The following is a 223,591-nucleotide window of genomic DNA, read 5'->3' as shown; positions in this document are numbered from 1 at the left end:
GACGCTGGCCCCTGCCGCGTCTAACCCTCGCTCACCCGCATGTGGGCGGTTTCGAGAAGAGGCGCGCATGGAAACCCGGCCGGAACCCGAAGTCATCCTGGAGCGGAAGGGCGAGGCGGGCGTCATCACGCTCAACCGGCCGAAGGCGCTCAACGCGCTCAACCTGCCCATGGTGCGCGAGATCCTGCCGCGCCTGCGCGAATGGGCGAAGGACCCCGCAATCACCCGCGTCATCATCAAGGGCACGGGCGAGAAGGCGTTCTGCGCTGGCGGCGACGTGCGCACGCTCTACGATCTCGGCCGCGCTGGCCGCACCGCAGAGGCGCTCGACTTCTGGCGCGAGGAATATGTGCTGAACCATTATATTGGCACCTTTCCTAAGCCCTATGTCGCGCTGGTGGACGGCATCTGCATGGGCGGCGGCTTCGGCCTGTCAGCCCACGGCCCGCACCAGGTGGTGGGCGAGCGCTATCTCTTCGCCATGCCCGAGGTGAACATCGGCCTGTTCCCGGATGTGGGCGGCACCCATGTGCTGCCGCGCCTTCCCGGCGCATTCGGCGTGTTCCTGGCGCTGACGGGCACGCGCATCCGCGCGCCGGAGGCCGTCGCCTGTGGCCTTGCCACCGCATTCGTGCCTTCCGGCGCCTTCCGCGCGCTGGAGGAGGACCTGTGCGCTGGAGGGGATGTCGAGGCCACTATCGAGACCTACAAGGCCGAGCCGGCGCCGAGCGCCTTCGCCGACCGGGCGGAGATCATCGCCGACCTTTTCTCGCGCGGCAGCCTCGATGCAATTCTCTCCGCCCTGGAAGCAGCCGCGGCGGCCGGCGGGCCCTTCGCCGCATTCGCGGAGACTCTGGCGAAGGACCTGCGCACCAAGTCGCCCACCAGCCTCTCCATCGCCATGGAGCAGATGCGGCGCGGCCCTGCGCTCGACCTCGGCGAATGCCTGAAGGCGGAGTTCCGGGTGGTGACGCGCGTCGCCGCCGGGCACGACTTTTATGAAGGCGTGCGAGCCGTCCTGGTGGATCGCGACAACGCGCCCCGCTGGCAGCCAGCTTCCCTAGCGGAAGTCGACCCGCGCGCGATCGCGGCGCATTTCGATCCCATCCCCGACGAACTCCAGCTCCTGGCGCCCGGCGCATGAGCCACTACGACCCCATTGATGCTAGCGCCCGCGCCCATTGGGAGAGGCTCTCGCCCTGGCGGCGCCGGCTGTTCCTGTTCCTGCGCGGGGTCGCGGTCTTCCTGCTGATCGAGGGGGTCACGCACTGGGTGGTGATTCTTGGAATCGGGGAGGGCGTGCCCTCCTGGTTCGAGCAGTTGCCGGTGGCCGCTCAGGGGGCGGTGATCTGGGCCGCCATCATCGACCCCATCGCCGGGGTGGGGCTATGGCTGCGGGCCGGCTGGGCCATCGTGCTGTGGTTGATCGCGACCCTGACGCAGGCCGTGCTCGCCGCCTGGGCGCCCTCGGGCATGACGCCTCTGCTCCTGTTCACGCTGGTGGAGCTGGGGCTTGTCGTGGCCTATGCGGTGCTTTCAATCCGCGCCGCGCGGGAAAGTGACGAAACCTGACCGCAGAGCGGGAAAAAGGGGCTGCAACATGAGCGCGCAGGAACAGGCAGAGTGGACCGCTGTCGACGACTATCTCACGAGCCGCCTGCTGCCGCATGATCCGGTGCTGGCGGAAGCGCTGGAGACGAGCGCCGCCGCCGGCCTGCCGGCCATCGCTGTTTCGGCTGCCCAGGGCCAGATGCTTCATCTGTTCGCGCTCATGGTGGGCGCCCGCCGCATCCTGGAGATCGGCACGCTGGGGGGCTACAGCAGCCTCTTCCTGGCGCGCGCCCTGCCGGCGGACGGGCGGCTCGTGACCCTGGAGGCTGTGCCGCGCCACGCCGAGGTCGCGGCAGCGAATTTCGAGCGCGCCGGGCTCTCCCACCTCATCGACCTGCGCGTGGGCCCGGCGCTTGAGACGCTGCCGAAGCTCGAGGCTGAGGGGGCCGGGCCGTTCGATCTCGTCTTTATCGATGCCGACAAGCCGAGCAACACTGAATACCTGCGGTGGTCGCTGCGCCTCACGCGGCCGGGCAGCATCATCGTGTGCGATAATGTGGTGCGCAACGGCGCGGTGGTGGAGGCGAACAGCGCCGACGCCTCGGTCCAGGGCGTCCGCCGCTTCCTGGATGCGCTGGCCGGGGAACGGGGCCTGACGGCCACCGCCGTCCAGACGGTGGGCGCCAAGGGTTACGACGGATTCGCGCTGATCCGGGTGGGCGCCTGAAGGTTCAGGACCAGCTGCCGAGATAGGCCAGCACCGCCACGATGAGGATGATGGCGACCACGATGTAGTGGCGTGCCGCGATGTTGTGGAGAATCATGGGTCCGTCCGCTGTAATGGTCAGTCAGAAAAGCACAGGCGTGACCGAAGGGCACCCGGTTTCGGCACGCCGTCCCGGCTCGCGCGCGGTACCTGGCTCAATCGTCGTTGGAGGCGTTGAGCTCATCCGTGCGCAGGCCTTGCTCCAGCGGCACAAGCTGCACGCCGGGCGCGCCGCCGGTGGTGAAGACAATGCCTTCCTTCTCCAGGGCTTCGGCGAGCTGCGTGCGGGTGGGCGCGAGGACGGCAAGCTGGGCTTTGTCGGTTTCCACCACCTTCACCGTCGCCGCGGTCACGCCTGCTCGGCCGGCAAGATCCTTGCGGGCCCAGCCCAGGATGGCGCGCGCCGCCTTGATGTGTCGGCCGGAAAGCGTATCGTCCATGGGACGTCTCCTCATTCTTCCATTCTCCGCCGCATGATGGCGTCGGCCGGCGCGCCGCTGTCAACCATTGCGCGGAAAGGTAGCGCGCAAACGGCGATTGCCATCTTTATGCAATAGGCGCCGTCTAGTATTTTGCAGTGCAGTATTCTCCGGCAGCCCCGGCTGGAGAACGGCCGAACCGGAACACGCCGCCTTGCGGCGGGGAGGACCGCTTGAACGCTCAGCTCTCGCCCTCGAAGTTCACGAACCCGTTCTTCGCCAAAGTGACGGACGGCAACGCCTGGACCGCGCGCCAGCGCGCGCTGGCGCTCACGGCGCAGCTCTCGGAGCTGTCCACCATGAGCCAGCTCACCTCCAAGGCGGCGGGCCGCCACTTCATGAACATCTCCGCCACCCACGGCGAGCGCCTGCGGGAGACCTTCAACGAGCTGACGGCGCTGGTCGGCACCATCACCAACACCGAGCGTTCGCCCTCCGATCGCCTGAAGGACGCGCAGGCCTACTTCATCGACCGCGCCCAGCGCGCGGTGCTGACCTTCGACACCCTGCGCCAGCGCGGCGACAACTTCTTCGAGCATGAGGCCGCCGGCTGCCCGCCTGTGCTCATCTACGACTATGACGTCGCGATGGACGGGCGCTCCCTGCCGCGTCCGTGCAACTACGCGCTGCTGCGGATCAAGCCGCCGGCGGGCGTTGAAGTCTACCCGTGGAAGCGCCCCTACGTGATCATCGATCCGCGGGCGGGCCACGGCGCCGGCATCGGCGGCTTCAAGTCCGACAGCCAGGTGGGCGTGGCGCTGAAGGCCGGCCATCCCGTCTATTTCGTCAGCTTCAGCCGCAATCCCGAGCCGGGGCAGACCCTGGCGGACGTCTCGCGCGCCGAAGCCACCTTCGTGCGCTATGTGCAGGAGCAGCACCCCGAGGCGCCCAAGCCGGTGGTGATCGGCAATTGCCAGGGCGGCTGGGCGACCCTCATCCTGGGCGCGGCCAACCCGGACATCACCGGCCCGCTGGTGCTGAATGGCGCGCCGGTGGAAACCTGGTCGGGCGACGTGGGCCAGAACCCCATGCGCTACAACGCCGGCCTGCTCGGCGGCCAGATCAATCCCATGTTGTTCGCCGACTTTGGCGACGGCGTCTTCGACGGCGCCTGGCTGGTGTTGAACTTCGAGATGCTGAACCCGGGCCGCACTTGGTTCCGCAAGTATTACGACCTGTTCGAGAAGGTGGACACCGAGAGCGAGCGCTTCCTGGAGTTCGAGCGCTGGTGGAGCGGCTTCTTCCTGCTGAACGAGCCGGAGATCACCTGGATCGTGCGCGAGCTGTTCGTGGGCAACAAGCTTGCCCGCAACGAGGCGCGCCTGGAGCACGGTCGCGTGCTGGACGTGAAGCAGATCCGCTCGCCCATCATCGTTTTTGCCAGCCACGGCGACAACATCACGCCGGTGAAGCAGGCGATCAACTGGATCATCGACACTTACGCCGACGAGACCGAGATCCGCATCCGCGGTCAGCGCATCGTCTATATGGTGCATGACAAGGTGGGCCACCTCGGCATCTTCGTGTCGGCCTCCATCGCCAAGCGCGAGCACACTCAGGTGTCCTCGGTGCTGAAGACCATCGAGGCGCTGGCGCCCGGCCTCTACGAGATGACCATTGACGACATCCGTGGCGAGGGCCAGGACGCGCAGTTCACCGTCTCCTTCGCCGAGCGGAAGATGAGCGAGCTGCCCGGTTATGGCGACGGCCGCGAGGACGAGGTGCCCTTCGCCGCCGTGCAGCACATCTCCGAGCTGCAGGGCGAGCTCTACGACGTGTTCATGCGTCCGGCCGTCCAGGCCTCGGTGACGCGCGCCAGCGCCGAGGTCGGCCGCATGCTGCACCCGCTCCGCGTGCAGCGCGCCGCCCTTTCCTCGCGCAATCCCGCGGTGCTGCCCCTCGACGGCATGGCCAAGGTGGTGCGCGAAAGCCGCAAGCCCGTGGCGAAGGACAATCCCTTCGTGCTGGCCGAGAGGCTGATGGCCGACGCGTTCGAGCAGACGATCGACATCGTCCGCGATATCCGCGACGCCTGGTACGAAGTGACCTTCTACTCGATCTACACCACGCCCTTCATGCGGTGGTTCGGCCGGAACTATAATTTCGAGCGGACCCGCAAGACCAAGGAAGAGCTGGTGGGCCTGCCGGAGGTGCGCTCGGCGCTGCTGCACGTCAATTCGGGCGGTTTCGTCGAAGCGGTGATCCGCATGCTCATCCTGCTGGCGGAAGCGCGCGGCAACGTGCGGCGTGATCGCCTGGAGCGCTCGGCCAAGGTGCTCACGAAGGACGAGCCCTTCGTGTCGCTGCCGGTGGAGCGCAAGGCGGAGATCATTCACGAGCAGAGCCTGATCGTGGAGTATGCCCGCGACGCGGCCATCGAAGGCCTCGCCGAGATGCTGCGCACGCCGGAGGAGCGCCGCAAGGCGGCCGAGGTGGTGCAGTTCGTGCCCGGCCCGATCAACGAGATGGAGCCGCGCACTCTCGCCATGCTGCAGCGCATCCGGCAGGCGCTCGGCCTGGAACCCGCGACCACGGATGTGCTGCTCGATCCTCTGGAGATCACGGCCCAAGCCGCGCAGTGAGGTGGCCGGCGCGGCTTCGGCCGCGCCCCTCTCTTTGCCGGATCGGACGGCGTTCCGCTGAAATAAGAACGGCCCCGCGTGAGCGCGGGGCCGTTCTTATTTGGGGGTCTCACCACAGGTGGGACAGCGCCCCGTGTGGCCTCAGAACTTCTCGACCCAGGGGCGCAGATCCACCTCGAAGCTCCAGGCGGAACGGTGCTGGCGGTGGATGGCGAGATAGGTTTCGGCGATGGCCTCCGGCGCCAGCCATTTGTCGGTGGGGCCGGGCTCGCCCGGTGTCGCCCAGGAGGAGGAGATGCCGCCGTCGATGATGAAGTGCGCCACATGGATGTTGCGCGGGCCCAGCTCGCGGGCGAGGCTCTGCGCGAGACCACGCAGGGCGAATTTCTGCATGGCGAAGGGGATGGAATGGGGCATCCCCTTGATGCTCGCGGTCGCGCCGGTGAAAAAGATGGAGCCGGCGCCATGGGCCAGCATGCGCCGCGCGGCGGCCTGGGCGGTGAGAAAGCCGCCGAACGCGCCGACGGCATAGGCATCGAGCACCTCGCCGGGGTCCAGCTCCTCCACCGCGCCGCGATAGCGCGCGGCGGCGTTGAACACCACGAGGCCGGGCGTGCCGAGGCTGCGGTCCACGGCGGCGAACACGGCTTCGACATCCTGCGGGTTCTGCACGTCACCCGCCAGAGCGAGCGCACCGGTTTCGGCCGCGAGCGGCGCGAGCTTCTCCACATTGCGGGCGACAAGGGCGATGCGGAATCCCTCGTGCCGCAGGCGCCGGGCGAGCGCGGCGCTGAGGCCCTTGCCGGCCCCGACAATGACTGCGATGTCTTCGGTCACGGAGCTTCTCCCAAGCTGCGGGGGGCGCCTCAAGGGGCCGCGAACAGGGGCGAGACCCCTTCGGTGTCGATGTAGACGATGCCTTCCTCCACCTTCACGGGATACTCCGCAAGCGCGCTCTCCTGCGGCTCTACGGGGGCGCCGGAGGCAAGGTCCCAGGTCCAGTTGTGAACCGGGCAGGTGAGCACCCGGCCGTCGAAGGCCGCGTCGGAAAGCGGCATGTTGGTATGGGGGCAGACGCCCTGGAACGCCTTCAGCTCGCCATCGTCCGGCCAGGCGAGCACGATGAGCTGGCTGTCGGCGATGACGAGGCGCATGCCGCCCTCAGGCACGGTCTCAGCCTTGCAAACCCGTGTAAACATTTGAAAAATCTCACGTGAGGCTAAAATAGGCGTTCATATTGGCGCCGATTGCCGGCGCTGAAAAGCCCGCCGGTGCGGAAGGGCAGGCATGCGCGGCTGGCCAAGCGAGGCAAAATCTGTGACGCTTCCCCGCGGCGCAGCATTTTTCAAAAGCTTCCGCCAGCCCACCCCTTTCGGACATTTTATCCATGCCATTGCCGGAAAACAGCCGCATCAAGCCCTTCCTCATCCAGCGCAAGGACCAACTCACCAAGGCCAAGGCCCGCCGCTCGCTCGGCCAGATGCAGGGCAAGATCGGCGAAATGCCGCTCACCCTGGGGTTCCAGGGGGCGCTCACCGCGCGTTTCAAGGACGCTGGCGCGCCAGTGGTCATCGCTGAGCTGAAGGGCGGCTCGCCGTTCGAGCCCGAGCTGCGCCTCATGGTGCCCTACAAGGCGCTGGCCGAGGATTTCGAGGCGGTCGGCGCGGGCGCCCTTTCGGTCGCGGTGGAGCGCCAGTCGTTCCGGGGGTCGGCCTCCGACCTCGCGACGGTTCGTGGCGCCGTGGGCCTGCCTGTGATGGCGCAGGACATCATATTCGACGTCTACCAGATCCTCGAGGCGCGCCTTGCAGGAGCGGATGCCGTGGTGCTCTCCGCGGCCCTGCTCGGGGACAAACTCGCGGCATTCCGCGAGCGCGCGACAGCCATCGCGCTCGACGTGCTCGTGCAGGTCCACACGCGGGAGGAATTGGAGCTGGCCCTGGCGGCCGGCGCGGACTTCATCTGCGTTACCAGCCGCGACATTCACACCTTCGAGCTTGTGCCCGGCGCCTTCGAGGCGCTGCTGCCGCTGGTGCCTCCGCAGAAGGCGTTCGCGGTGGCGGAGGGGGGCCTTGCAAGCGCGGAGGAGCGCGCGCGCCTGGGCGCGCTCGGCGCAAAGGCCATGATCGTCGGCACCGCCCTGATGCGCGATGAGGACCCCGCCGGGGTGCTGGAGAAAATCCTGGGCGTCGAGGCTCCCCCGGCCTGAGCGAGGCGCGGGCGGCCGACCGTGTCTCGTGTCGGCGCCGCAGGCACGGCCATTGCTTGGGGATGGGCGGACTGCAGCGCGGAAGGAGACACGTCATGCCCTTGAAGGAAGAGGATATCCAGCCGGGCAAGTGCTACAAGACGAAGGGGGCGGAGAACTACAAGGTCATCTCCATCACGCGGGGGATTGTCACCTATCAGACATGGACCTCCCCCCTGCGCATCAACACCGGCATCAAGCCCTTCGCCGATGCCGTTTACAAGATCGTCCCCTGCCCGAATTCCTAAGCGTGGAGGAGGGTGATGAGCATGATCGCGGAGGGGCCCAAGATCGCCGCGCTGTCCTGTGGGAAGCCGGTGTACCTGGTCGTGCTGCTGCACGGGGAGGGGGACACGGGCGGCGTCATCCTGGACCATGCCCTCAATTGGGCGCCGGCCATGCCCAAGGCGGATTTTCTCGCCGCCGAGGCCCCTCTTCCAGGACCCGACGGTGAGGGACGGCAATGGTTCTCCGCCCCGGAGCCCCTCGCTTCGGAGGTGGGAGCCGCCCTGGATGCTTCCGCAACTGCGCTCAACAGCTTCCTCGATGCGGCGCTGGCAGCGCGCCGCCTGCCGGATTCCCATCTCGCCCTCGTGGGCTTTTCGCAGGGGGCGATGGTGGCGCTGTGCGCCGCGCTTCAACGGCCAAATCCTGTGGCCGCAGTGGCGTGCTTCGGTGGGGCGCTGCCCGCCGGTACCCCGGTGGAGGTGTCGGCGCGCCCCGAGGTTCTGATGATCCATGGCGAAGACGACCCCCTCGTTCCCTTTGCCGCCATGACCGCAACGAAGGAGCGCCTGAAGGCGGCGGGCGTGCCGGTGCGGAGCCTGCGCCGGCCCGGCCTCGGCCACGCCCTGGACGACGACGGCATCCTCGCTACGGGTGATTTCCTCGCGGCCAAGGTGCTCCACAAGCCCGCGCCAATGGAGGAGCACGACCATGACCACCACTGAGGGCGGGGAGACGCGCATGGCCACTCGGGTGCCGGAGGCGCTGCGGCGTTTCATATGGGACATCCAGTCCATGGTGGAACTGGCGGACGGACCACGCGAGATCCTCTTCATCGGGCGGGACCTGATGCGGCGTCTGGTGTCCGAGGAGGGCTGGCTGCCCGAGGCCTTCCGCACCGCCGGGGATGAGCCGCGCCTCTACGAGCTCTACCGGGACGGCATGGAGCGCTTCTGCATCGCAGCTTCGGTTTTCGGCCCGGGTCAGGAATGGCCGAGCTTCCGCGATGGCGTTTGGGAAATAAGTGGAGTGCTGGAGGGGGAGGTGCTGCGGCGCGAGCGGGCCGAGGGAGCCGCCCCGATCGAGCGCCGCTTATCCAGTGGGGCCGTGGAGACCGCACAGGGCACCGCCACCGTGAGCATGGCCAATGCCAGCCTGGAGGCAGGGGCCGTGGTCATCCACGTCCATGGCGGCGACATTGGGCGTATGACGCGCCAGCGGGTGGGGGCTGATGGGACCGCTCAGGACATGGTGAGCGGCTATGACAATCCGCCGGAAGCCCCCGCCTACGACATCCTCTCCATTCAGGCGGAGGTGGTTGACTGAGGGCGTTCGCTCCCGAGGAGGACGATGGCCCCTTTCCCCCGGTGGACGGTCGGGTGTCCGACATTCAACAGGATGTTTGGGCGTTTCCGGCTGGGCGGGGGAAGAGTCTTCCGGACCTTGGCAGGGGGAAGGGCGGACGGGCATGCGCCCATCCGCCGGAAAGGTCAGGCTTGAAAGCTTATTTCTTCACCTTGCGCAGCATCATCTCAATAGCTGTAACGGATTCCGAGACGTTGAGCCAGTTTTCCGCCTGCTCATCGTTCTTGAATTCGCGCCCGAGGTTGATAGGCTCGTCATGACCGTCCACATGGAGGAAGCAGGCCCACTTTCCGGTGGGAAGCTGATCCACCGTCACCTTGTAATCTGCCATAGTCAGATCCTTCGCCTTTGCTGTTCTACCCCGTGGGGGCGAACATCTGGTTTGGCGCCTCTCCGCGCGCGCGGCCCCGATGCAAATCGGTTGCCACATGCGGGGAGGTGGAAAGGGGAGATGGCAGGTTGGAGAGGGACTGTCGGCGCGCGCCACTTCGAAGGCTGCGCTGAGGCCCTATCGAGAAACGCGCGTGGTGGCTAAGGCAACACGCACAGGACAGGGCCGGTTGGGCAAACCCCATTTCACCGGTCGTCGCGGCGCACCGCTTGCGCGTCGCGCTGCAGCTTCAATGCAGGAGCCAAGCCATGCTCACGCCGCACAGTAGCGTCGTGATTGCGGCAGTGCGGATGACCTCCGCCGGTGATAAGGTAGACATGGTATTCTCACTGACGCTTAGGTTGCAATGTGCTTTAACCATAAGCCAGCAACGCGTCCACGCCTACTGTGTTCGGCAAGCGCGGACGATTTTCTGCAAATGGCAGGTACAATGCTGGGCGTTCTTCTCTTAACGCCGCTTTAAGGGCTGGTTTTATCCACTGGGCGGCACCTCAGGGCAGGGCGCGCTCCACCAGGCGCACCCAGAACGAAGACCCGAAGGCTATGGCTCCGTCAGCGAAGTCATAGGCGGGATGGTGCAGGCCTGCGGACGGCCCGTTGCCGAGGAACAGGTAGGCGCCGGGCTTCTGTTCCAGCATGAAGGCGAAGTCCTCCGCGGCCATCAGCGGCTCCGCGCCCGCGTTCACGGCATGATCGCCGCAGACCTCGCGGGCCACATCGGCGGCGAAGGCGACCTGAGCCGCGTGATTCTGGGTGACGGGATAGCCTTCGAGGAAGCGCACGCGGGCCTGCGCGCCGTAAGCGGAGGCCACGCCCTCGGCTATGGCGCGCACACGCGCCTTCACCTGAGCGCGCACATCGGGTGCGAGAGTGCGCGCCGTGCCGATGAGCCGCGCCAGGGGCGGCAGCACATTGTCCACCTCGCCCGCCTGGAACACGCTGATGGAAACCACGGCCGATTTCAACGGGTCCACGTTGCGCGCGGCCACTTGCTGCAGCGCCGTCACGACGGCGGCGCCGGTGAGCACCACGTCCACCCCCTCGTTGGGGCGGCCCGCATGGGCGCCGGAGCCGAGGATGTCGATCTCGATCCGGTCGGCCGAGGCCATGATGGGGCCCTCGCGCACTGCCATGCTGCCCACCGGCAGGCCCGGCAGGTTGTGAAGGCTGTAGACCTCGTCCACCGGAAAGCGGCGGAACAGCCCGTCGTCGATCATCGCCTTAGCCCCCGCACCGGCCTCTTCCGCCGGCTGGAAGATGAGCACCGCAGTGCCCGCGAAGGCCCGCGCCTCGGCGAGCTGGCGGGCCGCGCCAAGCAGCATGGCGGTGTGCCCGTCATGGCCGCAGGCATGCATGCGGCCGGGTGTGAGGGAGGCGTGCTCGGCTCCCGTCTCCTCCGTCACCGGCAAGGCGTCCATGTCGGCGCGCAGGCCGATCATCCGTCCGCCCTCGCCGCGGCCGCGGATGACGGCGACGACCCCGCTGCCGCCGATGCCCGTCACCACCTCGTCACAGCCGAACGCCCGCAGCTTCTCCGCCACGAAGCGGCTGGTCTGCGGCAGGTCGTATTCGAGCTCTGGATGGCTATGGAGATGCCGGCGCCATTGAACGATGTCTTCAACGCGCGCGGCGATGGAGTTGTTGAGCGGCATGCCGATCCCTGGCCGGAGGGGTTTGGCCGCCATGGTGCGCAAGCGCTTGGCTATGGTCAACGCCGGACACGATGTTCACAGGCCCGGCCTTGACCCTGACGCGCCGCCGGCCTAACCACTGCCAGGAGTGAGCCCGTAGCTCAGCCGGTAGAGCACGTGACTTTTAATCATGGGGTCTCGGGTTCGAATCCCGACGGGCTCACCATCCCCCTCGACAGTTTCTGGTCCGTTCGGCGGCGGTTTCACCGCCGCCGCGCTCCTTGCCGCTTTCGACATGGAGCGTTCGTTGTTTCAGGGCTGGGCGACCTTTATCCGAGACTCGCACCAAAGGCGTTCTTCAGCGCGTTCTGGCGCGACAAGACTTCATAAAGTGCCGTGCAGACCGTCCTGATGGAATCATCGTCGAGACTGAGGGTGTCACGCCAATCGTAGTGGTCGAGAAGCGTCAGGGCCGTCTTGAAGCATGCCTGCTGTGCGCGAATGAGCCCCAGCGTAGCCGCATTGCGCGGATCGGACGCAAAAACCGGAACAGCAAAATCCCCGATCAAGCGCATTTCCGCGACTTTGCCGTGATCGGTGTAGTTGCACATTTCGATGGTTGAGCAGTCCACCTCGGCAGCGCCCGGCGGAACGAGGCTATGAACCGTGCAGCTTCCCGATGACGAGGAGTTGAGCGCGCTGACGGCGATCGGCGCATGCTGGTGAATAAGGAAGACAGGCAGTTCCACCCCGCCCAGCTTCTGCGTGAGCTGAGCCCAGGAAGAGCCGGAACCGCAGAGATCTACGACGATAGCGTCCCCGTCGAGGAGTTGGCGTGCGTAGCTGAATTCGCCGCGAGAGGGCTGCGTTCTGGCGCTACGGCTGGTGTAGAAGCAGGTCGACGTGCGCTCAGCGCCTTTGCGTCGCGCCATCTCGTCGAACAGCAGGCGCCACATGTCGCAATCGGGGCTGGAGAACAGCACGGATCGCTTTCCGAGCTGGTCGCCGAGCCGCAGCAGCGACACGCTGGCGAGCAGCAATATGGGGAAATTCAAGCTTGCCTGCACGAGCTGGAGCTTGCGGGCCTGCTGATCCGGCGACCATGTCACCAGCCGGGTTTCACGGCACAGCTCTGCGAGCGACCGTAGGCCAAGGGATTTCAGCACGTCTTCGACAGTGCTCGGCTCGGCAAGGGTGGTGTGTCGGCTGCGAATGTGCAGGGAGGCCGGCACCGCAGCATTCGCATGCGCATCAGCCCCCAAATGCGTCTCGATCTCAAAGGTGCTTACCGCATGCCGCCAGATGTCGCCGGAGCTCTTCCCTGCGTTGGTCGCAACGAGACCGACCTTCTGGCATACGCCAGCCTTGTCGAGCAGCCGCTGGATAACCGGTGCGCTCAGATGGGTGTCGCAGATCAGGACGTCGCCATGCCGGACTTCCGCGAGATTTTCCGCGATTGGCAAGACCTGCTCAAGCTCGGTCTCGATTTCGATTGCCCTGATCTCCAGCGCGCGGGCGGCGTCGAGCTGGAGAGCCCGTGCGAGTTCATCGTAGATGATGGCGATGTCATAGGGGCTGCCGGCAACCGCGGCTTCTGCCTTCTTCCGGGCATCCGGGAAATCGGACATGCCGATGCGTCGCGCGACCAGCTCGAAAATCGCGGATGGCTCGATGCAGCGCCGCGCGATCAGCGTGTCGAAGAGGCCGAAAGTTCGCACGCGGGGCCGGCCCATCTCAAGGGCGGCGAGGGCTGCCGCGGGCATGCCATCTCCAGTCGGGGCTCCGATCCTAAAGGACGAAATATCAAGCTTGGCCGTGTTTGAGGGAGAAGCGGCCATGCTCTGTGCTCCTGTCGAGGCCGTCGCCCGGGGGGAGGAGGGGGGGACAGCGGGCTTGTCGCCTTTGGCAGGAGAAACGGCTGGCGCGCGTGTCCGGGCCGCCGCCGCCTCCTTGGCCCAATGTCGCTGCTCTCCGGGAATCGTGTTCGCCCCTTGGCCGCCAAGGCCGATAAGGCGAAGGATGTTCCGGCGGCGCGCCGGCGGCTGCGCCATGAGCCAGGCATGCATGGCCTCCTGGTCGGCAAAGGCGCGCGCCCCGGGCGGGGGAGTTTCTCCCAGCATTTCATATGTGGGAGCCCAAAGGCAGAGATAATCGACCGTCTGCTCGTTCATGCGCCCGCCGACCAGCCCGGAATTCTGCAGCACTTGATGGAAGACCTGGTCACCGGCGAGCGCGATTTCCCGTGGTTGCGTCGCGAAATGATGCAGCAGGTGGAATGAGCCGCGCAGGAAGAAAAAGCAGTTGGTGTCGATGTCGCGTTCGTCGCCGCGGATGGGCATGAGCGACCAGTCCGGCCGGCGATAGAAGCGCAGCCCGATGAGCCAGTCGCAATTGGGACCGATCTCCTGCGCCCGCGCAAGGCAAGCTTCCACGTGATGCGGCCGATACTGGTTGTCCGCATCAAGAAAGCAGAGCGCGTCCCAGTCTTCCGCCAGAGCAAGGAGGGCGCCGACCCCGCGGGGGGTATTTCCGTAGTCGCCGTGCGCCCGGTCCAGCTTGATGTGGCGCAGTCCGGTTTCGTCGATCCAATCCTGCGGGAATCCATCGGCCACCATCATGTGGCCGATGGTGGCAAGCCCTTTCGCCGCTGCGGTCTGCGCCGCGACAGAGGCCATGCAGGCCTCCAGCATGGCCCGGTCTTCCTTGTAATAGGCGCTGACGACCAGCACGCGCGGTATCTGCGGCCGGGCGGACGAGGGTTCCGCCATGCCTGGGGCGCGCGGGAAGGAAAAGCCGGTGAGGCGCGAGACGATGGTGCGCTCGCGATCGGTGAGAGTGTCTAGCCACCGGTCGACCTGCGAGGAATCCACGTTGGGCTTGGCGCCCTCCGGCGGCTTTTCACCAATGCCGCGGTAGATCGATTCCCACATGCATTGGTAGGCCACCGTCGGCTGTTGGATGACAGCCATCCTGAGCTTGGCCGCCTTCAGCGAGGCATAGAAGATCCGGTCTCCGATGGAAGCCATCGGGTGTGGCATGGAAGCGAAGCGGTGAAGCCAGGGAAAGGAGGAAGGCAGGAAGAAGAAACAGTTGGTGTCGACGTGGTGCTCGATGGGCTCGTCGGCCACCGGAAGCACGCTGCCGTCGGGCCGGCGCATGGTGCGCTGGGCGACCACATAGTCGACGCTGTCGCCGTACCTTGCCGCCAGTGCGAGACATGCCTCGATGTGGCCCGGCTCGAACCAATTGTCGGCGTCGCAATAGCAGATGCCGTCATAGTCCTCGACGATGCCAAGAAGCGTACCCACGCCGCGCGGGGTATTGCCATAGTCGGCATGGGCAAGATCCAGCCGGATGTGGCGTACCGCCTGGCCGTCGATCCAGTCCTGGGGAAAGCCGTCGGCGACCAGCATGTGATCGACAGCTGCGCCGGTGGCGGCCGCGGTCTGCTGGGCCACCGAGCGGATCGTCCGCTCGATGAGGGCCCGCTCCTCCTTGTAGTAGCTCGTCACCACAAGGACGCGCGGCTTCTTCCCCGTTTCGCTCACAGCGTGTTCTCCCAGACGAAATTTGGCGGTAGGCGAGACGCTCGGCCGGAGCGGTGCAAGGTGGCTTTGCCACCGGCAGTCCTACGCATCAAGGATGCGCGTGTGGAGCCACTGCAGGCCTGTCTGCGACAGTCCTCCGACATACGCGCCCCGGAGCACAAGCCGGGTGCGTCAGCACCGGTGGATGCGGCTTTGCCGCCGCCCGTAGAACTGCGCACACACGCAGAAACCGGCAGGCGCTTGCGCTCAGAACGCGCGCAAGAGGGCAATCCCATTCTCCAGGAGGTCGCGGGGCTCGTCCGCATCGGCCATCCGCCAGGCAAGATGATGCTTCGTGGTGGCAAGACCAAAGCAGACGTTGATTGCGCCAGGCTGACCAGCAGCCCCATCGGGATCGCGCCGCGCACATGCACGAACTCTCTGCGCCGGCACCGCTGGAGTTCCTCCTCCAGAGCGCCGGCGCAGAAAATCATGGCACAAGGGCACCTCGTCGCCATCCCGCGTTGCGGACCGCGCTATCGCTTCTCCACCACGCCCTAACGATACGGCCGTTGCGCGGTTGATGTTCCGCCTCTGGCCGCCCGGTGCCTTGCGGGATGCGGACTCTAGATCTCGATCTTCGCGAAATTCTCGAGCACCCGATCGATACGCTCGCGTGGCACCGTTTCACGCGCGGCACTTACCTGCGAAGCGCCCGCGAGCACACTGTGCAACCCAAAGAACCGGGCGTCGCCGAGGAGGTTTGCGTGCACGAATTTCACTCTGGTCCCCATGGCGCGGCAGGGCAACACGCAATGCAGGCGTGTCGTAACCACGAGGTCGGCGCTGCCGTAAAGCTCCAGCAACGCCTTGGCTAGGCCCAGACGTCGCCCGATATCGTCTCGATCCGCACCCTCGGGCAGGTCGTGACGCAGGCGGACGAAGTCCTTGATCTCCTCATCGGCAACTGCAACCGGAGGAATATAAGAACAGGTGTTTATATCTACCGCGAACCGCCCAGAGCTTTTCTTTTCGACCGGATCGAATCCGAGTGTCAGGCACCCGGTGAAATAGGCCGGCACCCCATGCTTCCGAAACATGTTCATGGTCGACTCGTCACGGCACCCTATAGGGCTATGACGAATAAAATATTCCTTATTTTGAATAATTAGGCGTTCATCTGCGCAATGAAAGCTAATGAATATGGGTATAATCGTTGGCGGCGGAGGAAATTTCGCGATATTATGCATAAACCAGCCGTTCATAATTACAAACAACGGCCCGCCATTATACTCGGACAACATTTCACGATTTATGCATTCAACTGTTTCAATGCCGCGCTTGCTCAGGAAGTGCATCGCGGCAAGCGTCTGAATGTCGTCACCAATATTTTCAGTGTTGGCCCAAATTACACCATAACGGCGCTCAACGTTGGACAGCTTTCGGTATACCGTTGTTTCATGTACACCGATAAAGGGAGAAAAATCCCTGTGGTATTTTTTTACAAAACCACTATCCCGATGATCGATCTCTACCGCCTCATAGTGATCGCGGAGGATTGTTTCCTCAAGGAAAAATTGCCCATTATAGATAACCAAAAGACCGCCCGGCTTGAGGCGCCTGTCTATGCTAAGAAGCGTTTTGTGGAAAGTCTCAAAATAATAAAGATCCTGCCGGTCAGGCCATCTGCACAGAACTGACATGCAAAAAATAAGATCGTAATCTGAATCCAGTTTTTCAGGATCGGAAAAATACTCTATATCTGGATCTGGATTGTTGCGTTGATTGCTATCTATAATTTCTCTGTCGATGTCAATTCCATGGATTGCGCTGTATGGAAAATATTTGTCGCGAAGCGTGCGCACCTCTTCACCAGTAGAGCAGCCGAAACTGAGAATCTTTGGCGAAGGCCCGAGCGCAGAAACCTCGCGAAATATTTCCGGCGTTCTATCGTATTTCGTCCAGTTGCTTTCCTGATTCTGTAGGTTCATCGATGCCGCCTGCGAGTTTATGAAATTTCAAAGATAGGTTCTGGCGAGGGTGTGCAGGATGCTGCCCTGCGGAAACTGGACATCATTTTTGTCGATGCCTGCCCGGCGCCACATCTCGTTGTAAAGGTGCAGGAATGCGGAACTTTCGGGGAGGCTCTCGCCCGGGCTCATCAGGGCCGAGGGGCAGTGCCACCAATCTATCGGATTGGCGAATTCCGGCGGCATGAGCTGAAATCCATGCTTTGGATATATGGAAACGATAGCGGTCAGCAGCGCCGGGCCGATTTCGGACCAGGTGACGTCGGATTTCGGGAACCGGTGCGTATAGGCGAGCGCGAGGTCGATCACGTTGCCAGCATGGGGCTGGGGGTTCGATAGCACGTTTCCATTGATACCCAGAGGCCCAGGCTGCCCTTGCTGCCCCTGCGTGCGCTCGGTCACCATGAAGGGTCCAGGCGGCACTGCGGAAGGCGGCCGCAGGGCGATCACGTCCGTGTCGGTGTACAGTCCACCGAAACGATTGAGGACGGCGTAGCGGAAATAATCGGAAAAGCCAGCATAGGAGCCGCGCGAATTCAGGAACACCCGCGATTCCGGAAGCACGTCGCGGGCATCACGAACGGCGACGCCAGTCGGGGCATTTTGCAATGCGCCGTAGGTCCAGATCGTCAGGTCCCAGCCCTGCGCGATGAACGAACGTGCGCACAAGATCTCCAGGCGCGACAAGTCACCATATGCCCAGAACATATGCGCCCTACGACTTTGCGTGGCTTCCGATAATGAGGTCATGAGGCTGGTTACTCCAGTCTAGAAATGCTTTTCCCTAACGCCACTCTTGCCCTGATCTCAGCGGCCGCCAGCCCGCTCTCCCGCGCTAGTCGATTGATACACCGATGGTATTTGACCACTTATCGAGGCTAGCGCCAGCGTGCGCAGGGGGCAAGAGGCGAACGCCTCCATCCCCAAATTACAATCATCGCGTGAAGCGCTTAATATGGGGCCCCGCCTCAGAAAGCCGGGCGCAAGACACCCAATGTGGTTGTATATTTGTCTTTTTCTGCAACTGTTATTAGATTTACCGAATTGTATAAATGTATATTATATCTCTTTTTCTGCAGAGGCGCCGCTATGAAGCGCGCGAATCTCTGGTTGCGACCTTGGTGGCGACGCCAGCTCATTCGAGGTGCATGCGTGGTTCGCGAGTGTTGCGAGGGCCTTTGTGAATGTCCAAGGTGACCATATGTATTCCGGTATACCGGGCCGGAGATTTTTTGCAGCAAACGTTGCTTCATCTCTTGCAGCAGACATATCGCGATATCCGCATCGAACTCGCGATCGAACCAACGGGCGGGGATGAGGCGCAAATATGCGAGCGATTTGCCGGCGATGGACGCGTTCACTACCGGGTCAATGACCGCGTCCTGGGGTGGGCTGAAAATATCGCGGCGATGCTGGGGCGGGTTTCAACCCCGTTCTTTCTCGTGCTGCCCCATGACGATTTCCTGCATCCCCGCTACGTGGAATGGTTGCTGCCAATTGTGGAGGCGGATCCGCGCGTGGTGACGGCCTTCGGGGATATCCAGTTCTTGAATGCCGGGCGGCCGCTCCGGCGCAGTCAAATTCTCCAGGAGGGGTCCGTCGCGGAGCGATTGGTTTCCTTTCTCGCAGCAGGAGGGGAGGCGCCGGCGTGGCGAGGGGTCACCCGCACCGAAGTTCTCGCCGCAGGGACTTTTCCCGTAGATGCATTCCAAGGGTTCCTGGTGGAGTGTGAGTGGGCGTTCCATCTGCTTACCCAGGGCGTCGCGCGTCGACTGCCGCAGACGCTATATTTCAAGCGCCTCCATGCGGATGGGCGGGTCACGGCCTCTGTCGCCCGAAACAGGGTGGACCTGTCGGTCCGGCGCGCGGGATTGGAGGACCACCGGCAGCGGCTGCGCCGTCGTGCTTCAGAGGCACTGCCTCTGTCACCGGAGCTGAAGCTCGTGGAGGCGGGCATTGATGCGCTCGCCGCGCTTCGCTTCCTGTCCGAGGACTTGGGGCCGGGGGATCACATCGAAGCGCAATTGTGCGGTGTTCTGGCAATCTGCGATGATCATCGGAAGGTCTCGGGCGCTAGCCGCATACGCGGCTTCGCACACGCAGTCTACGCTCACCTTTACGCCCGGAATCGGAAGGATCCGAGGGCGGCTCTGGCGGCGGCGGAGTGCGCCGTGGCGGCTGATCCCTGCAGTCCGCTGGCGCTTCATATATTGGCGCGGCAGCGTCTCGATGCCGGTGACGCCTTCGGGGCCCTGATGGCCAACGCCGCGCTCGGCGACATTGCACCCGGCTTCATGGGGAGTGACGCGCTCCAATCCGCAGCGGAGAGCGCATTTCAGCGAACATTGAGCGAGCCGGCGAAAGGAGTGCATCTGTGATTGCGATTATCGGGGCAGGTTTGCAGGGCGCGTGCCTGGCCCTGGAACTGGCGGCTCTGGGGCAGGCGGTCACGCTGATCGACGCCGCTCTCGAACCGATGAGCGAAGCCAGCCGATGGAACGAAGGCAAGCTGCACCTGGGTTTCGTGTATGCCAACGACCCCTCGCGGCGCAGCGCGGATGCCATGCTCCAAGCCTCTCTCGAATTCCTGCCCACTCTGGAACGCTTGCTGGGTCGAGACCTGTCGCATGTGGTGGCGCGCAATCGCTTCGTCTACGGCGTGCCGACGGATTCCCTGGTGACGGTGGCGCAGGTCGCCGCTCATTTCGAGGGCATTGCTCGGCGCCTTGCGGAGCATGGGGCGCGCTGGCCGCGGATATTCGGGGGATCTGCGTGGCTGCCTCCTGAGAGGGTGGCTGTCGACGGCATCTTTGACGGGGATCGCGTGGCGGCGGCATTCTCCACGCCTGAGATCGCAGTGGATACGCATGCTCTGGCCGATATGGTGGCGGCGCGGCTGCGCGAGGAGCCGCTGGTGCGGCTCGTGACGGGCGCGGAGGTCACGTCCGTGGCCCGGCAGGACGGCATGTTCCGCCTGGATTTCGCCGACGGAAGTTCCGAATCCGGGTTTCGGTCGGTCGTGAACGCGTCCTGGCGGTCGCTCATGCGGCTGGACGCCACTGTCGGCTGCCATGCCAGCCGCCCTTGGCTATATCGCTACAAGACAGCAATACATGTCCGCGGCTCCGCAGCGACCATCCCATCCTGCACATTCATCGTTGGGCCATATGGCGATATCGTCAATTTCGGCGATGGGCGATTCTACCTCTCCTGGTATCCGACCTGCCGCTTGGCCATGTCCGATCAAGCGGATCTGCCCCAAATGGCAGACTTGGATTCAGGGCGAGGGGCTGCGATAGCGACCGAGAGCTTGCAGGGGCTGGCAAAACTGATCCCAGGCGTCGCGAGCATCGCGCTCGATGAAGTGCCAAACGTGCATGGGGGCTGGATCTTCGCCTGGGGCGGCAGCGACATCACCGACCGTCGCAGCGAATTGCACCAGCGTCACGATGTCGGAGCGTTCGTCGACAGCGGCTACATCTCCGTCAACACAGGCAAATACTGTATGGCGCCCCTCAACGCTCTACGCCTGGCGCGGAGGATCAGGGTGTCTATCGGCGTTGGAAGGGGACCTCGGATCGGCGTCCAAGAAGGACCCCCCTTTGGCTTTTGATCGACGCTGCCGTTGTCGAACGGTACGGAGCCGTAGGCGGAGTGGCGTTCCACAACGGCCTTGGCGGGCTGAGGTCAGATCACGCAGCTCGGGATGAGGATGCACCTTGGCGTAGGCGATCGTGCGGTCGAGCAGCCAGGCGTTGAGTTCCTCATAGCTCTTCACCCGAAGCCGCGGGGTGAAGAAACGCTCGCGCGACCTGAGCTAACCTGGTTCTCGACCTGCCCCTTCTCCCAGCCCGACGCCGGCGTGCAGGCCACGGGATCAACGAGGTAATGTCCGCGCATCTGCAGGAAGCGTCGGTTATAGGCGCGCTCCTTGCCCCGGGGTCCCCGTCGTGCCAGCGCGATGGGGTTGGCCGACGAAGATCGTCTCCACCGCCGTCTTCATGTTGTCGTAGATACCGCGCGTGCAGGCGCCCTTGAAGAAGACGAACGCCCGGCCATGGGCGTCGAACACCATCTCCTGGCTCTCGCGGGGATAGGCCCGCACGAACATCATCCGGGAATGGCAGAGCCGAACGTGGGCAACCTTGACCGTCACTGTCGTCCCGTTGATCAGGACGATCTCGTGGCTCCAGTCGAACTGGTAGGCCTCGCCCGGATCGAAGCTCAGGGGTACGAAGGCCGCCGCTGATCGCGAGGCCTGGTCACATCGCCAGCCCTTGGCGTAGCGCCGCACGGCGTCATAGCCGCCCGCGTAGCCGAGGCCCCGCAACTCCTCGAAGATCCGGATCAGCGTCAGGCGCTCGCGAGCCTGACGGGTCTCGTTCCTCGACAGCATCCGATCAAGCTCGCCCTTCCAGGCGCCCAGCTTCGGCATCGGCTGCACCGAGCGCTCATACTCGAACACCGTCTCGTTCGAGCGCAGAACCTTGCGAACCACCTTCCGAGAGATCTTCAGCTCCCGGCAGATCGCTTTGATCGCCTTGCCCTGAACGAAATACGCGCGACGGATCTTCGCGATCATCTCCACTACAAGCATCCTAAACCTGGCCTCCGATCACATCGAAGGCACTGTGAACCCCTCCGTCAGAGGGGGCCCGTTTGGACGCCGATAACCCCTCAAACAGGGGCCTTATTCCACGCCGATTCACACCAGCCCGTCGCCACATCACCACCGCCGCCCCGTCACCAGGGCCGCCGTCGAAGCGGTTTCGAAGTGGCTGGGAGCGCGCGCTGGTGATGACGGGTACTCGCCCATATCTCCCGTCAAGATGACCGCCAGCGGCGCGCTATTGCGATTTCGTTTCGGCCGGAGATTCCCCGCGTGTCGGCGCCCCGATCGACAGAAACGCGGAACCGGTTCTGTAGCCCTGGTGATCGCCCCCGTGCGAGGGGCGTGTCGCCTCTCGCCGCCGCAGGCTGCTGGAAGCCCCTCGGGCGCCGTGCTTGCCCATCGTATCGAACCGGGTCGCGTTGGTCTCCCGGCCCTGCGGCGAGCGAAGGCCGCTCGCGGAAGAGAAGAACGTGTGCCGGCCTCACGCTGTTGGAGCAAGCGGCGTCTTCCAGATGTTCAGCACATTGGCGGTTGCCCGCAAAGCGCTTGGCGACTGCAAGCGCTTTGCGGTCGAATTATACGTCAAGTCATGAAGAGCGAATGGCCAGAATTCAGGAACGGCAAGCCGACCGGCCGCTTGCTGTCCGGTCAAGTGCCCGCGGAAATCGAAGAGATCGCTGGCATCATCGGCTTTGATCTCACGGCAAAGCTACTTCTGGAATTCGGCGGAAGCGCAATCTACGTCCCAAGGGACAGGCCACGCACCAATAGCGAGCTTGTCGAGCTTCTCGGGGTCGAGGCAGCCATTGAATTGGGGCGAGAAGTGGGTGGCTCCACTATCAAGCCACCGGTCGGAAACAAATTTATCGCCAGATACCTCCGTTCAAGGGGAATGAGCGCAAACAAAATTGCAAGAAAAATCAGAACATCAACCGTTACAGGCGAGATGTTGTTGAAGGAGGATCGCGGAACTCGATCTGCCGCGCGCGCGGATAGACTGGACAAAAGCGCGGACAGGCTGAAAGCATCGGCCAATCGCATGCGCAAGCGTGAACATCTCAGGTCGGCGATGGCTCAGGCCCCCAGAATCCCAGGGAAAACGCCGAAATGAGCCTTCCGATCCTTTCCGCCACCACGTGCCTTGCCCCGCGCTCGCGGGGCGACTTCCTCTCAGCCGAACGGGTGTGATAATGGGCGCTGAAGACACCGTCCTTCAGCCGGAGACGGGCCAGCCGGAGGCCCAGAACGCGTCTGCAAGCCGCTTTGCGGTGCGCATCATCAATGCCGGCACCTCGCTGAACAAGAACGTCTATCCCGACGCCGCGTTGCGTGCAGCGGTGCCGTTGTTCGACGGCGTGCGGGTGTTCGTGAAGTCCGATGCTGAGCACCTGAGCGGTGGCGGCAAGGACGTGCGCAACCTGATCGGCCGCATCGTCGAGCCGAAATACGCGCCGCCCGCTGCAGGACGGCCCGCCGGCATCAATGGCGTGATCGAGGTGATCGATCCCGCCGATCCTGTCGCGCGCGGCATGGCGGAAGCCGCCCGGCGCGGCATGAGCGACCTGTTCGGCTTATCCATCGATGCGGAGGCCGAGGGCCGGCGCCAGGGGCAGACCCGCGTCGTCACGCGTTTCATCAAGGTCAGGTCCGTCGATGTCATCGTCGATCCCGGAGCGGGTGGCGCGGTCATCGGCGTCACAGAAGCTTTTGGAGGTGTTTACATGTCCCATCTCTCCCCCCTTGCAGATCGGCCGCCGCATCGAACGGTGCCATCTGTCCAATGTTTCGAAAGATCGTCTCATCCGTGAACTGGAAGAGGCGGAGGAGGACAAGTCGGCCCGCATGCTCGACGCCTTCTTCGATCCCGAAGACGGCACGGTGCGCTCCATCCGGGAGTGCTACGTGACCATCATCGGTGACAAGGAGGTGACCGGGCGCCCGGCGCGTGCGAACCGGTTCACCGAAGCTCTGAACAGCACCGCTTTCCCCGAAGTGCTGGGCGACGCCATGCAGCGGCGCATGCTGGCGGACTACCGCAATCCGGGCATCTATGACGTGTGGCGCGACCTTGCCAACATCGTGCCGGTGGGGGACTTCCGCGAGCAGAACCGCGTGCGCTACGGCGGATATGGCGATCTGCCCATCGTGGCCGAAGCCGGCCCCTACGCACCGGTGGACAGCCCCACCGACGAAAAGGCCGCCTACAAGGTGGCGAAGCGCGGCGGCACCGAGACCGTGACGCTGGAAATGATCAAGAACGACGACGTGGGCGCCGTCACCCAGGTGCCCATCCGCATGTCCCGCGCCGCCAAGCGCACCTTGTCGAAGTTCGTGCTCGACTTCCTGCGCCTCAACACGGCGATTTATGACGGCAAGGCCCTGTTCCACACCGATCACGGCAACCTTGGCAGCGCGGCCCTCGCGGCGCCAGCGATCGCGGCGGCGCGCATCGCCATGAAGGCGCAGAAGGAGAAGGACAGCGCCGAGCCGCTGGGCATTCCCCCGCGCTTCCTTTGGGTTCCTGACGCTCTGGAACAGACGGCCTTCGACCTGTTCCGCCTTGGCACCAACAACGAGGCGAACTTCATCCAGTCGCTTCAGTGGCAGATTCGGCCGGTGTGGTACTGGGCCGACACAAATGATTGGTGCCTCCCCGCTGACAAAGGCGATATTCCGTCTGTGGAGATCGGTTTTCTCCACGGGAAGGAAGAGCCGGAAATCTTCATCCAAGACAACAAGAATGCCGGCTCGCTCTTCACCAATGACGTGATCACCTACAAGATTCGCCACATCTACGGCGGAACGGTCACGGATTTCCGGGACCTCTACAAAGCGGTGGTGGCATGATGGTCGCACCCGTCGATCCCGTGGCGGACAAGGCCGCCACCGTTGCCCGCACGCTCTTCGGCCTGCTGCTTGGCCTGGACCTGAAACAGGCGGAAGAGGCGGTGGAGGATGCGCGCAAGATCGCCTGGATTTGCCATTTCAGCGGCAATTCCTGGGAGACGCTCGAGGCCTGTTATGCGCGCTCCCCTCAGGCGTCCGCCGTGGCGACTGGCCTGATCGGGCACAGGCTACTGGATGCTGAAGCCATCCTTCAGGAACTGCGTTCGCGCTCTATGTGAGTGCCTACGGAGCGCTGCCGCACACGCGTTTCGGGGCGAAGATGCAAGCGGCACTCGCGGAAGAGGAACAGCCGGCAGGCGGACAGGCCCGGCATTGACGGTTTGCCCTGCGGCCGCACCAAGAGGGCCGGCGGCAGCGTCTGCGCCGCCGCGTTGAGCCCTGCGCGGGGCGGCTTGTGCAGAGCCGCCCCGCGTTCTGGTGGCACACAGCGCTATCTTGTCCCGATGTGCAAGAAGGAGGAGACGATGCAAGGGAAAAAGCCGAAAGCAGCGCCTGCGGCCAAACAGCGAAAGGGCGGGGTTGCAAAGACGCCGCCGGTCACCTCGGTGGAGGGACTGCCGGTGGTGACCATCCCGGCCGATCATTACGCCGAGCTGCTCGAATGCCAGCGCACATGCGCGGCGCTCGGGGCGCGCGCCGCGCGTTTCGCGGTCCGCTCGCGCTCGCCAATCGAGAATGATCCTGGGGTCGCCGCCTTTCTGCGTGAGCGATTCGGTAAGGCGTCCCTTGTCACAATTCTGGCGGAATGTTTGGGGCACTTCGGTGGGCGTCGGACGCCGTCGCGCGCGGCTGCGCATCGCTATTGGCAGCGCCTGCGGACCGCGCCGCCTGCAATCGAAGAGGATGCGGATGGCTAGTGATGAACATGCGCCGCCGTCCCCCGCCGGGGCCGGCAGAGCCATGATGACAATCCTGGCATCGGAATACGCCGATCTTCTGGCGCGTCGACCGCGGGAACAGGCGCGAACCAAAACGAATCCGGCGCGAACCTGGGACATCCCACCAAGCTCGCCCCTCGCGACGGACCCCGAAGTCATCGCCTTCTTCTCGGAACGAATCGGCACCGACGTGTTGGACCTGCTCAAGGCGTGCCGACACCGCTTCGGCGCCTCCCGCACGCCATCGCGCACGGCGGTCTACTACTTGTGGAAGCGCCTGCGGGGGCAGGACCGCCATCAAGCATCTTCCCCTGCGCGAGGGGCCAAGTAAAAGCCTATCCCGCGAGGATCGGTCTAATCCTGGATAAAACGACACGGAAAGCCAGGAAACGACAGAGAGAGATAACGTAACCAGCGCGCTCCAGCGGCAAGGCGCGATGGCGCTTTCAGCGCCAAAGCCTGAGGCGCCTCAGCGCACCTTGTAGGTCTTCACCGCCTCGTAGAGGGAGTGGCCGGCGCTCATGAAGGCGTGCATCTCGGCTTCGGTCCTGATGAGCGCGCGGGATTTTTCGGCCACGTCCAGCGCCACCTCCGGTGGCACCACGATGACCCCGTCACCGTCGCCGACGATGATGTCGCCGGGGCGGATGTAGACGCCCGCGCAATGCACCGGGCCGTTCTTCACGGTGGTGGCGAAGCGGTGCTGGCCGGCGCGCACGGCGCTGCCCTGCGCGAACACCGTCAGGCCGAAATCCTCCATTTCGTCGCGATCGCGGATGGCCCCGTCGGTGACGACGCCCACCGCGCCGGCGAGCCGCGCCCGGTGAGCCATGTTGCCGCCCCAGTTGGCATGGCTGGCGATGCCCTGGGTGGCGATGACGATCACCGTGCCTGGCGTTGACCCGTCGATCACCTCCTGGATGGCGAAGCCGTGGTCGGGCGCCATTTCCGCCTGTCCGGCGTTCGCGGCCAGCGGCGTGCGCCCGATGGTGCGGGCACGCCCGAGGATGCGCCGGCCCGCCAGAAGCCGCACCTTGGGGTCGAGGGCGGTGTCCTTCAGGCCGAGGCCGAGCATGGCGTCGGAAATGGTGGCGGCCTGGAAGCCGGCGAGGGCGGCGAGCAGCGGGTCGCCGAAATCGGCGAGCGGGGACAAGGACATGGAAACCTCTTTCCGGGGCGTGTCAGGCGAGGGTGCCGAGCTTGCCGGGGTTCATGATGCCGTTGGGATCGATGCTGGCCTTCAAGGTCCGCATCAGCTTCAAGGCGGGGCCGTGCTCGGCGCGCAGGAACCTGAGCTTGCCGAGGCCCACGCCGTGTTCTCCGCTGGCGGTGCCGCCGCTCGCGAGCGCCCGCTCCACCACGCCGGCGGCAAGGCGCTCGGCCTCGCGGATTTCCTCTTCCACGCCGGGCATCACGAGGTAGCTGACATGGAAATTGCCGTCGCCCACGTGGCCGTTGATCTTGGCCCGGAGGAAGGAGGCGTCGGCATCGGCGCGGGCGGCGAGGATGTTGTCGGCGAGGGCGGAGATAGGCACGCAGGCATCGGTGGCGAAGGTGGCGCTGCCGGGCCGCAGGGCGCGGGTGGCGGGGTTGGAATCGTGCCGCGCCTTCCACAGCCGCTCGCGCTCCTCCGGCCGGGTGGCCCATTGGAAGCCCTCGCCGCCGAAATCGCGCGCCAGCCCCTCGACGAGGCCCGCCTGCTCCGCGATGCCCGCCTCGGTGCCGTGGAACTCGATGAACAGGGTGGGCGCCACCTTGAGGCTGAGCTTGGAGTAATTGTTCGCGGCCTCGATGGCCACCTCGTCCAGGAACTCGATGCGCGCCACCGGCACCCCCGACTGCATGGTGGCGATGACCGCATCCACCGCGCCCTTCACGGTCGCGAAGGTGCACACCGCCGAGGAGATGGCCTGCGGGATGGGATGGAGGCGCACCGTCACCTCGGTGATGATGCCGAGGGTGCCTTCCGCCCCCACGAACATCTTGGTGAGGTCGTAGCCGGTGGAGGACTTGCGGGCGCGGCTGCCGGTGCGGATCACCTCGCCGTCGGGCAGCACCACCTCCAGCGCCAGCACGTTCTCGCGCATGGTGCCGTAGCGCACCGCGTTGGTGCCGGAAGCGCGGGTGGAGGCCATGCCGCCGATGGAGGCATCGGCGCCCGGGTCCACCGGGAAGCTGAGCCCGCTGTCCCTGAGGTAGGCGTTGAGCTGCTTGCGGGTCACGCCCGGCTGCACCACCGCGTCGAAATCCTCAGGATGCACGGCCAGCACCGTGTTCATGGCCGAGAGGTCGATGGAGACGCCGCCCTTCACGGCATGGGTCTGCCCCTCGATGGAGGTGCCGGTGCCGAACGGGATCACCGGCGTGCCGCGGGCATTGCACAGGGCCAGCGCCCGGCTGACCTCGGCGGTGGACTGGGCGAAGAACACCGCATCCGGCAGCATGGCCGGCAAATAGGAGAGATCGTCCCCGTGGAGCCGGCGGGCGGATTCGGACCGGGTGACCCGCGATCCGAACAGGGCCTCCAGCTCGCCGATGGTGGTGTCGATGGCGCGCGTCATGTCCGTCTGCCTGCCGCCCGGCTCAGAGCCGGAACGACAGCCCCTTCTTTTCCATGAGGGCGTTGAGGTTCAGCATCTCCCACGTGGTGTTGCCTTCCAGCAGCGCCGCGCGGAAGCGGATCTCCTTCTGCTCCCGCTCCGTGCAGGCACGGGCGGTTTCCACGATCAGCGCCTTGGGCACGATCACCACGCCGTCGTCGTCGCCGATGACGAGGTCTCCGGGCGAGACCAGCTCGCCGCCCACCACCACCGGCGTATTGATGGCGCCCAGCGTCTCCTTCACCGCGCCCTTGATGGAGATGGCGCGGGCGAACACGGGAAAGCCCATGGCCTCGATCTCCGCGGCATCGCGCACGCCGCCGTCCACCACCAGGCCGGCGAGGCCCCGGCCCTTGGCGCAGCTCGCCATCACGTCGCCGAACAGTCCCTGCTCGGTGAAGCCGGCGGCCGCGGCCACCAGCACGTCGCCGGGCTGCGCGAGCTTCAGCGCCGCATGCAGGGTCAGGTTGTCGCCCGGCGGGCAGGAGCAGGTGAAGGCGGTGCCCAGCACCTTCATGCCGGAGCGGATCGGCTTGATGGCGGAATCGAGCGCGCCCTTGCGGCCCATGGCCTCGTGCGCGGTGGCCGCGGTGACGCCGGTGTAGGCGGAAAGGATGTCGAAGGTCTCGGTGCTCATGGTGAAATCCTTAGCGAAGTGCTGTCAGCGGGTGACGTTGGCCACGCCCCATACGTAATTCTTGCGCGGGAATTCCTCCCAATACTGGCGCATGTCCTTGTGGGGGAAATCCTTGTAGGGCCGCCTGCGGAGCGCCTCGACATCGATATCCACCCCGAGCCCCGGCGCGGTGGGCAGGTCCACCCAGCCCGCGCTCATGGAAAGCCCCGGCGCGGCGATCTCGGCGCAGGCGTCCGAGAGGTTGATGAAGCACTCGGCGATGAGGAAGTTCGGGATCAGCGCCGAAAGGTGCACCGTGGCGGCGAGGCCGACGATGGGGCTGTTGTAGTTGTGCGGGCTGATGGCCACCGCATGCGGGTGGGCCATGGCGGCGATGTCGAGCATCTGCAGGATGCCGCCGACCGCGCACACATCCGGGTTCAGGATGTCGGCGGCGCGCTTCTCGAACACCTGGGCGAACTGCTCCTTGGTGTAGAGCGTCTCGCCCGTCACCACGGGGGTCGAGATGGCCCGGCGCACCTCGGCCACGAGATCGATGTTGTCGGAGAGGCAGGGCTCCTCGTAGCAGAAGATGTCGAATTCCTCGAGCCGGCGCGCCACCCGCGCGGCGTGGTGCGGCGCCACCCGGCGGTGGGCGTCGATGAGCAGGTCCACGTCCGGGCCGAGCGCCTCGCGCATGGCGCGCACGTTCTCGACCGCATAATCCTCCTCGGCGCGGCTGATGAAGGTCCGCCACGGGCCGGGAAAGGGGTCCCACTTCAGGGCGGTGAAGCCCATGGCCTTCACCTGCAGCGCCTTTTCCACCGTCTGCTCGATGTTGGTGACGCCGTACCACCAGCCGTTGGCATAGATGCGCACCTGCTCGCGGCAGGGCCCGCCGAGCAGGTTGTAGACCGGCTGGCCGGCCGCCTTGCCCACGAGGTCCCACAGGGCGATCTCGATGGCGCTCCAGGCGCACAGGAAGTCCACCGAGGTGCGGCGGATGGCGAAGTCGTCGAACATCACCTGCGCCATGTGGCGGATGGTGAAGGCGCTGCGGCCCACGAGGTAGGGGGCCATGGCCTCCACGTACTTCTGGACGATCTTCTCCTTCTTCACCCCCACATAGGCCTCGCCCCAGCCATGGAGGCCGGTGTCCGTCTCGATGCGCACGAACAGGAGGTTCTTGCCGCTGCCGGGGTGGAACAGGAAGGTTTCGATCCGTTCGATCTTCATGGCGCTCGTCTCGGGTGTTCTTCCGGCGCGCGTCGGGGGGCGCCGGGTGCGGAAGTCAGGGGATGAGCAGGGTCTGGCCGGTGGTGGCGCGGCCTTCGAGGGCGCGGTGGGCGTCCGCCGCATCCCTGAGGGCGAAGGTGCGGCCCACCTGGGCGCGCACGATGCCGGAGCGCACGGCCTGGAACAGACTGGCGGAGATCGCCTCCAGCCGGCCGCGATCCCTGAGGAACGGGAACAGGGACGGCCGCGAGAGCGTGATGCACTTCGGCGCCAGGGTCGCGATGTTCACCGGCGGCACGGGCCCGGAGGCGTTGCCGAAGCTCGCGATCGCGCCGAACGGCGCCACCGCCTCCAGGGAAGCGGCGAAGGTGGCGGCGCCCACCCCATCATAGACGCAGGCGCAGCCCCGCCCTTCGGTGATCTCGGCGACCCGCGCGGCGATGTCTTCCCGCGTCGTAACGACGACGTGCCGCGCGCCGGCCGCCGCGGCCTCCTCCGCCTTGGCGGCGGTGGAGACGGTGCCGATCACCGTGAGGCCGAGCGCGGCGCCCCACGCGCACAGGATCTGCCCCACGCCACCGGCGGCGGCATGCACCAGCACCGTGTCGCCAGCCGTGGGATGGGTCATGCGGTGCAGCAGCACCTCGGCCGTCATGCCCTTCAGCAGCAGCGCGGCGGCGGCCTCGTCGCTGATGTCGTCGGGCAGCTTCACCAGCAGGCCGGCATCGAGAACGCGCCGCTCCGCATAGGCGCCCGGCGCGGGCGAGACATAGGCGACACGGTCACCGGGCGCGAGGCCGCCGACGCCCGGGCCCACCGCCTCCACCACGCCGGCCGCCTCCATGCCGGGGGAAACCGGCAGCGCGCCGAGCGCGTAGAGGCCGGTGCGCACGTAGATGTCGATGAAATTGAGGCCGATGGCGCTGTGCCGCACCAGGGCCATGCCGGGGCCGGGCGGGGGCACCGCGACCTCGGCCCATTCCAGCACTTCCGGGCCGCCGGTGGCGCGGATCAGGATGGCGTTGCTCATGGTGTCTCCCCTGCCGCTCAGAAGTCCACCGCCACGCCCTTGGCGGCGAGGACGGCGCTGAGGTTGTTGAGTTCCCACGGCGTCTTGCCGCCCCTGAGCGCGGCGATGAGGGCCGCCTCCCTGGCGGCGCGGGCCTGGCAGGCCTCCAGCACCGCGGCGGCGCGCTCGGCCGCGACCACCACCACGCCGTCCGCGTCGCCGATCACGAGGTCGCCGGGCCGCACCTCCACCCCGCCGAGGGTCACCGGCGTGTTGATGGGGCCGAGCACCTCCTTCACGGTGCCCTTCATGCAGACGTTGCCCGCGAACACGGGCAGGCCCACCTCGATGATGGTGCTCCGGTCGCGCACGCCGCCGTCGGTGACGAGGCCGGCAAGGCCGCGCCCCCTGGCGCAGCTCGCCATCACATCCCCGAACATGCCCTGCTCGGTGGCGCCCTGGGCGTCGCAGACCAGCACGTCGCCGGGCTGCGCCATCTTCAGCGCGGCATGCAGCGTCAGGTTGTCGCCCGGCTCGCACACGCAGGTGAAGGCGGGGCCGGCGATCCGCATGTCATGGGACAGCGGCTTAATGTTCGACTGCAGCGCCCCGATGCGGCCCTGAGAATCGAACACCAGGGCCGAACCGAAGGCGAGCAGCCGGGCGGCGATATCCTTCAGGTCCTGGGCTGCGGGGGTGAGATGGGCTTGGGCCATGGGAGGCTCCTGTTGTCCTGGCGGTTATCTTGCCTGTTGTCTTGCCGGCGCGTTCAGGCGGCGCCAGTTGCGGACGCGGCGTGGGAAGGCGGCGCCAACGCGGCGTCGAGCGCATGGAGCGCATCCCCGAGCGTCGGCGGCTGGCGACCGCCGAGCGCGGTTGCCACGTCGGTCGCGGCGGTCTGCTCCATCACGGCGATGATGGCCTCGGTCATCAGCGGGGAAAGGCCGGCGGCGCGCGCCAGATCGCGCGACATGCGCACCTCGTCGGCCCGCCGCGCGGCGTGCACAACGTGGGATTTCAAGAGCATGGCGGCGGTGTCGCGGGCCGGGCGGGCGTCCAGGAAGGCGCAGAAGGTGTCGAGCACGGCATCGGTGACACCGGCCCGCTCGGCGACCAGCAGCGCCTCCACGTAGAGCGCCTCCAGCCCCTTGGCCAGGATGGAGCGCACCAGCTTGATGCCGGCCGCCGCGCCGATGCCGCCCGCCACCGGCGTGATGTCCATGCCCAGGGCGCCGAAGCGCATCCGGAACGCTTCCGCCCCGTCTCCAGACGCCAGGATCGGCACGCGATGGCCCGAGGTGGGCGCGGAGCCGATGATGGCGCCGTCCACGAACCGCGCGCCGCAAGCCTCGACGATGGCGGCGCTCTCGCGCTTCGCCTGCGGGGCGGCGGAGGAAAGGTCGACGTAGAGCGCGCCGGCGGCAAGATGGGGCGCCGCCATCCGCGCGGCGTCAACGCTTGCCGCCGGCTGCACCAGGGCGAGCACGTGGCATGCCCCCGCGAGGCCGGCCGGAGAGGCGAGCAGCCGCACGCCGGCGGCTGCGGCGCGCTCCTCCAGCAGCGGGCGGCGCGGACCGCCTTCGATCGCGACGTCGTAGGCGCTCATGCCGCCCACACCGGCGCCGCGCAGGCCGGAAGCGATATGCGAAGCCGCCTCGCCGAAGCCGACGAAGGCGAGGCCGAGGTCCGGGTTCTCGCCCGAGGAGGCCATCACCATTTCTCCGGGGCGATGATGGCCGCGCTGTCCTCCGCCGAGGCGCCGCTGGAGAGGGCTTTGATGAGCACGCTCTCGCGTTCCGCCACCTCCTCGGCGCGCTTCACCACCTCCTCCGCGAGGTCGAGGGGCACGACGATGATGCCGTCGCTGTCGCCCAGCACCAGGTCTCCGGGGCGCACCTGCACGCCGGCAATGTCCACGGTGCCGTTGAACTCGATCAGCTCCATGCGATGTTTGCCGGTGCGCGGGGTGGCGCCGCGCGCCCACACCGGCAGGCCCATGCGCCGCATGTTCTCGGTGTCGCGCACGCAGCCGTCCACCACCACGCCGGCGAAGCCGTGGCTGGCCACGGCGGTGGCCATGATGCCGCCGATGTTGGAGGCGCCGGGCACCGCGCTGCCGTCGATGACCATCACGTCGCCGGGCTGCGAGAGCGTGACCTCATCGAGGGCGCCGAGCTTGGGAGAGGTGCCGTTGGCCACGTTGTAGCCGGCATTGCGCCGGGCCGGTCCGTGCTTCACCGTCACCGCCGGTCCCACCATGCGCTGGCCGGGCGCGATGGGGGCGAGGAGCGTGGTCGGAATGGCCGTGTCCACGCCGTGCGCATCCAGGATATCGGCGATGGACGAGGTGAGATCCGGCAGCGCGCGATAGCGGGCGATAAGGCGCGCCTCCGGCCGCGGAAAGGCAACGGCGCGGATGCGCTCGGCCGGGATGAGGCCGAGCAGCCTGCCCTCATAGGCCTTGAGTTGCTCGCGGATGTCCGTGTCTTGGGTGCTCATTTTATTCTCGTCCGGTCGCCACCTGTCGTGAACGACTTTCATCGCGCGGCGAATTCTTTCGAAACGCGAGAAACATGAAAGGGAATTATTTTCGCGCAGCCCGATCGTCTTTCCGCATGCGCTACGTCCCGGGCGCACGGGGCGCGGTCATGGTCGTGGATAGGCGAAGCTGCAGTGCTCGCGCGCCAGATCGGCGATCTGGAGCGCGATGAAGTCCTCCCGGTAGACCGCCGCGTATTCCAGCGGGGGGATGACGAGATTGGTCTGCAGCACGGAGAGCGATCCCGCGCCGAAGCCATGGAAATAGTCCCGTGGCAGGAACGACACCCCGAGCCCCGCGCGGGCCAGCTCGGCCAGGGCGATCATGCTGGAGCAGGTGATCGTGTGCTTCGGGGAAAAGCCGCGCTCGTTCAGCGCCTTGGTGATGGTCTGGTGCAGCAGCGAGCCTTCCGCGAAGGTGAGCAGCGGCATGGCGGCGATGTCACCAGCCGTCAGCAGGCCGCGCCGGCCGGACGCCAGCTCGGGTGCGCACATCCAGGCCGATTCCAGGGCGCTGAGGCGCAGGCTGGGAAAGGCGGCCGCCTCCTCCACATGGACCGCCGGGCACAGGGCGAGGTCCAGCTTGTAGGCGCCGAGCTTCTTCAAGAGGTTCTGTGTGAGATCGACGCTGGTGGACAGCACGATGTCCGGATAGAGCGCCCGGATGGAGCGGATGAGCTGCGGCAGCCAGGTGAGCGCCACCATCTCGGTGACGCCGAGGCGGAAGTGGCCGGAATAGCTGGTGTCGATGCCCGCCTTCTGGAGAATGTTCTGCCGCAGGCGCAGCATGGCCGAGAAATCCCCCAGCAGCTCGCGGCCGCGCAGGGTGAGCTGGGTGCCGTTGCTGGCGCGGTCGAACAGGGGGATGCCGAGGCTTCCCTCCAGCTCCTGCACCCGCTTGGAGATGGTGGATTGGGTGGTGTTGAGCCGCTCGGCCGCCGCGTGAAAGCTGCCGAGCTTCTCCACCCAGTGCACCGCCTCGATCTGTTTGAGCGTGACCATGATGCGTTCCGCCGCCCCGCTCAGCCCTGCAGGCCCCAGCGCCGCACGGTGACGGCCTCCAGGGTGCGGAAGATGATGCCCTCCACCGCGAGGCCGATGAGGATGACCGTGAACAGGCCGGCGAAGACGTTTGCGGTCTCCAGCGCGTTGCGGTTCTGGAAGATGTACCAGCCCAGGCCCGCCGAATTGCCGGCGACGCCGAACACCAGCTCGGCCGCGATCAGGGTGCGCCAGGCGAACGCCCAGCCGATCTTCAGGCCGGACAGGATGGAGGGGAAGGCCGCCGGAATGAGGATGAAGGCCACGAAGCCGATGCGCCCCAGCTCGTAGTTGCGCCCCACCATGCGCTGGGTCTGGCTGACCGACTGGAAGCCCGTGAGGGTGTTGAGCGACACCGCCCACAGCACCGAGTGGACGATGACGAACACGAGGCTCTCGACCCCGAGCCCGAACCAGAGCAGCGCCAGCGGCAGGATGGCGATGGCCGGCAGCGGATTGAACATGGCGGTCATGGTGGCGAGCGCATCGGTGCCGAAGCGCGTGGTGATGGCGAAGGTGGTGAGCACCGCCGCCAGCACCACCGCGACGCCGTAGCCCAGCAGCAGCACCTTCATGGTGCCGGCCACCGCCAGCACCAGCTCGCCGGAGCGCACGCCCGTCCACCACGCCGCCAGGGTATCGGTGAAGGAGGGGAACATCAGCGGATTGGAGGCGTAGCGGGCGTAAGCCTCCCACGCGACCGCCAGCACCAGGAGCACCAGGGCGCGCCGCAGGGCGGTGGTGTCGGCAAGGCGCCGCCACAGGCCGATCCGGTGGGAAATGTCGCCGATCTCGCCCGCCGGGGCGAGCGGACGGGTGATGTCGGCGCGCTCGGGCAGCTCGAAGGCGTCGGAGGGGCCGGACAGGGCGCTCTCAGCCATGGGCGGTGTCCTTCGCCGTGTCCTGCGTGCCGAACAGCATGCTGTTGATCTTCCTAGTGAAAGCCACGAACTCGTCGCTGCCGGAATGGGCGTGGCCGAAGCGGGTGGCATCGAGCTCGGCGATGATCTGGCCGGGATGCGGGGTCATCACCACGATGCGGTTGGCGAGAACGATCGCCTCCTCGATGGAGTGGGTGACGAACACCAGCGAGAAGCGCACCTCCTGCCACAGGTCCAGCAGCTCCTGCTGCATGCGCCGGCGCGTGAGGGCGTCGAGGGCGGCGAAGGGCTCGTCCATCAGCAGCACCTTCGGCTCCATGGCGAGGGCGCGGGCGATGGCGACGCGCTGCTTCATGCCGCCGGAAAGCGTGTGGGGGAAAGCATCCGCGAACTTGCCGAGCCCGACCTTCTCGACCGCCTGCCGCGCGCGGTCGCGCCATTCGGCGCGCGGGAAGCGGCGGGTGGAGCGCATGGGGAAGACCACGTTCTCGAGCACCGTGTACCAAGGCAGGAGCTGGTCGAACTCCTGGAACACGAACATGCGGTCGGCACCCGGCCCCTTCACCCTGCGCCCGTTCAGCCGGATCTCGCCTTCCACCGGGTCGAGGAAGCCGCCGATGCTCTTCAGCAGCGTGGACTTGCCGCAGCCCGAGGGGCCGAGGAGCACGAAGCGGTCGTGCTCCAGCATGTCGAACGAGACCCGGTGGGTCGCGGTGACGATGCGCTCGCGCGTGGCGTATTGCAGCGTCACGCCATCCACCTCCAGCAGCAGCGGCTGCTGGGGCAGGGGGGTGGCGGTCGCCAGGGTGTGGGCCAGTGGCCGGGTCATGTTCATGGCGGGCGCGCTCGGTTGGGGCACGGCCGGCGTCAGCTACCGGCGCCGGTGTTGATGGGGGGGAAGAACACGTCCTGCCAGCGGGCCGGAGCCTGGGGCAGCTGGCCGAGGCTCACCATGAAATTGGCGGTCTCGATCACGCCGTTGGGCGTGAGGGCGTATTCATCCACGTTGTTGCGGATCACCTCGATCTTCTGCGCGTCGGTGAGGCTGGAGGGCTCGGCGGCGAAGTAGATGCGCGCGGTCTCCTCCGGATTGGCCGGAATGAAGCGGTTGCCTTCATCCAGGGCAGCGAGGAACGCCTTGATGGCCTTGGGATTGTCGCGCACGGTGGCGGCAAGGCCGGCCACCACGCCATTGCTCATGCCCGGCGGGTTGAACTCCTGCGAGGTGCCGATGACGTGCACATTGGGCGCGCGCGCCAGGATCTCCGCATAGGGCGAGGTCGCGAAATAGACCTGCACCGTATTGCCCGTGGTCAGCGCGGCGACGGCGTCGGGGTGCGGCAGGGACACGAGCTGGCGGTCGAAGCGCTTGGCTTCCCCCGGACCGAACAGCTTCGCCGCCGCGCGGCGCAGCACGAGGGCCTGCGAGGAATTGGGGCCGGGCACCGCGATCTTGTCCGTCGGGCGGATGTCCGACACCGAGCGGATCGCCGGATCATTGGCGAAGATGGTGTAGGTGCCCTTCCAGTAGCCGCTGATGCCGCCCATGTCGTAAGTGCCGCGGCTCTTATTGTAGCCGATCAGCAGCGGGAGCATGCCCAGGGCCGCGATGTGAATGGTGTTGCTCAGCAAGCCTTCGGTGAGGGCGGTGGGGCCGCTGAGCCGCTTCAGCTCGAAGCTCACGTCCGCGCCCTCGGCTTCCGCATGCTTCTTGAACAGGCCCCGGCTCTCCGCCACCAGGAACCCGAGGTAGGGCAGCCCGAACTGCACGCCCAGCACCAGGGTCTTCGCCTGGGCACGCGCCACGTGGGGCATGAAGGGCGTCGCCGCGGCGGCGGCGAGAAGGGCGAGGCCCCGGCGGCGGGTGATGAGCGTCATCTGGACTCTGTCCTCGGATCTGTCTTTCGCCGGAAGGCGATCAGCCCGCCGTGCCCACCCCGCATGAGCGCTTGGCTTCAACAGCAGCTGGCTTCATCGGGGATGCACGGACCAATTCACAAAATTCATCTAATCTATCGAATAACTTTTATAGTTTGTCCATCTGCTTTAAAAACAAAAATTTTACGTGATTTAGGGCGCGCTAAGTCCCCAGAAAGCGATGGAAGGCGCGCGGCGGCCGCCCGGCGGCCCCCGCGCATCCCGCCGAAGCGGCTATTCCTCGAAGGCGGGATCGACGGGTACCCGGTACCCGTTGACGAGGCGGTTGGTCTCATTCGCCATGCCCACCACCGCGACGAGCTCCGCGAACTGGGCGTCGCTCATGCCGGCCTTGGCGGCGGCGGCGCTGTGGCTGGCGATGCAGTAGCCGCAGCCGTTGGTGATGCTGACCGCGACGTAGATCAGCTCCTTCATCAGGGGTGTGAGGGCGCCGGGCGCCATCACCTGCTTCAGGCTCGCCCAGGTCCGCTCGAGGGTTGCCGGGTCGTTGGCCAGATACTTCCAGAAGTTGTTCACATCGCTCAGGTTCCGGGTCTTCATGATATCGTCGAAGACCGCCTTCACGGCATCCGGCGCATCGGAATAGGCGACCGGTTTCGGCTTCGCCATGGCCTCGTTTCTCCTTCCGCGTTCGGCAGTCCGGCGCCTTGGGCGATGGACTGCCCTCCACGGGTGGGATGGTGCCCGACACACGGGCCGCCGTCTCCCGCGGCGATCGCGGGGCACCCCGCGCAGCTCCAGCGAAATCTGCCACGGCGCACCGATCGAAAAGAGCGAATTAATTTTATCTATATCGATCGATAAATGGAATTTACGGGCGGTGCATGCCTGAGCCCCGGCCTGGCCGGTGGCGGCTAAGCAGCTGCCTCATCCGCCATTCTCCGGCTGGGGCGGGGCCGCCGCGCGCTGGTGGGCGGTGAATGGCGATGTCCAGCAATCGAAAATCTTCGCTTCCAATCGCGCCGCGGATTTCCGACGCTGGATCATCGTGCAGCAAATCGCTAAAAATAGTCATCATTCGGGGCGTCGATGTGCAGCGCCCCGCGGGGAAGCATCATGAACACGTTGCTGAATCGGCGCGGCGTCCTCAAGGCGGGGGCGGCGGCGCTGGGAGCCTTGTCCGCCCTGTCGCCCGCCCTCTCACGCCCGGCGCTGGCGGCCTCGCGCGAGTTCGTCATCGGCATTAATTACGGCCTGCCGTTCCTGCCGTTCATCGTCGCCGACAAGCTCGGCTATTTCGATGCCGCCGCGCGGGATGCCGGCCTTGCCGGCGCCACCTTCCAGCTCCGGCGCTTTTCGGTGGCCACCGCGCTCATCGACGCCATCCTCAGCCGCAACGTGCAACTCGGCACCCTCGGCAGCCAGGCGCTGCTGAACGCCTATGAGAAGACCAAGGGCGATTATCACCTGAAGGGGGTGTGCGCCTATTGGAAGGGACAGTTCCCCATCTTCTCCAACCAGCCCGAGGTAAAGAGCATCAGGGACATCCGCCCCACCGACAAGATCGCGGTGCAGGGCCCCAAGAGCGCGCAGGTGCTTTACCTGAAACGTGCGGCCGAGCACTATTTCGGCAAGGATCAGGTGAACCGCTTCGACAACCAGCTGGTGCTGCTGCCGCACTCCGAATCCGTGGTGGCGCTGACCAAGGCCAAGTCGATCCAGGCCTATGTGAGCATCTCCCCGTTTGCGGAAATCGTCTCGGCCGATCCGGGGGTGCACCAGATCGCCTCCTCGCGGGATTTCAGTAATCCCGACACCACCAACGCCTATCTCGGCGCCATCCAGTCGTTCGTGAACGACAATGCGGATATCCTGCCGGTGGTGATTGCCGCGCTGAACAGGGCCAATGCTTATATTCGCGAAAATCCAGACGAGGTGACCAACATCTATATAGAGGCCGAGCCGTCGTCCCTGCCCGTCGCGCAGATGCGGGAGGTGATCGCGCGTAATCGTGACGAATACTCCACCGTGCCCAATGGCCTCCAGGAGGCGGCGGACTTCCTGGTGCGCATGGGCGAGCTGAAGACGCCCATCAGCTCCTGGCGGGAGGTGTTCTTCCCGCCGGTCAGCGAGGGGCCCGGCAGCTGAGTCGCCCGCGCTCCGGCTCTCCGGGGAAAAGGGCCTGAACCGCCCGGCCTGAGCGCTGGCAGGCACCGCAGGCCATGCGGTGCCTACGAGCGCGCGCTTATGGGGAATGAGGCCGAGGTGGCCGCTTCACCAGGGCGGATTCCGTGCGTCCTGTCCCTCGATGGCGGCCGCCCACGAGGGGTGGGAGCCATGCGCCAGAGAGCGGCTTCCGGCAAAATTCCGCCATCGGCGGCTTAAAGCGATGGAAGGCGATAACGTCGCTGGCGCCTTCAGGCCGTCTCGTCGGACCAGCGCTGAGAGCGGAAGGCGCGGGCGATAGCGGCGGCGCGCGCGGTCATCAGGTCGTCGTCCGTGTCGAAGCCGGCCGGGTCGATATCCGCGCACGCCTCCAGCGCGCGGGCGAGCAGCCTCGCCTTGGGATATGTCGTCTCCGCCCGCCCGCCATGGCCGAAATAATCGCAGCGCGCGACCATCATCAGGCGCGTGAAGCGCTCGGGTTCGTCAAAGGCGTCGAGGCGCGCGAGCATGGCGGCGACAGGCCCCGCGCGCACCTCGGAAGTACGGTGCACCCGCTCGCATTCCCGCAACGCCAGCAAGGCGAAGTCGCGACAGGCGGGCGCAACGCCGAAGCGCGTGGCGATGGCGGCGATGCGCGGCGCGCCGCGCTCCATGTGGCGGTAATGGGCGGGCAGGTGCTCGCGCGGGGAATCGGCCTTGCCGACATTCATGGTGAGCAGCGCGAACCGCACGTCGACAGGCGCGTCCAGGGCGGCGGCCTCATCCAGGGAGCGCAGCAGCAGCTCGCCCAGGTCCACCTCGCCGGGTTCGTCCGAGATCTGCGGCACGCCGAACAGGTCGTGGACCTCCGGCAGCACGGCCTCAAGCACCCCACCCGCGCGCAGCGCCTTGAGCATGGCGGACGGACGGGGGCCCATGAGGCCGGCGGACAGCTCCCGCCAGATGTCGGTGGGCGAGATCCGGTCGAGCGCGCCGATCTCCATCTGCTCGAACATGGCGTCGAGGGTGTCGTCGTCCGCCTCCGCGCCCTCGGACAGCAGGGCGGCGAAGCGCAGGAGCCCGAGGCCGGGCTCAAGCTGCACCAGATCAGAGGGGAATGAGGGCGGGGCGCGATCCATTTCCCCAGTGGACCACCGTATGGCCGCGCCGCGCAAGATAAAGAGTGTCGCGTCTTCACCCGCACTTGCCGCGACCTTGCTGCATCGCACCCATGCGCGCTGCGGCGGCCTCAAGCCCACCGCCGCGCGCGAAATGCCGCCGTGACGCCTCTTGCCGCCCCGCCCGGCACCTGTGGCCGGAGCGCATCGGCTCCGGATTTTCCGCACCTCCGCCCGGCAGCCGTACACAATTTGTCCATAGAAGCGAGTGAGATTGCGTTATTGTCCCGCGGAACAATTCAGGAAGCCGGCATTGTGAGAGCTTTAGTGGCCATGTCTGCGTTTCTGGCGACCGGCGCGTTGGGCCTTGGCCTCGCGTGGAGCCAGATGGTGTCGTCCGCTCCGGTGGGGGATGTCGCTGCGGTGCCGGTCGTCTCCAGTGCCGCCCAGCCCGCCGTCGCGCCTTCGGCGCCGCCGGTGCGGCTCGCCCAGGCGGCGGCTCCAGCCTCGGCCGCGTCCGCGCAGGCTGCCGCCGCGCTGCTGGCGGCGCCCGTCGCCCCCGCCGCAGCGCCTGTCTCCCCTGCTGCGGTCGCACCCGGTCCCATGAGCACGCCGCTGAGCGCCGGCATGCAGGCGCCCACCGCCGCCCCGGCCGGCGGCCATCGCTTCCTGGCCTATACCTCGTGCGAGGTGGACGGGCCCTATATCGCCATCACCTTCGATGACGGCCCCAACCCGGAAACCACGCCCAAGCTGTTGAAGATCCTGGAAGCGCGCGGCGTCAAGGCCACTTTCTTCGTGGTCGGCACGCGCGCGACCGAGAATCCGGAGATGCTGCAGCGCATGGTCGCCGCCGGCCACGAGATCGGCAATCATTCGTGGAACCATCCGCAGCTGCCGAAGGTCAGCGTCGCGGAGGCGGACCGGCAGGTGGCGGATACGTCTGCGGCCATTCGCAAGGCCATCGGCAAGGACCCGATCTACCTGCGCCCCCCTTATGGCGCGATGACGCCGGCGCTGCGCAAGCATATCGAGGACACCTTCGGCCTCACCATGGTGTATTGGTCGGCCGATTCCCTCGACTGGAAGAACCGCGACGCGCAGGCCATCTACGACAAGGTGATGGCACAGACCCGGCCGGGTGGCATCATCCTGATGCATGACATCCACGCCACCACGGTCGCGGCGGTGCCGCGCGTGCTCGATGCGCTGCTGGCGAAGGGCTACAAGTTCGTGACGGTTTCCGAGCTGATCGCCATGAACAAGCCCGCGCCGCCGAAGCAGGTGGCCTCGCTCAACCCCGCGGCGCAGCCCCCACGCAAGAAGCCGAAGCCCCAGGCGGCCGCGAGCGCCAAACCGGCAGCGGCCTCGGGGCAGGCCATGGGGGCGTCCGGTGCGCCGCGTCCGGCTGCTCCCGTGAAGCGTCCGGCCCCGGTTTCCGCCTCGAACGGCAGCAGCTTGTTCTGATGCCAGGGCGAGCCGCATGGCTCGCCCTAGGGCTTTCGTGCGTGTGCGCTCGTGGTCGCCTGATTCCATAGCCCCAGCGTCGGCAGGCCGTGCGTGCCGGTTCCCTGCGGCAGATTTCCAACATCCGCTTGATCGTTCTCGGATGCGCGGCGCCGATGGTCAGGCGCGCGACCTGCTTGGCCAGGAGTTGCCATAACGCCTCGGTGCTCAGTCCCCTCCGTTCATGATGGGTTCCGGTGCGCATCTCTCATTTGGGGGATGCCGGCGGTGCCATAATGCGGCAAGGTGGCTGTGCCGGTCAGGCGTGGTGGACGTCGGCCGGGGGCGACGACGGCTACCGGGATGCACTGCGGGTCGGGCTTCCCCGGAGAAGCGCCCGCAGTGCATCGATTTTCTCCGGCGACGGGAAGGCCTCTCCCAAATCGCGTGCGGCGGGTGCTTGTCATCGCCGCGGGCTCGTGCTGAGCCTGACAGGCGCGAAAGGAAGCCAGCCATGCCCGATCACGATTTCAATGCACAGCGCCTTTGTGTGGAAGGCGATCTGCTCGAAGGTGAGGTCGTGGCCCTGCCGCCGGAGCAGGCTCATTATGTCGCCAACGTCATTCGTCTCGCGGTGGACGGGCAGCTTCTGCTGTTCAACGGGCGGGATGGGGAGTGGCGCGCGCGCCGCATTGCAGCCGGCAAGCGGGATGTGAAGTTCGAGGTGCTTGAGCGCATGCGGACGCAGCCGGCGGCGCTCACGGTGGAATATGCCTTCGCGCCCCTCAAGCACGCGCGGCTCGATTACATGGTGCAGAAGGCGGTGGAGATGGGGGCGGGCATCTTGAGCCCGGTCGTAACCCGCTACACCCAGGTTTCCCGCGTGAACCTGGAACGCATGGCCGCGAACGCCGTTGAAGCAGCGGAACAATGCGGGATCCTGACCCTGCCGCAGGTCAATCCGCCGCGCCCGCTGGTTGAGTGGGTGGCGCAGCTTCCGGCTGAGCGCGTGCTCGTCTTCTGCGACGAAGCCGCGGCGGAGAGCGATCCTGTCGCCGCGCTACGAGGCGCGCCGGCAGGGCCGGTCAGCGTGCTGGTTGGGCCGGAGGGCGGCTTCGCGCCAGAGGAGCGCGCGCTGCTGCTGCCGCGGGCGGTGACGCTTTCACTGGGGCCGCGCATTCTGCGGGCAGATACGGCTGCGGTTGCCGCGCTGGCCCTGGTGGAGGCCGCGCGTAGCGTTATGTAGTCCCCTTCGCGTGGCCCACAGAGAAGGAGAGATATTTAGAATTTGTTTTGTTTCATCTTTTTCGTGCGCTGCAAAATCAAGTCGAATCCTCGCTTCCTGAGGCTGTCATGTTGCATTGCACGCGACTTTCGTCCTCCCCATTGATGCAACCCTGGGAGCTATGCCCCATTTTTGTCGGATTTTGCGTCAGTCTTTCGGCGCTGTTGAGGCCTGCTGGGGCGAACAGGCAATCGTTTCATTATAATTTTTTGGAGGAGGCGATGTCGCAGCACTATCGATTCGGAATCGAGGAGGAGTTCTTCGTCGTCGACGCCGACACCAAGGCCGTGCAACGGCGGATGCCGCCAGGCTTCTACGAGGCCTTGAGGGAGGAACTCGGAACCTCGGTCACGGTGGAGCTGCTCCAGTCGCAGATCGAGATCGCCACCCAGCCCGCGACCACGGCGGGCGATGCGCACGAAGAGCTACGCCAGCTGCGCCAGACTGCCGGCGCCGTGGCCGCGCGCCATGGCCTGGGCTTCATCGCGGCGGGCACCCACCCCACCGCCACCTGGGACGGCGCCCGCGCCACACGTGTCGACCGCTACGACGGCCTCATGAACGATCTGAAGATGCTGGGCGAGCGCAACATGGTGTGCGGCCTGCACGTTCACGTGGAGCTGCCGGAACCGGACGACCGGGTGGATGTGATGCGGCGGCTCGTGCCCTATGTGCCGCACTTCATCGCGCTCGCCACGTCCTCGCCCTTCTGGGGCTCCAAGCAGACCGGCCTGATGGGCTATCGCCTCGCCGCCTATGACGAGCTGCCCCGGACCGGCCTGCCGGACATGTTCGAGAACAACGCCGCCTACGAGCGCTACGTGGATGCGCTGGTTTCCGCGCGGGCGATCGAGGATTCGAGCTATGTGTGGTGGGCCATCCGGCCCTCGCGCAAGCTGCCGACCCTGGAGCTGCGCGCGCCGGACAGCTGCACCCGCATCGAAGATTCGGTGGCCATCGCCGCGCTTTATCGCGCTCTGGCGCGGTTCCTCGTGCGCAACCCCCACCATAATCGCGACGTGGGCGCGGTGGACAGGGCCATCGCCGACGAGAACAAGTGGCGCGCCCAGCGCTATGGCGTCCACGGCTCGTTCGTGGACCTCGCCCAGCGGCGCGCGATCTCAGTGCGCGACGCCGTGGAGGGGCTCGTCAACCTGGTAGCCGAAGATGCGGAGGCGCTCGATTGCCTCGACGCGCTGATGCACGTGCGCACCATCGCGGAAGCGGGCACCAGCGCCGATGTGCAGATCGCCGTCTACCAGGAGGCCCAGCACCGCACCGGCAACCGCTCCGAGGCGCTCAAGGCCGTGAAGACCTGGCTCGCCGAGGCGACGCTGCAGTGAGCCCGGCCGGCGGAGGGCCGCTTGGCGCTCCGCCGGGTTCGCGCCTCAGGGCTGGAAGGGAACCACCGTCTGGCGTTGCTCGCCCAGCCCGGCCACCGAGAGGGTCACCACGTCGCCGGCCTTCAGGAAGCGCGGCGGCTTGTAGCCGAGGCCCACGCCAGGCGGGGTGCCGGTGGTGACGATATCACCGGGGTCGAGCACCATGAACCGGCTGAGATAGCTGAGCAGGAACGGCACCCGGAAGATCATGGTGCGGGTGGAGCCGTCCTGCATCCGCATGCCGTTCACCTCGAGTCGCATGGCGAGGTCGGAGGTGTCGCCCAGCTCGTCCGGCGTCACCAGCCAGGGGCCCACGGGGCCGAAGCTCTCGCAGCCCTTCCCCTTGGTCCACTGCCCGGCGCGCTCCATCTGGAAGCCGCGCTCGGAGACATCGTTGCAGATGCAATAGCCGGCGATGTGAGAAAGGGCGTCCTTCTCCTCCACATGGCGGGCGCGGGTGCCGATGACGAAGGCGAGCTCCACTTCCCAGTCGAGCTTGGTGGAATCCTTGGGGATGACGATGTCGTCGTTCGGCCCGCTGATGCAGTTCGGCGCCTTGTTGAACACTACGGGCTCGGCCGGAATGGGGTTTCCGGTCTCGGCTGCGTGGTCGGCGAAGTTGAGGCCGATGGCGATGAAGTTGCCCGGCTGCGGCACGCACGGGCCCAGGCGCGCGCCCTCGGGCGCGAGCGGCAGCACCTGGGGATCCAGCGCCGCGAGCCGCGCGAGGCCGGCGGGGGAGAGCGCCGCGCCCGAAAGCTCGGGGACATGGCCGGAAAGGTCGCGCACGCACCCCGCCGCATCGATGAGGCCGGGCTTCTCCGCGCCCTTCGCGCCGAAACGAACCAGTTTCATGCCATATGCTCCTTCGCCCCGCGCCACCGGCGGGAACTGCCGGGCCGGGCCCGGGCGCACGCTGGCGCGCGGCGGTGTCCCGGTCAATGCCGCGCGCGCCGACGTCAGGAGAATCGGAGCGTCCTGATCAGCGTCCGGCGCATGGCAATGCCATGGAGTTGGCACGTCGCCACGGTGGGCTGTGGTGCGGTCGGAAAGTTCGCGCCGGGCCCTGGAGTGCTCTCCATGGAGTGCCGGCGGCTATTTGCTTCATTCCGGCGGGTAGAAAGGGGCCATATTCAACCAAAGACTATTAGCCGCCTTTCTTGTCGTCCCCCAATACTGCCCGCCTTTCGAGCAGTGTCCGGTTTCGGGCATTCGCGCTTCCGTTTTTCGCGGTAGCGTCATAAAAGGGAATCACGACTCCGGGTAACTGCAAGCCGCATCCGCGCAAGGCCCGTGCTGCGGCTGCGGCGAGGCATCCTGGGATGCCCCGGAGGTGACTCTTGGGGGGTGGCCATGGTCGGGTTCCGAAGTGTGGAGGTCCTGGCGTGAGCGAGAGTCCGGATGCGCGACGCTATCGCGCCCTGTTTCTTTCCGACATTCACCTGGGCACCAAGGGTTGTCAGGCTGAACTGCTTCTCGACTTCCTGAAGTATCATGATGCCGAGGTGATCTATCTGGTCGGCGACATCGTCGACGGCTGGCGCCTGCGCTCCTCGTGGTATTGGCCGCAGAAGCACAACGACGTGGTGCAGAAGCTGCTGCGCAAGGGGCGCAAGGGCACCCGCATCGTCTACCTGCCGGGCAACCACGACGAATTCCTGCGTGACTATTACGGCAGCCATTTCGGCGGCATCGAGGTGATGGAGACGGCCATCCACGAGGCGGCGGACGGCAAGCGCTACCTCGTCATCCACGGCGACGTGTTCGACGTGGTGGTGCGCCATGCCAAGTGGCTCGCCTTCATGGGCGACTGGGCTTATTCCACCGCGCTGATGGCGAACACCTACGTGAACCGCGTGCGCCGCAGGCTCGGCCTCACCTACTGGTCGCTGAGCCAGTGGGCGAAGCTGAAGGTGAAGAACGCGGTGAACTACATCGGCAAGTTCGAGGAGGCGGTGGCCGACGAAGCCAAGCGCAACTCCGTCGACGGCGTCATCTGCGGGCATATCCATCACGCGGTCATTCACGATCAGTTCGGCGTGCGCTATGTGAATTGCGGCGACTGGGTGGAAAGCTGCACCGCCATCGCCGAGCACGACGACGGCCGCCTGGAGATCATCTGCTGGACACGCAACCTGAAAGCCGCGCCGGACAGCGAGTCGGATCTGGTGGAAGGACAGGCCCGGGCGGCCGCCTGATGCGCGTTCTCGTCGCCACGGACGCCTGGCATCCGCAGATCAACGGCGTGGTGCGCTCCCTGGAGTACACCGCGCGCGAGGCGGAGCATCTCGGGGCGGAGATCATGTTCCTGACCCCGCAGGAATTCCGCACCGTCCCCATGCCCACCTATAACGAAATCCGCCTTTCGCTGGCCACGCCGCGCATGATCATGCGCCGCATCGAGGCGATGCAGCCGGATTTCGTGCACATCGCCACCGAGGGGCCCATCGGCATCCTGGTGCGCCGCGCCTGCATCGCCTCGCGCCGCACCTTCACCACCTCCTACCACACCAAGTTTCCCGAATATCTCTCCGCCCGCGCCCCGGTGCCCGAGCGCTGGACCTATGCGTGGCTGCGCTCGTTCCACAATGCGGCGGGGGGCGTCATGGTCTCCACCGCGACCCTGGAGCGGGACCTTGCGGCGCGCGGCTTCAAGCGTCTCATGCGGTGGTCGCGCGGGGTGGATGCGGACCTGTTCCGCCCCCGCCCGGAGGCGACGCTGAACATTCCGCGCCCGGCCTTCCTGTTCGTGGGCCGCGTGGCGGTGGAGAAGAACATCGAGGCGTTCCTCGATCTCGACCTGCCCGGCTCCAAGGTGGTGGTGGGCAGCGGCCCGGCCCTGGAGAGCCTGAGGGCGCGCTACCCCGATGTGCATTTCCTGGGCCCGAAGGAGGGGGAGGATCTCGCACAGGTCTATGCCGCCTGCGACGTCTTCTGCTTCCCGAGCCGCACCGACACCTTCGGCATCGTGCTGCTGGAGGCGATGGCCAGCGGCCTGCCGGTGGCGGCCTATCCCGTCACCGGCCCGTTGGATGTGCTGGAGGGCGCCACCGAGCCGGTGGGCGTGCTGGACGAAGACCTGCGGACCGCCTGCCTGAAGGCGCTGGAGCTTTCCCCCGCCGCGGCACGCCGCTTCGGTGAGCGCTACACGTGGCGCGAGAGCGCGCGGCAATTCCTGGACAACGTGCTCATCGCCCACGACATCGGCCCCATCGCGCGGCGCTATCGCCTTCGGCTGCGGCGTCGGGTAGCTTCCGGGGCATGACTGCCCCTGTTCGCCTTCCCACCGCCGCCGATGTGGATGCCGCCGCCCTGCGCCTGAAGGGTGTGGCGGTGCGCACGCCGCTGGTGTTCTCGCCCGTGCTCAGTGATCGCGTGGGCGCCCGCGTGTTCCTGAAGCCGGAGACGCTCCAGCGCACCGGCTCCTTCAAGTTCCGCGGCGCCTACAATCGTATCGTGCAGATTCCGCCGGAGAAGCGCGGCGCCGGGGTGGTGGCCTGCTCCTCCGGCAATCACGCCCAGGGCGTGGCCGCTGCCGCGCGGCTGCCGGGCATGCCGGCTGTGATCGTGATGCCGCACGACGCTCCGGCTCTGAAGCGGGAGCGTACCCTTGCGCTCGGTGCGCAGGTGGTGGGCTATGACCGCGCCACTGAGGACCGCGACGCTATCGCCCGCGCCATCGCGGCCGAGCGCGGCGCCGTGATGGTGCCGCCCTATGACGATCCCGACGTGATCGCCGGCCAGGGCACGGTGGGCCTGGAGATCATGGAGGATCTTGAGGCCCAGGGGCTTTCGCCCGATCTGGTGGCGACCAACGCTTCCGGCGGCGGGCTCGTGGCGGGCATTTCCCTGGCGGTGAAGGCGCGCGCGCCGGGCGCCCGCGTCGTGGCCTGCGAGCCGAAGGGCTTCGAAGATCACGCCCGCTCGTTCCGCTCCGGGGTGCGGGAGCGCAATGCCGCGCCCACCGGCTCCTTCTGCGATGCTCTCTTGGCGCCGACGCCGGGCGAGATCACCTTCGCCATCACCCGCGATCTGGTGGGCGAGGCGGAGGCCGCCGACGACACGGAAGTGGCCCGCGCCGTGGCCTATGCCTTCACCGAGCTGAAGCTGGTGGTGGAGCCCGGCGGGGCAGTGGCCCTGGCCGCACTGCTGGAAGGCCGCCTGAAGGCTGCCGGAACGGTGGTGATCGTGCTTTCCGGCGGCAATGTGGACGCCGAAACCTTCACCCGCTGTCTTCACACCTGAGTTTTTGCGGGCGCGGTCCTGCCGGGGAATGCCGGTGGATTGTCAGCTTGAACCGCGAGTCCATGGGCGCGCTTGCGCCGTGTCTGGCTGAAATCCACCCGGCGCCGGTCAAGAAGCAGGACCATCGACGCTATATGACAATGCCATGATGTAGCGCTGCCGCAGGCTGAAACGAGACGCTCCGATTCCATGTCTTCCGCCTCGCCTCCGCCGGATGCCGGCTCCGCCCCCGAGACGGGAGAGGGTGCGCCCCCCCGCGCGCGTGCCGGCCTGAAGGTGGCGCTGGCCGCGGCCTTCGCCACCTTCTACCTGCCGCTGGGCATCCAGATGCCCTACCTGCCCCTGTGGCTGCAGCACCGGGGGCTCGATCCGCAGGAGATCGGCATCGCCATCGCCGTGCCGCTGGTGACACGTCTGTTCGCTACCCCGGTGTTGGGCATCGTTTCCGACAAGATGGGCCGCCCGCGGGCGACGCTCACGGTGCTCGCCGCCATGAGCGTGCTCACCACGGGTCTGCTGGCGCTCAGCGTCGATCCATTCGTGATCTTCGTGGTGCTGGGAGTGATCGCCCTGAGCTGGAATCCCAGCTTCGCGCTGCTCGATTCCTACGCCTCGCGCCAGGCGCGGGCGGGGCGGGCAGACTATGGGCGCGCCCGCCAATGGGGCTCGGGCGCCTTCCTGGTGGCCAATGTGGCGGGCGGCTTCCTCATCACCCTCACGGGCGCGGGCTCGGTGGTGCTGTGGATGGTGCTCGGCCATCTCTCCTATCTCGCCGCCTCCTTCCTGCTGCCGGAGCTGCCCGCTCCGCCGCACCCGGCGCCGCGGGAGGAGGGGCGCGGGCGGGTGCCGGTGGCGCTTGCGCTCGGCGTGGTCGCGGTGGCGCTGGTGCAGGCGAGCCACGCGCTGCTCTATGCCTTCGCCTCGGTGCATTGGCGGGAGGAAGGCTGGTCGCTGACGGTGATCGGCCTGCTGTGGGCGGCGGGCGTGGCGGCGGAGATCGTGTTGTTCCGCTTCGGCACGCGGCTCATGGTCCGGTTCGGCCCCCGCCGGCTCATCGCGCTCGGGGGTCTTGCCGCCGTGGTGCGGTTCGGGGCCATGGCGTTCGATCCGCCGCTAGGGCTGGTGTTCGCGCTGCAGCTGCTGCATGGCTTCACCTTCGGCGCCACTTATCTTGGCATGGTGGAGATGGTGTCACGCGGGGTCAGCGCCCATCGTTCCGGCGCGGGCCAGTCGCTTGCGGCGTGGACGGTGAACATCTTCATGTCGGCGGCCACCGTGGCTTCCGGCCCGCTATGGGTGGCCATGGGTGCCAAGGCGTTCGTGGTCTCGGCGGTGCTGGGCGCGGTGGGCGCGGTGGTGGCGCTGGGGACGCGGTGGTCTCAGCCCCACAGCTCGGGCAGCGGCGGATAGACGGTCGCATCCTCGTAGACGAGGCCGGGCGCGCGGTCGCGGGCGAGCAGCAGCGGCCCGTCGAGGTCCACCACGCGGGCGCGCTGGGCCACCAGCAGGGCCGGCGCCATGGCCAACGAACTCGCCAGCATGCAGCCCACCATCAGCTCGAAGCCCAGGCGCTCGGCTTCCTCGGCCATGGCGAGGGCTTCTGTGAGGCCGCCGGTCTTGTCGAGCTTGATGTTCACGGCATCATAGCGCCCACGCAGCGCGGCGAGCCCGGCGCGGGCATGCACGCTCTCGTCGGCGCAGATGGGAACCGGATGGGGGAACTGCGCGAGGGCGCCGTCGGCGGCGGCGGGCAGGGGCTGTTCCACCAGCTCCACGCCAACGGCGGCGCAGGCGGCGAGGAGGCCGGGCAGAGCTCCTTCTTCCCAACCCTCGTTGGCGTCCACGATAAGCCGTGCGCCGGGTGCAGCCGCCCGCACGGCTGCGAGCCGCTCGGGATCGCCGGGGGCACCCAGTTTCAGCTTCAGCAGGGGGCGGCCTGCGCGCGCGGCGGCCTGCGCCATGGCATCCGGGCTGTCGAGGCTCAGCGTGAAGGCCGTTTCCAGCGGCCGCAGCGGCGGCAGGCCGGCGGCGATGGCGGCCCGAATGCCGCTCCGCTTCGCCTCCAGGTCCCAGAAGGCGCAATCGAGCGCGTTGCGCGCCGCGCCGGCGGGCAGGCGTGCCTGCAGGCGCGCGCGGTCGAGCCCTGCGGCGATCTCGGGAGCGAGGGCGGAGATGGTGGCGGCCACATCCTCGACTGTCTCTCCATATCGCGCGTAGGGCACGCACTCGCCGCGGCCGGCGACGCCACGGTCTTCTATGCGCGCCACCACCACCACGGCTTCGGTCTTCGAACCGCGGGCGATGGTGAAGGTCCCGTTGATGGGAAAGCGCTCGACGGTTACGGAAAGGGCGGGCATGGCGTACCGGACATCCTCGAGGTGTGCCTCAAATGCCGATGTCGGCGAAAATCGGCGGGGTGGCCGCGCGAGGAGGCACCAGCCTGCGGGCGCGATGTGGTAAGCAAGACCCGTTGTGGCGGCGCGACCAGGGAATCGTAAGCCGATTCGGCTCGCCCGTGGCCATGGCCGTTGCGGACGGTCGAACGCAGATTGTCAGGTTCGCGCTAGGGAATGGGCCCACGGTGGCCACATTCCGCGGGCGGCTGTAAAGACAACCGGGTCCTGGAGAGGTCGCGTTGCCCCACACCTCGTTGATTTCCGTGCATACCCAGGATGACCGCCTGACCGTGGCGGGCCGGGGTGCCTGGACATCCGAGCATGCCGACGAGCTGGAGCATGCGGTCGGCGAAGCGGTCTCCACATACCCCTCCCCCAAGGGCGTCGACTTCGATCTCGCGGGCGTGGAGCGCATGGATACCTTCGGCGCGCTGCTGTTCGAGCGGTTGCGCCGGGCCTGGGACGAGAAGGGCATCGCCACGTCCATCCAGGGCCTCGCCCCGCGGTACAAGATCCTGCTGGAGGAGATGGCCCGCGCGGGACGCGATCCGCGCCCGGCCGCCCGCCGGCAGGAGGCCATCGTGGAGCGGTTCGGCCACGAGGTGGTGAACACCGGCGCCGACGCCATGGCGCTGCTCAATTTCATCGGCGCCACCATCGCGGCCATGATGCGGGTGGTGATGCGGCCGCGCACCTTCCGCTTCACCGCCATGGTGAACCAGCTCGACCGGGTCGGCTTCCGGGCGGTGCCCATCATCATCCTCATCACCTTCCTCATCGGCTGCATCCTGGCCCAGCAGGGCATCTTCAATTTCCGAAGGTTCGGGGCCGAGATCTACGTGGTGGACATGGTGGGCGTGCTCGTGCTGCGCGAGCTGGGCGTGCTCATCGTCGCCATCATGATTGCCGGCCGCTCGGGCAGCGCCTACACGGCCGAGCTCGGCTCCATGCGCATGCGCGAGGAGATCGACGCGCTGCGCGTCATGGGCTTCGATCCCATCGAGGTGCTGGTGGTGCCGCGCATCATGGCGCTCGTCATCGCGCTGCCGCTGCTCACCTTCATCGGGTCCATGGCGGCCATCTTCGGGGCGGGGCTCGTCTCCTGGGGTTATGGCGGCATCACGCCCGAGATCTTCATGCAGCGCCTGAAGAGCGCCATCGACATGGACCAGTTCAACGTGGGCATGATCAAGGCGCCCTTCATGGCGGCCACCATCGGCATCGTGGCGTGCCTGGAGGGCATGCGGGTGGGTGGCAGCGCGGAGTCCCTGGGTGCGCACACCACCGCCTCGGTGGTGAAGGCCATCTTCCTGGTGATCGTGATGGACGGCGTGTTCGCCATGTTCTTCGCGTCCATCAACATGTGAGGCAGGGATGGACGCGCGCACCACCCCCGCCGGAGCCGCCGCTGCCAACGGCAAGGAAGCCATCATCAAGGTCCAGGACATCGTCGTGGGCTTCGGTGACCGGATCATCCTCAATCACCTCGATCTCGACGTGTACCGGGGCGAGATCCTCGGCTTCGTGGGCACATCCGGCGGCGGAAAGTCGGTGCTTACCCGCACGATCCTGGGGCTCGTGCCCAAGCGCTCGGGCACGGTCGAGGTGTTCGGCGAGAATCTCGACGATCTGAACGAGAGCCAGCGCTCGGCGGTGGAGCGGCGCTGGGGTGTGCTGTTCCAGCAGGGCGCGCTCTTCTCCTCGCTCACGGTGAAGCAGAACATCCAGTTCCCGCTCCGGGAGAACCTGAAGCTCTCCCAGCGGCTGATGGACGATATCGCGTTCGCCAAGATCGAGATGGTGGGCCTGAAGCCGGATGTGGCGGAAAAGCTGCCGTCCGAGCTTTCCGGCGGCATGATCAAGCGCGCGGCGCTCGCCCGCTCCCTGGCGCTCGACCCGGAAATCCTCTTCCTGGACGAGCCCACCTCGGGCCTTGACCCCATCGGCGCGGGTGATTTCGACGAGCTCATCCGCACATTGCAGCAGACTTTGGGCCTTACCGTTTTCATGGTAACCCACGATCTGGATAGCCTGCACACGGTTTGCGATCGCATCGCGGCCCTGGCAGAGGGGAAAGTGATCGCGCAAGGCACAATCGAGACCATGATGCAGGCGACGCATCCGTGGCTGCGCGCCTATTTCCACGGCGCGCGCGCGCGTGCCGTGCAGCAGGGGCGCGGCTAGGGCAACCGAGAGCAAGGCATGGAAACACGGGCCAATTACACCATCATCGGAGCCTTCACGCTCGCCGTCATCGTGGCGGCGTTCGGCTTCGTGTACTGGTTCGCCGGGCCGGAGGATTCCAGTGGCCGCAAGCTCTACGAGATCGTCTTCGACGGCTCCGTCGCGGGCCTGCGACAGGGCAATTCGGTGCTGTTCAACGGCATCCCCGTGGGCCAGGTGCAGAGCCTCAATCTCGTGCCCAATGAGCCGGGACAGGTGCTGGTGCGCGTGAGCATCGACAAGTCCGTGCCCATTCTCGCCGATGCGCGCGCGGGGCTCGAATCCCAGGGCATCACCGGCATCGTCGCCGTGGGCATCCGCGGCGGCAAGCCGGACGCCGGGCCGCTTCCGATGGGGCCGCACGGCATTCCGCGCATTCCCTCCGATGGCGGCTCCGGCATGTCGGGCCTCATCAGCTCCGCCCAGGGCGTCGCGCGCAAGATCGATCTGGTGCTCCAGGCCATCAACCCGGATGAGATCGCATCCATCATCAAGAACGTGGATCAGTTCTCGAAGGCGGTGGCGGACCGCTCCAATGATGTCGCGACGCTGATCGAGCAGTCCAAGTCGCTGGTGACGCAGCTCAACGATGTCGCCGGAAGGGTGGACACCGTGGTGGTGAACCTGAAGGCGGCGACCGAGGACAAGAACGGGCTTCTGGCCCAGGCCACGGACGCCGCCACCTCCGTGCGGCAGCTCGCCGAGAATCTCGACCAGCGCACGGCGGTGCTCACCAACGAGATCAGCCGCTTCACCGGCCCCGGCCTGCGCCAGTACGAGGCGCTGGCGGTGGACGGGCGGCGCACTCTCGGCGAGATCGAGCGCGTGCTGCGCAGCATCGAGCGCAATCCGCAGCAATTCATTATGGGCGGCGGTACCTCCGTGCCCACCTACAGGCGATGAGCAGCAGCATGATCGACGCGCGGGGGAACCGTTTCGATGTCCTGGGCGGCCTCAAGGCTGGCGGGGCCTGGGGCGTCCGCGCTGCGGTTCTCGGCCTCGGCCTGCTGCTGGCGGCCTGCGGCTCCACGCCGACGCCCACTTATAATCTCTCGGCGCCGCAAGGCTTCACCGCCGGTGGGCGCGGCGAAGGGCAGCTCGTGGTGGCGACGCCCTATGCACTCGCTGCCCTCAACACCGACAAGATCTTCGTGGAGCCGGCGCCCGGCCAGATCGCCTACCTGGGCGACGCCCAGTGGGGCGACAGCCTGCCCTCGCTGTTGCAGGCGCGGATCATCCAGGCATTCGAGAACGGCAGCAGGCTCAAGCGCGTCGCCCGGCCCGGCGAGGGGGTCGTGGCCGAATACCAGCTCGTCACGGACATTCGCGTGTTCGGCCTGCGCATCACGCCCGAAGGCCCGGTGGCGGTGGTGGAGCTTTCAGCGAAGCTGATCGGCAACCAGAGCGGGCGCATCCTCGCAGCCCAGGTGTTCAAGGCCCATGTGCCCGCAGCGAGCAGCTCGGGGGCGGAGGCGACGGCGGCCCTCGACAAGGCCTCGGATCAGGTTCTCGTGGCCATGGTCCGCTGGGCGGCGGCCAAGTTCTGAGCCCCCCGGCCGGCCCGACCTCTCAGGGCCTTCTGGGCATTCGGGATGAAAAGGGCGGGCAGGCCCACGCGCGTGGACTTCGTGTCGCGTGGACTTGGTGCCGCAAGGCGCGGTGCGCGATCTGCCCGGTTCCAGAAACTGCGCGAGAAAGGGCCCGACCGTTCTCAGGACCACGCGGGCTGGGACTATCACGCTTCGGGGCGGGCCTCGCGCTGCGGGCCGCCGGTGCCCGAACCAGCGATCTCGTCGGCGCAGGCCATGAAGGCGGCAAGGGCATTGTGCGGGTGTGGGGGCCGGGCCCCGCCGCCGGTGCTCATGCCATTGGCGCTTTCACAAAAAAAGGCACAGCCTGCCCCGCTCCCCTCAAAGCGGAGCCGGGCAGGCTGTGCCCACATGCCGTGCGCGCGTGTCCCCGGGCCCGTGAGGCGCGCTCGCGGGCCCGGGGCGTCAGGACTCAGATGCCGACCTTGTTGAGCTCGCCATAGACCTCGTCGGCCCAGGTGCGCAGGTCCATCAGGCCCGCATAGGCCGACCAGATCTCGATGCCGAACTTCTCGGCAAGCTCGTTCTCGGTCGCCGCGAGGGCTTCTTCCACCGGGGTGTAGGTGCGCTCCAGGTGGGGCCACAGCTCGGAGGTGCAGCGCGGCAGGTTGATGAAGTGCAGGTTGCGCCCGGACCCCACCTTCTCGATGCGCTCGAAGCCCTGGGTGTCGAAGGTGCCGCCCACGGCGTTGCGCACCACGATGATGCTGGAGACCGGCAGCGCCCCGCCCACCACCACGTCCTCGATGAGGGTGGCGACATTCTCGATGGAGTGGCTCTCCGGCTTGGTGATGACCAAAAGGTCGATCTCCGGCGAATTGCGCTGCTGCATGATATGCGCGACGCGCCGGTGGTGCGCCCACTGCACGAGCTGGGGCACCACGTTGGCGCCGAGGTCCAGCACCGCGCCGCCGGTCAGCAGCAGACCGCCGAAACGATCCCAGTAGCGCAGGGGGGCGTTGGCGTCGTTCTCGGTCTTGGAGGAGGCGAGCTGCGACCCGATGCCCAGCTCCAGCACCTTGGTGGGGAAGAACTTTCCGATCTTGGAATGGCCAGTCCCGTCGGTGAAGTCGGCCGCGACGAGCTTATAGGACAGCTCGCGCTTCCTGAGGGCGGAGAACACCATCTGGGCAAGGGTCGTCTTGCCTTGGCCGCCGGCATAAGCGGCGCAGATATAGGTCTTCATGCGTGGGAGGCTCCCTGACTGGGCCGGAGACGGCATGCTGGCGGCAGACTGCCGGAAGATTTTACCGAAGTTCCCTTACACTTTGAAGTCGATGCTCCCGGCACGGTGTGCCGGGAGCTGTGGGCCGCTTCAGTCGAGGCGGCCGGCCACATGGGCGAGCAGGGTGTAGACCTTGCCCGAGTCCGATGTGAGGTAGGTGCGAGCGAGCACATCGCCGCGCTCGCCGGCGCTGGCCTGCTCCAGCAGGCGGTCGAAATCGCCGATGTAGCGCTTCACCTCCTCCTGGAAGCCGGGCTCCTCCTGGTAGCGCCGACGGATCGCCTCGAAGGCCTGGAGGCCGTGGAGGGTATAGATGCGCCGGGTGAAGGCGCCGCGCTGGCCGTTCAGGCGGCGGTCCCAGCACTCGGCGGCCGCAGCGGCATCGATGATGCGGCCGATGTCGGTGGTCAGCGCCTCGATGGTGTCGGGTGCCGGCCGCGGAGTGGGCCGGGCGGCCGGGCGGCGCGGGGGCACAAGGCTCTCGGGGCGGCGGCGGGGCGCGGCTTCCGGACGGGCCTCCTCAGGCCGGGCGTCCTCCTGCCGTGCTTCTGCCTGGTGCAGGTCACCGGCCGCCACCGCGAGCAGCTCGCTCAGCAGCTCCTCATGGTCGGTGAGGGGCGCCGTGAGCTCCGCTGGGGCATGGGTTTCGGCAGCGGGCTGGTGCTCGACGAGGGCGGCGGGCGCCGGAGCCGGTTCCGCCGGCAGGGGCGCGGCCTCCGCCTCGGCGCGCCGGGGCAGGGTGGGAATGCGGCGGGTCACCATCGGACGCTCAGCCGGCTCGGCCTGGACGGGGAGCACATGCTCCACCTCGCGCGCCACCGAGGCGCGGGCGAGATCCTGCACTGAGGTCCGGGCACCGGCCTCCACCACATCGAAGGCGTGGCCCTGGCGGGCGACGATCTCGTTCAGCTCGGCAAGCGCCTTGATCTGCTCGGCCACGGCGCGGCGCATGGTGGCGGCGCTGGCCTCGGTCTCGGCGGGCAGCTCCAGGATGCCGCGCTTCATCTCGGCGCGGGCGAGCTCGATGGCCTGCTGCACCTCCTCCGTCGTGCGCTTCAGCTCCCGCGCGGCGGCCGTGAACTGGGCGCCGGTGTCGCCGAACATGCGCTGCACGTCCTGCAGCGCGGCCTCATAGGTCTGCTTCAGGGCGGCGGCCATGCGCGTGCGCTCGGTGTCGGCGGCCTCGCGCATGAGGTCGAGCTGGCCTTCCATGGCCTTGGTGGAGCCGGATGCGGCCTCGGACACCACGCCGGCGATCTCGCGGGCGCGGTCCTGGGCGGCCTTGAAAGCATCCTCCAGCATGGCATGGAAGTGCTGCATGCGGCCGTCCATGTCGGTGACGCGGGCGGTCATGGCGCCGCCGAGCTCCTCCAGGGCGGCGCGGCGGGCGTTGAGGGTGGCCTCGACGCGCTCCTGGGTGGTGCCGAGAGCCTGGGAGGCCTCGCCCAGGGCGCGGCCCTGCTGCTCCAGGCGCTCGGTGAGGGTGTTGATCTCCGAGAGCGTGGTACCGGACAGGCCCTTGAGGGCGGTGATCTGGGTGTCGAAGCGCTGGGCGGTGGCGTCGGCCGTGCGGCCGATGTTCTCCACCGTGGAGCCGAAGTCCTCCACCTGGCGGGCGAAGGTGCCGGAGAAGTCGCCGAGGTTGCTCACGGCGCCGGACATGGCGTTCTGGAAGGTGGAGTTGGCCTCGCCCAGGCGCTCGATGATGGCCTGCACATCGCCCTTGAGGGCGGTATTGGTGGCGGTGATCTCCGACACGGCGCGCTGGCTGGTGCGCTCCAGGGCCACCAGGAAGGCGCCGTTCTTGTCGTCGATGAGGTGGGCGATCTCGTTCAGCCGGGTGCCGAGCGCGTCCGCCACCTTCTCGGCGTGGCCGGTGAGGGCCTGGCCGACATTGAGCGACAGGTCGGTGAGCGAGCGTTCCACCTCGGCCGCATTGCTCTTCAGCGTGCCGGAAACGCTCTCCACGCGGCTCGCGAGGGTGTCGGCGATGGCGCCGCCGCGGGCCTCCAGCTCGTTGGCGACGCCGTCCAGGCGGCCGAGCACCAGCTCCTCGATGCGGTGGACGCGGCCGTCCAGCAGGCTGGCGATCTCCTGGGCTCGGCCGCCGAGGGCGCGGTGCACCACCTCGGCGCGCTCCATGAGCGCCTCGCCCAGGGCCTTGTTGCGGCTGGCGAAGAAGCCGTCCAGCGTCTCCACCGACTTGTCGAGGGCGGCGGTGGCGCTGGTGGTGCCGTCCGCGAGCGTGCGGGCGAGGTTGACGGTGCGGCTCGCCAGGGTCTCGGTGAGGCTCTGGGCGCGCTGGTCCAGGGTCTGCTCGATGCGGGCGATGCGCTGGTCGAGGGCGCCGGCCACGTTGGAGGTGGTGGAGGCGAGGCGCTCGTCGAGATTGTCCACGGCGAGCCGCAGGTTCTCGTTCACCTCGTTCACGCGCAGGTTGATCTGGTCGATCAGCTCGGGCGCCTGCACCTTCACGGTATTGTCGAAGGCGCGCACGCCGTCGTTCACCGCCCGGGCAAAGGCCGTGCCGTCGTGGTGCAGGCGGTCCGCCAGCGCCGCGCCCTGCACGGAGAAGGCCTCGTCGATGGCCTTGAGGTGGGTGCCGAGCATCTCCTTGATGGCGTCGCCCTTGGTGCCGATGCCGGCCACCAGGGTCTCGGCGGTCTCGCGGAAGGCGTCGGTGGCCTTGCTGCCGCGGGCGCCGATGGCCTTGGTGAGCTGGTTGCCCACCGCGGACAGGCGATCGGTGACATCGGCGCTGGTCGCGGTGAGGGCGGCGGCGATCTCGTCGCCCCTGTCGGCCAGGCCCGCGCCGATCTGGGCCGCCGAGCGGTCCAGGGTCGCGGCGACGCGGTCACCCGCCTCGGCGAGGCGCTGGGGCAGGCTTTCTCCGCGCACGGCGATGGCGTCGACGATGCGCTGGCTGGTGCCCTCGATGCGTGCGGCGATGTCGCCGCCGCGGGTGGCGATGGTCTCGTTGATGACCTCGCCGGTGCGCTCCAGCTGCAGCACCAGCGCGGTGCCGCGGCTGTCGAAGTCGGAGACGGCGGCCTCGGCGGTGGCGCGGAAGAGGTCTCCGGCCATGCCGACGCGCTCGGCCAGCTCGTCGGCGCGGCCCACGATGGCACCGGTCAGGGTGTCGCCGCTCTTCTCGAGCTGTGCCACCAGCGCGGCGCCGCGGTCGTCGAAGTGGGCCACGGCGGCTTCGGTGGCGGCGCGGAAGGCGTCGCTCGCCGAGCCCACCCGCTGGGCGATGGCCTCGCCCTGGCTGGAGAGCGAGCCGGTGATGGTCTCACCGGAGCGCTCGAGCTGCGCCACCAGGGCGGCCCCGCGGTTGTCGAAGTCCGCCACGGCGGCCTCGGCGGCCGCGCGGAACGCGTCGCTGGAGCTGCCCACGCGTTCGGCGATGGCCTCGCCCTGGCTGGAGAGCGAACCGGTGATGGTCTCGCCGGAGCGCACGATCTGCGCCACCAGGGTGGCGCCGCGGTTGTCGAAGTCGGCGATGGCGGCCTCGGTGGCCGCGCGGAAGGCATCGCTGGTGCCGGCGATGCGCGCCGCCACCTCGGCGCTGCGGTCGCCGATGTTCCGGCCGATGGCCTCGCCGCTGGTCTCCAGATGCTTCACCAGATCGGCGCCGCGGGTGCCGAAATCGGCCACGATGGCCTCGGTGGCGCCGCGGAAGGCTTCGCTCGCGGCGTCGATGCGGGCGGCGATCTCGACGGTGAGGTTGCCGCCGTTTTCCGCCAGCGTGTCGTCGATGTTCTTCTTCAGGCGTTCCAAGTTGACGTTGACGTCCTCGCCCCAGCGGTCGATCAGCACCGCCACGTCGGAGGTGGTGGACAGCAGGTTGGAGGCGAGGTCGTCGGTGCGCGACTTGAGCGTCTGCACCATGGCGTCGGCGGAATTGGAGAGATCCTGGCGGATCTCGGTGCCGGTGATCTGCAGGCGGTCGATCAGCTCCGTGCCCTTGGCGGTGAGGCCGTCGATCATGGAATCGCCCACGCGGGCGAGGGCGGAGGTGATGTGCTCGCCCTTCTCGCCCAGGATCTCGGTCACGCGTTCGCTGGCGATGAGCATGGTCTCGTGGATGCGGGCGGAGGCGTCGCGCACCTCGTTGGAGAGCACGGTCTCAGCGCCGGCGATGCCGTCGCGCAGGCGCTCGGTCTCGATCTGGATGTTGTGGCGCTCGGCCTGGAGCTCGTCGATGAGGGTGCGGATGCGCACCTCGTTGTCCTCGTAGGCGCGCTCCAGAAGCGAGACCTCTGTGCGGACCATGGCTTCCAGCTCGCCGGCGCGGGAAACGGCGCGGTCGAGCCCGTCGCCCATGGCCGCCACCTCGCGGCGCACCGCCTGGCCCACATTCACCACGGTGTCGGTGGCCAGGGCTTCGGGCTCGGCGAGGCGCATGGCCACCTCGGCCATGGAGCGCGCGATGGCCTGCAGCTCCTGCGAGCGGCGGATCAGCACCGCCATGCCGAAGAAGGCCAGCGGCGGCACCAGGATGGAGGCGAACACGCCGAGTAGCACCGGCGAGTTGGCGAGGGACTGGATCCCTTCCGAACTCGCAATCAGGCCCCGGTGGTAGGTGTAGGCGAGGGCGACGCCCACGGCGACCCATAGCAGCGAAACGGCCGCCGCCCACCAGTAGGGCGCGGCCGAGGGGCGCCGCTGAAGCTGGTTCACCACGCGGCCCACGCTCTGGCGATCGTCATTGGCGGCACGGCGGTCGGCGGTGCGGCGGGCGGTGTCGCGGCGCGGCTCGGCCTCGGCGTCGCGCTGGGCGCGCCGGCCGATGGGCCGCACGCCGGGCGCGGGCAGGGGACGATCCGGCGGGGGCAGGGGACGATCGGCTATGGCGAGGGGCTCCTGCTCCTCGGGCTCCGGCAGGTCGGGTGCGGCCATCTCCACCTCCTGCGGCTCGACGGGCTCTGTCTCCCGCGCCGCGCGGGCCTGCTGGGCGTTGTCCAGCTCCAGCGTCAGCGCCTCCTGAATCGCCGAGAGGGCGACCTCGGTCGGATCCTGGATCTTCATCGGAGTCTTCATGTCGCCGTCGCCTTTGCCTTCGGAGCAGGCGCCCGGCATCACCTGCCGGCTCACCAAGCGCCTGTCTTGCGAGGCCATGGCGGCACCCGGCCCACCGGCCGCGCGCACCCATGGAAATGGTTTACTGTTGCTTATGATAGCCTTCGCACCGAAGGCTTTGAACCGGCCCGATTCCGAGAATGAAGATATCGTTAATCCCGGCGGCAACGGGGTGTGCGCGCATCGGCGCTGGCCTCGCCGGGGCGTTGGGGCTATAGGCGGCCATGCCTTCCCTGGAAGGACTTCAATCCATTCGGCGCGGTTACGGCGGAACCATGGTCGCGATCACTTTCATCGAATTCGACGGCACCTCCCACAAGGTGGAGGCGCCCGAGGGCGCCACGGCCATGGAGGCGGCGGTGCGCAACGGCGTGCCCGGCATCGTGGCGGAATGCGGCGGGGCCTGCGCCTGTGCCACCTGCCACGTCTATGTGGACGAAGCATGGCTCGAAAAGGTCGGCGAGCCCTCCGAGATGGAGGAGGGCATGCTGGACTTCGCGACCGACGTGCGCCCCAACTCGCGCCTCTCCTGCCAGATCAAGCTCACCACGGAACTCGAGGGCCTGGTGCTGCGCACGCCCGAGAACCAGGGCTGAGGCGCCCCGGCGGGGCCGGTGCTCATGTTTCCTTTACGCAGGGGCGCCACACTATCGCCCGCGCCGTGGGGGATAGACCATGCCATCCGACGCCGCTTCCGCCGGGAGACTTGCTGCCGTGCCGCCCGCCAACGCTCCGGCGCCGACCATCCTCGTGTTCGATTCCGGTGTCGGCGGGCTGTCCGTGTTCCGCGAGGTGGCCCGCGCGCGGCCCGACGCCCATTTCGTCTACGCCGCCGATGACGCCGGCTTCCCCTATGGCGGCCTGAGCGACCACGCCCTTCTGGCGCGGGTGGACGACGTGCTCAGCCGGCTCATCGCTCTGACATCCCCTGCGTTGGTGGTGATCGCCTGCAACACGGCTTCCACCGTGGTGTTGCCGGCGCTCAGGGCGCGCCATTCCATGCCCTTCGTGGGCACCGTGCCGGCGGTGAAGCCGGCCTGCGCCGCCTCCCTCAGCGGCCGGGTCAGCATTCTCGCCACCCCCGGCACCGTCCGGCGGGACTACACCGCCGGCCTCATCCGCGCGTTCGCGGGCCGCTGCGATGTCACCCTGGTGCCGAGCGTCAACCTCGCGGCCCTCGCGGAAGATGCGCTCGCGGGCCGTGCGGTGGCGGACGAGGCCATCCGCGCCGAGATCGCTCCCTGCTTCGTCGATCTGGGCGGCCGCCGCACCGATACGGTGGTTCTGGCCTGCACCCATTATCCCCTGCTGCGCGCGCGGCTGGAGCGCCTTGCCCCCTGGCCGGTCTCCTGGGTGGACCCGGCGCCAGCCATCGCGCGGCGGGTGACGCACCTTCTCGGCCCCGCGCCGGGGCATGGCGCTCCCCGCGCACCCGTGCGTGTCATCTCAACCGCTCGCCCGCTTGACGGGGCGCACATCGCCGCCCTGACGGGGCATGCGGTGGCGCTGCCGGAAGTGCTCGCCTGGCCGCTGGCCGCGGCGAGCTGAACACAGGAGGATTTCATGGCCGTTCGGGTCGACCGCCGCGCCGTCTCGTTCGGCCTTCTAGGTGCCACGCTGCTGGGCGCCGCTCCCGCCTTCGCGCAGAAGGCCGCCAAGCCCTTTCCCGCCTGGGTGGAACAGTTCCGCGCGCGGGCCCGTGCGCGCGGCATCTCCGATGCCACTTATGACGAGGTGTTCCGCGGCCTGAAGCCGGATACCAGCGTCTACGCCCAGGACCGGGCGCAGCCGGAATTCACGGAACAGACCTGGCAATATCTCAACCGCCGCGTCTCCGACTGGCGGATCGCCACCGGCCAGGAGCGCGCGCGGCAATATGCGGGCCTGTTCGGACGCATTGAGCAGGCGTTCGGCGTCGATCGGCGGGTGATGCTGGGCTACTGGGGCATGGAAAGCGCCTTCGGCGATGTGCTCGAAAATGCCAAGCACATGAAGCCGGTGTTCCCCTCTCTCGCCGCCCTGGCGTGGGGCGATCCGCGCCGCCGCACCTATTGGGAGGCGGAGTTGCTGAACGCGCTGGTCATCGTCCAGCGCGGCTGGGGCACGCCGCAGGAGATGACGGGCTCCTGGGCCGGCGCCATGGGCCACACCCAATGGATGCCCGAGGTGTGGCTCAACATGGGCGTGGACTTCGATGGCGACGGCCGCATCTCGCCCTTCGGCAAGCCGGATGACGCCCTCGCCGGCACCGCCAACTATCTCGTGAAGCGCGGCAAGTACCGGCGTGGCGAGCCCTGGGGCGTGGAGGCGAAGCTGCCGGCAGGCTTCAACACCGCCTTCGCCGACAACAAGACGTGGCGGCCGCTTTCCCAATGGGGTGATCTCGGCGCGACCACCATGGATGGCCGCTCGCTCTCCGCTTACGACGAGGCGGCGCGCCTGTGGCTGCCGGGCGGGCCGGGCGGGCCGGCGCTGCTGCTGTTCCACAATTTCTATGCGGTGCGCTCCTACAACCCATCCTCCAATTATGCGCTCGCGGTGGTGCACCTGGGCGATCGCATCATGGGGGAGGGGCCCTTCGCCACCCCCTGGCCGGGCGGCGAGCGGGCGCTCACCCTCGCCGAGCTGCAGGAGGTGCAGCAGCGCCTGACCGGTGCCGGCTTCGGCACCGGAGGCACCGATGGACGCGTGGGTGCCGACACCATGCGCGCGGTGCGCGCCTTCCAGCAGAAGGCCGGCATCTCCCCCGCCGACGGCTATGCCTCCATCGAGGTGCTCAACGCTCTGCGCCAGGGCCGATAGCGCGCCGGAGCGCGGCGCTCAGCTCGCGATCACGGCCTTGAAGTTGGTATAGAGCTGCTTCGCGGCGGCCTGGAACACCGGCATCTTTTCCCTGGTGGCGGCTTCGAGCACCGCCTGTCCGCCGGGGCCGGTGATGGCCTCCAGCGCGCAGCGGTATTCGGTGATCGCGCCCCACTCGGGCACCGTCGCGTCGGTGAGCTCCACATGATACTGGATGCCGAAGGCGCGCCGGCCCACCTGAATGGACTGAACCGGGCAGTGCGCATTCTCGGCGAGGATGGCGGCGCCCGCCGGCGCTTCCAGCACCGCCGCGCCGTGCCACTGCAGGGTGGGGAAGGTGGGCGCGAGGCCCCGGAACAGCGCCGCTTCTCGCCCCGCGGGCGTGAGCGACACCTCCGTTACCCCCACCTCGGGCTTCGCCATGAGGCCGACCTTGCCGCCCAGCGCATCGGCGAGAAGCTGGTGGCCAAGGCACACGCCGAGATATGGGCGATCCTTGGCGACCCATTCGCGGATGGCGGCCTTCTCCGGCACCAGCCAGGGGTGCTCCGCCTCTTGCCACACGTCCATGGGGCCGCCGAACACCATCAGCGCGTCGTAGCCGTCGAGGGGCGGAATCGACTCGCCTTCGTCCAGCTCCACCGGGTGCCACGCGATGCCGTCGGCCTTCATGAGGTCACGGAAGCTGCCGGGGTGCTCGGCGGCGACGTGCTGGAACACGAGGATCTTCATGGGGGGATGGCTCCGGTGAAAGCTGGCCGCAAGCTAGAGGCTGGCGGTGCGTCCGCAAGGCCAAATGACGGGCAAAGCGGGATGCCTTTTTGATCGGGTAGGCGGCAAACGTTGACTTCCCGCGCGCGAGCCCTTAAGAGGCGCGAACCTTTCGGGCCGCCTTCGGCCCGTTTGGCGTTTCACGCACCCGTGGCGTCTTGCGGCAGCGCGCTGCAAGGGCCTGTCGGCGGAAGACCTTCGTGCCCTCGGGCCGGAGGGCGTCCGCAGAGGAGGGGCGCGATCCCACTTAACACCAGAACATCAAGGATCCGCGTTACATGAGCAAGCGCATTGCGGCCAAGCACAAGATCGACCGCCGTCTTGGCGAGAACATCTGGGGCCGCTCCAAGAGCCCGCTGAACCGTCGCGAGTACGGCCCCGGCCAGCACGGCCAGCGCCGCAAGGGCAAGCTGTCCGACTTCGGCGTTCAGCTGCGCGCCAAGCAGAAGCTGAAGGGCTATTACGGCCCCATCGGCGAGAAGCAGTTCCACAAGACCTACGTGGAAGCCGGCCGCCTGAAGGGCGACACCGGCGCGAACCTGATCGGCCTCCTGGAGCGCCGCCTGGACGCCGTGGTGTATCGCGCCAAGTTCGTGCCCACCATCTTCGCCGCCCGCCAGTTCGTGTCGCATGGCCACATCAAGGTCAACGGCAAGCGCCTGAATGTCCCGTCCTACCTCGTGAAGGTGGGTGACGTGATCGAGGTGAAGGAAGCCTCCCGCCAGCTGGCTCTCGTGCTCGAGGCCCAGCAGCTCGGCGAGCGCGACGTGCCCGATTATCTCGAGGTCGACGCCAGCAAGCCCGCGGTGCGCTTCGCCCGCGTGCCCGAGCTGAACGAGGTGCCCTATCCTGTGCAGATGGAACCGAACCTGGTGGTCGAGTTCTACTCGCGCTGATCTCTTCGGCGAGAACAAGGAAAAGGCCGCCCTTCGGGGCGGCCTTTTTTGTTGAGGCGAAGCCTTGGCGGGAGGGTGCGGGTCAGCCCGCCTTCATCTCCGCGGCCGCCGCGGCCAGGAACTCGTCCATGCTCCGGCGAATCTGGTGGTCGGACACGGCGACGCCCTTGGCATCGAAGTCCGTGCGCAGCTTGCGGAACACATCTTCGTCACCGGCCTCCTCGAGATCGGCGATCACCACTTCCTTAGCGTAAGCCTCCGCTGCCTCTCCGAAGAGGCCGAGCTTTTGAGCGGCCCAAAGGCCAAGCTTCTTGTTGCGACGGGCGAGCGCCTTGAAGCGGGTTTCCTCGTCCAGCGCGAAGCGCTTTTCAAACCCTTCCTCGCGCTTGTCGAACGTGGTCATCGTAGCCCTCTTCGTGACGATTTCGTAACCGGCTTGGAACCGGGATTGATTAGCACGGTGCCCAGAAGCTTCCTTCCGCCCGCGCGCGTGCCTTGAATATAGGGCGCCTCTCCCTAGATCAACGGCAGTCGCCCGCTGCCCCATGTCGCGGTCATATTATCGCAAGTTCCATCGTAACCCATCGCAGAATCAGGAAGAAGCCTTTCCGTCGGAAGGTTGAACGAGACAAAGCGGGGCAGGAGGGAGCAGCATACCGTTGGCCGGCGAAAAGCCTGCGACGTTTGCATGATTGACGCAGTTGCGTTGTGTCCGGGCTCGGGATCGGCTAGTGTCCGCACGGGTTCGGTGTCAACTGTCCGACAGCCAGCCGCGCCCCGCCGAGGAGCGTCACCAGAACGGAGCCTTGGCACACCCATGGATTTCCTCAATCGACGGTATACACCCATGTCGCGCCGCCGCCGTATCTACGAAGGCAAGGCGAAGGTCCTCTATGAAGGTCCGGAGCCCGGCACTCTCATCCAGCACTTCAAGGATGACGCGACCGCCTTCAACGCCAAGAAGCACGATGTCATCGATGGCAAGGGCGTGCTCAACAACCGGATTTCGGAGTATGTCTTCTCCCGGTTGAACGATATTGGCGTGCCGACTCACTTCATTCGCCGCCTGAACATGCGCGAGCAGCTGATCCGCGAGGTGGAGATCATCCCGCTGGAGATCGTGGTGCGCAACGTGGCGGCCGGCTCGCTCTCCACACGGCTCGGGATCGAGGAAGGCACCCAGCTGCCGCGCTCGATCATCGAGTTCTATTACAAGAACGACGCGCTCAACGACCCGATGGTGTCGGAAGAGCACATCACTGCTTTCGGCTGGGCCACCACGCAGGAAATCGACGACATCATCGCGCTTGCGATCCGCGTCAACGATTTCCTGTCCGGCTTGTTCCTCGGCGTGGGCATCCGTCTTGTGGATTTCAAGATGGAATGCGGCCGCCTGTGGGAAAACGACATGATGCGGATCGTCGTCGCCGACGAGATCAGCCCCGATTCGTGCCGGCTGTGGGACATCAAGTCCAACGACAAGCTGGACAAGGATCGTTTCCGCCGCGACATGGGCGGTCTGGTCGAGGCCTACACGGAAGTAGCGCGCCGGCTCGGTATCCTCATGGAGAACGAGAACACCCAGGGCAAGGGCCCGGTGCTGGTCAAGTGAGGCTGGACGGGGCATTGAGCCCGGTCTGCAAATAGTGCTACGCGGGGGCCCTAAGGCCCCCGTTTGCGTTCGGTCGAGGCCGTGCCGGCTGGCCGGCGCGGCGGAAACCGGCGCGCACGGCGCGCGAAACGAGAGAAGGTGTCATGAAGGCACGCGTGATCGTCACATTGAAGTCGGCGGTGCTGGACCCGCAGGGCAAGGCCATCGAGGGCGCGCTGCGCTCGCTCGGCGTCAACGGGGTGCAGAGCGTGCGCCAGGGCAAGGTGTTCGACGTGGAACTCGCGGGCAACGACCGCGACACCGCCGAGACCGCGCTGAAGGAAGCCTGCGACAAGCTGCTGGCGAATACCGTGATCGAAACCTACCGGATCGAGTTCGCCTGAGCTTGGTGTAAGCTGCATGCCGGTGCCGCCGGGAGAACCCATGGCTGAGATCGCAAGCGAGCTGATCCATGATGGTCGACCGGATGGCTTCCGGCGGAACGCCCCTGGTGTCCGTGTGCTGGCCGCAGGCTTCCCGCAGGACGTGAACCACCCCATGGCGCCATCTTCGTGCTCGCGGACGGCCACGGTGCGCCCGCCCTGCGCATCGCACGCCGCCCGGACCGCGCCGTCGCCCATAGAGAGACCATGAAACCTGCCGTCATCCTCTTCCCCGGCTCCAATCGCGAGCGGGATGCCGCGCGTGCCCTGAGGCTCGTCGCCGGCGCCAAGCCGAACATCGTCTGGCACGCGGAGCATGAGCTGCCGGCAGGCACCGATCTCGTGGTGCTGCCCGGCGGCTTCTCTTATGGCGATTACCTGCGCTGTGGCGCCATCGCCGCCCGCGCCAATATCATGAATGCGGTGCGCGCCCACGCCGCCAAGGGCGGCCTGGTGCTGGGCATCTGCAACGGCTTCCAGATCCTGTGCGAGGCCGGGCTGCTGCCGGGCGTGCTGGTGCGCAACGCGCGCCTGCGTTTCGTCTGCCGCGAGGTGCTGCTGCGCGTGGAGCGGGCCGACACCGCCTTCACCAAGGCCTATCGCAAGGCGGATCTCATCCGCATCCCCATCGCCCACGGCGAGGGTAACTACACCGCCGACGAGGCCACCATAACCGAGCTGGAGAAGGAGGGCCGCGTGGCCTTCCGCTACGCCCGCTCGGATGGCCAGATCGACGAGACAGACGGCCCCAACGGCTCCATCAACGGCATCGCCGGCATCTATTCCGAGAAGTTCAACGTGCTCGGCATGATGCCGCATCCGGAAAACTACATCGAGCCGGAAATCGGCCCGACCGACGGGCGCGGCTTGTTCGAAAGCCTCGCCGGCGCCCTCAAAGCGGCGTGACGCCCGCCCCAATTCGGATCGACCCGCTGTGACCCTTCCCAACACGCCCCGCATCTCCCCGGAACTGGTGGCCGAGCATGGCCTGAAGCCGGAGGAGTACGAACACTTCGTGAAGCTCATCGGCCGCGAGCCGAGCGTCACGGAGCTCGGCATCGTTTCCGCAATGTGGAACGAGCACTGTTCCTACAAGTCCTCCAAGGTGTGGCTGCGCACCCTGCCCACGACCGGCCCGCGCGTGATCCAGGGCCCCGGCGAGAACGCCGGCGTGGTGGACATCGGAGACGGTCAGGCGGTCGTCTTCAAGATGGAGAGCCACAACCACCCCTCGTTCATCGAGCCTTACCAGGGCGCGGCGACCGGGGTGGGTGGCATCTTGCGTGACGTCTTCACCATGGGCGCGCGGCCCATCGCGGCGCTCAACCTGCTGCGCTTCGGCGACTGCCACAACGCCAAGACCCGCCGCCTGCTGGCGGGTGTGGTGGCCGGCATCGGCGGCTATGGCAACTCCTTCGGTGTGCCCACGGTGGGCGGCTCGGTGGGCTTCCACAAGCGCTATAGCGGCAACATTCTCGTCAATGCCATGGCGGTCGGCATCGCCAAGACAGACGAGATTTTCTACGCTGCGGCGACCGGCGTGGGCCGCGCCATTGTTTATCTCGGCTCCAAGACGGGGCGCGACGGTATCCACGGCGCCACCATGGCTTCGGCCGAGTTCGGCGCCGATGCGGAGGAGAAGCGCCCCACCGTGCAGGTGGGCGACCCCTTCGCGGAAAAGCTGCTGCTCGAGGCGTGCCTTGAGATCATGCAGGCGGGCTGCGTGGTGGCGATCCAGGACATGGGCGCCGCCGGCCTCACCTGCTCCGCGGTGGAGATGGGCGCCAAGGGCGATCTGGGCGTGGAGCTGAACCTGGACGCCGTGCCCTGTCGCGAACAGGGCATGACCGCCTATGAGATGATGCTCTCGGAGAGCCAGGAGCGCATGCTCATGGTGATCGCCGATGGCAAGGAGGAAGAGGCCGAGGCTATCTTCCGCAAATGGGGCCTCGACTTCGCCGTGGTGGGCCACACCACCGATACCCTGCGCTTCGTGGTGAAGCACAAGGGGGAGGTGGAAGCCGACCTGCCCATCAAGGAGCTGGGCGACGAGGCGCCTGAATACCACCGGCCCTATAACGAGCCGGCTGAGCGTCCCGTGATCGACCCGGCGGAGGTGCGCACCTCCCTTTCGGTTGCGGATGCGCTGGAGCGCCTCATTGCCTCGCCGGACCTGTGCTCCAAGCGCTGGGTGTGGGAGCAATACGACCACCTCATCCTGGGCAACACCGTGCAGAAGCCCGGTGGCGACGCGGCCGTGGTGCGGGTGGATGACGGCCCCAAGGCACTGGCCTTCACCACGGACGTGACGCCCCGTTATTGCGAGGCCGGCCCCTTCGAGGGTGGCAAGCAGGCTGTGGCCGAGGCGTGGCGCAACCTGACCGCAGTGGGCGCGCTGCCCATCGCGGCGACGGACAACCTCAATTTCGGCAATCCCGAGAAGCCTGAGATCATGGGCCAGTTCGTGGCCTGCGTGAAGGGAATCGGCGCCGCCTGCGAGGCGCTGGACTTCCCCATCGTTTCCGGCAACGTGAGCCTATACAACGAGACCAACGGCCAGGCGATCCTGCCCACCCCGTCCATCGGCGGGGTCGGCCTCATCGACGATCTCGCCCAGGCGATGACGCTGGATTTCAAGGCCTCCGGCGAACTGGTCCTGCTCGTCGGCAAGACCAAAGGCTGGCTCGGTGCCTCCGCCTTCCTCGCCACCGTGTGCGAGCGGGAGGAGGGCGCGCCGCCGCCCGTGGACCTCGTGGCGGAGAAGCGGAACGGCGATTTCGTGCGCGCCCTCATCCAGGACGGCATCGCGACCGCGGTGCACGACATTTCCGACGGCGGCCTGCTGGTGGCGTTGGCGGAGATGGCCATGGCCGGTCACATGGGCGCCTCGCTGGAAGCGCCGGCGGAGGGCATGGATGCCTATGCCTGGTGGTTCGGCGAGGATCAGGCGCGCTACGTGGTCACGGTGCCCTCGGGCCACGGCGTGGAGGTCATCCGCCACGCCCAGGCGGCCGGCGTGCCGGTGACGAAGCTCGGCAAGACCGGCGGCGACCGCTTGATCCTGCCCGGCGACCGTTCGATCATCGTCGAATCGCTGAGGGACCGCCACGAGACGTGGCTGCCCATCTACATGGGCGCCTCCTGAAGACGCGCCCTTGCCGGAGGAACGAACCGCATGCCGATGCAGGCCCGCGATATCGAAGCGCTCATCAAGTCAGCCCTTCCCGACGCCTCGGTGATGATCGAGGACCTCGCGGGGGACGGGGACCACTATGCCGCCCGCATCGTCTCCGAGGCGTTTCGCGGCAAAAGCCGGGTGCAGCAGCACCAGATGGTCTATGCGGCGCTCCGGGGCACCATGGGCGGGGAGTTGCACGCCCTGGCGCTGCACACGTCCGTTCCTGAGAAAGGCTGAGCCTGCCCGCTCCTCAGGGCCAAGCGCGCGTTCCAAGCATCATGCCCGGGCCATGCCCGGGCATTTTTGCGTGGCGTGGCAGGAAGCTGGGCGGAACGCGGACCTTGCACTTTGACCGGGGAGGGCCGATCTTCAGGGCAGTGGGCCGGATGTTTCGGCCCGGCAGCTTGGATCTGATCTCATGGGCATTCGCGAAGATATCGACGGCATTGTGAAGTCGTCCGACGTGGTCCTCTTCATGAAGGGCACCCCGCAGTTCCCGCAGTGTGGCTTCTCGGGGCAGGTGGTGCAGATCCTCGATCACGTCGGCGTGCCCTTCAAGGGCGTGAACGTGCTGGAGAATGACTTCGTCCGCCAGGGCATCAAGGAATATGCCAACTGGCCGACCATTCCCCAGCTCTACATCAAGGGCGAGTTCATCGGCGGCTGCGACATCGTGCGCGAGATGTTCCAGTCGGGCGAGTTGATCCCGCTCCTGGAGGAAAAGGGCATCGCCATCCGCGACAAGGCCATCGGCTGACCGCGCGTGAGCGAAGAGGCTGTAGAGGCGCCGCAGCCGGTGCCTTCGCCCGTTCCCGCGCCGGCGGGATGGGCGATGAAGGTGGCGGCAGCGCTCGGTCTTCTGGCCGATGCCGCGCTGGTGGTGTTGCTGCTCGCGCTTTCGGGCGTGGTGTTCGGCGCAGGGCAGGGCGCCGGTGGCGAAGGGGCGGCGATCCTGGGCTGGAGCCTGACGCTCGCCGTGTGCGTCATCGCCCCGCTGCTGGCGTTGCCCATGTGGCGGCGCGGGCGGCGGGACATGGCGATCGCCACCATCTGGCTTCCGGTGATCGCGCTGCTTCTGGGCATCCTGATCGGAATGCTCTGAGGCGGGCGGTGAAGGCCCGGCCGAAGTGCCAGGCTATGACAGACATGAAAAAGGCCCGCCTCGCGGCGGGCCTTTTCTTTTGCGCGGCCAGTTTTCAGGCGTGGCCGAAGACACGCCTGAAAATGGTGTCCACGTTCTTGAAGTGGTAGCCCAGGTCGAACTTCTCGTTGATGTCGTCCTCGGAGAGGTACTTGCGCACATCCGCATCGTTGAGCAGGAAGGTGCGGAAGTCACCCTCGCCGCGCCAGACCTTCATGGCGTTGCGCTGCACGAGGCGATAGCTGTCCTCGCGACTCGCGCCCTTCTGGGTCAGCGCCAGCAGCACCCGCTGGGAGTGGATGAGGCCGCCCAGCTTGTCCATGTTCTTCTGCATGTTGTCCGTGTGGACCACCAGCTTGTCCATCACGCCGGTGAGGCGGGAGAGGGCGAAGTCCAGGGTCACGGTGGCGTCCGGGCCAATCATGCGCTCCACGGAGGAGTGGGAGATGTCGCGCTCGTGCCAGAGCGCCACGTTCTCCAGCGCCGGCGTCACATAGGCGCGCACCATGCGGGCGAGGCCGGTGAGGTTCTCGGTGAGCACCGGGTTGCGCTTGTGGGGCATGGCCGAGGAGCCCTTCTGGGCCTCAGAGAAATACTCCTCGGCCTCCAGCACCTCGGTGCGCTGGAGATGGCGCACCTCGGTGGCGAGCCGCTCCACGGACGAGGCAACCACGCCCAGGGTGGCGAAGAACATGGCGTGGCGGTCACGCGGGATCACCTGGGTGGAGACGGGCTCCACGGTGAGGCCGAGCTTTTCCGCCACATGCTCCTCCACGCGGGGGTCGATGTGGGCGAAGGTGCCCACCGCACCGGAAATGGCGCAGGTGGAGATCTCGGCGCGGGCGGCGACGAGACGCGCGCGGGCCCGCTGGAACTCGGCGGCCGCGATGGCGAGCTTGACGCCGAAGGTGGTAGGCTCGGCGTGGATGCCGTGGGAGCGGCCCACGGTGGGCGTGAGCTTGAACTCGAACGCCCGGCGCTCCAGCACCTTCAGCAGCGCGTCGATATCGGCGATGAGCAGGTCGGCGGCGCGGGTGAGCTGCACCGCGAGGCAGGTGTCCAGCACGTCGGAGGAGGTCATGCCCTGGTGCACGAAGCGCGCCTCGGGCCCGATGAACTCGGCGAGGTGGGTCAGGAAGGCGATGACATCGTGCTTCACCTCCCGCTCGATCTCGTCGATGCGGTCGATGTTGAACTCGGCCTTGCCGCCCAGCTCCCAGATCTTCGCGGCCGCCTCCTTGGGCACGATGCCCAGCTCGGCGAGGGCGTCGGCGGCGTGGGCCTCGATCTCGAACCAGATGCGGAAGCGGGCTTCGGGCGACCAGATGTCGGCCATCTGGGGCCGGCTATAACGGGGGATCATCGCAGCACTCGTGAAATCTCAGGCGAGGGCTGGCTCTAGCAGATCGCGGCCGGAAAGAGTAGCACCCGTGGCGCGTGGGGGCTCACCGCCCCTTGCGCCGCTGGCGGACGTCGGAATCGAGCATCAGCCCTCGCGAGACCGCGCCGCGCCCGAACTTGGCGGCGAGCGCGTCCATGGCCGTCTCTGCTGCCTTCAGCCGCTCGGCGGAAGGGTCCACGAGGTCGGCCGGGTCGGCGGCGCTGCCCGGCTCCAGCTCGGAGACGCCGACCCCGATGAGGCGAAAGCGCGTGCCATCGGCTTCCCTCAGCAGCAGTTCGTGGGCGCTGGCATAGATGCGGCCGGCGAGGCGGGTGGGGCTCTCCAGGGTGCGCGAGCGGGTGCGCAGGCGGAAATCCGCCGTCTTCAGCTTCAGCGTCACGGTGCGGCCGGAAAGGTCGGAGCGCTTCAGGCGGGCGCTTACCTCCTCCGCGAGGCCGTAGAGCGTCTGTTCCAGGGGGCGCAGTGCGCCGATGTCGGTGTCGAAGGTGGTCTCGGCCGAGATGCTCTTCGCCTCACGGTGGGGTTCCACCGCGCGGGTGTCGATGCCCTGGGCGAGGCGGGACAGGCGCAGCCCTTCCGCGCCATAGCGGCGGGCGAGGTCGGAGGACTCCGCCCGCTGCAGGTCGGCGATGGTGTGGAAGCCGTCTCGCGCCAGCCGGCTGCCGAAGGCGGCGCCCACGCCCCAGATGAAGGTGACAGGCCGGGGCGCCAGGAAGGCTGCCGCCTCCTCCGCGCCGAGCACGGAGAAACCGCGCGGCTTGTCGAGGTCGGAGGCGGTCTTGGCCAGGAACTTGTTGGGCGCGAGGCCGACCGAGACGCTGATGCCCACCTTTTCCTCCACCTCCCGCGCGAAGCGGGCGAGGGTGCGCGACGGGGTGAGGCCGTGCAGCGCCTGCGTGCCCGAAAGGTCGAGGAAGGCCTCGTCGATGGAGAGCGGCTCCACCAGGGGGGTGAGCGCCTGCATCATGGCGCGCACCTGCCGGCCGGCGACGCGGTATTTCTCCATGTTCGGCGGCAGCACCACGGCATCCGGGCACAGGGCCTTGGCCTTGAACATGGGCATGGCCGAGCGCACGCCGGAAATACGCGCGATGTAGCAGGCGGTGGAAACGACCCCCCGCTTGCCGCCGCCGATGATGAGCGGAACATCCGCCAGCGCAGGATTGTCGCGCTTCTCCACGGCCGCGAAAAAGGCGTCGCAGTCCACATGGGCGATGGAGAGGGTGTCGATCTCCGGATGGCGCGCCAGGCGCGGGCTGCCGCATGCATCGCAGCGGGGGCCGGCGCCGGCGTCGGCGAGGCAGTCGCGGCAGAAGCCTGGGGGGAGGGCGGGCATGGCCCGATTCTGCCGTGCGTCGCGCGTGGGTGCAACGGGGGCGGGGCCCCGTTGCGCGACGACTCACAGGGGCTGGGGGGCGTCCTGGCCGGGGTCCTCCAGGGGGGAAAGGATGGCGTAGGCGCTCACCACATGCCTGGGGTCGAGTTGCTGGGCTGCCGCGAAGGCGACCAGCAGCGGCTCGTCGGACATGACATAGGCGAGCACGCCGGCGCCGAAGTCCTTGCGGCCGGCGGCCTCGCGCAGGTTGGCGGGGGAGAGGCCGGTCTCGGCCAGGAATCGCACCAGGCGCTCGCCGTCAGCGGCGATGAAGGAGAGCGCGGCCACCGCCACCTCCTGCGCCGCGGCGCGCTGGGCCTGCAGGCCCTTGGGTTTCTCTCGAATTGGCATTTGCGCTTCCGCAACGAATGGGCTCTAGCTGTTCGCCATTCCAGCACGTTCGCGGCGTGGTGCGAAGTGAGAAGCGGGGATGGCGCCCAATGACGACCCTCCAGTCGAAGACGGTGATGATCGTGGAGGATAACGAGCTCAACATGAAGCTCTTCCACGACCTTTTGGAGGCGCACGGCTACCGCACGGTGGAAACCCGCACCGGGGTGGAGGCGGTGGATCTCGCCCGCGCGCACCGGCCCGACCTCATCATCATGGACATCCAGCTTCCCGAGATCTCCGGGCTGGACGTCACGCGCAAGCTGAAGGCGGACCCTGAGCTGAGCGCCATTCCCGTGGTGGCGGTGACCGCTTTCGCCATGAAGGGCGACGAGGAGCGAATCCGCTCCGGGGGCTGCGAGGCCTACCTCTCAAAGCCCATCTCGGTGGCGAAGTTCCTGGAGACGGTGCGCCACTTCACCGGGAATTGAACCCGGCGCGGGCCACGGAAGGGCGAATCGAGCCCTTTTCCTCAGCTCGGAGCTGCGCTAGAATTTTCGTGGATAGATGTGTGATCCTACCGCCGCAGGGGCGTGATTTATGCGAACCTGCGAAAATGGTTTCGGGGCGACTCGCCAAAGGGCGGTCGCTACCTTGAGGACAACCCTGCGGAGTGCTCAGGTCCGCCGCATCTCCTGGGTCCGTGGGGTTTGGCCGGTGGGTGAGCGCTGACGGGAGGCCTCCCCGCGTGTTCCCCACCGGCCACCTTGCCTCCAAGCCCTCCTGAACCTTCCCATCTTTGTAATCTGCACGCGCGGGCGCCGTTCGGCCGCTTCGACGCGCCTTGGCCGGGGCTGCGCGGAAGCCGCGTGAGCGCGCTGGCCGCTGCCGACCAGAGATGCCTGCGGCCAAAAGAAAAGGGCGCCGCAGGGGCGCCCCGTTCTTCAAGGAAACGCTGGCGGAGCGAAGCCCCGCGCGCCTCACTTGATCTTGGTCTCGCGGAACTCGACGTGCTTGCGCACGACCGGGTCGTACTTCTTGAGCACGATCTTGTCGGTCTTGGTACGGGAGTTCTTCTTGGTGACGTAGAACGAGCCCGTATCCGCAGTGGACAGGAGCTTGATCTTGATGGTTGCAGCCTTGGCCATATCTTGATCCCTGGTGCCGCTGGTGGCGCGCAATTCCTGGCGCGCAAGCCGAATGCCGGCAAAAAGAAACACGCACGCGCTGCCGGACCGGCGGCTCGTATACGCCGAAATGCCCTTAACAGCCCTTCATTGTCAAGGCCCGGGGGCCTTCAGCGCCTCGTTTCCGAAGGCGAGGCGCGCCGCCACCAGCAGGGCGTAAGCGCCCAGCATGGCGGCGATGACATAGGCGAAGCCGTAGGGGTCGTAGAGGTCCATGCCCTGCCCGGCCAGAGGCGGGCCGGCGATGAGGCCGATGGAATAGAACATCACGAAGGCGGCGTTGGCGGAGGCGAGATTCGCCCCGTGGAAGCGGGCCCCCAGGTGCGCCAGGCCGACCGTGTAGAGCGAGCCCACCACGCCGGTCGCGAGGAATACCGCGACGAGGAAGGCCACCGAATGCACATCGAGCGCCGGCAGGATCGCGGCGCCGATGGTGCCGGCCAGGGCGCAGGCGAACAGCAGGATGCGCCGGTCGATGCGGTCGGAGACCAGGCCGAGCGGAATCTGGAACGCCACGTTGCCCATCACCGCCACTGTGAGCAGAAGCGCCGCATCGGTATTGCCGAGGCCGAGGCGCACGCCATAGAGCGGCAGGAAGCTCATCACCGAGGTTTCCATGGCGCCGAACACCAGGGCGGCCAGGAGGGCGGTGGGCGACTTGCGCAGGAAGGAGAGCACGCCGTGGTGCTCGCTCTCGTGGATGCGCGGGGTCATGCCGCGCGCCATCACGATGGGGATGATGCCGAGGCACAGCACCATGGCACCGGCGAGGTAAGGCTCCCAGCCCGTGGTTCCCGTCACGCTCAGGATGACCGGGCCCAGCGCCGCCCCCACCGAGAGGCCGGTGGCGTAGATGCCCATCACGAGGCCGCGGCGGTGCTGTGGCGCGACCGCATTGATCCAGAATTCGCTGACCGCGAACAGCACGCACAGTGCCGCGCCGAGCGCGAATCGCAGCGGAAACCACAGGATGAACGAATCCACCGCCTTGAAGGCGATGAGGCTCGCCGCGCTCAGCACAATGGCGAGAATCAGCAGCGCGCGCACCCCGAGCCGCCGCACGAGCTGCGGCACGAAAGGCGCGGTCGCAACGGTGGCGATGCCCGCCACCGCCGTGTTGATGCCGATGAGGGTGCCCGACACGCCCCGCGATTCCAGCTCCAGCGCCAAAAGGGGGATGGAGAGGCTGATGCCCACCCCCACCACGGCAATGGCAGCGATGGCAGCGGCAATCGAGGCCGCCCAGCTCGTCTGGGTGGGCGGCGGGTTCGGGGCGTGCATGAAGGAAAACGTCCGGTCAGTCGAGCAGCGTGCGCACGAAGCGGCCGTGCCGCATGGCATAGGAGGGAACGGGGAGCCGGGCGTGGAAGCCGGCCTCGATGCGGGCGGCCAGTTCGTCCAGCACCACGCGGGTGACGGTGGGCAGCTCCAGTGCCTTCGTGTCCTCGAAGGTGAGCCACTTGAGGTCGACCAGCTCCGAATTCTCGCCGACCTTGCCGGGCTCCTCGTCGCACACCGCGGACGCATCGGCAACGAAGAAGCGCGTGTCGAAGCGCCTCGGGCGGCGGGGAGGGGTGATGGCGCGGGCGACGAAGGTGAGCGCCTCCAGGCTCGGGAATACGCCCCGCGCCTCAAAGGCGCGCCAGTCATCGCAGGGGGCCTGCGGGGCGCCGAGGTCCTTCGTGCCCACCAGGAGGCCCGTCTCCTCGTACATCTCGCGGATGGCCGCGGCTGCGAGGCCGCGCACACGGTCCAGGGTGGGCCGCTGCACGGCCTGCATGAGGCGGCGCTCGCTGTCCGAATCCACGATGCCGTAGACCGGCATCACCTTGTCGAATTTCTCCAGCCGGCCGCCGGGGAAGACGTACATGTTGGGCAGGAACTTGAGGTTCGGATGCCGCCGGCCCATGAGCACGCGCGGGGCCTTGCCGGCGCGGTCCACGAGAATGAGCGTCGCGGCGTCCTTGGGACGCACGTTGGGCGAGTTCTGCCCGCGCTCGGCCTCGGTCAGTCGTGTGGCGAAGTCATTCATGATGCGGCGGGGGTCATGGCTGGCGGGATGGAAGGGTGAAGAGCGCCTGCCGGAGGCGGCTCGCGCTCGGCGCTCGACGGGTCGAAGCCGTGCATGCGCAGGGCCCATTGCAGGCTCACCAGCGCGCCCTTGGCGATCGGCAGCAGCACGAGGCTCAGCGCCAGGGTGAGCGGCAGCCAAAGGGCGAGGTGTCCCCAGACCGGCGGCTGGTACAGCTCCTCCACGATCACCAGCAGCGGCACCACGATATGCCCCACCGCCAGGATCACCACATAGGGCGGGGCATCATCCGCCCGGTGGTGGTGGAGTTCCTCGCCGCACGTGGCGCAGAAGGGCGCCACCTTCAGGTAGCGCGCGAACAGGCGACCCTCGCCGCAGGCGGGGCACAGGCCGCGGGCGCCGCGCAGGAGGGACGGGCCCACCGCGCGGGGGGCGGCTTCGGCCGAAGGGCCTGCCGGGCCTCCGGATGCGGGCGGCAAGGCCCGCGTGGTGACGATCATTGGCATGGACGGTTCCGTCCCTATCTTTTCCGGCTTCCGCCGGGGCTCCTCCCGCCCGGTCCGCCCCGCGATCCCTTGTGGGGATGCTCCGCGCGCGAGGGCGCGCGGCCGGGGCCGCTCTTCGTTCCGCCGGAACGTCGCGACGGTCCGGGCCGGCCGCGCGCACCCTTTACATACGTCCCTTCCGAGAGGAGCTCAAACCGGAGCGCGCCTGCCACCGGCGCGGCCTCCACGAGGCGGACCTCCACCCGGTCGCCGATGCGGTGCATCTCGCCGGTGCGCTCGCCCACGAGGGCCTGTCGCACCTCGTCGAAGCGGTAGTAGTCCGCGCCGATGGTGGCGGCGGGCACGAAGCCGTCAGCGCCGGTCTCGTCCAGGGCAATGAACAGCCCCGCCTTGGTGGCGCCGGAGATGCGGCCCTTGAACACCGCGCCGATCTGGTTGGCGAGGTGGTGGGCGATGAGACGGTCCACCGTCTCCCGCTCGGCCGCCATGGCGCGCCGCTCGGTGACGGAGATGGCCGCGGCCACCTCGCCCAGCGCTTCCACCGTCGTTTCCTCGGGCAGGCCGTCCGTACCGAAGCCCATGACCCGGATGAGCCCGCGGTGCACGATGAGGTCCGCATAGCGGCGGATGGGTGAGGTGAAGTGCGCGTAGCGGCGCAGGTTGAGGCCGAAATGGCCGTAGTTCTCCGGCGAATATTCCGCCTGGCACTGGCTGCGCAGGATCACCTGGTTCACCAGCGGCGCCACGTCCGTGTCCTTCACCAGAGCGAGGATGCGGTTGAGGTGAGAGGGGCGCACCGCGTCGATCTTCGGCAGGGCGATGTCCAGCGTCTTCAGGAAGTCACGCAGGGCCGAGAGCTTCTCCAGCGATGGCGCATCATGCACGCGGTAGATGAGCGGTGTGCGCTTGTCCTCCAGCGTCTCGGCGGCCGCGACATTGGCGAGGATCATGAATTCCTCGATGAGCCGGTGCGCGTCGAGCCGCTCGGGCACCACCACCTTGTCCACCGTGCCGTCCGCCTTCAGCAGGATCTTGCGCTCGGGCAGGTCGAGGTCGAGGGGCTGGCGGTTGTCGCGCGCCGCCTTCACGCAGGCGTAGGCGGCATAGAGCGGCTTCAGCACGCCCTCCAGCAGCGGGTCGGCCACCTCGTCCGCGCGGCCCTCGATGGCGGCCTGTGCCTGGGCATAGGCGAGCTTGCCGGCCGAGCGCATCATGATGCGGTGGAAAGTGTGGCCCTTCTTGCGCCCGTCCTTGCCGATGACCATGCGCACGGCGAGCGCCGGCCGGTCCTCCTTCGGGCGCAGGGAGCACAGGTCGTTGGAGATGCGCTCCGGCAGCATGGGCACCACCCGGTCCGGGAAATAGACTGAGTTGCCGCGGACGAGCGCTTCGCGGTCCAGAGCCGAGGCGGGCCGCACATAGGTGGAGACATCCGCGATGGCCACCGTGACGATGAAGCCGCCGGAATTGTCCGGGTCGTCGTCGGCGACGGCGTGGACCGCGTCGTCGTGGTCCTTGGCGTCCGGTGGGTCGATGGTGACGAGGTGCAGCTTGCGCCAGTCCTCGCGGCCGTGGGCGGTCACCTTCCCGGCGGCCTCCGCCTCCTTGGTCACAGCCTCGGGGAACTGGTGGGGAATGCCATGGGCGTGCAGGGCGATGAGGCTCACCGCCTTCTCGCTCTTCAGCGAGCCCAGGCGCTCCTTCACCCGCGCGGTGGGCAGGCCGAACACGCGCTGGCGCATCAGCTCCACCGCCACCAGGTCGCCGTCCTCCGCCTCATGCTCGGCGCCGGGAGGAATCTGCAGCTCGCGGCCGTGGGCCTTCTTGTCGATGGGCACGATGCGGCCGCCGCCGTTGGGCAGGGCGTGGAAGATGCCCAGCGTCTGCTTGCGGGCCTTCTCGAGCACCTTGATGACGCGCCCCACATAGGCCTCGCCGGAGCCCTCGACGATGCGCAGCAGCACCCGGTCCGAGAGGCCGGGCGCCGGGCCCTGGCTGCGGGCAGTGCGCCGCTGGGCCTGAAGGATGATGCGCGGCGCCTCGCCGTGCTCCTCGCTGTCCCACTCCACCGGCACGGCTACCAGCTCGCCGTCGGCGTCGCGGCTCACCACATCGGCCAGCACCACGCCGGGCAGGGCGCCGGGCACGTGCAGCTTGCGGCCGCGCCGGTCCACGGTGCCTTCTTCCGAAAGGTCGCGCAGCAGCTCCTTCAGCTCCACCTTCTGCGCGGCCGAAAGGCCGAACGCGCGCGCGATCTCGCGCTTGCCGACGGTGCCGCTCTGGCTGGCGATGAAGGCCAGCACCTCCTTCTTGGAGGGCATCTCGCCGGTGGCCCTGGGGGCAATGACGAGGGCTTCCGCCACGTGGTCGGCCGCGGCGCGTTTGCGTCCGGCGCGGGTCTTGGCTGGGCGGGCGCTGACGGGACGCGGGGAGGAGGAGGGGCGGGTGGGGCGTTTGGGCAAGGCTCGGCTTCCGTGCGGATGGCCGACGCTATCCGGAACGGCAGCGCGGGGCTAGCGGGATTGCAGGAGCGGAGTTTGACCGCGATGCGTGACAGCGGCGCGGCGAAGGCTTCGGAAGTCCGCGTCGGCTTTTTGCGCCGCGCCCGCCGGCTTAGCAAATGAAAACGGCCGGGCATATCGCCCGGCCGTTTCCGTTTTCATTGGCTGCGCCTGGCAAACCGGTGCCCCGGCCTGCGCTTCGCGTGCTGCGCGGCGGTGCTGAAGGCCCACTTAACCTCAGAAGTCCATGCCACCGCCCGAGCAAACCGGCGTACTGGGTTGCATTTTTTCGCGAAGATTCGCCGGGCGGCGCCGGAGGTCGTGATTAGCCTCAGAAGTCCATGCCGCCGCCCGAGCAAACCGGTTTTCCGGTTTGCGCTTTCGCGAAGGGCACCGGGCGGCGCCGGAGGTCGTGATTAACCTCAGAAGTCCATGCCGCCGCCCGGCATGGCCGGAGCCGCGGGGGCGTTCTTCTTCGGCAACTCGGCGATGAGCGCCTCGGTGGTGATGAGCAGGCCGGCGACCGAGCCCGCATCCTGGAGCGCAGTGCGCACCACCTTGGTGGGGTCGATGATGCCTTCCTTCACCATGTCGACATACTGGCCGCTCTGGGCGTTGTAGCCGAAGGTGTAGGCGGCGTTCTCGAGGATCTTGCCGACCACCACGGAGCCGTCATCGCCGGCATTGGTGGCGATCTGCCGGGCCGGGGCCTGCACCGCCTTTCGGACGATCTCGATGCCGGTCTTCTGGTCGGCATTGTCGACCTTCAGGCCTTCGAGCACCTTCACGGAGCGCAGCAGGGCCACGCCGCCGCCGGGCAGCACGCCTTCTTCCACCGCGGCACGGGTGGCGTGGAGCGCGTCGTCCACGCGGTCCTTCTTCTCCTTCACCTCAACCTCGGTGGCGCCGCCGACGCGCACGACGGCCACGCCGCCGGCGAGCTTCGCGAGGCGCTCCTGGGCCTTCTCACGGTCATAGTCGGAGGTGGTGGTCTCGATCTGGGCGCGGATCTGGGAGATGCGGGCCTCGATGTCGGCCTTCTCGCCGGCGCCGTCGACGATGGTGGTGTTCTCCTTCTCGATCACGACCTTCTTGGCGCGGCCGAGCATGGAGAGGTTCACGCTGTCGAGCTTGATGCCGAGATCGTCGGAGATCACGGTGCCGCCGGTCAGGATGGCGATATCCTGCAGCATGGCCTTGCGACGATCACCGAAGCCGGGGGCCTTCACCGCCGCGACCTTCAGGCCGCCACGCAGCTTGTTCACCACCAGGGTGGCCAGGGCCTCGCCCTCGACGTCCTCGGCGATGATGAGCAGCGGCTTGCCGGACTGCACCACCGCCTCGAGCACGGGCAGCAGCTCCTGCAGGCCGGTCAGCTTCTTCTCGTTGATGAGGATGTAGGGATCCTCGAACTCAACGCGCATCTTCTCGGCATTGGTGACGAAATAGGGCGAGAGATAGCCACGGTCGAACTGCATGCCCTCGACCACGTCGAGCTCGGTCTCGAAGGACTTGGCTTCCTCGACGGTGATGACGCCCTCGTTGCCGACCTTCTTCATGGCTTCCGCCAGGAACTTGCCGACCTCGATGTCGCCATTGGCGGAGATGGTGCCGACCTGGGCGATCTCCTCGTTGGAGGTCACGGCCTTGGAGTTGGCGGCGAGATCCTTGATGATGGCCTCGACGGCGACATCGATGCCGCGCTTCAGGTCCATCGGGTTCATGCCGGCGGCAACCGCCTTGGCGCCTTCCTTCACGATGGCCTGGGCCAGCACGGTGGCGGTGGTGGTGCCGTCGCCGGCGAGGTCGTTGGTCTTGGAGGCGACCTCACGCACGAGCTGGGCGCCGAGGTTCTCGAAGCGATCCTCGAGCTCGATCTCCTTGGCGACGGTCACGCCGTCCTTGGTGATGCGCGGGGCGCCGAACGACTTCTCGATCACCACGTTGCGGCCCTTGGGGCCGAGGGTCACCTTCACCGCATTGGCGAGGATGTCCACGCCACGCAGCACCTTGTCGCGCGCGTCGACGGAGAATTTCACGTCCTTGGCAGCCATGTGCCTTGCTCCTTCAGCTTGGGACGAATGTTCCGGAAATCTTCAAAGGGGCAGGGCCCGCTGGGCGGGCCGCCGCTGGGCGATGGGGAAGATCAGGCCGCCTTCTGGGCGCCCGCCGCGCCTTCGATGACGCCGAGGATGTCGCTCTCCTTCATGATGAGGAGATCCTGGCCGTCGATCTTGACCTCGGTGCCGGACCACTTGCCGAACAGCACCACGTCGCCGGCCTTGACGTCGAGGGCGACCAGCTCGCCCTTCTCGTTGCGGGCGCCGGGGCCCACCGCGATCACTTCACCCTGCTGGGGCTTTTCCTTGGCGGTGTCGGGAATGATGATCCCGCCAGCGGACTTCTGCTCGGCGTCGATGCGCTTGACCACGACGCGGTCGTGCAGAGGACGGAAACCCATAGGGGAACCTCCAGTTGGTTGCTTCTTTTTGAGCCACCGGACGCTCATGAGCCCGGCTCACGGCCCATCTAGGGGCGGCCAAAAGCTCCCGCAAGGGGGATGTGGAACTTTTTTGGCACTCGACTTACCGGAGTGCTAGCCGGCGCCAAAATGCTGCACCGCGAAGACATTAGCCACGAGCATTGGGCGCGGGTGGGCGTCGCGGGGGTCCGGCGTTCGGGGGCGCAGTGTTGTCAGCAGTCTTTTGTCATCGCTGCTAGTACATTGTTTTTGCAGACGGAAATGCTTTTTTGACCTTGGCGGCCCCAGGCTGTTGAGCCGACAATCGATCCCGTCGCCGCCGGAGGAGAAAGGGCTCGGCGGCACGGTGTCCGGTAGGGGTAGCGTTCACCCGACATTGCATCAGGAGGTCTTGCCGATGACGTCCAGAAGTGCATCCGATTCAGACCGTGCATCCGGTTTGTCGCAGAGTGGTGTTTCCAATGACTTCAAGCTGCAGATGGCGGGCTATGGCCTTGCCACTGCTGAAATTCTTTATCGCATGCCCGATCATCCCTCCGTGCTCCAGAGTTACCTTTGGCAGGAGTATGATCTGTGCCCGAAATTTCCCGAGCTGCACCGTTTCCTGGAGTTCTGGCACCGGGAGCTCGAGGGGCGACTGCATTCGGTGCGCGTGGCCCATTGCGGGCTCATCAAGCCGGCGGAGATGCGGACCGTGGACGGCATGTTCGTGCTGCACTGACCCGCGTGGGTCAGCAGGCGGCGAAGCCGGCGGGCGCCGGGAGGGCGGCGCCCGCCGGACAGAATTGTGGGAGGCCGATAGCGACCGGTTTCCCGCGGCGCTCCGGTGTTTTAATGATCGGAGATGGTGGCGAGAGGCGTGCGCGCCCCGCGGGGGTTGGGCGCGCACGCTGATCTCGTCCACCTCGGAGTGCCCGTCGGGGACACTCCCGCGTCGCAACGCCGCGTCGGGCTGGTATCCAGGCCCGGCTTGAGGGCTGCGCCCTGACACCGCCGCTTTCTCGGTGCTAGAACAGGCGCCCCCTGCGGAAACTCGCCGCCGGGCAGATGCCGTGGAAGAGGCCGCATTGGACCGCCGCACCCCCAGAACGTCCGAACTGCTCGCCGCCGTCCTCTCCGCCCAGGAGGGGGAGAAGGTGGCCATTGGCGATCTCGTCAACGCGCTGCGGAACCGTGCGTTCGGAATCCTCTTCCTCATCTTCGGCATTCCCAATTGCATCCCCATGCCGCCAGGCATCCCGGTGATCTGCGGCATCATCCTCGGCCTCATCGGCCTGCAGATGGCCATGGGCCGGCAGGAGCTGTGGCTGCCGGAGAAGATCGCCAACCGCACCTTCTCCCGCTCCATGCTGGAGGCTATCGTCAACCGGTCTCGCCCCTGGATCGAGAAGTTCGAGAGCATCTCCCGGCCGCGCTACGAGCAGTTCGCCGGCCCCGCCGCCCGCCGCGTGGTGGGCGCCACGGTGGTGCTGCTGGGCTTCATCCTGCTGCTGCCCATCCCCTTCCTGGGTAACCTGCCGCCCGGCTTCGCCGTGTGCGTGTTCGGCCTCGGCCTCGTGGAGCGGGACGGGGTCGTCATCCTCGCGGGGTTCGGGGCGACGCTCCTCGGCATCGTCATCACCGGGCTGATGAGCTGGGCCATCTGGCAGGGGGCAATCGCCATCTTCTGAAGGCGCTGCCGGCAACTTCCGCTCTTGCGTTCCGGCGCCGCCGCTGTAGGAACGCGCCTTCCTTATCTCTCCAAGATCTCTGCAAGCCTGCCGCGATGCGTGTCGACGCCTTCGATTTCGAGCTTCCCCCCGAGCGGATCGCCCTGCGCCCCGCCGAGCCGCGTGAATCCGCGCGCCTGCTGGTGGTGCGCCCCGGCGGCGTCCCGGAGCTGGCCGACGCCCGCGTGGGCGACCTGCCGCAGTTCCTCCAGCCCGGTGACGCGCTGGTGGTGAACGACACCCGCGTCATCCCCGCAGCCCTGGAAGGCACCCGCACCCGTGAGGGCGCCGGCACCGTGCATGTGGAGGCGACGCTGGTGAAGCGGCTCGATGGCCACCGCTGGACCGCCTTCGCCAAGCCCGCCAAGCGCCTGAGGGAAGGGGACGTCATCCGCTTCGGGCGCGAGGGCGGCGCCTGCATGCTGGGCACCCTCGACGCGCGGGTGGAGGCGCGGCGGGAGGGGGAGGTGGACCTCGCCTTCGACCTGTCCGGCCCCGCGCTCGACGATGCCCTGGCCCAGGTGGGCCACATGCCCATTCCGCCCTATATCGCCGCCCGCCGCGCCGAGGACGCGCGCGACCGCACCGATTACCAGACCCTGTTCGCCCGCGTGGACGGCTCGGTGGCCGCGCCCACCGCGAGCCTGCACTTCACGCCCGCGCTGATGGCGGCGGTGAAGACGCGCGGCGTCGAGGTGGTGACCGTGACGCTGCATGTGGGCCCCGGCACCTTCCTGCCCGTGAAGGCCGACGACACCGCCGAGCACCGCATGCACGCCGAGTGGGGCGAGGTTTCCCCTCAGACCGCCGCCACGCTGAACGCAGCGAAGGCGCGCGGCGGGCGCATCGTCACCGTCGGCTCCACGCCCACGCGGCTGATCGAGAGCGCGGCGGGGGAGGATGGCGCTATCCGGCCCTTCGTGGGCGAGACCGACATCTTCATCACGCCCGGCTACCGCTTCCGCGCGGTGGACGCGATGATGACGAACTTCCACCTGCCCCGCTCCACCCTGGTGATGCTGGTGGCGGCGTTCGTGGGGCACGAGGTGCAGAAGCGCGCCTATGCCCATGCCATCGCGGAGGGCTATCGCTTCTATTCCTATGGCGATGCCTGCCTGCTTCTGCCACAAGCGGCCCCATGACCTTCGCGCCCACCGACAGCTTCTCCTTCGTGCTCTCCGCCACCAGCGGGGCGGCGCGCACCGGCCTCATCCTCACCCCGCGCGGCACCATCCGCACCCCTGCCTTCATGCCCGTGGGCACGGTGGCGACGGTGAAGGGGCTCTATTTCGATCAGGTGCGCGCGGCGGGCGCGGACATCGTGCTCGCCAACACCTACCACCTCATGCTGCGCCCCGGCGCGGAGCGGGTGGCGAAGCTGGGCGGCCTGCACCGCTTCATGGGCTGGGGCGGACCCATCCTCACCGATTCCGGCGGCTTCCAGGTCATGTCCCTCTCCTCGCTCCGGAAGATGAGCGAGAACGGCGTCACCTTCCGTTCCCACGTGGACGGCACCCACTACGAGCTCACCCCCGAGCGGGCGGTGGAGATCCAGGGCCTTCTGGGCTCGGACATCCAGATGCAGCTCGACGAGTGCGTGCGCCTGCCCTGCACCGACGACGAGGCGGCCCGCGCCATGCGCCTGTCGCTGCGCTGGGCGGAGCGCTCCAAGCGCGCGTTCGAAGCGCAGCCGAAGGGGCGGGCGCTGTTCGGCATCGTCCAGGGCGGCGCCGTACCGGCGCTGCGGGTGGAATCCGCCACGGCGCTGGCGGACATGGATTTCCCCGGCTATTCCATCGGCGGCCTCGCGGTGGGGGAGCCGCAGGATGTGATGCTCGCCATGATCGAGACGGTGGAGCCGCACCTGCCCATCACCAAGCCGCGCTACCTGATGGGCGTGGGCACGCCCGACGACCTGCTGGAGGCGGTGGCGCGGGGCATCGACATGTTCGATTGCGTGATGCCCACCCGTTCCGGCCGGCATGCCCTGGCCTTCACCCGCTTCGGCCGCATCAACCTGAAGAACGCCCGCCACGCCGAGGACCCCCGCCCGCTGGACGAGGAGAGCGACTGCCCGGCGCTGCGGGATTATTCGCGCGCCTACCTCCACCACCTCGTGCGCTGCGAGGAGATGCTGGGAGCGATGCTGATCTCCTGGGCCAACATCCACTACTACCAGCAGCTCATGGACGGCGCCCGCAACGCCATCGCCGCCGGGCGCTACGCCGACTACGTGGGAGAGGTGAAGGACGGCTGGGCGCGAGGCGACCTTCCCGTCTGGGAAGCTTGAGTCCGCTTAAAGAAAGCTCTGCGGGTCCACGTCGATCACCACCTTCACGTTGCCGGTGGGCTTGGGCGCCAGGTCGCACCATTTCCTGAGATAGGCCGAAAGGTCCAGCTGGCGAGGCGCGCGCGCCAGGAGGCGCCAGCGGTGGCGCCCGCGCAGCACCGCGAGCGGCGCCTCGGCCGGGCCGAGGATGCGCACATCCGGCACGATCGGCGCGCAGGCCGCGAGCCGCCGGGCATGGGCCTCGGCGGCGTGGGCCTCGCTCGCCGAGACGATGATGCCCGCCATGCGGCCGAAGGGAGGAAGCAGCGTTTCCTCGCGCGCCGCGATCTCCGTGTCGTAGAAGGCGTCGCGATCGCCGGTGACGAGGGCGCGCATCACCGGGTGCTCGGGGCTGCGGGTCTGGATGAAGCCGCGACCCTCGGTCTTGCCGCGCCCGGCGCGCCCCGCCACCTGGTGCACGAGCTGGAAGGTGCGTTCCGCCGCGCGCGGGTCTCCCTGGCCGAGGCCGACATCCGCATCCACCACGCCCACCAGCGCGAGGCCGGGGAAGTTGTGGCCCTTGGCGACGAGCTGGGTGCCCACCACCACGTCCACCTCGCCCTTCGTCACCGCATCGAGCTCGGCGCGCATGCGCTCCACGCCGCCCAGCAGGTCCGAGGAGAGCACAAGGGTGCGTGCGGCGGGAAACAGCGCCTGCACTTCCTCCTGCAGCCGCTCCACGCCTGGGCCCACGGCGACGAGGCTGTCCTTGGCGCCGCAGCGCGGACACTCTTCGGGCACCGGGGCCTGGTAGCCGCAATGGTGGCAAGTGAGGCGGCGTCGGAAACGGTGCTCCACCAGCCAAGCCGTGCAGGAGGGGCACTGCATGCGGTGGCCGCAGGCGTTGCAGAGGGTCAGCGGCGCATAGCCGCGCCGGTTGAGGAACAGGAGCGATTGGCCGCCGGCCGCCAGCGTGTCGTTGATCTCCGCTTCCAGGCGCGGGGCGATCCAGCGCCCGCGCGGCGGGCTCTCGCGCCGCAGGTCGATGGGCGTGAGGCCGGGCACCTTCGCGCCACCGAAGCGCACCGGCAGGGCGAGGCGCCTGTAGCGCCTGCGCCGCGCGTTCACCTCGGTCTCAAGGGAAGGCGTGGCGGAAGCGAGCACGATGGGCGCCGCGCACAGGCGCGCCCGTACCACCGCCATGTCGCGGGCGTGGTAGCACACGCCATCCTCCTGCTTGTAGGCGGGGTCGTGCTCCTCATCCACCACCATCAGGCCGAGATCGTGGAACGGCAGGAACAGGGCCGAGCGCGCGCCCGCCACCACCTTCACCTCGCCGGAGGCGACGCCGTTCAGGATGCGCGCGCGCCGGCGGGTGGAGACGCCCGAGTGCCATTCCGCCGGCTTCACGCCGAAACGCTGGGTGAAGCGATCCAGGAACGCCTGGGTGAGGGCGATTTCCGGCAGCAGGATCAGCGCCTGCCGCCCGTCCCGCACCGCTTGGGCCACCGCCTCGAAATAGACCTCGGTCTTGCCGGAGCCGGTGACGCCGTCCAGCAGGAAGACGGAAAAAGCATGCGCCGCCACCGCCGCCTTGAGCGTGGCGGCGGCCTCCGCCTGCACATCCGAGAGGGGGAGGGCGGCGTGGCCGGGATCGGGGGGGTAGGCGGCGGGCTCCGGGGGCAGCACCACGGCCTCGAGCGCGCCGTCGTCCACCAGCCCGTCCACCACGGAGGGGGAGACGCCCGCCTCCCGCGCCGCCTCGGACTTCCCACGCACGAAGCCGTCGGCGAGGAATTCGAGCAGCCGGGCTCGGGCGGCCGTCATGCGCTCGGGCTTGCCGCCGGTGGCGCGCACACCCACCCGCTCGCGGGCTTCGCCCGGCGCTTCGCCATGGCGCAGCGCCATGCGCAGCACCATGCCGCGGGGTGCGAGGGTGTAGTCTGCCATCCAGTCGATCAGCTTCAGCAACTCGCCGGGCAGGGGCGCATAGGGCAGCTTCGCCTTCACCGCCTTGAGCTTCTTCGGGTCCAGCATCGCCACCCCGCCGGCGGGGCGCGGCCACACGCAGCCGGTCATGCCGCGGGAGCCCAGCGGCACGTGCACGAGGTCTCCCGGTGAAAGGCTCATGCCGTCGGGCAGGAGGTAGGAATAGGGGGTGTCGAGGCCGAGGGGCAGGAGAACATCGACGGTGCGCGCGCTCATGCCCGTGTTTTGATCCGGCGGGATGGAAAGGTCAAAGGCCGGGCCGGATGCCTGCGGCGTTTTCCCTGTGCCATGCGCGGGGCGGCTGAATTAGTGTGCTCAAGGTTCAGCTTGAATGGGAGGCCGGGATGGCCATGTCCTCGACGCCGGCCGGAGGCGCCGCCAGCTCCGGCGCGCGGGTGCCCGTCCGCAAGATCGCCCTTGAGGAGCACTTCACGATTCCCGAGCTGGCCGAGCGCTACGTGGCCAAGCCCACCAGCGACGATGCCGTGTTCGCGGACATCGAGCGGCATCTCGTCGATTTCGGAGAGACCCGGCTGGAAGCTATGGACCGGGCGGGCATCGCGCTCAGCGTGCTCTCGGTGACCACCCCCGGCGTGCAGGGGGAGAAGGACGCCGCGCTGGCCATCGCCCTCGCCCGCAAGGCCAACGACGCGCTCGCCGCCGAGGTTCAGAAGAGGCCCTCAAGGTACGCGGGCTTCGCCCACCTGCCCATGCAGGACCCCGCTACCGCTGCGGACGAGCTGGAGCGGTGCGTCCGTCAGCTCGGCTTCAAGGGCGCGCTCATCAACGGCCAGACCGGCGGCCACTATCTCGACGCCGACATGTTCCTGCCGTTCTGGGAGCGGGCCGCGGACCTCGATGTGCCCGTCTACCTCCATCCGGGCGACATGATCGACACCCCCGCCATGCTCGCCGGGCGACCGGAGCTCGGCGGGGCCGTGTGGGGCTGGACCGTGGACACGGCGACCCACGCCCTGCGCCTCGTGTTCGGCGGCACCTTCACCCGCTTTCCGAAGCTGCGGGTCATCCTGGGTCACATGGGGGAGACGCTGCCCTACCTGCTGTGGCGCTTCGACAGCCGCTGGCAGGGCATGGCGGGCGCGCCCCTGCCGCCGGAGCAGCTGCCTTCCGCCATCATCCGCCGCCATATCGCCATCACCACCTCCGGCGTGTGCGATCCCAACGCGCTCGCCTGCGCGGTCGCGGCCATGGGCGAGGACAATGTGATGTTCTCCGTGGACTACCCCTACGAGGATACGCCCACCGCCGCCGCCTTCATCGAGGCGGCGCCGATGGCGGAGGACGTGCGCGCCAGGATCTGCCATGCCAATGCGGAGCGCATCCTGAAACTGTGACGGCCCGCAAGGGGCCGCGGGCTCCGCCGCCCCTTGCGTTCCCTGTGCGGCCCGTCTACCTCCAGCCCATGAAATTTCTCGATCAAGCCAAGGTCTATGTGCGCTCGGGCGACGGCGGTGCCGGCTGCGTCTCGTTTCGGCGCGAAAAGTTCATCGAGTTCGGCGGCCCCGACGGCGGGGACGGCGGGCGCGGCGGCGACGTGTGGGTCGAGTGCGTGGACGGCCTCAACACGCTCATCGACTATCGCTACCAGCAGCATTTCAAGGCCAAGAAGGGCGACCACGGCAAGGGCGCCAACCGCACCGGAGCCAAGGGCGACGACGTGGTGCTGCGGGTGCCGGCCGGCACCCAGATCCTCGACGAAGACGAGGAGACCGTGCTCGCCGATTTCACCGAGGTGGGCCAGCGCATCAGGCTGCTGGAAGGCGGGAACGGCGGCTTCGGCAACGCCCAGTTCAAGACCTCCACCAACCAGGCGCCGCGCCGGGCCAATCCGGGCCTGGAGGGGCAGGAGCGCTGGATCTGGCTGCGGCTGAAGCTGATCGCCGACGCCGGCCTGGTGGGGCTGCCCAATGCGGGCAAGTCCACCTTCCTCGCCGCCACCACCGCCGCCAAGCCCAAGATCGCGGATTATCCGTTCACCACGCTGCACCCCGGCCTCGGCGTGGTGCGGGTGGACGGGCGCGAGTTCGTGCTCGCCGATATCCCCGGCCTCATCGAGGGGGCGCACGAGGGGGTCGGCATCGGCGACCGCTTCCTTGGCCATGTGGAACGCTGCCGCGCGCTGCTGCACCTTGTGGACGGCACCAGCGAGCACGCCGGCAAGGCCTACAAGACCGTGCGCGCGGAGCTTGCCGCCTACGGCAACGGCCTCGACGAGAAGCCCGAGATCGTGGCCCTCTCCAAGATCGACGCCCTCTCGCCGGAACTCCTCAAGCAGCAGAAGGAACGCCTTCGGCGGGCCGCCGGCAAGACTCCGCTTCTGCTCTCCGCCCAATCGGGGCAGGGGGTGCCGGAGGCGCTGCGCGCCCTGCTCTCCATCGTTGCGGATGCCCGCGAGGAGGAGAAGGAAGCAGAGCCGCGCGAGCCTTGGCAGCCCTGAGCGGCGGGGCGGTGGCCCCGCCCCATGCGCGATCTCCTCTCTTGCCCATTGAATAAACGGACAACCGTTTTATTCTAGGGCCGCGTCCCCGCGCCGCCCTGTCGGCGCCAATGAAGAAGGGGACCGAGGGAGGAAACACATGCTGCCGAACAGTCCCGCCGGATTCGATTTCGACCTCGGCGAAACCGCCGACATGCTGCGCGAGAGCGTGCGCAACTTCTCGGACGCCGAGATCGCGCCCCGCGCTGCCGAGATCGACCGCACCAACCAGTTCCCGCGGGACCTGTGGCCCAAGCTCGGCGCGCTCGGCGTGCTCGGTGTTACGGCGGCGGAGGAATACGGCGGCTCCGGCCTCGGCTATCTGGAGCACGTGATCGCCATGGAGGAGATCTCCCGCGCATCGGCCTCGGTGGGGCTCTCCTACGGCGCCCACTCCAATCTCTGCGTCAACCAGATCAGCCGCAACGGCAACGCCGCGCAGAAGGCGAAGTACCTGCCCAAGCTCATTTCCGGCGAGCATGTGGGCGCGCTCGCCATGTCGGAGCCGGGAGCGGGCTCGGACGTGGTTTCCATGCGCACCCGCGCCGAGAAGAAGGGCGATCGCTATATCCTCAACGGCTCCAAGATGTGGATCACCAATGGCCCCATCGCGGAGACCCTGGTGGTCTACGCCAAGACCGACCCGGCCGCCGGTCCGCGCGGGATGACCGCCTTCCTGGTGGAGAAGGGCTTTCCGGGCTTCTCCACCGCCCAGAAGCTCGACAAGCTCGGCATGCGCGGCTCCGACACCGGCGAGCTGGTGTTCCAGGATTGCGAGGTGCCTGAGGAGAATGTGCTCGGCGCCGTGGGCAAGGGCGTGAACGTGCTCATGAGCGGGCTCGACTACGAGCGCGCGGTGCTCGCCGCCGGCCCCATCGGCATCATGCAGGCGTGCATGGACGTGGTGCTGCCCTATCTCCACGAACGCAAGCAGTTCGGCCAGCCCATCGGCAGCTTCCAGCTCATGCAGGGCAAGCTCGCCGACATGTATGTGACCATGAACGCCGCGCGCGCCTACGTCTATGCGGTGGCGAAGGCCTGCGACCGCGGGGCCACCACCCGCGAGGACGCGGCCGGCGCCATCCTCTACGCGGCTGAGAAGGCCACCTGGATGGCGCTGGAGGCGATCCAGACCCTCGGCGGAAACGGCTACATCAACGATTATCCCACCGGCCGCCTGCTGCGCGACGCCAAGCTCTATGAGATCGGCGCCGGCACCAGCGAGATCCGCCGCATGCTCATCGGCCGCGAGCTGTTCGAAAAGACGGCCTGAGCCTTCTCCCGTCCTGATACCCGCCGGTGTCGCCTTCGCGCGGCGCCGGCTGCCCTTTGCGCTTCGCAAGCGCGGGGGGGTCGGCTATGCCTGAAGGCATCGGGTTACGGGAGCGCGGCGCATGGATTCGTTCTTCACGATCTCGAAGACGGCGTGGTTCGTGGCGGCCCCGTCCAATGCGCTCTCCATCCTGCTGGTGCTCGCGGCGCTGGCGCTGCTCGCGGGCCTGCGCCGCGCGGGCGAGGTGCTGCTGGCGGTTGGCGTCGCGGGGGTGCTGGTGTTCGGCTTCTCCCCGGCCGCCAATTACATCATGTCGCCGCTGGAGGAGCGCTTTCCCCAGTTTCATGATGACGGCCAGCCCATCACCGGCGTGCTGCTGCTGGGCGGGGCGGAGCTGCCGGACATCGGCCTCGCCCGCGGCCAGCCGGCCTTCTCCGAGGCGGGCGAGCGCGTGATCGCCTTCGCCGATCTCGCACGGCGCTACCCCAATGCACGGCTTGCCTTCATCGGTGGCAGCGGCGCCCTCATTCCGGAGGGTCATGGGCGGGAGGCCGAGATGATGCGCCAGAGCCTGGGCGCGCTGGGCATCGACCCCGCCCGCGTGGAGTTCGAGGAGAGGTCCCGCAACACGGCCGAAAACGCTGAGTTCGCCAAGGCGCTGCTGAAGCCGAAGCCCGGTGAGCGCTGGCTGCTGGTGACGAGCGCCTTCCACATGCCCCGCGCCATGGGCTGCTTTCGCGCGGTGGACTTTCCGGTGGTCGCCTACCCCGTGGATTTCCGCACCATCGGGCCGAGCGAGCTGAACGGCCTCTTCTCCCGCGCCGCCAGCGGGCTCGATTTCACCGATGTGGGGGTGAAGGAGTGGGTGGGCCTTGTCGCCTATTACCTGGGCGGCAAGACGCGCACCGTGTTTCCCGGCCCCTGAGATTCAATCGTTGCGTGGCAGGCCGAGACGATAGACGCCGCGCAGCTCCGCCGGATCGATCACCTTGCCCTTGCGATAGATGAGCAGGCGCCCGGCCTCGGCAAGGGCGACCGCGCTGCGCCGCACCTGGGGCAGGGCGCGCTGCCAATGCTCGCCCGGCGCCACCGCCTGGGCCACGTCGGCGGGCGCCACCGTGCGTTCGGGGCCGCATGTGGCGGCGAGGTGGAGGATGGCTTGTGTCACGGCCTCCGGGTCGAAGCCGCGCGGGGCGCGGGATTCGTCGGAGGCGGCGTGGTGCGAGTCGCTGGTCATGCCCCCTTGGTAGGGGAAAAGCGAAAAAAATGAAGGGGCGCGTCAGCTCCCTCCCACATGCTGCACGGCAGCGGAAACGTGAAGCGAAACAAAATGTTATATGCCGCATCGCCGCAATGTGGCGATTCCTGGGTGATTGCGGAGGCATTGCGGCAACTCCGCTCACGTCGTGTGACCCCTTGTTTCATGGTTGAGAAAACCCTAAAGGCGTGGCCGTCGCGGTGCCGCACCCATGCGGAGAGGCGCCGAAAACAGGGATATCGTCAGCTCATCATGCACCTGACCGGAACTCGCTCCTGCTGGAGTGTGGCGCGCGCCGCGCTCACCACGTTTTTCCTGGGTGTTGCGATCGTTTATCTCTTCGGCGGCTTCGAGCAGGCCGTCGCCCTCGCGAACTGAGGGGCGGCACTGCCCGCCCAGGCCCGCGTGCTGCGGTCCTGGCGCGCTGCGGGCGGAATTTCCCGGTTCCTGCGTCGCCTCGCCATGTCGGGGCGCGTCTTCGCGTTGCCCTGCCAGTCGTCAAGGCTCATGATGATTTGATGTGCACGCCCTCTGGGCGCGCGAGCCTGCACCGGAGGTCGACGCGATGAACGCCTTCGTCCTGCCCGGCGTCGTGCCGGGGTGGCTGGTGCTTGCCGCTGCGGTGGTGGCGGCGATCGTGGTGTTCGTCCTGCTGTTCAGGGCGCAGAGCTTCCGCCTGCCGGCGCTGCTCCTGGGGCTCGTCGGTCTGCTGGTGGTCGGCTACGGCCTGCTGCTGCTTCAGCAACGACAGCTCGCAGAGCAGGCAATTCGAGAAGAAGGCCGCGCGCTCCAGCTGCGTGCCACCCAGCTCGATGGGGCCCTGGCCGCGAGTGGCCTCGCCTGCCTCGATACCCTTCCCGACATGGCCGCCAGCTGCGAAGAGGTGGTCTTTGCCCGCCCGCAGACGGTGGTCGCCGCCCGCGCGCTGGTGCGGGCGCGACTGCTGGTGCTTACGGACGCGGATGTCCTGTTGCGGCGCGCGCCCGCGGCCGATCTGGCTGCGCTGGTGGAGGTCTGGCGCCAGCCCCTGGCGCGCGACCCCTTCGGCCTGGTCGCCGAGGTGATGCGGCAGGATTTCTCCTGCGCCGATCAGAACTGCGCGCCGGCCCGCCTGCTCGGGGAGGATGCGCCCGCGGTGGCGAACCTTTCCAACCGCAGGTTCGCCACCGTGCAGGCCGCCCATGCGGCGCGGTGGCGGGCGGGCGGCGACCAGGAGCCGGTGGCGCCATCGCCTCCTCGTGCCGGGGAAACGGCCGCGCCGCAGCCTGTTCCCGCGCCGGCCGCGGAGGAGCGGGGGCCGGCTCCGGCGGACGTGCCCGGGCAGGCTGCATCCACTGCGGAAACGGCGCCTGAGGCTGTGCCGCTGCCCTCGGCCGTGGCCCCGCTGCCGCCGCAGCGGCCGGCCATTCCCGCCGTCACCCGTGCGCCGCAGCCCGCGCCGCGCCCCGTGCCGCGCCCGCCGCCGCCGGCCGAGGCGCCGGAAGGAACCGGGCAATAGGCGCTGCGTCGCGTGCCGGGAGGGGCCGCATCGCGTTCCGCGCGGACGGCGCATTCCTGCGATATAAGAGGACATGCCTCTCCATCTCATCAAGCTGTGCGTCGGCGCCACCTCCATCGAGGATCTGCGGAACTGGATCGAGGACCGGCGCGCGGATGCCGCGCGCGCCGGCCTGCCCTTCGAGCAGACCCATGTGACCCGCATGGTGCCCACCCGCATCGCGGAATTGCGCGACGGCGGCTCGCTCTATTGGGTCATCAAGGGAGACGTGGCCGCGCGCCAGCGCCTTCTGGATGTGCGGCCGTTCGTGGATGTGGACGGGGTGCGGCGCTGCGCCCTGGTGCTCGATCCGCAGGTGATCGGCGTGCGGCCGCGGCCCGCCCGTCCCTTCCAGGGCTGGCGCTACCTGAAGGATTCCGAGGTGCCGCGCGACCTCGATTCCGTGGCCGGAGACGGCGCCGCCGCCATGCCGGAAGAGATGCGGCGGGAACTCGAGCACCTCGGCCTGTTGTAGGCGATGGGGCGCAGGCTTAATCCAGCACGGCCGCCTTCAGCAGGCAGACCATGAAGGCGTGCGCGGGCGCAGTGCTGCGATTGCGGATGATGTGCCGTCGGTCGCACCGGTAGCGCACGGTCTCACCGTCCTTCACCGTTTCCACCACGCCGCCCACCTCCACCTCCAGCATGCCGCTGACGACCGTGAGGCACTCCACGGAGCCGCGCTGGTGCCCGTCGGAATCGAGCTCGCCGCCTGGCTCCGCGTGGAAGTCGTAATATTGCAGCCACTCTACGGTCTTGATCCAGCCGATGATGGAAAGCCGGCACAGGCCGTCCTCCGAGAGCAGGATGGGCGTTTCGGCGCGCGTGAGCTTTTCCACGAAGGGGGCTTCGTCGGTGGAGGCGAGCACCCGCTCCACGGACATGTCGAGCGCCTGGGACAGCCGCCACACGGTGGCGAGGGTGGGGTTGGTCTCGTTCCGCTCGATCTGGCTGATGATGGACTTGGCGACGCCCGACTGCTCCGCCAGATCGGAGAGCGAGAGGTTGTAGGCCTTGCGCAGCCGCTGGATGGTCTTACCCAGCTGGCCGGTGATCGCCTGCGCGCCCGATTCGAGGGGTGAGCCCCCGCGGTCCTTCACTGCCATGGCCTGCGATCCTTTCTGCCGAACGCGCGTTCGCTGTTTCGGACGATAGCGCGCATTTCGCGGGCCACAAAGGTCTTCGCCTCAGGAGGGCCAGAGGGCGAAGAAATGGTGCACCGGGCCGTGCCCGGACCCAACGGCAAGCCGATCGGCGGCATCGATGGCACCGGTGATGTAGGCCTTAGCCGCCGCGACCGCCGACGACAGGTCGTCTCCCAGCGCCAGGCGGGCGGCGATGGCGGAAGAGAGAGTGCAGCCGGTGCCATGGGTATTGCGGGTGGCGTGCCTTGGCGCTGCGAACCGGGAGACGCCGGACGTGGTGACCAGCAGGTCCACGCTCTCGGTGCCGGTGCCGTGCCCCCCCTTCATCAACACCGCCCGTGCCCCGGCGGCCATCAGGCGCAGGGCCTGGGCGTGCATTTCATCCTCGCCCCCGGCGGGGGAAACGCCGAGCAGGGCCGCCGCCTCGGGCAGGTTGGGGGTGATGAGATCGGCCCGGGGCAGAAGATCGGCGATCAGGGTGGCGACCGCCTCATCCGCGAGCAGCCGCGCGCCGGAGGCCGCGACCATCACCGGGTCCAGCACCACCGGCATCGCCCCGTGGCGGTCGAGGCCGGCGGCCACCGCGCGGATGGCACCGGGCCGCGAGAGCATGCCGATTTTCACGGCCTTTACCGAGAGATCGCTGAACACCGCATCCATCTGCGCGCCGATGAAATCGTCGGGCACGTCATGGATGGCGGTGACGCCCAGGGTGTTCTGCGCGGTCAAAGCGGCGATGACGCTGGCGCCGTAGACCCCGAGCGCGGAGAAGGTCTTCAGGTCGGCCTGGATGCCGGCGCCGCCGCTGGAGTCGGAGCCGGCAATGGTGAGGGCGATGGGCGGCGCGGAATGGGGCAAGGCGCGGACCTCTGCTGGCGAACGGGCGTCGAGCCCGCACGCTTAGAGCATTTTCGTTCGGCGCTGAATCCAGAAAAGATCGGTGGGCGCGCATCCGGCCCGTGCGCCCTTGCGTCGGGAGGCGCTTTTGTCCACCTTGGCGACGCCGGCCGGAGCGTGGCGCCGCCGCGCGCCCGGCGGTTTCCAAGCGGAGTGCGCCGTGATCCCGTTTTTCGTTCAGATCAAGTGTCAGCTCGGCAAGTCCTACGAGGTGGCCGACGCCATCGCCGATGCCGAGATCGCGTCCGAGATCTATTCCACCGCGGGTGATTTCGATCTCCTGGTGAAGTTCTACGTGGAGCCCGGCACCGACATCGGGCAGTTCGTGAACCAGAAGGTGCAGACGGTTCCCGGCATCCAGGACACCCGCACCATCATCACCTACAAGGCCTTCTGAGGCACGCCGGAGGAGTGCGCCGCGCGCGTTTGCGGTCGCGGCGCGCACGAGCTATCTGTTTGCCGGCGGGAGTGCGCATCTTTTGGTGCGCCGATCAGGGGAAGATGGATGAGCCTGGCCTACCGGCCGGATATCGACGGCCTGCGGGCCGTCGCTGTCGGCAGTGTCGTTCTTTTTCATGGCGGGTTTTCGCTGTTCAGCGGCGGATTTGTCGGCGTCGACGTGTTCTTCGTCATTTCCGGCTTCCTCATCACCTCCATCCTCGCGGAGGATCTGGAGAAAGGCCGCTTCTCGCTGGTCGAGTTCTACGATCGCCGCATCCGGCGCATCCTTCCCGCCCTGTTCCTGGTGCTCGCGGCCACCACCCTCCTCGGCACCTTCATCCTGCTGCCGAACCAGATGGAGGATCTCGCCCGCTCGCTCATTCCCGCCACGCTGTTCTATGCCAACGTCCACTTCATGGGGCTCGAATCCTATTTCGCCCCGGCGGTGGAGGAAATGCCCCTGCTGCATCTGTGGTCGCTGGCGGTGGAGGAGCAGTTCTACATCGTCTTCCCGCTGGTGCTGTTCGTCTTCATGCGCCTGGGGGGCAAGCGGCTGGCGGTGGGCGGGCTGCTGCTGCTCGCGCTCGGGTCGCTCGTGTTTTCCCAGATGGAGCTGAGCGAGGCGCCGCGCCGGGCCTTCTTCCTCCTCTCCTCCCGCGCCTGGGAGCTGCTGGCCGGCGCGCTGCTGGCGCTGGCGCCGCTGCCCCGCGTGGGCCCGCGCATCGCGGCGGGGCTCGGCGCGGTGGGGCTGGCGGCGCTGCTGGCGCCGGTGTTCTTCTATGATCGCCACACGACCTTTCCCGGCATTGCCGCTCTGCCGCCGGTGCTTGGCGCGGTGCTGCTGATCTATTCGGGCCGCCATGCCGCCAAGGCGCCGGTGGCGCGGCTGCTGAGCCTGCCGGCCATGGTCTATGTGGGGCGCATTTCCTATTCGCTCTATCTGTGGCATTGGCCTCTGCTGGCGCTGGTTTTCGTGTACCGCGGCCGGGCGCCGACGCCGTTGCTGGCGATGGCGGTGATCGCGGTCTCCGTCGCGCTGTCGGCGCTGTCGCTGCGCTATGTGGAAACGCCGCTGCGCCGCCGCGAGGTGCTCGGCGGCCGCCGCATCGCGCGGTTTGCCGCAGCTGCGGCCGTCATGCTGCTGGCCGTGGGCGGTGCATGGGGCATCGAGATGCGCGATGGCCGGCTCTGGCCGCTTTCACCGCGGGGCCTCAAGGCGGAAGCGGTGATTCGTGAGGTGCAGACCCTCCCCGCATGCGACAGTCCGGATGCCTTCATGCGCGGCACCACCACTTGTACGGTCACGCCGCCTGGAGCTGGCAAGGAGGTCGATGTAGTGGTGTGGGGCGACTCCCACGCCCGCGCCGCTTTCCGGGGCCTTTCGGAGATGTTCGCCGAAAGGGGGCTGAGCACCCGCCTGCTGACGCTGTCCGGCTGTCCGCCGCTGGTGGGGGTCTCTGCGCCCATTGTCGGCGACAGCAGCGTGGAGTGCGCGGCCTTCAACACCGCCGTGATGGCCGAGATCGACAAGACCCGGCCGAAGCTGGTGGTGCTGGTGAGCCGGTGGTCCCTCTGGACCACCCACGCGCGCGCAAATTTCGCCCTCACCATGCCCGATCTTCCCGCGGCCCGCGTGCCGAGCCCAGAGGGCAGCCGGGCGGCGTTTCCCATTGCCTTGAGGCGGACTCTCGATGACATCCGCAAAGCCGGGGCAAAGGCGCTGGTGCTGGGGCAGGCGCCGGAATACCTGCACGCACCGGCAGGCTGCGTGGTGCGGGCCGAGTATTTCGGCCGGGATGCCTCCGGTTGCACCACCCAGCCCCTCAAGAGCGCAGAGCGGATCCTCAATCCCGCCGACACGGTCATCAGCGAAGTCGTTAGCGAGGTGCCGGGCACAGGCGCCGTACGGCTCTCGCAGGTCTTCTGCGATGCGAAGGAGTGCCGGGCAGGCGAAGGCGACGCCTTCTACTACAGCGATACCAACCATCTTTCGCTTGCCGGGTCGCGCCAGCTGCGGGACGCCAAGGTGATCGGGGCAATCGTGGCGGAACTGCTCGGTCTTCCCGCGCAGCCTGTGCGAGCTGAGGCGGAACATGCGGCGGGACGGACGCCGCCAGCCTCCTATTAGCGCGCCTTCCCTTCTCCGATAGAGCCGTGGCGACGCCTGGGTGCCCGTAGTCAGGTAGGCTCTGCCACGAAATCGCCTTTATGGCTGATATGCAAGTGCCTGCCCGCGTTGCTGTTGCGACAGGCGCGGGCTATTCCTTGACCTTCGGTGAAGGCGCTTTTTCGGGGGCGCGGAGCTGGGGGCGGAAAGGATGAGTCTGGCCTATCGGCCGGACATCGACGGCTTGCGCGCCGTCGCTGTCGGCAGCGTAGTGTTGTTTCACGCCGGGTTCTGGCCATTGCGGGGCGGGTTCGTCGGCGTTGATGTTTTCTTCGTGATCTCGGGTTTCCTCATCACCTCCGTTCTGTTGCGGGACATGGAGGCGGGCAGGTTCTCGCTGATCACCTTCTGTGACCACCGCATCCGGCGGATCTTCCCGGCCCTGGTGGTGGTGCTGGTGGCGGTTTCGGCCGCGGCCGCGCTCGTGCTGTCGCCGCGGGCGCTGCGGCAGTTCGCCGAATCGGTGCCGCCCTCCATCCTGTTCGTCGCGAACTTCCATTTCGAGGACGTGCTGGACTATTTCGGCCCGCGCGCCGAGGAGGCACCATTGCTGCACCTCTGGTCGCTGGCGCTGGAGGAGCAGTTCTACATCCTGTTTCCGCTCGCGCTTCTCGCGGCGGTGCGGCTCGCAGGGCTCAGGTGGTCCGCGGCCTTGTTCGCAGGCATCGCCGCCGCCTCGCTCGCCTATGCGGTTCACGCGTTGAAAACGGAGCCCATGGCCGCCTTCTTCCTGCTCCCCAGCCGGGCGTGGGAGCTTCTGGCCGGAGCGGTGCTGGCCCTCGCGCCCTGGCGGCGTCCGTCGCCGGCGGTGGCGGAGGGGCTGGGATGGGCGGGGTTGCTGTGCATCCTCGTTCCGGTCTTCGCCTATGACCGGCACACGCCGTTCCCAGGTCTCGCGGCGCTTCCACCGGTGCTCGGCACTGCGGCGCTTATCTTCGCCGGGGGGCATCACCCGCAGGGCTTCGTCACCCGCCTGCTGAGCCTGCGGACGCCGGTCTATGTGGGGCGCATTTCTTATTCGCTGTACCTGTGGCACTGGCCGCTGCTGGTGCTGGCCGGGGCCTATCTGGGCCGCGCGCTCGGGGGATGGGAGGCGGCCGGCATCGTTGCCCTGTCCGTGGCGCTCTCAGCCCTTTCGCTGCGCTTCGTGGAGGCTCCGCTGCGCCGCCCCTGCGCGCTGGGCGGGCGACGCGCGGTGCGGCTGGCGGCGGCCGGGGGCGTCATTGTTCTGCTGGCGGGTGTCGCCTGGGGCTTCGAGAGCTACGGGGGGCGTCTGTGGCCGGTTTCGCCGCGGGCCGCGGCGGCGGAGGCTGCGATGGCGGATCGTGCCCCGTTCCATCGCACCTGCGTGAACCCGCCGCGCAAATGGAACGGCACCCTGGCGGGAACGCTGGAGAGCTGCTCCATCGGGCCCGACGGGGCGGCAGGCGGATACGAGGTGGTGGTGTGGGGGGATTCCCATGCGGATGCGGTCTTTCCGGGCATCGGCGCCATCGTCGCCAGCCTGGGGCACACCGCGCGGCTGACCTTCATGCCCGGATGCCCGCCTCTTCTGGGCGGGAGCGTCCATCGGGCCAAGGTTCCCGCGGCCACCTGCGCCGCCTTCAATGCGGCTGCCCTGAAGGAAATCGTGCAGATGCGGCCCCAGCTCGCCATCCTGGTGGGCCGCTGGAGCATGTGGACACGCCATGCCGGCAGTGAATTCGCCCTCACCAGCGACGAGGTGGAGGGGGGCGGCGAAAAGTCCGCCGCCACCAGCGCCCGGGTGTTTCGCCACATGCTGGCCCGGACCGTCGAGACCCTGAACGCGCACGGCATCAAGGTGCTGCTGCTGGGCCAGCCGCCGGAATTCGTGCCCGCACCGCCGAAATGCGTGCTGGAGCAGGAGAGGGCGGGGGAATCCTCTGCCATCTGCCTGTCGCAAAGCCGGGGTCTGGCCGCGGAAGCCATCGGCCCCGGCAACGACGCCTTGCCCGAGGCGGTGGCACCCGGCACGGAGGCCAGCGTGTTCCAGCTCTCGGATGTCTTCTGCCGCGGCGACGTCTGCATCGCCGGGGATGGTGAGCGCCATTACTATTCCGACACGGACCACCTTTCGATCACTGGTGCCGGCAAGCTGGAGAAGGACGCGCGGCTTCGGGCGCTCATCACATCCCTGCTGGCGCCCGGCGCGGAGGCGAGTGCCGTGCCGCCCCGCTGAGCCGGGCTCAGTCCTCGCCGAGCAGGCCCGCGAGCTTCAGCGCCACGCCGCGCGAGCCCTCTACCTTCAGCCGCCCGGTGGAGAAGGCGAGCATGGCGCCGAGCCGTCCGGCCACCAGCTTGTCCAGCGTGTCGGACGAGAGCTTGAGCACCGCATCCGCATCGCCGCCGCCTTCCTCCAGGCTGGCGGTGCCGTCCGTTGCGTCCAGCATCAGCGAGACGTCCTTGTCGGTAAGGTCGAAGCGCACCTTGTAGCCGAGCGTGCTGAGCGCATCGGCGCGTGCATGCATGGCTTCGATCAGGGTGGGAACATCGGCCATCGCAATCACCTCGCAAAAAGGAGCCGCCCCGGCGGGAGGGGCGGCGAAGTTCGTGGAAATGGCGCCGGGAGGCGTCAGAACATGGCCTCTTCGAGGCCCATGGTGGCCGCCTTGCCGGCCTTGATGGCGCCCCACAGGGCTGCCACCTCCGGCAGCAGCTTCTCCATGTAGAAGCGGGCCGTGGCGATCTTCGCGTTGTAGAAGGCGGCGTCGCCGTTCGCGCCGTCGCGCTTCTCGAAGGCCACTTCCGCCATGCGCGCCCACATGTAGCCCAGCGCCACCAGGCCGAAGAGGCGCAGGTAGTCGGTGGCGGCGGCGCCCGCTTCCTCCGGGTCCTTCAGGCCCTTCTCGGCGATGTGGGCGGTGGCGAGCTGGAGCGCGCCGAACGCCTTGCCGAGCGGTGCCACCAGGGGCCCGAGATCGTCGTCGTCCATCTTGGCGTCGATATAGGCGAGCACGGGATGGAAGAAGGCACGCAGGTAGCGCCCCATGTGCGCCGGCAGCTTGCGGCCCACGAGGTCCAGCGCCTGGACGCCGTTCGTGCCCTCATAGATCATCGCGATGCGCGCATCGCGCACATATTGCTCCATGCCGTGGTCGCGGATGTAGCCGTGCCCGCCGTAGACCTGCATGCCCATGGAGGCGGAGGCGAAGCCGAGATCGGTGAACAGCGCCTTCACGATGGGGGTCATGAGGGCAGTGAGATCCTCCGCGCGCCGGCGCTCCTCGGGATCGGCGGCATGCTCCGTGAGGTCGAGCGCGCGCGCCACCCAGCCGCCGAGGGCGCGGCAGCCCTCGTTGTAGGCGCGGATGGTCATCAGCGTGCGCCGCACGTCGGGGTGCACGATGATGGGGTCGGCCGGTTTGTCGGGATGCTTGGCGCCGGAGAGGGCACGCCCCTGCAGGCGTTCCCTGGCATAGGCCACCGCCGCCTGATAGGCCGCCTCGCCCAGCCCCAGGCCCTGGGTGCCCACCGAGAGGCGTTCCGAGTTCATCATGGCGAACATGGCGCGCATGCCCTTGTGGGGCTCGCCCACCAGCCAGCCGGTGGCGTCGTCGAAGGACATCTGGCAGGTGGAGGAGCCATGGATGCCCATCTTGTGCTCGATGCCGGTGCAGAGCACGCCGTTGCGGGGGCCGAGGGTGCCATCCTCCTTCGGCAGGAACTTCGGCACCAGGAACAGGGAGATGCCCTTGATGCCCTTGGGCGCATCCGGCAGGCGGCCAAGCACCAGGTGGATGATGTTCTCGGTGAGGTCCTGCTCGCCGGCCGAGATGAAGATCTTGTTGCCGGTGATCTTGTAGCTGCCGTCCTCCTGCGGCACGGCGCGGGTGCGCACCAGGCCGAGGTCTGTGCCGCACTGGGGCTCGGTGAGGCACATGGAGCCGGACCACACGCCTTCCACCATCTTGGGCAGGAAGCGGTCCTTCAGCTCGTCGGAGGCGTAGGCCTTCAGCGCCTCATAGGCGCCGTGGGTGAGGCCGGGGCAGATGCCGAAGGCGAGATTGCCCGAGCACAGCATCTCCTCCACCAGCTTGTTCACCGAGGCCGGCAGCCCCTGGCCGCCGTATTTCGGATCGCAGGCGATGCCGTTCCAGCCGCCCTCGATGAAAGTCTGGTAGGCTTCCTTGAAGCCCTTCGGCGTGCGCACCACGCCGTTCTCATAGGTGCAGCCTTCCTGGTCGGCGCTCTGGTTCAGTGGCGCGAGCACTTCCGTGACGAGCTTGGCGGCTTCGTCCAGCACCGCGTCGATGAGATCGGGTGTGACCTCCTCCAGGCCGGGGAGGGTGCCCAGCTCGGCGCTGCCGTGCAGCTCGTGCAGCACGAAGCGCATGTCGCGGAGCGGGGGGGTATAGACCTGCATGGCGTTTGCTCCCGAATATTCCGGTGATGCCTCCCGCGCGGGGGAGGACGGGGGTGGGGGCGTTGCGCCCGCCTCATCCCGCTTGTCGTTTGTGGGAAGGGCTTTTCCCTTCCAAAGCCTCCCCCGCGCGGGGGAGGCCCTGCTGTTCGCTTTCGGCGCGGCGGTGCTCAGTTCCGCAAGGGCCGTCCGGTTTCCAGAATGTGCTCGATGCGATCGAGCGTGGCGGTGGTGCGCAGGAGCTTCATGAAGCCCTCGCGCTCCAGCTCCAGCACCCGCGCCGCGCTCACCGGCTCGATGTGGTCGGTGTCGCCGCCGGTCAGCACCTCGGCCAGGGCGGCCGAGACCACCTTGTCGTGCTGGGTGGCGAGGCCGCGCTTGGCGAAGCCCTCCACCGCCATCACCATGGCGGCCTTGCCCGAGGGGCCGGGCAGGGTGAGCTCGATGGGCTTGGGCGGCACATAGCCCTCCACCAGCGCCAGGGCGCGGGCCTTGGCATCGGCGAGCAGGCGGTCGCGGTTCATGGTGATGCCGTCGCTCTCGCGCAGGAACTTCAGTTCCTTCGCCTCGGCGGCGGACTTGGCGACCGTGGCGGTGGAGACCGTCTCGAACACCTTGGAAGGCGCGGGCATGGGCCCCTTCGGGAAGGTCTTGTCGGTCTGCCAGCGCTCCAGCATGGCGGTGCAGCCGCCCCAGGCCGGAAGCACGCCCACCCCGCATTCAACGAGGCCGATGTAGCTTTCCGCATGGGCCTGAACCGCATCCACATGCAGCAGGACCTCGCAGCCGCCTCCCAGGGCGAGGCCGGAGGGCGCCGCCACCACGGGGAAGGGCGCGTATTTCATGTCCTGGTAGGCCTTCTGGCCGGTGGCCACCAGCTTCTCCACCTCGCCGAAGGCGCCGATGTTGCAGGCGAACAGGGCAAGGCCCAGGTTCGCGCCCACCGAGAAGTTCGTGCCCTCGTTATAGATCACGAGCGCCTTGTGCTTCTCCTTCACGAGCTTCAGCGCCTTGGAGAGCAGGCTGATGATGCCCTCATCCAGCGAGTTGCTCTTGGAGGTGAATTCCAGGCACGCCACGCCGTCGCCGATATCCCACAGGGCGGCCGAGCCGTTCTTGAGGAGCGGCTGCGACTTCAGCTTGATATCGGCCAGCAGCAGCACGCCTTCAGGCCGCGCGATGTCGCGATAGGCGCCGTCGGCTCCCAGATATTGCCGCGTGCCGTTCTCGATACGGTAGAAGGGCTTGTCGGCGGCGAGGGCCAGCAGGGCGGGCACCTCCACGGCGTCTGCCTTCAGCATCTCGATGAGCCGGGCGGCGCCGATCTTGTCGATCAGCTCGAAGGGACCGAATTTCCAATTGTAGCCGAGGCGCATGGCGTCATCGATCGCGACGATGTCGTCGGCCGCCTCGGGCACGAGGCGCGCGGCGTAGGCCAGCGTGCGGGCCATGACGGCGCGGGCGTAGCGGCCGGCGGCGCCGGGGGCGGACATGAGCGCGGCGAGGTCCTTGCCGCCGCCCTCTTCCAGCTCCGGGACGCTGGCCTTCACCTGCGGGCGGTATTCGCCGGTGGAAAGCTCGATGGCCTCCTTCAGCTTCTGCCCGTCCGCGCGGTTGAGGCGGTAGAAGCCGCCCTTGCCCTTGCGCCCGGTGTAGCCGGTCTCGATCATCCGCGCGATCAGCGGCTCGTCCCGCAGGGTGGCGTGGAAGGGATCGGACGCCGGCAGCGCCCGCTTCAGCGAACCCTGGACGTGGGGCATCAGGTCGAGCCCCACGAGATCGATGAGCCCGAACACGCCGGTCTTCGGGAAGCCGAAGGGCCGGCCCATCACCTGGTCCGCCTCTTCCACCTTGAGACCGAGCGCGAACGCCTCGCCCACCGCGAGCTGGAGCCAGTAGGTGCCGAGCCGGTTGGCGATGAAGCCGGGGGTGTCCTTGCAGGTCACCACCGTCTTGCCGAGCTTCACGTCCGCGAAACGGGAGACGGCGGCCACCGTGTCGGGGTTCGTCTGCGGCCCCGCCACGATCTCCAGCAGGCGCATGTAGCGCGGGGGATTGAAGAAGTGGGTGATGAGGAAGTCGCGCCGGAAGCTCTCCGGCAGGCCGGAGGTCAGGTCCGCGAGGGGAATGGTGGAGGTGTTGGACGACACCGCGCTGCCGGGCCGGCGGGCGGCCTCGATCTTCGCGTAGAGCGCCTGCTTGATGTCGAGCCGCTCGATCACGGCCTCCACGATCCAATCGCACGAGGCGAGGTCGGCGAGGTTGTCCTCGATGTTGCCGGTGGTGACGAGCCGGGCGGCCTTCTTGGACATGAAGGCGGCGGGATCCGCCTTCAGGAGCTTCTCCACCGCCGTGTCGGCGACGACATTGCGGTTAGCGGCGCCTTCCGGGACGATGTCGAGGAGCAGCACCTCGACCCCCGCATTGGCCACGTGGGCGGCGATGCCGGCGCCCATGACACCGGCGCCGATGACGGCGACCTTCTTGATCTCGAACGACATGCGCGCCTCCCTCAGACGCGCTCGAGCACGGTGGCGATGCCCTGCCCGCCGCCGATGCACTGGGTGGCGAGAGCATACTTTCCGCCCTCGCGCTTCAGCAGCGCCGCCGCCTTGCCGACGATGCGCGCGCCGGTGGCGCCGAGCGGATGGCCGAGCGCGATGGCGCCGCCGTCGATGTTCAGGGTCTCCTCCGAAATGCCCAGCTCCCGCTGGCAGGCGAGGGCCTGGGAAGCGAATGCCTCGTTCAGCTCCACCACGTTGATGTCGGCGATGGAGATGCCGGCGCGGGCGAGAGCCTTCTTGGTCGCAGCGACCGGGCCGATGCCCATGATCTCCGGCGCGCAGCCCGCCACCGCCACGCTCTTCAGGCGCGCCAGGGGCTCCAGGCCGTTCTTCTCGGCATAGCTTTCCGAGCACACCAGCACGGCGGAGGCGCCGTCGGTGAGGGGGGAGGAGGTGCCGGCGGTGACCGTGCCGTTCTCGTCGAAGGCGGGCTTCAGGCTGGCGAGGGCTTCCAGCGTGGCGTCGCGGCGAATGCAGCCGTCGGCGTCCACGGTCCTGTTCACCTTGCCGTTGACGTGCACGGGGACGATCTCCGCCTTGAAGCGGCCTTCAGCCTCGGCGCGGGTGGCCTTTTCCTGGCTCCGCAGCGCGAAGGCGTCCTGGTCGGCGCGGGTGATCTGCCACTTGCTGGCGACATTCTCGGCGGTGTCGCCCATGCCCATGTAGGCGGCAGGCATCCTGGCGTAGAGCGCCGGGTTGGGCATGGGGTTGAAGCCGGTCATGGGCACGCGGCTCATGCTCTCGATGCCGGCGCAGATGAAGGCTTCGCCGGCGCCGAGCTGGATCTGCCCCGCCGCCATGTGCACGGATTGCATGGACGAGCCGCAGAAGCGGTTCACCGTGGTGCCGGCCACCGATTGCGGCAGCCCCGCGATCATGCCGATGAGGCGGGCGATGTTGAAGCCCTGCTCGGCCTCCGGAAAGGCGCAGCCGACGATGAGGTCCTCGATGTCCTCCACCTTCACCCTGGTGCGCGCCACCAGCTCGGCCACCACCTGGGCGGCGAGATCATCGGGGCGAAGGCGCGCGAGATCGCCTTTCTTGGCGAGGGTGAAGGGCGAGCGGGCGTAGCCCGCGATCACGACGTTATGCATGAGCGCTCCTGCCTGTGTGCGTTTCTTCCACCCGCCTGCGGCGACGCCGCGGGGGCATTTTGCTTTCCGCCGACGGGGGCGGCGTGTTGGGGCGCCGCAGTTTCCCACGGGCCCGATCTTGTCGCGTCCAGGGCGCTCCTCGCGCCCCGCCCACGGCTTTGCTGGAAAGTGCGCCCCGAGGGCGGTTCAGCCCGCGGCCTTGGCTTCGCCGCTGGCGAGGCCCGCGAGGGTCTGGTCCTGGATCTCCCGGAGCTCGACGATGGTCTCCTCCAACGCCAGGCGCTGGTCCTCCAGCAACTCCAGCCGGCTCTCCACCTTCTTCAGGAGCATCCGCATCTGTTCCGACTGGGTGGGGTCCATGTCGTAGAGGTCGAGATAGTCCTTGATGTCTCGCAGCGAGAAGCCGAGCCGCTTGCCGCGCAGGATCAGCACCATCCGGGCGCGGTCGCGCTTGGTGTAGACGCGCATGGTGCCGGCCCGGCGGGGGGTGATGAGGCCCTTGTCCTCATAGAAGCGGATGGTGCGCGGCGTCACCGCGAGGTCGCGTGCGAGCTCCGTTACGGTGAAGAAGGTGTCGGTGGGGCCGCCACCGCTGCCACGTTTGCCTGTCGATGCCACAAATTCACCTATACGTCACCTATCCGCACTGACGATACATGCTTTGACCTTCGGCGCAAGACCCTCCCCGCCGATTTTCACCGCCGTGGCATGCGAGGCCAAAAAACACGCATGATGCGCTGCAACGAATACGTCAGCTTCAATGTCTTTTTTCTTCGCGCATACGGATTGTACTGCGGGAGAGAAGCACACGCTTAAGCTTCCGCGTGCTGTTCGTGCAACGCTGTCGAAATATGATGAGCCTTCCGCACATCATGGCCACGATGGCGGTTGACGTGGCTGTTCGTTTAGGCATCCTAGATGACGTATAGGGCACCTTAGAAACCAATAGTGCACCGCAGCGTGCCGTGCCCCGAGGAAACGCCACATTCGCAAGCGCCGCTCGGCATCAAGTCCGGGCGCGCCGAGCAAGGGGGAGTCATGTTCAGATCCACCGTCCTGGTCAGACGTGCCGGCTGCGTTGCGCTGCCTGTGTTCGCCACCCTGCTCGCCGCCGAGGCGCAGGCCGGCGGCTTCGGGCTCCGGGAGCAGAGCTCCTACTACCAGGGCACGTCGTTCGCCGGCTCCGCCGCGGGGGGCGAGGGGCTCGCGTCCATGTTCTGGAACCCGGCGGCGATCAGCTTCTCGCCGGGTATGAACATCGAGAGCAACTTCACCTACATCATGCCCCATGCCTCGGTGGACGTGTACGAGGCGCGGGCGCCCCTCACGGGTGCGAACCTCGGCAATGCGGGGGTGGGCGACATCATCGACGACGCCCTGCTGCCCACCACCTTCCTTACCTACGCCTGGGACAATATCGCGGTCGGGTTCGGGCTCACGGTGCCCTTCGGCCTCATCTCCGATGCGCCGTGCAGCTGGTCCGGGCGGTATTACGGCTGCTACAGCCGCATCTTCGACATCAACGCCCAGGGTTCCATCGCCTATAAGGTGAACCCCTGGCTCACCATTGGCGGCGGCGTCAGCGTCAATTACATTGATGCGCGGCTGAGCAATGCGGTCTTTACGGGCATCGTGCCCCCTGCCAACAATCTCTATGCCCAGGTGGACGGGGATGACCTTGGGGTCGGCTTCAACCTCGGCGTGCTGTTCACGCCCTGGGCGGGGACCAGCATCGGCATCGGCTACAAATCCTCCATGGATCATGACCTGGAGGGCACGCTCAGCATGTTCATGCTGCAGACCAAGATCGCCCAGTACGCGGCCAATGCCGGCCTCACCCTGCCGGGGCAGGTGACCGCTTCCCTGCGTTCCCAGGTGGCGCCGCAGTGGACGGTGCTCGGCACCGTGGAATGGACCGACTGGTCGTCAGTGGACCAGCTCGTGGTGCGCACCCCGGCCGGCGTGGCGAGCGTGCTCGACCTGCAGTGGAAGAGCGGCTGGTTCTTCTCCGGCGGTGTCGAGTACCAGTGGGACCCGAAGCTCGCGCTGCGCGCCGGCCTCGCCTACGAACTCACCCCCGTGCCCGACGAGACCCGCTCTCCCCGTCTGCCGGACACCAACCGCCTGTGGCTCTCCGCCGGCTTCACCTATGCGGTGACGCAGCAGCTCTCCATGGACTTCGCCTACAGCCACATCTTCGGCGAGGACAGCCCCATCGACCAGTATCCCTACAAGACCGGAAACACCCTGAGCGGCGTGCTGGTGGGGGAAGTGAACGACGGTTACGTGGACATCGTCTCCGTGGGCCTGCGCTACAAGTTCGGCGCGGTGCCCCAGCAGGCGAGCCTCATCACCAAATAGCCTCGCGGCGAGGCGCGATCGGCGGGACGGCGGTGGGGCGTCGCCGTCCCGGCGCAATCGGGGCCGATCCTGGACTGAAGCGAACGGCGCGCCCGAGGCGGCGCGCCTCCAGACGACATCAAGAACAGACGGCGGGCCAAGCGTCCGAAACGCCGGCAAACGGCGACGGCGCGCCTGCCACGCGGGAGAACGCCCATGCTCGAACGGACCGAAAGCACGCTTATCGTGCCGGTTCCCGTGCCGGACCTGCTCGACGCCAGCGTCGCGGAGCACGGCCCCAAGCCAGCCCTCAATTTTTTAGGCCGGCAGTGGACCTACACTGAACTCGGCGCGTTCGTGGACAAGGTGGCGGCGGGCCTCCAGGCCGAAGGAGTCGGCCCCGGCAGCAAGGTGGGCCTGTGCCTGCCCAACACGCCTTATTCCGTCATCTTCTTCTTCGCCATCATGAAGGCGGGCGGCACCGTGGTGAATTTCAGCCCGCTCTATGTGGAGCGTGAGCTGCGGCACCAGATCCGGGATTCAGGCACCACGCTCATGGTGGTGCCCGACGTGAAGCTCATCCATGCGCGGGTGGCGGCGGTGGCCCAGGAGGGGGGGCTGAGGCGCATCATCGTCTGCCCCATGGCTGGCGTGTTGCCCTGGCTCAAGGGCATGCTGTTCACCCTCTTCAAGCGCAAGGAGCAGGCGGAATTCCGCCCTGGCGACGGCCTGCACCTGCCGTTCGCGGCGCTGCTGCGCCATGGGGAGCGCGCGCGGCCCGTGGTCATCGATCCCGTCACCGACATCGCCGTGCTGCAATATACGGGTGGCACCACCGGCGTCCCTAAGGGCGCCATGCTCACCCATGCCAACGTTTCCGCCAACGCGCAGCAGGTGATGATCCACGCCGAATGCCGGCGCATCGGCGTGAAGCGGGTGGTGGGGGTGCTGCCCCTGTTCCATGTGTTCGCCATGCAGACGGTGATGGTGATTCCCATCTGCCTGGGCGCCGAGATCCTGCTGGTGCCGCGTTTTGCCCTTTCGGACGTGCTGGACCTCATCGAGCGCGATAAGCCCACCATGTTCCCCGGCGTGCCCACCATCTTCGCCGCCATCAACGGCGCGCCCGGCATCGAGGGGCGCGACCTGTCCTCGCTCACCCTGTGCATCTCGGGCGGCGCGCCGCTGCCGGGCGAGGTGCGCGCGCGATTCGAGGGGCTCACCGGCTGCAAGCTCGTGGAGGGCTACGGCCTCAGCGAGACTTCGCCGGTGGTCACCGCCAATCCGCCCCTGGGGCTGGTGAAGGACGGCTCGGTGGGCACCGCCGTGCCGGGCACGGTCATCGAGATCCACGACCTGGCCAATCCCGCGCGGCTGTGCGGCGTGGGGGAGAAGGGCGAGGTCTATGTGCACGGGCCGCAGGTGATGCGCGGCTATTACAATCGCCCGCTTGAAACCATCGACAGCTTCCAGGACGGCGCCCTGCGCACCGGGGATGTGGGCTATCTCGATGTCGACGGCTACCTGTTCCTGGTGGACCGCATCAAGGATGTGATTCTGTGCGGGGGCTACAATGTCTATCCGCGCGTGATCGAGGAGGCGCTGTACCTGCACCCGGCGGTGTCGGAGGCGGTGGCCATCGCGATTCCCGATGCCTATCGCGGGCAGGCGCCGAAGGCCTTCGTGACCCTGCGCCACGGCGCCAGCGCCACCCCGGAAGAGCTGCTCTCCTTCCTCTCGGCGCAGATCTCCAAGATCGAGATGCCGCGGGAGATCGAGATCCGCGAAAGCCTACCCAAGAGCATGGTGGGCAAGCTCTCCAAGAAGGAGCTGATCGAGGAGGAGCGCGCGCGCAAGAGCACCTGAGCGCGTCCTTGCTTGTCAGGGCCGCACGTTCTCTTTACGCGGGAAACGGCCGTCCGCGCCTTGGGGGCGCGGACGGCCGTCGTTCTCTCCCCGCCCCCGAGGCCAACCTCAGATCCCCTCATGAGCGACCTGTTCGGCCTCGTCTTTCCCTTCTTCGGGCTCATCTTTCTGGGCTATTTCTGCGGGCGGCTGGTTCGGCTGCCGGAGGCGGGGCTCGCCTGGCTCACCTTCTTCATCATCTATGTGGCGCTGCCGGCCCTGTTCTATCGCATCGTGGCGCAGACCCCGTTCGAGGAGCTGGCGAACCCGGCCTTCATTCTCGCGGTGGTGTGTTCCACCGCCACCACGGCGGCCATCGCGCTGGGCATCGGCCTGTGGTTCCGGCGCGGGAACGTGGGTGAGGCGGCCATCGCCACCACCGTGGGGGCTTATGCCAACGTGGGCTACATGGGGCCGGGGCTGAGCATCGCGGCGCTGGGGCAGGGGGCTGCGACGCCCGCCGCGCTCATCTTCGCCTGCGACAGCATGCTGTTCTTCACGCTGGTGCCGCTGCTCATGGCCACGCGCGGGCGGGGCGAGAGCCTCGCCGCCACCTTCGGGCTCATCGCCAGGCGGGTCTTCACCCATCCCTTCAACATCGCCACTTTGCTCGGCGTGCTCGCCGCCGCCGTGCATTTCCGCGAGCCGGACGCCGTCTCGCGCCTGCTGGACGGGCTGAAGAACGCCGCGGCGCCCTGCGCCCTGTTCACGCTCGGCGTGACGGTGGCGCTGCGCCCGCTGCGGCGCATTCCGCTGGAGCTGGCGCCGCTGCTGGGGCTGAAGCTGGTCGCGCACCCGGCCATCGCGCTTCTCGCGCTGTCGCTCGTCGGCGTCCTCGCCCAGGGCTGGGGGGTAGCTTGGTCGCCCGTGTGGGCGCAGACGCTGCTGGTGATGGCGGCGCTGCCGCCCGCGCTCAACTGTTTCGTGCTCGCGCGGCAGTACCATACGTATGTGGAGGAAGCCTCCACGGCCGTGCTCATCGGCACGGTCTGCTCGGTCTTCACCGTCACCGCCATGCTCTACCTGCTGCGGGCCGGCGTGATTCCGCTCGATCTGATGCGGTGAACGCTCAGGCCGCCCGATCGCCCACGCCGAGGCGCATCAGCCTGCGGCGCAGCGGGCCCACCCGGTCGAGCAGGTAGAGGCCGAAGCCGCGTACGCCCTGGATCGGCACGAAATCCGAGAGCAGCGAGCGGTTGAGCACGTCCACGGCGCGCATGCGGCCGTCGATGTCCGGCCGGCGGGCGCGGGCGTAGCGCTCCAGCAGCTCGGGGCCGCCCACATCCTCCCCCCGCGCTGCGGCTTCCGTGACCAGATTCGCCAGTTCAGCCACGTCGCGCAGGCCCAGGTTGAGCCCTTGCGCGCCGATGGGAGGCATGATGTGCGCCGCCTCGGCGATGAGGGCGATGCGGGGCGCGCTCAGTCGTTCGGCGGTCTCGGCCGAGAGCGGGAAGGCGCCGCGGCCGGGCTCCACCTCGAATCGGCCAAGAATCGAGGAAGCCCGCGCCTCCAGCTCGCGCGAGAGGGCCTCGTCGGAAAGGCCGAGCAGGCGCAGGGCCTCCCGTTCGCCCACCACGCACACGATGCTGGAGCGATCCCCCGGCAGGGGCACGAGGGTGAAGGGGCCGCTTTCCGTGTGGAATTCGGTGGAGATGTCCTCGTGCGGGCGGGTGTGGCGCACGATGGCGGTGAAGGCCACCTGCGGATAGGCCCGCGTGCGCATGCCGATGCCGGCCGAGGCGCGCACCAGCGAGCCGCGCCCGTCCGCCCCCACCACGAGGCGGGCGCGGAGCGCGGAGCCGTCCGCCAGCTCGATCCGGGCGGAGTCTTCCTCCACCTTCAGGCTCGTGAGGCTGGTGCGGGCGATGTGCAGGCGCGGCTGCTCCAGCGCGGCTTCCAACAGGGTGAGGCGGAGCGGGTCGTTCTCGATGTTGTAGCCGAAGGCGTCGAGGCCGATCTCGGCGGAGCGGAATGTGACCTCCGGCGCGCGGAACAGGCGGCGGGTGGCGTCGGCAATGCGCATGTCGCGCAGGGGCGCCGCCTTGGGCGCGAGCGCCGCCCACAGGCCGAAATCCTCCAGGATGCGCACGGAACCGTCGAGCAGGGCGGTGGTGCGATGGTCCGCCGCGCGTTCCGGCCCGGTGACGAGGGCCGTGGACACCCCGCGCGCGGCAAGGCCGAGCGCCATCACCAGCCCCGCCGGGCCGGCGCCCACCACTGCGACGTCGTGCAGGGCGGCGCCGTGCGAGTCTTCCGATGCCGTGATCGCTGCCGGGGTCGCTTCCATGAGATCCTCCACCGTGGCGGGCCCATCCGTCCGCGCCCGCGGGAAACTAGCCCAGCCGAAGCGCGCGGGGGGCGCGGTCTGTTGCCCCATCATAGCAGGCGCGCGCCGTTCCGCCTTGAAGCGCCGCCGCGCGTGCGCGACAAGGCGGAGTGCGTATCCCGGCACCGGCCTGCCACCTTGGGGGAGACGAATGCTCGCGCTGATCACCTCGCCGGAGGCGTGGGCCGCCTTCGTGACGCTCACGGTCATGGAGATCGTGCTGGGGATCGACAATGTCGTCTTCATCTCCCTGGTGGTGGAAAAGCTGCCGCCGCGGCAGGCGCTGCGAGCGCGACAGATCGGCCTTTCGATCGCCCTCATGCTGCGCATCGGGCTGCTGCTCACCCTGTCCTGGCTGATCGGGCTACAGCAGTCCCTGTTCGTCGCCTACGGAATCGACATCTCCTGGCGCGACCTCATCCTTATCGGCGGCGGCGGCTTCCTAGTGGCCAAGGCGACGATGGAGATGCATGCCGCGATGGAGGGTGAGGACGATCCGGCGGAAGAAGGCGCCTCCGCCGTGGCGGGCCGCGCCTTCGGGCTCGTCATCGCCCAGGTGGCGATGCTCGACCTGATTTTTTCCATCGATTCGATTCTCACGGCCATCGGCATGGCCGAGCATGTCGAGGTGATGGTGGCGGCGGTGATCGTGGCTGTGGCCATCATGTTCTGGGCCTCGGGCGCGCTCAGCCGCTTCATTTCGAACCATCCCACGGCGAAGATGCTCGCCCTCGCCTTCCTGCTGATGGTGGGCGTGATGCTGGTCGCCGATGGGTTCGAGGTGCACATCCCGCGCGGCTACGTCTATGCCGCCATGGCCTTCTCGGTGCTGGTGGAGATGCTCAACATGACGGCCGCGCGCCGTCGCCGCCGGCGGCAAAGCGGCGCTGCGTAGCGCGGGAGTGAGCGCCGGCCCTTGCGGGCCGCGTCCCTACCCCTATGATCCGGCCGGAACAGTCTGCGGCGGGGAAGGGGAGGCGTTATGGTCCACGGGGTTCGGGTGCATCGCACGGGCGGGCCGGAGGTGCTCACCTACGAGGAGATCACCGTGCCGCCGCCGGGGCCGGGCGAGGTACAGATTCGCCAGACCGCCATCGGCCTCAACTTCATCGACGTCTATTTCCGCACCGGCCTCTACAAGGCCGCGACGCTGCCGTTCATTCCCGGCAATGAGGGCGCGGGCGTCATCTCTGCCGTCGGGCCGGACGTGAACGACTTCCACGAGGGGGACCGGGTGGCCTACGCCATGGCCATCGGCGCCTATGCGGAGGTGCGCAACATCCCGGCCGCCCTGGTGGTGCACCTGCCGGCCTCCATCGACGACCGCACGGCGGCGGCGATGATGCTGAAGGGCATGACCGCCCAGTATCTCGCCCGCCGCACCCATCAGGTGAAGCCGGGCGACACGATCCTGGTGCAGGCGGCCGCCGGCGGCGTGGGGCTCATCCTCTGCCAGTGGGCGAAGCATCTCGGTGCCACGGTCATCGGCACCGTCGGCTCCAAGGAGAAGGCGGAGCTGGCCCGCACCCATGGCTGCGACCACGTCATCCTCTACCGGGACGAGGATTTCGTGCACAAGGTGAAGGAGATCACCGGCGGCCGCATGTGCGACGTGGTCTATGACGGCGTGGGGCAGGCGACCTACCCCGCCTCGCTCGACTGCCTGAGGCCGCTGGGCCTGTGGGTGAGCTTCGGCAACGCCTCCGGCGCCATCAAGAATTTCGACCTGCTGCTCCTGTCGCAGAAGGGCTCGCTGTTCGCCACGCGGCCCACCCTCGCCACCTTCGTGTCGAAGCGGGCGGACCTGCTCGCCACCGTGAACGACCTGTTCGAGGTGGTGCTGGACGGCGCGGTGAAGATCCCCATCCACCAGACCTACGCCCTGAAGGATGTGCAGAAGGCCCACAAGGACCTCGAATCGCGCAAGACCACGGGCTCGACCCTGCTGCTGCCCTGAGCGGCCCCCTCGGACGCCCGCGCGCTTCGGTACGCGGGCCCGGTTTTCCTGAAGAGAAGCAGAACCAGCACCTTGCGCCCGCCCCGCCTCCATCCGATATCTGACGTATTCAAAAGGAAGGGGCGGCCCGCATCCGGCGGAAACCTGCCCTGCCCGTGCTGCGACGGATCGTTCCGGCCATGATGCGCCAATACGAACTCGTCGAGCGCGTCCGACGGTATAATCCCAACACCGACGAGGCGCTGCTCGACCGCGCCTACGTGTACGCCATGCGCGCGCACGGCAATCAGGTGCGCGCCTCCGGCGACCCCTACTTCTCCCACCCCCTCGAAGTCGCGGCCATCCTCACGGACCTGAAGCTGGACGATGCCACCATCGTGGCGGCCCTGCTGCATGACACCATCGAGGACACGGACGCCACCAAGGCCGAGATCGAGCGCCTGTTCGGCGCGCAGATCGCGACGCTGGTGGAGGGCCTCACCAAGATCAAGAAGCTGGACCTCGTTTCCAAGCAGGCCAAGCAGGCGGAAAACCTGCGCAAGCTGCTGCTCGCCATCGCCGACGATGTGCGGGTGCTCCTGGTGAAGCTCGCCGACCGCCTGCACAACATGCGCACCCTGAAATGGGTGCCACCGGAGAAGCGCGACCGCGTCGCCCAGGAGACGCTGGACATCTACGCGCCGCTCGCGGCCCGCATGGGCATGCAGGACATGCGCGAGGAGCTGGAGGACCTCTCCTTCCGCCAGCTTTCCCCCGAGGCCTACGAGAGCATCACAACGCGCGTTTCGGAGCTACGGCAGCACAACGGGCCGCTGGTGCAGGAGATCGAGCGCGACCTGCGCGAGGCGCTGGTGCAGCGCGGCATCGACGCCGAGGTGAAGGGCCGGGAGAAGCGCCCCTTTTCCATCTGGGGCAAGATGGAGCGCAAGGCCATCGGCTTCGAGCAGCTCTCGGACCTCTACGGCTTCCGCGTCGTCGTGGCGAGCGTGGAGGACTGCTATCGCGCCCTCGGAGTCGTCCACACCAAGTGGGCCATCGTTCCCGGCCGGTTCAAGGACTACATCTCCACCCCCAAGCCCAATGACTACCGTTCCGTGCACACCACGGTGGTGGGACCGCGCCGCCAGCGCGTGGAGCTGCAGATCCGCACCCGCGACATGGACGAGATCGCCGAATACGGCATCGCCGCCCACGCGCTCTACAAGGACCCCTCGGGTGCCCCCGGCGTCATGCTCTCCGGTGAGACGCGGGCCTATGCCTGGCTGCGCAAGACCATTGAGAACCTTTCCCAGGGCCTCTCGCCGGAGGAGTTCCTGGAGCACACCAAGCTGGAGCTGTTCCACGACCAGGTGTTCTGCTTCACGCCCAAGGGCCGCCTGATCGCGCTGCCACGCAAGGCGACGCCCATCGACTTCGCCTATGCCGTGCACACAGATGTCGGCAACACGGCGGTGGGCTGCAAGATCAACGGCACGGTGGCGCCACTGGTGTCGGAGCTGAAGAACGGCGACGAGGTGGAGATCATCACCTCCAAGGCGCAGAGCCCGCCCGGTGCGTGGGAAACCATCGCCGTCACCGGCAAGGCACGCGCCGCCGTGCGCCGGGCCACGCGCGCGGCGGTGCGGGCGCAGTATTCCGGGCTCGGCCGCAAGATCGCGGAGCGGGCCTTCGCCAAGGCGGGCAAGTCCTTCTCGGAGGAGGTCATCGGCCGGGCGGTGCCGCGCCTCGCCCGCGCGGTGGCGGAGGATGTGTTCGCGGCCGTGGGCCGGGGCGAGATCAAGACCGAGGATCTCATCCGCGCCGCCTATCCCGAATGGGTGCCGCCGCGCCCCGAGGACCGCGCCAACGGCGGGGCCTCCACCGCGGAAGGCTGGTTCGAGCTGAAGCGCGGGCACAATCTGAAGTTCAAGATTCCCGAGGGCGCGCCGCTGGAGCGGCTCGACGCCATCCCGATCCGCGGCATCAACGGCGAACTGCCGGTGCGTTTCGCCCCCAATGGCGGCGCCGTGCCGGGCGACCGGATCGTCGGCATCCTGACGCCGGGGGAGGGGATCACCATCTATCCCATCCAGTCGCAGTCCCTGCAGAGCTTCGAGGATGCGCCGGAGCGCTGGCTCGACGTGCGCTGGGACGTGGACGAGCTTTCCGAGGGGCGTTTCCCCGCGCGCATCGTCGTGACCGCGCGCAACGAGCCGGGCTCGCTCGCGCAGGTGGCGGGCGCGGTCGGTGACCGGGGCGGCAACATCGAGGGCCTGACCATGCGCTCGCGCTCGGCGGATTTCACGGAGATGGTGGTGGACATCGAGGTGTTCGACCTGCGCCACCTGAACGGCATCATCTCTGACCTCAAGGCCCGCGACGTGGTATCGAGCGTCGAGCGCGTGAACGACTGACGCCGCGCGCCGTCTCAAGGAGCAGCAGCGATGGAACGCGCAATGCCGGTGCGGCTGGGTGTGAACGTCGACCACGTGGCGACCCTGCGCAACGCGCGGGGCGGGGCCCTGCCCGATCCCGTGCGCGCGGCCCTGCTCGCCAAGGCGGCGGGGGCGGACGGCATCACCGCCCACCTCCGGGAGGACCGCCGCCACATCCGCGATGCGGACATGGAGCGCCTCAAGGCGGAAGTGGGCCTGCCGCTTAATTTCGAGATGGCGTGCACGGCCGAGATGGTGGCCATCGCCCGCCGCATCGGCCCCAACGCCTGCTGCCTCGTGCCGGAGAAGCGCGAGGAGCGCACGACCGAGGGCGGGCTCGACGCCGCCGGCCAGGAAAACGAGCTGCGCCCGCGCATCGCGCTGCTGAAGGAAGCGGGCATTCGCGTGTCGCTGTTCATCGCAGCCGAGCCGGCGCAGATCGCCGCGGCGCGCGCCCTCGAAGCCGACATCGTGGAGCTGCACACCGGCGCGTGGTGCGATGCCATCGCCGAAGGCCGTTTCTCCGAGGCGGAGGCCGAGCTGGCCCGGCTGAAGGCCGGCGCCAAGGCGGCCGAGACGCTGGGGCTGGAGGTGCACGGCGGCCACGGGCTCGACTATGCGACCGCCGAGCGCCTCGCCGCCTGCCCCGAGATCGCGGAGCTGAACATCGGCCATTTCCTGGTGGGGGAGGCGGTGTTCGTGGGCCTCGGCGAGGCCATCCGCACCATGCGGGAGGCCATCGCCCGCGGCCGGAGGCAGGCCAGCGCCGGGGCGGCGGCATGATGATCCTCGGCATCGGCTCGGATTTCTCGGATGCGCGCCGCATCGCCAAGTCCATCGAGCGCTACGGCGAGCGTTTCCTCGATCGCGTGTTCACACCCCAGGAGCGCGCCAAGGCCGACGCGCGCAAGCTGCGGGCCGAGACCTATGCCAAGCGCTTCGCCGCCAAGGAGGCATGCTCGAAGGCCCTCGGCACGGGGTTGAGCCAGGGGGTGTTCTGGCGGGACATGGGTGTGGTGAACCTGCCCTCCGGCCAGCCCACCCTGGAACTGACCGGCGGCGCCGCCGAACGCCTGGCCGCCATGGTGCCGGACGGCTTCGAGCCGCGCATCCACCTCACCCTCACCGACGAGGGGCCGCTCTGCGCCGCCTACGTCATCATCTCCGCCGTGCCGCGCGGCTGAGCCGCCGGGACCGGGCGCAGGGATCTCCTGATGGACCACATTCTGGGCGGGCTCCTCCATTGGACCACCCGCGGCATCGAGGTCGCGGGCACGGTCGTCATCGTGCTGGGCATTGTCGTCGCCCTGTGGCGGTTCGCGCAGGGTCTCCTGGCCGGGCATCCGGTGCCGGAGGCGTTCCGCGCCTGCCGCGCGTCGCTCGGTATGGCCATCCTGCTGGGGCTGGAACTGCTGGTGGCCGCGGATATCATCTCCACCGTCGCCATAGAGCCGACGCTTCAGAGCCTCGCGGTGCTCGCGGGCATCGTGCTCATCCGCACCTTCCTGTCGTTCTCGCTGGAGGTGGAGATCGAGGGGCGCTGGCCCTGGCAGGCGCCGCGGAGGGACGGCGAGGGCACAAAGGCGTGAAGGGCACGCTGCCGGCAAATCGCGCCGTGACGCTGGGGCGTGCGTTGCCGCGGGGGCGGGAAGCCTCTATAGGGGGCGCACTCCCGTGGCCGGAGCGGCGCCCGGCCGCGCTGTCCTCAGTTTCGGCGTAGTTTGCTGCACGCTGCGTTCCGTTCTCATTTTCTCGGACCCCCGATGACCGCGACCAGCGATTCGAAGAAGGACGGCGGATTCCTCGAAACCGTCCAGGTGATCGTCCAGGCGCTGCTGATCGCGCTGCTGATCCGCACCTTCCTGTTCCAGCCCTTCAACATTCCCTCGGGATCCATGAAGGACACGCTGCTGATCGGTGATTATCTCTTCGTGTCCAAGTACAGCTACGGCTATTCGCGCTTCTCCATCCCCTTCTCGCCGAACCTGTTCTCCGGTCGCATCTTCGGCCAGGAGCCCACGCGCGGCGATGTGGTGGTGTTCAAGCTCCCGCGCGACAACGAGACCGATTACATCAAGCGCGTCATCGGCCTGCCCGGCGACAAGATCCAGATGATCGACGGCTGGCTGCACATCAACGGCGTGCCCGTGAAGCGCGAGCGCCTGTCCGACGTGACCGAGGATGATGGCACCGGCCGCGCCGTGCCCGTGAAGCGCTGGCGCGAAACACTGCCCAACGGCGTCTCCTACGAGACCCTCGACCTCGTGGATAACGGCTTCTACGACAATACCCCCGTCTATGAGGTGCCGCTCGGCCACTATTTCATGATGGGTGACAATCGCGACAATTCGGCGGACAGTCGCGTCCTGAGCCAAGTGGGCTACGTGCCGTTCGAGAACCTCATCGGCAAGGCGCAGATGATCTTCTTCTCCATCGACGAGGGCGCGTCGGCCTGGCAGGTGTGGACATGGCCCTGGACGGTGCGATGGGACCGCGTGTTCAAAACGGTGAACTGACCAGCGTGCATGAAGATCTCTCCGCCCTCGAGAGGCGGATCGGCTATGGCTTCAAGGATCGGGCCCTGCTCGATCTGGCCCTTTCCCACATCAGCGCCGTGAAGGGCGAGGCCCCGCGCCTGCGCTCTTACCAGCGGCTGGAATTCCTGGGCGACCACGTGCTTGGTTCCGTGGTCTCCCACATGCTCTACGATGCCTTTCCGGAGGCGGAGGAGGGAGAGCTTTCCCGCCGCCTCGCGGAGCTGGTTCGCGAGGAGGCATGCGCCGAGGTGGCTGCCGACATGAACCTCGGCCCCCACATCCGCCTCGGGCCGGGGGAGGCGCAGTCGGGTACCCACAAGCGGCGTGCCATTCTCGCTGATGTCACCGAGAGTGTGGTGGCGGCTGTATTCCTGGATGGCGGCTATCCCGCCGCAAACGCCCTGGTGGAGCGCTATTGGCGTCCGCGCCTGGAGGCTCCGCGCCGGCCTTTGCGCGACGCCAAGACCGTGCTCCAGGAATGGGCGCAGGCGCGCGGCCTGCCGCCGCCGAGCTATCGCGATGTGGCGCGCTCGGGTCCCGACCACGCCCCGCGCTTCACCGTTGCCGTCGATCTGCCGGGGCTCGTCCCGGCGGAGGCGGAAGGAAACTCCAAGCAGGCGGCGCAGAAGGCCGCCGCCGCCGCCTTCCTGGTGCGGGAAGGCGTGTGGGAAAAGGATGCGAGCCGAGCATGACCGACAAGCGACGCGGCAAGGCCGGGCCCGCCATGCCCGGCACGACCACGGCTCCGGCCGGAGCTGAGAGCAACGAGGAAGAGGCTCTGCGGCACGCAGCCTCCGCGGACGCTGCCCTCGAGGACATGGGTGACGAGGGCTTCGACGATCTCGATGACGATGACATCGACGACGATTTCGAGGACGACGACGCGCCGGAAGCCAAAACGCCGCCTCCTGCCGGCCCGACCCGCTGCGGTTTCGTCGCCCTGCTCGGCGCCCCCAACGCCGGCAAGTCCACGCTGACCAACGCCCTGGTGGGCACCAAGGTATCCATCGTCTCCCATAAAGTGCAGACCACGCGCTCCATCGTGCGCGGCATCGCGCTGGAGGGACGCTCGCAGGTCATCCTGGTGGACACGCCCGGCATCTTCGCGCCCAAGCGCCGGCTGGAGCGGGCCATGGTGGCGAGCGCCTGGACCCACGCTGCCGACGCGGACGTGATCGCCCTGCTGGTGGACGCCAAGCGCGGCGTGGACGAGGAGATCGAGGCGCTGGTCGCCCCGCTGTCCGAAATCCGTAAGCCGCGCGCGCTGATCCTCAACAAGATCGACCTCATCCGCCGCGATACGCTGCTGGCCCTGTCGGCGGAGATCAATTTCCGCATGCCGTTCGACCGGGTGTTCATGGTTTCCGCGCACACAGGCGACGGGGTGGCGGACGTGCGCCGCTGGTTCGCGGAGACGGTGCCGCCCGGTCCCTGGCTCTATCCGGAAGACCAGATCTCCGACGCGCCCATGCGCATGCTGGCGGCGGAGATCACGCGCGAGAAGATGTTCCTGCGCCTGCATGATGAGCTGCCCTACCGCTCGACGGTGGAAACCGAAAGCTGGAAGGAGCTGCGCGACGGCTCTGTCCGCATCGAGCAGACCATCTATGTGGAGCGCGAGAGCCAGCGAAAGATCGCGCTCGGCAAGAACGGGCAGGCCATCAAGACCATTTCTTCGGAATCGCGGGCCGAGCTCGCTCAGATCCTGGAAGTGCCGGTGCACCTGTTCCTGTTCGTGAAGGTGCGTGAGAATTGGGCTGATGACCCCGAGCGCTATCGCGAGATGGGGCTTGAATTCCCCAGGGGCGGGTGATCCCCGCCGAGGGCTGAGCCGTGGAGTGGAAGGACGAAGGCATCGTGCTGGGCGTGCGGCGCCACGGCGAGGCCAATGCCATCGTCGAGCTGCTCACGGCCCGGCGCGGGCGCCATCTGGGCATGGTGCGGGGCGGCGCCTCGCGTCGGCAGGCGCCCACGCTCCAGCCGGGCAACACCGTCAGCGCCACCTGGCGCGCCCGGCTCGACGAGCACATGGGCAACTTCACCCTGGAGCCGTTGGTGATCCGGGCCGAGATCGTGATGCGGGCGCCGCATGCCGCCTACGGCATCACCCATCTCACGCAATTGCTGCGGCTGCTGCCCGAGCGTGATCCCCAGGACGGGCTCTACGTCACCCTTGGCGCCATCCTTGATGCGTTCGAGGATGCGCCTTCCGCCGGCATGCTGCTCGCGCGCTTCGAGCTTGCGTTGCTGGGAGAGCTGGGCTTCGGCCTGGAGCTGGACGCCTGCGCCGCCACCGGCCGGCGCGACGACCTCGTCTACGTCTCGCCCAGGAGCGGGCGCGCCGTCTGCCGCGAGGCGGGCGCGCCCTATGCCCCGCGGCTTCTGCCGCTGCCGGCCTTCCTCGTGGGGGCGTCCGCGCGCCCTTCCTGCGGCGAGGTGGAGGATGCGCTACGCCTCACCGGCTTCTTCCTGCAGCGGAGGGTGCTGGAGCCGCGCAACCTCGGCTTTTCCGAGGCGCGCGGCCATTTTATTGCCGCCTGGCGGCGTGATGCGGCCTCAGGCGATCACCACCCGTAGGGCCCGCGGGGCGGCGGCGGGCCCGGGGGGCCCCAATAGGGGCCGGGACGCGGCCCGCCGACCCAGACGCTGCCGCAACGGCGGACCCAGTGCCAGCGGCCACCCCACCACCGCCGCTCCTGCCAGCAGCGTTTCGTCCAATAGACGTTCTCGGGTCGGACCTGGAGATCGGCGGGCCCGGCCAAGGTCGTCGCCGCACCGGCGAGCGTCCCTGCCGATACAGCTGGCGCTCCGGCGCCAAGCAGGCCGAGCGCGACGATGCCCCCAGCCGCCCAAAGGATCTTTCGCATCACCCTCTCCTGTGTCTGCGCAGGGCGGGTGATCTTTCGGATCTGCGCCCAGCATCTGAACGCTAGGAGAGGAGCGCGGCAGCAGTGGGACCGAACCTTGCGCAAAAGCATGCGGATTTCGGGCCGGGGTGGCCGCGCGGCGCCATTTTCGTGAATCTCCGTTGCTCCGTGAGGCAAGGGCGCGGCGCACAAGCGCCTTGTCGGGGCGGGCGGCGCGCGGTACTGCCAAAGCATGGCCACCCGTACTCTTCCGCCCCCCGCCCCTCCCGGCGGGAACATCGAGAATGTCGCGCTGAAGGCGGCGCTGGAGGAGCGCTACCTCGCCTATGCGCTCTCCACCATCATGCATCGCGCGCTGCCCGATGCGCGCGATGGCCTGAAGCCCGTGCACCGGCGCATCCTGCACGCCATGCGCCAGTTGCGGCTCGATCCGGGGCAGGCGTTCAAGAAGTCCGCCCGCGTGGTGGGCGACGTCATCGGCAAGTTTCATCCCCACGGCGACCAGTCGGTCTACGACGCCCTGGTCCGGCTCGCCCAGGACTTCGCGCAGCGGTATCCGCTGGTGGATGGACAGGGCAACTTCGGCAATGTGGACGGCGATAACGCCGCCGCCATGCGATACACTGAGGCCCGCCTCACCGAGACCGCCCGCCTGCTGCTGGAGGGCATCGACGAAGACGCGGTGGATTTCCGCCCCACTTACGACGGCTCCGAGGAGGAGCCGGTGGTGCTGCCGGCGGCCTTCCCGAACCTGCTCGCGAACGGCTCCCAGGGCATCGCCGTGGGCATGGCCACCTCCATTCCGCCCCATAATGCGGCGGAACTGCTGGATGCGGCGCTGCACCTCGTGGAGCACCCCAACGCGCTCGCCGTGGACCTGCTGAAATACGTGCCGGGGCCGGACTTCCCCACCGGCGGCGTGCTGGTGGATGATCCCGTGGGCGTGGCTGAGGCCTATGCCACCGGGCGCGGCTCGTTCCGCGTGCGTGCGCGCTGGCACAAGGAGGAGACCGGCCGGGGCACCTATCTGGTGGTGGTCACCGAGATTCCCTACGGCGTCGCGAAATCGCGGCTCGTGGAAAAAATCGCCGAGCTGCTGACGGACAAGAAGCTGCCGCTGCTCGCCGATGTGCGCGACGAGAGCGCGGAGGACATCCGCCTGGTGCTGGAGCCCCGTGCCCGCACGGTGGATGCCGAAGTTCTCATGGAGAGCCTGTTCAAGCTCACTGAGCTTGAGGCGCGCGTGCCGCTCAACATGAACGTGCTGGTGCGCGGGCAGGTGCCCAAGGTGCTCTCCCTCGCCGAGGCGCTGCGCGAGTGGCTGGACCACCGGCGCGAGGTGCTGCTGCGCCGCTCCCGCTACCGGCTGGAGCAGATCGCCCACCGGCTGGAGGTGCTGGGCGGCTACCTCATCGCCTATCTCAACCTCGACGAGGTCATCCGCATCATTCGCGAGGAGGATGAGCCCAAGCAGGAGCTGATGCGGACCTTCGAGCTGAGCGACGTGCAGGCTGAATCCATCCTCAATATGCGCCTGCGATCCCTGCGCCGGCTGGAGGAGATGGAGATCCGCAAGGAGCACGACGCCCTCTCCAAGGAGCAGGATGCCCTCAACAAGCTGGTGGGCTCCGAGGGCGCGCAGTGGAAGTCCATAGCCAGGGAGATCCGCGAGACCCGCAAGACCTATGGGCCCGAAACCGCCCTCGGCAAGCGCCGCACCACCTTCGCCGCCGCTCCCGAGCTGGGCGAGGAGGCCTTTACCGAGGCGCTGGTGGAGCGCGAGCCCATCACCGTCGTCGTCTCGCAGAAGGGCTGGATCCGCGCCTTGAAGGGCCACCAGCAGGACCTCTCCAACCTTCAGTTCAAGACTGACGACGCGCTCGGCCACGCCTTCTTCGCCGAGACCACCTCCAAGCTCATGGTGTTCACCAGCAACGGGCGCTTCTTCACGCTCGATGCCGCCAAGCTTCCGGGCGGGCGCGGCCATGGCGAGCCCATCCGCCTCATGATCGACCTCGACCAGGAAACGGAAATCGTCTCCGTCTTCGCCCACCAGCCCGGCCGTAAGCTGCTGGTGGCCTCCCGCGAGGGGCGGGGCTTCGTGGTGGGCGAGGACGAATGCATCGCCAACACCCGCAAGGGCAAGCAGGTGCTCGTCACCGATCCGCCGGATGCGGCGCTGGCCGTGCGCTTCGTGGAGGGCGACTGGGTGGCGGTGATCGGCGACAACCGCAAGTTGCTGCTGTTCCCGCTCAATCAGGTGGTCGAGATGACGCGCGGCCGCGGTGTGCGCCTGCAGCGCTATCGCGAGGGCGGGCTCTCGGACATCAAGGTGTTCCCCATGGCCGGCGGCCTCACCTGGGAGGACACGTCCGGCCGTACCTGGACCGTGACGGAGCTTCTCGACTGGCAGGGCGAGCGGGCAAGCTCCGGCCGCCTGCCGCCGAAGGGCTTCCCGCGCACGAACAAGTTCTCCTAAGGGCGGGGCCCGGCCATGGCCGCGCCGCCCCAGGATGCCGGCGCGCGGCCGCGCAGCGGGGTGCTTGGCTTCTGGTTTCGCCTGTGGGAACTGGTGCGCGCGCAGGTGCGGGCCCGTGCGGTGCTGGTGGTGGTGCTCGCGGCCTTCATCGGCATGTGCGCCGGTGCTGCGGCGACGGCCATGAGCTTCGGCACGCAGCTGATGCACGAGGTGCTGTTCCGACTCTCGCCCGGCGAACGGCTCAGCGCCTCGGCGGCGCTCGTCTCGCCCTGGCTGGTGCTGGTGCCGGCGGCGGGTGGCCTGCTGATGGGCTTCGGCGCCCTGGCGCTGAAGCACTGGCGGCCCCATGCCATCGTCGATCCCATCGAGGCCAACGCGCTCCACGGTGGGCGCATGTCGCTGACGGACAGCATCATCCTGTCGCTGCAGACCATGGTCTCCAACGGCTTCGGCGCCTCGCTGGGGCTGGAAGCGGGCTACAGCCAGATCGGCGGCGGCATCGGCTCGCGCTTCGGGCGCGTGTTCGGCCTGCGGCGCAACGACATGCGTATTCTGGTCGGGGCAGGGGCCGCCGCCGGCCTGGGCGCGGCCTTTGATGCGCCGCTGATGGGCGCCTTCTACGGCTTCGAGCTCATCATCGGGGTCTATTCCATACCGGCCGCCGTACCGGTGCTCACGGCCACCATGTGCGGGGTGCTTACGGCTCGGGCCCTGGGGCTGCATGCCGATTCGCTCGCCATCACCCACCTGCCGGTGGCCGAGCCGTCCCAGTTCGTGCCCTTCGCCGCGCTCGGGCTGGTGGCGGCCGCGGTGGCCATCTCGATCATGCGGCTCGTGACGGCGGTGGAGTGGGCGGTGGCGCGCAGCCGCCTGCCGGGGCCGCTGCGCACCGGCCTTGCGGGGCTGGCCGTGGGATGCCTCGCGCTCTATTCGCCCCAAGTGCTCTCGGATGGGCACGGCGCGCTGCATGCGCAGGTGGGAAGCGCGGTGACATGGTCGGTCGCCGCCATCTTCGCGCTCAAGGTGGTGGCATCAGCGCTCTCGGTCGGGTCCGGCTTCCGCGGCGGGCTGTTCTTCGCCTCCCTGTTCCTGGGGGCGGTGATGGGCAAGCTCTATGCGGCGGCGGCCGAGCTCCTCATGCCGGGGCTGGGGCTCGCGCCGCAGCTCGCGGCGGTGGCGGGCATGGGTGCACTGGCGGTGGGCGTCATCGGCGGCCCGCTCACCATGAGCTTCCTGGTGCTGGAGATGACTGGCGATCTCACCCTCACCGGCCTCGTGGTGAGCGCGGCGGCGGTGACCTCGCTGACGGTGCGGGAAACCTTCGGCTATTCCTTCTCCACCTGGCGCCTGCACCTGCGCGGCGAAAGCATCCGCGGCGCGCAGGATGTGGGCTGGATGCGCGATCTCACCGTCGCCGCCATGATGCGTACGGACATGCGGACCTTTCCGGAGGGCGGGACCGTGGGCGCGCTTCGCGCGGCCTTCCCGCTGGGCAAGGCACGGGTCGTGGTGCTGGTGGACTCTGCGGGCGAATATGCCGGCATCGTCCGCGTCTCGGAGGCCCATGCGCCCCGTTTCGCTCCTGATGCGTCCGCGCGTGAGGTCGCCCGGCACGCCGATGCCATGCTGCTGCCGGCCATGAACGTGAAGGAAGCCGCGCTCGCGTTCGAGAGGGCCGGCGCGGAGGAATTGCCGGTGGTGAGCGATGCCGGCTCTCGCCGGCTGGTGGGGCTGCTCAGCGAATCCCATGTGCTGCGCAGCTATGCGGAACGCCTCGACATGGCCCGCCGCGGCCTGGGCGCGGAGGACTGAACGCGCAAACGCAAAAGCCCGGGCAGCGCCCGGGCTTCGGCATCATCACATGACAGCAGCGGCGAGGACGACGCTCAGGCGCCGCGGGTCCAGCGCACGGCGGCCTCGGCCACGCGCTTGCCGAGGTGGGCGGCGGTCTTGCGATCGGCTTCCGGGGGCACCACGTCCGCGCCCTGGTCCACATTCGACTGGGCGAAGGCGCCGCCGAAGCCGCCGAGGCGGTTCAGGTCGTTGATGGAAGCGGTGGAGGAGTTGTTGCCGGGGTGCAGGCCCAGGCCGACCCAGACCATGCCGTGCTGCTGGGACAGGGTGATGAGCGCATTCAGGCCCTGCGCCTTGTCGCCACTCTGGCTGCCGGAATTCACGAAGCCAGCGGCGAGCTTGTCCTTCCACGCCAAGGACATCCAGCGCTTGGAGCTCTTCTCGGCGAATGCCTGGAAGCCGGCGGAAACGTTGCCCATATAGATGGGCGAGCCGAAGATGATGGCGGCGGCGCCGTCCAGCACCTCCCACTTGGAATCCACCTCGTCGACGGAGATGAGGACGCCGTCCACGGCCTCCACTTCCTTGATGCCGGCGAGCACGGCTTCGGCCTGGACCTTCGTGTGGCCGTAGCCGGAGTGATAAACGATGGCGACAACGGGCTTGGACATGTGAGTCTCCCCTGAAATTCGGTCGCCCCTCTTCTGCCGTGCAAATCTGACGCTTTCCAGACGCTAATGCGCAATCGGTGTATGCGTTGATGCAATGCGGCGTTCTTCACGCCATCCTTAAGGGCATGGAAACCGGCAGCGTCGATGATGGCGCCATGCAAAGCCGCTCCCGCCTCCAATCCGCGCTCGCCACCCTGGCCCTGCACATCGGGGCGGCCGCGCTCATCGCCTACTTTGCCTATAACGCCTACACGGGCGATCACGGCATCGTCGCGCAGCGCAACTACGAGCAGGAGGCGCAGCACCTGACGGCGGAGCTCGCCGCCCTGAAGGCGCAGCGGCAGGCGATCGAGAACAAGGTGTCGCTGCTGGCCGCGACCCGTCTCGATCCGGACATGCTGGATGAGGAGGGGCGGCGCCAGCTCAACTTCATTCACCCCAAGGATTTGGTGCTGCTGCGCAGCAAATGAACTGAGTTTGAGTTCATTTCACAGTTGAACCTATTTTCAGTTCAATCATTCAAAATCAAGAGTTTACAACGTGTTGCGGTGCAATAACCACAATTCGCGCTTTGCGGGTGGTGGAAGGTGCGCTAGAGAGTCCGGCGATTTCAGCGCATCCAGAGGTCGCCGATGGCTCCCAGGAAATCCGCCGCACGCGCCGCCACAGCCGCGGGCGGGACTGCAACCTTCACGAGGGAAGACGAGCTCTCCGCCTACCGCGAGATGCTGCTGATCCGCCGCTTCGAGGAGAAGGCGGGCCAGATGTATGGCATGGGCCTCATCGGCGGCTTCTGCCACCTCTACATCGGCCAGGAGGCCGTGGTGGTGGGCATGCAGATGGCCATGAAGGATGGCGACCAGGTCATCACCGGCTACCGCGACCACGGCCACATGCTGGCCGCCGGCATGAGCCCCAACGGCGTCATGGCCGAGCTCACCGGCCGCCGCGGCGGCTATTCCAAGGGCAAGGGCGGCTCGATGCACATGTTCAGCATCGAGAAGCAGTTCTTCGGCGGTCACGGCATCGTGGGCGCGCAGGTCTCGCTCGGCACCGGCCTTGCTTTCGCTGACCGCTACAAGGGCAACGGCGCGGTGTCCGTCACCTATTTCGGCGACGGTGCGGCCAACCAGGGGCAGGTCTACGAGAGCTTCAACATGGCGGAGCTTTGGAAGCTGCCGGTCGTGTACGTGATCGAGAACAATAAATACGCCATGGGCACCTCGGTGACCCGCTCCTCCGCGCAGCAGGACTTCTCCAAGCGCGGCGCGTCCTTCAACATCCCCGGCGAGCAGGTGGACGGCATGGACGTGCGCGCCGTGCACGCCGCCGGCGAGCGGGCGCTGGCCTTTGCCCGCGAGGGCAATGGTCCCTACATCCTGGAGATGCAGACCTACCGTTATCGCGGCCACTCCATGTCCGATCCGGCCAAGTACCGGTCGAAGGAGGAGGTGCAGAAGATGCGGACCGAGCACGATCCCATCGAGCAAGTGCGCACCCGCCTGCTGAACGAGCACGGCGCCACCGAGGAAGAGCTGAAGAAGATCGACGCCGAGGTCCGCGACATCGTCGCCGCCTCCGCCGATTTCGCGACTCACGACCCGGAGCCGGACCCCTCCGAGCTCTACACCGACATGCTGCGCTGAGCGCGCCCATGGCCGCCGCCTGCCCGATCCCCCCGCGCGCCGCCTTGGCGGCGGGGAGAGTCGCGGCGAAGGCGGACGGCCGGGCGCGTGGCATGCGCCGCATTTCCTTTCGGGCGTTCGTGGCGGGCGCCGCGGCGATCCCCGCCTTCCCTCAGAAACATCCGCGCGCGTCCGCGGGGGGCGAGGCCCCCGTGCCCGGAGCGCCGCCGAGCAAGAGCTGACAGCCATGGCCATCGACGTCCTCATGCCGGCCCTGTCTCCCACCATGGAGAAGGGCAACCTCACCAAGTGGGTGAAGAAGGAAGGCGACACGGTGAAATCCGGCGACGTGCTCGCCGAGATCGAGACCGACAAGGCCACCATGGAGGTGGAGGCGGTGGACGAGGGCGTGCTCGCCAGGATCCTGGTGCCGGAGGGCACACAGGACGTGGCGGTGAACACGCCCATCGCCATCATCGCCGCCGAGGGCGAGGACGTGAGCGCCGCGCCGGTCGTCAATCCCGCCGTCGTGGCGCAGGCCCCTGCGCCGGTGGCTGTGCCTGCCGTGGTGGCGGCGGCCGAGCCGGTGAGCGTCGCGGCGAGCGACCCGGAGGTGCCGGCCGGCACCGAATACGTCTCCATGACCGTGCGCGAGGCCCTGCGCGATGCCATGGCCGAGGAGATGCGCCGCGACGGCGACGTGTTCGTGATGGGTGAGGAGGTCGCCGAATACCAGGGCGCCTATAAGATCACCCAGGGCCTGCTGCAGGAGTTCGGCGAGCGGCGTGTCATCGACACGCCCATCACCGAGCACGGCTTCGCCGGCGTGGGCGTGGGCGCGGCGTTCGCGGGGCTGAAGCCCATCATCGAATTCATGACCTTCAACTTCGCCATGCAGGCCATCGACCACATCATCAACTCCGCTGCCAAGACCCATTACATGTCGGGCGGGCAGGTGAGTTCCTCCATCGTGTTCCGCGGCCCCAACGGCGCGGCCGCCCGGGTCGGCGCCCAGCATAGCCAGGATTACGCAGCCTGGTATTCCAACGTGCCGGGCCTGAAGGTCGTCGCCCCCTATTCGGCGGCCGATGCCAAGGGCCTGCTGAAGGCCGCCATCCGCGATCCCAACCCGGTGATTTTCCTGGAGAACGAGATCCTCTACGGCCACTCCTTCGAGGTGCCTAAGCTGGATGACTATGTTCTGCCCATCGGCAAGGCGCGCATCGCGCGGGCGGGCAAGGATGCCACCATCGTCTCCTTCTCCATCGGCATGACCTATGCGCTGAAGGCGGCGGACGAGTTGGCCAAGCAGGGCATCGAGGTGGAAGTGGTGGACCTGCGCACCATCCGCCCCATGGATGTGGAGACCATCGTGGCATCGGTGAAGAAGACCGGTCGCTGCGTCACCGTGGAAGAGGGCTGGCCGCAGTCCGGCATCGGCGCCGAGATCGCCGCCCAGCTCATGGACAAGGCGTTCGACTATCTCGACGCCCCGGTGCTGCGCGTGACCGGCAAGGACGTGCCCATGCCCTACGCCGCCAATCTCGAGAAGCTCGCCCTGCCGTCGGTCGCCGAGGTGATCGAGGCCGTCCGCGCCGTGACCTATCGCTGAGGGGTTCCGCGATGCCCATCGATATCCTGATGCCCGCCCTTTCCCCCACCATGGAGAAGGGCAACCTCGCCAAGTGGGTCAAGAAGGAAGGCGATACGGTGAAGTCCGGCGACGTGATCGCCGAGATTGAGACCGACAAGGCCACCATGGAGGTGGAGGCCGTTGACGAGGGCGTGCTGGCCAAGATCCTGGTGCCGGAAGGCGCCCAGGATGTGCCGGTGAACCAGCTCATCGCCGTGCTGGCGGCCGAGGGCGAGGACCCGAAGGCGGTCGCGGCCTCGGCAGGGCAGGGCGGAGCGCCCGCCACTCCCCCGGCGCCGGCCCCCTCCGCCCCGAGCGCTCCGGCTGCGAATGCTCCTGCGGCAGCTCCGGCGCCTGCCGCCGCGCCTGCTGCGGCCTCCTCGGCCGGTCGCGTGTTCGCCTCGCCGCTGGCGCGGCGCCTTGCCAAGGACAAGGGCGTGGATCTCGCGGCTGTCGCCGGCTCCGGGCCCCACGGCCGCATCATCGCCCGCGACATCGAGGCGGCCCAGCCGGGGGCCAAGGCAGCACCTGCGCCCGTCGCCGCCTCGGCTCCCGCCGCTGCCCCGGCTGCCGCGCCCAAGGCCGCCCTTGCCGCCGCGCCCGGCGTGGAGCAGGTCAAGGCTCTGTTCGAGCCCGGCTCCTATGACGAAGTCCAGCTCGACGGCATGCGCAAGACCATCGCCCGCCGCCTGGTGGAGAGCGAGCAGGTGACGCCCACCTTCTTCCTGACGGTGGATTGCGACCTCGACGATCTCTCCGCTTTGCGCGAGCAGGTGAACGCCAACGCCCCCAAGGACAAGGACGGCAAGCCCGGCTACCGCGTCTCGGTGAACGACTTCATCATCAAGGCGCTGGCCCTCGCGCTCCAGAAGGTGCCGGCCTGCAACGCGGTGTGGGCCGAGGATCGCATCCTGCGCATGAAGCACTCGGATGTCGGCGTGGCGGTGGCCATCGACGGCGGCCTCTACGCCCCGGTGGTGAAGAAGGCGGAGCAGAAGACCATCTCCGTCATCTCCAACGAGATGCGCGACCTCGCCACCCGCGCCCGCGCCAAGAAGTTGAAGCCGGAGGAATATTCCGGCGGCTCGTCCTCGGTATCGAACCTGGGGATGATGGGCATCCGTAACTTCACGGCCATCATCAACGCGCCGCAGGCCTCCATCTTCGCCATCGGCGCCTCCGAGCAGCGGGTGGTGGCGCGCGGTGGGGAGATGAAGGTGGTGACGCAGATGACCGTCACCATGACCTGCGACCACCGGGTGATGGACGGCGCCCTGGGCGCCGAGCTGCTGGCGGCGTTCAAGGGCTTCATCGAAAAGCCCATGTCCATGCTGGTGTGACGGCGCGTGCATGAGCGCGTCAACAGCCCGGCGGGGCAGATTTTCCTCCGCGCCGGGCTGGTATAAGGCGCATGCGGCGCGCGACCCGCGTGCCGCATGCGCCCACCCGGCGCTCTGCGATGACTGGCGGCGCCAATCAGCCGGCGGCGCCCAACACAGGTGAATGAAAATGAGCAACACGCCCCACGAGCTCGCCTCCGACTTCCCGGAATATGCCGCGAAGATCCAGTCCCTGAAGACGAGCGACGCGCATTTCGCGAAGCTCTACGACGCCTATCACGAGGTGAACGGCAAGGTGCACCGCGCAGAGACCGACGTGGAGCCCACCGGCGACGAGGAAGTGGAGGCCATGCGCCGCGCGCGCATGCAGCTCAAGGACGAGCTTTACGCCATCCTTTCCAAGTGAGCTTCGCGCTCGCCGCAGCCCGGCTCGCCGGAACGCGGCGAGCGCCGCATGTCACGCCGAAGGGCATGACCTTTCGCGCAGGCGGCGCGGGCCTGGGGACCCGAGCAAGCGAAGGTTCCGGCGGCAGCGCGACCGTGTTGAAGGGCGACCTTGATGAAGCTTTATCTCGCCGGCCCCGAAGTCTTCCTCGATGATGCGCGCGAGATCGGCCGGCGCAAGCTGGAGCTGTGCGCCCGGTTCGGCTTCACCGGCCTCTTCCCCATCGACGGCGAGCCACTGCTGGTGGACGAGGGGGGTACGCTCTCCCGCACCATCTTCGCCAACAATCTCTCCCTGATGCGCGCCGCCGATGCGGTGCTGGCCAATCTCACGCCGTTCCGCGGCATCAGCGCCGATCCCGGCACCGCGTTCGAGGTGGGCTTCGCCTTCGCCCTGGGCAAGCCGGTGGCCGCCTACAGCAACGCGCCGGGCGAGCTCCTGCACCGCGCGCACGGGGCGATCGGGCGCGCGGAGGAAAGCGGGGCGCACACGTTCCTGGCCGACGGGCTCCATGTGGAGGACTTCGGCCATTTCGACAATCTGATGCTGGCCGAGGCGCTCGAGGCGAGCCGCCTGCCGGTGATCCAGGCCGAGACCCCCGCCGCGGAGCCGTTCCGCGACCTCACCCTGTTCGAGCGGGCGCTCGGCGCTTTGGCCGAGGCTCGCGCCGCGGGCCGGCTTCCCCTTTCTTCACCCCAGATCCCTGCACCCTAATCCCTGACCCTGCCGAAGGCGCGCGGCGCGGCGGCATTGCGAGGAGGCTCCCATGGCGGATACCTACGACATCATCGTCATCGGCGGCGGCCCCGGCGGCTATGTGGCCGCCATCCGCGCCGCGCAGCTCGGCTTCAAGACTGCCGTGGTGGAAAAGAGCCACCTGGGCGGCATCTGCCTCAACTGGGGCTGCATCCCCACCAAGGCTCTGCTGCGCTCGGCAGAGATTTACCACTACATGGAGCATGCGAAGGACTACGGCCTGTCGGTGGAGAAGCCCTCCTTCGACATTGCTGCCGTGGTGAAGCGCTCGCGCGGGGTGTCCTCCCAGCTCGCCACCGGGGTGGGCTTCCTGCTGAACAAGAACAAGGTCGACGTGATCTGGGGCAAGGCCACCTTCGCTGCCCCCGGCAAGCTGAAGGTGGAGGCGGCCGCCAACCCGCCCAAGGGCGCCAAGGGCGGCGGCGACTATGAGGCGAAGCACATCATCGTCGCCACCGGCGCCCGCCCGCGCGCTCTGCCGGGCCTGGAGCCCGACAAGAAGCTGATCTGGACCTATTTCGACGCCCTGGTGCCGGAGAAGACCCCCAAGAGCCTGCTGGTGATGGGTTCCGGCGCCATCGGCATCGAGTTCGCCTCCTTCTACCGCACCATGGGCGCGGAAGTGACGGTGGTGGAGGTGCTGCCGCAGATCCTGCCGGTGGAGGACGAGGAGATCGCCGCCATCGCCCGCAAGCGCTTCGAGAAGCAGGGCATGAAGATCATGTCCGGCGCCAAGGTGGCGGGCGTCACCAAGCACGCCGACAGCCTCACCGTGCATGTGGTGGACGAGAAGGGCGCCAAGCACGACATCGCGGTGGAGCGCATGATCTCGGCCGTGGGCGTGGTGGGCAATGTGGAGGGCCTGGGGCTCGAAGCCATCGGCGTGAAGCACGAGCGCGGCATCATCGCCATCGACGGCTATGGCCGCACCAACGTGCCCGGCGTCTACGCCATCGGTGACATCGCCGGCGCGCCCATGCTGGCGCACAAGGCCGAGCATGAAGGTGTCATCTGCGTGGAGACCATCAAGGGCCTCCACACCCATCCCATGGACAAGGGCAAGATCCCCGGCTGCACCTATTGCATGCCGCAGATCGCCTCCGTGGGTCTCACCGAGAAGAAAGCGAAGGAAGCCGGACGGCAGGTCAAGGTGGGCCGCTTCCCCTTCATTGGCAACGGCAAGGCCATCGCGCTCGGCGAGCCGGACGGGCTGGTCAAGACCATCTTCGACGCCAAGACCGGCGAGCTTCTGGGCGCTCACATGGTGGGGGCGGAGGTGACCGAGCTGATCCAGGGCTTCGTGGTGGCCATGAACCTGGAGACCACCGAGGAGGAGCTGATCCACACGGTGTTCCCGCACCCGACCCTCTCGGAGATGATGCACGAGAGCGTCATGGCCGCCTACGGCCGCGCCATCCACATCTGAAGAAGGAGGCGCAGCGGCGCCTGGGCACCGCCCACCGCTGCGCCCGCGCGGATTTTCGGTTAAGAAGGAAAGCCGCGTCTTTTGGGCCGGCAAAGGTGACGCGGGGGGCGAGGATGGATACCGAAACCTACGCATTCCTGAACCAGCCGGGCGTCGGCTTCTTCTCCATGCTGCTTATCGGCGTCATCGCCGGCTGGGTGGCGGAGCGGGTGACGGAAAGCAACCACGGGCTTCTCACCAATCTGGTGGTGGGCATCCTGGGATCGTTCCTCGGCGGATGGCTGGCGACCCAGCTTGCCATTCCGGTGTTCGGCTTCTTCCGCACGCTGGTCGCCGCCATCGTGGGCGCGATCATCCTGCTCTGGGGCTGGCGCGCCATCCGCTCCCGCTAGCGGGAGGCTTGGGCCGAACGGGCGGGTGGCGCGGGGGAGGGCGCTCGCCTATATGGAAAAGCTCCCCCCACACGCCGGGAGATCGGTTGGCCGCGCGCCGGCAACCGCATGAAGTTGGACAACGCCATGGTCAATGTGATCAACACGCTGAACCGTCCCCGCCACCCGGAGAAGGCGCATAAGCCTCTCACCGAGGTGCAGCGCAAGCCGGAATGGATCCGCGTGAAGGCGCCCGGCTCGGCCGGCTGGTCTGAGACCGCAGGCATCGTGCGCGCCAACGGCCTGCACACCGTGTGCGAGGAAGCCGGCTGCCCCAACATCGGCGAGTGCTGGGAAAAGAAGCACGCCACCATGATGATCATGGGCGACACGTGCACCCGCGCCTGCGCCTTCTGCAACGTGCGCACCGGCCTGCCGGGGCCGCTCGACCAGGAAGAGCCCGAGAAGGTGGCCGATGCGGTGGGACGCCTGGGGCTCTCCCACGTGGTCATCACCTCTGTGGACCGCGACGACCTGGCGGATGGCGGGGCGGAGCATTTTGCCCGCACCATCGCCGCCATCCGCGTCGCGAGCCCGAAGACCACCATCGAGATTCTCACGCCCGACTTCCTGCGCAAGGATGGGGCGCTGGAGGTGGTGGTCGCCGCCAAGCCGGACGTGTTCAACCACAATCTGGAAACCGTGCCCTCTAAGTACCTGACCGTGCGGCCGGGTGCGCGCTATTTCCACTCCCTGCGCCTGCTGCAGAAGGTGAAGGAGCTCGACCCTTCCATCTTCACCAAGTCCGGCATCATGGTGGGCCTGGGCGAGGAACGGAACGAGGTGCTCCAGCTCATGGACGACCTGCGCTCGGCGGAGGTGGACTTCATCACCATCGGCCAGTACCTGCAGCCCACCCGGCAGCACCACAAGGTCGAGAAGTTCGTGACGCCGGACGAGTTCAAGGCCTATGAGACGGTGGCCTTCGCCAAGGGCTTCCTGATGGTGTCGTCGAGCCCGCTCACCCGTTCGTCCCACCATGCGGGCGAGGATTTTGCCAAGCTGCGCGAGGCCCGCGCCGCCAAGCTGCGGCGGGCCTGAGCGACCGTGCCTTCCTTTTCCAACGCGCGGCGTGTGAAGCACGCCGCCGCTGACATGTTCGACCTCGTGGCCGACGTGGAGCGCTACCCCGAGTTCGTGCCCCTGTGCGCGGCGCTGCGCGTGAAGCGGCGAACCCGCTCCGAGGACGGCGTGGAGATATTGGTGGCGGACATGACCGTCGCCTACAAGATGATCCGCGAGACCTTCGCCTCGCGGGTCATGCTCGACCGCCCGCGCCTCGCCATCCACGTGGAATATCTCGACGGCCCGTTCAGCCGGCTCGACAACCGCTGGGAATTCCTGCCGCGCGGCGAAAGCGAATCCGAGGTGAAGTTCTTCATCTCCTACGAATTCCGCTCCCGCGCGCTGGGTCTGCTCATGGGCGCCATGTTCGACGCCGCCTTCCGCCGCTTCGCCGATGCGTTCGAGGCGCGGGCGGACGAGGTGTTCCGGAAGGCCTGAAGGCTATTTCGGCTCCATCGGCGCACCGGCTTCCCGCCACGCCTTGAAGCCGCCTTCCACGTGCTTCACCGGCTTCAGCCCCATGTCCATGGCCGTGGCGGCGCTCAGCGCCGAGCGCCAGCCGCCCGCGCACAGGAAGATGAAGGTCCTGTCCTCTGCGAACACGGGCTTGAAATAGGGGCTTTCCGGGTCGATCCAGAATTCCAGCATGCCGCGCGGGCAATGGAAGGCGCCGGGAATGCGCCCCTCGCGCTCCAGTTCCCGCGGGTCGCGCACGTCCACCAGCACGCTTGCGCCTTCCTCCATGAGTCGCGCCGCTTCCTGAGGGGGCAGCGCCTCGACACGGGAATTGGCTTCCGCCAGCAGCGCCTTGTAGCCGCGGGTGATGGTCTGGGGCATGAATCTCCTCCTTCGTTCTGTGATTTAGGGCGAGGAGAGGCTGTACCCCGGGCACTGTCAAGGTGCCGGCGGATATGGGGCTGAAATCCCCGCGCTACCGGGCAGCCTCCGCCAGCAGGCTCAGCGCCACCAGCACCGCGCGGCGGCGGATCTCGGCGCGGCCGAGGTCGCCGAAGCGCATTTCGCAATGGCGCAGGGTGCCATCCGGGCGGACGCAGGCGAAATGCACCAGCCCCACCGGCTTCTCCTCAGAGCCGCCCCCAGGCCCGGCAACGCCGGTGGTGGAGACGGCGGCGTTCACGCCTGCCGCAGCGCGGGCGCCTTCGGCCATGGCGCAGGCCGTCTCGCGGCTCACCGCGCCATGGGCGGCAAGGATCGTCTCCCGCACGCCCAGCATCGCCATCTTGGCCGTGTTGGAATAGGTCACGAAGCCCCGGTCCACCACGTCGGACGAGCCCGGCACAGCGGTGAGCGCCCCGGCGACAAGGCCGCCGGTGCACGATTCGGCGGTCGCGATGGTCCAGCCCCGCTCGCGAAACGCATCCAGCACCATCTCAGCGGTGGCATAGGTCTCGGCATCGATCATGCGTCGTCCTCCGTGAAGGGCAGGCGGATGGTGGCGCCGGCTATGGCGGCGATGCCCTCCCGCCGGCCGGTGAAGCCGAGCTTCTCGGTGGTGGTGGCCTTCACGCTCACCCGGCTCACGGGCACGCCGGCGATGCGCGCCACCGCGGCGCGGATGGCCTCGCGGTGCGGACCGACCTTCGGCGCCTCGCAGATGATGGTGAGGTCGAGATGGGCGATGCGCCCGCCGCGCGCCGCCACGAGGTGCGCCGCGTGGGCGAGAAAGCGGTCGGAGGAGGCGCCCTTCCATTGCGGATCGGAGGGCGGGAAATGGGAGCCGATGTCGCCATCCCCAAGCGCACCCAGAATCGCATCGGTGAGCGCATGGAGGCCCACGTCCGCGTCCGAATGCCCGGCCAGGGCGAAGCCGTGGGGAATCGCGATGCCGCCCAGCATCACATGGTCGCCAGGGGCAAAGGCATGGACGTCGAAGCCGGTGCCCATGCGCACGTCAGGCAGGTCTGAGAGGGCGCCGACGCCAGCCGCGCGCTCTGCCCGTGCGAGATCTTCCGCGGATGTGAGCTTCACGTTTATGCTCTCCCCTTCGAAGGTCGCCACCGAGTGGCCGGCCCATTCCATCACCGCCGCGTCGTCGGTGAGGTGGGTGATGCCCGCCGCAGCGGCCGCCTCGTGGGCGATGGCCAGCGCGTCGAGATCGAACGCCTGTGGCGTCTGCACGGTGCGCAGCGCGGCCCGATCCAGCGTGGTGGCAACGAAGCCTGTGTCGCTCACCGCCTTGATGGTGTCGGTGACGGCCAGCACGGGAATAGCGGCATCATAGCGGCCCGCGGCCTCAGTGGCACGCGAGATCAAAGCCGGAGAGACGAAGGGGCGGGCGGCATCATGCACGAGAACACTGCACGGGGATTGGGCGGAGATGGCCCGCAGCCCCGCCCGCACCGAATCCTGGCGGGTGGCGCCACCGGCCACGGGTGCCAGCATCTTGGGCAAATCCCGCGCGGCTTCCGCAAAGAGGTCCGAATCATCCTTATGAATGACGGCGAGCACCCCGGTGATGTCCGGATGCTCCGCGAACCGCCTTAGCGTGCGCCGCAGGACGGATTCGCCGCCCAGCATGCGGTACTGTTTGGGCAGGGGCCCGCCGGCGCGGGTGCCGCGGCCGGCAGCGACCACGATGGCGATGCAGCGCCTGGGATTGTTCATGGGCGTGTCTTTCCGGAGATCGTGTGCGTCGAGGCGTCGTGGGCCGCGTCTTTCCGGCGCCTTTCAAGCCCGCCCGCCGCACGTGCGCAAGGGCAGCGGCTCGGATGGGGCGTGTGAACGCATTTGGTGCCGCGCTGCACATCTGCGCACAGTGCACTTGCATGGTCGATACAAATGTCTAAGATATAGGCAGCGTTCACCCGGCCCATTTTCTGTGCATCAAAACGACGCCCTTTCGCCCAACATATCCCCGTGCACGATGCTGCGGATTGGTCCGCACATCCTGCCCAATGCGGTCATCCTCGCCCCCATGGCCGGCATCACCGATGCGCCCGTGCGGCGCATGGCGCTGCGTCATGGCGCGGGGCTCGCGGTTTCCGAGATGGTGGCGAGCAACGCCCTGCTGGAGGGGCACCCTGAGATGGTGCTGCGCGCTGAAGGCGAGGGCGTCGCGCTCCATGCCGTGCAGATCGCCGGCAACGACCCCTATTGGATGGGCGAGGCGGCGCGCGTGGCCGAGGCCGCCGGCGCCGGCCTCATCGACATCAACATGGGCTGCCCGACGAAGCGCGTCACCACGGGCGCAGCCGGCGCCGCTTTGCTGCGGGACCTGCCGCTTGCCGGCCGCATTCTCGATGCGGTGCGCGCGGCGGTGAACGTGCCCGTAACCGTCAAGACGCGCCTCGGCTGGGACGAGGCCGGCCCCACCGCCGTGGCTCTGGCTCGCATGGCCGAGGCGGCGGGCCTCGCGATGGTGACGGTGCACGGGCGCACCCGCTGCCAATTCTACACCGGCCGGGCCGACTGGTCGGCCATCCGGGCGGTGAAGGCGGCGGTGACCATCCCCGTGATTGCGAACGGCGATCTCGTGCGCGCGGAGGATGCCGTGTCCATGCTCGCCGCCTCCGGTGCCGACGGGGTGATGATCGGCCGCGGCGCGCAGGGGCGCCCGTGGTTTCCCGGCCAGGTGGCCCACGCGCTTTCGGACGGGCATGTCCCTCAGGACCCGCCGCTTGCCGCGCAGCGCGACATCCTGCTGGAGCTCTACGAGGCGTGGCTCGCGCTCTACGGCGTCGGCCTTGGCCTGCGCCAGGCGCGCAAGCATGTGGGCTGGGCGCTCGACGCCGCCGGAGGGCCCGGCGGGGAATGGACCCGGCGCTGGCGCGCGCGCCTGCTCACGTCCGAAGACCCGGTTGCCGTGAAGGCGGACATTGCCGCCGCCTATGACGAACTCATGTGGAGGGCTGCGGCATGACGGCCGAAGCCAGGAAGATGACCAACAAGAACAAGTTGCAGCAGGACCAGGAAACGTGCCTCACGCGGGCCATCCTGGACGCCGTGCCCCATCCGCTGTTCACCATCTCTGATACCGGCCACGTGGTGGACGCGAACACGGCGGCGGAAGCCTTCTTCGAGGTCAGCGCGCCGCTGCTGCGGCGCCGGCCGTTCACGGAGTTCGTACCGTTCGGCACGCCGCTGCTCGGCCTCATTGAGCAGGTGCGCCAGCGCGGCGCGCCGGTGAACGAGTATCGCGTGGACCTCGGCACGCCGCGCAACGGTGGCGAGCGCATCGTGGACATCCATGTGGCGCCCGTCTCGGAGCGGCCGGACCACGTGGTGGTGATGCTCCAGGAGCGCACCATCGCCGACAAGATGGACCGCCAGCTCACCCACCGCGGCGCCGCCCGCTCGGTGAGCGCGCTCGCCTCCATGCTGGCGCACGAGATCAAGAACCCGCTCTCCGGCATCCGTGGCGCCGCGCAGCTCCTGGAACAGTCCGCCGGCGACGAGGACCGGGCCCTGACCCGCCTCATCTGCGACGAGGCGGACCGCATCGTGAAGCTGGTGGACCGCATGGAGGTGTTCTCCGACGAGCGCCCGGTGGAGCGCGAGCCGGTGAATATCCATGCGGTGCTGGAACATGTGCGCACGCTGGCCATGAGCGGCTTCGGCCGCAACATCCGTTTCGTGGAGGAATACGACCCCTCCCTGCCGCCGGTGTTCGCGAACCGCGACCAGCTGATCCAGGTTTTCCTCAATCTGGTGAAGAATGCGGCGGAGGCCATCGACGGCGATCCGGACGGCGAGATCCAGCTCACCACGGCTTTCCGGCCTGGCGTGCGGCTCACCGTCCCCGGCGCCTCCTCCAGGGTGAGCCTGCCGCTCGAGTTCTGCGTGCGTGACAACGGCAAGGGTGTCCCCGAGGATCTCGTGCCCCATCTCTTCGACCCATTCGTAACCACCAAGCCCACCGGCAGTGGCCTCGGACTTGCTTTGGTCGCGAAGATCATCGGCGACCACGGCGGCATCGTCGAATGCGAGAGCCAGCCGCGCCGCACCACATTCCGCGTGCTCCTGCCCATGTATCGCGGCAAGAGCGCCTCCCGAGAGGCCAACTGAGGTGTCCATGCCCACCGGAAGCATCCTGGTCGCCGACGACGACGCCGCGATCCGCACCGTGCTCAATCAGGCCCTGTCGCGGGCCGGATATGAAGTGCGCTCCTGCGGCAACGCAGCGACCCTCTGGCGGTGGGTGAGCCAGGGTGATGGCGACCTCGTCATCACCGATGTGGTGATGCCCGACGAGAACGCATTCGACCTCCTGCCGCGCATCAAGAAGGCGCGGCCGGACCTGCCCGTCATCGTCATGAGCGCGCAGAACACCTTCATGACCGCCATCCGCGCTTCCGAGCGCGGCGCTTATGAATACCTGCCCAAGCCGTTCGACCTGAAGGAGCTGATCTCCATCGTCGGGCGCGCCCTCGCGGAGCCGAAGAAGGGCGACAGCGCCGTGCTCCTGCCCGAGGAGCAGGACAACATTCCGCTGGTGGGCCGCTCGCCGGCCATGCAGGAAATCTATCGCCTGCTCGCCCGGCTGATGCAGACCGACCTGACCGTGATGATCGTGGGCGAGAGCGGCACTGGCAAGGAGCTGGTGGCGCGCGCGCTCCACGATTACGGCAAGCGGCGCACAGGTCCGTTCGTGGCCATCAACATGGCGGCCATCCCGCGCGACCTCATCGAGTCGGAGCTGTTCGGCCACGAGAAGGGCTCGTTCACAGGCGCCACCACGCGCAACCCCGGCCGCTTCGAGCAGGCCGAGGGCGGCACCCTGTTTTTGGACGAGATCGGCGACATGCCCATGGAGGCGCAGACCCGTCTGCTGCGCGTGCTCCAGCAGGGCGAATACACGACGGTTGGCGGGCGCACCCCCATCAAGACCGACGTGCGCATCATCGCCGCCACCAACAAGGATCTGCGCACGCTCATCCAGCAGGGGTTGTTCCGCGAGGATTTGTTCTTCCGCCTCAATGTGGTGCCGCTGCGTCTTCCACCCTTGCGCGAACGCTCCGAGGATGTGCCCGACCTCGTGCGGCACTTTTTCCTGCAGGCGGAGCGGGAAGGTTTGCCGGCCAAGCAGATCGACGCCGCCGCGCTCGACCGGCTGAAGCGCTACCGCTGGCCGGGCAACGTGCGCGAGCTGGAAAACCTGGTGCGGCGCCTGGCGGCACTTTATCCGCAGGAGGTCATCACCACCGCCATCATCGACGCGGAGCTTTCCGAGCCGATGCCTAGCGCGCTGACGGAGGAGGGGCCGGTGGACGCCACTCTCTCGGCTTCCGTGGAGCGGCACCTGAACAACTATTTTGCCGGCTTTGGAGAGGACCTGCCGCCGCCCGGCCTCTATCACCGCATTCTGAAGGATGTGGAATATCCCCTTCTTTCCGCAGCGCTTGCGGCCACGCGGGGCAACCAGATCAAGGCGGCGGAGCTGCTCGGCCTCAACCGCAACACCCTGCGCAAGAAGATCCGCGACCTCGACATCCAGGTCATCCGCACCAGCCGGTGAGAAGCGGCCGGGCGCTGCAAGCACGCCCGGCCGGCCGGCTTTCGCGCCCTTGTCTCTGGTGAGGGAGGCAAGCCGCGCGGGTGCCGAATTTTGGCCGCGTCTGAACCCGGTGGACCTACGCGCGCCGCCTACCGTGCATCGCGCCGGGCCTTGATGCGCGTGGGTCCGGCCTTTTCCGGCCTGTCCGGCGTCACCGGCATGCAACACCCAGGCGATACCGCCGGCTACCTTCCGCCCCACTGCGGCTGGGTACAACTTGCCGCCTCTCTGGCGAATGTCACATTTTTGCACCAGTGTCGTTCCACTGCATCGCCGGCTGCATGTCATGCCGGGCGATGAGTCGCGGGGCATGGGATCAAACGGAATCCGAGGGACGACCGACACATGATCGAACCGCCGGCCGACGACGCCAAGGGGCTGCTCAAGCCCCGCCGCAGGATGTTGGCGCGCATGTTCGCTCCCGCCGTGGTGGCCCTCTCGCTGGCGCTGGCGGTCGCGGCCTTCCTCATTCTCATGGGCCTGACGCGGATCGTGCCCACGCCCCAGGTGGTGGTGGGGGTGCTGACCGGGTGCGGGGTGGCAGGGCTGGCACTGCTCGCCATCATCGGCCGCGAGCTGTGGGGCATCTTCCGTGAGCGGGCGCGCGGCCGGGCGGCGGCCCGGCTGCTGATCCGCATCGTCGGGCTGTTCGCCGTCATCGCCACAGTGCCGGCGGTAGTGGTGGCCATCGTGGCGAGCCTGACGCTTGATCGGACCCTCGACCGTTATTTCTCCACGCGCACCCAGAACATTGTCGCCACCGCGGGCTCGGTGGCGCAGAACTATCTGCGCGAGCACGCGCTTTCCATCCGCGGCGACGTCCTCGCCATGGCCAACGACATCTCTCGCCTGCGGTCGCTCTACGACAGCGACAAGGAAAAGTTCCTGCAGATCTTCACCGCCCAGGCGGCGCTGCGGAACGTGCCGGGCGCGCAGATCATCCGGCGCGACCTGACCACCGTGGAGCGGGCGAACCTGCGCACCGAGCGCGAGTACCTGGTGCCCGACAACATCGCCATCAACGACGCCAATTCCGAGCAACCCATCATCTACCTGCCCTCTGATGCCGACTTCGTGGGCGCGGTGGTGCCGCTCGGCAATTTCGACGATTTGTTCCTCTACGTGGCGCGCCCCATCGACCCACGCGTCATCGGCTACCTGAAGGTCACCCACGAGACGTTGATGGACTACCGGGCGCTGGAGGAGCGGCGCTTCAACGTGCAGCTTGCCTTCGGGCTGATGTACGCGCTCGTCACGCTCATCGTGCTGCTGTCGGCGGTGTGGCTCGCCATCAATTTCGCCCGCTGGCTGGTGGCGCCCATCCGGCGGCTGATGTGGGCGGCCGAGCGGGTGGCCGGCGGCAATCTCGACGTGCAGGTGCCCGTGCACAAGTCTGAAGGCGACCTCGCGAGCCTCGCCGAGACCTTCAACACCATGACCTCGGAGCTGAAGACCCAGCGCAACGACATCGTGCGCGCGCGCGACCAGATGGACAGCCGCCGCCGGTTCACGGAGGCGGTGCTCGCCGGTGTCGGCGCGGGGGTGATCGGCCTCGACGCCGAGGAGCGTGTGACCATCCTCAATCGCTCGGCGGAACGGCTGCTCGGCCTCAGCGAGGCGGAGGCCCTCGGCTGCAAGCTCGCGGAAGTGGTGCCGGAGACGGCGGCGCTGATCGCGGAAGCCGAGCATGCCGGCCAGCGCATCGTGCAGGGCAACATCACCCTTCAGCGCGAGGGGCGCGAACGGGTGTTCGCCATGCGCGTCACCACCGAGCAGTCCTCCGAGGCGGACCACGGCTGGGTCGTCACCCTCGATGACATCACCGCCCTCATTACCGCCCAGCGCACCTCCGCCTGGGCCGACGTGGCGCGGCGCATCGCCCACGAGATCAAGAATCCGCTCACGCCCATCCAGCTTTCCGCCGAGCGGCTGAAGCGCAAGTACGGGCGTCACATCACCCAGGATCGCGACGTGTTTGACCAGTGCACGGATACCATTATCCGCCAGGTGGGAGACATCGGCCGCATGGTGGACGAGTTCTCGTCGTTCGCCCGCATGCCAAAGCCGGTGGTGGACGCGCAGGACCTTGCGGAGACCATCCGCCAGACAGTGTTCCTGATGCGGGTGGGGCACCCCGCCATCACCTTCGAGACCGAACTCCCCACCGCCCTGCCGGCCCGCTACGACCGCCGGCTGGTCTCTCAGGCCCTCACCAATATTCTGAAGAATGCGGCAGAAGCTATTGATGGTGTTCCAGAAAATGAGCGCGCCGCACCGCGCATCAAGGTCAAGGCGGAACAGGTGGGTGAGGACCTCGTCGTCGACGTGATCGACAACGGCATGGGCCTGCCCCAGGACAAGCGTAACCGGCTGCTGGAACCCTACGTGACCACCCGCGAGAAGGGCACGGGCCTCGGCCTCGCCATCGTGGGCAAGATCATGGAGGAGCACGGCGGCTCCATCGAACTCAACGATTCACCGGAAGGGCGCGGCGCATGGATCCGCCTGCGCCTGCGGGTCGACGGCCAGCCGGGCGGCAGCGCCCCGGCGGCGGAGACGCCGCCTTCCGCACCTGCTTCCGGGAGAGCCTGAGACATGGCCATGGACATCCTCATCGTCGACGACGAGGCCGATATCGGCGAGCTGGTGGCCGGCATACTGGAGGACGAGGGCTATTCCGCCCGCACCGCGCGCGATGCCGACGGCGCGCTCGCCTCCATCGCCGCCCGCCGCCCCAACCTCATCTTCCTCGACATCTGGCTGCAGGGCAGCCGGCTCGACGGCCTGGAATTATTGAACGAGATCAAGACGCAATATCCGGATGTTCCGGTGGTGATGATCTCCGGCCACGGCAACATCGAGACCGCGGTCGCCGCCATCAAGCGCGGCGCCTACGACTTCATCGAGAAGCCCTTCAACGCCGATCGCCTGGTGATGGTGGCCGAGCGCGCCCTGGAGACGCTTCGCCTCAAGCGGGAGCTGAAAGAGCTGAAGCAGCTCGCGCCCCACGCGCGGGCGTTGATCGGCCGCTCCAGCGCCATCCAGCAACTGAAGTCGACCATCGAGCGTGTGGGGCCCACCAACAGCCGCATCCTCATCGTCGGCCCCTCCGGTTCCGGCAAGGAGCTCGCCGCGCGGATGATCCACACCGCATCCGGCCGCGCCCAGGGGCCGTTCGTGGTGCTCAATTCCGCGGCCATCACTCCGGAGCGGCTGGAATACGAGCTGTTCGGAGTAGCCGAAGGCGACGGCCGCGAGGCCAAGCGCGGTGCCCTTGAGGAAGCGCAAGGGGGCACGCTGTTCCTGGATGAGATCGCCGACATGTCGCGCGAGACCCAGAATCGCGTGCTGCGAGTGCTGGTGGAACAGATCTTCACGCGCATCGGCTCCAACGAGAAGGTGAGCGTGGATGTGCGCATCATCTCGTCCACCGCCCGCAACCTGGAGGACGAGATTGCCAGGGGGCTCTTCCGTGAGGATCTCTACCACCGCCTCTCGGTGGTGCCGATCCGCGTTCCGCCCCTGGCCGAGCGACGCGAGGATATTCCCGACCTCGTGGAATTCTTCATGGACACCATTTCCCAGACCACGGGCATGCCGCGCCGCCCCATCGGCGACGATGCCATGGCGGTGCTCCAGAGCCACGACTGGCCGGGCAACGTGCGCCAGCTCCGCAACAATGTGGAGCGGCTGCTGATTCTGGCCGGTGGCGATCCCGAGGCCACCATCACCGCTGCTATGCTGCCGCAGGACGTGGGCGCCCTGGTGCCGAGCCTGCCCAACGGTAACGGCGGCGAGCACCTCATGGGCCTGCCGCTGCGCGAGGCGCGAGAGGTGTTCGAGCGCGAGTATCTCGCAGCGCAGATCAACCGTTTCGGTGGCAACATCTCGCGCACGGCCGAGTTCGTGGGCATGGAGCGCTCGGCCCTGCACCGGAAGCTGAAGGCGCTGGGGGTCGGCTAAAGAGGGATGACGGTCCGCAGGCGGACTCGTCATCGGCTTCCGAAACGCCTAGCTTCAGGCGGAATCGGGCGGTCGCGCGGGGGCTTTGCCGGCTGATGGCCGGACAAGCGCGGTGAACGGGACGCGGGGGAGCCGGAACCGGCGGGTTCCGGCAGGCAAGGGGGGCTCCATGAGGGTCGTGATCTGCGGGGCAGGGCAGGTGGGTTTCGGCATCGCCGAGCGCCTCGCCGGTGAGCAGAACGATGTGTCGATCATCGATTCCGACGCCCGCCGCATCCAGGCCGTCACCGAGCAGCTCGACGTACGCGGCGTGGTGGGCTGGGGCTCGCACCCGGACATCCTGGCTCGCGCCGGCGTCGAGCAGGCGGACATGCTCATTGCCGTCACCCTGCACGACGAGGTGAACATGGTGGCCTGCCAGGTGGGCCACGCGCTGTTCAACGTGCCCACCAAGGTCGCCCGTATCCGCGCGCAGACCTACCTCCAGCCCGAATGGCGCGACCTGCTCTCGCGCGATCACCTGCCCATCGACGTGGTCATCTCGCCCGAGATCGAGGTGGGCGAGATGGTGCTGCGGCGCCTCTCCCTGCCCGGCGCCATGGACACGGTTTCCTTCGCGGACGGGGCTATCGTGGCGGTTGGCGTGCTGTGCGGCGAGGAGTGCCCCATCGTGGACACGCCGCTCAGCCAGCTCACCCAGCTGTTCCCGGACGTGCAGGCGACCATTGTCGCCCTGAGCCGCAAGGGCCGCACGATGGTGCCGCGCTCCACCGACCGGATCGAGGTGGGAGACGTCGCCTATTTCGTCGCCAAGGCGGACCAGGTGCAGCGGGCGCTGGCGCTGTTCGGCCACGACGAGATGCCGGGCCAGCGCATCGTGGTGGCCGGCGGCGGCAACATCGGCTTTTATGTTGCGAGCGAGCTCGAGCGGCGCAACCCCGCCGCCCGCATCAAGGTGATCGAGCGCAGCAAGGACCGCGCCCAGGCCATCGCCGAGCTGCTGTCGCGCACGGTGGTGCTCAATGGCGATGCCCTGGAGCGCGCCATACTGGACGAGGCGGGGGTCGGCGAGGCCGACACCATGATCGCCCTCACCAACGACGACCGCATCAACATCCTCTCCTGCCTGCTCTCCAAGCAGATCGGCGCCAAGCGCATCCTGGCGCTGCTGAACGAGCAGGGCTATGCCACCTTCGCGCGCGGCCTCGGCATCGATGCCCATGTGAACCCGCGCCAGATCACCGTCTCCAAGGTGCTCCAGCATGTGCGGCGCGGTCGCATCCGGGGTGTTCACGCCTTGCTCGACGGCACCGGGGAGATGATCGAAGCCGAGGCGCTCGAAACCTCGCCGCTGGTGGGCAAGACGCTGCGCGACCTCGACCTCCTGGACGGCCTGCGCATCGGCGCCATCGTGCGTGGCGGGCAGGTGATGCAGCCCCGCGGCGACTTCGTGGTGCGCGCCCACGACCGGGTGGTGCTGTTCGCCCTCGCGGACCGCATCAAGCGCGTGGAGCAGCTGTTCCGCGTCGCGCTCGAATTCTTCTGAGGGAGCGGGCGCCATGACCAACGCGGCCCGCCCGCTTGCCGCGGCCCTGGCGGCCCTCGGCCTCCTGGTGCTCATTCCAGCCGTTATGGAGGCCCGCGAGGGCGGTGCTTTCCTGGCCGTCTACCTCGCCACCAGCGCCTGCTGCCTGTTCCTGGCGCTCATGGTCCGCTTCACCACAGACGGCAGCGGGCTGCATTTCCGCCGGGCGCACGGCCTCGCGGGGTTGACGGTGCTGTGGCTGGTACTGCCGCTGGCCGCGACGCCGGCGGTCGCGCTCACCTCCGGCCTGTCGCCGCTCGCCTCCTGGCTCGAAGCGGTCTCGGCGCTCACCACCACCGGAATCACCTCGCTGCGCCACGCGCCGGCGAGCCTCTATGTGTGGCTGGCGCTGCTGCAATGGTGCGGCGGGCTCCTCACCGTGGTGTCCGTGGTGGCGGTGCTTGCGCCCGCCGGGCTCGGCGGCCTGCCGGATCGCACGCCGAAGGGCGGCGTCGCCCTCGATGCGGTGGATCTCAGGGGCGTCGCCCTCGATACGGCGCCGATCTACGTGGCGCTCACCCTGCTGGCGCTGCTGGTGCTGATGGTGGGCGGCCACAGCCTCTATGTCTCCTTCACGCTCGCCACGGCCGTCGCCTCGGCCGGCGCACACCTGCCGCCGGAGGCGCAGCTTGCGCTGGCGCTGGAGGAAAGCCCGAAATGGCTGCTCCTGCCGTTCCTGCTGTGGAGCGCCACCTCCGTGCGCTGGCACCGTGCGCTGGTGACGCGGCGCACCCATGCGGCGCCCGAGCAGAAGGAGAGCCTGGTCATCCTCGCCTATTGGGCGGTGCTCGGGGTGGTGCTGGGCGCATTCCTCTTCCGCGGCTCGGACGTGCCGCCTTTCGCGGCGCTGCGTGATGGCCTGTTCACGGCCGCCTCGCTTATCTCCACCAGCGGCATCGGCCCGCACGACGGCACCTATGCCAACCTGCCGATGGGGCTGGTGATCGCGGTGGTGCTGCTGGGCGGCGGGGCGCTCTCGGTGGCCGGCGGCCTCAAGATGCTGCGGCTCAGGGCCATGCTGCTGCGGATGCGGGGAGACCTGCTGCGGCTCGTCTATCCCCATCTGGTGCAGCCGGCGTCGCTGGGGGAGGGGGGCGTGGGCTCCGCCATGCGCGGCGTATGGGTGGGGGCAGCGACGCTCTTCGCGGTGTTTGGCGCCCTCCTCGTGGCCCTCGCGCCGGGTCTTCCGAGCTTCGACGCGGCGCTCGCGGCCGCCGCTGCCGTCATCAGCAATACCGGCCCGGTCTATGACGCGGGCGGCGCCTGGCCGCCCCTGGGCAGCCTGCCCGTCGCCTCCGTGCTGGCCGCCGGCTTCGGCATGATTGCCGGACGGCTGGAGGTGATCGGCTTTTTCGTCATGCTTCACCTCGCCATGTGGCGCACCTGAGGCCGGGGAATCCGCTATAAGGCGCGCCAGAATGATCGTCCGGATATCTCCATGTCCCGCATAGCCTATGTGAATGGCAGCTACGTGCCGCACCGCGACGCCTCCATCCATGTGGAGGACCGCGGCTACCAGTTCGCCGATGGCGTCTATGAAGTGTGCGAGGTGCGCGGCGGCCGCCTCGTGGACGCGCGGCGGCATCTCGACCGCCTGGACCGCTCCCTGCGGGAGCTGCGGATCGCGGCCCCCATGAGCCGGGCCTCCCTGACCCTGGTGCTGCGCGAGACGGTGGCGCGGAACCGGGTGGTGAACGGCATGGTCTATGTGCAGGTGACACGAGGCGTCGCCCGCCGCGATCATCCCTTTCCGCCGCCGGAGACGCCGCCGAGCATCGTGGTCACCGCCCGCCGCTCCGATGTGGCGGCGCAGGAAGCCGCAGCGGCGGCCGGCGTCAAGGTCATCAGCGTCCCGGAGAATCGCTGGCCGCGGGTGGACATCAAGACCGTAGGCCTGCTGCCCAACGTGCTGGCCAAGCAGGCCGCCAAGGAGGCCGGCGCGCGCGAGGCATGGTTCGTGGACGCGCAGGGCCATGTCACCGAGGGTGCCTCCACCAATGCCTGGATCGTCACTTTGGACCGAACCATCGTGACGCGGCCGGCGGAGGAGGGGATTTTGCGCGGCATCACCCGCACTGTCGTGCTCGAAGAGGCGCAGGCGCTGGGCTACGCCGTCGCGGAGCGGCCGTTCACCCTGGCGGAGGCGCATGGCGCTGCCGAGGCGTTCATCACCGCGGCCTCCACCCTGGTGATGCCGGTGGTGGCCATCGACGGCCAGCCTGTCGGCGACGGCAGGCCCGGGCCGGTAGCGACCGCGCTGCGGCGGAAGTTCCATGATTTCACGGAGTTTTCCGATTGATCGCGGCGGCATGCGCCGGTCCGGCATGGCAAAATGATATTGCACTGCCGTTCACGTATGCCATTGTAAGCCCATAACTCCCATGGAGCATCGAGCGACGCATAATTGCATCGACCATGGGTTCAACGCCGAAACAAATGGACACGAAAATGGCGGCGGAACGGACACAGAACCTTCAAGACACTTTTCTCAATCACGTCCGCAAAAATAAGACTCCCCTCACGATTTTCCTGGTGAACGGGGTGAAATTGCAGGGCGTCGTTACCTGGTTCGATAATTTCTGCGTGCTGCTGCGGCGCGATGGTCATTCTCAGCTCGTCTACAAGCACGCCATTTCCACCATCATGCCCGGCCATCCCGTGCAACTGTTCGATCCCACCGACGAAGGAACGGAAAAGGCCTGAGCGCCGTTATGATGGGTTCAGCCGCAAGTGCCCTTGACGGGCATTTTCGTGAAAGGCGTTCATGACGGGTGCTCATGAGCAGAAGAAGCGAGGCGGCATCGCCGCCTCCGCTTCACAGGAGAGTTCCTCCGGAGCCGGCGTCGATCGCCGCGCGCCGCCCACGCGGTGCGCGGTCATCACGCCCTATCTCACCAAGCGGGCCTTGCGCGGCGCCACCGAACGGCGGGAGCCTGAGGCGCGCCTGGACGAGGCCGTGGGCCTCGCTGCCGCCATCGACAATCTCGATGTGGTTTATTCCGGCCTCGTGCCGCTCTCCGATATCCGGCCCGCGACCTACCTGGGTGCGGGAAAGGTGGAGGAGATCGCGGGCGTTGTGGCGGCCGAGGCTGTCGACCTCGTGTTCTTCGATTCCGCGCTGAGCCCGGTGCAGCAGCGTAACCTGGAAAAGGCATGGTCCACCAAAGTGGTGGACCGCACCGCGCTGATTCTCGAAATCTTTGGCCAGCGCGCCCGCACCAAGGAGGGCGCGTTGCAGGTGGAGCTTGCCCACCTGAACTACCAGCGCTCGCGCCTCGTGCGCTCCTGGACCCACCTCGAGCGGCAGCGCGGCGGCTTCGGCTTCCTCGGCGGCCCCGGCGAAACGCAGATCGAGGCCGACCGCCGGCTTATCGGCGAGCGGATCGTGCGGATCGAGAAGGAACTGCAGCAGGTGAAGCGGACGCGCGGCCTGCACCGCGCCAGCCGCAAGCGCGTGCCCTACCCGGTGGTGGCACTGGTGGGCTATACCAATGCTGGAAAATCAACTCTCTTCAACAGGCTGACCCAGGCGGACGTGACCGCGCAGGACCTGCTGTTCGCCACCCTAGACCCGACCTTGCGGGCGGTTGACCTGCCTCACGGCACCCGCATCATCCTGTCTGACACCGTGGGTTTCATCTCCGACCTGCCGACCCAGCTCGTGGCAGCCTTCCGCGCCACCCTGGAGGAGGTGCTGGAGGCGGACCTGATCCTCCATGTCCGCGACATTTCCCACCCGGACACCGAGGCGCAGGCGGCCGACGTGGCCGATGTGCTTGCGGAGCTGGGCGTGGAGGTGGAGGCAGGCGGGCGCGTCGTGGAGGTGTGGAACAAGGTCGACCGCCTCGGCCCGGAGGCGCGCGAGGCGGTGCTCAACAGCGCCCGCCGCGTGACGGGGGCGCAGCCGCCGGTCGTCGTCTCCGCGCTGACGGGGGAGGGGAACGCCGATCTGCTGGATGTGGTGGAGCGCCGCATCACGGCCGGGCGCTCCACCCTGGCCATCACCCTGGCAGCGGAGGATGGCGAAGGCATGGGTTGGCTCTACCGCCACGGCGAGGTGCTTGAGCGAACCTTGGAGCCCGATGGCGCCATGCAGGTGACGATTCGCGTGGCGCCTGAAAAGGCCGCGTTGGTGAAGCGGCGTTTCGGCGCGCGCAAAGTCCACGACGCCTGAGGGAGCCTGCGTCGCACTCAGGCGGCGCCCTTCTCCGCCACGGGCGCCTTTTCTTCGCGCTTCGCCTCTTGCCAAAGCTCTTCCATGCGGGCGAGCCCCGCCGCCTGAGGGGTGATGCCCTCATGCGCAAGGCTTTTCTCGATATGCCGGAAGCGGCGGGTGAACTTGTCATTGGTTCCCCGCAGCGCCGCCTCCGGATCAACTCCGGCATGACGCGCGAGGTTCGCCACGGCGAACAGGAGATCGCCGATTTCGTCCCGGACCGCGGCTGTGCCGTGATGGTCCAATGCCTCCGCGACCTCGTCCGCCTCTTCGCGGATCTTGGCCAGCACCTGTCGGGCATCGTCCCAGTCGAAGCCGACGCGAGCCGCCTTTTCCTGCAGTTTCAAAGCGCGGGTGAGGGCAGGGAGGGGCAGGGGCACGCCGCCCAGCACACCCTCCTCCTCCTCCGGCGCCTGCCCTGCCGCCGTCCGTCGGGCCGCCTTCTCCGCCTTTTCCTCGGCCTTGATCTCCGCCCAAAGCGCCTTCACGCGCGCGGGCTCAAGGGCGCGCGCATCGCCGAACACGTGCGGATGGCGGCGAATGAGCTTGGTGGTTATGGCCTCCACCACGCCACCGAAGTCAAACGCCCCGCGCTCCTGCGCCATCCGCGCGTGGAACACCACCTGCAGCAGGAGATCGCCCAGCTCGTCCCGGAGATCAGCGAGATCCCCGCGCGCGATGGCGTCCACCACCTCATAGGCCTCCTCGATAGTGTAGGGGGCGACGGTGGCGAAGGATTGCTCCAGGTCCCACGGGCAGCCCGTATCCGGCGTGCGCAGCGCGGCCATGATCTCAATCAGGCGCGCAATGTCGCGGGAGGCTTGCATGGGCTTCTCCTTTTGGGGGGAAAGCCGCACTCTACGCCGCCCGCGACGTTGAAGCGAAGCGGTTTCCCTCCCGAGGCCGGAACCTTCATGACGCAAGAGCCCGCTCCCCAGCCCGATCCCGCCATGACGGGGGGCATGCGCCCCGGCGAGCATGGGATCGACCTGCCCGGCCATTATGATGCTCAGATCTATTTCATCGGCCGGGCGCGCACGCCATGGCGCGTCCGCGCCGAATGCCCAAGGCAGGGCGATGCCATTTCCGGCCCCGTTTGCAGGCTGGAGATCGACCCGCGCTGGGCGGAGGCGCTCACCGGAATCACCGGTCATGCCCGGCTGCAGGTCCTGTATTGGATGGATCAGGCCCGGCGGGACCTCGTGCTCCAGATTCCGCGCGGCCAGCTGCCCGCCGGCACCTTTGCTCTGCGCTCGCCGGCGCGGCCAAATCCCATCGCATCCTCAGTCATCACCCTGGTCGAGGTGAACGGTCTTGCCCTCTGCGTCCGAGGGCTGGACTGCGTAGACGGCACCGCGCTTGTCGACCTGAAGCCCGAGCACCCCCAGCAAACGCCAGGCTGAAGGGGCAGGGCAGGCATTGCCGAGGAAACAGGACAACGTGATGGATGCCTGTTCAGCTCCCACGGAATGGCGGTTCCTGGACACCGTTATGGCGCGGCGAATTTAATTCGCAGAAGAGATATTATGGAATATGAAGATCAAGATCCAAATATAAATGACAGCTAACTGTCAAGTGTCGCGGGTGGGTTTTGGCGGCGCGGCACGCCTTCAGCTAAGGTTAGCTTTGCAATAAAAATGTTAATAAACAATGCTCTACGTCGCATATCGCAAGTGATTTGCCAGCTACAGCACCGCTGGCGCGCGATCCTCATATGGTAAATGACGACTTATCAGCGGGTCGCCAAGCGTCGCCGACAGCCTCCATCGGCGCGCTAAAGGACAAGCCATCGAATGCCGGCTCCACGGTGGTCGGCAACTGGCGCCTCAATGTCGCATAGTCGAGGTCGGTGTGAAGGTCGGTCAGGATCGCCCGGCGGGGCTTCAGGACGGCGATGTGATCGAGCGCATCCGAAACCGTGAAATGGGAGGGGTGCGGCGCCTCCCTCAGCGCATCGACAATCCATGTGTCGAGACCGTGCAGCTGCGCCAGCGAGCTTGCGGGAATGCCATTCACATCGCTGGAATAGGCCATGCCTCCGAAGCGGAAACCAAAGGAATCGATATCCCCGTGATGCTGGCGAAAGGCCAGCGCAACAACAGGCCCCCCGGGCCCCTCAATGACGATTTCATCCCCGTCCTGGAAGCGATGGGCGTTGAGGATGGGTGGATAGGCGCTGCCGTGCGGGGTTTCGAAGCAGTAGCCGAAGCGCTTGTGCAACGCCTTCAGCGTGTCATCGTCAGCGTGGATATCGATCCGGCGGCGATGCTCGATGGCGAGGGGGCGCAGATCATCGATGCCGTGGGTATGATCGGCATGGGCGTGGGTGAACAGAACTGCGTCCAGAGCAGGCACCTCGGCAGCCAGAAGCTGCTCCCGCAGGTCGGGGGAGGTATCCACTAGCACGCGCGTGGTGCCGTCAGGTCCTTGCCGGGTGACGAGGATGGAGCAGCGCCGCCGCCGGTTACGCGGCTCATCGGGGTCGCAGGCGCCCCATCCTTGCCCCACGCGCGGTACACCGCCCGATGAGCCGCACCCCAGGATCGTGACCTGGAGGGACGCGTGGAGGGGCGGTATTGGATGGGGCATGGATACCTCGCAGGCGACGCGGGCGGCAGCGGAGCCGGTCTCCGGGGGATTCTGCCGGATCGGCATCTAACCCGCCTTTAGCCCCCCGCTCAAATCCGAAGGCACCCTGCCCTCCCCTCAATCGTAGCCTTGGCGCGACAGGCTTTGTCGGCACATGCGCTTTCGCACCCGGACATCCACAATGTGAAGCATAGTGGAGGGTGACGACGTTGAGGCTGACAATGATGAAAGAAGGCTGATGAATGGTCGGAGCGAGAGGATTTGAACCTCCGACCCCTAGTCCCCCAGACTAGTGCGCTAACCGGGCTGCGCTACGCTCCGACTTGAGGCGTGTGATTAGACCATCCCTCCGCCCTCGACAAGCCCATTTCCGAACGACGGCGTCGCCATCCCCAGCCATGAACTCAACCTGTTGAAATCTCAAAGAGACTCAGATTGCGGCTCGCCAATTAAGTCTGAAATGTGACGAAAACAGCCATTCAGCCGCATCCCGGACCCCGGATCGGGACATTGTGAACACATTTCGTCGGCAATGGGGAGTGTCCTCAACAACAGGAAGAACGGACGCATGAAGAAACGCGTGGTCCTGTCCTGTGCGGCTCTGAGCCTGCTGGCGTTCGCGCCCGGATCGAGTCGTGCAGACACCTCCACCGGCATCGCCTCTTACTATTGGCAAGGCCAGCGCACTGCGAGCGGAGAACGGTTCAATCCGGGCGAGATGACAGCCGCCCACCGCTCCCTCCCCTTCGGAACGAAGGTGCGCGTCACCAACCTGCGGAATGGCAAAAGCGTCGTCGTGCGTATCAACGACCGCGGGCCATACATCCGGGGACGCATCATTGACGTCTCCCGGGCCGCCGCAAGCCATCTGGGCTTCACTGGACACGGGGTCACCCGGGTCAGCCTCGCCGTCACGAACTGAAATAGGCGCCGTCACGCGTTCTGCAAGAACCGGGAAGGGAAAAGTCCCCTCCCGGTTTTTTCATGCCTGCCCGGATTCGGCCTGCGGCTCCGTCACGTCCCGCAGCAATCGACGGCATTCCCCCAATTCGTAGAGGGTTGCCTGCAGGCGGTGCACATCGTCCCGCGAGAGCACGGGCTGCACCCCGCCCTGCCCTGTGGGCCGTTGCGGCTCCGTGCGCAGGTGTGGCGGCAGGTAAGGATCAATAGGCGCGCTCTGCGCCACGGGTGCTTCGAATGGCTCGCGGCCCTGCCAGAACGCGCCGGCCGGCGGCACATGGTGCCCCGCGCCCGCGTGCTGCGCGGTACGGCTCCATGGCCCCATTCCCGCAGCGGGAGCGTGCGGCGGCGGATTCTCCGGGCCAGCGAACGGGACGGGGCGATCCGCGGGGAAATCATCCTCCAGTGGGCCTGTCAGAGGCCCGACCCGGCGCACGGGCACTTCTGCCGCGACGGGTTCGGCAGCGCGCGCAGGAGCGGCGGGTGCAGGCCGTTGTTGCACGGCGGGCGCTGGCCTGGCGGCGGTCCCTTCGGCCGTCGCTGGGGCCTTGCGAACGGCAGCGAGCGGTGCGGGCATGATGTCCTCTTGATCCATTGAAGCGGGCAGGCGCACGGCGCTCGCGAAGCTCGAAGCGCCTGCCAGCGTCCCCATTCCAAGACGAGCGGAAACAGGCGCCTTGACCTGGAACGGCGTGGCCGCCACCTGCGGCTCGAAATGATGCGTGGGCGTAGCGCCGGGCAGGTCATTCTCCCAGGTGTCGGCGTCGTCCTCCGGCCAGGGCGCGAAATCTTCAGAGCGGGCGTCCGCCTCGTCGGCGGTGGCACCGTCATCCTCGTACCAGGCCGCGTTTTCCTCATCGGGCACATAGCCGCTTTCGGCATCGCCAGCTGAAATGTCTTCGGCTTCGTCCCAGGCGCCTGGGCCATTGGCCTCCGGAGCGGCGCGGGCGTCCTCGGCGGGGCTGAGGTGCTCATGCCAAACCGCAAGGTCGTGCTCGACCGCCGCGGATGCTCGCGCGAGCTCCGGCCATGCCGTTGTCGAGGCGCGGGGAAGCGGAGGCTCGTGCCGGGCCATCACCGGGGCAGGCTGCTCTGCCTCCGCCTCGGCATGACGACGGCGTAGCTTTGGGGGAAGATATTCATCCGGCGGACCGGGCTCACGCTCCTTGAGTCGCCGAATCCGCTCTTCCAGAGGCGCCGGTGCAGCAGGCGCCTCGGGCTCCATGAAGGGCAGCAGCGGATCGGAAAGCTCCTCGTCCACAGGCGCTGTCGCCACCCGGGCGGCGGGCCCCCGCGTGGGGCGGCGCTGCACGACGGGCGCGGGATGCGTCACCCGCGGCGGCGCGAAGGACGGAGCCTCGTTCGCAACCGCCCTGTCATCCTGCGCAGCATCCTCGGGCACGGCCGCGCGACGACGATCAGCAGGCGGCGCGCGCCTCTCCGGGCGCGGAGCTGGCGGCTCGTCCTCGAACTCCTCGATGTCATCGACCCGGGCGCGGCGCGGGTGTGGATCATCGGTCAGGCGCGGCTCGCGGTGGCGGGGCTCCGCCACATAGTCGCGCTCTTCGTAGATGCGCTCCTCGTAAACTCCATCGTCATAGCGGCGTTCCGCCAGGCGGCGTTCGCGCGTGCGCGGCGGCAGCGGCGCCACCGGCTCGCCGCGGTCGGCGGCGAGATCTCGGTCGGCGTCAGCATCCGGGAACGGAAGCGGCAGCTCCACATCACGCGGCAGGGGATCGAGCGCGGGGTCGTCATTGCCCTTGCCGCGGCGGCGGGGCAACAGGCCGAGAAGCCCGCCAAGGATGTCTCCATCCTGCGCGCCGGTCGGGCGCTCGGCCGGGGCGGTGCGCATGACCGCGACGTCACGTTCGACACCGACGTCCTGCACATGCCGAATCCCCTGCTCTTTCAGGATCTTCTGCACGCCTTTTATGGTGTAGCCTTCACGGTAGAGGAGCTGCTGGATACCGCGCAACAGGTCGATATCCTCGGGGCGGTAGAACCGCCGTCCACCTGCCCGCTTCACCGGCTTGATCTGCGGAAAGCGTGTTTCCCAGAAACGCAGCACATGTTGCGGCAGGTTGAGGTCCTCAGCGACCTCGCTGATGGTCCGGAAGGCATCCGGATCCTTTTCGCTCTCGCGCGCGTCGCCCACCTTGCATCGTCCTTTGCCGGCCTGTTCCGCTCAGTGGCGACGATTCCACCGAATCGTGCCGTTCCCCAGACGGAGCACAGGAATCATACCGGCATAGGCGTAGCGCGAAAAGGTAAGGTAAAATGTAACGTTATCAGTCCTCGTCCGCGCCGTCGGGCGTGGTGCCGTTGATACGGTGCTTGAGGATGCTGGACGGCTTGAACACCATCACCCGGCGCGGCTCGATGGGAACTTCCTGCCCGGTCTTGGGGTTGCGGCCGATCCGCTCGCCCTTCTCGCGGACCACGAAGGAGCCGAACGAGGAGAGCTTCACCGTTTCGCCCCGCGCGAGGCAATCGGCGATCTCCTTCAGCACCTGCTCCACCAGAGCGGCGGATTCGGTGCGGGAGAGCCCCACCTGCTGATAGACGGCCTCACACAGATCCGCCCGCGTCACAGTCCGACCAGCCATTTGTCTCCCCGACCCCTAGAGAGCCCGCCGCGGAAGCCAGGGGCGATGCTCGACAGCTCCGGCTCTCAATCTCACGATTTCAACCCGGTAAGGCTTCACCATGATGACGGTGCACCGTCCATTGCTCCGCAAAAAGAGAGAGCGCGGCTGCGGCATGAAGCCTAGCCGCGGGTCATCGGCCCGGTCAACGCAATTCACCAATGCGGCAAGGGGTAAAAGCCTGGAAATTCTACCAGCGCAGCAGCGCGGAGCCCCAGGTGAAGCCCCCGCCCATGGCCTCCAGGAGCACCAGATTGCCTCGCCGCACGCGTCCGTCCCGCCAAGCGACGTCCAGGGCCAGCGGAATGGACGCTGCGGAGGTATTCCCGTGGAGATCGACGGTGGTCACCACCTTCTCCGGCGCGATCCCGAGCTTCTGCGCGCTGGCATCGATGATGCGGCGGTTCGCCTGGTGCGGCACGAACCAGGCGATGCTGTCGGCGCTCTCGCCCGTGGCGGCGAAGGCATCGGTGATCACGTCGGTGATCATGCCCACCGCATGCTTGAACACTTCGCGCCCTTCCATCCGCAGGTGGCCAACCGTGCCGGTGGAGGACGGGCCGCCGTCCACATAGAGCTTGTTGCGGTGGCGCCCGTCGGAGCGCAGATGCGTGGTGAGCAGGCCCGAAGTTCCCGCGCTCTCCTGTGGCAGGGCCTCCAGGACCATGGCTCCGGCACCGTCCCCGAACAGCACACAGGTGCCCCGGTCCTCCCAGTCGAGGATGCGGGAGAAGGTCTCCGCGCCGATCACCAGGGCGCGCTTGAAGGCGCCCGTCTTCAGGTGCGCGTCCGCGGTGGCGAGCGCAAAGACGAAGCCGGAGCAAACCGCCTGCACGTCGAACGCTGCGCCGTGGGTGATGCCGAGTTCGGCCTGCACCGTCACGGCGGTGGCCGGAAAGGTCTGGTCGGGGGTAGCGGTGGCGAGCACGATCAGATCGATGTCGCCGGGCTCCAGGCCCGCATCGGTCAGGGCGCGGCGGGCGGCCACCAGCGCGAGGTGGGAGGTGCACTCGCCCTCCGCCGCGATGTGGCGCTGGCGGATGCCCGTGCGCTGCATGATCCATTCGTCGGACGTGTCGAGGCGCTCCGACAGCTCGGCGTTGGTGACGACCCGCTCGGGAAGATAGGAGCCGATGCCCCGCGCGACAGACCTGATCCCGCTCACGATTGACCTTCCACCCCAACAGGCTGGGCCACCGGCGCCACCGATGCCGCATGGCCGACGAGACTTTTTTCGATGCGCGCCAAGATCTCGTAGCGCACCATGTCGTAGGCGACATCCACCGCGGAGGCGAAGCCTTCCGCATCGGTGCCGCCGTGGCTCTTTATGACGATGCCGTTGAGGCCGAGGAACACGCCGCCGTTGGAACGGCGGGGGTCCATCTTTTCCCGGAGCGCCTGGAAGGCGTCGCGCGCGAACAGATAGCCGATGCGCGCCCGCAGCGAACGCCCCATGGCGGCGCGCAGGTAGGAGGCGAGCTGCTTGGCGGTTCCCTCGGCGGTCTTGAGCGCGATATTGCCGGCGAATCCCTCGGTCACCACCACGTCCACGGTGCCGGCGCCGATGTCGTTGCCCTCCACGAAGCCGTGGTAGTTCACGCCCCAGTTCTCCTCGCGCAGGATGCGCGCGGCCTCCTTCACCTCCTCGACGCCCTTGATCTCCTCCACGCCGACGTTGAGCAGGCCAACGGAGGGGTTCTCGATGTCGAACAGCACGCGTGCCATGGCGGAGCCCATCACCGCCATTTCCACGAGGCTCTTGGAGGTGGCGCCGATGGAGGCGCCCACGTCGAGCACCACGCTTTCGCCGCGCAAGGTGGGCCAGATGCCGGCGATGGCCGGCCGGCTGATGCCCGGCATGGTGCGCAGGTTGAAATTGGCCATGGCCATGAGCGCGCCGGTGTTGCCGGCCGAGACGGCGGCGTCCGCCTCCCGCAGCTTCACGGCATCGATGGCTCGCCACATGGAGGATTTGTAGCGCCCGCGCCGCAGCGCCTGGCTGGGCTTGTCGTCCATGCCCACCACCACTTCGGTGTGGACGACGCGGGATGCGGCCGCAAGCTTGGGATAGCCCGCCAGCAGGCCCTTCAGCCGGGCTTCGTCTCCGTAAAGGATGAAGGTCGCGTCGGGATGGCGGCCGAGGGCGATCTCCGCACCGGAAAGAACCGTCTCCGGACCATGGTCTCCTCCCATGGCGTCGAGAGCGATGCGGACGGCTGCGGTCATTTAGAAAGCGAGTCCCATTGTTTTACAAATGCCGGACGGCCGGGGCCGGACCGGGCGACGACCGCCGAAGCGGGGCACCGGAGCGGCTCGGCCCGAGTCTCAGCACCTTCATACCTTCATGCAGGGCGGATGACGACGGTCGTGGCGAGGCCCGGGATACCCTGACGCGCCGCCGCGTCAAGGCGGGCGGACAATAGCGGCTCGGGTGCACATGGCAAGGGTGCTGTGCCTCCGCGCTGCGCGCGGAGAGCGCGGTCAGTCCTTATCGTCCGGGCCCTTCAGGCGCGAAAGGGCAGAAAATGGCGAGATCGCCGCTGCGTCTTCCGCCGGGGGCTCGAACACGACCCCCGGCTTGCGCGGATAGGGGTCAATCCCTAGCGCGAGGAATTCGCTCGCGAGGGCGCCGAGGTCGATCGCGCCGTTCTCGATCTCGTCCGGCGGGTCATAGCTTTCGTCGCCCTCGGCCTCGGGCGGCAGCGCGGTGCCGGCCGGCACGAAGTGCACGTCGATTTCCTCCCGCACCGGAGCCTCGAACGGCTCCAGCGTGACGCCGCAGGACTGCACCACGGCGGCGTCGAGCCGGCCCGTCACGCGCAGGCCGTCGGCACCCTCCGGCGCAATGTGGAGCGCCGCGGAGAAGGCGGGCACGGCGATGACGCCCATGTTCCGCGCCAGACTGGCGCGCTCCGCCTCGCTGGCTTCTATGCGCAGGTCCACGCCATGTGGCGGCACCTCGGCGACACTGAGAATGTGGCGGAGCGGAAGATCGGTGAGGGGCGGTTGGGTCATGGCTTCAGCCTCGCATCGCCTCGGGCGTCGGCAGGTCGAGCGTGCCACGCGCCAGGGTCTCGAAGGGCGCCGCAGCCAGGGCGCGCACGGCGGCGCGGACATAGGCGGCGAGCGCGCGGGAATGATCGGCCGCGGCGCCTGCGTCCGTCTCCAGGATGTTGCGCGCGAGCGCTGCCACAAGCAGTGCGTCATCCTGCGCGGCCAGGGCGGCGTCATAGGCGGCGGCGCGGCCGTAGAAGGCGGCACCGATCTTTTTCATCTTCTTGGGCACCGAGAGGTCGCCCACCCCCATCTCGCGCAGGGTGCGGTCCATGTCGGAGGCGAAGGTGTCGAACAGCTCCTGCGAGAGGGCGCGCTCCCCCTGGCCGCCGCCCTTCAGGCGATGGCAGACGAGAATCGTGTGCAGAAGCACCATCTCGAAGCGGCCCTCCAGCGTGTCCGGCACGCCGAAGTCGGTATAGAACGCCTCTCGCCGCGAGAGCGCCACGATCGCGCCATACAGGCGCTCAATGGTCTCGCGGCTCTTTGAGGGGCGGAACAGTTTGAACATCGCATCCTTGAAGGATCGGCCGGAATGCGCCAAAGCGCGATCCGGTGCTCGGGCGAGAGAAGTGTCGCGAGCGGGGTAACGCGGCGCCGGCCGCGGCGCAAGCCTCCGCGTCACGGTCATCGGCCGAACAGTGAGGAAGCATAGCACGGGCGCCCTCGCTCGTGTGGTATGTCAACCGGGCGGGGCCTCCGGCCACAGGCTGGGGACATCAAAAGATGGGGATGCGTGTGGTGACACGGCACATGGGACATTCGCGGCAGGCGGCGCAAGGTGAAGCCGGGACGATCCGTGACCGGCGCGCCGGGCGGGCAGGCGCGGCTCTCGCCCTGCTGCTGGCCGCCACCACGCTTTCCGCCTGCGCCAATATCGTCGGCGGCAGCGGCACCTCGCTCTCCGGCGTCACCCGCACCTATCAGCGCGGCTACGTGCTGAGCGAGGGCGCGCTGGACCAGGTGCCGGTGGGTTCGAGCCAGGAGCAGGTGCTGCTGGTGCTCGGCACCCCCTCCACGGTCGCCACCGTGAATGGACAGGTCTTCTACTACATCTCCCAGACCGCCCAGAAGGTGGCCTTCCTGAAGCCGGAGATCACCGAGCAGAAGGTGCTCGCCATCTATTTCGACAAGAACAACCGCGTGAGCCGCGTCGCACAGTACGGGCTGAAGGACGGCAAGGTGTTCGACTTCGTCTCGCAGACCACGCCCACGAGCGGCGAAGACCTGAGCCTGGTGCAGCAGCTCATCGGCCTCGTCAGCTTCTGAGGACTGCGCGGCGCCCGCTCACAGGCGGGCTCCGCGCACCGTAGTCGAAGCCGTTCTCGCATCGGCTTCCGGCCGATGCGCTTTCAGCGCGCGAAATCGCTGCCGTGGTTGATCGCGACCGGCCTCTTTTGCCGCTCGTCTTCCCGCGCTCTGACCCGAGGGGGCCATGCCCCCCCGGAAAGCGGGATGCCGGAGGCTTGCCCAACCCCTGGCCCGCACCTCAGACGGCCCGTGCGATCGCGAGAAAATCCGCAGCCTTCAGGCTCGCCCCGCCCACCAGCGCGCCGTCCACGTCGGGCACGGCCAGCAAGGTCGCGGCATTGTCCGGCTTCACCGAGCCGCCATAGAGGATGCGGATGCCGGCCGCCTCGGCACCGAATCGCTCGGTCAGCACCTTGCGGATGGTCGTGTGCACCTCGGCCACATCCGCGGGCGTGGGCGTGCGGCCGGTACCGATGGCCCAGATGGGCTCGTAGGCGACCACGAGATTCGCCGCGCCCGCGCCTTCCGGGATCGATTGGCGCACCTGCCGCGTCACCACGGCGGCGGCCTCTCCGGCCTCGCGCTCGGCCAGGGTCTCGCCCACGCAGACCACCGGCAGCAGGCCGGCCCGCCACGCCGCCTTCACCTTGGCATTCACGATCGCGTCGCCCTCGCCGTGGTCCGCGCGCCGCTCGGAATGGCCGACAATGACGGCCACCGCCCCGGCATCCTTCAGCATCTCGGCGGAGATGTCCCCGGTGTGGGCGCCGGAGGCATTGAAATGGCAATCCTGCCCGCCCAGCATGATGGGGCTGCCGGCGATGTCGGCAGCGAAGCCGGCGAGCAGGGTCGCGGGCAGGCATACCAGCACGTCCGCCTTGGCCTGGAGGGTGGTGTCGAGGCCCGCCACAATCCCCCGCAGCTCGCTCTTGGCGGCGCGCAATCCGTTCATCTTCCAATTGCCGGCGATGAGGATACGGCGGGCGGCGGGCATGGGCATCTCCGAAGGCGTGTCGTTGGGGCGTTGTCGTCCGCCCGTCACGTAGCAGAGCGCGCAAAAGCCCGCAAACGGGCGCAATTGCGTGGTGAAGCGCCGTTGCGGGGCCCCCTGCCCCTCCCTATGATGCGCCGCCTCCGCGCCGGCCCCGCCCGCGCCTATCGAACGAATGGACGATGGTACTTCAGACTCTCCGCAAGGGTGCTTCCGGCTGGATCGCCAAGATCTTCCTTCTCCTGCTCACACTCAGCTTCGTGGTCTGGGGCATCGCCGACGTGTTTCGCGGCTTCGGCGCCAGCACCGTGGCCACTGTCGGCGGCACGGATATTCCCGCGGCCGATTATCGCAATGCCTTCATGGAGCAGGTGCAGCGCATCGGCCGCAGCACGGGCAAGGGCCTGACCACCGAGCAGGCGCGTGCTTTCGGCCTCGACCGCCAGGTGCTGAACCAGATGATCGCCGACGCCACCCTCGACGAGGAGGCCCGGCGCCTGGGCCTCGCGGTGGGTGACGCGCAGATCGCCAAGGCCATCCAGGATAATCCGAACTACCGCCGCCCTGGGGCCGACAGCTTCGAGCCGGCCTATTTCGACCAGCTGCTGCGAGCCAATGGCCTGACCGAGCAGCGCTTCGTCGCCAGCGAGAAGAAGCGCGCGCTGCGCGAGCAGGTCATCGACGGCCTCGGCGATGGAATCACCGCGCCCAAGGTGTTGCTCGACGCCCTGCACCGCTACGAGGGCGAACTGCGGAACGTCTCCTACATCTTGGTGACGGCCGCAGCCGCTGGCGACCTGCCGGCCCCCACGGATGCCGCGCTCCAGGCCTTTTTCGATGCCCACAAGGTGGCCTTCCGCGCGCCGGAATACCGCAAGGTTTCGGTGCTGGCGCTGACGCCCCAGGCGTTGGCGGCCGCCATCACCATCACCGACGCGGAAGCGCGCGCGGCCTATGATCGCGACATCTCCCGTTTCGGCACACCCGAGCGCCGCGAGGTGCAGCAGATCGTCTTCACCAAGCCCGATGACGCGACCGCCGCCGCCGCGAAGATCAAGGCCGGCGCGAGCTTCGCCGAGATCGCCACTGCCGAGGGACTCACCGCGAAGGACACGGATCTCGGCCTCGTGACCAAGCCCGGCATCATCGATCCAAAGATCGCAGAGGCCGCCTTCTCCCTGGCGGATGGCGCAACCAGCGCGCCTGTCGCGGGCCGATTCGGCGCGGCACTGGTGCATGTCGCCAGGATCGAGCCCGGCACCACCCGGCCCTTCGACGAGGTCAAGGGCGAGCTGATGCAGGAGCTGGCGCTTGCCAAGGCACGGCGTGAGCTGCTCGACAAGCACGACGCCGTGGAGGACGAGCGCGCCTCTGGCGCCACCCTGGCGGAGACCGCCCAGAAGCTCGGCCTCAAGCTCCAGGTGCTCGACGCGGTGGACCGCTCCGGCCGCGACCCGCAGGGCAATCCCGTGGATGTGCCCGGCGGCCAGGAGCTCGTCGCCGGCGCCTTCGCCTCCGCGCCGGGCGTGGAGACTGACACGGTGCAGCTCCCGCAGAACGGCGGCTTCATCTGGTACGAGACCAATGCCATCACCCCCTCGCGGGATCGCACCTTCGAGGAGGCCAAGGCGGCCGTGACCGCCCGCTGGACCGAGGAGGAGACCGCCAAGGCGGTGGCCGCCAAGGCCAAGGCCCTGCTCGCGAAGGCTGAGGCGGGAACGCCCCTGGCCCAGGTGGCCGGCGAGGCCGACCTGCCGATCCAGATGGCTGACGGCCTGCGCCGCGGCCGCGCCGACGGCTCCTTCTCCCCCGAGAGCCTCGAAACGGTGTTCGACGCGAAGGAGGGTGGATTCGGAGAGGCGGCAGCGTCCAAGGCGCCGGAGCGCATCGTGTTCCAGGTCACCAAGGTGATCGTGCCGCCGCCCACCGAGGTGGACGCGCGCATGGCGCAGGATCTCACCCGGCAGATCCAGAATGACGTGCTGATGCAATATCTCGGCGGGCTGCAGAAGCAGATCGGCGTGCAGATCAACCAGCGCGCCTACGCCCAGTCCATCGGCGCGCAGGCCAATTGAGGCGGAGGGAGAGATGAACGCACCCTCCGACCTGGAGCATTTTGTCGCTCGTTACCTCAAGGGCGAGGCGCAGGTGGTTTCCACCACCCTGGTGGCGGACCTGGAAACACCTGTTTCGGCCTTCCTGAAGCTTGCCGGGGAGCTGCCGAACACCTTCCTGCTCGAATCGGTGGAAGGCGGCCAGGCACGCGGCCGCTATTCCATGATCGGCCTGAAGCCTGACCTTCTTTTCCGCGTGCGTGGCGACCTCGCCGAGATCAACCGCGCGCCGGATGTGGACGCGGAGGCCTTCACGCCGTGCGCCGAGGCGCCGCTGAAGGCCCTGCGCGCGTTGCTGGCGGAATCCGCCATCGACCTGCCGGAGGGCGCTCCGCCCATGGCCGCGGGCGTGTTCGGCTACCTCGGCTACGACATGGTGCGGCAGATGGAGCGGTTGCCTGCCGCCAAGCCCAGCGTCATGGGCGTGCCGGATGCCTTCCTGATCCGCCCCACCATCATGGTGGTGTTCGATTCGGTGAAGGACGAACTGACCGCCGTCACGCCCGTTCGCCCGAAGGCGGGCATCACGCCCCAGGCGGCCCATGAAGCGGCGCTCGACCGGCTCGATGCCGTGGTGCGGGCGCTTGAGGGCGCGGTGGCCCATCCGGCGCCGGAGCCCTTCCACGGCGCGGTGGAAGCGACCTCCAACACCACCCCGGCGGAATATCGCGCCATGGTGGAAAAGGCGAAGGAGTATATCCGGGCGGGAGACATCTTCCAGGTGGTGCTCTCCCAGCGCTTCGAGAGCCCCTTCACCCTGCCGCCCTTCTCGCTCTATCGGGCGCTGCGGCGGGTCAATCCCGCACCCTTCCTCGTGTATTTCAACTTCGCCGGATTTTCGCTGGTCTGTTCCAGCCCCGAGATCCTGGTGCGGCTGCGCGCGGGCAAGGTCACCATCCGCCCCATCGCCGGCACCCGCCGCCGCGGCGCCACGCCCGGGGAGGACGAGGCGCTGGCGCACGAGCTGCTGGACGATCCCAAGGAGCGCTCCGAGCATCTCATGCTCCTCGACCTCGGACGCAACGACGTGGGCCGGGTCTCGAAGGTCGGCACGGTCAGCGTCACCGACAGCTTCTTTATCGAGCGCTACAGCCAGGTGATGCACATCGTCTCCAACGTGGAAGGCGAGCTCGCTCCGGGCTGCGACGCGCTGGACGCTCTTGCGGCAGGCTTCCCGGCGGGCACCGTCTCCGGCGCGCCGAAGGTGCGGGCCATGCAGATCATCGACGAGCTGGAGAGGGACTGCCGGGGCATCTACGCCGGCGCCATCGGCTATTTCGGCGCCAATGGGGAGATGGACACCTGCATTGTCCTGCGCACCGCGGTCGTGAAGGACGGTCGCATGTATGTGCAGGCCGGTGCCGGCATCGTCTACGATTCGGTCCCGGAGAATGAGCAGCAGGAATGCGTGAACAAGGCCAAGGCCCTGTTCCGCGCTGGCGAGGAGGCCGTGCGTTTCGCGGCCACCGCTAGCAAGGGCCAGTGATGCCCGGCAGCCGTGAGGGGGTCTCACGGGTTCTGCTCATGCCAGCGAGGCAATAAGTGGAATGCAAACGGCATCGGTCGAGGGTCGGCGCCGTTTGCAGGAGGGGCGTCGCCGCATCTGTTGCGCATGTTTGCAGATTCGCAAAAATCAAATAAAATCAAATAATTATAAGCATAGACTCATGTGGCGCATGAGGTGGTAATGGGGTCTCCACCCATCCTTGTGCCGGGCACTGCGGCTAACCTCAGCCAGCTTTTGAATGGGCGGACAGGTCGGTGATGCCGGGCTTTTCGCCGGTCAGCGGGTTGTCCGGGTCCCAGGCGTAGGTCAGTGTCTCGAAGCGCATGCTGGTGGCGTCGATCATCAGCAGGCGGCCGACCAGCCCTTCCCCGAAGCCGACGATGGCGCGGATAACCTCCAGCGCCACGATGGAACCGGCGATGCCCGCCAGCGCCCCCAGCACTCCGGCTTCCGCACAGGCGGGGACGAGGCCGGGCGGCGGCGGCTCCGGAAACAGGCAGCGGTAGGTGGGGTTCGGAGCGCCGTCCGGCCGCCGCTCGTGGGCGCGGATGGTGGTTACGGTGGCGTCGAAGGCGCCGAGCGCCGCCGTAACCAGGGGCTTGCGCGCGAGTACGCAGGCATCGGACACCAGATAGCGGGTCGCGAAATTGTCCGAGCCGTCCACCACCACGTCCACCCCGGCGATGAGGCCAAGCGCGTTTTCCGCGTCGAGGCGCGCGGGAAAAGCGTCCACCGCCACATGCGGGTTCAGTGCCGCAACGGCATCGCGCGCGCTGTCGGTCTTCGGCCGGCCAATGTCAGCAGTGCGGTGGATGACCTGACGCTGGAGATTGGAGAGCGAGACGGTGTCGTCATCCACCAGGATCAGGCGGCCGATCCCCGCCGCCGCAAGATAGAGCAGCACCGGGGCGCCGAGCCCGCCGGCCCCCACCACCAGCACGCTCGCCGTCTTCAGCTTCTGCTGTCCGGGTCCGCCCACGTCGCGCAGGACGATGTGGCGGGCGTAGCGTTCGATTTCCTCGGTCGAGAAGGCCATGGCACGACCCCCGCGCGCCTGCCCTCAGGAGGCCGGCGCGGAAAGCTTGGCGATGAGGGGCATCAGCGTGTTGTTCACCGTCTCCGCCGTGAGCGGACCAACGAATTTGTGGACGATCACGCCGTCGCGGTCGAGCACGAAGGTTTCGGGCACTCCGTAGACGCCCCAGTCGATGGCGGCGCGGCCCTTCGGGTCCACGCCAACGGCCGTATAGGGCAACCCGTACTGGCCGAGGAATCGGCGCGCATTATCGGGCGCGTCCTTGTAGTTGAGGCCGACGAGGCGCAGGCGCGGATCCTCCGCGATCTTCATCAGCAGCGGATGCTCTTCCCGGCAGGGCGCGCACCATGAGGCCCAGACATTGACGAGGGTCGGCTTGCCCTTCAGCTCCGCCACGTCGAAGCCCGGCACGGGCACGCCCGCACGGGTGAGGCCCGCCAGAGGCTCCAGCGCCACCGCCGGGGCCGGGCGGCCGACGAGCGCCGAGGGCACCTTCGAGGGGTCGCCCCCCGTCTCCAGGCGCGAGAGGAAGAGGGCGGCCAACGCCAGGAACAGCACCAGCGGCAGCGCGACCAGCCATAGGCGTCGGCGCGGCTTCGCCTCGGGCGATTCGGGTTGGGTGGAAATCGGATCGCTCATTTCGTTCCCACCAGGGGTTCGCCGCCTGTGGCGTTGGCTGCGCGCGTGCGGGAGCGGCGGCGCAGCCCGCGCGCCTCCAGCTCGGCCAGGGCGCGCCGCTCATGGCGATAGGAGAGGAGCGTCCAGGCCGCGAGCAGGCCCAGCCCCAGGAGCGAGACGCCATAGGAGGCGGCGATGAAGAAGGTGTGGCTCATGGGCGGTCCTAGGCCAGTGCCTCGGAGGCGGCACGCGCCTCCAGCGCCTGCACGCGGCGGCGCAGGATCTCCGTGCGCATGCCCACCATGTGGAGCGTGAGGAACAGCAGGGTGAAGCCGAACGCGCAGGTGAGCAGCGGCCACAGCAGGCTCGAGTCGATGGTCGAGCCGCCCATGCGGAACACCGAGGCCGGCTGGTGCAGCGTGTTCCACCAGTCCACCGAGAATTTCACGATAGGCACGTTGATGAAGCCCACCAGCGTGAGCACCGCAGCCGCACGGCCGGCGCGGTTGGGGTCCTCGATGGCGGCGCGCAGCGCCATGAGGCCGAGATAGAGCAGCAGCAGCACCAGCATGGAGGTGAGTCGCGCATCCCACACCCAGTAAGTGCCCCACATGGGCCGGCCCCAGAGCGAGCCGGTGATGAGACAAAGGGCCGTGAAGGTGGCGCCGATGGGCGCAGCGGCCTTGTGTGCCACATCCGCCAGCGGATGCCGCCACACCAGGATGCCGATGGAGGACGCCGCCATCATGCTGTAGCCGAACATGCCCAGCCACGCGAATGGCACATGGATGTACATGATCTTCACGGTCTCGCCCTGCTGGTAGTCCGGTGGCGCGCGGAAGGCGAGCCAGAAGCCCACGGCGAGCACCAACAGCGCTGCCGCAGCCAGGAAAGGCAGCACGCGGGCCGAAAGGCTCAGGAAGCGAACCGGATTGGCGAGGTCGAGAAGCGGCATGAGAAACCTTCTAGAGCGCCCTTGCGGCGGAGGGAAGGTGCATGCCGGCGGGCGCGCGGTCGCAGGGCTGGCGGATCGCGGCGGAAGCGGGGCGCGGCGCTTGACGTGCGCTATATCTGTAAGAATATAGCGTGTGAGGCCTTATCTCCTCGAACTCCGTGGTGGGAGTTGCACGACCAGCAGGACGCCGGGCGCGGAGCACCGTGCCCGGCGTCATCGCGTCGGCCGCTCAGGCGTGAGCCCACGCTGCGGCCTCGATCCGCGCAGGCGGGGCTTCGGAGCGCTGCCGGGCATGGCGCAGCAGCGCTGCCGCCAGAGGTGCCGGCGGATCGCGATCCGAGATCACGAGAACCATGGTGGAGCGCCATTCGGGCTCCACGAGCTCAAGCGCGGTGGTGCCCGCCGGCATATCGATCGCGTCGAGATAGGTGTGGGGCACGATGGACGCCCAGCCGCCTGCCCGCACCTGTGACCATGCCGCCGGAAAGTCCGCCACCTCAAGGCGCGGCTGGGCAGCCTGGCCCAGTCGTGCGAGGACGATGTCTATCACGCGGCGGGTCTCGGTATCGGGCGTCGGGAGGCACAGCGGATGCTTCACCGCTTCGGCCCAGGGCATGCCGCCCGAGGGGGCACGGCGCGGCAAGCCTTGTGTGGAGAGGAAGACGTAGCGTTCGTCATAAAGGGCGGTGCCGCGCACACGGCCAAGCGGGTCAAGAGTGCTCAGCGTCACCGCGGCGTCGACCTCCCGCTGGTCAAGGCTGCGCTGAACGACGCCTGCTGCGAGGGGCAGGAGCTGCACCCGTACCTTGGGGTAGCGCGCACAGAAGCTGTTCACCAGCTCCGAGAGAGCGGGCATGGCGGATGCAACGGCACCAATACGCAGCACACCGCACAGGCCCGCGGAGGCACCGGAAAGTTCCTGCATGAGGCCGTCGTAGTCCGCCACCATGCGCTGCGCCCAGGCGAGCACGCGCTCTCCATCGTCGGTGAGGCCGAGGAAGCGGTGGGAGCGGATGACCAGGGGCAGGCCCAGCTCCTCCTCCAGGCGCCGGATGCCGGCCGAAAGGGTGGGCTGGGAGACCCGGCAGGCCCCGGCCGCCCGCCCGAAGTGTCCCTCGCGCGCCACCGCCACCAGATATTGCAGTTGCCGGACGAACATGAGCCCAATTCCCGTGCCGCATCGGGACAACGTTATATGTGAATAGGAATAGCGACAAGGCGTGCCGGCATTTGTTAGAGTAACGCGGCTGGGCCACCGCGCGTTGCGGGCCCCGCCGGCGGGAAGGCACAATGGCGTCTCTGAGCGTGAGAATTGACCTGAAACCCGGCAGTCGCATCGGGCCGGGGAAGATCGAGCTGCTGGAAAAGATCGCCGCTTTCGGCTCCATCTCCGCCGCCGGCCGCGCCATGAACATGTCGTATCGCCGGGCCTGGGAGCTGGTGGAGGAAATGAACAAATTGTTCCCCTCCCCGCTCGTCTCGGCCCGTACCGGCGGCAAGCATGGTGGCGGCACGGCTTTGACCCCGCTCGGCCTTGCTGTGGTCACACGGTACCGCGCCATCGAGCAGGCGGCGACCGAGGCGGCGCGCCAGCACCTCTCCGCCCTGCAGGAGGAACTAGCGAGCGCCCAGCCCGTCGAGGATGCCGAACGGCACGCCTGAACGGGCGCTCAGCCCCGCGCGGCCCTCAGCGCCGCGGCGGCGGCCACCGGCCCCAGCACGACGGCGAACAGCGCCAGCCCCACCAGCACCCGGAACGGCGTGCCGAACGGCACCGGGCCGGTCACTGCCGCAGTGGTGGCCGCGACCGCGAAGATGAGCACGGGGATGGTGAGGGGAATCACCAGCACCGCGATCAGCAGACCGCCGCGCCGGAATGCTCCGGCGAACGCCGCGCCCACGAGCCCGAGAAAGGTGACCGCTGGCGTTCCCACCAGAAGGGTGAGCACCGCGGCGCCGATGGCCGGCGGCTCCAGGTTCAGCATCAGCGCCAGCGCCGGCGCGGAGACCACCAGCGGCAGGCCGGTGGCGATCCAGTGGGCGAGGCCCTTGGCGGCGGCGGTCAGCTCCAGCGGCATGGCGGAAAGGGTGAGGGCATCGAGGGAGCCGTCCTCGGCATCGGCCGCGAACAGCCGTTCCAGGCCGATCAGGCTCGCCAGCAAGGCACCGACCCAGAGGATGGCGGGGCCGATGCGCGCCAGCAGCACCAGGTCCGGCCCCACGGCGAACGGCACCACGGTGATGACCGAGAGAAAGAACACCACGCCGAGCCCCGCCCCGCCGCCGGAGCCCAGGGACAAGGCGAGATCGCGCCGCACCACGGCCAGGAATGGCGCCATCATGCGTCGAGCTCCGTGCTTGCCGGGGCGAGGACGCGCCCGGAGAGGTTCAATCCATCGACATCGCCAAGATCGAGCGGGGCATGGGTGGCGGCAACCAGGATTCCACCGGCATACAGATGTGCGCGACCGAATGCCGCAAACTGCGCCTGGGCCTTCACGTCGAGCGCTGTGGTGGGCTCGTCGAGGATCCAGATCGGGCGCCGGGAGACCAGCAGGCGGGCGATGGCAAGCCGCCGCTTCTGCCCGGCGGAAAGCACCGAGGCGCGCAGGCGCCCAAGCCCGCCGAGCCCCACTTCATCCAGTGCCTCCTCCACGGAAAATCCATTGGGGCCAAGCACCTGGCGCCAGAAGCCAAGGTTCGCAGCCACCGTGAGCGCGCCCTTCACGGCATCGTCGTGGCCGAGATAATGGAGGTGCTCGCGCAAGCCGCCCTCCCCGTCCGGGCCCGCGCCCGACAGGCGCACCTTCCCGGCGCTCGGCGTGAGCAGGCCGGCCAGGATGCGCAGCAGCGAGGACTTGCCGGCGCCGTTCGGCCCCGTCACCACCAGCGCGCGCCCGGCGGCGGCGCTCAGATCAAGATCTTGGAAAAGCAGCTTGAATCCACGTTGGCAGCTCAATTTCTCGCCCAAGAGGGCGGCGATGGAATGGCCCGTCATGACCCCTGCTTTGGATGCATTGCGCATTCCCTCTTCTTAGCGCATGACCGCGCTTTGAAATGGCTCTATAAAGCGGCCGAACCGCACCTTGCGAGGTGGTGGGGTGCCGCTCCGACCACCTTTGATTATTGGCGTTGATCGTCATTACAACGGAGAGAACGCGCCGTGACATCCCTCGACAGCTTCAAGTGCCGCACCACCCTCAAGGTGGACGACCACGAATACGTCTATTACAGCCTTGAAGCCGCGGAGAAGAACGGGCTCGAGGGGATCTCCAGCCTGCCCTTCTCCATGAAGGTGCTCCTTGAGAACCTGCTGCGCTTCGAAGACGGCCGCTCGGTCACCAAGGAAGACATCATCTCCGTCGCCGACTGGCTGAACAACCGGGGCAAGGCGGAGAAGGAAATCGCCTATCGCCCGGCCCGCGTGCTGATGCAGGACTTCACCGGCGTGCCGGCAGTGGTGGATCTCGCCGCCATGCGCGACGCCATGGTGGCCCTCGGCGGCGCCCCGGCCAAGATCAACCCGCTGGTGCCGGTCGACCTCGTCATCGATCACTCGGTGATCGTGAACTTCTTCGGCTCCAACAGCGCGCTCGGCAAGAACGTCGAGGAAGAGTACAAGCAGAACCAGGAGCGCTACCGCTTCCTGAAGTGGGGCCAGAGCGCGTTCGACAACTTCCGTGTCGTCCCCCCCGGCACCGGCATCTGCCACCAGGTGAACGTCGAGTATCTCGCCCAGACCGTCTGGACCCGCGATGAGAAGATCGACGGCAAGAAGGTGGAGGTTGCATACCCGGACACACTGGTGGGCACGGACTCGCACACCACCATGGTGAACGGCCTGGGCGTGCTCGGCTGGGGCGTGGGCGGTATCGAGGCCGAGGCGGCCATGCTCGGCCAGCCCATCTCCATGCTCATTCCCGAGGTCATCGGCTTCAAGCTCGACGGCAAGCTGAAGGAAGGCATCACCGCCACCGACCTCGTGCTCACCGTCACCCAGATGCTCCGCAAGAAGGGCGTGGTGGGCAAGTTCGTGGAGTTCTATGGCCCCGGCCTGGAGCACCTCTCCCTCGCCGACCGCGCCACCATCGCCAACATGGCGCCCGAGTACGGCGCGACCTGCGGCTTCTTCCCCGTGGACAAGGAGACCATCGACTATCTCGATGAGACCGGCCGCAAGGACAGCCGCGTGAAGCTCGTCGAGAAGTACTCCAAGGCCCAGGGCATGTGGCGCAAGAAGGACACCCCCGATCCGGTGTTCACCGACTCGCTCGAGCTCGACCTCGACACCGTGCTGCCCTCCCTCGCCGGCCCGAAGCGCCCCCAGGACCGCGTGCTGCTCTCCGATGCCAAGACCGGCTTCCTCTCCGCCCTCGAAGGCGAGTTCAAGAAGCCCGGCGAGGCCGACAAGCGCGTGCCGGTGGCCGGTGCCGACTATACGGTGGGCCACGGCGACGTGGTGATCGCCGCCATCACCTCCTGCACCAACACCTCCAACCCCTCGGTGCTGATCGCTGCGGGCCTGCTCGCCAAGGCGGCGGTGAAGAAGGGCCTGAAGTCCAAGCCGTGGGTGAAGACCTCGCTGGCGCCTGGCTCGCAGGTGGTGGAAGGCTACCTGAAGGCCTCCGGCCTGCAGGATGACCTGGACAAGCTCGGCTTCAACCTGGTGGGCTTCGGCTGCACCACCTGCATCGGCAATTCCGGCCCGCTGCCGGAGGCCATTTCCGAGGCGATCAACAAGAACGACCTCATTGCCGGCGCCGTCATCTCCGGCAACCGCAACTTCGAAGGCCGCGTGAACCCGGACGTGAAGGCGAACTACCTCGCCTCCCCGCCCCTGGTGGTGGCCTACGCGCTGGCCGGCTCGCTCCAGGTGGACCTGACCACCGAGCCGCTCGGCACCGATAAGGACGGCAAGCCCGTCTACCTGAAGGACATCTGGCCCTCCAACAAGGAGATTGCCGAGTACATCCGCGAGAACATTTCCAAGAAGATGTTCAAGGAGAAGTACTCTGACGTGTTCAAGGGTGACGAGCACTGGCAGAAGATCGAGGCGCCCTCGGGCCAGACCTATTCCTGGCAGGATGCCTCGACCTATGTGCAGAACCCGCCCTATTTCGTGGGCCTGCAGAAGACCCCCGAGCCGGTGAAGGACATCATCGACGCCCGCATCCTGGGCCTGTTCCTCGATTCCATCACCACCGACCACATCTCGCCGGCGGGCTCCATCAAGCAGGCCTCTCCGGCCGGCAAGTACCTGATCGATCATCAGGTGCGCCCGGTGGACTTCAACCAGTACGGCACCCGCCGTGGCAACCACGAAGTCATGATGCGTGGCACCTTTGCCAACATCCGCATCAAGAACCAGATGGTGCCGGGCGTGGAAGGCGGCGTCACCGTCCACTATCCGGAAGGCGCGCAGGAGCCCATCTACGACGCGGCCATGAAGTACAAGGCCGAGGGCGTGCCGCTGGTGGTGTTCGCCGGCAAGGAGTACGGCACCGGCTCGTCCCGTGACTGGGCGGCCAAGGGCACCAAGCTGCTCGGCGTGCGCGCCGTGATCGCCCAGTCCTTCGAGCGCATCCACCGCTCGAACCTGGTCGGCATGGGCATCGTCCCGCTGGTGTTCAAGGACGGCGAGAGCTGGCAGACCCTCGGCATCAAGGGCGACGAGATCGTCACCCTGAAGGGCATCGAGGGCGACCTGAAGCCCCGCCAGACCCTGACCGCCGAAGTCAAGTTTGCCGACGGTTCCGTGAAGAACGTCGACCTTATCTGCCGCATCGATACGCTGGATGAGCTCGACTACTTCCGCAACGGCGGCATCCTGCCCTACGTGTTGCGCTCGCTCGCGGCCTGATCCCGGCAGGATCAAACGAAAAGAGCCGGCCCGGAGCGATCCGGGCCGGCTTTTTCATGTCGGCTCCAGTGCCTGCACCATGAGAGCACGGCACAATGGTCTCGTGACACCCCTTTGTGACTGGTCGCGGCGCAATGCGTCCGCTATCCCAGACCCACGCTCCCTTTCAGCATCGATCATTGCGAAGATGATATTCTCCCGATCAGCTCTCGCCTTCGCCCTTGCCCTTTTCGCTCTGCCGGTAGCGGCCCAGAGCCAGCCGAAAGCGGTGGTGGAGCTGTTCACGAGCCAGGGCTGCGCCTCTTGTCCCCCGGCAGACGCACTGGCGGCGGAGCTGGCGAAGGACCCGCAGCTGATCGTGCTGACCATGCCCGTGGACTATTGGGACTATATCGGCTGGAAGGACACGCTGGCGCTGCATGGCCATTCCGTGCGGCAGAAGGCCTATGCGGAGAAGCGGGCGGACCACAAGGTGTTCACGCCCCAGGCGGTCGTCGATGGCGTGCATGCCGTGAAAGGCAATGATCGGGCGGCCCTGCAGCGTGCCATTCTCGCAGATCCGAGCGCCGGCCGGGCATTGAGCGTGCCCATCAACGCGCGGCGGAATGGCGAGGTGATGGAGATCGAGGTGTCGGAGGCGACGCCGCCGCCCGAGGGCGCCGAATTGTGGGCCTGCCCGGTGGCACGTGAAAAGTCCGTCACCATCGGCCGGGGTGAGAATGGCGGCCGGAACGTTACCTATTCCAACGTGGTGCGAGGCTGGGTGCGACTCGGCGTGTGGGACGGCAAGAAGCTGCGCCATGAAATGAAGATCAGTGATCTCAAGAGCGACGAGGTGGATCAGGTCGCGGTGCTGCTTCAGGCCGGCAGCTCGGCCGCGCCCGGCCCCATTCTTGGTGCGACCATCCTGGCCCTGGAATAGCCGCGCTACCCTTTGGATGCAGCTCGGCGGCACGTGTTCTGCCATTCCCCCGCTTCGGGCAAGGTCTCCGCCTGAATGGTGCGTGGTCGCTGTCGTTGCGCGCAAAAAAGAAGCCGCCCGGAGGGCGGCTCAACTTGGGGGTCTATGTCGATGCGTAGCAGTGGCCGGTTCGGATACGCCCCGGGGGGCTGGGGGGGCTGGGATAGACCGGAGCGCCTCACGAACCGGCCCTGCTACGAGAAGGACTATCCCTCCCGCCCACGGCAGGCGCTGGGCCGAAATCCGGCGACACTGTGATTTGCCTAACGTTGACGTGATCGCATCTGCCGCGCCATATCGCAGTGCCGGCTATGGATGCTCTTGAAAGCGCGTGCGGCCGCGGCAATCATGGAAAAGGATGCGCTGCGGCGCGAATGCCCTGAAAAGGAGAGGCGATGGGAGATATCGAGCCCATAGGCCTGTCCCGCGCGCCGGCCCCGGCGGCTGTGGCGCGGGTGACCTTCGATCGCCGCGAGCTTGATCGGATCCTCGACCTCTACGGGCGGATGGTGGCCCTCGGCGAGTGGCGGGACTACGCCCTCGACTTCATGAAAGACAAGGCGGTCTTCTCGATCTTCCGCCGCGCCATGGACGTGCCGCTTTATCAAATCGAGAAGGACCCACGGCTCGCGCGTCGTCAGGGTGCCTACGCGGTGGTGTCGCAGACCGGGCTCATCCTCAAGAGGGGACATGAACTGCCGCGCGTGCTGGCGGTGCTCGAAAGGCCGCTGCGCGCAGTTTGACGTGCCGGGTGCCGCCTGACACAAAAATGCGCGCCGCAACGCCTCATTCCCCGAAGGCGGTGAACGGCACGCATCTGCCAAGCTGATCAGCAGGAAAACTCGGCGCGCATCATGCGCCGAGACATCGGCGAAAAGCCGCGTTCGATCAGGACCTGCTCTTGCGGCGCAGGCGAACCACCACATCTACCCGCGCCACCTCGTAGCCTTCCGGCGGCTCGGGCAGGAGGTTGACCACCACGTCGCTGGCGGGAATATCCACCAGATCGTTCTGGCCCTCCAGGTAGAAATGGTGGTGGTCGGAGGCGTTGGTGTCGAAATAGGTCTTCGAGCCATCCACCGCCACTTCCCGCAGCACGCTGGCCTCGGTGAACTGGTGGAGCGTGTTGTAGACAGTGGCGAGCGAAACTGGGAAGCGCGCCTTGATGGCTTCCTCGTGCAGGATTTCGGCCGTCACATGCCGGTCGCCCTTGGCGAACAGGAGCCAGCCGAGGGCCAGCCGCTGGCGCGTGGGCCGCAGCCCCACTTCCCGCAGCATCTCACGCACATCATGGAAGGGGCAGCCGGTGCGGCGTGCCACGGTGATGTCCCGCAGCTGGGCAACCGGAAGCATGGGCTCGTCGAGGCCTTCGCTGCTCTGGGCAACGGGAGTACCGAAGGCGGATCGGGATCGGGGCATCTCGTTCATTTCGGTCTGCAATCTTCGTAGGTACCACCAAAATATGCCGGCGGAGGCGAAACGCAATTGCGAATGCGAATTCCTCCGAAGACGATTGCCGACTTATACCGCATGTTGCGCTGCGGAGCCAGAGCGCTCGGGTGAGTAGGAATAAATCTAAGGTAGGGGCCTGCCGTTCACGGCTGCGGCATAGCGGTGCGGGACCGTGGACAGGAGCATGCAGCGGGTCTATCGCCTCGGGCACGCGCGTGTCGCGCGGCATGACCACCGAGCAGATAGCGACGAGGCCCCGCGTGGCACCCCTCCCCCTCCACTCCCTCCGTTCTCCCGCTCCGGCGGCGCTGCTGGTGACGGCGGGCGCGGCGTTCGCGCTGGCGGCGGCATGGTTCTTCCAGCTGGTGGTGGGGCTCACTCCCTGCCCGCTGTGCCTCGACCAGAGAATTCCTTATTATGTCGCCGTGCCGGTGGGCGTTGTCGCACTTTTGGCGCTCGCCAGGGGTCATTCCCGCGCTGGCCGGGTCCTGCTCGCGCTCATCGCCCTGCTGATGGTCAGCAACCTCGGGCTCGCGGTATTCCATGCAGGTGTGGAGTGGCACTTCTGGCCCGGTCCCACCTCCTGCACCGGCGCGCCCACCATGGTGACGGGGGACCTTCTCGCCGCGCTGAAGACGGCAAGCGTGCCCCGTTGCGACGAGGCCACATGGCGCTTGCTCGGCCTCTCCATGGCCGGCTGGAATGCCATCATCGCCGCGGTGCTGGCAGTTATCGCCGGGCGAGCAGCGGCAACGGGTCGCACGTGGTGAAGGCGATGGGTGGGCCACGCACGTGCCGGAGCGAAGCGTGGCTCCGACTCGATCAGGGATCGAGCTCGGTATCCCAATAAAGATAATCGAGCCAGCTCTCGTGCAGGTAGTTCGGGGGGAAGTGGCGGCCGTTCTGGTGCAGGTCTTGGACGGAAGGCTGAAACGGCATCTGCGCCGGCCACATGTCCAAGTCCCCCGGCATATAGCCGCCCTTGCGCAAGTTGCAGGGGGAGCAGGCGGTCACGACATTTTCCCAGGTGGTCTGTCCGCCCCGGGAGCGCGGAATGAGGTGGTCGAAAGTCAGATCGTCGCGCGAGCCGCAATATTGGCAAGAGAAACGGTCGCGCAGGAAAACATTGAAGCGTGTGAAGGCCGGTTGTCGTGTGGGCTTAACGAATGTTCTTAAGGAAACAACACTCGGCAATCTGATTTCGAAACCGGGACTTCGTACCGCCTTGTCGTAATATTCGACAATGTTGACCCGATCGAGGAATACCGCCTTTATGGCGTCTTGCCATGACCAGACAGAAAGCGGGTAGTAGCTCAACGGGCGGTAATCCGCGTTGAGCACGAGCGCTGGCCAGGCACCTGGTGACAAAGCAGTGGTCAAGGACCGAACTCCTCGTCCTTCCGCATCGAATCGAGCCGATCGACCTCGATGCGCGGCGATACTCTATATTCACCATGTCAGTGTTGTGAAGGCGGGGCAGTGTCGCTCCGCCGCGCAGGGGGCCTCAAGCCGCTCCGCGAGACAGGCTCCGCGCGAGGAACATGCCCGCGATCGCCACCTCGGTCTCGTCGATGCCGTGGCCGAGCCCAGGGCTCAGATGCCATTCCACCGGCACGCCGGCGGCCGCCAGCGCCCGGGCGGAGCCGAACAGCGCCTGCGCGGGAATCACCTCGTCTTCCTCGCCATGCATCAGGATCACCGGCGGCGGATTGGCGATGGGCTCCTGGCGCGGCGCGCCCGCATCCACCCACATGCCGGAGAAGGCCACCACCGCCGCCGGCCGCATGTCCGGCGAGAAACCCACCTTCAGGGCCATCATGGCGCCCTGGCTGAAGCCCACCAGGGCCACGCGCTCCGGCGGCAGGGCGAGCTTCGCCATCTCCTCTTCCAGGAAGGCGTGCAGCAGCGGCGCCGCGGCGGCCGCGCCCCGCGGCAGCTCGTGCGGGTCATTGAAGGTGAGTGGAAACCACTGCCGCCCCACCGGGGCCTGCTCGCACGGGTCCGGCGCGTGGGGCGAGACGAAGGCGGTGTGGGGCATCAGCCCGGCCCAGGCATTGCCGAGGTCGATCAGGTCGCGCCCATCGGCCCCGTAGCCGTGCAGCAGCACCACAAGGGAATCCGGCTGCCCGCCCGCTTTCGGGCGCAGCCGCGGGCCGTCGAGAATTGGCGAATCCAGGGAAACGCCGTCGAGGGGAAAGGACATGGCGATGAGCCCCCAGCTTCTGCGGACGCCTCAGGCCGGCACGCCGGCCCGGGCCCTTCGTGCGCCATAATAGGCCCACAGCAGGTGCGCGGCTACGCCCCGAAGCGGGCGCCAGTCCTCCGCGATGGCGAGCAGGCCCTGCTCCGTGCATCGCCCGCCCAGCTCGAACCCCTCCCCCAGGGCTACCTGCAGCGCGAGATCACCGCTGGGGAAGGCGTCCGCCCGGCCAAGGCAGAACAGAAGATAGAGATCGGCGGTCCAGCGTCCGATGCCGGGCAACCGCACGAGTTCTGCTGCTGCGACCTCAGTCGGCAGGTCGGCAATCGCCCCGAAATCGACCTCCCCGGCCTCGACCGCCCCCGCGAGAGCGGTGAGCATGCGGATCTTGGGCGTGGAGAGCCCTGCGCGACGCAGCTGCTCCGGCGCGGCGGCAAGAAAGGCCGCGGTGGTGGCCGTGCCGCCGAGCGCCTCTTCCAGCCGGGCCGAGATGGCGCGGGCGGCGGCCACGGAGAGCTGCTGCGCCACCACCATGCCGAGAAGGCCGCCGAAGCCGGCAGGTCGCCGCCGCAGGCGCGGAACGCCGGTCAGCGCCGCGAGGGGAACGAGGCGCGCATCGCACGCCAGCAGCCGGGCAAAGGCGAGATCGAAAGCGGGCTGGTCGGCCAGCAGAAGGTCGCTCACCGCGTGGGCGCCGGACGGTGGTGTGTGGTAATAAGCCAGGACATCATGAGTCTTCTCCCCGGTCCTTTCGTCTGCCGCTTCGCGCCGAGCCCGAACGGCCGCCTCCATCTCGGCCACGCCTATTCCGCTTTGCTGAACGAAGCCGCCGCCCGCCACGCGCGCGGCATCTTCCTGTTGCGCATCGAGGACATCGACGCCACCCGATGCCGCCCGGAATACGAGGCCGGCATTCTGGAGGACCTGTCCTGGCTGTCCATCACGCCCGACGCCGCGCCGCGCCGCCAGTCGGAGCATTTCGCGGACTATGCGGCGGCACTGGCCCGGCTGGAGGAATTGGGGCTCGTCTACCCCGCCTTCGAGAGCCGTAGCGATATCGTGCGGGCGGTACGTGCGCGGGAGGCGGACACCGCTCAGCCTCATCCGCGAGATCCCGATGGCGCGCCCCTCTTTCCCTTCCCGCGCGCGGCGCTTTCCGACGCTGAGCGTGCGGCGCGGCGGGTGGCGGGCGAGCCCTTCGTGCTGCGGCTCGACATGGCGCGCGCCCTTGTGGGGCTCGATGCGCCCTTGTCATGGCTGGAAGCGCAGGGCGCGCCCGATGGCCCGCTCTCATGCATTTCGGCGGATCCGGCCCCGTGGGGCGACGTGATCCTGGCACGGCGGGACGTGCCGACCTCCTACCACCTCTCGGTGGTGGTGGACGACGCGGCCCAGGAGATCAGCCATGTCATCCGCGGCATGGATCTGTTCCATGCGACGGCGGTGCATCGGCTCTTGCAACACCTGCTGCGCTTGAGCCCGCCGGTGTATCACCACCACCGGCTGATCCTGGACGAGAAGGGCCGCAAGCTCTCAAAGAGCAACGACGCCACCAGCCTCGCGGCCCTGAGGTCCGCCGGCGCGACTCCGGAGGACATCCGGCGGCGCCTGGAGCTGGCGTTCTGACGGTGCGCGCACCGGCGCCTCTTCAGCCGACGCCCAGCACCAGCAGCCAGAAGGCGACGGTAACGACCGCACACGCCGTGGAGAGCGAGACGGCGCTGGTGGTGGTGCTCACCGCCACGCCGTAGCGCTGCGCCAGAAGGTAGCCGTTGATGCCAGAGGGCATGGCCGCGAACAGCACAGCCACGCCCGCCCATACCCGCGGCATGGGCAGCACCAGCGTGAGCAGGAACACCGCGCCGGGATGCACCAGCAGCTTCAGGAAGGCGATGAGCATGGGCGGGCGCACGTCGCCGCTCACGCCATAGTGGCGCAGCGAGAGGCCGAGCGAGACCAGGGCGCAGGGTGTCGCCGAGGCGCTCAGCAGGTCTACGAGCTGGCGGGGAATGCCGGTGGCGTGCACGCCGAAAATCTGGGCGATTCCGCCCGCATAAATGCCGACCAGGATGGGATTGAGCGCGAGCTGCCGTCCCAGGCGCTTGAGGGTTGCGGGCGAGAAGCCGGCGCCCCCCTCAAGCAGCAGGGTGGCAGCCACCATCATGATGGGCAGGTGGATGGCGATGAGCAGGAACAGGGGCACCGCGCCCTCTTCCCCATAGGCCTTCAAAATGAGCGGCACGCCCACGAACACGGTGTTCGCCTGCCCCGCCGCGAAGCCATGGATGACCGCCTCCTGGTGGCCACGTCCGAACAGCCGCCGCGCGGCCAGCATGGCGAGGCCGAACACCAGGAACGCGCCGGCGAAATAAGCAATCCAGTAGCCCCAGGGCTGGGCCTCCGGCAGCTTCGCCTCGGACAGGGTACGGAAGATCAGGACCGGCAGGGCGAGGTTGAAGACGTATTCGGCCAGGCCATCCGAGGCCTTCTCGCTCACCAGCCCCGCCCGCGCCGCCCCATAGCCGATAGCCACCATGCCGAAGACCGGAAGGATGATGACCGCGATGTCGGTGATGGCGGAGAGCATGGGGCGGGCTCGGCGAGTTGCGGAAGAAGGTCAGGCCGCGGCGCTCATCGCCTCGCGGGCGGGCATGTCGAACGCCGCGCTGCGCACCGCCGGCATGGCGCACAGGCGCATCCGCAGGCGCTGGGCAAGGTCGCTCTCGGCCGAGAAGGCGATGAAAAGGCGGAGCGCATCCCCCTCTGCCCGGCTCTCCAGGCGCAGGGGCAGGATGTCGTGGACGACGAAGGGCTCCAGCAGGCGCAGCAGCGCGTTCGGGGCCGGCTCGGCCTCCACCAAGAGGCAATGGAGCGAAGCGCCGTCAGGCGCGGTGGTGGGGGACGACATGGTGAGATTTCCAGACTGAGGGGACGCATGGGCGTCGCGGACCATGAAGGGTCGCGCCAGCGCGCAGCGCCTCGGGCAGGCTTACGGCCGACGCGTCATTTCACCCGGCCGACAAAGTCGACCGGGTGGGGAATTCGCCGCTGCGCGGGGGCGAAATCCGACAGGTTGGGTCGGGAAACTCGCATGCGGCTATTGTTAGGGGCCGTGCACGGGGGCGTCAACCTTACCCGGAGACGGCTTCCGGATACCACCAAACTCCGCCTCCGCCCCTTGGCGGGCTGGCTCAAGGCGACTATTCTACGGGACATCTCACCACTTAATGCGCTTTCGCGCGGAAACGGCCATGCGCCAGAACGGACCCGGCTTCGCCGCTCCTCCCCATCTCCCCATGCGGGCAAAGGCCACCTTTGCCGCGCGCGCAGGGCTATGGCTGGCGACGGGACTTGCCGGCGCGCTGATGGCGGCGGCCCTGCTGCTGTGGTCGCGTTATGGCGCCACCGTCTTCTTCGACACGCTTTCGGCCGGGATCGGCTCGTGCCTGTGACGCCTGCGCGCAAACATCCCCACCCCGCCCCGCATTGTTCTCCGGTATCGCCATGACCCCCCGCCTCAAACTGCTGGCCCTCTTCGGCGCGTTTGCCGCCGGAGCTCTGATCCTCGTCGCCGGTGTCACGGCCCTGCTGCCGGGGCCGCCCCCGCAGACGAGCGCGGCGGCCGTGGGCGGCCCCTTCTCCCTGGTGGACCAGAACGGCGCACCGGTGAGCGAGGCGGCGCTGAAGGGCAAGCCCAGCCTCGTCTTCTTCGGCTTCACCCACTGCCCGGATGTGTGCCCCACCGCGCTTTATGAGATGTCCGAGATCTTCCGCGCGCTCGGTCCCGATGCGGACAAGGTGCAGGCCTTCTTCGTGACAGTGGACCCGGAACGTGACACGCCGGAGGTGATGAAATCTTACCTCGGAAGCTTCGCCCCTCAGCTGCGCGGCCTCACCGGCCGTCCCGATGAGATCGAGACCATTAAGAAGGAATACCGCGTCTATTCCCGCAAGGTGCCGCTTACGGATGGCGACTACACCATGGACCACACGGCGGTGGTGTACCTCATGGACAAGACTGGCGCATTTGTAGCGCCCTTCAACTCCAAGCAGGCCCCGGAGGCCGCGGCGGAGGCCCTCAGGCGCTATTTCTAAGCGGCTGCGCTTTGTTGAGCGGCATGCGACGGGTGGAGATGCCGTGCGCCGTCTTCTCCCAATGATACGGGCGCTTTACGAGGTCCGTCAGCGCGCGCCACGCGCAGAACGACATCAGCAGCCAATAGACGGGAATGCTCCAGAGCAGCCCCGCCCGCAGCCGCTCGCCCCGCCGCGCAAGGCCCACGCGCAGGGTCAGCGCGGTGCCGCCATATCCTACGGCCAGCGTGACATAGGTCAGCGCGGAGGTGAGCACTTCCGCCCAGCTGGCGCTGGGCTGGCCCAACTCACCTTGCGCCAGATGCCACAGCAGCAACCCCAGGCAAAAGGGATGAAGCAGGGCGGAGACGAACGGCCCCGCCGTAAGCACCGTGACCGCAATGGAGTTGCGCCAGCCCAGGTCCAGCAACAGCCGACGCGGCTTGCTGCCATGGACGAGCAGGGTCTGCGCCCATCCTTTCATCCATCGCGTGCGCTGGCCGAGCCAGGCCCTGAGCGTCACCGGTGCTTCCTCGAAGGTGGTGGCGGCGATCACCTCCGTGCGCCAGCCCGCCCGGGCAAGACGGATGCCGAGGTCAGCGTCTTCCGTTACGTTGAAGGGATCCCAGCCGCCGGCCTCTTCCAGAATGTCGCGCCGGAAGTGGTTGGAGGTGCCGCCGAGCAGGATCGGTAGCTTCAAGGCGCTCAGGACCGGCAGCAGCACATCGAACTGGCCGGCGTACTCAGCCGCGAAATGGCCGCTGATCCAGCTTTCGGCTCCATTGTCCGCGCACAGGCGAGCCTGGACGCAGGCCACCTTCGGCCCGCCGCGCCAGAATGCCGCGAGGGCGCGCCGCAGTTGGTCCGGTTCCGGCTGGTCCTCCGCATCGAACACCGCCACATAGGTACCACGCGCGAACACGAGCGCCATGTTGAGCGCCTTGGGCTTGGTGCGCGGCCCCACATTGGGCACCGCCACCTCTTCCATGTGGACGGGGAGCCCCAGGGCGGCGATGGCGGCGCGCGTCTCGGTGTCGTCCGCCTCCACCACCAGCTTGATGTCGAGCTTCTCGGGCGGATAATCCAGCGCGCGCATGGCCGCCACCAGCCGCGGCACGCTCGCCGCTTCCTTATAGAGCGGAATCAGAAGGGTATAGACCGGCAGGTGGCGCTCATCCATCCGCGGCGCCGGTTCGTCCTCCAGCGCGTTGAAGCCGCAGCCGGCGAGCCGCAGCGCGATCCAGGCCAGAAAGATCACCGAAAGAAGCGCCTGCGCTGCGAGGAAGGCGACTCCCGGTGCGAGGAACCAGCCGAGCGCGCCGGCTCCCGCCACCACGGCCGCCATCCTGAACAGCGCCTGCGCGGCGTCGAGCGCTCCGGCGGACTGGGCGGGCGCGGCATCGCGGAACGCGAAAGCAGCATCGTTGGCGATGGCCAGCCCCGCCTCCTCTGCCACTTGGCGGCGCAAGGCGCCGGGAGCGATCAGGCGCATGCGGGCGCGCAGGGGGAGATCCGCCCGCAGGGCCCGCGCGAGCCGCCTGATGGCACGTCCGCGCGGGGCAAGGGTGAAGACCACGCGGCCCCGGTGGTCGAGCCCGGCGTGGACGCCGGTGCGCAGCAAGGCTCGCGCCCAGTCGGCCGCCTCGCCCGGCACTCCGTTCGCGGGAGGAGCGAGGCCGTCGATGGCCTCCACCAACGGCAGGTCGAGATGGCGCGCGACCGCATCCGCGGCCTCCTGGTCATCCACGCGGCCGGCGCAGCGCAGCACTTCGTCGCCACCTACCCCCAGCTCCCGCGCGCGGGAGCTGGCCCTGTGAAGCAGGGAAGCGGGCAGGATGGGGGTGAACGCGGCCAGCTCAGGAGGCAAAGGCCCATTGGCGGGCGCGTCGGTGCCGGAGGCTCCCGTGCGGTCTTCGCCAGAGAGCCGACGGGAGCCCCCCTTGCCGGCACGCAACGCCTCCATCACCATGCTATGTTGGCCCGTCCGGAATGCAGCCCAAAGGTACTATGTGCATCATGGCACAACGAAGTCACTTCAGCTTTTGGTTGTTCACCCGGTGGTGCGCTTTCGCCCTGGCTCTGGCGGGAACGGGGCTTCTGCATGGAGCCGCCTACGCCGAATCCTCGCGGCCGGATGCCCCGACGCGGGGCCTCGCGGCACCGGTGGTGGTGCCGAATTTCTGGAATTCCGAGCGCCGGCTGGAGCGCCCCGACGCGGCCGATTTGCCGAAGGAACTGAAGATCGTCACCTCCGACGATTACCCGCCCTTCAATTTCCTGAGCGCGGAAGGGGTGCTTTCGGGCTTCAACGTGGACCTCGCGCGCGCCATCTGTGCGGAGCTTCAGGTCGCCTGCGCCATCCAGGCCGTGGCTTTCGACAGCCTGCTCGAAACCCTCGAACAGGGCCGCGCGAATGCAGCCATCGCCGGGCTCGCCGCGACCCCGGCCAATCGAGCGGCCCTCGATTTTTCGGAACGCTACCTGGGCACGCCGGCGCGGTTCGTCGCCCGGAAGGGCCAGGAACCGGCCACGACCCTCCCCGAGACCATCGCCAGCAAGCGAATCGCGGTGGTCTCGCGCAGTGCCCACGAGGCCTACCTGCGCTCCTTCTTCAACGAAGCGGCCATTCGCCCCTACCCCGATCTCAAGAGCGCCCAGGCGGCGCTGCGCAATGGGGATGTGGACCTGCTGTTCGGCGACGGCATCGCCCTCTCGCTTTGGCTCAACGGCACGGATTCGGCGGCCTGCTGCGCATTCGCGGGCGGCCCCTTCACGGAGGGCCGCTTCTTCGGCGAAGGCTTTGCGGTGGCCGTGAAGGCAGGCAACGACAAGCTGCGCCACGCCATCGATTATGCCCTGCAGCGCATATGGGAGAAGGGGGTCTACACGGACCTCTACCTGCGCTGGTTCCCCATCGGCTTCTACTGAGGCGCGCCGGCAAGGGTGCGTGCAACGGTCTCTATGCCCTCCGGATCGTCGGCGATGCGGTCCGTGAGCAGGCGGACCCAGTTGAAGCCGATATAGAGCGTGAGAAGGTGGGGAACCGCCTCCGCGCGGACATCGCCGCGGGAGGCGGCCGCATCGAACATGCGCCTGACGTCCTTGAGGCGCTCGGGCAGGAACTTGTCCCGCAGCGCAATCATCGCCGTCTCGCTCGCCTGCGCCTCGGCGATAAGGGCGCGGAAGGTGCGCCCCGAAGGCGTGTCGCGCCAGAACGCCCACAGGGCGCGGGTGTAGGCCAGAAGATCGCTCCAGAGGGCGCCGGTCTCCGGCGGCACCAGCGCGGCGCTTTTCTCCGCGCTGTATACATCTATGAAGAGATCAGCCTTCGTGGGCCACCAGCGGTAAATGGTGGGCTTGCCCGCACCGGCGCGGCGCGCCACTTCCTCTATGGAAAAGCCAGCATAGCCGCGCTCCGCCAGCAGCCCACGCGCCGCCTCCAGAATGGCGGCTTCGGCCTCCGGATTGCGGCGCGCGCCGATGGAGGCACGGCGATGCCCTTCCTGCGGAGAGGGTTCGGGAGATGCCGGGTGCGTCAATTCCTGCTCCTTCGAAACATCTGGCCTTGATAAACGGAACGGTCCGTATATATCCTGACTCGAATGAAACGTATCGTTTCGTTATGAATTCTGGAGCGTGTCATGATCCACCTGCCCGCCTGGTCACATCTGCGCTTCCTCGGCCTGATGATGGCCGGGGCGTATGTGCTCATCAACGTCATCCTCGTACTCCTGTCCCCGGTTACCGCCGGCTGGCCGGTGTGGGCGACCACCCTGTGCGCGGTACCGCCCATGGTGGTGGGCATGGTGCATGTGGTGCTGCCCCTGGCGCGGGCCCGCGCCGCGCCCCGTGCGCGTTGACGCAACCTTCGCGCCTTCCTAAGTATCGCGCTCCTTTTGTGGAGTTTGTCATGACTGAAGCCTCGTCCGCCTTTGCTGTCCCGGCAGAACTTGCCGGTGAGCTGAAGCGCGTCGCCGAGACGGCCACCGCCTGGCCGTTCGAGGAGGCACGCAAGCTGGTGGAGCGGCTGAAGCGCAAACCCAAGGACGAGGTGCTGTTCGAGACCGGCTACGGCCCCTCGGGCCTGCCCCATATCGGCACCTTCGGCGAGGTGGCGCGCACCACCATGGTGCGCCATGCCTTCCGCATCCTCACCGAGGACAAGGTAAAGACTCGCCTGCTGTGTTTCTCCGACGACATGGACGGCATGCGCAAGATTCCGGAAAACGTGCCGGATCCGGTGGCGCTGAAGCCCTATCTGCAGATGCCGCTGACGCGGGTGCCAAACCCGTTCGGCGGCGACTATCCGAGTTTCGGTGCGCACAACAACGCGATGCTGCGCCGCTTCCTCGACACCTTCGGCTTCGACTACGAGTTCGCCAGCGCGACCGACTACTATCTTTCCGGCAAGCTGGACCCCGTCCTTCTGCAGGCCGCCGAAAAGTACGATGCCATCATGCAGGTGATGCTGCCGACCCTCGGCGAGGAGCGGCAAGCCACCTATTCGCCGTTCCTGCCCATCTCCCCGGTCTCGGGCCGGGTGCTCTACGTGCCGCTGAAGGCGGTTGACGCCAAAGCCGGCACCCTCACCTTCACGGACGAGGACGGGCAGGACAAGACGGTTCCGGTGACCGGCGGACATGTGAAGCTGCAGTGGAAGCCGGATTTCGGCGCCCGCTGGGCCGCGCTCGGCGTGGATTTCGAGATGTTCGGCAAGGACCACCAGACCAATGCGCCAATCTACGACCGGATCTGCGCGATTTTGGGCGGCACCCCGCCGGAGCACTTCGTCTACGAGCTGTTCCTGGACGAGAAGGGGCAGAAGATCTCCAAGTCGAAGGGCAATGGCCTCACCATCGACGAGTGGCTGACCTATGCGAGCCCGGAGAGCCTCGCGCTCTACATGTTCCAGTCGCCCCGCTCGGCCAAGAAGCTGCATTTCGACGTGATTCCGAAGGCGGTGGACGAATATTTCAATTTCCTCTCCCGCTATCCCCAGCAGGACTGGAAGCTGCGGTTCGGCAATCCCGTGTGGCATATCCATGCGGGAAATCCACCCCAGGTGGACATGCCCATCTCCTTCACCATGCTCCTTAACCTCGCCTCGGCCTCCAATACCGAAGATGAGGCCGTGCTGTGGGGCTTCCTGAACCGCCATGTGCCCGGCGTTTCCGCGCAGAGCCATCCCAAGCTCGCAGAGCTGGTGGGCTATGCGGTGAAGTATTTCCAGGACTTCGTGAAGCCCAACAAGGTGTTCCGCGTGCCTGACGCCATTGAGCGCGAGGCTTTGGCGAGCCTCGATGCCGCGCTCGCCGCCCTGCCCGCCGGCGCCAATGCGGAAGACATTCAGAGCGCGCTCTATGATGTCGCCCGTCCCATCGCCCGCTACCAGGACCTGAAGGCGAAGGGCGCAACGCCCGAGCGGCCCGGCGTCTCCGTGGAGTGGTTCAACACGCTCTACCAGGTGCTGCTCGGACTGGAGCGCGGGCCGCGCTTCGGTTCCTTCGTGGAGATCTACGGCGTTCCCGAAACCCGCGCGCTGATCGCCAAGGCCCTTGCCGGAGAACTCGCCGGCGCCGCCTGAGGTGGGGCGCCGCTGTCGTTGCGCCGCCGCCGGGCAGTCCGGCGGCGGTTCACGGCATGGATGCGTCGCCCTGGTGCGCCGGAGGCAGGCTGGCATCGGCGTCGTGCCCGCCGCTCGGAGCCACCACCATGCGGTTGCGCCCCCGCCTCTTCGCGGCATAGAGCGCCCGGTCGCCGGCACGCAGAAGCTCGCCCAAGCTCGCGCCGCGTTCCACCATCGCCGGGGTCGCGACGGCGATACCGATGCTGACGCCAACGCTCGCCGCGCCCACGCCGCAGGAAATCGGCACGGCCATCGCCTCGATCAGCCGGTGGGCAAGCCGCTCTGCGCCATCGAGCGGCGCGGTGCAGGCCCCGAGCACCACGACGAACTCATCGCCGCCGAGCCGTGCCACCAGATCCTCCCGCCGCGTTTCGCGCCGGAGGCGGTCGGCCGTCGTGCGCAGAACGGCATCGCCTGCGGCGTGCCCGTGGGTGTCATTCACGTCCTTGAAGCGATCGAGGTCGAGGCACAGCACGGCAAAACCCATGCCTGCCCCGGCCCGCCGCGCGCGCGCCAGTTCCTCCTCCAATCGCTGCTGGAGCAAGCTGCGGTTGGCAAGCCCGGTCAGCGCGTCATGGGCGGCAAGGTGAGCCAGACGCGCCTCCGCCGCCTTGCGCTGGGAGATGTCGCGGACTGACACCACATAGCCGTCCGGCGCACCGGTGATCTTGTCATGGGTCAGCCGGATGAAGGCTTCGATCCACACCCAGGTGCCATTCTTGTGCCGCTGGCGCTGCTCGCTGCTGGCGTTTTCCACCCTGCCCTCGCGGATCTGCCGCATCAGGGCCTGGAAGGCGGGCCGGTCATCGGGATGCACAAGGTCCATCGCGCGCTTGCCCACCAGTTCCTCCGGCTCGTAGCCCAGCAGGGTGCGCACCGCGGGTGAGATATAAAGACGGATGCCTTCGAGGCTCCCCCGCACCAAGGTATCCGCGGAGTTTTCGGCCAGCAGGCGGTAGCTCTCCGCCTCGGTCGCCGCCTCGTGGGCGGCGGCCTCCAGCGCAGACTGCGCCTGCGCGAGCGTCACGAGGTCCGTGAGCGCTCGGCTCTGTTCCGCCGAGAGCACGCGCGGCGCCGGATCAAGCAGGAGCAGAAGGCCGGCGGCTTGCATGTCGGCGCCGGCATGAAGTGAAACGGCGGCACAGAAGCGCGGCGCCCTGTCCTCCAGGTCGAAAGAAAGGCCGGCGAGCGTCTCGTCCTTAAGGATATCCTCCACGACCAGCACGCCCTGCGCGGCCTCGGCCCGGCGCCAAAGCACCGCCACGGCGGGCGGGAGAGGCTCCGCCCTCCGCACAATGGCCGCCGTCGCGACGCCGAGCATCGCGCGTGCGATCCGGCAAAGCGCGCCCTGCCCCGCCGCAGCCGTCTCCGCCCCGCTGCCGTGCATCACCCTCGTCTCTCCGGCGTCGGTCAACAGGGGCCGTCCGCCCGATCGTGCCCTGCTGCCACGCATCCAGCTACGTGGCGTGTGTCACGCGCGGCAGCAAGCGGGCTCCAGCGGCCGGTGTTCACTTTCCCACGCGCGTGGCCGGCAGGGAACCACGCGCACAAAATGATTTAACTCTATAAAATAAGTTATATAATCAAAATATCAACTCGTTTCAGTTGTGAATTGGAGTGTGACATGAGCCTGCGCCTTGGGGACACCGTTCCGGACTTCACCGCCGAGACCACGGAAGGGCCGGTGAGCTTTCACGCCTGGCTCGGCGACAGCTGGGGCATCCTCTTCTCCCACCCGAAGAACTTCACCCCCGTCTGCACCACCGAGCTGGGGCAGGTCGCCCATCTCAAGAGCGAGTTCGACAAGCGCGGCGTGAAGGTGATCGGCCTCTCCGTGGACAAGGTCGAGAATCATCCTGCCTGGGTGCAGGACATCAAGGATGCCACCGGCGCGAGCCTGAACTTCCCGCTCATCGCCGACGCGGATCGGAAGGTGTCCACGCTCTATGACCTGATCCACCCCAACGCGAACGACAGCGCCACCGTGCGTTCGGTGTTCATCATCGGCCCGGACAAGAAGCTGAAGCTGTCCATCACCTATCCGGCGTCCACCGGGCGCAATTTCCAGGAGATCCTCCGCGTCCTCGACTCGCTCCAGCTCACGGCCAACCATTCGGTGGCGACGCCGGTGGACTGGAAGCCCGGTGAGGACGTCATCATCGTGCCGTCCCTGTCGGACGATGCGGCGAAGGCCAAGTTCCCGGAAGGCTGGAAGACCGTGAAGCCCTACCTGCGCGTGGTACGCCAGCCCGGCGCGTGAGCCCCGACGGGCGTTCACGGACGCCCCCGCGCGGGGCATCCCTTCTCCGGCCGGCCCCACGGCCGACCGGAGCCCTGCCTCAAGCGGACATGATGTAGTCGCGCAGAGCCGCGTGCTCGCGTTCCATCTCCTCCACGCGGTGCTTCACCACGTCGCCGATGGAGATGATGCCCACGAGGCGACTGCCCTCCACCACCGGCACATGGCGGAAGCGTCCGCGTGTCATGCGCTCCATGATCACCGGCACCGTCTCGTCGCCCGTGCAGGTGACGACGGCACGTGTCATCACGCTGTCCAGCGGCGCGGACAAAGCATCGGTGCCGCGCTCGCCCAGCAGGCGCACCACGTCGCGCTCGGAGATGATGCCTTCCACGGCCATGTGGTCATCCACCACCACGATGGCGCCGATGTGATGCCGCGCAAGGCGCGCCACGGCGTCACCCACGGTGGCGCCGGGGGAGATGGTGACGATGTCACCGCCCTTCTGCTGCAGAATCCTGCTCACGGTCATTGGCGTTCGCTCCCTTCGGACGCCGGCCGGGATCCGGTATGGCCCGGTTGCTTTTGCCCGTGCCGGCCTGTTCCAAAAGAAAGCATCTCTCGCATCGCTTATGGAGGCAAGCGCGTTTCGCCTGCGCGCAACGCAAAGCTGTAGAGGGGTACCAAATAGGGCCGCCGGCCCCTTCAGCGGACGCGGACGCGCTGTACCGGATCAAACAGGCCGAACAGCAGCAGCCCCGCCAGGAAACCACCCACGTGCGCCTGCCACGCCACCTCCGCGCCCTCGGTGCCCGGCATGGAGACACCGAGGCCGAACAGCAGGTTCAGCCCGAACCAGATGGCGATGAAGATCAGCAGCTGTGGGTTCCGCAGGCTGTCGAGAAGGGATTCGGCGGGGTGCCGGTCTCCCCCGCCGAAGCCACCGGCCAGGGCGCCGCCCGGCGACACCGCGAAACGCATGGCGGCCGCCATGGCCCCGGAGACGGTGGCCGAGGCGCCGATCAGGGGCACGATGCCGTCCAGGTGGCTGAGATAATGCGCGCCGGCCCCTGCCGCGGCCGTCACCGCGCAGAACAGGAGAAAGCGTAGCGTTCCGAAGCGTCGCGCCACGGGGGTGCCGAAGGCGAGAAACCAAATGAGGTTGACGCCCACATGCATCCAATTGGCGTGGAGGAGCGCATAGCTCACCACCGTCCACACCTTCGGTCCCAGCCCTCCCGGCAGGTAGAACATGGTGTCCGGCAGGGTGTAACGGGCCGGGATGAAGGCGAAATACGTCAGCACCTCCAGGTCCGCCTCCGGGCTCAGCACCAGCATGCGGATGGCATGGATTGCGATCAGCACCAGCGCCACGCCAACCACGCTGGCGGGGAGGTTGAACACCGGCTCGCGAGCCGGCCCGGAAGGGAGGAAGGGGCGATTGGACACGCCCCCGACATAGGCAGCCGCGCCCTGCTCGGCAAGGGAAATCCCCTGTTCAGAGGGTCGGTGAGAAACGCGCCACGCACCCACAAAACGGTTAAGGTTAACAGAAGGTTGACGAAGCAATTGCGGCCGGGATGAGGCATTATCATTTTGTTAACCCACGGCGGATGGCCGCGATGTCGAAGTTCTTGCCCCAGACCCTGCTGCAGATACTGCTCCCTATGGCCCTGCTGTGTGGCGGCCTCGGCGCGGCTGGCGCTCAGGAACAGCGCTTCGCCAATCTCTCGCCCGCGTTTGCACCCCAGCACCTTGCCGAGGGCCGCAGCACCAGTGCACCGGCGGGCTACACGCGCTTCTGTGCGGAACACGCCCGCGATTGCGGCAGCTCCGGGCGGAGAATTGTGGCTGTCCACCTCGATGACGAGAAGGAAGCCGAGCTCGACCGCGTGAACCGCGGCGTCAACGCCCGTGTCCAGCCGGAAACCGATCTCGAGCACTATGGAGAGACCGAGCGCTGGGCCTACCCCGATGACGGGAGGGGCGATTGCGAGGATTACGTGCTGGAGAAGCGCCGGACCCTGCTCAACCTGGGCTGGCCCAGTTCCGTCCTGCTCATCACCGTCGTGCGGGACCGTGAGGGCGATGGCCATGCGGTGCTGACGGTCATCACCGATCGCGGCGACCTGATCCTCGACAACCAGGAGGATGAGATCCTCTCCTGGAAGGACACCGGCTATCGCTATGTGAAGCGCCAGTCCCAGGCGCGCGCCACCGAGTGGGTGTCTCTCGGCGACACGCTGGTGCCCTCCCCGCCTGTGGTGGGTGGCGGGCGCTGAGGCGCCCGTCCTTTCACAGGTACCGCCTTACCCTCGCATCAATCCACCCGCACCAGCCCCTGGGCATAGCGCTTGCCGTTGCGCTGGTAGTTGAGCGCGCTCTTCGCGAGCCCCTCGATAGCGGCGTCGTCGAGCGCGCGCACGGCCTTGGCCGGCGAGCCCACGATCAGGGAACGCTCGGGAAATGTCTTGCCCTCGGTGACGAGCGCGCCAGCTCCCACCAGGCTGAAAGCGGGGATGACGGAACGGTTCAGCACTGTCGCGCCCATGCCCACCAAGCTGTTGTCGCCGATGGTGCAGCCATGCAGGATCACATTGTGTCCGATGGTGACGTTGGCGCCGAGAGTGAGCGGACAACCCGGATCCGTATGGAGCACGCAGTTTTCCTGGATGTTGCTGCCCTCGCCCACGACGATGGGCTCGTTGTCGCCGCGCAGCACAGCACCGAACCAGATGCTCGCCCCCTCCTTGACGACCACCCGGCCGATGAGCACCGCCGTGGGCGCGATCCAATAATTGCCGGAAGCGGGCAGCTCTGGGGCGACACCGTCGAGCGCATAAAGCGGCATGGCTGTTCCTCCTGTGGGCGCTGGGCCTGCCCTCCCCTAACGCCGATGCCGGGCCATGACTAGAGGCACACCGTCCCCGCGGCGGCAGGGGGCGCGAGGCATCACGCCGCCACCGGAAGCTCTATTCTCACGCCGCGGCGGCAAACTCGGTGACGAAGCCCTCCACCAGCCGGCGCAGGTCCGCGGCCTGGCCCGAAATGCCGTTCGAAAGCATCATGAGCTGGGTGGAGGCGCTGCCGGTCATCTCCGCCGCCTGGCCGACGCCGGAGATGTTCTGCGTGACCTGCTGGGTGCCGGTGGCCGCCTGCTGGCAGTTCTGCGCGATCTGCGCGGTGGCCGCGCCCTGCTCCTCCACCGCGCCGGCGATGGCGGAAGCGTTCTCCTTGATGGTGGAGATGACGCGGACGATCTCCGCCATGGAAGCCACCGTCCCATCGGTCGCCTGCTGGATCTCGGCGATCTTGGAAGAGATCTCGTCGGTCGCCTTGGCGGTCTGGGCGGCGAGATCCTTCACCTCCGCGGCCACCACGGCGAAGCCCCGGCCCGCCTCCCCCGCCCGCGCCGCCTCGATGGTGGCGTTGAGGGCGAGAAGGTTGGTCTGTGCCGCGATGGTCTTGATGATGTCGATGACCTCGCCGATGGCGCCAGCCGCCGACGCAAGGCCCGCGATGCTGCGGTTGGAGGTTTCGGCCTCGGTGAAAGCGCTGTCGGCCACCGTGGCGGAGCGGGCCACCTGCCCGTTGATCTCGTGTACGGACGCAGCCATCTGCTCCGAGGAGGTAGCCACCGTCTGTACGTTGGATGAGGCCTGCTCGGCGGCAGCCGCCACCGCCTGAGCCTGGCGGGAGGTTTCTTCGGCCGTGGCAGAGAGGCTCCTGGCCGCATCCTCAAGCTCGCCCGAGGACTGCACGAAGCCCGACGCGAGGCTTTGCATCTGGCCCACGAAATCATGCGCCAGTTGCTCGCGGCGCGCCAGAATCTCGCGCTCGCTCATCTCGCGCTCGGCCGCCTCGCGGCGCAGTTGTTCAGCGATGCGCAGATGGCCACGCAACGTCTCCAGAGCTTTGGCGATCGTGCCGATTTCCTCGGTCCGCTCGATTCCGCGCACGGGTACGTCGAGCTCACCCCGGCCGAGCGCTGCCATGACACCGATGCAGCCCTGGATGGGGCGCACAACCCAGAAGCGGACAACGAAAATCGCAATAGCGAGGATGAGCAGCGTGCCGCCGGACATGGCGGCCAGCGTGACCCAAGCCGTCTTCTGGGACGCGGCAGCGAGGTGCTCCTGCTCGTCCGCGACCTCCTTGGCGAGGGTGCGGTTGAACTGGGTCAGCCGGTCGATCACCGCGTCGAGGGCAGGATCACAGCCGGTCTTCATCGCCTCGGCGACCCGCTCCTTCTTGTCGGCATCGAACCCTTCCGCGATGCCGATGGCTTCGCCGCAGGGCCCGCTCACGGCGCGCTGAAAATCCCCGGTCAGCCGCTCCAGGTCGGCGGTGCGCTCCGGCAGAAGCTCGGCCGCTTCCTTCATGTTGTTCTTGAAGCCATCTTGCGCGAGGTCCACCAGGGCCGCGGTGCGCATCATGCTCTCGGTGGAATCGGCAGCCGCCCTCTGGTGCACGGCCCCGCTGTAGCGCGCGATGTAGCGCCCCGCATGGGCGATGTTCATTCCCGCCAGGGCCTCATGGCCCAGCAGCTTGGAATAGACGCTGTCGATCCAGAGCATGTTGGAGGTGGCATAGTAGCCGCCCCCGAGGCTCACCGCACCGAGAACGAACAGGAGGCTGACCACCTTCCAGGCGAGAGGCCAATTCTTGAACGACATGAGCTTCCCCCAACAGCCGCCAGCCCGCGGCTTCGCTGGAACTGCATTCGCCCCGCGACGGACAATGCAAAACGCCATGACCCGCCCGCCGACCACGCCTGGGAGGTCCAAGGACGGATACACGCCAATTCAGTATGTAGATGATACTACCTCCCATTAAGGAGCTTTTCAATTAACAGTTTCATGAACGCGCAAACGAATACTTTCAATTGGAAACAAGTTATGGGTATTTTGCCGGGAAAATACTGGCTGAGCGGAGACGCCAATCCCTGAAAGGCAAACGCCCCAGGAGCCGGGCAAAGCTCCTGGGGCGTTCAAGGGCATCGGGAGTTGCGCGCGCTCAGGCCGCCGCCGCGAAATCCTTCACGAAGTCCTCCACCGCGCTCTTGAGATCGCTTGCGCGGCTGGAGAGGCCAGAGGACAGGTCCATCAGCTGGGTGGAGGCGCTGCCGGTCATCTCCGCCGCCTGGCCAACGCCGGAGATGTTCTGCGTCACCTGCTGGGTGCCGGTGGCCGCCTGCTGGCAGTTCTGCGCGATCTCGGAGGTCGCTGCGCCCTGCTCCTCCACCGCGCCGGCGATGGCGGCGGAGTTCTCCTTGATGGTCGAGATGACACGCACGATTTCAGCCATGGAGGCCACCGTCCCGTCGGTGGCGTGCTGAATTTCCGCGATCTTCCCGGCAATCTCGTCAGTGGCCTTGGCGGTCTGGGCCGCAAGGTCCTTCACCTCCGCAGCGACCACGGCGAAGCCACGGCCCGCCTCCCCTGCCCGCGCCGCCTCGATGGTGGCGTTGAGGGCGAGAAGGTTGGTCTGCGCGGCGATGGTCTTGATGATGTCCACCACCTCGCCGATTGCGCCGGCCGCAGCCGCGAGCCCGCCGATGTGGCGGTTCGAGGCTTCCGCTTCCACGAAGGCGGTATCCGCAACGGTTGCGGACTGGGAGACCTGACCGTTGATCTCATGCACTGAAGCGGCCATTTCCTCCGAGGAGGAAGCCACGGTCTGCACGTTGGCGGCCGCCTGCTCGGCCGCCGCAGCCACGGCCTGCGCCTGGCGGGAGGTTTCCTCCGCCGTCGCCGAGAGGCTTCTGGCGGCGCCGGCCACCTCGGCGGACGATTCGACGAAGCCTGCGGCCAGCGCCTGCATCCTGGCGATGAAGTCGTGCGCCATCGTCTCTCGCCGCGCCAGCACTTCGCGTTCGTGCCGCGCGTGAACCGCGGTTTCGGTGCGCAGGTGCTCGGCATCCCGCAGCTCGGCGCGCAGCGCCTCGAGCGCCTTAGCGATGGCACCCACCTCGTCGGCGCGGTCCGTCCCGGTCACGGTGACGCCAAGCTCGCCCCGGCCCAGCGCTGCCATGATGCCGATGCTGCCCTGGAGCGGGCGCACCACCAGCAGGCGAAGGACCAGAACGGCCAGAGCGAGGATGAGGAGCGTCGCGCCGACCACGCCGAAGAGCGTCAGGTAGGCGGTGCCGCGGGAGGTCGCCGACAAGGCCTCTTGCTTGCTGAGCACGGACTCGGAGAGCAGCCGGTTGAACTCAACCAGCCGGGCCACCACCTCCTCCAGCGCCGGATCGCAGGAGGTTTTCAGGGCGTGTTCGGCCTTCAGCCGATCCTCCTCCCGGCCTTCCTGCGCCAGGGCAAGCGCCGCCTTGCAGGGGCCGTCAGTCGCCTGCCGGAAGTCGCGGCTCGCGGCCTGCAGCTCTGTGCTGCCAGAAGGGAGCAGCCGCGTGGCTTCGTTCATGTTGTCCTGCAGGCCCTTCAGCGCCTGGTCCCGCAGGACGATGGCGCTGCGGGCACCTTCGGAACTCTCGGCGCCGACCTGCTGATGCAGCGCGCTGGAATAGCTGGCGATGAAGCGCCCCACACGGGCGAGCCGCATCGAGGCAACCGCCTCGTGGCCGAGAAGCTGCGAATAGGCGCGGTCGATCCACAGCATGTTCGACGTCGCATAATAGACGCCACCCAGGCTGAGCGCGCCCAACCCGAGCAGAAGACTGACGACCTTCCAAGTCAACGGCCAGTTCCTGAACCCCATGATATCCCCCCCCCAACGGCCGGCCCTCGCGTGACCGAAGTGACCGGACCTGATTCCCGCCCCGTTTTGGAAAACGCCGACCTTCCGCTTCCCTGCCGCCAGAGCCCGCAGGGCTCCGGTATAGGGGATATCCCTTTAACCCAATGGACGAAATCGGCTTAGCTTCCAAACGCACACGTGCGGCCCATCATCGTACCGCTACACTCGACGAAGGTCGGATTCCCGTCATTGCAATAGGTCAATAAGGCACCCTGATATAAAAGCCTATGGCACTCTTCGTCGCCGCGCGCCGATTGACAGACGGGGCGCTGCGGCCGAGGAGAGAGCTTTGCGTCGTTTCAGGTGAACCGATGGACGATCCTGCCCGCCACCTTCTCGCCGTGGGTGGCCTCAGCGTGCTGTTCGTGATGGCGACCAACGAGGAGTTCGGTCCTCACCTCAAGGCGCGGATAAACCCGCTCATCACCGGCGTGGGGCCGGTGGAAGCAGCGGTGGAGACAGCAAGGCTGCTCGCCCGGCTCGACCACCTGGGCCGGCGGCCCGACGTCGTTTTCACCCTCGGCTCGGCTGGCTCCCGGAGCCTCGATCATGCGGAGGTGTACCAGGTCTCCCACGTCGCCTACCGGGACATGGACGCCTCGGCCCTCGGCTTCGAGAAGGGGCGCACCCCGTTCGTGGACGAGCCAGTAGTGGTGCCCCTGCCCCACCACATCGCGGGCGTGCCCTCTGCCTCGCTGTCCACGGGCGGCGCCATCATCTCCGGTGCAGCTTACGATGCCATCGCCGAGGACATGGTGGACATGGAAACCTTCGCGGTGCTGCGCGCGGCGCGGCGTTTCCACCTGCCCATCATGGGCCTGCGCGGCATCTCCGACGGCAAGTCCGAGCTGTCTCGCTACGAGGACTGGAGCGAATACCTGCACATCATCGACGAGAAGCTCGCCATTGCGCTCGACCAGTTCGTGGCGCAGGCTACCGCGGGCGGCCTCCGGCCCATGCCGGAGTGCGAGGCATGACGCCCGCCGCCCGCATCGCCGCCGCCATCGAGGTTCTGGCTGACATCGCCACCCGCCGCCGCCCGGCGCCCGAAGCGTTGAAGGACTGGGGCCTCGGCCATCGCTTCGCCGGCTCGGGCGACCGCGCCGCCATCGCCGGCATCGTCTATGACACCCTGCGCCGGCGCGCGTCCGCCGCGGCCGTGATGGGTTCCGATGAGCCGCGTGCGCTCGTGCTCGGCATGCTGGCCGTCATGCGCGGCCTGGACGTGGAGGCCATCGCCCGGCTGGCGGATGGCGCGCGCTATGCGCCGGCCGCCCTCAGCGCTGACGAGCGCAGCCGGCTCGCCAATCCCGACCTGTCCGAGGCCGCGCCTTTCGTGCGCGGGGATTACCCTCAATGGCTCCACGCCTCCCTTCGCCACGTGCTCGGCGAGGATGTGGTGGCGGAAGGGCAGGCCCTGGCCACACGGGCGCCGCTGGATCTCAGGGTCAACACCCTCAAGGCAACACCCGAGGACGCGCGCGCCGCGCTCTCCCACCTCAAGCCCGAGCCCGGCCGCTGGTCTCCGCTGGCGCTGCGCATCACCCTAGACGCCGAGGGCAAGGCGCCGCCCGTTTCCGCCGAGCCCGCTTTCATCAAGGGCGAGGTGGAGGTGCAGGACGAGGGCTCGCAGATCGTGGCCATCCTCGCGCAGCCGCTGCCCGGCACCCAGGTGCTGGACCTGTGCGCGGGTGCCGGCGGAAAGACTCTGGAATTCGCGGCCCTGATGGACAACAAGGGCCAGATCTACGCCCACGACGCCGATATCCGCCGCCTCAAGCCCATGCACGAGCGCCTCGCCCGCGCCGGCGTGCGCAACGTACAGGTGCGGGCGCCGCGTGGCGCCGAAAACGTGCTCTCGGATCTCGAAGGCCACATGGACCTGGTGCTGGTGGACGCCCCTTGCACCGGAACGGGCACCTGGCGCCGCAATCCGGACGCCAAGTGGCGCGTGCGTCCCGGTGCTCTCGCCCAGCGCACGGCTGAACAGGCGAAGATCCTGGAAGACGCCACGCGCTACGTGAAGCCCGGCGGTCGCCTCGCCTATGTCACATGCTCGCTGCTGGACGAGGAGAATGGCGCACAGATCCGCGCACTTCTGGCGAACCACCCGGATTTCGCCCCCGTCCCGCCGGCGGAGGCCGTGCTGGCATTGGGCGCTGGCGGGCTCGCACTCAAGGATGCCGCGCTCCTCGGACGCGAGGGGCTGCTGCTCACGCCCCGGCGCACCGGCACCGACGGCTTCTTCGTGAGCGTGCTGCGGCGCGCGGGCTGATCTCCCTTCGCGCCGCGCATCCCCTTCCGATCGCGCATGGCCGCCGTGCGCGGCGCTTGCGGGTCGGCGCGGGACGATGGCTTTTTCAAAGGCGACTTTCCAGCTAAAGGAAGCGCGTCAAGCGCCTCCACGCCTCAAACGGAAAGTCCCCGCCTCATGGCCACCCCTTCCCAGGACACCGCTCAGGATACCGTCCTCATCATCGACTTCGGCAGCCAGGTGACCCAGCTCATCGCCCGCCGCGTGCGCGAGGAAGGCGTCTATTCGGAGGTGGTGCCGTTCCAGAAGGGGGCGGAAGCCGTGGCGCGGCTGAAGCCGAAGGCAATCATCCTCTCCGGCGGGCCTGCCTCGGTGATCGAGGGCGAGAGCCCCAAGGCGCCGCAGGAGGCCTTCACCGCCGGCGTTCCGGTGCTCGGCATCTGCTATGGCGAGCAGTGCATGGCCGCGCAGCTCGGCGGCACCGTGGAAGCCGGGCATCACCGTGAGTTCGGCCGCGCCGAGCTGGCGGTGGAAAAGGAGGTGCCGCTGTTCGAGGGCGTGTGGCACGCCGGCGAGCGCCACACCGTGTGGATGAGCCACGGCGACCGCGTGACCGCCCTGCCCGAAGGCTTCGAGGTGATCGCGACCTCGCCCAATGCTCCCTTCGCCGCCATCGCCGACGTGGCGCGCAAGTATTACGGCGTGCAATTCCACCCCGAGGTGGTGCATACGCCCGATGGCGCGCGGCTACTGGCAAACTTCGTGCGCAAGGTGGCCGGCCTGCAGGGCACCTGGACCATGGGCGCCTTCCGCGAGCGCGCCGTCGCGCGCATCCGCCAGCAGGTGGGCAAAGGCCGCGTCATCTGCGGCCTTTCGGGGGGCGTGGATTCTTCGGTCGCGGCCGTGCTCATTCACGAGGCCATCGGCGACCAGCTCACCTGTGTGTTCGTGGATCACGGCCTGATGCGCCAGGGCGAGGCGGACGAGGTGGTTTCCCTGTTCCGCGGACACTACAATATTCCACTGGTGCACGTGGATGCCTCTGATCTCTTCCTGACGGCGCTCGAAGGCGTTGATGATCCCGAGCAGAAGCGCAAGATCATCGGCAAGCTCTTCATCGATGTGTTCGAGGCCGAGGCGAAGAAGGTGGGCGGGGCCGACTTCCTGGCCCAGGGCACGCTCTATCCCGACGTGATCGAGAGCGTCTCCTTCGCTGGCGGCCCCTCGGTCACCATCAAGAGCCACCACAATGTGGGGGGCCTGCCCGCGCGCATGAACATGAAGCTGGTGGAGCCGCTGCGCGACCTCTTCAAGGACGAGGTGCGCGCGCTCGGCCGCGAGCTCGGCCTGCCGGACCGCTTCGTGGGGCGCCACCCCTTCCCCGGCCCCGGCCTCGCCATCCGCTGCCCGGGCGGCATCACCCGCGAGAAGCTCGACATCCTGCGCAAGGCGGACGCCATCTACCTGGAGGAGATCCGCTACGCCGGCCTTTACGACGTGATCTGGCAGGCGTTCGCGGTCATCCTTCCCGTACGCACCGTAGGCGTGATGGGCGACGGGCGAACCTACGACCACGTCCTCGCCCTGCGCGCTGTAACGTCCGTGGACGGGATGACAGCGGACTTTTACCCCTACGACATGTCTTTCCTTGGCCGCGTGGCAACACGCATCATCAACGAGGTAAAGGGCGTGAACCGCGTCGTCTACGACGTGACGTCCAAGCCCCCCGGCACCATCGAGTGGGAATGAAATGATGTGGTTCGCGGCGTTTCGCGAACTATCGCAACATCATCATAACTAGCTGAAATCAAACAAAAAGTCAAGTGTTCACTATCGGAGCCTATCGCCTTGAAGCGATGGGCTCTGACGGTGCGCGCGACGGTATGCGTTTTTCACCGTCAGCCGGATTTTTGCCCTACCGTCAGGTCAAAAACGGAAGCAACCCACGGAAAACCAAGTTAGTACTCTGTTTTATAATGATTATTCGCGTTGATTGACGGTATCGGATTTGACGGTAAAATTGGGGCTCGAAAAGGCGCTTTGGATCGTCAACGAGGCCGTCCCCATGCTTACCGACATGGCCATCAAGAGGCTGAAACCAAAGGATAAATTATACAAGGTGGCCGACCGTGACGGTATGTACGTTTCCGTCGCCACGACAGGCCAAATCACCTTCCGGTACGACTACCGTCTGAACGGTCGCCGGGAGACGCTGACGATCGGCCGTTATGGCGCCGATGGCCTCACGCTCGCCGAAGCCCGCGAGCGCTGCATCGCCGCCCGCAAGCACGTGGCGGAGGGGCTTTCCCCCGCGCACGAGAAACAGCGCGACAAACGGCGCAAGGCCATGGAGCGCAGCTTCGGCGCGGTGAGCGCCTTATGGATCAAGGAAGCGCGCATGGCGGAAAGCACCCGCTCGATGCGCAAGGCAATCCTCGATCGCGACATTCTCCCCGCCTGGAAGAACCGCCTTCTGACCGAGGTGACGCCGGATGATCTGCGCCAACTCTGCGCCAAGGTGAAGGAGCGCGGCGCGCCGGCGACCGCCATCCACGCCCGCGACATCGTCAAACAGATCTTCGCCTTCGCCATCCTGCACGGCGAGAAGGTACCGAACCCGGCCGACGAGGTCGGGCCGGCCTCGATCGCGACCTTCCAGCCGAAGGACCGCGCGCTGTCACCGGCCGAGATCAAGATCATGCTGCAGCAGATCGAGCACGTGCCGACCCTGCCGACCATCCGCCTCGGCCTGCGCCTGATCCTGCTCACCATGGTGCGCAAGAGCGAACTGCAGGATGCCACCTGGGACGAGGTCGACTTCGAGAACGCCGTCTGGACGATCCCGAAGGAGCGCATGAAGCGATCGAAGGCGCACAACGTCTATCTCGCGCAACAGTCGCTCGACATCCTGATTGCGCTCAAGACCTGCGCCGGCAACTCGCGCTATCTGCTGCCGTCCCGCTATGACGCCGACGCCCCCATGTCGCGCGCAACCTTCAATCGCGTCACCGCGGCTGTCGTGGCGCGGGCAAAGAAGGAGGGGCTGCCGCTGGAGCCGTTCACGGTCCACGACTTGCGCCGGACCGGCTCGACGCTCCTGAACGAGATGGGCTTCAACAGCGACTGGATCGAGAAATGCCTCGCCCACGAGGACGGGCGCTCATCACGCGGCGTCTACAACAAGGCGGAATACGAACCGCAGCGCCGGCACATGCTCCAGGAGTGGGCCGACATGGTCGATGCCTGGGTCAACGGCCAGAAGCGGGCGCCAACGCTGTTGCCGCCGTCGATGGCCTTTATGGGGAGGGAGGCGGCACCCTGATCGTAGACAACGCAGTATCGACCTATGCCTCGCCAGCTTCTGATTCCGGGGCTGGCTCTGCTGAAACAGATGGAATCGATCCGGCCTGACCAAGGGGTTGACTCTCTCCATCCCTGTTTGCGGGGCGAGGCTGACCTGCGGCGATGAGCAAAGCGAGCCTAAAGCAGCCACCTGTTCCAAATGACCATCATAGAACATAGACTGCAAACAGCCCTTGAGTGAATTTTGCCTTCGCCATTGCGAGGTGACAAACGGAGGGGCTGAAGTAATTAAGCTGTCTGCTCCGGGGGGAGAACGTGCTTATCAAATTCGTTGAGATTGCGAACTTTCGTAAATTGTTATCAGTGCGAATCGACCTCGCTGAGAAGCAGACGTTATTCGTCGGTGCCAATAATAGTGGCAAGAGCTCGGCAATGCTTGCATTGCGGCGCTTCCTCGTGCCGCGACGCTGTCCGTTCGAAATTCATGACGTTACGCTATGTCACTGGCCGGCGATTGATCGGATAGGCCGGAGTTGGATTGATGCGAAGCGGACCGATGAAGTAGTCGAGCTCACACTTGAGCCGTGGCTGCCGCTGCTCCCCACGCTCGATCTCTGGTTCGACGTAGATCCAGGGGAGATGCACCACGTTCGCGACCTGATTCCGACGTTGGATTGGGAAGGCGGTCTGCTCGGGGTGCGACTTCGGTACGAGCCAAGCAATCTTGGTGATCTCTATAAGGATTTCTTGGCTGCGGTCGCAGACGCCGAGGCACTGCGCGCCGCCGCGACGCAGGCGCACGCCGAGAAAATTGCTGCCGAGGGTCAGGAGAGGTCGGAGCCAAAGCTCACGCTATGGCCGTCGACCCTTGTCGATTACTTGAGCCGGCGGCTGGCCAAGAGCTTCACCATCCGTGCATTCACCCTCGATCCCGCGCAGCTCCAAGCTCCGCTCAATGGCCAGGCGCGTCCGCAATCGATGCCCGCCGCTTCACTTAGCCTTGACGGCGAACCGCTGAAGGGGCTCGTGCGCATCCACGATATTCCAGCACAGCGCGGGTTCGGCGAGGAAGCGCCGAGCGATGAGGACGAGGACGCGCCGGCCGGATCGGCCGGCAGTCGGCTCTCCGATCAGCTGCGCAGCTATTATTCCAAGCACCTCGATCCGACTAAGGTACCGGATGTCAAGGATTTGGGAGCGTTGCAGGCAATCGAAGCGGCGCAGGACGCATTCGATCAAAAGCTTACGGAGAGCTTTGAAGCGGCGTTCAGCGAGGTCGAGGGCATGGGCTATCCCGGCGTCACCGACCCTAAACCGAAGGTGTCGACTCGGCTCAAGGCGATCGACGGCCTCAACCACTCCTCGGCGGTGACCTTTGTGGTCGATGTGACGCCAGCTGAGGGCGAAGCGGTACTGCCGGTGCTGCGCCTACCCGAAAACAACAACGGGCTCGGCTATCAGAACCTCATCTCGATGATCTTCCGACTGATGAGCTTCCGGGATTCGTGGATGCGTGTGGGCAAAGCCGCGACCACCAATCCCGCTGCCGTGATAGAGCCGCTGCATCTCGTCCTGGTCGAGGAGCCCGAGGCGCATCTCCACGCGCAGGTCCAGCAGGTGTTTATTAGCAAGGCCTACGAAGTTCTTCGCGCCCATCCAGATCTCAAAGACACCAAACTGCGACGCAGCCAACTTGTGGTCAGTACGCATTCGAGCCATGTCGCGCATGAGGTCTCCTTCGAATGTTTGCGCTACTTTCGGCGCCTGCCCGCTGGCATGGTGTCGCGGATACCAGTCTCTACGGTGATCAACCTCTCGGAGGTGTTCGGTGCGGGCAACGAGACGGCCCGGTTCGTGACGCGCTACTTGCGCGCGCAACACGCTGACCTCTTCTTCGCGGATGCCGCCATCCTGGTCGAAGGGCCGGCGGAACGCATGATCGTTCCCAACTTTATTCGCCACAAGTTCGAGGTACTCAGCAAGAGCTACATCACTCTGCTCGAGATCGGCGGCAGCCATGCCCATCGCCTTCGCCCACTGATCGAACATCTCGGTCTGCTCACGTTGATCATCACCGATCTCGACAGCCAAGCGTCCGGAACGACCACATCGGTACCACCCATGCCGGGTGCGGGACAGACCACCAACAACACAACGCTTCGACAATGGGTACCGGCGCGAACCAGCGTAGACGCGTTATGGGGAGCGACGCCGGCGGAGCGAACGCTCGAACCCGCAGGTGATCCGCTGTTCGCAGTGCGCGCCGCTTATCAGTTGCCGGTCGAAGTGACGCTTCCGGGCGCCGCCACGAGTGAGACCGCCTATCCCTATACGTTCGAGGATGCGCTCGCATTTGAGAACCTTTCCTTCTTCGCTGCGCTTCCGGGCACCGGGCTGGTCGCCAAGTTCCGCGACGCGATCGCTGCGGGTGGCGGAGCGACCACGGTTGGCGCGGCGATGTTCACGGCACTCAAAACCGGGAAGAAGGCTGAGTTCGCTCTCGACGTACTTGATGCCGAGATGTTCGAGACCCTGAGCGTGCCGCGTTATATCAACGAAGGTCTGACCTGGCTGCAGGAGCGACTCAAGAAGAAACAGATCGAGATATTGCCGGCCAAAGAGGGACTGGCCGCATGACCAGGGCGAATGCCGACGATTTGTTTGATGCGAAGGCGGACGAGACTATTCGCAGCTGTCTGGATCTTGCCGCGCCGCGCAGCTTCTTCCTCTACGCGGGTGCCGGTTCGGGCAAGACCCGGTCGCTGGTCCAGGCAGTACGTGACCTGTGCGAGCGCCAAGGCCGCGAGTTGAAACTGACCGGTCAGAAGGTCGCGATCATCACCTATACCAATGCCGCTTGCGACGAGATCGTGCAGCGGCTCGAATTCGATCCGCGGGTCGACGTTTCTACCATCCACGCTTTCGCGTGGTCGCTGATACGCGGCCATGACGACGACATTCGCAAGTGGCTCGACACAAACCTGCTCGCCGAGATTGCCGATCTCGAGGAGAAACAGGCGAAAGGTCGGTCGGGCAAAGCTGCGATTGAGCGTGCGCAGTCGATCGAGAGCAAGATACGGCGCCGTGATGGCCTCCCAACGATAACGAGGTTCATCTACAGCCCAACCGGAGACAATCGAACGCGCGATTCGCTCAATCACGCCGAGGTTATTGCCATGACCGCGGCGTTTCTGAACGCAAAGCCGGGCCTGCGCCGGCTCCTGATTGCCAGCTATCCGATCCTTTTGATCGACGAGAGCCAGGACACCGCAAGACGCCTTATGGACGCGCTACTCGACGTCCAGGCGGCTTTCCCAGCACAGTTCTGCTTGGGACTATTCGGCGACACCATGCAGCGCATTTACGCCGATGGTAAGGTCGGCCTCGCCGAGGCAATTCCTGAAACCTGGGCAAAGCCGCGCAAGGCGATGAACCACCGCTGCCCCAAGCGCGTGATTGCGCTCATAAACAAGATCCGCTCCGACGATGACAAACAGGAGCAGCAGGCGCGCAGTGACGCTCCCGAGGGGACCGTTCGGCTGTTCCTCGCGCCAGAAACTGTCGGTAACAAGAGGGATGTCGAAGCGGCTGCGGCAACGAAAATGGCCGAGCTGACTGGCGATGAGGCTTGGCTCCCCGACCGCGACGGGGTGAAGATGCTCGCCCTTGAACATCTAATGTCGGCGCGCCGTTTCGGGTTCGAACATTTCTTCGGGTCGCTTTACGCCTACGAACCGATGCGCACGGGGTTGCTCGACGGCACGGGCCGCGGTCTGGGCTTCTTCACCCGCGAGTTGCTCCCGCTGGCGAACGCGCTGGCGGCGGGCGACCGTTTCGCGACCGCAGCGGCGATCCGCCAGACCTCCCCGTTGCTTGATCGCCAGCGGTTGACGGACGCTGGAGAAAAGCAGCAAGCGGAGCTTGAACGCGCGAAGGTTGCGTGTGATGGCCTCAAGGTGTTGCTGCTGGCGGAGAACCCGCCGACCCTACGCGCCGTACTGCGCTACGTGGCCGCGACAGAGCTTTTTGTCATTCCCGAGGTGCTGCAACCGTTCGTTCCCGAGGTGCTCGCGGATGCGGGGACCGAGCCGGAAGATGATGCGAGCACCGAGGCGGGTGCTTGGCGTCGGGCGCTCGACGCACCTTTCCCCGAGATCGAAAAATATGATCGCTATGTCCGTGGCGTGTCGCAGTTTGATACCCATCAAGGTGTGAAGGGGCGCGAGTTCCCGCGCGTTATGGTGGTGATCAGCGACGATGAAGCACGTGGCTTCCTGTTCAGTTACGGCAAGCTCATGGGGACAAAAGAGAAGACCAAGACCGACCTCGAAAATGAGGCAGCGGGTAACGACACCAGCATCGCCCGCACTCGTCGTCTCTTCTACGTGACCTGCAGCCGAACGGAGGAGAGCCTCGCCATCGTCTATTATTCCGACGATCCCGGCTTGGCGCGCACCGCGCTCCTTGAGCGTGGCTGGTTCGCCGATGACGAGATCGAGATTGTTGCCACCTGAAGGGTGTAATCGGATGAATTCGATGCGCTCAGTCGGCAGTAACTCTCAGTGACGCCGGTGAGCTACCTAAGTGTGGCTTATGGCGCCGTGTTACCGGTCATGCCGCTGAAGCGATGATTTCACTGGTCGCGCACGCCGTTGACGAACATCTGGCGGAGATGCTTTGCGCACGATGTCCGCATTCGATGCGCGGCGCCGTTCATCGAGCCAGGTCTCAACTTCGGCCAAATCCCACACCACGCAGCGTGGCGTCAGGAAGAAACGCTTCGGAAACTCGCCGCGCTGTTCCATTTCGTAGATCGTCGTGTCGGCGAGTGGCACGATCTTGCGAAGCTCTGGGCGACGGATCACGCGCTTGAGCAGGCTGACCGGTGGCTGAAATCGCCTGGAGGCGCTCTCGACAGGCTCGTTGGCGGGTGGCTGCGCCGCGTCGGAAACCAAGGCCAGATCTTCTTGAGAAATTGTCAGTTCGCGTTTCATGTCGATCGCCTTCGATCGCTGTGGAATGACTGCGATCAAGGTGATGCATGTTGCCCGTGCGTTGAAGACATCGGGCGTCGGCGTGCGGGAAACGGCGGCCATCGCGCCGGAATCGGAAGGCAATCGCGAGCGACGCCAGCCCCCTTCTTCCCCGGAGCCCGGCGCATCCGGGAGTGTCAGGAATTTCGTGTGGTGGCGGCCATGATGGACCTTATGGAGGTTCCCGATGGCCCGACGCAAAGCCCCCCGCATTCCTGACGAACTCCTGGACCAGTTGCTGGCCGGTGCCGATCCCAAGACGGCCTTCGATGCCAACGGCTTGCTCGACGATTTGAAGAAGGCGCTGGCCGAGCGCGCCCTGAACGCCGAGATGGATCATCACCTGGCGGGCGACGAGACCGGCAACAGCCGCAACGGCTATGGACGGAAGACGGTCACCACCGAGACCGGCCGGATCGAGCTGGATATCCCGCGGGACCGGCAGGCGACGTTCGATCCCCAGCTCATCGCCAAGTACCAGCGCCGCTTCCCCGGCTTCGACGACAAGATCGTGTCCATGTATGCCCGGGGCATGAGCGCCCGGGAGATCGTCGGGCACCTGCGCGAGCTCTATGGTATCGAGGTCTCACCCGACCTCATCAGCGTTGTCACCGACGCCGTCCTGGAGGAGATCGCCGCCTGGCAGGCCCGGCCGCTCGAGCCGGTCTATCCCCTGGTCTTCTTCGATGCCCTGCGCGTCAAGGTGCGCGACGAGGGCATCGTCCGCAACAAGGCGGTCCACATCGCGCTGGGCGTGCGCGCCGATGGGGCCAAGGAGATCCTCGGCCTGTGGCTGGAGCAGAACGAGGGAGCCAAGTTCTGGCTGCGCGTTATGAACGAGCTCAGAAACCGCGGTGTCGAGGACCTGCTGCTCGCCGTCGTCGATGGCCTCAAAGGCTTCCCGGACGCGATCCGCGCCGTGTTCCCCGAGGCCGTGGTCCAGACCTGCATCGTCCACCTGCTGCGCCACAGCCTCGACTTCGTGTCGTACAAGGACCGCAAGGCCGTCGCCGCGGCGCTGAAGGACATCTATCGGGCCGTGGATGCGGCCGCAGGCGAGGCGGCGCTCACGGCCTTCGAGGACAGTGCCTGGGGCCGGCGCTATCCGGCCATCGCCCAGAGCTGGCGGCGGGCCTGGAGCGAGGTCGTGCCCTTCTACGCCTTCCCAGCGGAGGTGCGCCGGATCCTCTACACCACGAATGCCATCGAGGCGCTCAACGCCAAGCTGCGCCGCGCCGTGCGGGCCAGGGGCCACTTCCCCACCGACGAGGCCGCCCTGAAGCTCCTCTTCCTGGTCTTGAACCGGGCCGAAAAGGAGTGGAAGATGGCGCCTCGTGAATGGGCGATGGCAAAGGCGCAGTTCGCCGTCATCTTCGGCGAGCGCTTCACAAAGGCCATGGCGGCCTGATCTTCAACCCGCCGCCACCACACGAAATTCCTGACACTCCCGCGCATCCTTTCCTGAGCGCACTGTGCCGGTGGCCTTCGTTCTTCCCCTCTCGACAAGCTCCGGTAACGCTGGCCGCCGCCGCGGCGCGGTCAAGCCCGGCCCGCACCGGACCGTGTAGGGCCTGACCGCGCCGCTCGATTGCGCCGGCCGAACGCCTCCTCGCCCTCGATCGGAGGGTGACATCGAATGGAGGCCGACATGGCCGCAGCGCTCATCACCAACGAACTCTACGCCCGGCTTCTCACCAATGGCGCTCGCAGCGCCGCCGGCGAGGACATCGATCCGCGTCCCGTCGTCAAGCTCTTCACACCGGATGCCGGCGCCACCTGGCTTCTCACCGAAGCCGATCCCGAAGACCCCGACCGTCTATTCGGCCTCTGCGATCTCGGCCTTGGCGAACCAGAGCTCGGCTATGTCAGCCTTGCTGAAATCAGCACGGTTCGCGGACGGCTTCGGCTTCCGGTCGAGCATGACCTTCACTTCAAGGCCAAGCATCCCTTGAGCTGGTACACTCAGCGCGCCCGCCAATCCCGCAGGATCGTCACCGACTGACGATCGGAACCGCGCTCCGCCTTCGGGCGGGGCGCTTCGTCGTGCTCATGAGGAAAGACGGCGACCAGGATGCTCGGCTTTCAGATTCTACGGCTTTGCACATCCTGATCCGGTCATCGTTCTCGGCGCCCGCTTTCGCTCGTGCCGGGCGGGTTGCTTGGGGGCGCTGCCCCCTGGCGCGGCGCAAGGGATCGCTGACGCTCGGCCGGGATGGTTTCCCCCGCCTTCCGCGCGTATGCGTGTTTCACGCTCGCCCCCACAGTTCCGATCCGCTTGTGCAGGCCGGGTGATCCCCCTCCGTCCCGGCCGCCCTTGCACCTTGCACCCCCCCGGTCTCGGCGACGGCCAGGGTTGCAGCGCAGCGCTGCGCTCCAACCCAAGCCAAAGGATCAAGACCATGACCAACACAGTCGAAACCATCGCCACGGTTCTCGAAACTTCCGCCACCGAGAATGGCGCGGTGCTGTTCGTGCCGTTGAACAAGCTGAAGAAGTCGCCCCGCAACGCCCGCAAGACCCCGCACAGCGAAGCCCATATCGAGGCGCTGGCGGCCAGCATCGCCGCCAAGGGAATGCTGCAAAATCTGGTGGTAGAGCCGGAAACGAACACGGACGGCGAACTGACCGGCTTCTATTTCGTCACCATCGGCGAAGGCCGCAGGCTTGCGCAGTTGCTGCGCGTAAAGCGCCAGCAGATCAAGAAGACGGAAGCCATTCGCTGCATTCTGGATACCGAGAACGACGCGACGGAAATCAGCCTCGACGAAAACGTCACCCGCGAAGCGATGCACCCCGCCGACCAGTTCGAGCGCTTCCGCGAGCTGGCTGAAAATCGCGGATGGGGTGCGGAGGAAATCGCCGCCCGGTTCGGCGTCAGCGCCCATGTCGTCAGGCAGCGGCTCCGTCTTGGTGCCATCAGCCCGAAGCTGATGCAGGTCTATCGCGACGGCGGTTTGTCGCTGGATCAGTTGATGGCCTTCGCCATCACCGAAGACCATGACCGGCAGGTGCAGGTCTACGAGAACCTGTCGTGGAACCGCGACCCTTCGGCCATCCGGCGCGACCTGACCAGAATGAATGTCGCGGCGACCGACCGGCGCGCGATCTTCGTCGGCGCGGACGCCTATGCCGAGGCGGGCGGCTTCATAATCCGGGACCTCTTCACCGAGGAGCGGGGCGGCTATTTCGAAGACGCCACGTTGCTGGATCGGCTCGTCATCGACAAGTTGGAAGGCATCGCCGCCGAGATTCAGGCGGTCGAGGGATGGAAGTGGGCTTCCGTCCACATCGACTTCCCCCACGCGCACGGGATGAGCCGCAGCTATCCACATCCGGTGGACCTGTCGGAGGAAGACGTTACAGCCTACGGCGCGGCACAGCAGGACTACGACCGCCTGTCGTCGGAATGCGAGGGTTACGAAGAACTGCCGGATGAGGCGGATCGGCGGTTCGGCGAGCTTGAAGCGGAGATCGAGCGGATCGACGCCAAGCGCCACGCCTATGACGCCGACGAAATCGCGCGCGGTGGCGTGTTCGTCATTCTGAACCATGACGGCACGGCCCGTATCGAACGCGGCTTCATCCGGGCCGAGGACGAGGCCCGGAAATCGACGGACGTGGAGGGGGCGACCATCACGGAAGATGGCGAAATCGTCGGGAACGAGGGAAGCGGCGAGGATGCCGAACCACAGCCGGACGACGGGGAGGAAGAGGATGCGGGGAAGCCGCTATCGGACCTTCTCATCCGCGACCTGACCGCCCATCGTACCCTCGGCCTACGTCTCGCCCTTGGCGAGCAGCCGGAGATGGCGCTTGTCGCCGTGGTTCATGCGCTGGTGGCGCAGACCTTCTATCGCGGCGGGGAAGCGTCGTGCCTCGAAATCCGGTTGACCAGCGCCATGCTCGCCTCTCACGCGGACGGGATCGAAGACACGCCTGCTGCGAAGGCGCTGGCAGATCGTCATGCCGGATGGGCATCGGACATGCCGCGCGATGTGGCAGACCTGTGGGCCTTCGTCGGCGGTCTGGACCATGCCAGCCTCATGGCGTTGCTCGCCCATTGCGCAGCGCTGACCGTCAACGCAGTCAGGATATCTTGGGAGCAGAAGCCTAATGCCCACGCGACAGCGGAAAAGCTGGCGAATGCGGTCACGCTCGACATGACGGCACACTGGACCCCGACCGTGCAGAGCTACCTCGGCCGCGTGACCAAGGCGCATATCCTCGTCGCCGTGCGCGAAGCGGTCGGCCATGACGCCGCCGAGCGGATCGCGGGCTTGAAGAAATCGGAGATGGCGCAGGCTGCCGAGCAACTTCTGGCTGGAACCGGCTGGTTGCCCCCCGTACTGCGCACTGCAAGGCCTGTGTCGCGAGATACGGAGTCAGAAGCGGAAACCTTCGCGCAAGCTGCCGAGTGAGGATCGGCCGGGATCGTGCGTGTGGTCCCGGCCTTCCTGTTTCTGACCATCCTCAAAATCGTGGTCGAGCGAAGAGCTGACCTCAACCGTCCGGTGATGGCGGCCGAATCCAGTCATAGCGCCCTTTGGCATGCAAAAAGACATAGGAGGTGGCTTCAGACCTTCGTGTGTATGGGGAAGGCTTTTCCTGCCACGCGCTACCTAGCCTCGCTACGACGGCATCTTCCTGGAAATACTGCTTCGGCCCGCCGGCGGCGGCACACATTCTGGATGTTGCCGTGCTTTCGGTGTTGCCTCCGCTTCAGCAAGGGCCTTGCCGAGATCAGGGCGCCTGATGGTGAAGCGCATCGCCCGCGTTCTCGCCTCGATTCGAATTTTGCCGTATTGTGAATGTGGTTGCTTCTGCTGCACCAAATGGATGCATCGCGGGCTCCGGCGACTGGACTTCGATTGGAGAGGAAGAATGACAAAAATCATACCATCGCCAAAGCCCAGCCTTCCCGCTGTCGTTCTTCCTGACGTATCAGGCTTGTCATCGCCCATGCTGGCGCAGCTGACCGCAGCATTAGGCGTGTCGCGTGACCTGCTGGCCGCGGATGATCAGATTGAACATGCTTGGTCGCAGCTTCCTCGACTCATTAAGCGCATTCCTCCGAACTTGAGGGACGAGCGGATCGTAAAGATGTGCGTCGCTGTAGCTAGCGGGCTTTTCGATGCAGCAATAAATTACATTTGGAATGCTGCAATTGTCGAGCTTCGTGAAAAGGTTCGTCGCTTTGGGATAAATGTCGTTCCGCAGGTTCTCGACGATAAATCTTTCGATGAAGAATCTCTTTTGGACCTAAAAGACGCAGAATTGCTTGATCTGTGCCAGAAGCTGAATCTGATTGGCGATGATGATTACTTTTTCTTAGATCAATGCAGGGCGACGCGGAATAGCTTTTCAGCGGCTCATCCCGCTGAGGGAAATGTAGACGAAGATGAGTTTCTGGCCTTTTTGAGTCGATGCCAAAAGCATGCTCTGTCGAGCGAACGGAACCCAAAGGGTGTAGATACCAAGGCATTTTTGGCCGCGCTGAAGTCGTCCCGCTTCAAGAAAGACCAGCGGGAGGAATGGGAGCGTCGAGTCGCCGCGACGTTCGATGCGCAGCGCGAGCTCATTTTTGTCATGTTGCATGGCATCTACTGCGACCCAGCTTCGGGCGAGGAGGCTCGATTAAATGCTTTATCGATCTGTGAAACCTTCAGTGAAGATTTCACTCCAAAGACCAGGTCTGCGCTAGTTGATAGACATCAAGAATATAAGGCCAAAGGCGATGAGGCTCGGCAGAAGGCATCACTGCAATTCTTTGAAAATCTTGGGCAGCTGGCATTGTTGAGTGAAGGCGAAGTACATAGTATTTTTACGTCAGCAAGTCGAAAACTGCTATCAGTGCATAATTCATGGGACAACTTTCATAACGAACCTCCGTTTGCCGAGCGATTACTGAAGCTCTCCAGAAAAAATCGCGTACCTGAAACCGCTCAAACCGCATTTGTTGAAGCAGTTGTGACTGCAGGTGTTGGAAATACATATGGCGTTTCACACGGCGCCGTGTCTGATTATCGCGAGATGGTAAAGTCATTTTCGCCAAATGAAGTCAAGATAATGCTAGATTTGACGAAGGGCGGAACCTTGTTGGCTGGCCGCATCAGCTCAAACAAAGGGTGCGAGCGGCGCTTTCGGGCGCTGGTAGAATCTGTCGATCCTAAAAGTGTTCCTACAGGTTCCAAGAGCCTCTACACAAAGTGGTTGCCAAAGAGCTGATATCGAAGGCTCCCCGTCGCTAGCTGGAGCTTCATATCATTGCCGCTTTGTGGCTCGACGTAAGCCCGAGTGCGTTACCCGTCAGCTCGCTGATGATCTTGAGGGTCACGGCGCCGATTACGATAACGGTGCACTCGGGAACGACCGATGCCGCCGACAAGTGCCGGGTATCGATGCCGATGCTCGACATTTTAGACGGGTCTCGCCGTCGAAAGTTAGCAGCAAGGCTGACGTGGCTGGGAGATTGCCATCGTTCTCATGTCTCACGCACGGGCATGCCGAGACCAGTATCGAGTTCCTCCGATTTCCCTTTTAGCCGCGCCCACGGCGTCCTCGAATGGATTGGGTCTGACCGAAGACCGGCTGCGCCTCGATCATCTTCCCGCAACGTCCGTCACCAGCTTTTTTAGCTTCGCTGGCCTTCGGCTCCGCCGCGCGCGAGCGCGCTTTGCTTCGCGAGGCAAAAAAGCTGTCGCCAAACCGCCTTCCACTTCGTTCCAGCCCTCCGGGTGCGGGCTGATCGTCTCCGGTCGCACGACCACCATCGAGGTCGCGATAGGCGCGGCCCGAAGAACGGAGACACGACAATGGCGACCATCGGCACCTTCACCAAGACCGCGAACGGCGACATCACCGGCACGGTCAAGACCCTGACCCTCAACGTCAAGGCCAAGTTCGTTCCCACCGAGGGCGACAGCGAGCGCGGCCCGGACTATCGGATCTTCGCGGGCACCACCGAGTTCGGCGCGGCATGGAAGAAAACCGCCCGCGAGACCGGCCGCGACTATCTCTCGGTCAAGCTGGACGATCCGAGCTTCCCGGCTCCGATCTACGCCAGTCTGGTCGAGGACGAGGGCGGCGAAGCTCACAACCTCATCTGGTCCCGCCGCAACGGCGACTGACACCAGACACCTCCTGAAGCCCCGCTCACCAGCGGGGCTTCGTGATGCTCATTCCTGCGGCCATTCAGGAAATGCGGAAATCAGGATGCGCGGTTTTCAGGTTCGGTGGCTGCGCGCATCCCGATCCAATCCTTTAGCCCGGCACCCGCTTTACTCATGCCGGGTGAGCTTGGCTAAGGGCTCCGCCCCCGCGCGGTGCAAGGGATCGCTGACGCTCGTCCGGACCGGTGTCCCCGGCCTTCCTTCATTTCATTCCGTGCAGGCCGGGCGATCCCCCTCCGGGCCGGCCGCCCTTGCACCTTGCTACCCCGGTCTCGGCGACGGCCAGGGTTGCAGCGCAGCGCTGCGCTCCAACCTAAACCCACGGAAACAGGTCATGTATCACCATCTCGCCACCCGGTTCGGCCGCAACTCTCACCAGATCAGCGGACGCGAAGCCCTCGACAACGAGGCCCTTCACCGTCACGTCCCTTCGGTGTTCGCGCGTGAGGCCCAAGACAGTCGGTCGGAGCGTTACGTTTACGTCCCCACCATCGAGATCGTGGAGGGGCTGCGCCGGGAGGGCTGGTTCCCGTTCTTCGCCGTGCAATCGATGCCGCGCGACGGTAGCCGCTACGGCCATGCCAAGCACATGCTGCGCCTGCGCCGGGGTGATGGGATCGGCAAGCCGGAAGCGGCGGAAGTCATCATCGTCAACAGCCACGACGGGACCAGCGCCTATCAGATGTTCGCCGGAGTGCTGCGCTTCGTCTGCACCAACAGCATGATTGCGGGCGAGCGGTTCGAGGAAGTCCGCGTTCCTCATAAGGGTGGCATTCAGGACCAGATCATCGAAGGCGTCTACACCGTCGCGGAGGACTTCCCGCACCTGATCGATGCGACCGAGACCATGAAAGAGACGCGGCTCTCATGGGACGAGCAGCAGGTGCTGGCCGAGGCGAGCCTCGTTGCGCGTTATGGCGAGGAGGAAAGCCCGGTTCGCCCGGATCAGATCATCGCCCCGCGCCGCCGCGAGGATGCCGGGCATAGCCTGTGGCAGACGTTCAACGTCATTCAGGAAAACCTCATCCGGGGTGGACTGGACGGACGCCGCCAGACCTCGGACGGACGCATCCGCCGCAGCACGACGCGGCCCATCAACGGTATCGACCAGAATGTCGGTCTGAACCGCGCCCTCTGGACGCTGGCCGAGGGAATGCAGCGGCTGAAGAGCGCCTGACATCCGCAGAGCCGTGGAGCCGGAAACCCGGCTTCACGGCTTTCCGCAGAAACGTGGATCAGATTTCGCGCCGAGCCGTCTTTACGGATCGGCGGGTTTCCGCTGAGCAGGAAATACGCGGCTCGCCGGGCATGGCCCGGCTCGCGAAGGAACTTCAAAAACAATCCGAATTATCTTCAAATATTGATCGGCCAACGCGATCAACATATCGGGCAACAGTGGCTTCAACGTGAGCCTCACATCGCAAACAGTTCCTCTTTCCAGCAACGCGTAAATGCTGGATGAGAGGTGACGCCATGCCGAGTACAGATTGGCGCTCGCCGGCAGCCTATGCACATGCCAAGAGCATTTCTGCCGCCGGCTTTGCCTGGGAGTATCTTCGTCGCGATGAAGACTATCGCTGCGACTTCCATCGCATGAGACGATTGCCACGTCTCGACGGCGATATACAGACCGCGTTCTCGGAACGCTGGGGGTTACGATTTCCCGGCGGACCCGGCTCTCTCCGCCGACCGGGCCGCGCTGTTCTGGATGCCGTCTCTGCTGCCTGACGCCTTTGAGCTTCAACCTATTCCAGGGAGCGTGGACGATCCCGCCATGATGATCGGCCTGCCGACGTTGTCGGGTCTCGATGCTCGCGTGGCGGAGGATGGGACGTGGCACGGTCTCTGGCGGCCGGTGGGGGCGGAGCACCAGTTCTGGCTCACCAATCCGCCGCCCGGCGCCAAGACGGCCTATGTCGTCCTCCTGCCGCTCGACGCCTTGCTGGAGCATCGCGCCGAAGCGGTGTTGCGCTTCTGGCGCACGCTGACAGGGCGAGCGATCGGCGAGCGCCATCACGCGCTACCCGCGCAAACCCGAGACCGGCACATCCTGATCCTGCGCGCCCTCGACGGTCGCACCGATGGTGCCAGCTATCGCAAGCTCGCGGAAACCCTGCTCGGCTTTCGCGGCAACAAGACCGCTTGGGAAAGCGATCCCCGCAAGAACCAGGCGCGCCGTCTGGTTGCCGATGGCAACCACTACAGGCGCGGTGGATACCGTGAACTGCTGCATTATCCCACGCGTCTGCCGTCCCGCTGAACACTCCCGTTGGATCATCATTATTCGAGCTTCCCGGGGTGCCGGATTCAGTACCCCCTGATTTCGGCACGCTGCAAGCCGCCGATCCTCCGCCACGGTTCGCCATGACCCGCTGCCATCACCGGCAGCCATCCGAACCGGCCCGGAGGCCCGATCATGCTCGACCCGAAGACGGGATTGCCGCCGCGCTTTCTGCGCACACCCGACGCGGCGCGTTTCCTCGGCATCTCGCTCAGGACGCTGGAGAAGCACCGCACCTACGGCACCGGCCCGACCTATCGAAAGATCGGCGGCCGCGTCATCTATGCGCTCGAAGACCTGCAGGCCTGGACGGCCATCGGCGCGCGTAAATCCACCACGGACCAGAGTGCCGGCCATGTCTTTCCGGCGCGACCTTTGACGCCCGCCGAACGGGGAGCACGCTGAATGAGCGGCGCTTCTCGACCAGACGGCAAGCACCGGAGCGAACGCCAACGGCTCGATCCCTTCGTGGTGGCCACCGGCGATGCCAGTCCGCGCGATCAGCGCGATCTCATGGAACGGCCGTTCTTCTCGTTGTCGAAGACGCCGCGTATCACGCCGATCCTCTACAAGGCCGCCGATGTCGAGGTGCAGGTGCTGGGGATGCCCGAGCACGGCATGGCGACGATCTGGGATGCCGATGTGCTGATCTGGGCCGCCTCGCAGATCGTCGCGGCCGAGAACAACGGCTTGCGCACCTCGCGCTTCTTTCGCTTCACGCCCTACCAGCTCCTGCGCGGTGTCGGCCGTCCGACCGGGAACCAGCAGTATCTTCTCCTGAAGGCCTCGCTCGCACGGCTGCAATCGACCGTCATCGCCACGACGATCCGCAACGGCGTGCAATGGCGGCGGCGCCAGTTCTCCTGGATCAACGAATGGGAGGAGATGACGACGCGCGAGGGCCGCGTCGAGGGCATGGAGTTCGTCCTGCCCGAGTGGTTCTACAACGGCGTCGTCGACCGCTCGTTGGTGCTGACCATCGACCCGGACTATTTCCGGCTGACTGGCGGTATCGAGCGCTGGCTCTATCGCGTCGCGCGCAAGCACGCCGGCCGTCAGCAACACGGCTGGCTGTTCGAGATCGGCCACCTCCACGCCAAATCCGGCAGCCTCGCGCGCATCTCCGATTTCGCGCTCGATCTGCGCCGCATCGCTCTCCGTCAGCCTTTGCCCGGATATCGCCTGTCGATCGAACGCGAAGGGCGCCGCGAGTTGCTCCGCATACGGCCCGCCGAAGAATTCACAGTGCCTGTGGATGAGGTTGTGAATCGCATCGGCAGATCAGGCGCAAAGGGTATCGGCACATCGGGCGCAGGCCTGTCGGCAGATCAGGCGCACGGATCCCAGTTATCGCTCTGGTCCGAAACACGAAATCCGGCCGCTAACTTAGAC

General features: G+C 67.2%; 206 protein-coding genes, 2 tRNA genes and 2 pseudogenes. 124 read left to right on the top strand and 86 right to left on the bottom strand.

The window, feature by feature from the left end:
• Positions 1-67 precede the first annotated feature (67 nt).
• From V5F61_RS10540 to V5F61_RS10530, 3 genes are read left to right on the top strand one after another with little or no spacing between them, the layout of a single operon-like run.
• Complete coding sequence (locus V5F61_RS10540; protein WP_393988381.1) at positions 68-1,144, top strand: enoyl-CoA hydratase/isomerase family protein; 1,077 nt, start codon at positions 68-70, stop codon at positions 1,142-1,144.
• Complete coding sequence (locus tag V5F61_RS10535) at positions 1,141-1,572, top strand: DUF6163 family protein (protein WP_393988380.1); 432 nt, start codon at positions 1,141-1,143, stop codon at positions 1,570-1,572. Before V5F61_RS10540 ends, V5F61_RS10535 begins: the two co-directional genes overlap by 4 nt.
• Positions 1,573-1,600: 28 nt before the next feature.
• Positions 1,601-2,278 (top strand): O-methyltransferase, encoded by a 678-nt coding sequence (locus V5F61_RS10530; protein WP_393988379.1) that lies wholly within the window; start codon positions 1,601-1,603, stop codon positions 2,276-2,278.
• Positions 2,279-2,472: 194 nt separating this feature from the next.
• Here the strand turns inward: V5F61_RS10530 and V5F61_RS10525 are convergent, their stop codons facing one another.
• Positions 2,473-2,757, bottom strand: coding sequence for a helix-turn-helix domain-containing protein (locus V5F61_RS10525; RefSeq protein ID WP_393988378.1), 285 nt, complete (start codon positions 2,755-2,757; stop codon positions 2,473-2,475).
• Positions 2,758-2,969: 212 nt separating this feature from the next.
• Between V5F61_RS10525 and V5F61_RS10520 the strand changes: the two genes are divergently transcribed.
• The gene (locus tag V5F61_RS10520) at positions 2,970-5,378 is read left to right on the top strand and encodes a DUF3141 domain-containing protein (protein ID WP_393988377.1); all 2,409 of its coding nucleotides are present in this window, start codon (positions 2,970-2,972) and stop codon (positions 5,376-5,378) included.
• Positions 5,379-5,519: 141 nt separating this feature from the next.
• Here V5F61_RS10520 and V5F61_RS10515 read toward each other — a convergent pair whose 3' ends face one another.
• Positions 5,520-6,215 carry an SDR family NAD(P)-dependent oxidoreductase gene (locus tag V5F61_RS10515; protein ID WP_393988376.1) on the bottom strand — a complete coding sequence of 232 codons (696 nt, stop codon included), beginning with the start codon at positions 6,213-6,215 and terminating at the stop codon, positions 5,520-5,522.
• A gap of 29 nt (positions 6,216-6,244) precedes the next feature.
• Entirely contained in the window at positions 6,245-6,577 is a 333-nt protein-coding gene (locus tag V5F61_RS10510; protein ID WP_393988375.1) for a Rieske 2Fe-2S domain-containing protein, read from the bottom strand.
• Positions 6,578-6,765: 188 nt separating this feature from the next.
• On the opposite strand from V5F61_RS10510, the gene V5F61_RS10505 reads away from it, so the two are divergent.
• The 4 genes from V5F61_RS10505 to V5F61_RS10490 all read left to right on the top strand — a co-directional run bounded on the left by V5F61_RS10505 (position 6,766) and on the right by V5F61_RS10490 (position 9,177).
• Complete coding sequence (locus V5F61_RS10505; RefSeq protein WP_393988374.1) at positions 6,766-7,587, top strand: indole-3-glycerol phosphate synthase TrpC; 822 nt, start codon at positions 6,766-6,768, stop codon at positions 7,585-7,587.
• A 95-nt stretch (positions 7,588-7,682) separates the two neighbouring features.
• Positions 7,683-7,874 (top strand): hypothetical protein, encoded by a 192-nt coding sequence (locus V5F61_RS10500; RefSeq protein WP_393988373.1) that lies wholly within the window; start codon positions 7,683-7,685, stop codon positions 7,872-7,874.
• Between the two features lie 15 nt (positions 7,875-7,889).
• Positions 7,890-8,576, top strand: coding sequence for an alpha/beta hydrolase (locus V5F61_RS10495; protein WP_393988372.1), 687 nt, complete (start codon positions 7,890-7,892; stop codon positions 8,574-8,576).
• A complete protein-coding gene (locus tag V5F61_RS10490; protein WP_393988371.1) occupies positions 8,563-9,177 on the top strand; it encodes a cysteine dioxygenase family protein in 615 nt (204 codons plus the stop codon). Before V5F61_RS10495 ends, V5F61_RS10490 begins: the two co-directional genes overlap by 14 nt.
• 178 nt (positions 9,178-9,355) lie before the next feature.
• Here the strand turns inward: V5F61_RS10490 and V5F61_RS10485 are convergent, their stop codons facing one another.
• Together V5F61_RS10485 and V5F61_RS10480 are read right to left on the bottom strand one after the other, a co-directional pair.
• On the bottom strand, positions 9,356-9,547 hold the full coding sequence (locus V5F61_RS10485; RefSeq protein ID WP_234050439.1) for a hypothetical protein: 192 nt from the start codon (positions 9,545-9,547) through the stop codon (positions 9,356-9,358).
• Positions 9,548-10,098: 551 nt separating this feature from the next.
• Positions 10,099-11,259: a M20 aminoacylase family protein gene (locus tag V5F61_RS10480; RefSeq protein ID WP_393988370.1), complete on the bottom strand. Its 1,161-nt coding sequence runs from the start codon at positions 11,257-11,259 to the stop codon at positions 10,099-10,101.
• A gap of 129 nt (positions 11,260-11,388) precedes the next feature.
• Here V5F61_RS10480 and V5F61_RS10475 point away from each other — a divergent pair.
• Positions 11,389-11,464, top strand: a tRNA-Lys gene (locus V5F61_RS10475).
• 103 nt (positions 11,465-11,567) lie between these two features.
• Here the strand turns inward: V5F61_RS10475 and V5F61_RS10470 are convergent.
• The 3 genes from V5F61_RS10470 to V5F61_RS10460 all read right to left on the bottom strand — a co-directional run bounded on the left by V5F61_RS10470 (position 11,568) and on the right by V5F61_RS10460 (position 17,545).
• A complete protein-coding gene (locus tag V5F61_RS10470) occupies positions 11,568-14,786 on the bottom strand; it encodes a hypothetical protein (RefSeq protein WP_393988369.1) in 3,219 nt (1,072 codons plus the stop codon).
• 605 nt (positions 14,787-15,391) lie between these two features.
• Positions 15,392-16,756 carry a polysaccharide pyruvyl transferase family protein gene (locus V5F61_RS10465; RefSeq protein ID WP_393988368.1) on the bottom strand — a complete coding sequence of 455 codons (1,365 nt, stop codon included), beginning with the start codon at positions 16,754-16,756 and terminating at the stop codon, positions 15,392-15,394.
• Between the two features lie 27 nt (positions 16,757-16,783).
• The gene (locus V5F61_RS10460) at positions 16,784-17,545 is read right to left on the bottom strand and encodes a glycosyltransferase (RefSeq protein WP_393988367.1); all 762 of its coding nucleotides are present in this window, start codon (positions 17,543-17,545) and stop codon (positions 16,784-16,786) included.
• Positions 17,546-17,979: 434 nt separating this feature from the next.
• Here V5F61_RS10460 and V5F61_RS10455 point away from each other — a divergent pair, with 434 nt between their 5' ends.
• Positions 17,980-19,173: a glycosyltransferase gene (locus V5F61_RS10455; protein WP_393988366.1), complete on the top strand. Its 1,194-nt coding sequence runs from the start codon at positions 17,980-17,982 to the stop codon at positions 19,171-19,173.
• Positions 19,170-20,408 carry an FAD-dependent oxidoreductase gene (locus tag V5F61_RS10450; RefSeq protein ID WP_393988365.1) on the top strand — a complete coding sequence of 413 codons (1,239 nt, stop codon included), beginning with the start codon at positions 19,170-19,172 and terminating at the stop codon, positions 20,406-20,408. The genes V5F61_RS10455 and V5F61_RS10450 overlap by 4 nt, the downstream gene beginning before the upstream one ends.
• A 72-nt stretch (positions 20,409-20,480) precedes the next feature.
• Here the strand turns inward: V5F61_RS10450 and istA are convergent.
• Positions 20,481-21,392, bottom strand: a pseudogene (gene istA / locus V5F61_RS10445) (IS21 family transposase); the annotation flags it as partial.
• Between the two features lie 604 nt (positions 21,393-21,996).
• Here istA and V5F61_RS10440 point away from each other — a divergent pair.
• From V5F61_RS10440 to V5F61_RS10415, 6 genes are all read left to right on the top strand, one after another.
• A complete protein-coding gene (locus V5F61_RS10440) occupies positions 21,997-22,518 on the top strand; it encodes a hypothetical protein (RefSeq protein WP_393988364.1) in 522 nt (173 codons plus the stop codon).
• 79 nt (positions 22,519-22,597) lie between these two features.
• Positions 22,598-23,215 carry a hypothetical protein gene (locus V5F61_RS10435; RefSeq protein ID WP_393988363.1) on the top strand — a complete coding sequence of 206 codons (618 nt, stop codon included), beginning with the start codon at positions 22,598-22,600 and terminating at the stop codon, positions 23,213-23,215.
• A gap of 34 nt (positions 23,216-23,249) precedes the next feature.
• A complete protein-coding gene (locus V5F61_RS10430) occupies positions 23,250-24,254 on the top strand; it encodes a phage major capsid protein (protein WP_393988362.1) in 1,005 nt (334 codons plus the stop codon).
• Positions 24,251-24,532: a hypothetical protein gene (locus V5F61_RS10425; protein ID WP_393988361.1), complete on the top strand. Its 282-nt coding sequence runs from the start codon at positions 24,251-24,253 to the stop codon at positions 24,530-24,532. The genes V5F61_RS10430 and V5F61_RS10425 overlap by 4 nt, the downstream gene beginning before the upstream one ends.
• Positions 24,533-24,778: 246 nt before the next feature.
• Positions 24,779-25,171, top strand: a complete 393-nt coding sequence (locus tag V5F61_RS10420; protein WP_393988360.1) for a hypothetical protein — start codon at positions 24,779-24,781, stop codon at positions 25,169-25,171.
• 43 nt (positions 25,172-25,214) lie between these two features.
• Positions 25,215-25,523, top strand: a complete 309-nt coding sequence (locus tag V5F61_RS10415; protein WP_393988359.1) for a hypothetical protein — start codon at positions 25,215-25,217, stop codon at positions 25,521-25,523.
• A gap of 138 nt (positions 25,524-25,661) precedes the next feature.
• Here the strand turns inward: V5F61_RS10415 and V5F61_RS10410 are convergent, their stop codons facing one another.
• The 13 genes from V5F61_RS10410 to V5F61_RS10350 all read right to left on the bottom strand — a co-directional run bounded on the left by V5F61_RS10410 (position 25,662) and on the right by V5F61_RS10350 (position 37,660).
• Positions 25,662-26,351 carry an RraA family protein gene (locus V5F61_RS10410; RefSeq protein WP_393988358.1) on the bottom strand — a complete coding sequence of 230 codons (690 nt, stop codon included), beginning with the start codon at positions 26,349-26,351 and terminating at the stop codon, positions 25,662-25,664.
• Positions 26,352-26,373: 22 nt separating this feature from the next.
• Positions 26,374-27,753: an FAD-binding oxidoreductase gene (locus tag V5F61_RS10405; protein ID WP_393988357.1), complete on the bottom strand. Its 1,380-nt coding sequence runs from the start codon at positions 27,751-27,753 to the stop codon at positions 26,374-26,376.
• 22 nt (positions 27,754-27,775) lie between these two features.
• Entirely contained in the window at positions 27,776-28,429 is a 654-nt protein-coding gene (locus V5F61_RS10400; protein WP_393988356.1) for a 4-carboxy-4-hydroxy-2-oxoadipate aldolase/oxaloacetate decarboxylase, read from the bottom strand.
• A 24-nt stretch (positions 28,430-28,453) separates the two neighbouring features.
• The gene (locus tag V5F61_RS10395; RefSeq protein WP_393988355.1) at positions 28,454-29,644 is read right to left on the bottom strand and encodes a mandelate racemase/muconate lactonizing enzyme family protein; all 1,191 of its coding nucleotides are present in this window, start codon (positions 29,642-29,644) and stop codon (positions 28,454-28,456) included.
• Between the two features lie 55 nt (positions 29,645-29,699).
• On the bottom strand, positions 29,700-30,674 hold the full coding sequence (locus V5F61_RS10390; protein ID WP_393988354.1) for a quinone oxidoreductase family protein: 975 nt from the start codon (positions 30,672-30,674) through the stop codon (positions 29,700-29,702).
• A gap of 17 nt (positions 30,675-30,691) precedes the next feature.
• The gene (locus V5F61_RS10385; RefSeq protein WP_393988353.1) at positions 30,692-31,369 is read right to left on the bottom strand and encodes a 4-carboxy-4-hydroxy-2-oxoadipate aldolase/oxaloacetate decarboxylase; all 678 of its coding nucleotides are present in this window, start codon (positions 31,367-31,369) and stop codon (positions 30,692-30,694) included.
• 53 nt (positions 31,370-31,422) lie between these two features.
• On the bottom strand, positions 31,423-32,364 hold the full coding sequence (locus V5F61_RS10380) for a DUF1932 domain-containing protein (RefSeq protein ID WP_393988352.1): 942 nt from the start codon (positions 32,362-32,364) through the stop codon (positions 31,423-31,425).
• Entirely contained in the window at positions 32,364-33,152 is a 789-nt protein-coding gene (locus tag V5F61_RS10375) for an RraA family protein (protein ID WP_393988351.1), read from the bottom strand. The genes V5F61_RS10380 and V5F61_RS10375 overlap by 1 nt, the downstream gene beginning before the upstream one ends.
• 147 nt (positions 33,153-33,299) lie before the next feature.
• A complete protein-coding gene (locus V5F61_RS10370) occupies positions 33,300-34,193 on the bottom strand; it encodes a LysR family transcriptional regulator (RefSeq protein WP_393988350.1) in 894 nt (297 codons plus the stop codon).
• 20 nt (positions 34,194-34,213) lie between these two features.
• The gene (locus tag V5F61_RS10365; RefSeq protein ID WP_393988349.1) at positions 34,214-35,113 is read right to left on the bottom strand and encodes an ABC transporter permease; all 900 of its coding nucleotides are present in this window, start codon (positions 35,111-35,113) and stop codon (positions 34,214-34,216) included.
• A complete protein-coding gene (locus V5F61_RS10360; protein WP_393988414.1) occupies positions 35,106-35,942 on the bottom strand; it encodes an ABC transporter ATP-binding protein in 837 nt (278 codons plus the stop codon). The genes V5F61_RS10365 and V5F61_RS10360 overlap by 8 nt, the downstream gene beginning before the upstream one ends.
• A 38-nt stretch (positions 35,943-35,980) precedes the next feature.
• The gene (locus V5F61_RS10355; RefSeq protein ID WP_393988348.1) at positions 35,981-36,991 is read right to left on the bottom strand and encodes an ABC transporter substrate-binding protein; all 1,011 of its coding nucleotides are present in this window, start codon (positions 36,989-36,991) and stop codon (positions 35,981-35,983) included.
• A 273-nt stretch (positions 36,992-37,264) separates the two neighbouring features.
• Complete coding sequence (locus V5F61_RS10350) at positions 37,265-37,660, bottom strand: carboxymuconolactone decarboxylase family protein (protein ID WP_393988347.1); 396 nt, start codon at positions 37,658-37,660, stop codon at positions 37,265-37,267.
• Between the two features lie 447 nt (positions 37,661-38,107).
• Here V5F61_RS10350 and V5F61_RS10345 point away from each other — a divergent pair, with 447 nt between their 5' ends.
• Positions 38,108-39,139 carry an ABC transporter substrate-binding protein gene (locus V5F61_RS10345; protein ID WP_393988346.1) on the top strand — a complete coding sequence of 344 codons (1,032 nt, stop codon included), beginning with the start codon at positions 38,108-38,110 and terminating at the stop codon, positions 39,137-39,139.
• A gap of 269 nt (positions 39,140-39,408) precedes the next feature.
• Here V5F61_RS10345 and V5F61_RS10340 read toward each other — a convergent pair whose 3' ends face one another.
• Positions 39,409-40,275, bottom strand: a complete 867-nt coding sequence (locus V5F61_RS10340) for a tRNA nucleotidyltransferase (protein ID WP_393988345.1) — start codon at positions 40,273-40,275, stop codon at positions 39,409-39,411.
• Between the two features lie 312 nt (positions 40,276-40,587).
• On the opposite strand from V5F61_RS10340, the gene V5F61_RS10335 reads away from it, so the two are divergent.
• The 3 genes from V5F61_RS10335 to V5F61_RS10325 all read left to right on the top strand — a co-directional run bounded on the left by V5F61_RS10335 (position 40,588) and on the right by V5F61_RS10325 (position 44,328).
• The gene (locus V5F61_RS10335) at positions 40,588-41,721 is read left to right on the top strand and encodes a polysaccharide deacetylase family protein (RefSeq protein ID WP_393988344.1); all 1,134 of its coding nucleotides are present in this window, start codon (positions 40,588-40,590) and stop codon (positions 41,719-41,721) included.
• A gap of 493 nt (positions 41,722-42,214) precedes the next feature.
• Positions 42,215-42,946, top strand: coding sequence for a 16S rRNA (uracil(1498)-N(3))-methyltransferase (locus tag V5F61_RS10330; protein WP_393988343.1), 732 nt, complete (start codon positions 42,215-42,217; stop codon positions 42,944-42,946).
• Between the two features lie 260 nt (positions 42,947-43,206).
• On the top strand, positions 43,207-44,328 hold the full coding sequence (locus tag V5F61_RS10325) for a carboxylate-amine ligase (RefSeq protein WP_393988342.1): 1,122 nt from the start codon (positions 43,207-43,209) through the stop codon (positions 44,326-44,328).
• 45 nt (positions 44,329-44,373) lie between these two features.
• Here V5F61_RS10325 and V5F61_RS10320 read toward each other — a convergent pair whose 3' ends face one another.
• On the bottom strand, positions 44,374-45,222 hold the full coding sequence (locus tag V5F61_RS10320; RefSeq protein ID WP_393988341.1) for a fumarylacetoacetate hydrolase family protein: 849 nt from the start codon (positions 45,220-45,222) through the stop codon (positions 44,374-44,376).
• A gap of 530 nt (positions 45,223-45,752) precedes the next feature.
• Between V5F61_RS10320 and V5F61_RS10315 the strand changes: the two genes are divergently transcribed.
• The 4 genes from V5F61_RS10315 to V5F61_RS10300 all read left to right on the top strand — a co-directional run bounded on the left by V5F61_RS10315 (position 45,753) and on the right by V5F61_RS10300 (position 50,022).
• Entirely contained in the window at positions 45,753-46,565 is an 813-nt protein-coding gene (locus V5F61_RS10315; protein ID WP_393988340.1) for a UDP-2,3-diacylglucosamine diphosphatase, read from the top strand.
• On the top strand, positions 46,565-47,632 hold the full coding sequence (locus V5F61_RS10310; protein WP_393988339.1) for a glycosyltransferase family 4 protein: 1,068 nt from the start codon (positions 46,565-46,567) through the stop codon (positions 47,630-47,632). Before V5F61_RS10315 ends, V5F61_RS10310 begins: the two co-directional genes overlap by 1 nt.
• Positions 47,629-48,612 (top strand): threonine ammonia-lyase, encoded by a 984-nt coding sequence (locus tag V5F61_RS10305; protein WP_393988338.1) that lies wholly within the window; start codon positions 47,629-47,631, stop codon positions 48,610-48,612. Before V5F61_RS10310 ends, V5F61_RS10305 begins: the two co-directional genes overlap by 4 nt.
• A gap of 189 nt (positions 48,613-48,801) precedes the next feature.
• Positions 48,802-50,022, top strand: coding sequence for an MFS transporter (locus V5F61_RS10300; protein WP_393988337.1), 1,221 nt, complete (start codon positions 48,802-48,804; stop codon positions 50,020-50,022).
• Here V5F61_RS10300 and dgcA read toward each other — a convergent pair.
• Positions 49,992-50,969 (bottom strand): N-acetyl-D-Glu racemase DgcA, encoded by a 978-nt coding sequence (gene dgcA, locus V5F61_RS10295; protein WP_393988336.1) that lies wholly within the window; start codon positions 50,967-50,969, stop codon positions 49,992-49,994. The two genes, V5F61_RS10300 and dgcA, sit on opposite strands and share 31 nt — an antisense overlap.
• 278 nt (positions 50,970-51,247) lie before the next feature.
• On the opposite strand from dgcA, the gene V5F61_RS10290 reads away from it, so the two are divergent.
• From V5F61_RS10290 to V5F61_RS10275, 4 genes are read left to right on the top strand one after another with little or no spacing between them, the layout of a single operon-like run.
• The gene (locus V5F61_RS10290; RefSeq protein ID WP_394104035.1) at positions 51,248-52,375 is read left to right on the top strand and encodes an MlaE family lipid ABC transporter permease subunit; all 1,128 of its coding nucleotides are present in this window, start codon (positions 51,248-51,250) and stop codon (positions 52,373-52,375) included.
• A 7-nt stretch (positions 52,376-52,382) separates the two neighbouring features.
• Positions 52,383-53,192, top strand: a complete 810-nt coding sequence (locus V5F61_RS10285; RefSeq protein ID WP_393988334.1) for an ABC transporter ATP-binding protein — start codon at positions 52,383-52,385, stop codon at positions 53,190-53,192.
• An 18-nt stretch (positions 53,193-53,210) separates the two neighbouring features.
• On the top strand, positions 53,211-54,134 hold the full coding sequence (locus V5F61_RS10280) for an MlaD family protein (RefSeq protein ID WP_393988333.1): 924 nt from the start codon (positions 53,211-53,213) through the stop codon (positions 54,132-54,134).
• Positions 54,135-54,142: 8 nt separating this feature from the next.
• Positions 54,143-54,778 carry an ABC-type transport auxiliary lipoprotein family protein gene (locus V5F61_RS10275; protein WP_393988332.1) on the top strand — a complete coding sequence of 212 codons (636 nt, stop codon included), beginning with the start codon at positions 54,143-54,145 and terminating at the stop codon, positions 54,776-54,778.
• Positions 54,779-55,232: 454 nt separating this feature from the next.
• Here the strand turns inward: V5F61_RS10275 and V5F61_RS10270 are convergent, their stop codons facing one another.
• A complete protein-coding gene (locus V5F61_RS10270) occupies positions 55,233-56,006 on the bottom strand; it encodes a hypothetical protein (RefSeq protein ID WP_393988331.1) in 774 nt (257 codons plus the stop codon).
• A gap of 129 nt (positions 56,007-56,135) precedes the next feature.
• Positions 56,136-61,076 (bottom strand): apolipoprotein A-IV repeat region-like domain-containing protein, encoded by a 4,941-nt coding sequence (locus V5F61_RS10265; RefSeq protein ID WP_394104034.1) that lies wholly within the window; start codon positions 61,074-61,076, stop codon positions 56,136-56,138.
• A gap of 326 nt (positions 61,077-61,402) precedes the next feature.
• On the opposite strand from V5F61_RS10265, the gene V5F61_RS10260 reads away from it, so the two are divergent.
• From V5F61_RS10260 to V5F61_RS10250, 3 genes are all read left to right on the top strand, one after another.
• Positions 61,403-61,723, top strand: coding sequence for a 2Fe-2S iron-sulfur cluster-binding protein (locus tag V5F61_RS10260; protein ID WP_393988329.1), 321 nt, complete (start codon positions 61,403-61,405; stop codon positions 61,721-61,723).
• 79 nt (positions 61,724-61,802) lie between these two features.
• Positions 61,803-62,675 carry a glutamate racemase gene (murI, locus tag V5F61_RS10255; RefSeq protein WP_393988328.1) on the top strand — a complete coding sequence of 291 codons (873 nt, stop codon included), beginning with the start codon at positions 61,803-61,805 and terminating at the stop codon, positions 62,673-62,675.
• A gap of 15 nt (positions 62,676-62,690) precedes the next feature.
• Entirely contained in the window at positions 62,691-63,929 is a 1,239-nt protein-coding gene (locus V5F61_RS10250) for a lytic murein transglycosylase (RefSeq protein ID WP_393988327.1), read from the top strand.
• An 18-nt stretch (positions 63,930-63,947) separates the two neighbouring features.
• Here V5F61_RS10250 and V5F61_RS10245 read toward each other — a convergent pair whose 3' ends face one another.
• Positions 63,948-64,661 (bottom strand): type 1 glutamine amidotransferase, encoded by a 714-nt coding sequence (locus V5F61_RS10245; protein ID WP_393988326.1) that lies wholly within the window; start codon positions 64,659-64,661, stop codon positions 63,948-63,950.
• Positions 64,662-64,978: 317 nt separating this feature from the next.
• On the opposite strand from V5F61_RS10245, the gene rpsD reads away from it, so the two are divergent.
• The gene (gene rpsD / locus V5F61_RS10240; RefSeq protein WP_393988325.1) at positions 64,979-65,596 is read left to right on the top strand and encodes a 30S ribosomal protein S4; all 618 of its coding nucleotides are present in this window, start codon (positions 64,979-64,981) and stop codon (positions 65,594-65,596) included.
• An 82-nt stretch (positions 65,597-65,678) separates the two neighbouring features.
• On the opposite strand, the gene V5F61_RS10235 is transcribed toward rpsD, so the two are convergent.
• A complete protein-coding gene (locus tag V5F61_RS10235; RefSeq protein ID WP_393988324.1) occupies positions 65,679-65,999 on the bottom strand; it encodes a DUF1476 domain-containing protein in 321 nt (106 codons plus the stop codon).
• A gap of 414 nt (positions 66,000-66,413) precedes the next feature.
• Between V5F61_RS10235 and purC the strand changes: the two genes are divergently transcribed.
• The 7 genes from purC to V5F61_RS10200 all read left to right on the top strand — a co-directional run bounded on the left by purC (position 66,414) and on the right by V5F61_RS10200 (position 71,910).
• On the top strand, positions 66,414-67,208 hold the full coding sequence (purC, locus tag V5F61_RS10230) for a phosphoribosylaminoimidazolesuccinocarboxamide synthase (protein WP_234050378.1): 795 nt from the start codon (positions 66,414-66,416) through the stop codon (positions 67,206-67,208).
• Between the two features lie 143 nt (positions 67,209-67,351).
• A complete protein-coding gene (gene purS / locus V5F61_RS10225) occupies positions 67,352-67,591 on the top strand; it encodes a phosphoribosylformylglycinamidine synthase subunit PurS (RefSeq protein WP_393988323.1) in 240 nt (79 codons plus the stop codon).
• Between the two features lie 246 nt (positions 67,592-67,837).
• Complete coding sequence (gene purQ / locus V5F61_RS10220) at positions 67,838-68,536, top strand: phosphoribosylformylglycinamidine synthase subunit PurQ (RefSeq protein WP_393988322.1); 699 nt, start codon at positions 67,838-67,840, stop codon at positions 68,534-68,536.
• A 28-nt stretch (positions 68,537-68,564) separates the two neighbouring features.
• Complete coding sequence (gene purL, locus V5F61_RS10215; RefSeq protein WP_393988321.1) at positions 68,565-70,775, top strand: phosphoribosylformylglycinamidine synthase subunit PurL; 2,211 nt, start codon at positions 68,565-68,567, stop codon at positions 70,773-70,775.
• A 30-nt stretch (positions 70,776-70,805) separates the two neighbouring features.
• Positions 70,806-71,045, top strand: a complete 240-nt coding sequence (locus tag V5F61_RS10210) for a BolA family protein (protein ID WP_393988320.1) — start codon at positions 70,806-70,808, stop codon at positions 71,043-71,045.
• Between the two features lie 181 nt (positions 71,046-71,226).
• Positions 71,227-71,565, top strand: a complete 339-nt coding sequence (gene grxD, locus V5F61_RS10205; protein ID WP_393988319.1) for a Grx4 family monothiol glutaredoxin — start codon at positions 71,227-71,229, stop codon at positions 71,563-71,565.
• 6 nt (positions 71,566-71,571) lie between these two features.
• Entirely contained in the window at positions 71,572-71,910 is a 339-nt protein-coding gene (locus V5F61_RS10200) for a hypothetical protein (protein ID WP_393988318.1), read from the top strand.
• Between the two features lie 94 nt (positions 71,911-72,004).
• Here the strand turns inward: V5F61_RS10200 and purB are convergent, their stop codons facing one another.
• The 3 genes from purB to V5F61_RS10185 all read right to left on the bottom strand — a co-directional run bounded on the left by purB (position 72,005) and on the right by V5F61_RS10185 (position 75,077).
• A complete protein-coding gene (gene purB / locus V5F61_RS10195; protein ID WP_393988317.1) occupies positions 72,005-73,312 on the bottom strand; it encodes an adenylosuccinate lyase in 1,308 nt (435 codons plus the stop codon).
• Positions 73,313-73,394: 82 nt separating this feature from the next.
• Positions 73,395-74,687 carry a DNA polymerase IV gene (locus V5F61_RS10190; protein WP_393988316.1) on the bottom strand — a complete coding sequence of 431 codons (1,293 nt, stop codon included), beginning with the start codon at positions 74,685-74,687 and terminating at the stop codon, positions 73,395-73,397.
• 63 nt (positions 74,688-74,750) lie between these two features.
• Positions 74,751-75,077: a DUF3572 domain-containing protein gene (locus V5F61_RS10185; protein WP_393988315.1), complete on the bottom strand. Its 327-nt coding sequence runs from the start codon at positions 75,075-75,077 to the stop codon at positions 74,751-74,753.
• Positions 75,078-75,166: 89 nt separating this feature from the next.
• On the opposite strand from V5F61_RS10185, the gene V5F61_RS10180 reads away from it, so the two are divergent.
• Positions 75,167-75,547: a response regulator gene (locus V5F61_RS10180; RefSeq protein WP_393988314.1), complete on the top strand. Its 381-nt coding sequence runs from the start codon at positions 75,167-75,169 to the stop codon at positions 75,545-75,547.
• A gap of 489 nt (positions 75,548-76,036) precedes the next feature.
• Here the strand turns inward: V5F61_RS10180 and rpmG are convergent, their stop codons facing one another.
• From rpmG to groES, 7 genes are all read right to left on the bottom strand, one after another.
• A complete protein-coding gene (gene rpmG, locus V5F61_RS10175) occupies positions 76,037-76,204 on the bottom strand; it encodes a 50S ribosomal protein L33 (RefSeq protein WP_393988313.1) in 168 nt (55 codons plus the stop codon).
• 132 nt (positions 76,205-76,336) lie between these two features.
• Positions 76,337-77,524: an MFS transporter gene (locus tag V5F61_RS10170; protein ID WP_393988312.1), complete on the bottom strand. Its 1,188-nt coding sequence runs from the start codon at positions 77,522-77,524 to the stop codon at positions 76,337-76,339.
• A gap of 16 nt (positions 77,525-77,540) precedes the next feature.
• Positions 77,541-78,275 (bottom strand): NUDIX hydrolase, encoded by a 735-nt coding sequence (locus tag V5F61_RS10165; RefSeq protein ID WP_393988311.1) that lies wholly within the window; start codon positions 78,273-78,275, stop codon positions 77,541-77,543.
• Positions 78,272-78,781: a DUF983 domain-containing protein gene (locus V5F61_RS10160; RefSeq protein ID WP_393988310.1), complete on the bottom strand. Its 510-nt coding sequence runs from the start codon at positions 78,779-78,781 to the stop codon at positions 78,272-78,274. Before V5F61_RS10160 ends, V5F61_RS10165 begins: the two co-directional genes overlap by 4 nt.
• A gap of 14 nt (positions 78,782-78,795) precedes the next feature.
• Entirely contained in the window at positions 78,796-81,102 is a 2,307-nt protein-coding gene (gene rnr, locus V5F61_RS10155) for a ribonuclease R (protein ID WP_393988413.1), read from the bottom strand.
• A 602-nt stretch (positions 81,103-81,704) separates the two neighbouring features.
• Complete coding sequence (gene groL / locus V5F61_RS10150) at positions 81,705-83,336, bottom strand: chaperonin GroEL (protein ID WP_393988309.1); 1,632 nt, start codon at positions 83,334-83,336, stop codon at positions 81,705-81,707.
• A 92-nt stretch (positions 83,337-83,428) separates the two neighbouring features.
• The gene (gene groES, locus V5F61_RS10145; protein ID WP_393988308.1) at positions 83,429-83,743 is read right to left on the bottom strand and encodes a co-chaperone GroES; all 315 of its coding nucleotides are present in this window, start codon (positions 83,741-83,743) and stop codon (positions 83,429-83,431) included.
• 418 nt (positions 83,744-84,161) lie between these two features.
• Here groES and V5F61_RS10140 point away from each other — a divergent pair, with 418 nt between their 5' ends.
• The 4 genes from V5F61_RS10140 to tgt all read left to right on the top strand — a co-directional run bounded on the left by V5F61_RS10140 (position 84,162) and on the right by tgt (position 87,763).
• On the top strand, positions 84,162-84,485 hold the full coding sequence (locus V5F61_RS10140) for an usg protein (protein ID WP_393988307.1): 324 nt from the start codon (positions 84,162-84,164) through the stop codon (positions 84,483-84,485).
• 346 nt (positions 84,486-84,831) lie between these two features.
• Positions 84,832-85,434, top strand: a complete 603-nt coding sequence (locus V5F61_RS10135; protein ID WP_393988306.1) for an exopolysaccharide biosynthesis protein — start codon at positions 84,832-84,834, stop codon at positions 85,432-85,434.
• A gap of 95 nt (positions 85,435-85,529) precedes the next feature.
• Positions 85,530-86,615, top strand: a complete 1,086-nt coding sequence (queA, locus tag V5F61_RS10130; RefSeq protein WP_393988305.1) for a tRNA preQ1(34) S-adenosylmethionine ribosyltransferase-isomerase QueA — start codon at positions 85,530-85,532, stop codon at positions 86,613-86,615.
• Positions 86,612-87,763 carry a tRNA guanosine(34) transglycosylase Tgt gene (gene tgt, locus V5F61_RS10125; protein ID WP_393988304.1) on the top strand — a complete coding sequence of 384 codons (1,152 nt, stop codon included), beginning with the start codon at positions 86,612-86,614 and terminating at the stop codon, positions 87,761-87,763. Before queA ends, tgt begins: the two co-directional genes overlap by 4 nt.
• A 6-nt stretch (positions 87,764-87,769) precedes the next feature.
• On the opposite strand, the gene V5F61_RS10120 is transcribed toward tgt, so the two are convergent.
• Positions 87,770-89,947, bottom strand: a complete 2,178-nt coding sequence (locus tag V5F61_RS10120; protein ID WP_393988303.1) for a primosomal protein N' — start codon at positions 89,945-89,947, stop codon at positions 87,770-87,772.
• Positions 89,948-90,081: 134 nt separating this feature from the next.
• Between V5F61_RS10120 and V5F61_RS10115 the strand changes: the two genes are divergently transcribed.
• The 4 genes from V5F61_RS10115 to V5F61_RS10100 all read left to right on the top strand — a co-directional run bounded on the left by V5F61_RS10115 (position 90,082) and on the right by V5F61_RS10100 (position 94,426).
• Positions 90,082-91,086, top strand: a complete 1,005-nt coding sequence (locus V5F61_RS10115; protein WP_394104033.1) for an amidohydrolase family protein — start codon at positions 90,082-90,084, stop codon at positions 91,084-91,086.
• Positions 91,087-91,154: 68 nt separating this feature from the next.
• Positions 91,155-92,189, top strand: coding sequence for a GTPase ObgE (obgE, locus tag V5F61_RS10110; protein ID WP_393988301.1), 1,035 nt, complete (start codon positions 91,155-91,157; stop codon positions 92,187-92,189).
• Between the two features lie 139 nt (positions 92,190-92,328).
• A complete protein-coding gene (locus V5F61_RS10105; RefSeq protein WP_393988300.1) occupies positions 92,329-93,501 on the top strand; it encodes an isovaleryl-CoA dehydrogenase in 1,173 nt (390 codons plus the stop codon).
• A 121-nt stretch (positions 93,502-93,622) separates the two neighbouring features.
• On the top strand, positions 93,623-94,426 hold the full coding sequence (locus V5F61_RS10100; protein WP_393988299.1) for a YdcF family protein: 804 nt from the start codon (positions 93,623-93,625) through the stop codon (positions 94,424-94,426).
• Between the two features lie 3 nt (positions 94,427-94,429).
• On the opposite strand, the gene V5F61_RS10095 is transcribed toward V5F61_RS10100, so the two are convergent.
• A complete protein-coding gene (locus V5F61_RS10095; protein ID WP_393988298.1) occupies positions 94,430-94,738 on the bottom strand; it encodes a DUF3253 domain-containing protein in 309 nt (102 codons plus the stop codon).
• 186 nt (positions 94,739-94,924) lie between these two features.
• Here V5F61_RS10095 and V5F61_RS10090 point away from each other — a divergent pair, with 186 nt between their 5' ends.
• The 3 genes from V5F61_RS10090 to V5F61_RS10080 all read left to right on the top strand — a co-directional run bounded on the left by V5F61_RS10090 (position 94,925) and on the right by V5F61_RS10080 (position 96,771).
• The gene (locus V5F61_RS10090; protein WP_393988297.1) at positions 94,925-95,137 is read left to right on the top strand and encodes a hypothetical protein; all 213 of its coding nucleotides are present in this window, start codon (positions 94,925-94,927) and stop codon (positions 95,135-95,137) included.
• A 187-nt stretch (positions 95,138-95,324) separates the two neighbouring features.
• Entirely contained in the window at positions 95,325-96,257 is a 933-nt protein-coding gene (locus tag V5F61_RS10085; RefSeq protein WP_393988296.1) for a hypothetical protein, read from the top strand.
• 73 nt (positions 96,258-96,330) lie between these two features.
• Positions 96,331-96,771 carry a DUF1489 family protein gene (locus tag V5F61_RS10080; RefSeq protein ID WP_393988295.1) on the top strand — a complete coding sequence of 147 codons (441 nt, stop codon included), beginning with the start codon at positions 96,331-96,333 and terminating at the stop codon, positions 96,769-96,771.
• 16 nt (positions 96,772-96,787) lie between these two features.
• On the opposite strand, the gene V5F61_RS10075 is transcribed toward V5F61_RS10080, so the two are convergent.
• Both V5F61_RS10075 and thiD read right to left on the bottom strand, forming a co-directional pair.
• Complete coding sequence (locus tag V5F61_RS10075) at positions 96,788-97,402, bottom strand: helix-turn-helix domain-containing protein (protein ID WP_393988294.1); 615 nt, start codon at positions 97,400-97,402, stop codon at positions 96,788-96,790.
• A gap of 81 nt (positions 97,403-97,483) precedes the next feature.
• The gene (gene thiD, locus V5F61_RS10070; RefSeq protein WP_393988293.1) at positions 97,484-98,299 is read right to left on the bottom strand and encodes a bifunctional hydroxymethylpyrimidine kinase/phosphomethylpyrimidine kinase; all 816 of its coding nucleotides are present in this window, start codon (positions 98,297-98,299) and stop codon (positions 97,484-97,486) included.
• A gap of 199 nt (positions 98,300-98,498) precedes the next feature.
• On the opposite strand from thiD, the gene V5F61_RS10065 reads away from it, so the two are divergent.
• From V5F61_RS10065 to V5F61_RS10055, 3 genes are all read left to right on the top strand, one after another.
• The gene (locus V5F61_RS10065; protein WP_393988292.1) at positions 98,499-98,735 is read left to right on the top strand and encodes an Lrp/AsnC ligand binding domain-containing protein; all 237 of its coding nucleotides are present in this window, start codon (positions 98,499-98,501) and stop codon (positions 98,733-98,735) included.
• Positions 98,736-98,843: 108 nt separating this feature from the next.
• Positions 98,844-100,907 carry an acyltransferase family protein gene (locus V5F61_RS10060; RefSeq protein ID WP_393988291.1) on the top strand — a complete coding sequence of 688 codons (2,064 nt, stop codon included), beginning with the start codon at positions 98,844-98,846 and terminating at the stop codon, positions 100,905-100,907.
• Between the two features lie 190 nt (positions 100,908-101,097).
• Entirely contained in the window at positions 101,098-103,146 is a 2,049-nt protein-coding gene (locus V5F61_RS10055; protein WP_393988290.1) for an acyltransferase family protein, read from the top strand.
• A gap of 7 nt (positions 103,147-103,153) precedes the next feature.
• Here V5F61_RS10055 and V5F61_RS10050 read toward each other — a convergent pair whose 3' ends face one another.
• From V5F61_RS10050 to V5F61_RS10030, 5 genes are all read right to left on the bottom strand, one after another.
• Positions 103,154-103,465 (bottom strand): SCP2 sterol-binding domain-containing protein, encoded by a 312-nt coding sequence (locus V5F61_RS10050; protein WP_393988289.1) that lies wholly within the window; start codon positions 103,463-103,465, stop codon positions 103,154-103,156.
• A gap of 74 nt (positions 103,466-103,539) precedes the next feature.
• Positions 103,540-105,330 carry an acyl-CoA dehydrogenase C-terminal domain-containing protein gene (locus tag V5F61_RS10045; RefSeq protein WP_393988288.1) on the bottom strand — a complete coding sequence of 597 codons (1,791 nt, stop codon included), beginning with the start codon at positions 105,328-105,330 and terminating at the stop codon, positions 103,540-103,542.
• 167 nt (positions 105,331-105,497) lie between these two features.
• Positions 105,498-107,828 (bottom strand): 3-hydroxyacyl-CoA dehydrogenase/enoyl-CoA hydratase family protein, encoded by a 2,331-nt coding sequence (locus V5F61_RS10040; protein ID WP_393988287.1) that lies wholly within the window; start codon positions 107,826-107,828, stop codon positions 105,498-105,500.
• 11 nt (positions 107,829-107,839) lie between these two features.
• On the bottom strand, positions 107,840-108,985 hold the full coding sequence (locus V5F61_RS10035; protein ID WP_393988286.1) for a thiolase family protein: 1,146 nt from the start codon (positions 108,983-108,985) through the stop codon (positions 107,840-107,842).
• Positions 108,986-109,171: 186 nt separating this feature from the next.
• Positions 109,172-109,603, bottom strand: coding sequence for a MerR family transcriptional regulator (locus V5F61_RS10030; RefSeq protein WP_393988285.1), 432 nt, complete (start codon positions 109,601-109,603; stop codon positions 109,172-109,174).
• Between the two features lie 420 nt (positions 109,604-110,023).
• Between V5F61_RS10030 and V5F61_RS10025 the strand changes: the two genes are divergently transcribed.
• The 3 genes from V5F61_RS10025 (at position 110,024) to V5F61_RS10015 (ending at position 114,295) form a co-directional block, all read left to right on the top strand.
• Positions 110,024-111,346 (top strand): OmpP1/FadL family transporter, encoded by a 1,323-nt coding sequence (locus tag V5F61_RS10025; RefSeq protein WP_393988284.1) that lies wholly within the window; start codon positions 110,024-110,026, stop codon positions 111,344-111,346.
• Positions 111,347-111,541: 195 nt separating this feature from the next.
• Positions 111,542-113,191 carry a long-chain-fatty-acid--CoA ligase gene (locus tag V5F61_RS10020; protein ID WP_393988283.1) on the top strand — a complete coding sequence of 550 codons (1,650 nt, stop codon included), beginning with the start codon at positions 111,542-111,544 and terminating at the stop codon, positions 113,189-113,191.
• 120 nt (positions 113,192-113,311) lie between these two features.
• Positions 113,312-114,295 (top strand): AEC family transporter, encoded by a 984-nt coding sequence (locus V5F61_RS10015; RefSeq protein WP_393988282.1) that lies wholly within the window; start codon positions 113,312-113,314, stop codon positions 114,293-114,295.
• Between the two features lie 4 nt (positions 114,296-114,299).
• Here V5F61_RS10015 and V5F61_RS10010 read toward each other — a convergent pair whose 3' ends face one another.
• Entirely contained in the window at positions 114,300-115,517 is a 1,218-nt protein-coding gene (locus V5F61_RS10010; protein ID WP_393988281.1) for a UbiH/UbiF family hydroxylase, read from the bottom strand.
• Positions 115,518-115,707: 190 nt separating this feature from the next.
• Between V5F61_RS10010 and V5F61_RS10005 the strand changes: the two genes are divergently transcribed.
• From V5F61_RS10005 to V5F61_RS09950, 12 genes are all read left to right on the top strand, one after another.
• A complete protein-coding gene (locus V5F61_RS10005) occupies positions 115,708-116,451 on the top strand; it encodes a TerC family protein (RefSeq protein WP_393988280.1) in 744 nt (247 codons plus the stop codon).
• A gap of 87 nt (positions 116,452-116,538) precedes the next feature.
• A complete protein-coding gene (locus V5F61_RS10000; protein WP_393988279.1) occupies positions 116,539-117,513 on the top strand; it encodes a quinone oxidoreductase family protein in 975 nt (324 codons plus the stop codon).
• Positions 117,514-117,692: 179 nt separating this feature from the next.
• Positions 117,693-119,906 (top strand): RelA/SpoT family protein, encoded by a 2,214-nt coding sequence (locus V5F61_RS09995; RefSeq protein WP_393988278.1) that lies wholly within the window; start codon positions 117,693-117,695, stop codon positions 119,904-119,906.
• 30 nt (positions 119,907-119,936) lie between these two features.
• Entirely contained in the window at positions 119,937-120,710 is a 774-nt protein-coding gene (locus tag V5F61_RS09990) for a pyridoxine 5'-phosphate synthase (protein WP_393988277.1), read from the top strand.
• The gene (acpS, locus tag V5F61_RS09985; RefSeq protein WP_393988412.1) at positions 120,710-121,111 is read left to right on the top strand and encodes a holo-ACP synthase; all 402 of its coding nucleotides are present in this window, start codon (positions 120,710-120,712) and stop codon (positions 121,109-121,111) included. The genes V5F61_RS09990 and acpS overlap by 1 nt, the downstream gene beginning before the upstream one ends.
• Positions 121,112-121,141: 30 nt before the next feature.
• Positions 121,142-121,516: a DUF1622 domain-containing protein gene (locus V5F61_RS09980; protein ID WP_393988276.1), complete on the top strand. Its 375-nt coding sequence runs from the start codon at positions 121,142-121,144 to the stop codon at positions 121,514-121,516.
• A 174-nt stretch (positions 121,517-121,690) separates the two neighbouring features.
• Positions 121,691-122,443 (top strand): signal peptidase I, encoded by a 753-nt coding sequence (gene lepB, locus V5F61_RS09975; RefSeq protein WP_393988275.1) that lies wholly within the window; start codon positions 121,691-121,693, stop codon positions 122,441-122,443.
• Between the two features lie 5 nt (positions 122,444-122,448).
• Positions 122,449-123,156 (top strand): ribonuclease III, encoded by a 708-nt coding sequence (gene rnc, locus V5F61_RS09970; RefSeq protein ID WP_393988274.1) that lies wholly within the window; start codon positions 122,449-122,451, stop codon positions 123,154-123,156.
• A 125-nt stretch (positions 123,157-123,281) separates the two neighbouring features.
• Positions 123,282-124,277: a GTPase Era gene (gene era / locus V5F61_RS09965; protein ID WP_393988411.1), complete on the top strand. Its 996-nt coding sequence runs from the start codon at positions 123,282-123,284 to the stop codon at positions 124,275-124,277.
• Positions 124,278-124,297: 20 nt separating this feature from the next.
• The gene (gene recO, locus V5F61_RS09960) at positions 124,298-125,041 is read left to right on the top strand and encodes a DNA repair protein RecO (protein WP_393988273.1); all 744 of its coding nucleotides are present in this window, start codon (positions 124,298-124,300) and stop codon (positions 125,039-125,041) included.
• Positions 125,042-125,563: 522 nt separating this feature from the next.
• Positions 125,564-127,810 carry a DNA topoisomerase IV subunit A gene (gene parC / locus V5F61_RS09955; RefSeq protein ID WP_393988272.1) on the top strand — a complete coding sequence of 749 codons (2,247 nt, stop codon included), beginning with the start codon at positions 125,564-125,566 and terminating at the stop codon, positions 127,808-127,810.
• A 15-nt stretch (positions 127,811-127,825) separates the two neighbouring features.
• Positions 127,826-129,622: a chloride channel protein gene (locus tag V5F61_RS09950; RefSeq protein WP_393988271.1), complete on the top strand. Its 1,797-nt coding sequence runs from the start codon at positions 127,826-127,828 to the stop codon at positions 129,620-129,622.
• Between the two features lie 74 nt (positions 129,623-129,696).
• Here V5F61_RS09950 and V5F61_RS09945 read toward each other — a convergent pair whose 3' ends face one another.
• Entirely contained in the window at positions 129,697-130,275 is a 579-nt protein-coding gene (locus V5F61_RS09945; RefSeq protein WP_393988270.1) for a flavodoxin family protein, read from the bottom strand.
• A gap of 77 nt (positions 130,276-130,352) precedes the next feature.
• Here V5F61_RS09945 and V5F61_RS09940 point away from each other — a divergent pair, with 77 nt between their 5' ends.
• From V5F61_RS09940 to V5F61_RS09895, 10 genes are all read left to right on the top strand, one after another.
• Complete coding sequence (locus V5F61_RS09940; RefSeq protein ID WP_393988269.1) at positions 130,353-130,745, top strand: FtsB family cell division protein; 393 nt, start codon at positions 130,353-130,355, stop codon at positions 130,743-130,745.
• Positions 130,746-130,907: 162 nt separating this feature from the next.
• Positions 130,908-131,921, top strand: coding sequence for a pyruvate dehydrogenase (acetyl-transferring) E1 component subunit alpha (gene pdhA / locus V5F61_RS09935; RefSeq protein WP_393988268.1), 1,014 nt, complete (start codon positions 130,908-130,910; stop codon positions 131,919-131,921).
• 226 nt (positions 131,922-132,147) lie between these two features.
• Positions 132,148-133,512 (top strand): pyruvate dehydrogenase complex E1 component subunit beta, encoded by a 1,365-nt coding sequence (locus V5F61_RS09930; protein WP_393988267.1) that lies wholly within the window; start codon positions 132,148-132,150, stop codon positions 133,510-133,512.
• Between the two features lie 11 nt (positions 133,513-133,523).
• A complete protein-coding gene (locus tag V5F61_RS09925; RefSeq protein ID WP_393988266.1) occupies positions 133,524-134,873 on the top strand; it encodes a pyruvate dehydrogenase complex dihydrolipoamide acetyltransferase in 1,350 nt (449 codons plus the stop codon).
• Positions 134,874-135,042: 169 nt separating this feature from the next.
• Entirely contained in the window at positions 135,043-135,279 is a 237-nt protein-coding gene (locus V5F61_RS09920) for a YdcH family protein (protein ID WP_393988265.1), read from the top strand.
• 153 nt (positions 135,280-135,432) lie between these two features.
• Complete coding sequence (locus V5F61_RS09915) at positions 135,433-136,032, top strand: nucleoside 2-deoxyribosyltransferase (protein WP_393988264.1); 600 nt, start codon at positions 135,433-135,435, stop codon at positions 136,030-136,032.
• Positions 136,033-136,084: 52 nt separating this feature from the next.
• Positions 136,085-137,500: a dihydrolipoyl dehydrogenase gene (gene lpdA, locus V5F61_RS09910; RefSeq protein WP_393988263.1), complete on the top strand. Its 1,416-nt coding sequence runs from the start codon at positions 136,085-136,087 to the stop codon at positions 137,498-137,500.
• Positions 137,501-137,613: 113 nt separating this feature from the next.
• Entirely contained in the window at positions 137,614-137,892 is a 279-nt protein-coding gene (locus V5F61_RS09905) for a GlsB/YeaQ/YmgE family stress response membrane protein (protein WP_393988262.1), read from the top strand.
• Positions 137,893-138,018: 126 nt separating this feature from the next.
• Positions 138,019-138,972 carry a lipoyl synthase gene (lipA, locus tag V5F61_RS09900; protein WP_393988410.1) on the top strand — a complete coding sequence of 318 codons (954 nt, stop codon included), beginning with the start codon at positions 138,019-138,021 and terminating at the stop codon, positions 138,970-138,972.
• 6 nt (positions 138,973-138,978) lie between these two features.
• Entirely contained in the window at positions 138,979-139,434 is a 456-nt protein-coding gene (locus V5F61_RS09895; RefSeq protein WP_393988261.1) for a type II toxin-antitoxin system RatA family toxin, read from the top strand.
• A gap of 3 nt (positions 139,435-139,437) precedes the next feature.
• On the opposite strand, the gene V5F61_RS09890 is transcribed toward V5F61_RS09895, so the two are convergent.
• The 3 genes from V5F61_RS09890 to V5F61_RS09880 form a co-directional block, all read right to left on the bottom strand.
• Positions 139,438-139,833: a rhodanese-like domain-containing protein gene (locus V5F61_RS09890; protein WP_393988260.1), complete on the bottom strand. Its 396-nt coding sequence runs from the start codon at positions 139,831-139,833 to the stop codon at positions 139,438-139,440.
• A 94-nt stretch (positions 139,834-139,927) separates the two neighbouring features.
• The gene (locus V5F61_RS09885) at positions 139,928-140,419 is read right to left on the bottom strand and encodes a CinA family protein (protein ID WP_393988259.1); all 492 of its coding nucleotides are present in this window, start codon (positions 140,417-140,419) and stop codon (positions 139,928-139,930) included.
• Positions 140,416-141,621, bottom strand: a complete 1,206-nt coding sequence (locus V5F61_RS09880; protein ID WP_393988258.1) for a bifunctional 2-C-methyl-D-erythritol 4-phosphate cytidylyltransferase/2-C-methyl-D-erythritol 2,4-cyclodiphosphate synthase — start codon at positions 141,619-141,621, stop codon at positions 140,416-140,418. The genes V5F61_RS09885 and V5F61_RS09880 overlap by 4 nt, the downstream gene beginning before the upstream one ends.
• 259 nt (positions 141,622-141,880) lie before the next feature.
• Here V5F61_RS09880 and dusB point away from each other — a divergent pair, with 259 nt between their 5' ends.
• The 10 genes from dusB (at position 141,881) to hflX (ending at position 155,232) form a co-directional block, all read left to right on the top strand.
• Complete coding sequence (dusB, locus tag V5F61_RS09875) at positions 141,881-142,876, top strand: tRNA dihydrouridine synthase DusB (RefSeq protein WP_393988257.1); 996 nt, start codon at positions 141,881-141,883, stop codon at positions 142,874-142,876.
• Between the two features lie 17 nt (positions 142,877-142,893).
• The gene (locus V5F61_RS09870) at positions 142,894-144,021 is read left to right on the top strand and encodes a two-component system sensor histidine kinase NtrB (RefSeq protein ID WP_393988409.1); all 1,128 of its coding nucleotides are present in this window, start codon (positions 142,894-142,896) and stop codon (positions 144,019-144,021) included.
• Between the two features lie 7 nt (positions 144,022-144,028).
• Positions 144,029-145,471 carry a nitrogen regulation protein NR(I) gene (ntrC, locus tag V5F61_RS09865; RefSeq protein ID WP_393988256.1) on the top strand — a complete coding sequence of 481 codons (1,443 nt, stop codon included), beginning with the start codon at positions 144,029-144,031 and terminating at the stop codon, positions 145,469-145,471.
• A 384-nt stretch (positions 145,472-145,855) separates the two neighbouring features.
• Positions 145,856-148,102, top strand: a complete 2,247-nt coding sequence (locus V5F61_RS09860) for a sensor histidine kinase NtrY-like (protein WP_393988255.1) — start codon at positions 145,856-145,858, stop codon at positions 148,100-148,102.
• Between the two features lie 3 nt (positions 148,103-148,105).
• Positions 148,106-149,473, top strand: coding sequence for a nitrogen assimilation response regulator NtrX (gene ntrX / locus V5F61_RS09855; protein WP_393988254.1), 1,368 nt, complete (start codon positions 148,106-148,108; stop codon positions 149,471-149,473).
• 169 nt (positions 149,474-149,642) lie between these two features.
• Positions 149,643-151,019 carry a Trk system potassium transporter TrkA gene (trkA, locus tag V5F61_RS09850; RefSeq protein ID WP_393988253.1) on the top strand — a complete coding sequence of 459 codons (1,377 nt, stop codon included), beginning with the start codon at positions 149,643-149,645 and terminating at the stop codon, positions 151,017-151,019.
• A gap of 13 nt (positions 151,020-151,032) precedes the next feature.
• Complete coding sequence (locus V5F61_RS09845; RefSeq protein ID WP_393988252.1) at positions 151,033-152,445, top strand: TrkH family potassium uptake protein; 1,413 nt, start codon at positions 151,033-151,035, stop codon at positions 152,443-152,445.
• 51 nt (positions 152,446-152,496) lie between these two features.
• Complete coding sequence (locus V5F61_RS09840) at positions 152,497-153,357, top strand: D-amino-acid transaminase (RefSeq protein ID WP_393988251.1); 861 nt, start codon at positions 152,497-152,499, stop codon at positions 153,355-153,357.
• 149 nt (positions 153,358-153,506) lie between these two features.
• Positions 153,507-153,761, top strand: coding sequence for an RNA chaperone Hfq (gene hfq / locus V5F61_RS09835; RefSeq protein WP_393988250.1), 255 nt, complete (start codon positions 153,507-153,509; stop codon positions 153,759-153,761).
• A gap of 61 nt (positions 153,762-153,822) precedes the next feature.
• Positions 153,823-155,232, top strand: a complete 1,410-nt coding sequence (gene hflX, locus V5F61_RS09830) for a GTPase HflX (protein WP_393988249.1) — start codon at positions 153,823-153,825, stop codon at positions 155,230-155,232.
• Between the two features lie 17 nt (positions 155,233-155,249).
• Here hflX and mazG read toward each other — a convergent pair whose 3' ends face one another.
• Positions 155,250-156,101 (bottom strand): nucleoside triphosphate pyrophosphohydrolase, encoded by an 852-nt coding sequence (gene mazG, locus V5F61_RS09825; RefSeq protein WP_393988248.1) that lies wholly within the window; start codon positions 156,099-156,101, stop codon positions 155,250-155,252.
• A gap of 123 nt (positions 156,102-156,224) precedes the next feature.
• On the opposite strand from mazG, the gene V5F61_RS09820 reads away from it, so the two are divergent.
• Entirely contained in the window at positions 156,225-156,677 is a 453-nt protein-coding gene (locus V5F61_RS09820) for an SAM-dependent methyltransferase (RefSeq protein WP_393988247.1), read from the top strand.
• A gap of 307 nt (positions 156,678-156,984) precedes the next feature.
• Here the strand turns inward: V5F61_RS09820 and V5F61_RS09815 are convergent, their stop codons facing one another.
• Positions 156,985-157,863, bottom strand: a complete 879-nt coding sequence (locus V5F61_RS09815) for an MBL fold metallo-hydrolase (RefSeq protein WP_393988408.1) — start codon at positions 157,861-157,863, stop codon at positions 156,985-156,987.
• A 243-nt stretch (positions 157,864-158,106) separates the two neighbouring features.
• A tRNA-Pro gene (locus V5F61_RS09810) sits at positions 158,107-158,184 on the bottom strand.
• Positions 158,185-158,431: 247 nt separating this feature from the next.
• On the opposite strand from V5F61_RS09810, the gene V5F61_RS09805 reads away from it, so the two are divergent.
• The gene (locus V5F61_RS09805; protein WP_393988246.1) at positions 158,432-158,785 is read left to right on the top strand and encodes a septal ring lytic transglycosylase RlpA family protein; all 354 of its coding nucleotides are present in this window, start codon (positions 158,432-158,434) and stop codon (positions 158,783-158,785) included.
• Between the two features lie 1,922 nt (positions 158,786-160,707).
• On the opposite strand, the pseudogene V5F61_RS09800 reads toward V5F61_RS09805, so the two are convergent.
• The 6 genes and pseudogenes from V5F61_RS09800 to V5F61_RS09775 form a co-directional block, all read right to left on the bottom strand.
• Positions 160,708-160,978: pseudogene (locus V5F61_RS09800) on the bottom strand (MerR family transcriptional regulator); the annotation flags it as partial.
• Positions 160,979-161,111: 133 nt separating this feature from the next.
• Positions 161,112-161,429, bottom strand: coding sequence for an integration host factor subunit alpha (locus tag V5F61_RS09795; RefSeq protein ID WP_393988245.1), 318 nt, complete (start codon positions 161,427-161,429; stop codon positions 161,112-161,114).
• A gap of 229 nt (positions 161,430-161,658) precedes the next feature.
• On the bottom strand, positions 161,659-162,633 hold the full coding sequence (locus V5F61_RS09790) for a beta-ketoacyl-ACP synthase III (protein ID WP_393988244.1): 975 nt from the start codon (positions 162,631-162,633) through the stop codon (positions 161,659-161,661).
• Positions 162,630-163,694: a phosphate acyltransferase PlsX gene (gene plsX, locus V5F61_RS09785; RefSeq protein ID WP_393988243.1), complete on the bottom strand. Its 1,065-nt coding sequence runs from the start codon at positions 163,692-163,694 to the stop codon at positions 162,630-162,632. Before plsX ends, V5F61_RS09790 begins: the two co-directional genes overlap by 4 nt.
• 255 nt (positions 163,695-163,949) lie before the next feature.
• Positions 163,950-164,483 (bottom strand): YceD family protein, encoded by a 534-nt coding sequence (locus V5F61_RS09780; RefSeq protein ID WP_393988242.1) that lies wholly within the window; start codon positions 164,481-164,483, stop codon positions 163,950-163,952.
• A 4-nt stretch (positions 164,484-164,487) separates the two neighbouring features.
• Positions 164,488-165,033, bottom strand: coding sequence for a ubiquinol-cytochrome C chaperone family protein (locus V5F61_RS09775; protein WP_393988241.1), 546 nt, complete (start codon positions 165,031-165,033; stop codon positions 164,488-164,490).
• A gap of 242 nt (positions 165,034-165,275) precedes the next feature.
• On the opposite strand from V5F61_RS09775, the gene V5F61_RS09770 reads away from it, so the two are divergent.
• On the top strand, positions 165,276-165,791 hold the full coding sequence (locus V5F61_RS09770; RefSeq protein WP_393988240.1) for an outer membrane protein assembly factor BamE: 516 nt from the start codon (positions 165,276-165,278) through the stop codon (positions 165,789-165,791).
• A 220-nt stretch (positions 165,792-166,011) separates the two neighbouring features.
• Here the strand turns inward: V5F61_RS09770 and tpiA are convergent, their stop codons facing one another.
• A complete protein-coding gene (gene tpiA / locus V5F61_RS09765; RefSeq protein ID WP_393988239.1) occupies positions 166,012-166,767 on the bottom strand; it encodes a triose-phosphate isomerase in 756 nt (251 codons plus the stop codon).
• A 179-nt stretch (positions 166,768-166,946) separates the two neighbouring features.
• Here tpiA and V5F61_RS09760 point away from each other — a divergent pair, with 179 nt between their 5' ends.
• Entirely contained in the window at positions 166,947-168,839 is a 1,893-nt protein-coding gene (locus V5F61_RS09760; protein ID WP_393988238.1) for a peptidylprolyl isomerase, read from the top strand.
• Positions 168,840-168,852: 13 nt separating this feature from the next.
• Positions 168,853-170,364, top strand: a complete 1,512-nt coding sequence (gene trpE / locus V5F61_RS09755) for an anthranilate synthase component I (protein WP_393988237.1) — start codon at positions 168,853-168,855, stop codon at positions 170,362-170,364.
• Positions 170,365-170,608: 244 nt separating this feature from the next.
• On the opposite strand, the gene V5F61_RS09750 is transcribed toward trpE, so the two are convergent.
• The 5 genes from V5F61_RS09750 to V5F61_RS09730 all read right to left on the bottom strand — a co-directional run bounded on the left by V5F61_RS09750 (position 170,609) and on the right by V5F61_RS09730 (position 174,153).
• Positions 170,609-171,421, bottom strand: coding sequence for a HesA/MoeB/ThiF family protein (locus V5F61_RS09750; RefSeq protein WP_393988236.1), 813 nt, complete (start codon positions 171,419-171,421; stop codon positions 170,609-170,611).
• Positions 171,422-171,445: 24 nt separating this feature from the next.
• A complete protein-coding gene (locus tag V5F61_RS09745) occupies positions 171,446-172,060 on the bottom strand; it encodes a DsbE family thiol:disulfide interchange protein (RefSeq protein ID WP_393988235.1) in 615 nt (204 codons plus the stop codon).
• On the bottom strand, positions 172,057-172,254 hold the full coding sequence (ccmD, locus tag V5F61_RS09740; RefSeq protein ID WP_393988234.1) for a heme exporter protein CcmD: 198 nt from the start codon (positions 172,252-172,254) through the stop codon (positions 172,057-172,059). Before ccmD ends, V5F61_RS09745 begins: the two co-directional genes overlap by 4 nt.
• An 8-nt stretch (positions 172,255-172,262) precedes the next feature.
• Entirely contained in the window at positions 172,263-172,994 is a 732-nt protein-coding gene (locus V5F61_RS09735) for a heme ABC transporter permease (protein WP_393988233.1), read from the bottom strand.
• Between the two features lie 229 nt (positions 172,995-173,223).
• A complete protein-coding gene (locus tag V5F61_RS09730) occupies positions 173,224-174,153 on the bottom strand; it encodes a LysR family transcriptional regulator (protein WP_393988232.1) in 930 nt (309 codons plus the stop codon).
• A 131-nt stretch (positions 174,154-174,284) separates the two neighbouring features.
• On the opposite strand from V5F61_RS09730, the gene V5F61_RS09725 reads away from it, so the two are divergent.
• On the top strand, positions 174,285-174,656 hold the full coding sequence (locus V5F61_RS09725) for a winged helix-turn-helix domain-containing protein (RefSeq protein ID WP_393988231.1): 372 nt from the start codon (positions 174,285-174,287) through the stop codon (positions 174,654-174,656).
• Positions 174,657-174,664: 8 nt separating this feature from the next.
• On the opposite strand, the gene ccmB is transcribed toward V5F61_RS09725, so the two are convergent.
• Positions 174,665-175,333 carry a heme exporter protein CcmB gene (gene ccmB / locus V5F61_RS09720; RefSeq protein WP_393988407.1) on the bottom strand — a complete coding sequence of 223 codons (669 nt, stop codon included), beginning with the start codon at positions 175,331-175,333 and terminating at the stop codon, positions 174,665-174,667.
• Positions 175,333-175,992 carry a heme ABC exporter ATP-binding protein CcmA gene (gene ccmA, locus V5F61_RS09715; RefSeq protein WP_393988230.1) on the bottom strand — a complete coding sequence of 220 codons (660 nt, stop codon included), beginning with the start codon at positions 175,990-175,992 and terminating at the stop codon, positions 175,333-175,335. The genes ccmB and ccmA overlap by 1 nt, the downstream gene beginning before the upstream one ends.
• A gap of 165 nt (positions 175,993-176,157) precedes the next feature.
• Here ccmA and acnA point away from each other — a divergent pair, with 165 nt between their 5' ends.
• The 3 genes from acnA to V5F61_RS09700 all read left to right on the top strand — a co-directional run bounded on the left by acnA (position 176,158) and on the right by V5F61_RS09700 (position 180,558).
• Positions 176,158-178,854 carry an aconitate hydratase AcnA gene (gene acnA / locus V5F61_RS09710; RefSeq protein WP_393988229.1) on the top strand — a complete coding sequence of 899 codons (2,697 nt, stop codon included), beginning with the start codon at positions 176,158-176,160 and terminating at the stop codon, positions 178,852-178,854.
• Positions 178,855-179,041: 187 nt separating this feature from the next.
• Positions 179,042-179,776 carry a DUF1223 domain-containing protein gene (locus V5F61_RS09705; RefSeq protein WP_393988228.1) on the top strand — a complete coding sequence of 245 codons (735 nt, stop codon included), beginning with the start codon at positions 179,042-179,044 and terminating at the stop codon, positions 179,774-179,776.
• A gap of 434 nt (positions 179,777-180,210) precedes the next feature.
• Positions 180,211-180,558 (top strand): DUF2794 domain-containing protein, encoded by a 348-nt coding sequence (locus V5F61_RS09700; RefSeq protein ID WP_393988227.1) that lies wholly within the window; start codon positions 180,211-180,213, stop codon positions 180,556-180,558.
• A gap of 145 nt (positions 180,559-180,703) precedes the next feature.
• Here the strand turns inward: V5F61_RS09700 and irrA are convergent, their stop codons facing one another.
• Positions 180,704-181,168: an iron response transcriptional regulator IrrA gene (irrA, locus tag V5F61_RS09695; RefSeq protein ID WP_393988406.1), complete on the bottom strand. Its 465-nt coding sequence runs from the start codon at positions 181,166-181,168 to the stop codon at positions 180,704-180,706.
• A 359-nt stretch (positions 181,169-181,527) separates the two neighbouring features.
• Between irrA and V5F61_RS09690 the strand changes: the two genes are divergently transcribed.
• A complete protein-coding gene (locus tag V5F61_RS09690) occupies positions 181,528-182,037 on the top strand; it encodes a disulfide bond formation protein B (RefSeq protein WP_393988226.1) in 510 nt (169 codons plus the stop codon).
• 52 nt (positions 182,038-182,089) lie between these two features.
• Here the strand turns inward: V5F61_RS09690 and V5F61_RS09685 are convergent, their stop codons facing one another.
• The 3 genes from V5F61_RS09685 to V5F61_RS09675 form a co-directional block, all read right to left on the bottom strand.
• A complete protein-coding gene (locus V5F61_RS09685; protein WP_237347209.1) occupies positions 182,090-182,647 on the bottom strand; it encodes an HNH endonuclease in 558 nt (185 codons plus the stop codon).
• Between the two features lie 124 nt (positions 182,648-182,771).
• The gene (locus V5F61_RS09680) at positions 182,772-183,470 is read right to left on the bottom strand and encodes an alpha/beta hydrolase (RefSeq protein ID WP_393988225.1); all 699 of its coding nucleotides are present in this window, start codon (positions 183,468-183,470) and stop codon (positions 182,772-182,774) included.
• A 30-nt stretch (positions 183,471-183,500) separates the two neighbouring features.
• Positions 183,501-184,151, bottom strand: a complete 651-nt coding sequence (locus tag V5F61_RS09675; RefSeq protein WP_393988224.1) for a DNA-3-methyladenine glycosylase family protein — start codon at positions 184,149-184,151, stop codon at positions 183,501-183,503.
• A gap of 45 nt (positions 184,152-184,196) precedes the next feature.
• Here V5F61_RS09675 and gluQRS point away from each other — a divergent pair, with 45 nt between their 5' ends.
• Positions 184,197-185,093: a tRNA glutamyl-Q(34) synthetase GluQRS gene (gluQRS, locus tag V5F61_RS09670; RefSeq protein ID WP_393988223.1), complete on the top strand. Its 897-nt coding sequence runs from the start codon at positions 184,197-184,199 to the stop codon at positions 185,091-185,093.
• Between the two features lie 22 nt (positions 185,094-185,115).
• On the opposite strand, the gene V5F61_RS09665 is transcribed toward gluQRS, so the two are convergent.
• Positions 185,116-186,054 (bottom strand): AEC family transporter, encoded by a 939-nt coding sequence (locus tag V5F61_RS09665; RefSeq protein WP_393988222.1) that lies wholly within the window; start codon positions 186,052-186,054, stop codon positions 185,116-185,118.
• Between the two features lie 30 nt (positions 186,055-186,084).
• A complete protein-coding gene (locus V5F61_RS09660) occupies positions 186,085-186,375 on the bottom strand; it encodes a hypothetical protein (RefSeq protein ID WP_393988221.1) in 291 nt (96 codons plus the stop codon).
• A gap of 343 nt (positions 186,376-186,718) precedes the next feature.
• Here V5F61_RS09660 and V5F61_RS09655 point away from each other — a divergent pair, with 343 nt between their 5' ends.
• Together V5F61_RS09655 and V5F61_RS09650 are read left to right on the top strand one after the other, a co-directional pair.
• On the top strand, positions 186,719-186,919 hold the full coding sequence (locus V5F61_RS09655; RefSeq protein WP_393988220.1) for a hypothetical protein: 201 nt from the start codon (positions 186,719-186,721) through the stop codon (positions 186,917-186,919).
• Positions 186,920-186,971: 52 nt separating this feature from the next.
• The gene (locus tag V5F61_RS09650; protein ID WP_393988219.1) at positions 186,972-187,562 is read left to right on the top strand and encodes an SCO family protein; all 591 of its coding nucleotides are present in this window, start codon (positions 186,972-186,974) and stop codon (positions 187,560-187,562) included.
• On the opposite strand, the gene V5F61_RS09645 is transcribed toward V5F61_RS09650, so the two are convergent.
• On the bottom strand, positions 187,546-189,510 hold the full coding sequence (locus V5F61_RS09645) for a glycosyltransferase family 2 protein (protein ID WP_393988218.1): 1,965 nt from the start codon (positions 189,508-189,510) through the stop codon (positions 187,546-187,548). The genes V5F61_RS09650 and V5F61_RS09645 overlap by 17 nt on opposite strands.
• 194 nt (positions 189,511-189,704) lie before the next feature.
• On the opposite strand from V5F61_RS09645, the gene V5F61_RS09640 reads away from it, so the two are divergent.
• A complete protein-coding gene (locus V5F61_RS09640) occupies positions 189,705-190,469 on the top strand; it encodes a transporter substrate-binding domain-containing protein (RefSeq protein ID WP_394104032.1) in 765 nt (254 codons plus the stop codon).
• On the opposite strand, the gene V5F61_RS09635 is transcribed toward V5F61_RS09640, so the two are convergent.
• Positions 190,463-191,080, bottom strand: coding sequence for a TetR/AcrR family transcriptional regulator (locus tag V5F61_RS09635; RefSeq protein WP_393988216.1), 618 nt, complete (start codon positions 191,078-191,080; stop codon positions 190,463-190,465). The two genes, V5F61_RS09640 and V5F61_RS09635, sit on opposite strands and share 7 nt — an antisense overlap.
• A 102-nt stretch (positions 191,081-191,182) precedes the next feature.
• Here V5F61_RS09635 and V5F61_RS09630 point away from each other — a divergent pair, with 102 nt between their 5' ends.
• Together V5F61_RS09630 and V5F61_RS09625 are read left to right on the top strand one after the other, a co-directional pair.
• On the top strand, positions 191,183-191,401 hold the full coding sequence (locus V5F61_RS09630) for a hypothetical protein (protein WP_393988215.1): 219 nt from the start codon (positions 191,183-191,185) through the stop codon (positions 191,399-191,401).
• A 50-nt stretch (positions 191,402-191,451) separates the two neighbouring features.
• Positions 191,452-193,125, top strand: a complete 1,674-nt coding sequence (locus V5F61_RS09625) for a lysine--tRNA ligase (protein ID WP_393988214.1) — start codon at positions 191,452-191,454, stop codon at positions 193,123-193,125.
• A gap of 49 nt (positions 193,126-193,174) precedes the next feature.
• Here the strand turns inward: V5F61_RS09625 and V5F61_RS09620 are convergent, their stop codons facing one another.
• Positions 193,175-194,581 (bottom strand): diguanylate cyclase domain-containing protein, encoded by a 1,407-nt coding sequence (locus V5F61_RS09620; protein ID WP_394104031.1) that lies wholly within the window; start codon positions 194,579-194,581, stop codon positions 193,175-193,177.
• Positions 194,582-194,791: 210 nt separating this feature from the next.
• Between V5F61_RS09620 and V5F61_RS09615 the strand changes: the two genes are divergently transcribed.
• Entirely contained in the window at positions 194,792-195,427 is a 636-nt protein-coding gene (locus V5F61_RS09615) for a peroxiredoxin (protein WP_393988212.1), read from the top strand.
• Between the two features lie 79 nt (positions 195,428-195,506).
• On the opposite strand, the gene V5F61_RS09610 is transcribed toward V5F61_RS09615, so the two are convergent.
• Together V5F61_RS09610 and V5F61_RS09605 are read right to left on the bottom strand one after the other, a co-directional pair.
• Positions 195,507-195,938 (bottom strand): CBS domain-containing protein, encoded by a 432-nt coding sequence (locus V5F61_RS09610; protein ID WP_393988211.1) that lies wholly within the window; start codon positions 195,936-195,938, stop codon positions 195,507-195,509.
• 173 nt (positions 195,939-196,111) lie between these two features.
• Complete coding sequence (locus tag V5F61_RS09605; protein WP_393988210.1) at positions 196,112-196,810, bottom strand: rhomboid family intramembrane serine protease; 699 nt, start codon at positions 196,808-196,810, stop codon at positions 196,112-196,114.
• Between the two features lie 218 nt (positions 196,811-197,028).
• Between V5F61_RS09605 and V5F61_RS09600 the strand changes: the two genes are divergently transcribed.
• Positions 197,029-197,688: a transglutaminase-like cysteine peptidase gene (locus V5F61_RS09600; protein ID WP_393988209.1), complete on the top strand. Its 660-nt coding sequence runs from the start codon at positions 197,029-197,031 to the stop codon at positions 197,686-197,688.
• A gap of 38 nt (positions 197,689-197,726) precedes the next feature.
• Here V5F61_RS09600 and V5F61_RS09595 read toward each other — a convergent pair whose 3' ends face one another.
• The 3 genes from V5F61_RS09595 to V5F61_RS09585 form a co-directional block, all read right to left on the bottom strand.
• Entirely contained in the window at positions 197,727-198,257 is a 531-nt protein-coding gene (locus V5F61_RS09595) for a gamma carbonic anhydrase family protein (RefSeq protein WP_393988208.1), read from the bottom strand.
• 127 nt (positions 198,258-198,384) lie between these two features.
• Positions 198,385-200,082 carry a methyl-accepting chemotaxis protein gene (locus V5F61_RS09590; protein WP_393988207.1) on the bottom strand — a complete coding sequence of 566 codons (1,698 nt, stop codon included), beginning with the start codon at positions 200,080-200,082 and terminating at the stop codon, positions 198,385-198,387.
• 340 nt (positions 200,083-200,422) lie between these two features.
• The gene (locus V5F61_RS09585; RefSeq protein WP_393988206.1) at positions 200,423-202,099 is read right to left on the bottom strand and encodes a methyl-accepting chemotaxis protein; all 1,677 of its coding nucleotides are present in this window, start codon (positions 202,097-202,099) and stop codon (positions 200,423-200,425) included.
• Between the two features lie 371 nt (positions 202,100-202,470).
• Between V5F61_RS09585 and V5F61_RS09580 the strand changes: the two genes are divergently transcribed.
• The 6 genes from V5F61_RS09580 to V5F61_RS09555 all read left to right on the top strand — a co-directional run bounded on the left by V5F61_RS09580 (position 202,471) and on the right by V5F61_RS09555 (position 212,230).
• On the top strand, positions 202,471-203,136 hold the full coding sequence (locus tag V5F61_RS09580) for a 5'-methylthioadenosine/S-adenosylhomocysteine nucleosidase (protein WP_393988205.1): 666 nt from the start codon (positions 202,471-202,473) through the stop codon (positions 203,134-203,136).
• Positions 203,133-204,434: an RsmB/NOP family class I SAM-dependent RNA methyltransferase gene (locus tag V5F61_RS09575; protein ID WP_393988204.1), complete on the top strand. Its 1,302-nt coding sequence runs from the start codon at positions 203,133-203,135 to the stop codon at positions 204,432-204,434. The genes V5F61_RS09580 and V5F61_RS09575 overlap by 4 nt, the downstream gene beginning before the upstream one ends.
• A 156-nt stretch (positions 204,435-204,590) precedes the next feature.
• Entirely contained in the window at positions 204,591-206,162 is a 1,572-nt protein-coding gene (gene guaA / locus V5F61_RS09570) for a glutamine-hydrolyzing GMP synthase (protein ID WP_393988203.1), read from the top strand.
• A gap of 316 nt (positions 206,163-206,478) precedes the next feature.
• Positions 206,479-207,735 (top strand): tyrosine-type recombinase/integrase, encoded by a 1,257-nt coding sequence (locus tag V5F61_RS09565; protein ID WP_393988202.1) that lies wholly within the window; start codon positions 206,479-206,481, stop codon positions 207,733-207,735.
• 296 nt (positions 207,736-208,031) lie between these two features.
• Positions 208,032-210,353 (top strand): AAA family ATPase, encoded by a 2,322-nt coding sequence (locus V5F61_RS09560; protein WP_393988201.1) that lies wholly within the window; start codon positions 208,032-208,034, stop codon positions 210,351-210,353.
• Entirely contained in the window at positions 210,350-212,230 is a 1,881-nt protein-coding gene (locus tag V5F61_RS09555) for a UvrD-helicase domain-containing protein (RefSeq protein ID WP_393988200.1), read from the top strand. The genes V5F61_RS09560 and V5F61_RS09555 overlap by 4 nt, the downstream gene beginning before the upstream one ends.
• A 90-nt stretch (positions 212,231-212,320) precedes the next feature.
• On the opposite strand, the gene V5F61_RS09550 is transcribed toward V5F61_RS09555, so the two are convergent.
• Positions 212,321-212,812, bottom strand: a complete 492-nt coding sequence (locus V5F61_RS09550) for a helix-turn-helix transcriptional regulator (RefSeq protein ID WP_393988199.1) — start codon at positions 212,810-212,812, stop codon at positions 212,321-212,323.
• 124 nt (positions 212,813-212,936) lie between these two features.
• Here V5F61_RS09550 and V5F61_RS09545 point away from each other — a divergent pair, with 124 nt between their 5' ends.
• From V5F61_RS09545 to V5F61_RS09530, 4 genes are all read left to right on the top strand, one after another.
• Positions 212,937-214,157, top strand: a complete 1,221-nt coding sequence (locus V5F61_RS09545) for an IS256 family transposase (RefSeq protein ID WP_393988198.1) — start codon at positions 212,937-212,939, stop codon at positions 214,155-214,157.
• 240 nt (positions 214,158-214,397) lie between these two features.
• Positions 214,398-214,751: a DUF2958 domain-containing protein gene (locus V5F61_RS09540; protein WP_393988197.1), complete on the top strand. Its 354-nt coding sequence runs from the start codon at positions 214,398-214,400 to the stop codon at positions 214,749-214,751.
• Between the two features lie 397 nt (positions 214,752-215,148).
• On the top strand, positions 215,149-217,167 hold the full coding sequence (locus tag V5F61_RS09535) for a ParB/RepB/Spo0J family partition protein (protein WP_393988196.1): 2,019 nt from the start codon (positions 215,149-215,151) through the stop codon (positions 217,165-217,167).
• Between the two features lie 463 nt (positions 217,168-217,630).
• Positions 217,631-218,974 carry a hypothetical protein gene (locus tag V5F61_RS09530; RefSeq protein ID WP_394104030.1) on the top strand — a complete coding sequence of 448 codons (1,344 nt, stop codon included), beginning with the start codon at positions 217,631-217,633 and terminating at the stop codon, positions 218,972-218,974.
• A gap of 31 nt (positions 218,975-219,005) precedes the next feature.
• On the opposite strand, the gene V5F61_RS09525 is transcribed toward V5F61_RS09530, so the two are convergent.
• Entirely contained in the window at positions 219,006-219,164 is a 159-nt protein-coding gene (locus V5F61_RS09525) for a hypothetical protein (protein ID WP_394104029.1), read from the bottom strand.
• Positions 219,165-219,561: 397 nt separating this feature from the next.
• Here V5F61_RS09525 and V5F61_RS09520 point away from each other — a divergent pair, with 397 nt between their 5' ends.
• From V5F61_RS09520 to V5F61_RS09495, 6 genes are all read left to right on the top strand, one after another.
• On the top strand, positions 219,562-219,876 hold the full coding sequence (locus tag V5F61_RS09520; RefSeq protein ID WP_237154117.1) for a DUF736 domain-containing protein: 315 nt from the start codon (positions 219,562-219,564) through the stop codon (positions 219,874-219,876).
• A 376-nt stretch (positions 219,877-220,252) separates the two neighbouring features.
• Positions 220,253-221,095, top strand: coding sequence for a DUF932 domain-containing protein (locus tag V5F61_RS09515; protein WP_393988194.1), 843 nt, complete (start codon positions 220,253-220,255; stop codon positions 221,093-221,095).
• A gap of 281 nt (positions 221,096-221,376) precedes the next feature.
• Entirely contained in the window at positions 221,377-221,646 is a 270-nt protein-coding gene (locus V5F61_RS09510; RefSeq protein ID WP_393988193.1) for a transcriptional regulator domain-containing protein, read from the top strand.
• A gap of 46 nt (positions 221,647-221,692) precedes the next feature.
• Positions 221,693-222,178: a DUF2285 domain-containing protein gene (locus V5F61_RS09505; RefSeq protein ID WP_393988192.1), complete on the top strand. Its 486-nt coding sequence runs from the start codon at positions 221,693-221,695 to the stop codon at positions 222,176-222,178.
• 156 nt (positions 222,179-222,334) lie between these two features.
• Positions 222,335-222,604 carry a helix-turn-helix transcriptional regulator gene (locus tag V5F61_RS09500; protein WP_393988191.1) on the top strand — a complete coding sequence of 90 codons (270 nt, stop codon included), beginning with the start codon at positions 222,335-222,337 and terminating at the stop codon, positions 222,602-222,604.
• Positions 222,605-223,591, top strand: a 987-nt coding sequence (locus V5F61_RS09495) for a replication initiator protein A (RefSeq protein ID WP_393988190.1), incomplete at its 3' end; no start/stop codon positions are given.

This window comes from Xanthobacter sediminis (assembly GCF_043195015.1).
GTDB lineage: Bacteria > Pseudomonadota > Alphaproteobacteria > Rhizobiales > Xanthobacteraceae > Xanthobacter.
The sequence above is the reverse complement of the archived record's forward strand: the minus strand, read 5'-3'. Positions and strand labels throughout refer to the sequence as shown.

What these genes read in the sequence shown, in the direction of transcription:
- V5F61_RS10540 (WP_393988381.1), top strand. Translation starts at nt 68, where the DNA reads ATGGAAACCCGGCCGGAACCCGAAGTCATCCTGGAGCGGAAGGGCGAG.
- V5F61_RS10535 (WP_393988380.1), top strand. Translation starts at nt 1,141, where the DNA reads ATGAGCCACTACGACCCCATTGATGCTAGCGCCCGCGCCCATTGGGAG.
- V5F61_RS10530 (WP_393988379.1), top strand. Translation starts at nt 1,601, where the DNA reads ATGAGCGCGCAGGAACAGGCAGAGTGGACCGCTGTCGACGACTATCTC.
- V5F61_RS10525 (WP_393988378.1), bottom strand. Translation starts at nt 2,757, where the DNA reads ATGGACGATACGCTTTCCGGCCGACACATCAAGGCGGCGCGCGCCATC.
- V5F61_RS10510 (WP_393988375.1), bottom strand. Translation starts at nt 6,577, where the DNA reads ATGTTTACACGGGTTTGCAAGGCTGAGACCGTGCCTGAGGGCGGCATG.
- V5F61_RS10505 (WP_393988374.1), top strand. Translation starts at nt 6,766, where the DNA reads ATGCCATTGCCGGAAAACAGCCGCATCAAGCCCTTCCTCATCCAGCGC.
- V5F61_RS10500 (WP_393988373.1), top strand. Translation starts at nt 7,683, where the DNA reads ATGCCCTTGAAGGAAGAGGATATCCAGCCGGGCAAGTGCTACAAGACG.
- V5F61_RS10495 (WP_393988372.1), top strand. Translation starts at nt 7,890, where the DNA reads ATGAGCATGATCGCGGAGGGGCCCAAGATCGCCGCGCTGTCCTGTGGG.
- V5F61_RS10490 (WP_393988371.1), top strand. Translation starts at nt 8,563, where the DNA reads ATGACCACCACTGAGGGCGGGGAGACGCGCATGGCCACTCGGGTGCCG.
- V5F61_RS10485 (WP_234050439.1), bottom strand. Translation starts at nt 9,547, where the DNA reads ATGGCAGATTACAAGGTGACGGTGGATCAGCTTCCCACCGGAAAGTGG.
- V5F61_RS10480 (WP_393988370.1), bottom strand. Translation starts at nt 11,259, where the DNA reads ATGCCGCTCAACAACTCCATCGCCGCGCGCGTTGAAGACATCGTTCAA.
- V5F61_RS10465 (WP_393988368.1), bottom strand. Translation starts at nt 16,756, where the DNA reads ATGAACCTACAGAATCAGGAAAGCAACTGGACGAAATACGATAGAACG.
- V5F61_RS10460 (WP_393988367.1), bottom strand. Translation starts at nt 17,545, where the DNA reads ATGACCTCATTATCGGAAGCCACGCAAAGTCGTAGGGCGCATATGTTC.
- V5F61_RS10455 (WP_393988366.1), top strand. Translation starts at nt 17,980, where the DNA reads ATGTCCAAGGTGACCATATGTATTCCGGTATACCGGGCCGGAGATTTT.
- V5F61_RS10440 (WP_393988364.1), top strand. Translation starts at nt 21,997, where the DNA reads ATGAAGAGCGAATGGCCAGAATTCAGGAACGGCAAGCCGACCGGCCGC.
- V5F61_RS10435 (WP_393988363.1), top strand. Translation starts at nt 22,598, where the DNA reads ATGGGCGCTGAAGACACCGTCCTTCAGCCGGAGACGGGCCAGCCGGAG.
- V5F61_RS10430 (WP_393988362.1), top strand. Translation starts at nt 23,250, where the DNA reads ATGCTCGACGCCTTCTTCGATCCCGAAGACGGCACGGTGCGCTCCATC.
- V5F61_RS10425 (WP_393988361.1), top strand. Translation starts at nt 24,251, where the DNA reads ATGATGGTCGCACCCGTCGATCCCGTGGCGGACAAGGCCGCCACCGTT.
- V5F61_RS10420 (WP_393988360.1), top strand. Translation starts at nt 24,779, where the DNA reads ATGCAAGGGAAAAAGCCGAAAGCAGCGCCTGCGGCCAAACAGCGAAAG.
- V5F61_RS10415 (WP_393988359.1), top strand. Translation starts at nt 25,215, where the DNA reads ATGATGACAATCCTGGCATCGGAATACGCCGATCTTCTGGCGCGTCGA.
- V5F61_RS10410 (WP_393988358.1), bottom strand. Translation starts at nt 26,351, where the DNA reads ATGTCCTTGTCCCCGCTCGCCGATTTCGGCGACCCGCTGCTCGCCGCC.
- V5F61_RS10405 (WP_393988357.1), bottom strand. Translation starts at nt 27,753, where the DNA reads ATGACGCGCGCCATCGACACCACCATCGGCGAGCTGGAGGCCCTGTTC.
- V5F61_RS10400 (WP_393988356.1), bottom strand. Translation starts at nt 28,429, where the DNA reads ATGAGCACCGAGACCTTCGACATCCTTTCCGCCTACACCGGCGTCACC.
- V5F61_RS10395 (WP_393988355.1), bottom strand. Translation starts at nt 29,644, where the DNA reads ATGAAGATCGAACGGATCGAAACCTTCCTGTTCCACCCCGGCAGCGGC.
- V5F61_RS10390 (WP_393988354.1), bottom strand. Translation starts at nt 30,674, where the DNA reads ATGAGCAACGCCATCCTGATCCGCGCCACCGGCGGCCCGGAAGTGCTG.
- V5F61_RS10385 (WP_393988353.1), bottom strand. Translation starts at nt 31,369, where the DNA reads ATGGCCCAAGCCCATCTCACCCCCGCAGCCCAGGACCTGAAGGATATC.
- V5F61_RS10380 (WP_393988352.1), bottom strand. Translation starts at nt 32,364, where the DNA reads ATGGCCTCCTCGGGCGAGAACCCGGACCTCGGCCTCGCCTTCGTCGGC.
- V5F61_RS10375 (WP_393988351.1), bottom strand. Translation starts at nt 33,152, where the DNA reads ATGAGCACCCAAGACACGGACATCCGCGAGCAACTCAAGGCCTATGAG.
- V5F61_RS10370 (WP_393988350.1), bottom strand. Translation starts at nt 34,193, where the DNA reads ATGGTCACGCTCAAACAGATCGAGGCGGTGCACTGGGTGGAGAAGCTC.
- V5F61_RS10365 (WP_393988349.1), bottom strand. Translation starts at nt 35,113, where the DNA reads ATGGCTGAGAGCGCCCTGTCCGGCCCCTCCGACGCCTTCGAGCTGCCC.
- V5F61_RS10360 (WP_393988414.1), bottom strand. Translation starts at nt 35,942, where the DNA reads ATGACCCGGCCACTGGCCCACACCCTGGCGACCGCCACCCCCCTGCCC.
- V5F61_RS10355 (WP_393988348.1), bottom strand. Translation starts at nt 36,991, where the DNA reads ATGACGCTCATCACCCGCCGCCGGGGCCTCGCCCTTCTCGCCGCCGCC.
- V5F61_RS10350 (WP_393988347.1), bottom strand. Translation starts at nt 37,660, where the DNA reads ATGGCGAAGCCGAAACCGGTCGCCTATTCCGATGCGCCGGATGCCGTG.
- V5F61_RS10345 (WP_393988346.1), top strand. Translation starts at nt 38,108, where the DNA reads ATGAACACGTTGCTGAATCGGCGCGGCGTCCTCAAGGCGGGGGCGGCG.
- V5F61_RS10340 (WP_393988345.1), bottom strand. Translation starts at nt 40,275, where the DNA reads ATGGATCGCGCCCCGCCCTCATTCCCCTCTGATCTGGTGCAGCTTGAG.
- V5F61_RS10335 (WP_393988344.1), top strand. Translation starts at nt 40,588, where the DNA reads ATGTCTGCGTTTCTGGCGACCGGCGCGTTGGGCCTTGGCCTCGCGTGG.
- V5F61_RS10330 (WP_393988343.1), top strand. Translation starts at nt 42,215, where the DNA reads ATGCCCGATCACGATTTCAATGCACAGCGCCTTTGTGTGGAAGGCGAT.
- V5F61_RS10325 (WP_393988342.1), top strand. Translation starts at nt 43,207, where the DNA reads ATGTCGCAGCACTATCGATTCGGAATCGAGGAGGAGTTCTTCGTCGTC.
- V5F61_RS10320 (WP_393988341.1), bottom strand. Translation starts at nt 45,222, where the DNA reads ATGAAACTGGTTCGTTTCGGCGCGAAGGGCGCGGAGAAGCCCGGCCTC.
- V5F61_RS10310 (WP_393988339.1), top strand. Translation starts at nt 46,565, where the DNA reads ATGCGCGTTCTCGTCGCCACGGACGCCTGGCATCCGCAGATCAACGGC.
- V5F61_RS10305 (WP_393988338.1), top strand. Translation starts at nt 47,629, where the DNA reads ATGACTGCCCCTGTTCGCCTTCCCACCGCCGCCGATGTGGATGCCGCC.
- V5F61_RS10300 (WP_393988337.1), top strand. Translation starts at nt 48,802, where the DNA reads ATGTCTTCCGCCTCGCCTCCGCCGGATGCCGGCTCCGCCCCCGAGACG.
- dgcA (WP_393988336.1), bottom strand. Translation starts at nt 50,969, where the DNA reads ATGCCCGCCCTTTCCGTAACCGTCGAGCGCTTTCCCATCAACGGGACC.
- V5F61_RS10285 (WP_393988334.1), top strand. Translation starts at nt 52,383, where the DNA reads ATGGACGCGCGCACCACCCCCGCCGGAGCCGCCGCTGCCAACGGCAAG.
- V5F61_RS10280 (WP_393988333.1), top strand. Translation starts at nt 53,211, where the DNA reads ATGGAAACACGGGCCAATTACACCATCATCGGAGCCTTCACGCTCGCC.
- V5F61_RS10275 (WP_393988332.1), top strand. Translation starts at nt 54,143, where the DNA reads ATGATCGACGCGCGGGGGAACCGTTTCGATGTCCTGGGCGGCCTCAAG.
- V5F61_RS10270 (WP_393988331.1), bottom strand. Translation starts at nt 56,006, where the DNA reads ATGAAGACCTATATCTGCGCCGCTTATGCCGGCGGCCAAGGCAAGACG.
- V5F61_RS10265 (WP_394104034.1), bottom strand. Translation starts at nt 61,076, where the DNA reads ATGAAGATCCAGGATCCGACCGAGGTCGCCCTCTCGGCGATTCAGGAG.
- V5F61_RS10260 (WP_393988329.1), top strand. Translation starts at nt 61,403, where the DNA reads ATGGTCGCGATCACTTTCATCGAATTCGACGGCACCTCCCACAAGGTG.
- murI (WP_393988328.1), top strand. Translation starts at nt 61,803, where the DNA reads ATGCCATCCGACGCCGCTTCCGCCGGGAGACTTGCTGCCGTGCCGCCC.
- V5F61_RS10250 (WP_393988327.1), top strand. Translation starts at nt 62,691, where the DNA reads ATGGCCGTTCGGGTCGACCGCCGCGCCGTCTCGTTCGGCCTTCTAGGT.
- V5F61_RS10245 (WP_393988326.1), bottom strand. Translation starts at nt 64,661, where the DNA reads ATGAAGATCCTCGTGTTCCAGCACGTCGCCGCCGAGCACCCCGGCAGC.
- rpsD (WP_393988325.1), top strand. Translation starts at nt 64,979, where the DNA reads ATGAGCAAGCGCATTGCGGCCAAGCACAAGATCGACCGCCGTCTTGGC.
- V5F61_RS10235 (WP_393988324.1), bottom strand. Translation starts at nt 65,999, where the DNA reads ATGACCACGTTCGACAAGCGCGAGGAAGGGTTTGAAAAGCGCTTCGCG.
- purC (WP_234050378.1), top strand. Translation starts at nt 66,414, where the DNA reads ATGGATTTCCTCAATCGACGGTATACACCCATGTCGCGCCGCCGCCGT.
- purS (WP_393988323.1), top strand. Translation starts at nt 67,352, where the DNA reads ATGAAGGCACGCGTGATCGTCACATTGAAGTCGGCGGTGCTGGACCCG.
- purQ (WP_393988322.1), top strand. Translation starts at nt 67,838, where the DNA reads ATGAAACCTGCCGTCATCCTCTTCCCCGGCTCCAATCGCGAGCGGGAT.
- V5F61_RS10210 (WP_393988320.1), top strand. Translation starts at nt 70,806, where the DNA reads ATGCCGATGCAGGCCCGCGATATCGAAGCGCTCATCAAGTCAGCCCTT.
- grxD (WP_393988319.1), top strand. Translation starts at nt 71,227, where the DNA reads ATGGGCATTCGCGAAGATATCGACGGCATTGTGAAGTCGTCCGACGTG.
- purB (WP_393988317.1), bottom strand. Translation starts at nt 73,312, where the DNA reads ATGATCCCCCGTTATAGCCGGCCCCAGATGGCCGACATCTGGTCGCCC.
- V5F61_RS10190 (WP_393988316.1), bottom strand. Translation starts at nt 74,687, where the DNA reads ATGCCCGCCCTCCCCCCAGGCTTCTGCCGCGACTGCCTCGCCGACGCC.
- V5F61_RS10185 (WP_393988315.1), bottom strand. Translation starts at nt 75,077, where the DNA reads ATGCCAATTCGAGAGAAACCCAAGGGCCTGCAGGCCCAGCGCGCCGCG.
- V5F61_RS10180 (WP_393988314.1), top strand. Translation starts at nt 75,167, where the DNA reads ATGACGACCCTCCAGTCGAAGACGGTGATGATCGTGGAGGATAACGAG.
- rpmG (WP_393988313.1), bottom strand. Translation starts at nt 76,204, where the DNA reads ATGGCCAAGGCTGCAACCATCAAGATCAAGCTCCTGTCCACTGCGGAT.
- V5F61_RS10170 (WP_393988312.1), bottom strand. Translation starts at nt 77,524, where the DNA reads ATGCACGCCCCGAACCCGCCGCCCACCCAGACGAGCTGGGCGGCCTCG.
- V5F61_RS10165 (WP_393988311.1), bottom strand. Translation starts at nt 78,275, where the DNA reads ATGAATGACTTCGCCACACGACTGACCGAGGCCGAGCGCGGGCAGAAC.
- V5F61_RS10160 (WP_393988310.1), bottom strand. Translation starts at nt 78,781, where the DNA reads ATGCCAATGATCGTCACCACGCGGGCCTTGCCGCCCGCATCCGGAGGC.
- rnr (WP_393988413.1), bottom strand. Translation starts at nt 81,102, where the DNA reads ATGCCCTCCAAGAAGGAGGTGCTGGCCTTCATCGCCAGCCAGAGCGGC.
- groL (WP_393988309.1), bottom strand. Translation starts at nt 83,336, where the DNA reads ATGGCTGCCAAGGACGTGAAATTCTCCGTCGACGCGCGCGACAAGGTG.
- groES (WP_393988308.1), bottom strand. Translation starts at nt 83,743, where the DNA reads ATGGGTTTCCGTCCTCTGCACGACCGCGTCGTGGTCAAGCGCATCGAC.
- V5F61_RS10140 (WP_393988307.1), top strand. Translation starts at nt 84,162, where the DNA reads ATGACGTCCAGAAGTGCATCCGATTCAGACCGTGCATCCGGTTTGTCG.
- queA (WP_393988305.1), top strand. Translation starts at nt 85,530, where the DNA reads ATGCGTGTCGACGCCTTCGATTTCGAGCTTCCCCCCGAGCGGATCGCC.
- tgt (WP_393988304.1), top strand. Translation starts at nt 86,612, where the DNA reads ATGACCTTCGCGCCCACCGACAGCTTCTCCTTCGTGCTCTCCGCCACC.
- V5F61_RS10120 (WP_393988303.1), bottom strand. Translation starts at nt 89,947, where the DNA reads ATGAGCGCGCGCACCGTCGATGTTCTCCTGCCCCTCGGCCTCGACACC.
- V5F61_RS10115 (WP_394104033.1), top strand. Translation starts at nt 90,082, where the DNA reads ATGTCCTCGACGCCGGCCGGAGGCGCCGCCAGCTCCGGCGCGCGGGTG.
- obgE (WP_393988301.1), top strand. Translation starts at nt 91,155, where the DNA reads ATGAAATTTCTCGATCAAGCCAAGGTCTATGTGCGCTCGGGCGACGGC.
- V5F61_RS10105 (WP_393988300.1), top strand. Translation starts at nt 92,329, where the DNA reads ATGCTGCCGAACAGTCCCGCCGGATTCGATTTCGACCTCGGCGAAACC.
- V5F61_RS10100 (WP_393988299.1), top strand. Translation starts at nt 93,623, where the DNA reads ATGGATTCGTTCTTCACGATCTCGAAGACGGCGTGGTTCGTGGCGGCC.
- V5F61_RS10095 (WP_393988298.1), bottom strand. Translation starts at nt 94,738, where the DNA reads ATGACCAGCGACTCGCACCACGCCGCCTCCGACGAATCCCGCGCCCCG.
- V5F61_RS10090 (WP_393988297.1), top strand. Translation starts at nt 94,925, where the DNA reads ATGGTTGAGAAAACCCTAAAGGCGTGGCCGTCGCGGTGCCGCACCCAT.
- V5F61_RS10085 (WP_393988296.1), top strand. Translation starts at nt 95,325, where the DNA reads ATGAACGCCTTCGTCCTGCCCGGCGTCGTGCCGGGGTGGCTGGTGCTT.
- V5F61_RS10080 (WP_393988295.1), top strand. Translation starts at nt 96,331, where the DNA reads ATGCCTCTCCATCTCATCAAGCTGTGCGTCGGCGCCACCTCCATCGAG.
- V5F61_RS10075 (WP_393988294.1), bottom strand. Translation starts at nt 97,402, where the DNA reads ATGGCAGTGAAGGACCGCGGGGGCTCACCCCTCGAATCGGGCGCGCAG.
- V5F61_RS10060 (WP_393988291.1), top strand. Translation starts at nt 98,844, where the DNA reads ATGAGCCTGGCCTACCGGCCGGATATCGACGGCCTGCGGGCCGTCGCT.
- V5F61_RS10055 (WP_393988290.1), top strand. Translation starts at nt 101,098, where the DNA reads ATGAGTCTGGCCTATCGGCCGGACATCGACGGCTTGCGCGCCGTCGCT.
- V5F61_RS10050 (WP_393988289.1), bottom strand. Translation starts at nt 103,465, where the DNA reads ATGGCCGATGTTCCCACCCTGATCGAAGCCATGCATGCACGCGCCGAT.
- V5F61_RS10045 (WP_393988288.1), bottom strand. Translation starts at nt 105,330, where the DNA reads ATGCAGGTCTATACCCCCCCGCTCCGCGACATGCGCTTCGTGCTGCAC.
- V5F61_RS10040 (WP_393988287.1), bottom strand. Translation starts at nt 107,828, where the DNA reads ATGTCGTTCGAGATCAAGAAGGTCGCCGTCATCGGCGCCGGTGTCATG.
- V5F61_RS10035 (WP_393988286.1), bottom strand. Translation starts at nt 108,985, where the DNA reads ATGCATAACGTCGTGATCGCGGGCTACGCCCGCTCGCCCTTCACCCTC.
- V5F61_RS10025 (WP_393988284.1), top strand. Translation starts at nt 110,024, where the DNA reads ATGTTCAGATCCACCGTCCTGGTCAGACGTGCCGGCTGCGTTGCGCTG.
- V5F61_RS10020 (WP_393988283.1), top strand. Translation starts at nt 111,542, where the DNA reads ATGCTCGAACGGACCGAAAGCACGCTTATCGTGCCGGTTCCCGTGCCG.
- V5F61_RS10015 (WP_393988282.1), top strand. Translation starts at nt 113,312, where the DNA reads ATGAGCGACCTGTTCGGCCTCGTCTTTCCCTTCTTCGGGCTCATCTTT.
- V5F61_RS10010 (WP_393988281.1), bottom strand. Translation starts at nt 115,517, where the DNA reads ATGGAAGCGACCCCGGCAGCGATCACGGCATCGGAAGACTCGCACGGC.
- V5F61_RS10005 (WP_393988280.1), top strand. Translation starts at nt 115,708, where the DNA reads ATGCTCGCGCTGATCACCTCGCCGGAGGCGTGGGCCGCCTTCGTGACG.
- V5F61_RS10000 (WP_393988279.1), top strand. Translation starts at nt 116,539, where the DNA reads ATGGTCCACGGGGTTCGGGTGCATCGCACGGGCGGGCCGGAGGTGCTC.
- V5F61_RS09995 (WP_393988278.1), top strand. Translation starts at nt 117,693, where the DNA reads ATGATGCGCCAATACGAACTCGTCGAGCGCGTCCGACGGTATAATCCC.
- V5F61_RS09990 (WP_393988277.1), top strand. Translation starts at nt 119,937, where the DNA reads ATGGAACGCGCAATGCCGGTGCGGCTGGGTGTGAACGTCGACCACGTG.
- acpS (WP_393988412.1), top strand. Translation starts at nt 120,710, where the DNA reads ATGATCCTCGGCATCGGCTCGGATTTCTCGGATGCGCGCCGCATCGCC.
- V5F61_RS09980 (WP_393988276.1), top strand. Translation starts at nt 121,142, where the DNA reads ATGGACCACATTCTGGGCGGGCTCCTCCATTGGACCACCCGCGGCATC.
- lepB (WP_393988275.1), top strand. Translation starts at nt 121,691, where the DNA reads ATGACCGCGACCAGCGATTCGAAGAAGGACGGCGGATTCCTCGAAACC.
- era (WP_393988411.1), top strand. Translation starts at nt 123,282, where the DNA reads ATGGGTGACGAGGGCTTCGACGATCTCGATGACGATGACATCGACGAC.
- parC (WP_393988272.1), top strand. Translation starts at nt 125,564, where the DNA reads ATGGCCACCCGTACTCTTCCGCCCCCCGCCCCTCCCGGCGGGAACATC.
- V5F61_RS09950 (WP_393988271.1), top strand. Translation starts at nt 127,826, where the DNA reads ATGGCCGCGCCGCCCCAGGATGCCGGCGCGCGGCCGCGCAGCGGGGTG.
- V5F61_RS09945 (WP_393988270.1), bottom strand. Translation starts at nt 130,275, where the DNA reads ATGTCCAAGCCCGTTGTCGCCATCGTTTATCACTCCGGCTACGGCCAC.
- pdhA (WP_393988268.1), top strand. Translation starts at nt 130,908, where the DNA reads ATGGCTCCCAGGAAATCCGCCGCACGCGCCGCCACAGCCGCGGGCGGG.
- V5F61_RS09930 (WP_393988267.1), top strand. Translation starts at nt 132,148, where the DNA reads ATGGCCATCGACGTCCTCATGCCGGCCCTGTCTCCCACCATGGAGAAG.
- V5F61_RS09925 (WP_393988266.1), top strand. Translation starts at nt 133,524, where the DNA reads ATGCCCATCGATATCCTGATGCCCGCCCTTTCCCCCACCATGGAGAAG.
- V5F61_RS09920 (WP_393988265.1), top strand. Translation starts at nt 135,043, where the DNA reads ATGAGCAACACGCCCCACGAGCTCGCCTCCGACTTCCCGGAATATGCC.
- V5F61_RS09915 (WP_393988264.1), top strand. Translation starts at nt 135,433, where the DNA reads ATGAAGCTTTATCTCGCCGGCCCCGAAGTCTTCCTCGATGATGCGCGC.
- lpdA (WP_393988263.1), top strand. Translation starts at nt 136,085, where the DNA reads ATGGCGGATACCTACGACATCATCGTCATCGGCGGCGGCCCCGGCGGC.
- V5F61_RS09905 (WP_393988262.1), top strand. Translation starts at nt 137,614, where the DNA reads ATGGATACCGAAACCTACGCATTCCTGAACCAGCCGGGCGTCGGCTTC.
- lipA (WP_393988410.1), top strand. Translation starts at nt 138,019, where the DNA reads ATGGTCAATGTGATCAACACGCTGAACCGTCCCCGCCACCCGGAGAAG.
- V5F61_RS09890 (WP_393988260.1), bottom strand. Translation starts at nt 139,833, where the DNA reads ATGCCCCAGACCATCACCCGCGGCTACAAGGCGCTGCTGGCGGAAGCC.
- V5F61_RS09885 (WP_393988259.1), bottom strand. Translation starts at nt 140,419, where the DNA reads ATGATCGATGCCGAGACCTATGCCACCGCTGAGATGGTGCTGGATGCG.
- V5F61_RS09880 (WP_393988258.1), bottom strand. Translation starts at nt 141,621, where the DNA reads ATGAACAATCCCAGGCGCTGCATCGCCATCGTGGTCGCTGCCGGCCGC.
- dusB (WP_393988257.1), top strand. Translation starts at nt 141,881, where the DNA reads ATGCTGCGGATTGGTCCGCACATCCTGCCCAATGCGGTCATCCTCGCC.
- V5F61_RS09870 (WP_393988409.1), top strand. Translation starts at nt 142,894, where the DNA reads ATGACCAACAAGAACAAGTTGCAGCAGGACCAGGAAACGTGCCTCACG.
- ntrC (WP_393988256.1), top strand. Translation starts at nt 144,029, where the DNA reads ATGCCCACCGGAAGCATCCTGGTCGCCGACGACGACGCCGCGATCCGC.
- V5F61_RS09860 (WP_393988255.1), top strand. Translation starts at nt 145,856, where the DNA reads ATGATCGAACCGCCGGCCGACGACGCCAAGGGGCTGCTCAAGCCCCGC.
- ntrX (WP_393988254.1), top strand. Translation starts at nt 148,106, where the DNA reads ATGGCCATGGACATCCTCATCGTCGACGACGAGGCCGATATCGGCGAG.
- trkA (WP_393988253.1), top strand. Translation starts at nt 149,643, where the DNA reads ATGAGGGTCGTGATCTGCGGGGCAGGGCAGGTGGGTTTCGGCATCGCC.
- V5F61_RS09845 (WP_393988252.1), top strand. Translation starts at nt 151,033, where the DNA reads ATGACCAACGCGGCCCGCCCGCTTGCCGCGGCCCTGGCGGCCCTCGGC.
- V5F61_RS09840 (WP_393988251.1), top strand. Translation starts at nt 152,497, where the DNA reads ATGTCCCGCATAGCCTATGTGAATGGCAGCTACGTGCCGCACCGCGAC.
- hfq (WP_393988250.1), top strand. Translation starts at nt 153,507, where the DNA reads ATGGCGGCGGAACGGACACAGAACCTTCAAGACACTTTTCTCAATCAC.
- hflX (WP_393988249.1), top strand. Translation starts at nt 153,823, where the DNA reads ATGACGGGTGCTCATGAGCAGAAGAAGCGAGGCGGCATCGCCGCCTCC.
- mazG (WP_393988248.1), bottom strand. Translation starts at nt 156,101, where the DNA reads ATGCAAGCCTCCCGCGACATTGCGCGCCTGATTGAGATCATGGCCGCG.
- V5F61_RS09820 (WP_393988247.1), top strand. Translation starts at nt 156,225, where the DNA reads ATGACGGGGGGCATGCGCCCCGGCGAGCATGGGATCGACCTGCCCGGC.
- V5F61_RS09815 (WP_393988408.1), bottom strand. Translation starts at nt 157,863, where the DNA reads ATGCCCCATCCAATACCGCCCCTCCACGCGTCCCTCCAGGTCACGATC.
- V5F61_RS09805 (WP_393988246.1), top strand. Translation starts at nt 158,432, where the DNA reads ATGAAGAAACGCGTGGTCCTGTCCTGTGCGGCTCTGAGCCTGCTGGCG.
- V5F61_RS09795 (WP_393988245.1), bottom strand. Translation starts at nt 161,429, where the DNA reads ATGGCTGGTCGGACTGTGACGCGGGCGGATCTGTGTGAGGCCGTCTAT.
- plsX (WP_393988243.1), bottom strand. Translation starts at nt 163,694, where the DNA reads ATGACCGCAGCCGTCCGCATCGCTCTCGACGCCATGGGAGGAGACCAT.
- V5F61_RS09780 (WP_393988242.1), bottom strand. Translation starts at nt 164,483, where the DNA reads ATGACCCAACCGCCCCTCACCGATCTTCCGCTCCGCCACATTCTCAGT.
- V5F61_RS09775 (WP_393988241.1), bottom strand. Translation starts at nt 165,033, where the DNA reads ATGTTCAAACTGTTCCGCCCCTCAAAGAGCCGCGAGACCATTGAGCGC.
- V5F61_RS09770 (WP_393988240.1), top strand. Translation starts at nt 165,276, where the DNA reads ATGGGACATTCGCGGCAGGCGGCGCAAGGTGAAGCCGGGACGATCCGT.
- tpiA (WP_393988239.1), bottom strand. Translation starts at nt 166,767, where the DNA reads ATGCCCGCCGCCCGCCGTATCCTCATCGCCGGCAATTGGAAGATGAAC.
- V5F61_RS09760 (WP_393988238.1), top strand. Translation starts at nt 166,947, where the DNA reads ATGGTACTTCAGACTCTCCGCAAGGGTGCTTCCGGCTGGATCGCCAAG.
- trpE (WP_393988237.1), top strand. Translation starts at nt 168,853, where the DNA reads ATGAACGCACCCTCCGACCTGGAGCATTTTGTCGCTCGTTACCTCAAG.
- V5F61_RS09750 (WP_393988236.1), bottom strand. Translation starts at nt 171,421, where the DNA reads ATGGCCTTCTCGACCGAGGAAATCGAACGCTACGCCCGCCACATCGTC.
- V5F61_RS09745 (WP_393988235.1), bottom strand. Translation starts at nt 172,060, where the DNA reads ATGAGCGATCCGATTTCCACCCAACCCGAATCGCCCGAGGCGAAGCCG.
- ccmD (WP_393988234.1), bottom strand. Translation starts at nt 172,254, where the DNA reads ATGAGCCACACCTTCTTCATCGCCGCCTCCTATGGCGTCTCGCTCCTG.
- V5F61_RS09735 (WP_393988233.1), bottom strand. Translation starts at nt 172,994, where the DNA reads ATGCCGCTTCTCGACCTCGCCAATCCGGTTCGCTTCCTGAGCCTTTCG.
- V5F61_RS09730 (WP_393988232.1), bottom strand. Translation starts at nt 174,153, where the DNA reads ATGTTCGTCCGGCAACTGCAATATCTGGTGGCGGTGGCGCGCGAGGGA.
- V5F61_RS09725 (WP_393988231.1), top strand. Translation starts at nt 174,285, where the DNA reads ATGGCGTCTCTGAGCGTGAGAATTGACCTGAAACCCGGCAGTCGCATC.
- ccmB (WP_393988407.1), bottom strand. Translation starts at nt 175,333, where the DNA reads ATGGCGCCATTCCTGGCCGTGGTGCGGCGCGATCTCGCCTTGTCCCTG.
- ccmA (WP_393988230.1), bottom strand. Translation starts at nt 175,992, where the DNA reads ATGACGGGCCATTCCATCGCCGCCCTCTTGGGCGAGAAATTGAGCTGC.
- V5F61_RS09705 (WP_393988228.1), top strand. Translation starts at nt 179,042, where the DNA reads ATGATATTCTCCCGATCAGCTCTCGCCTTCGCCCTTGCCCTTTTCGCT.
- V5F61_RS09700 (WP_393988227.1), top strand. Translation starts at nt 180,211, where the DNA reads ATGGGAGATATCGAGCCCATAGGCCTGTCCCGCGCGCCGGCCCCGGCG.
- irrA (WP_393988406.1), bottom strand. Translation starts at nt 181,168, where the DNA reads ATGCTTCCGGTTGCCCAGCTGCGGGACATCACCGTGGCACGCCGCACC.
- V5F61_RS09680 (WP_393988225.1), bottom strand. Translation starts at nt 183,470, where the DNA reads ATGTCCTTTCCCCTCGACGGCGTTTCCCTGGATTCGCCAATTCTCGAC.
- gluQRS (WP_393988223.1), top strand. Translation starts at nt 184,197, where the DNA reads ATGAGTCTTCTCCCCGGTCCTTTCGTCTGCCGCTTCGCGCCGAGCCCG.
- V5F61_RS09665 (WP_393988222.1), bottom strand. Translation starts at nt 186,054, where the DNA reads ATGCTCTCCGCCATCACCGACATCGCGGTCATCATCCTTCCGGTCTTC.
- V5F61_RS09660 (WP_393988221.1), bottom strand. Translation starts at nt 186,375, where the DNA reads ATGTCGTCCCCCACCACCGCGCCTGACGGCGCTTCGCTCCATTGCCTC.
- V5F61_RS09655 (WP_393988220.1), top strand. Translation starts at nt 186,719, where the DNA reads ATGCGCCAGAACGGACCCGGCTTCGCCGCTCCTCCCCATCTCCCCATG.
- V5F61_RS09650 (WP_393988219.1), top strand. Translation starts at nt 186,972, where the DNA reads ATGACCCCCCGCCTCAAACTGCTGGCCCTCTTCGGCGCGTTTGCCGCC.
- V5F61_RS09645 (WP_393988218.1), bottom strand. Translation starts at nt 189,510, where the DNA reads ATGGTGATGGAGGCGTTGCGTGCCGGCAAGGGGGGCTCCCGTCGGCTC.
- V5F61_RS09630 (WP_393988215.1), top strand. Translation starts at nt 191,183, where the DNA reads ATGATCCACCTGCCCGCCTGGTCACATCTGCGCTTCCTCGGCCTGATG.
- V5F61_RS09625 (WP_393988214.1), top strand. Translation starts at nt 191,452, where the DNA reads ATGACTGAAGCCTCGTCCGCCTTTGCTGTCCCGGCAGAACTTGCCGGT.
- V5F61_RS09615 (WP_393988212.1), top strand. Translation starts at nt 194,792, where the DNA reads ATGAGCCTGCGCCTTGGGGACACCGTTCCGGACTTCACCGCCGAGACC.
- V5F61_RS09610 (WP_393988211.1), bottom strand. Translation starts at nt 195,938, where the DNA reads ATGACCGTGAGCAGGATTCTGCAGCAGAAGGGCGGTGACATCGTCACC.
- V5F61_RS09600 (WP_393988209.1), top strand. Translation starts at nt 197,029, where the DNA reads ATGTCGAAGTTCTTGCCCCAGACCCTGCTGCAGATACTGCTCCCTATG.
- V5F61_RS09595 (WP_393988208.1), bottom strand. Translation starts at nt 198,257, where the DNA reads ATGCCGCTTTATGCGCTCGACGGTGTCGCCCCAGAGCTGCCCGCTTCC.
- V5F61_RS09590 (WP_393988207.1), bottom strand. Translation starts at nt 200,082, where the DNA reads ATGTCGTTCAAGAATTGGCCTCTCGCCTGGAAGGTGGTCAGCCTCCTG.
- V5F61_RS09580 (WP_393988205.1), top strand. Translation starts at nt 202,471, where the DNA reads ATGGACGATCCTGCCCGCCACCTTCTCGCCGTGGGTGGCCTCAGCGTG.
- V5F61_RS09575 (WP_393988204.1), top strand. Translation starts at nt 203,133, where the DNA reads ATGACGCCCGCCGCCCGCATCGCCGCCGCCATCGAGGTTCTGGCTGAC.
- guaA (WP_393988203.1), top strand. Translation starts at nt 204,591, where the DNA reads ATGGCCACCCCTTCCCAGGACACCGCTCAGGATACCGTCCTCATCATC.
- V5F61_RS09565 (WP_393988202.1), top strand. Translation starts at nt 206,479, where the DNA reads ATGCTTACCGACATGGCCATCAAGAGGCTGAAACCAAAGGATAAATTA.
- V5F61_RS09555 (WP_393988200.1), top strand. Translation starts at nt 210,350, where the DNA reads ATGACCAGGGCGAATGCCGACGATTTGTTTGATGCGAAGGCGGACGAG.
- V5F61_RS09550 (WP_393988199.1), bottom strand. Translation starts at nt 212,812, where the DNA reads ATGGCCGCCGTTTCCCGCACGCCGACGCCCGATGTCTTCAACGCACGG.
- V5F61_RS09545 (WP_393988198.1), top strand. Translation starts at nt 212,937, where the DNA reads ATGGCCCGACGCAAAGCCCCCCGCATTCCTGACGAACTCCTGGACCAG.
- V5F61_RS09540 (WP_393988197.1), top strand. Translation starts at nt 214,398, where the DNA reads ATGGCCGCAGCGCTCATCACCAACGAACTCTACGCCCGGCTTCTCACC.
- V5F61_RS09535 (WP_393988196.1), top strand. Translation starts at nt 215,149, where the DNA reads ATGACCAACACAGTCGAAACCATCGCCACGGTTCTCGAAACTTCCGCC.
- V5F61_RS09530 (WP_394104030.1), top strand. Translation starts at nt 217,631, where the DNA reads ATGACAAAAATCATACCATCGCCAAAGCCCAGCCTTCCCGCTGTCGTT.
- V5F61_RS09525 (WP_394104029.1), bottom strand. Translation starts at nt 219,164, where the DNA reads ATGTCGAGCATCGGCATCGATACCCGGCACTTGTCGGCGGCATCGGTC.
- V5F61_RS09520 (WP_237154117.1), top strand. Translation starts at nt 219,562, where the DNA reads ATGGCGACCATCGGCACCTTCACCAAGACCGCGAACGGCGACATCACC.
- V5F61_RS09515 (WP_393988194.1), top strand. Translation starts at nt 220,253, where the DNA reads ATGTATCACCATCTCGCCACCCGGTTCGGCCGCAACTCTCACCAGATC.
- V5F61_RS09510 (WP_393988193.1), top strand. Translation starts at nt 221,377, where the DNA reads ATGAGAGGTGACGCCATGCCGAGTACAGATTGGCGCTCGCCGGCAGCC.
- V5F61_RS09505 (WP_393988192.1), top strand. Translation starts at nt 221,693, where the DNA reads ATGATGATCGGCCTGCCGACGTTGTCGGGTCTCGATGCTCGCGTGGCG.
- V5F61_RS09500 (WP_393988191.1), top strand. Translation starts at nt 222,335, where the DNA reads ATGCTCGACCCGAAGACGGGATTGCCGCCGCGCTTTCTGCGCACACCC.